This window comes from Faecalicatena contorta, assembly GCF_003149105.1.
Taxonomy (GTDB): domain Bacteria; phylum Bacillota; class Clostridia; order Lachnospirales; family Lachnospiraceae; genus Muricomes; species Muricomes contortus_C.
On sequence record NZ_QGDS01000003.1, the window covers coordinates 161,674 to 392,359 of the forward strand.

General features: G+C 42.2%; 192 protein-coding genes, 3 tRNA genes, 1 pseudogene and 1 other annotated feature. Of the genes and pseudogenes, 37 read left to right on the forward strand and 159 right to left on the reverse strand.

The annotated features are described in order from the left end of the window. The 5 genes and pseudogenes from A8805_RS06610 to A8805_RS06630 form a co-directional block, all read left to right on the forward strand. Positions 1-477, forward strand: a pseudogene (locus A8805_RS06610) (hypothetical protein); the annotation flags it as partial. 438 nt (positions 478-915) lie between these two features. Further along, positions 916-1,119 carry a hypothetical protein gene (locus A8805_RS06615; protein WP_109709417.1) on the forward strand — a complete coding sequence of 68 codons (204 nt, stop codon included), beginning with the start codon at positions 916-918 and terminating at the stop codon, positions 1,117-1,119. Beyond that, positions 1,116-2,501: an amidohydrolase gene (locus A8805_RS06620; RefSeq protein ID WP_109709418.1), complete on the forward strand. Its 1,386-nt coding sequence runs from the start codon at positions 1,116-1,118 to the stop codon at positions 2,499-2,501. The genes A8805_RS06615 and A8805_RS06620 overlap by 4 nt, the downstream gene beginning before the upstream one ends. A gap of 16 nt (positions 2,502-2,517) precedes the next feature. Next, positions 2,518-3,156: a YczE/YyaS/YitT family protein gene (locus tag A8805_RS06625; protein ID WP_109709419.1), complete on the forward strand. Its 639-nt coding sequence runs from the start codon at positions 2,518-2,520 to the stop codon at positions 3,154-3,156. A gap of 33 nt (positions 3,157-3,189) precedes the next feature. Continuing rightward, positions 3,190-3,939, forward strand: a complete 750-nt coding sequence (locus A8805_RS06630) for a MerR family transcriptional regulator (protein ID WP_109709420.1) — start codon at positions 3,190-3,192, stop codon at positions 3,937-3,939. A gap of 88 nt (positions 3,940-4,027) precedes the next feature. On the opposite strand, the gene A8805_RS06635 is transcribed toward A8805_RS06630, so the two are convergent. Continuing rightward, a complete protein-coding gene (locus tag A8805_RS06635; RefSeq protein ID WP_109709421.1) occupies positions 4,028-4,576 on the reverse strand; it encodes a DNRLRE domain-containing protein in 549 nt (182 codons plus the stop codon). Positions 4,577-4,747: 171 nt separating this feature from the next. On the opposite strand from A8805_RS06635, the gene A8805_RS06640 reads away from it, so the two are divergent. Beyond that, complete coding sequence (locus tag A8805_RS06640; RefSeq protein WP_109709422.1) at positions 4,748-5,038, forward strand: hypothetical protein; 291 nt, start codon at positions 4,748-4,750, stop codon at positions 5,036-5,038. Between the two features lie 160 nt (positions 5,039-5,198). On the opposite strand, the gene A8805_RS06645 is transcribed toward A8805_RS06640, so the two are convergent. From A8805_RS06645 to A8805_RS06690, 10 genes are all read right to left on the reverse strand, one after another. Further along, the gene (locus A8805_RS06645; protein ID WP_109709423.1) at positions 5,199-6,614 is read right to left on the reverse strand and encodes an oxaloacetate decarboxylase subunit alpha; all 1,416 of its coding nucleotides are present in this window, start codon (positions 6,612-6,614) and stop codon (positions 5,199-5,201) included. A gap of 37 nt (positions 6,615-6,651) precedes the next feature. Continuing rightward, positions 6,652-7,800: a sodium ion-translocating decarboxylase subunit beta gene (locus A8805_RS06650; RefSeq protein ID WP_109709424.1), complete on the reverse strand. Its 1,149-nt coding sequence runs from the start codon at positions 7,798-7,800 to the stop codon at positions 6,652-6,654. Positions 7,801-7,823: 23 nt separating this feature from the next. Further along, entirely contained in the window at positions 7,824-8,192 is a 369-nt protein-coding gene (locus A8805_RS06655; RefSeq protein ID WP_109709425.1) for a biotin/lipoyl-containing protein, read from the reverse strand. Positions 8,193-8,207: 15 nt separating this feature from the next. Further along, a complete protein-coding gene (locus A8805_RS06660) occupies positions 8,208-9,005 on the reverse strand; it encodes an OadG family transporter subunit (protein ID WP_109709426.1) in 798 nt (265 codons plus the stop codon). A gap of 12 nt (positions 9,006-9,017) precedes the next feature. Then, on the reverse strand, positions 9,018-10,451 hold the full coding sequence (locus A8805_RS06665; RefSeq protein ID WP_109709427.1) for an acyl-CoA carboxylase subunit beta: 1,434 nt from the start codon (positions 10,449-10,451) through the stop codon (positions 9,018-9,020). Positions 10,452-10,758: 307 nt separating this feature from the next. Continuing rightward, positions 10,759-11,724, reverse strand: coding sequence for a D-2-hydroxyacid dehydrogenase (locus A8805_RS06670; protein ID WP_109709772.1), 966 nt, complete (start codon positions 11,722-11,724; stop codon positions 10,759-10,761). A 42-nt stretch (positions 11,725-11,766) separates the two neighbouring features. After that, positions 11,767-12,711 carry a biotin-dependent carboxyltransferase family protein gene (locus tag A8805_RS06675; protein ID WP_109709428.1) on the reverse strand — a complete coding sequence of 315 codons (945 nt, stop codon included), beginning with the start codon at positions 12,709-12,711 and terminating at the stop codon, positions 11,767-11,769. Between the two features lies 1 nt (position 12,712). After that, entirely contained in the window at positions 12,713-13,459 is a 747-nt protein-coding gene (gene pxpB, locus A8805_RS06680; RefSeq protein ID WP_109709429.1) for a 5-oxoprolinase subunit PxpB, read from the reverse strand. A 25-nt stretch (positions 13,460-13,484) separates the two neighbouring features. Next, entirely contained in the window at positions 13,485-14,756 is a 1,272-nt protein-coding gene (locus A8805_RS06685) for a Glu/Leu/Phe/Val family dehydrogenase (protein ID WP_109709430.1), read from the reverse strand. A 54-nt stretch (positions 14,757-14,810) separates the two neighbouring features. Next, a complete protein-coding gene (locus A8805_RS06690; RefSeq protein ID WP_109709431.1) occupies positions 14,811-15,491 on the reverse strand; it encodes an RraA family protein in 681 nt (226 codons plus the stop codon). Between the two features lie 128 nt (positions 15,492-15,619). Here A8805_RS06690 and A8805_RS06695 point away from each other — a divergent pair, with 128 nt between their 5' ends. After that, a complete protein-coding gene (locus A8805_RS06695) occupies positions 15,620-16,546 on the forward strand; it encodes a LysR family transcriptional regulator (RefSeq protein WP_109709432.1) in 927 nt (308 codons plus the stop codon). A 148-nt stretch (positions 16,547-16,694) separates the two neighbouring features. Here A8805_RS06695 and A8805_RS06700 read toward each other — a convergent pair whose 3' ends face one another. The 7 genes from A8805_RS06700 to A8805_RS06730 form a co-directional block, all read right to left on the reverse strand. Next, positions 16,695-17,873 carry a pyridoxal phosphate-dependent aminotransferase gene (locus tag A8805_RS06700; protein WP_109709433.1) on the reverse strand — a complete coding sequence of 393 codons (1,179 nt, stop codon included), beginning with the start codon at positions 17,871-17,873 and terminating at the stop codon, positions 16,695-16,697. Positions 17,874-17,979: 106 nt separating this feature from the next. After that, positions 17,980-19,326 (reverse strand): dicarboxylate/amino acid:cation symporter, encoded by a 1,347-nt coding sequence (locus A8805_RS06705; protein WP_109709774.1) that lies wholly within the window; start codon positions 19,324-19,326, stop codon positions 17,980-17,982. A 217-nt stretch (positions 19,327-19,543) separates the two neighbouring features. Beyond that, positions 19,544-20,299: a LamB/YcsF family protein gene (locus A8805_RS06710; RefSeq protein WP_109709434.1), complete on the reverse strand. Its 756-nt coding sequence runs from the start codon at positions 20,297-20,299 to the stop codon at positions 19,544-19,546. A gap of 408 nt (positions 20,300-20,707) precedes the next feature. After that, a tRNA-Met gene (locus A8805_RS06715) sits at positions 20,708-20,781 on the reverse strand. Positions 20,782-20,803: 22 nt separating this feature from the next. Beyond that, a tRNA-Val gene (locus tag A8805_RS06720) sits at positions 20,804-20,876 on the reverse strand. A gap of 185 nt (positions 20,877-21,061) precedes the next feature. Next, the gene (locus A8805_RS06725) at positions 21,062-24,817 is read right to left on the reverse strand and encodes a phosphoribosylformylglycinamidine synthase (protein WP_109709435.1); all 3,756 of its coding nucleotides are present in this window, start codon (positions 24,815-24,817) and stop codon (positions 21,062-21,064) included. A gap of 89 nt (positions 24,818-24,906) precedes the next feature. Next, a complete protein-coding gene (locus A8805_RS06730) occupies positions 24,907-25,608 on the reverse strand; it encodes a TIGR01906 family membrane protein (RefSeq protein WP_109709436.1) in 702 nt (233 codons plus the stop codon). 138 nt (positions 25,609-25,746) lie between these two features. On the opposite strand from A8805_RS06730, the gene A8805_RS06735 reads away from it, so the two are divergent. Together A8805_RS06735 and A8805_RS06740 are read left to right on the forward strand one after the other, a co-directional pair. Then, positions 25,747-26,622 carry a LysR family transcriptional regulator gene (locus A8805_RS06735; protein WP_109709437.1) on the forward strand — a complete coding sequence of 292 codons (876 nt, stop codon included), beginning with the start codon at positions 25,747-25,749 and terminating at the stop codon, positions 26,620-26,622. 232 nt (positions 26,623-26,854) lie between these two features. Then, positions 26,855-28,579: a methyl-accepting chemotaxis protein gene (locus tag A8805_RS06740; RefSeq protein WP_109709438.1), complete on the forward strand. Its 1,725-nt coding sequence runs from the start codon at positions 26,855-26,857 to the stop codon at positions 28,577-28,579. A 32-nt stretch (positions 28,580-28,611) separates the two neighbouring features. Here A8805_RS06740 and A8805_RS06745 read toward each other — a convergent pair whose 3' ends face one another. From A8805_RS06745 to A8805_RS06775, 7 genes are all read right to left on the reverse strand, one after another. Further along, a complete protein-coding gene (locus A8805_RS06745) occupies positions 28,612-30,984 on the reverse strand; it encodes an ATP-dependent DNA helicase (protein WP_109709776.1) in 2,373 nt (790 codons plus the stop codon). A 185-nt stretch (positions 30,985-31,169) separates the two neighbouring features. After that, positions 31,170-32,021, reverse strand: a complete 852-nt coding sequence (locus tag A8805_RS06750) for a sensor histidine kinase (RefSeq protein ID WP_109709439.1) — start codon at positions 32,019-32,021, stop codon at positions 31,170-31,172. Further along, positions 32,014-32,736, reverse strand: a complete 723-nt coding sequence (locus tag A8805_RS06755) for a LytR/AlgR family response regulator transcription factor (protein ID WP_109709440.1) — start codon at positions 32,734-32,736, stop codon at positions 32,014-32,016. Before A8805_RS06755 ends, A8805_RS06750 begins: the two co-directional genes overlap by 8 nt. Before the next feature lie 64 nt (positions 32,737-32,800). Then, positions 32,801-33,736 (reverse strand): SPFH domain-containing protein, encoded by a 936-nt coding sequence (locus A8805_RS06760; protein ID WP_109709441.1) that lies wholly within the window; start codon positions 33,734-33,736, stop codon positions 32,801-32,803. 3 nt (positions 33,737-33,739) lie between these two features. After that, positions 33,740-34,183, reverse strand: coding sequence for an NfeD family protein (locus A8805_RS06765; protein WP_109709442.1), 444 nt, complete (start codon positions 34,181-34,183; stop codon positions 33,740-33,742). 176 nt (positions 34,184-34,359) lie between these two features. Further along, entirely contained in the window at positions 34,360-35,118 is a 759-nt protein-coding gene (locus A8805_RS06770) for a TIGR03915 family putative DNA repair protein (RefSeq protein ID WP_109709443.1), read from the reverse strand. Positions 35,119-35,266: 148 nt separating this feature from the next. Beyond that, the gene (locus tag A8805_RS06775) at positions 35,267-36,586 is read right to left on the reverse strand and encodes a putative DNA modification/repair radical SAM protein (protein ID WP_109709444.1); all 1,320 of its coding nucleotides are present in this window, start codon (positions 36,584-36,586) and stop codon (positions 35,267-35,269) included. 254 nt (positions 36,587-36,840) lie between these two features. Here A8805_RS06775 and A8805_RS06780 point away from each other — a divergent pair, with 254 nt between their 5' ends. Then, positions 36,841-37,890 (forward strand): helix-turn-helix transcriptional regulator, encoded by a 1,050-nt coding sequence (locus A8805_RS06780; protein WP_109709445.1) that lies wholly within the window; start codon positions 36,841-36,843, stop codon positions 37,888-37,890. A 91-nt stretch (positions 37,891-37,981) separates the two neighbouring features. Here the strand turns inward: A8805_RS06780 and ptsP are convergent, their stop codons facing one another. Both ptsP and A8805_RS06790 read right to left on the reverse strand, forming a co-directional pair. Beyond that, on the reverse strand, positions 37,982-39,604 hold the full coding sequence (gene ptsP, locus A8805_RS06785; protein WP_109709446.1) for a phosphoenolpyruvate--protein phosphotransferase: 1,623 nt from the start codon (positions 39,602-39,604) through the stop codon (positions 37,982-37,984). Between the two features lie 45 nt (positions 39,605-39,649). Further along, positions 39,650-39,907, reverse strand: a complete 258-nt coding sequence (locus A8805_RS06790) for an HPr family phosphocarrier protein (RefSeq protein WP_109709447.1) — start codon at positions 39,905-39,907, stop codon at positions 39,650-39,652. A 323-nt stretch (positions 39,908-40,230) separates the two neighbouring features. Here A8805_RS06790 and A8805_RS06795 point away from each other — a divergent pair, with 323 nt between their 5' ends. Then, positions 40,231-40,428, forward strand: coding sequence for a cold shock domain-containing protein (locus A8805_RS06795; RefSeq protein WP_109709448.1), 198 nt, complete (start codon positions 40,231-40,233; stop codon positions 40,426-40,428). Between the two features lie 120 nt (positions 40,429-40,548). Here A8805_RS06795 and A8805_RS06800 read toward each other — a convergent pair whose 3' ends face one another. The 20 genes from A8805_RS06800 to rho form a co-directional block, all read right to left on the reverse strand. Beyond that, a complete protein-coding gene (locus tag A8805_RS06800; protein ID WP_109709449.1) occupies positions 40,549-40,992 on the reverse strand; it encodes an amino acid-binding protein in 444 nt (147 codons plus the stop codon). A gap of 16 nt (positions 40,993-41,008) precedes the next feature. Then, the gene (locus A8805_RS06805; protein ID WP_109709450.1) at positions 41,009-42,343 is read right to left on the reverse strand and encodes a phenylacetate--CoA ligase family protein; all 1,335 of its coding nucleotides are present in this window, start codon (positions 42,341-42,343) and stop codon (positions 41,009-41,011) included. Positions 42,344-42,412: 69 nt separating this feature from the next. Beyond that, complete coding sequence (locus tag A8805_RS06810; protein WP_109709451.1) at positions 42,413-42,832, reverse strand: ACT domain-containing protein; 420 nt, start codon at positions 42,830-42,832, stop codon at positions 42,413-42,415. A gap of 99 nt (positions 42,833-42,931) precedes the next feature. Then, positions 42,932-43,501 (reverse strand): indolepyruvate oxidoreductase subunit beta, encoded by a 570-nt coding sequence (locus A8805_RS06815; RefSeq protein ID WP_109709452.1) that lies wholly within the window; start codon positions 43,499-43,501, stop codon positions 42,932-42,934. Positions 43,502-43,503: 2 nt separating this feature from the next. Continuing rightward, entirely contained in the window at positions 43,504-45,249 is a 1,746-nt protein-coding gene (gene iorA, locus A8805_RS06820; RefSeq protein ID WP_109709453.1) for an indolepyruvate ferredoxin oxidoreductase subunit alpha, read from the reverse strand. A gap of 3 nt (positions 45,250-45,252) precedes the next feature. Beyond that, positions 45,253-46,563 (reverse strand): phenylacetate--CoA ligase family protein, encoded by a 1,311-nt coding sequence (locus tag A8805_RS06825; RefSeq protein WP_109709454.1) that lies wholly within the window; start codon positions 46,561-46,563, stop codon positions 45,253-45,255. A 198-nt stretch (positions 46,564-46,761) separates the two neighbouring features. Beyond that, on the reverse strand, positions 46,762-47,997 hold the full coding sequence (gene glyA, locus A8805_RS06830) for a serine hydroxymethyltransferase (protein WP_109709455.1): 1,236 nt from the start codon (positions 47,995-47,997) through the stop codon (positions 46,762-46,764). Between the two features lie 105 nt (positions 47,998-48,102). Next, the gene (locus A8805_RS06835) at positions 48,103-52,614 is read right to left on the reverse strand and encodes a PolC-type DNA polymerase III (RefSeq protein WP_109709456.1); all 4,512 of its coding nucleotides are present in this window, start codon (positions 52,612-52,614) and stop codon (positions 48,103-48,105) included. Further along, positions 52,602-53,657 (reverse strand): flavodoxin-dependent (E)-4-hydroxy-3-methylbut-2-enyl-diphosphate synthase, encoded by a 1,056-nt coding sequence (ispG, locus tag A8805_RS06840; RefSeq protein WP_109709779.1) that lies wholly within the window; start codon positions 53,655-53,657, stop codon positions 52,602-52,604. Before ispG ends, A8805_RS06835 begins: the two co-directional genes overlap by 13 nt. Positions 53,658-53,838: 181 nt before the next feature. Then, positions 53,839-54,297, reverse strand: a complete 459-nt coding sequence (locus A8805_RS06845; protein WP_109709457.1) for a hypothetical protein — start codon at positions 54,295-54,297, stop codon at positions 53,839-53,841. Positions 54,298-54,524: 227 nt separating this feature from the next. Further along, on the reverse strand, positions 54,525-56,837 hold the full coding sequence (locus tag A8805_RS06850) for a cation-translocating P-type ATPase (protein WP_109709458.1): 2,313 nt from the start codon (positions 56,835-56,837) through the stop codon (positions 54,525-54,527). 75 nt (positions 56,838-56,912) lie between these two features. After that, a complete protein-coding gene (gene hisC / locus A8805_RS06855) occupies positions 56,913-57,980 on the reverse strand; it encodes a histidinol-phosphate transaminase (RefSeq protein ID WP_109709459.1) in 1,068 nt (355 codons plus the stop codon). 14 nt (positions 57,981-57,994) lie between these two features. Continuing rightward, the gene (locus A8805_RS06860) at positions 57,995-59,182 is read right to left on the reverse strand and encodes a pyridoxal phosphate-dependent aminotransferase (RefSeq protein ID WP_109709460.1); all 1,188 of its coding nucleotides are present in this window, start codon (positions 59,180-59,182) and stop codon (positions 57,995-57,997) included. Positions 59,183-59,201: 19 nt separating this feature from the next. Beyond that, entirely contained in the window at positions 59,202-60,098 is an 897-nt protein-coding gene (locus tag A8805_RS06865; RefSeq protein ID WP_109709461.1) for a DUF2156 domain-containing protein, read from the reverse strand. Positions 60,099-60,185: 87 nt separating this feature from the next. After that, positions 60,186-61,928, reverse strand: coding sequence for an ABC transporter ATP-binding protein (locus A8805_RS06870; protein ID WP_109709462.1), 1,743 nt, complete (start codon positions 61,926-61,928; stop codon positions 60,186-60,188). A gap of 191 nt (positions 61,929-62,119) precedes the next feature. Then, on the reverse strand, positions 62,120-63,193 hold the full coding sequence (gene prfA, locus A8805_RS06875) for a peptide chain release factor 1 (protein ID WP_109709463.1): 1,074 nt from the start codon (positions 63,191-63,193) through the stop codon (positions 62,120-62,122). Between the two features lie 62 nt (positions 63,194-63,255). Then, positions 63,256-64,149 carry a peptide chain release factor N(5)-glutamine methyltransferase gene (prmC, locus tag A8805_RS06880; protein WP_109709464.1) on the reverse strand — a complete coding sequence of 298 codons (894 nt, stop codon included), beginning with the start codon at positions 64,147-64,149 and terminating at the stop codon, positions 63,256-63,258. Then, on the reverse strand, positions 64,146-65,069 hold the full coding sequence (locus tag A8805_RS06885; RefSeq protein ID WP_109709465.1) for a DUF1385 domain-containing protein: 924 nt from the start codon (positions 65,067-65,069) through the stop codon (positions 64,146-64,148). Before A8805_RS06885 ends, prmC begins: the two co-directional genes overlap by 4 nt. 168 nt (positions 65,070-65,237) lie before the next feature. Continuing rightward, on the reverse strand, positions 65,238-65,438 hold the full coding sequence (gene rpmE, locus A8805_RS06890) for a 50S ribosomal protein L31 (RefSeq protein ID WP_109709466.1): 201 nt from the start codon (positions 65,436-65,438) through the stop codon (positions 65,238-65,240). Between the two features lie 126 nt (positions 65,439-65,564). Next, complete coding sequence (gene rho, locus A8805_RS06895) at positions 65,565-66,914, reverse strand: transcription termination factor Rho (protein ID WP_109709467.1); 1,350 nt, start codon at positions 66,912-66,914, stop codon at positions 65,565-65,567. A gap of 296 nt (positions 66,915-67,210) precedes the next feature. Between rho and A8805_RS06900 the strand changes: the two genes are divergently transcribed. Both A8805_RS06900 and A8805_RS06905 read left to right on the forward strand, forming a co-directional pair. Next, positions 67,211-68,137 (forward strand): TIGR01212 family radical SAM protein, encoded by a 927-nt coding sequence (locus tag A8805_RS06900; RefSeq protein WP_109709468.1) that lies wholly within the window; start codon positions 67,211-67,213, stop codon positions 68,135-68,137. Beyond that, positions 68,130-68,642: a DUF4364 family protein gene (locus A8805_RS06905; RefSeq protein WP_109709469.1), complete on the forward strand. Its 513-nt coding sequence runs from the start codon at positions 68,130-68,132 to the stop codon at positions 68,640-68,642. Before A8805_RS06900 ends, A8805_RS06905 begins: the two co-directional genes overlap by 8 nt. Here the strand turns inward: A8805_RS06905 and A8805_RS06910 are convergent. Both A8805_RS06910 and A8805_RS06915 read right to left on the reverse strand, forming a co-directional pair. Then, on the reverse strand, positions 68,619-69,935 hold the full coding sequence (locus A8805_RS06910) for a replication-associated recombination protein A (protein WP_109709470.1): 1,317 nt from the start codon (positions 69,933-69,935) through the stop codon (positions 68,619-68,621). The two genes, A8805_RS06905 and A8805_RS06910, sit on opposite strands and share 24 nt — an antisense overlap. 15 nt (positions 69,936-69,950) lie before the next feature. Further along, positions 69,951-70,658, reverse strand: coding sequence for a polysaccharide deacetylase family protein (locus A8805_RS06915; protein WP_109709781.1), 708 nt, complete (start codon positions 70,656-70,658; stop codon positions 69,951-69,953). A gap of 193 nt (positions 70,659-70,851) precedes the next feature. Here A8805_RS06915 and A8805_RS06920 point away from each other — a divergent pair, with 193 nt between their 5' ends. Next, complete coding sequence (locus A8805_RS06920; protein ID WP_109709471.1) at positions 70,852-72,231, forward strand: MATE family efflux transporter; 1,380 nt, start codon at positions 70,852-70,854, stop codon at positions 72,229-72,231. Here the strand turns inward: A8805_RS06920 and A8805_RS06925 are convergent. Continuing rightward, positions 72,197-73,036, reverse strand: coding sequence for an AraC family transcriptional regulator (locus A8805_RS06925; protein ID WP_109709472.1), 840 nt, complete (start codon positions 73,034-73,036; stop codon positions 72,197-72,199). The genes A8805_RS06920 and A8805_RS06925 overlap by 35 nt on opposite strands. 229 nt (positions 73,037-73,265) lie before the next feature. On the opposite strand from A8805_RS06925, the gene A8805_RS06935 reads away from it, so the two are divergent. Both A8805_RS06935 and galT read left to right on the forward strand, forming a co-directional pair. Continuing rightward, positions 73,266-74,438, forward strand: coding sequence for a galactokinase (locus A8805_RS06935; protein WP_109709474.1), 1,173 nt, complete (start codon positions 73,266-73,268; stop codon positions 74,436-74,438). A gap of 43 nt (positions 74,439-74,481) precedes the next feature. Further along, positions 74,482-75,972: a UDP-glucose--hexose-1-phosphate uridylyltransferase gene (galT, locus tag A8805_RS06940; RefSeq protein WP_109709475.1), complete on the forward strand. Its 1,491-nt coding sequence runs from the start codon at positions 74,482-74,484 to the stop codon at positions 75,970-75,972. A 55-nt stretch (positions 75,973-76,027) separates the two neighbouring features. On the opposite strand, the gene A8805_RS06945 is transcribed toward galT, so the two are convergent. Together A8805_RS06945 and A8805_RS06950 are read right to left on the reverse strand one after the other, a co-directional pair. After that, on the reverse strand, positions 76,028-76,615 hold the full coding sequence (locus A8805_RS06945) for a flavin reductase family protein (RefSeq protein ID WP_109709476.1): 588 nt from the start codon (positions 76,613-76,615) through the stop codon (positions 76,028-76,030). A 12-nt stretch (positions 76,616-76,627) separates the two neighbouring features. Further along, the gene (locus A8805_RS06950; RefSeq protein WP_109709477.1) at positions 76,628-78,280 is read right to left on the reverse strand and encodes a putative manganese-dependent inorganic diphosphatase; all 1,653 of its coding nucleotides are present in this window, start codon (positions 78,278-78,280) and stop codon (positions 76,628-76,630) included. 328 nt (positions 78,281-78,608) lie between these two features. Between A8805_RS06950 and A8805_RS06955 the strand changes: the two genes are divergently transcribed. Next, a complete protein-coding gene (locus A8805_RS06955) occupies positions 78,609-79,304 on the forward strand; it encodes a S1 RNA-binding domain-containing protein (protein ID WP_109709478.1) in 696 nt (231 codons plus the stop codon). Positions 79,305-79,412: 108 nt separating this feature from the next. Here the strand turns inward: A8805_RS06955 and A8805_RS06960 are convergent, their stop codons facing one another. The 23 genes from A8805_RS06960 to A8805_RS07070 all read right to left on the reverse strand — a co-directional run bounded on the left by A8805_RS06960 (position 79,413) and on the right by A8805_RS07070 (position 120,815). Next, complete coding sequence (locus A8805_RS06960) at positions 79,413-80,240, reverse strand: Mrp/NBP35 family ATP-binding protein (protein ID WP_109709479.1); 828 nt, start codon at positions 80,238-80,240, stop codon at positions 79,413-79,415. 325 nt (positions 80,241-80,565) lie between these two features. Next, on the reverse strand, positions 80,566-82,266 hold the full coding sequence (locus tag A8805_RS06965) for a methyl-accepting chemotaxis protein (protein ID WP_109709480.1): 1,701 nt from the start codon (positions 82,264-82,266) through the stop codon (positions 80,566-80,568). A 61-nt stretch (positions 82,267-82,327) separates the two neighbouring features. Next, positions 82,328-82,612, reverse strand: coding sequence for a DUF2442 domain-containing protein (locus A8805_RS06970; RefSeq protein WP_109709481.1), 285 nt, complete (start codon positions 82,610-82,612; stop codon positions 82,328-82,330). 156 nt (positions 82,613-82,768) lie between these two features. Then, the gene (locus tag A8805_RS06975) at positions 82,769-85,249 is read right to left on the reverse strand and encodes a LuxR C-terminal-related transcriptional regulator (RefSeq protein ID WP_109709482.1); all 2,481 of its coding nucleotides are present in this window, start codon (positions 85,247-85,249) and stop codon (positions 82,769-82,771) included. 187 nt (positions 85,250-85,436) lie between these two features. Then, positions 85,437-87,035 (reverse strand): response regulator transcription factor, encoded by a 1,599-nt coding sequence (locus tag A8805_RS06980; protein ID WP_109709483.1) that lies wholly within the window; start codon positions 87,033-87,035, stop codon positions 85,437-85,439. Positions 87,036-87,095: 60 nt separating this feature from the next. After that, positions 87,096-88,184 (reverse strand): alcohol dehydrogenase catalytic domain-containing protein, encoded by a 1,089-nt coding sequence (locus A8805_RS06985; protein ID WP_330405813.1) that lies wholly within the window; start codon positions 88,182-88,184, stop codon positions 87,096-87,098. 20 nt (positions 88,185-88,204) lie between these two features. Beyond that, positions 88,205-89,713: an FGGY-family carbohydrate kinase gene (locus A8805_RS06990; RefSeq protein WP_109709484.1), complete on the reverse strand. Its 1,509-nt coding sequence runs from the start codon at positions 89,711-89,713 to the stop codon at positions 88,205-88,207. A 73-nt stretch (positions 89,714-89,786) separates the two neighbouring features. After that, positions 89,787-90,911, reverse strand: a complete 1,125-nt coding sequence (locus tag A8805_RS06995; protein WP_109709485.1) for an ABC transporter ATP-binding protein — start codon at positions 90,909-90,911, stop codon at positions 89,787-89,789. Between the two features lies 1 nt (position 90,912). Further along, the gene (locus A8805_RS07000; protein ID WP_109709486.1) at positions 90,913-92,055 is read right to left on the reverse strand and encodes an ABC transporter ATP-binding protein; all 1,143 of its coding nucleotides are present in this window, start codon (positions 92,053-92,055) and stop codon (positions 90,913-90,915) included. A gap of 13 nt (positions 92,056-92,068) precedes the next feature. Continuing rightward, complete coding sequence (locus tag A8805_RS07005) at positions 92,069-92,929, reverse strand: carbohydrate ABC transporter permease (RefSeq protein WP_109709487.1); 861 nt, start codon at positions 92,927-92,929, stop codon at positions 92,069-92,071. An 11-nt stretch (positions 92,930-92,940) separates the two neighbouring features. Next, positions 92,941-93,870, reverse strand: a complete 930-nt coding sequence (locus A8805_RS07010) for a carbohydrate ABC transporter permease (protein ID WP_109709488.1) — start codon at positions 93,868-93,870, stop codon at positions 92,941-92,943. 23 nt (positions 93,871-93,893) lie between these two features. Continuing rightward, on the reverse strand, positions 93,894-95,330 hold the full coding sequence (locus A8805_RS07015) for an ABC transporter substrate-binding protein (protein ID WP_109709489.1): 1,437 nt from the start codon (positions 95,328-95,330) through the stop codon (positions 93,894-93,896). A 354-nt stretch (positions 95,331-95,684) separates the two neighbouring features. After that, positions 95,685-97,409 (reverse strand): cache domain-containing sensor histidine kinase, encoded by a 1,725-nt coding sequence (locus A8805_RS07020; RefSeq protein WP_109709490.1) that lies wholly within the window; start codon positions 97,407-97,409, stop codon positions 95,685-95,687. A gap of 27 nt (positions 97,410-97,436) precedes the next feature. Then, positions 97,437-98,843, reverse strand: coding sequence for an MATE family efflux transporter (locus tag A8805_RS07025; RefSeq protein ID WP_109709491.1), 1,407 nt, complete (start codon positions 98,841-98,843; stop codon positions 97,437-97,439). 217 nt (positions 98,844-99,060) lie between these two features. Further along, positions 99,061-100,206, reverse strand: a complete 1,146-nt coding sequence (locus tag A8805_RS07030) for an ABC transporter permease (protein ID WP_109709492.1) — start codon at positions 100,204-100,206, stop codon at positions 99,061-99,063. Beyond that, positions 100,193-101,323: an ABC transporter permease gene (locus A8805_RS07035; RefSeq protein ID WP_109709493.1), complete on the reverse strand. Its 1,131-nt coding sequence runs from the start codon at positions 101,321-101,323 to the stop codon at positions 100,193-100,195. Before A8805_RS07035 ends, A8805_RS07030 begins: the two co-directional genes overlap by 14 nt. A gap of 11 nt (positions 101,324-101,334) precedes the next feature. Then, positions 101,335-102,264, reverse strand: a complete 930-nt coding sequence (locus A8805_RS07040) for an ABC transporter ATP-binding protein (RefSeq protein ID WP_109709494.1) — start codon at positions 102,262-102,264, stop codon at positions 101,335-101,337. Positions 102,265-102,557: 293 nt separating this feature from the next. Continuing rightward, a complete protein-coding gene (locus A8805_RS07045; RefSeq protein WP_109709495.1) occupies positions 102,558-104,654 on the reverse strand; it encodes a hypothetical protein in 2,097 nt (698 codons plus the stop codon). Between the two features lie 122 nt (positions 104,655-104,776). Beyond that, a complete protein-coding gene (locus tag A8805_RS07050; protein WP_146199433.1) occupies positions 104,777-117,409 on the reverse strand; it encodes a SpaA isopeptide-forming pilin-related protein in 12,633 nt (4,210 codons plus the stop codon). A 102-nt stretch (positions 117,410-117,511) separates the two neighbouring features. Further along, complete coding sequence (locus A8805_RS07055; RefSeq protein ID WP_109709497.1) at positions 117,512-118,732, reverse strand: BTAD domain-containing putative transcriptional regulator; 1,221 nt, start codon at positions 118,730-118,732, stop codon at positions 117,512-117,514. Between the two features lie 74 nt (positions 118,733-118,806). Next, entirely contained in the window at positions 118,807-119,058 is a 252-nt protein-coding gene (locus tag A8805_RS07060; protein ID WP_109709498.1) for a hypothetical protein, read from the reverse strand. A 95-nt stretch (positions 119,059-119,153) separates the two neighbouring features. After that, a complete protein-coding gene (locus A8805_RS07065) occupies positions 119,154-119,588 on the reverse strand; it encodes a hypothetical protein (protein WP_109709499.1) in 435 nt (144 codons plus the stop codon). Between the two features lie 18 nt (positions 119,589-119,606). Continuing rightward, the gene (locus A8805_RS07070; protein WP_109709500.1) at positions 119,607-120,815 is read right to left on the reverse strand and encodes a BTAD domain-containing putative transcriptional regulator; all 1,209 of its coding nucleotides are present in this window, start codon (positions 120,813-120,815) and stop codon (positions 119,607-119,609) included. Between the two features lie 531 nt (positions 120,816-121,346). Between A8805_RS07070 and A8805_RS22830 the strand changes: the two genes are divergently transcribed. Further along, entirely contained in the window at positions 121,347-122,015 is a 669-nt protein-coding gene (locus A8805_RS22830; RefSeq protein WP_330405817.1) for a sensor histidine kinase, read from the forward strand. Between the two features lie 2 nt (positions 122,016-122,017). Then, positions 122,018-122,638 carry a response regulator transcription factor gene (locus A8805_RS07080; protein ID WP_109709502.1) on the forward strand — a complete coding sequence of 207 codons (621 nt, stop codon included), beginning with the start codon at positions 122,018-122,020 and terminating at the stop codon, positions 122,636-122,638. A gap of 248 nt (positions 122,639-122,886) precedes the next feature. Here A8805_RS07080 and A8805_RS07085 read toward each other — a convergent pair whose 3' ends face one another. From A8805_RS07085 to A8805_RS07195, 23 genes are all read right to left on the reverse strand, one after another. Beyond that, positions 122,887-124,038, reverse strand: a complete 1,152-nt coding sequence (locus tag A8805_RS07085; RefSeq protein ID WP_109709503.1) for a double-cubane-cluster-containing anaerobic reductase — start codon at positions 124,036-124,038, stop codon at positions 122,887-122,889. Between the two features lie 224 nt (positions 124,039-124,262). Continuing rightward, positions 124,263-125,456, reverse strand: coding sequence for a molecular chaperone DnaJ (gene dnaJ, locus A8805_RS07090; protein ID WP_109709504.1), 1,194 nt, complete (start codon positions 125,454-125,456; stop codon positions 124,263-124,265). Between the two features lie 138 nt (positions 125,457-125,594). Then, complete coding sequence (gene dnaK / locus A8805_RS07095; RefSeq protein ID WP_109709505.1) at positions 125,595-127,454, reverse strand: molecular chaperone DnaK; 1,860 nt, start codon at positions 127,452-127,454, stop codon at positions 125,595-125,597. 38 nt (positions 127,455-127,492) lie between these two features. Continuing rightward, positions 127,493-128,197 carry a nucleotide exchange factor GrpE gene (grpE, locus tag A8805_RS07100; RefSeq protein WP_109709785.1) on the reverse strand — a complete coding sequence of 235 codons (705 nt, stop codon included), beginning with the start codon at positions 128,195-128,197 and terminating at the stop codon, positions 127,493-127,495. A 27-nt stretch (positions 128,198-128,224) separates the two neighbouring features. Then, positions 128,225-129,274, reverse strand: coding sequence for a heat-inducible transcriptional repressor HrcA (hrcA, locus tag A8805_RS07105; protein WP_109709506.1), 1,050 nt, complete (start codon positions 129,272-129,274; stop codon positions 128,225-128,227). A 170-nt stretch (positions 129,275-129,444) separates the two neighbouring features. After that, positions 129,445-130,671 (reverse strand): radical SAM family heme chaperone HemW, encoded by a 1,227-nt coding sequence (hemW, locus tag A8805_RS07110; RefSeq protein ID WP_109709507.1) that lies wholly within the window; start codon positions 130,669-130,671, stop codon positions 129,445-129,447. A gap of 193 nt (positions 130,672-130,864) precedes the next feature. Beyond that, complete coding sequence (gene lepA, locus A8805_RS07115) at positions 130,865-132,679, reverse strand: translation elongation factor 4 (protein ID WP_109709787.1); 1,815 nt, start codon at positions 132,677-132,679, stop codon at positions 130,865-130,867. A 267-nt stretch (positions 132,680-132,946) separates the two neighbouring features. After that, positions 132,947-133,939, reverse strand: coding sequence for a DNA polymerase III subunit delta (gene holA / locus A8805_RS07120; protein WP_109709789.1), 993 nt, complete (start codon positions 133,937-133,939; stop codon positions 132,947-132,949). Between the two features lie 46 nt (positions 133,940-133,985). Next, positions 133,986-136,265 carry a DNA internalization-related competence protein ComEC/Rec2 gene (locus A8805_RS07125; RefSeq protein WP_181392759.1) on the reverse strand — a complete coding sequence of 760 codons (2,280 nt, stop codon included), beginning with the start codon at positions 136,263-136,265 and terminating at the stop codon, positions 133,986-133,988. Beyond that, positions 136,262-137,194, reverse strand: coding sequence for a GerMN domain-containing protein (locus A8805_RS07130; RefSeq protein WP_109709508.1), 933 nt, complete (start codon positions 137,192-137,194; stop codon positions 136,262-136,264). Before A8805_RS07130 ends, A8805_RS07125 begins: the two co-directional genes overlap by 4 nt. Positions 137,195-137,394: 200 nt before the next feature. After that, complete coding sequence (locus tag A8805_RS07135) at positions 137,395-138,867, reverse strand: sensor histidine kinase (protein ID WP_109709509.1); 1,473 nt, start codon at positions 138,865-138,867, stop codon at positions 137,395-137,397. Further along, complete coding sequence (locus A8805_RS07140; protein WP_109709510.1) at positions 138,824-139,513, reverse strand: response regulator transcription factor; 690 nt, start codon at positions 139,511-139,513, stop codon at positions 138,824-138,826. Before A8805_RS07140 ends, A8805_RS07135 begins: the two co-directional genes overlap by 44 nt. Before the next feature lie 111 nt (positions 139,514-139,624). Next, positions 139,625-140,254 carry a helix-hairpin-helix domain-containing protein gene (locus A8805_RS07145; protein ID WP_109709511.1) on the reverse strand — a complete coding sequence of 210 codons (630 nt, stop codon included), beginning with the start codon at positions 140,252-140,254 and terminating at the stop codon, positions 139,625-139,627. A 128-nt stretch (positions 140,255-140,382) separates the two neighbouring features. Then, positions 140,383-140,814 (reverse strand): DMT family transporter, encoded by a 432-nt coding sequence (locus tag A8805_RS07150; protein WP_109709512.1) that lies wholly within the window; start codon positions 140,812-140,814, stop codon positions 140,383-140,385. 162 nt (positions 140,815-140,976) lie between these two features. After that, positions 140,977-142,167 (reverse strand): aspartate aminotransferase family protein, encoded by a 1,191-nt coding sequence (locus tag A8805_RS07155; RefSeq protein WP_181392760.1) that lies wholly within the window; start codon positions 142,165-142,167, stop codon positions 140,977-140,979. Continuing rightward, positions 142,154-143,056, reverse strand: a complete 903-nt coding sequence (gene argB / locus A8805_RS07160) for an acetylglutamate kinase (RefSeq protein WP_109709513.1) — start codon at positions 143,054-143,056, stop codon at positions 142,154-142,156. Before argB ends, A8805_RS07155 begins: the two co-directional genes overlap by 14 nt. Before the next feature lie 11 nt (positions 143,057-143,067). Continuing rightward, positions 143,068-144,291: a bifunctional glutamate N-acetyltransferase/amino-acid acetyltransferase ArgJ gene (gene argJ / locus A8805_RS07165; RefSeq protein ID WP_109709514.1), complete on the reverse strand. Its 1,224-nt coding sequence runs from the start codon at positions 144,289-144,291 to the stop codon at positions 143,068-143,070. A gap of 25 nt (positions 144,292-144,316) precedes the next feature. Beyond that, the gene (locus tag A8805_RS07170; RefSeq protein ID WP_109709515.1) at positions 144,317-144,763 is read right to left on the reverse strand and encodes a GNAT family N-acetyltransferase; all 447 of its coding nucleotides are present in this window, start codon (positions 144,761-144,763) and stop codon (positions 144,317-144,319) included. A gap of 30 nt (positions 144,764-144,793) precedes the next feature. Further along, a complete protein-coding gene (gene argC / locus A8805_RS07175; RefSeq protein WP_109709516.1) occupies positions 144,794-145,834 on the reverse strand; it encodes an N-acetyl-gamma-glutamyl-phosphate reductase in 1,041 nt (346 codons plus the stop codon). A 242-nt stretch (positions 145,835-146,076) separates the two neighbouring features. Beyond that, a complete protein-coding gene (locus A8805_RS07180) occupies positions 146,077-147,327 on the reverse strand; it encodes a glutamate-5-semialdehyde dehydrogenase (RefSeq protein WP_109709517.1) in 1,251 nt (416 codons plus the stop codon). Further along, positions 147,299-148,297: a glutamate 5-kinase gene (gene proB / locus A8805_RS07185; protein ID WP_109709518.1), complete on the reverse strand. Its 999-nt coding sequence runs from the start codon at positions 148,295-148,297 to the stop codon at positions 147,299-147,301. Before proB ends, A8805_RS07180 begins: the two co-directional genes overlap by 29 nt. 629 nt (positions 148,298-148,926) lie before the next feature. Then, on the reverse strand, positions 148,927-150,105 hold the full coding sequence (locus tag A8805_RS07190; RefSeq protein WP_109709519.1) for an iron-containing alcohol dehydrogenase: 1,179 nt from the start codon (positions 150,103-150,105) through the stop codon (positions 148,927-148,929). Between the two features lie 77 nt (positions 150,106-150,182). After that, the gene (locus A8805_RS07195) at positions 150,183-151,226 is read right to left on the reverse strand and encodes a threonine aldolase family protein (RefSeq protein ID WP_109709520.1); all 1,044 of its coding nucleotides are present in this window, start codon (positions 151,224-151,226) and stop codon (positions 150,183-150,185) included. Positions 151,227-151,477: 251 nt separating this feature from the next. Between A8805_RS07195 and A8805_RS07200 the strand changes: the two genes are divergently transcribed. Both A8805_RS07200 and A8805_RS07205 read left to right on the forward strand, forming a co-directional pair. Beyond that, complete coding sequence (locus A8805_RS07200; RefSeq protein ID WP_109709521.1) at positions 151,478-152,698, forward strand: argininosuccinate synthase; 1,221 nt, start codon at positions 151,478-151,480, stop codon at positions 152,696-152,698. 257 nt (positions 152,699-152,955) lie between these two features. Further along, positions 152,956-153,495 carry a prolyl-tRNA synthetase associated domain-containing protein gene (locus A8805_RS07205; RefSeq protein ID WP_109709522.1) on the forward strand — a complete coding sequence of 180 codons (540 nt, stop codon included), beginning with the start codon at positions 152,956-152,958 and terminating at the stop codon, positions 153,493-153,495. 116 nt (positions 153,496-153,611) lie between these two features. Here the strand turns inward: A8805_RS07205 and A8805_RS07210 are convergent, their stop codons facing one another. The 9 genes from A8805_RS07210 to A8805_RS07250 all read right to left on the reverse strand — a co-directional run bounded on the left by A8805_RS07210 (position 153,612) and on the right by A8805_RS07250 (position 166,109). After that, the gene (locus A8805_RS07210; protein WP_109709523.1) at positions 153,612-154,391 is read right to left on the reverse strand and encodes a response regulator transcription factor; all 780 of its coding nucleotides are present in this window, start codon (positions 154,389-154,391) and stop codon (positions 153,612-153,614) included. A gap of 86 nt (positions 154,392-154,477) precedes the next feature. Next, positions 154,478-155,353: a carbohydrate ABC transporter permease gene (locus A8805_RS07215; protein ID WP_109709524.1), complete on the reverse strand. Its 876-nt coding sequence runs from the start codon at positions 155,351-155,353 to the stop codon at positions 154,478-154,480. Between the two features lie 12 nt (positions 155,354-155,365). Next, a complete protein-coding gene (locus A8805_RS07220; protein WP_109709525.1) occupies positions 155,366-156,253 on the reverse strand; it encodes a carbohydrate ABC transporter permease in 888 nt (295 codons plus the stop codon). 120 nt (positions 156,254-156,373) lie between these two features. Then, entirely contained in the window at positions 156,374-157,681 is a 1,308-nt protein-coding gene (locus A8805_RS07225; protein WP_109709526.1) for an ABC transporter substrate-binding protein, read from the reverse strand. Positions 157,682-157,775: 94 nt separating this feature from the next. After that, positions 157,776-159,530 (reverse strand): sensor histidine kinase, encoded by a 1,755-nt coding sequence (locus tag A8805_RS07230; protein ID WP_109709527.1) that lies wholly within the window; start codon positions 159,528-159,530, stop codon positions 157,776-157,778. Between the two features lie 53 nt (positions 159,531-159,583). Then, positions 159,584-161,005, reverse strand: coding sequence for a phosphoglucomutase/phosphomannomutase family protein (locus A8805_RS07235; protein ID WP_109709528.1), 1,422 nt, complete (start codon positions 161,003-161,005; stop codon positions 159,584-159,586). 15 nt (positions 161,006-161,020) lie between these two features. Continuing rightward, complete coding sequence (locus tag A8805_RS07240) at positions 161,021-163,432, reverse strand: GH36-type glycosyl hydrolase domain-containing protein (protein ID WP_109709529.1); 2,412 nt, start codon at positions 163,430-163,432, stop codon at positions 161,021-161,023. Between the two features lie 275 nt (positions 163,433-163,707). After that, positions 163,708-164,970, reverse strand: a complete 1,263-nt coding sequence (uraA, locus tag A8805_RS07245; RefSeq protein ID WP_109709530.1) for a uracil permease — start codon at positions 164,968-164,970, stop codon at positions 163,708-163,710. Positions 164,971-165,095: 125 nt separating this feature from the next. Continuing rightward, positions 165,096-166,109, reverse strand: a complete 1,014-nt coding sequence (locus tag A8805_RS07250) for a dipeptidase (RefSeq protein WP_181392761.1) — start codon at positions 166,107-166,109, stop codon at positions 165,096-165,098. Between the two features lie 132 nt (positions 166,110-166,241). On the opposite strand from A8805_RS07250, the gene A8805_RS07255 reads away from it, so the two are divergent. The 3 genes from A8805_RS07255 (at position 166,242) to A8805_RS07265 (ending at position 167,512) form a co-directional block, all read left to right on the forward strand. Beyond that, positions 166,242-166,964, forward strand: coding sequence for a gamma-glutamyl-gamma-aminobutyrate hydrolase family protein (locus tag A8805_RS07255; RefSeq protein WP_109709531.1), 723 nt, complete (start codon positions 166,242-166,244; stop codon positions 166,962-166,964). A 95-nt stretch (positions 166,965-167,059) separates the two neighbouring features. Beyond that, complete coding sequence (locus A8805_RS07260) at positions 167,060-167,242, forward strand: hypothetical protein (RefSeq protein WP_109709532.1); 183 nt, start codon at positions 167,060-167,062, stop codon at positions 167,240-167,242. A gap of 12 nt (positions 167,243-167,254) precedes the next feature. Further along, positions 167,255-167,512 (forward strand): spore coat protein, encoded by a 258-nt coding sequence (locus tag A8805_RS07265; RefSeq protein ID WP_109709533.1) that lies wholly within the window; start codon positions 167,255-167,257, stop codon positions 167,510-167,512. Between the two features lie 70 nt (positions 167,513-167,582). Here A8805_RS07265 and A8805_RS07270 read toward each other — a convergent pair whose 3' ends face one another. From A8805_RS07270 to A8805_RS07315, 10 genes are all read right to left on the reverse strand, one after another. Continuing rightward, positions 167,583-168,635: a lysylphosphatidylglycerol synthase transmembrane domain-containing protein gene (locus A8805_RS07270; protein WP_109709534.1), complete on the reverse strand. Its 1,053-nt coding sequence runs from the start codon at positions 168,633-168,635 to the stop codon at positions 167,583-167,585. A 20-nt stretch (positions 168,636-168,655) separates the two neighbouring features. Continuing rightward, on the reverse strand, positions 168,656-169,465 hold the full coding sequence (locus tag A8805_RS07275) for a DUF6179 domain-containing protein (protein WP_109709535.1): 810 nt from the start codon (positions 169,463-169,465) through the stop codon (positions 168,656-168,658). Positions 169,466-169,514: 49 nt separating this feature from the next. Next, the gene (locus A8805_RS07280; RefSeq protein WP_109709536.1) at positions 169,515-170,057 is read right to left on the reverse strand and encodes a DUF6323 family protein; all 543 of its coding nucleotides are present in this window, start codon (positions 170,055-170,057) and stop codon (positions 169,515-169,517) included. Between the two features lie 193 nt (positions 170,058-170,250). Then, positions 170,251-171,096 carry a GGDEF domain-containing protein gene (locus A8805_RS07285; protein ID WP_109709537.1) on the reverse strand — a complete coding sequence of 282 codons (846 nt, stop codon included), beginning with the start codon at positions 171,094-171,096 and terminating at the stop codon, positions 170,251-170,253. Positions 171,097-171,127: 31 nt separating this feature from the next. Next, positions 171,128-172,192: a cobalt-precorrin 5A hydrolase gene (locus A8805_RS07290; protein ID WP_109709538.1), complete on the reverse strand. Its 1,065-nt coding sequence runs from the start codon at positions 172,190-172,192 to the stop codon at positions 171,128-171,130. 90 nt (positions 172,193-172,282) lie between these two features. After that, entirely contained in the window at positions 172,283-172,834 is a 552-nt protein-coding gene (locus A8805_RS07295; protein WP_109709539.1) for a DUF1697 domain-containing protein, read from the reverse strand. Continuing rightward, positions 172,835-173,137 (reverse strand): hypothetical protein, encoded by a 303-nt coding sequence (locus tag A8805_RS07300; protein WP_242992297.1) that lies wholly within the window; start codon positions 173,135-173,137, stop codon positions 172,835-172,837. 196 nt (positions 173,138-173,333) lie between these two features. Next, positions 173,334-175,763 carry a leucine--tRNA ligase gene (gene leuS, locus A8805_RS07305; RefSeq protein ID WP_109709541.1) on the reverse strand — a complete coding sequence of 810 codons (2,430 nt, stop codon included), beginning with the start codon at positions 175,761-175,763 and terminating at the stop codon, positions 173,334-173,336. A gap of 66 nt (positions 175,764-175,829) precedes the next feature. After that, positions 175,830-176,049: a binding site (T-box leader), on the reverse strand. Between the two features lie 140 nt (positions 176,050-176,189). Further along, complete coding sequence (locus A8805_RS07310) at positions 176,190-176,969, reverse strand: ZIP family metal transporter (protein ID WP_109709542.1); 780 nt, start codon at positions 176,967-176,969, stop codon at positions 176,190-176,192. Between the two features lie 69 nt (positions 176,970-177,038). After that, positions 177,039-177,626, reverse strand: coding sequence for a DUF3793 family protein (locus A8805_RS07315; protein WP_109709543.1), 588 nt, complete (start codon positions 177,624-177,626; stop codon positions 177,039-177,041). A 188-nt stretch (positions 177,627-177,814) separates the two neighbouring features. Here A8805_RS07315 and A8805_RS07320 point away from each other — a divergent pair, with 188 nt between their 5' ends. Then, positions 177,815-178,237, forward strand: a complete 423-nt coding sequence (locus A8805_RS07320; protein ID WP_109709544.1) for a hypothetical protein — start codon at positions 177,815-177,817, stop codon at positions 178,235-178,237. A 107-nt stretch (positions 178,238-178,344) separates the two neighbouring features. Here A8805_RS07320 and A8805_RS07325 read toward each other — a convergent pair whose 3' ends face one another. From A8805_RS07325 to trkA, 4 genes are all read right to left on the reverse strand, one after another. Beyond that, positions 178,345-179,970: a hypothetical protein gene (locus A8805_RS07325; RefSeq protein ID WP_109709545.1), complete on the reverse strand. Its 1,626-nt coding sequence runs from the start codon at positions 179,968-179,970 to the stop codon at positions 178,345-178,347. 101 nt (positions 179,971-180,071) lie between these two features. Further along, a complete protein-coding gene (locus A8805_RS07330; protein ID WP_109709546.1) occupies positions 180,072-181,517 on the reverse strand; it encodes a TrkH family potassium uptake protein in 1,446 nt (481 codons plus the stop codon). A 78-nt stretch (positions 181,518-181,595) separates the two neighbouring features. Next, the gene (locus tag A8805_RS07335) at positions 181,596-183,041 is read right to left on the reverse strand and encodes a TrkH family potassium uptake protein (RefSeq protein WP_109709547.1); all 1,446 of its coding nucleotides are present in this window, start codon (positions 183,039-183,041) and stop codon (positions 181,596-181,598) included. Positions 183,042-183,051: 10 nt separating this feature from the next. Then, complete coding sequence (gene trkA / locus A8805_RS07340) at positions 183,052-184,410, reverse strand: Trk system potassium transporter TrkA (RefSeq protein ID WP_109709548.1); 1,359 nt, start codon at positions 184,408-184,410, stop codon at positions 183,052-183,054. A gap of 247 nt (positions 184,411-184,657) precedes the next feature. Between trkA and A8805_RS07345 the strand changes: the two genes are divergently transcribed. Then, positions 184,658-185,074, forward strand: a complete 417-nt coding sequence (locus A8805_RS07345) for a TOBE domain-containing protein (protein WP_109709549.1) — start codon at positions 184,658-184,660, stop codon at positions 185,072-185,074. A 191-nt stretch (positions 185,075-185,265) separates the two neighbouring features. Here A8805_RS07345 and A8805_RS07350 read toward each other — a convergent pair whose 3' ends face one another. The 3 genes from A8805_RS07350 to treP all read right to left on the reverse strand — a co-directional run bounded on the left by A8805_RS07350 (position 185,266) and on the right by treP (position 191,279). Then, entirely contained in the window at positions 185,266-187,341 is a 2,076-nt protein-coding gene (locus tag A8805_RS07350) for an elongation factor G (RefSeq protein ID WP_109709550.1), read from the reverse strand. A gap of 178 nt (positions 187,342-187,519) precedes the next feature. Next, positions 187,520-189,169, reverse strand: a complete 1,650-nt coding sequence (gene treC / locus A8805_RS07355; RefSeq protein ID WP_109709551.1) for an alpha,alpha-phosphotrehalase — start codon at positions 189,167-189,169, stop codon at positions 187,520-187,522. A gap of 133 nt (positions 189,170-189,302) precedes the next feature. Further along, on the reverse strand, positions 189,303-191,279 hold the full coding sequence (gene treP, locus A8805_RS07360) for a PTS system trehalose-specific EIIBC component (protein WP_109709552.1): 1,977 nt from the start codon (positions 191,277-191,279) through the stop codon (positions 189,303-189,305). A 295-nt stretch (positions 191,280-191,574) separates the two neighbouring features. Between treP and treR the strand changes: the two genes are divergently transcribed. The 3 genes from treR (at position 191,575) to A8805_RS07375 (ending at position 193,708) form a co-directional block, all read left to right on the forward strand. After that, a complete protein-coding gene (gene treR / locus A8805_RS07365; RefSeq protein WP_109709553.1) occupies positions 191,575-192,297 on the forward strand; it encodes a trehalose operon repressor in 723 nt (240 codons plus the stop codon). A gap of 84 nt (positions 192,298-192,381) precedes the next feature. Further along, entirely contained in the window at positions 192,382-192,594 is a 213-nt protein-coding gene (locus A8805_RS22315; protein WP_109709554.1) for a hypothetical protein, read from the forward strand. A 79-nt stretch (positions 192,595-192,673) separates the two neighbouring features. Next, the gene (locus A8805_RS07375) at positions 192,674-193,708 is read left to right on the forward strand and encodes a proline racemase family protein (RefSeq protein WP_109709555.1); all 1,035 of its coding nucleotides are present in this window, start codon (positions 192,674-192,676) and stop codon (positions 193,706-193,708) included. Between the two features lie 182 nt (positions 193,709-193,890). Here the strand turns inward: A8805_RS07375 and A8805_RS07380 are convergent, their stop codons facing one another. From A8805_RS07380 to A8805_RS07430, 11 genes are all read right to left on the reverse strand, one after another. Continuing rightward, the gene (locus tag A8805_RS07380) at positions 193,891-195,423 is read right to left on the reverse strand and encodes a sodium:solute symporter family transporter (RefSeq protein ID WP_109709556.1); all 1,533 of its coding nucleotides are present in this window, start codon (positions 195,421-195,423) and stop codon (positions 193,891-193,893) included. A 315-nt stretch (positions 195,424-195,738) separates the two neighbouring features. After that, entirely contained in the window at positions 195,739-196,215 is a 477-nt protein-coding gene (locus tag A8805_RS07385; RefSeq protein WP_109709557.1) for a methylglyoxal synthase, read from the reverse strand. A 208-nt stretch (positions 196,216-196,423) separates the two neighbouring features. Then, positions 196,424-198,001, reverse strand: coding sequence for a putative ABC exporter domain-containing protein (locus tag A8805_RS07390; protein WP_109709558.1), 1,578 nt, complete (start codon positions 197,999-198,001; stop codon positions 196,424-196,426). Next, on the reverse strand, positions 197,998-198,711 hold the full coding sequence (locus A8805_RS07395; RefSeq protein WP_109709559.1) for an ABC transporter ATP-binding protein: 714 nt from the start codon (positions 198,709-198,711) through the stop codon (positions 197,998-198,000). Before A8805_RS07395 ends, A8805_RS07390 begins: the two co-directional genes overlap by 4 nt. A gap of 282 nt (positions 198,712-198,993) precedes the next feature. Next, the gene (locus A8805_RS07400; protein ID WP_109709560.1) at positions 198,994-199,794 is read right to left on the reverse strand and encodes an MBL fold metallo-hydrolase; all 801 of its coding nucleotides are present in this window, start codon (positions 199,792-199,794) and stop codon (positions 198,994-198,996) included. Between the two features lie 39 nt (positions 199,795-199,833). Continuing rightward, the gene (locus tag A8805_RS07405) at positions 199,834-200,694 is read right to left on the reverse strand and encodes an NAD(P)-dependent oxidoreductase (RefSeq protein ID WP_109709561.1); all 861 of its coding nucleotides are present in this window, start codon (positions 200,692-200,694) and stop codon (positions 199,834-199,836) included. Between the two features lie 166 nt (positions 200,695-200,860). Further along, on the reverse strand, positions 200,861-201,214 hold the full coding sequence (locus A8805_RS07410) for a hypothetical protein (RefSeq protein ID WP_109709562.1): 354 nt from the start codon (positions 201,212-201,214) through the stop codon (positions 200,861-200,863). Between the two features lie 268 nt (positions 201,215-201,482). After that, positions 201,483-201,992 (reverse strand): superoxide dismutase family protein, encoded by a 510-nt coding sequence (locus A8805_RS07415; RefSeq protein ID WP_330405836.1) that lies wholly within the window; start codon positions 201,990-201,992, stop codon positions 201,483-201,485. A gap of 198 nt (positions 201,993-202,190) precedes the next feature. Further along, positions 202,191-202,544, reverse strand: a complete 354-nt coding sequence (locus A8805_RS07420) for a hypothetical protein (RefSeq protein WP_109709563.1) — start codon at positions 202,542-202,544, stop codon at positions 202,191-202,193. A gap of 445 nt (positions 202,545-202,989) precedes the next feature. After that, a complete protein-coding gene (locus A8805_RS07425) occupies positions 202,990-203,343 on the reverse strand; it encodes a hypothetical protein (protein WP_109709564.1) in 354 nt (117 codons plus the stop codon). A gap of 160 nt (positions 203,344-203,503) precedes the next feature. Beyond that, the gene (locus A8805_RS07430; RefSeq protein ID WP_181392762.1) at positions 203,504-203,881 is read right to left on the reverse strand and encodes a nuclear transport factor 2 family protein; all 378 of its coding nucleotides are present in this window, start codon (positions 203,879-203,881) and stop codon (positions 203,504-203,506) included. Between the two features lie 167 nt (positions 203,882-204,048). Here A8805_RS07430 and A8805_RS07435 point away from each other — a divergent pair, with 167 nt between their 5' ends. Further along, the gene (locus A8805_RS07435) at positions 204,049-204,459 is read left to right on the forward strand and encodes a cupin domain-containing protein (protein WP_109709566.1); all 411 of its coding nucleotides are present in this window, start codon (positions 204,049-204,051) and stop codon (positions 204,457-204,459) included. 803 nt (positions 204,460-205,262) lie between these two features. On the opposite strand, the gene A8805_RS07440 is transcribed toward A8805_RS07435, so the two are convergent. The 10 genes from A8805_RS07440 to A8805_RS07485 all read right to left on the reverse strand — a co-directional run bounded on the left by A8805_RS07440 (position 205,263) and on the right by A8805_RS07485 (position 212,567). Further along, positions 205,263-205,335: transfer RNA gene (locus A8805_RS07440), tRNA-Thr, on the reverse strand. A gap of 52 nt (positions 205,336-205,387) precedes the next feature. Further along, positions 205,388-206,293: a mechanosensitive ion channel family protein gene (locus A8805_RS07445; protein ID WP_109709567.1), complete on the reverse strand. Its 906-nt coding sequence runs from the start codon at positions 206,291-206,293 to the stop codon at positions 205,388-205,390. Between the two features lie 68 nt (positions 206,294-206,361). After that, positions 206,362-207,219 (reverse strand): peptidoglycan editing factor PgeF, encoded by an 858-nt coding sequence (gene pgeF, locus A8805_RS07450; protein WP_109709568.1) that lies wholly within the window; start codon positions 207,217-207,219, stop codon positions 206,362-206,364. Between the two features lie 87 nt (positions 207,220-207,306). Beyond that, complete coding sequence (locus tag A8805_RS07455) at positions 207,307-207,669, reverse strand: YraN family protein (RefSeq protein WP_109709569.1); 363 nt, start codon at positions 207,667-207,669, stop codon at positions 207,307-207,309. Between the two features lie 109 nt (positions 207,670-207,778). Continuing rightward, entirely contained in the window at positions 207,779-208,537 is a 759-nt protein-coding gene (locus A8805_RS07460; protein WP_109709570.1) for a ribonuclease HII, read from the reverse strand. Next, on the reverse strand, positions 208,530-209,117 hold the full coding sequence (gene lepB, locus A8805_RS07465; protein ID WP_330405839.1) for a signal peptidase I: 588 nt from the start codon (positions 209,115-209,117) through the stop codon (positions 208,530-208,532). Before lepB (A8805_RS07465) ends, A8805_RS07460 begins: the two co-directional genes overlap by 8 nt. Further along, entirely contained in the window at positions 209,110-209,961 is an 852-nt protein-coding gene (gene ylqF / locus A8805_RS07470) for a ribosome biogenesis GTPase YlqF (protein WP_109709571.1), read from the reverse strand. Before ylqF ends, lepB (A8805_RS07465) begins: the two co-directional genes overlap by 8 nt. 14 nt (positions 209,962-209,975) lie before the next feature. Further along, positions 209,976-210,644 carry a signal peptidase I gene (gene lepB, locus A8805_RS07475; protein WP_109709572.1) on the reverse strand — a complete coding sequence of 223 codons (669 nt, stop codon included), beginning with the start codon at positions 210,642-210,644 and terminating at the stop codon, positions 209,976-209,978. Between the two features lie 84 nt (positions 210,645-210,728). Further along, positions 210,729-211,076 carry a 50S ribosomal protein L19 gene (gene rplS, locus A8805_RS07480; RefSeq protein WP_109709573.1) on the reverse strand — a complete coding sequence of 116 codons (348 nt, stop codon included), beginning with the start codon at positions 211,074-211,076 and terminating at the stop codon, positions 210,729-210,731. Positions 211,077-211,229: 153 nt separating this feature from the next. Next, positions 211,230-212,567 carry a pyrimidine-nucleoside phosphorylase gene (locus tag A8805_RS07485; protein WP_109709574.1) on the reverse strand — a complete coding sequence of 446 codons (1,338 nt, stop codon included), beginning with the start codon at positions 212,565-212,567 and terminating at the stop codon, positions 211,230-211,232. 251 nt (positions 212,568-212,818) lie between these two features. On the opposite strand from A8805_RS07485, the gene A8805_RS07490 reads away from it, so the two are divergent. Next, positions 212,819-213,610, forward strand: a complete 792-nt coding sequence (locus A8805_RS07490) for a CAP domain-containing protein (RefSeq protein ID WP_109709575.1) — start codon at positions 212,819-212,821, stop codon at positions 213,608-213,610. Between the two features lie 96 nt (positions 213,611-213,706). Here A8805_RS07490 and trmD read toward each other — a convergent pair whose 3' ends face one another. The 7 genes from trmD to A8805_RS07525 all read right to left on the reverse strand — a co-directional run bounded on the left by trmD (position 213,707) and on the right by A8805_RS07525 (position 218,629). Beyond that, entirely contained in the window at positions 213,707-214,426 is a 720-nt protein-coding gene (gene trmD / locus A8805_RS07495) for a tRNA (guanosine(37)-N1)-methyltransferase TrmD (RefSeq protein WP_109709576.1), read from the reverse strand. A 54-nt stretch (positions 214,427-214,480) separates the two neighbouring features. After that, the gene (gene rimM, locus A8805_RS07500) at positions 214,481-214,996 is read right to left on the reverse strand and encodes a ribosome maturation factor RimM (RefSeq protein WP_109709577.1); all 516 of its coding nucleotides are present in this window, start codon (positions 214,994-214,996) and stop codon (positions 214,481-214,483) included. A gap of 112 nt (positions 214,997-215,108) precedes the next feature. Continuing rightward, positions 215,109-215,339 carry a KH domain-containing protein gene (locus A8805_RS07505; RefSeq protein ID WP_109709578.1) on the reverse strand — a complete coding sequence of 77 codons (231 nt, stop codon included), beginning with the start codon at positions 215,337-215,339 and terminating at the stop codon, positions 215,109-215,111. 23 nt (positions 215,340-215,362) lie between these two features. After that, a complete protein-coding gene (gene rpsP / locus A8805_RS07510) occupies positions 215,363-215,608 on the reverse strand; it encodes a 30S ribosomal protein S16 (protein ID WP_109709579.1) in 246 nt (81 codons plus the stop codon). A gap of 41 nt (positions 215,609-215,649) precedes the next feature. Beyond that, positions 215,650-216,999, reverse strand: a complete 1,350-nt coding sequence (gene ffh / locus A8805_RS07515) for a signal recognition particle protein (RefSeq protein ID WP_109709580.1) — start codon at positions 216,997-216,999, stop codon at positions 215,650-215,652. A gap of 1 nt (position 217,000) precedes the next feature. Then, entirely contained in the window at positions 217,001-217,372 is a 372-nt protein-coding gene (gene ylxM, locus A8805_RS07520; protein ID WP_109709802.1) for a YlxM family DNA-binding protein, read from the reverse strand. 342 nt (positions 217,373-217,714) lie between these two features. After that, positions 217,715-218,629 carry a S8 family peptidase gene (locus A8805_RS07525; RefSeq protein ID WP_109709581.1) on the reverse strand — a complete coding sequence of 305 codons (915 nt, stop codon included), beginning with the start codon at positions 218,627-218,629 and terminating at the stop codon, positions 217,715-217,717. Between the two features lie 162 nt (positions 218,630-218,791). On the opposite strand from A8805_RS07525, the gene A8805_RS07530 reads away from it, so the two are divergent. Next, positions 218,792-219,082, forward strand: coding sequence for a chorion class high-cysteine HCB protein 13 (locus tag A8805_RS07530; RefSeq protein ID WP_109709582.1), 291 nt, complete (start codon positions 218,792-218,794; stop codon positions 219,080-219,082). A 90-nt stretch (positions 219,083-219,172) separates the two neighbouring features. Here A8805_RS07530 and A8805_RS22090 read toward each other — a convergent pair whose 3' ends face one another. Continuing rightward, positions 219,173-219,316 (reverse strand): hypothetical protein, encoded by a 144-nt coding sequence (locus A8805_RS22090; protein ID WP_181392763.1) that lies wholly within the window; start codon positions 219,314-219,316, stop codon positions 219,173-219,175. A 127-nt stretch (positions 219,317-219,443) separates the two neighbouring features. Between A8805_RS22090 and A8805_RS07535 the strand changes: the two genes are divergently transcribed. Both A8805_RS07535 and A8805_RS07540 read left to right on the forward strand, forming a co-directional pair. After that, positions 219,444-220,142, forward strand: a complete 699-nt coding sequence (locus tag A8805_RS07535; RefSeq protein WP_109709583.1) for a hypothetical protein — start codon at positions 219,444-219,446, stop codon at positions 220,140-220,142. Further along, on the forward strand, positions 220,102-220,383 hold the full coding sequence (locus tag A8805_RS07540) for a hypothetical protein (protein ID WP_109709584.1): 282 nt from the start codon (positions 220,102-220,104) through the stop codon (positions 220,381-220,383). Before A8805_RS07535 ends, A8805_RS07540 begins: the two co-directional genes overlap by 41 nt. Here A8805_RS07540 and A8805_RS07545 read toward each other — a convergent pair. Next, positions 220,380-220,853 carry an acyl-CoA thioesterase gene (locus A8805_RS07545; protein ID WP_109709804.1) on the reverse strand — a complete coding sequence of 158 codons (474 nt, stop codon included), beginning with the start codon at positions 220,851-220,853 and terminating at the stop codon, positions 220,380-220,382. The two genes, A8805_RS07540 and A8805_RS07545, sit on opposite strands and share 4 nt — an antisense overlap. A 156-nt stretch (positions 220,854-221,009) precedes the next feature. On the opposite strand from A8805_RS07545, the gene truA reads away from it, so the two are divergent. Continuing rightward, the gene (truA, locus tag A8805_RS07550) at positions 221,010-221,744 is read left to right on the forward strand and encodes a tRNA pseudouridine(38-40) synthase TruA (protein WP_109709585.1); all 735 of its coding nucleotides are present in this window, start codon (positions 221,010-221,012) and stop codon (positions 221,742-221,744) included. A gap of 3 nt (positions 221,745-221,747) precedes the next feature. Here the strand turns inward: truA and feoB are convergent, their stop codons facing one another. After that, on the reverse strand, positions 221,748-223,793 hold the full coding sequence (feoB, locus tag A8805_RS07555; protein WP_109709586.1) for a ferrous iron transport protein B: 2,046 nt from the start codon (positions 223,791-223,793) through the stop codon (positions 221,748-221,750). Next, the gene (locus A8805_RS07560) at positions 223,790-224,017 is read right to left on the reverse strand and encodes a FeoA family protein (protein WP_109709587.1); all 228 of its coding nucleotides are present in this window, start codon (positions 224,015-224,017) and stop codon (positions 223,790-223,792) included. Before A8805_RS07560 ends, feoB begins: the two co-directional genes overlap by 4 nt. Before the next feature lie 265 nt (positions 224,018-224,282). On the opposite strand from A8805_RS07560, the gene A8805_RS07565 reads away from it, so the two are divergent. Next, complete coding sequence (locus tag A8805_RS07565) at positions 224,283-225,266, forward strand: putative ABC transporter permease (protein ID WP_109709588.1); 984 nt, start codon at positions 224,283-224,285, stop codon at positions 225,264-225,266. On the opposite strand, the gene malQ is transcribed toward A8805_RS07565, so the two are convergent. After that, positions 225,267-226,796 (reverse strand): 4-alpha-glucanotransferase, encoded by a 1,530-nt coding sequence (malQ, locus tag A8805_RS07570; protein WP_278321232.1) that lies wholly within the window; start codon positions 226,794-226,796, stop codon positions 225,267-225,269. It lies immediately after the preceding gene. A gap of 15 nt (positions 226,797-226,811) precedes the next feature. Then, positions 226,812-229,064 carry a glycogen/starch/alpha-glucan phosphorylase gene (locus A8805_RS07575; RefSeq protein WP_109709591.1) on the reverse strand — a complete coding sequence of 751 codons (2,253 nt, stop codon included), beginning with the start codon at positions 229,062-229,064 and terminating at the stop codon, positions 226,812-226,814. A gap of 204 nt (positions 229,065-229,268) precedes the next feature. On the opposite strand from A8805_RS07575, the gene A8805_RS07580 reads away from it, so the two are divergent. Then, positions 229,269-230,153: a helix-turn-helix transcriptional regulator gene (locus A8805_RS07580; RefSeq protein WP_109709593.1), complete on the forward strand. Its 885-nt coding sequence runs from the start codon at positions 229,269-229,271 to the stop codon at positions 230,151-230,153. Here A8805_RS07580 and A8805_RS07585 read toward each other — a convergent pair. After that, positions 230,150-230,635, reverse strand: a complete 486-nt coding sequence (locus tag A8805_RS07585; RefSeq protein ID WP_109709595.1) for a prepilin peptidase — start codon at positions 230,633-230,635, stop codon at positions 230,150-230,152. The genes A8805_RS07580 and A8805_RS07585 overlap by 4 nt on opposite strands. Positions 230,636-230,686: the final 51 nt, after the last annotated feature.

Below are 230,686 nucleotides of genomic sequence, written 5' to 3' on the forward strand. Positions count from 1 at the left end.
GCAACTGGTCCCACTGGCGCTGATGGCGCAACTGGTCCCACCGGAGCAACAGGAGGTATGATCAGTGCCTTTGGAGGCTTGTCCTCAGCAGTAGGGACCCTCGCGTTAACGACTATAGACGCTGAAGTGCCGATGCCCAATCAAAGTACTGCCTCGGCCGGTCTTGATTTTACAACAGCGAATAACATTACAATCACGGAAGATGGAACCTATCGCATTGATATCACTGCACTTGGTTCCTTTAGTGAGAATGCAACCGTTATCTTTAGCTTGGGCCTTAATAGCATTCCACAAGGAGTTATGAGGCAGGCAATGGAGGTACTTGCCGGAGAACCCATTACCTTCAGTCTGATTGACTATTACGATCTTACTGCAGGAGAGCAGTTAACGATTCAAATGAGCTCTTCTGTAGCGGGTGATTTCACTTTTCCGATTGCAGGTAGAGGTGCAACCTTATCCGTTGAACGGGTCGCTTAAAATATAAGTTGGTATGTACTATTATCAGAGGATTGCTCTAGAGCAATCCTCTGTATTTATAGCCGGGTTAGAAGAAAGCGGAATTTATCAATTAAATATAGAAAGATAGCTCATGCATAATATGAGTAAAATTCCAGTGAATCCTTTACCTTTCTTCGCCTGCTCTGACAACCTTGCCTCTGGCGAGAGAAGCGGATACTCTCAAGACACAGAACACAGTAAATACAACAGTAAATGCAATTCTTAAACTAATCGTGAGTTGTTCCACATAACCCGCCGATCCGATCGACCGACCACATATCAGGACTGAAGCTATTAATGAAACAATAGCCATAATTACCGGCTGTTGATAGATAAAGCCGGTTGTCAAATCACCCAATCTAATTAATAATAAGACTTATGCTGCTATGCGGAAAACACTTCTCCAGGAGTCGAAGGATGTCTGCACCGATTGTGAAACCTGCACAAGAATATTCTTCAATTTTATACAATGTTTCCATTGACCCTATAGTTACTATAGCTTCTATACTCTGTTTAAAGGCGTTAACAAACCTGCTCTTTCAAACGCGTATGAAAGAAGCTGCAGTACAGCTGGCTGCGGCTTGTAAAATGAAACTATCAATAGAGGCGAAAGGACAATGAATATGAGAAAGTTAATAAGAAACGCTCAGGCAATTGTAAGTTGTGATGAAAAAGATACTGTTTATAAAGATTCCGATCTGTTAATTGAAGATCAGAAAATCATTGAAATCGGTGAAAACCTATCCTCTGAAGGTGTGAATGAGATCATAGACGGTAAAAATAAGTTTATCTATCCGGGACTTGTTAATACCCATCATCATTTTTTCCAGACCTTTATTCGAAATACCATCAAAGTAGATTATCCTAATATGACTGTACCCGAATGGCTGGATAAAATCTATCCGGTCTTTAAGCTGGTTAATAATGATGTGATTTATTATTCTTCGCTGACAGCTATGGCAGATCTTTTAAAACATGGCTGCACTACTGCTTTTGATCATCAATACTGTTATACAAAAAAAACGGGAATTGAACCTGTTGACAGACAGATGGAGGCCGCCCAATTACTTGGAATCCGCTATACTGCCGGACGCGGAACCAACACTCTGCCCAGAAGTGAAGGCAGTACCATGCCGGAAGAAATGCTTGAGACTACAGATGCATTTATTAATGACTGTCAAAGATTAATTGAAAAATACCACGATCCGAATTCTTTTTCAAAAAGTCAGATCGTAGTTGCTCCCTGCCAGCCGCTAAACTGCTACAAAGATACTTTTGTGGAATCTGTAAAACTGGCAAGAAGCCATAATGTCCATTTGCATACACATCTCGGGGAAGGAGAAAATGAAGTTATCCTGCGGCGCTGGGGTATGAGAAGTTTAAATTGGTGCGAGGAAATAGATTTTATAGGTGAAGATGTCTGGTTTGCACACGGATGGGAGATGACCAATGAGGAACTGGACAGATTGGCAAAATACAAAACAGGAGTTTCTCATTGTCCGGCCCCTGCTGTACTGGGCGGATTCCCAATTCTGGATTTCAATACCTTCAAAGAAAAAGGTGTTCTGTTAAGTCTCGGATGCGATGGCTCTGCAACCAATGACAGCTCCAATCTTTTGGATTCTTTGAGAATGGCATATTTAATGCAGGCATTTCACAGCAAACAGCGTGGGGGATGTATCACACCATATGAATTACTGAAGATTGCAACCATCAATGGAGCAAAAACCCTTGGAAGAGACGATATCGGATCTCTGGAAATTGGAAAAGCCGCAGATTTATTCATGATTGATACAACGAACTTAGAACTGACTGGAACCTGGCATGATCCTGCGAACCTGCTTGCCAGAGGCGGAGTAACAGGTCCGACCTGGCTCACTATGGTAGGCGGAAATGTAGTTTCTCGAGAGGGCAGACTTGTAGGAATTGATGAAGAAAAGCTTTCACATGAAGGAGAACAGGTTTGTACGGATGTACTTCGCAACTGTTGTAACGCATTCTAAATCAGGAGAATAGATAATGGAAAAGACAACGAATATAAAAGAAGCAGGTATGAAATCACTGTTGATGAAAACACTGAAAATATGCATTGGTTTATTTATTACAGGAATCGGGACTGCCATGATGTATCTGGTTAACTGGGGCAGTGCTCCGGCGGCAACCATCGGTGATGGAGTCCATGTGGCATTTCATATGAGCTATGGAGTCGCCGGAATTTTAGTCAATGTATTTTTTCTTGTTATTCTGGTATTTTTGGATCGAAAGCTAATCAGTATCGGAACTGTTTTGGCGACCTTTTTTATGGGGATTTTTATTGATGTAGGAGTGTTTCTGATACAGCCCTTTTATGTAGATACCATACCGGCTGCTCTAAAAGCAGTGATTCTGTTTCTGGGAGGAGTAATTACGGCCGTTGGGCTGGGCTACTATGTCGGTGTGAACTTTGGAATCGGAGCAATTGACGGAATGTCTGTGGCTCTGAACAAAAAGTTCGGGATTCCTTTTACGGTTTGCCGATGGGGTGTGGATATTGTGCTCACGGCAGCAGGAATACTTCTGGGAGCTGCCTGGGGTGCCGGTACGATTGTCTCTGTTGTAATTACAGGGCCAATTATGCAAGTAGTAATAAAACATACTCAAAAGGCGCAGCAGGACTGAGACTTAAATAAAATTGCTCTGAGGTGATGTGGGATGGATTATAAAACTTATACAATAGGTGAAATAAGTAAATTGTTTGATTTAAGCGTGCAAACGCTGCGCTACTACGATAAAATCGGATTGTTTGAGCCGGAATACAGAGAAGAAAACAATTATCGGAAATATAAATTTGAGCAGTGTTATAAGCTGGCGGCTATTTGCCATATGAGGCAGCTTGGCTATCCGTTAAAGACAATTGCGGAGATTATGGATAATAGAAATGTGGAAACCTCTTTGGAGGAGATGCAGAACCGTCTGAATTACATTAATCAGGAAATCGAGCATTTAAAAAACACCAAAAATATCTTAAAAAGAAAAACAGACTTTATAAAGGCTGAGCTGTCCCATGCAGATTTCATGAAAACTTCGATACAGGAATTTGGACCCCGTTACTATCTGCCTATTGGGGCAGAAGAGATTCTTTATAGGGACAAGTCTTTTTATTTGAATCCTACCATCGTATTTTATCAAAACAGTGAGCGAAAGTTTGGAGCGTATTTAGGGACAGAAAAAGATTTAAAACCACCTGTGACCAATGTGAAGGAAATAAGAGCGGGAAAATATTTATGTGCATTGCATAGAGGCGGATACACAGAGATTTGGCAACATGTCCTTGCACTAAGAGATGAATACAGAAATCTGGAACTTGAGGACTGGTCCCTACATTTTAATATCATCGACCAGTTTGTAGAAAAAAATCCAGATCATTACCTGACCAAGATCCAGATTCCGATAAAGGCTTAAAATCCTTGAAACAGACTTTTTTAAACAGCAGTGCATTCAAAGCCAAATGGAATGCACTGCTAAAAGTATATCCAACAAATAACAGTGTTTACCGCACTTCTACAGTGCAATCTGCTTTGCTGAATGAAGGAGATGCTCCCTCATATGTCAAGCGAAGCATTGGGCGCATCCCTTTAATTTCATAATGATTCGATGCATAAATCAAATATTCCACATAAGGGCTGCCTGTCAGCAGCAGCCCTTTATTTTCAATTGTTCCATTAGTCCAAGACATTACAATATTCGTAATGTCAATTTCACTGTAGCTGACACAAGGCTGATTCGTATATTCCACGCGATAATTATCATCCACTTTTGGAGATTCATACCAATCATTATAAATACTGAAAAAATCCAACAGCGGAGAAATCTGATACGCTTTTTCCTGTAAATCAGCGTTTCTCTCACAACAGTTGGGAATTTTATACAAGATTAGCTTTGCTTCCAGCAAGGGCGTGAAATAAGACACTTGAGAAATTTCAAAAAACAAATACGTCTGAAATGGATATCCCCAATATATTTTATTGTCATAAAGCGGACATCTTGTGCCATGCTTTAAACTGATTGATTCTTTACTGTTCAAATCTAATAAACCCATTTTACATCACCCATATACTATATGAAAATTTCTTTGACTTTGTGTTATATCTTATTGAACATTAGTAGTTCAATAAGTATACCTTATTAAGCACATAAGTCTTCCTTGCGAATATAATAAAAGTGGAAAGAGATTTCCTTAAATTTTATAAGACCGTAAGGAGTGATTTTAATGACTGATGTAAATATTACTGTAACAGCTGGTACTCCGTTTAGTGTCGACAGTCCGAATTCAGTGCTTTCCATTGTAGTAACCAATACAGCAGCTGTTCCCTGTGCCACAGGGACAAATGCTTATTATTATATTGTTTTATCTGATGGTACAACTGAAGAGAACTATACGTTTGTAGTAACAGACCCAGGGACTATCCCTGCAGCAAATGAAGAAACCTTTGTAGTGGAAAACACTACGTTAGGAACAATTACAGCATCTACTGGAACTATTTATTATTCCGCAGCATAAAAATACTACCAATCCGAGAGATGTAATAAAACTTTTAGGCAATTTCAAGTGGCCTCAATAGCACAAGAAATGTATGTCCTTCTATTCTATTGTAAGATAGATATAAGATCAGCTGCCTTTACCTTATTTAAACAGGAATTGGCAGCTGATTCCTTGCTGCCTATACTGGATAACTGCCACTCTCTTTATCTGCCACATTTTGATCCACTTTTGTCTGTTGGGCTTCGCGATACTTAAAGAAGTCAACTGCCACCTGGGGAAACAGTGCATAAGTAAGCACGTCCTCATCCTGCTGAATCCAGCGTTCACATTCTTTTCTGAGTGTACCCATCTCGTCTGGAATTAAGTCTGCGGGCCGGCAGGTAATAATATCTGGGTTTTCTCCCAGAACTTTCTTCTGCACTTCCGGATTGAATGGTCTAATGGTTTCCCCATATCTGCCACTCAACACATCTTTGGTTTCTTTCGTTGCCATCTTGTACCGCTCACCAATCAGAACATTGAACACTGCCTGAGTACCTACAATCTGTGACGAAGGAGTAACTAGCGGACACTGTCCCAAATCTTCCCGCACTCTCGGAACTTCTTCCAGTACTTCATAATACTTATCCTCTGCTCTCTGTTCTTTTAATTGGGAAGTTAGATTTGACAACATACCACCGGGTACCTGATACAATAATGTCTTTATATTTACTCCCATATTCTTTGGATTGAGCAATCCAGTATCTAGTGCTTTATCACGAAGAGGCCGGAAATAATCGGCAACCTCCGCCAGCAGGCTCTGATCCAATCCACTATCATACAGAGTTCCCTTGAAAGTTTCTACCATTACTTCTGTCGCCGGTTGTGAAGTGCCAAGGGCAAACGGTGACATTGCAGTATCAATGATATCCGCTCCCGCTTCCACCGCTTTCAGGTAAGTCATAGAACCCACACCTGACGTATAATGAGTATGCATCTCAATTGGGATGTTTACCTTTTCTTTTAATGCAGTTACTAAATCGGTTGCTTCATATGGAAGCAGCAATCCTGCCATATCCTTGATGCAGATTGAACTTGCTCCCATCGCCTCAATACGTGTTGCCAGTTCAATCCAATACTCCTGTGTATACGCATCCCCTATAGTGTATGACATTGCCACTTGTGCTTCTGCTTTTTCCTTATTTGCCGCAGTTACTGCTGTCTGCAGGTTTCGCAAGTCATTCATACAATCAAAAATACGGATGATATCAATACCGTTTGCAGCAGATTTCTGAACGAAATATTCCACTACATCATCGGCATAGGGGCGGTATCCCAAAATATTTTGTCCCCTGAAAAGCATTTGTAGCTTTGTATTCTTAAATCCATCCTTAAATTTGCGCAGCCGTTCCCATGGATCTTCTTTCAGAAATCGCAAGGAAGCGTCAAAAGTTGCTCCTCCCCAACATTCCACAGCGTTATATCCGACTTTATCCATCTTCTCTATAATCGGCAGCATCTCATCCGTGGTCATCCGGGTGGCAATCAATGATTGATGTGCATCACGCAATATTGTTTCTGTTATTTTAACTGGCTTTTTTACTATTTCTGCCATTTATTATTCCTCCATTTTGATTTATAGTCTTCTCTAGTTACACGCCGAAAATTGACATAAACACTCCTGCTACCACGGCAGTACCGATAACACCCGCCACGTTAGGTCCCATAGCATGCATCAGCAGAAAGTTTGTTGAATCAGCTTCAGCACCAACCTTTTGTGATACTCTTGCCGCCATAGGCACTGCAGATACCCCTGCTGAGCCAATCAGTGGATTTACCTTTCCTCCAGTTGCCAGGCACATCAACTTACCAAACAGGACACCAGCTGCAGTGCCAAAGGCAAATGCAATTAAGCCTAAAAAGACTATTTTTAATGTTGTCACGTTTAGAAATGCTTCCGCACTTGTGGTTGCCCCGACCGAGGTTCCCAGCAGAATAACCACGATATACATCAATGCATTTGAGGCTGTTTCTGTCAATTGGCGTACTACTCCTGATTCCCTGAACAGATTACCTAACATCAGCATTCCCACCAACGGTGCTGTCGTGGGAAGAATCATACATACAACAATAGTAACAATAATGGGAAACAGGATCCTTTCTAACTTCGTAACATGTCTTAACTGCTCCATTTTAATTTTTCGTTCTTTTTCGGTTGTCAGCAGTCTCATAATTGGCGGTTGAATAATCGGCACCAATGCCATATATGAATATGCCGCTACAGCAATCGGACCCAGAATATCGGTCTGCCCCAGCTTACCAGCCAGAAAGATGGATGTAGGCCCATCTGCACCTCCGATAATCGAAACCGCTGCTGCTGCCTTATCCGAAAAGCCCATGGCCATTGCACCGAGATAGGCTGCAAAGATTCCGAACTGCGCTGCTGCTCCCAGAAGAAAACTTTTGGGATTGGCAATCAACGGACCAAAATCTGTCATTGCCCCAACCCCCATAAATATCAAGGACGGAAGCACTGCCCATTCATCAAGAATATAGAAAACATGAAGCAATCCTGGCGTGTTATTCGCCGCTTCTTCTGCTGAAATCATGATATCCGGGAAAATATTCACCAACAGCATACCGAAAGCAATCGGTACTAGCAAAAGTGGCTCAAAGCCTTTATTAATTGCTAAAAACAAGAACACACAGGCAACGGCAATCATCAGAACATTCCCAAAAGTAATATTTAGGAAGGCCGTCTGCTGCACAAGATTCCCTAGTGTATTTTGTATATACTCCATAGTTTTTCCTCCAACTAGTTATCCTAGTTCAAGGTGGCCAATACAGCTCCAGCCTCTACTGTATCTCCCACTGCCACATTAATATCAGCTACCGTTCCATCTTCCGGAGCAACAATTGGTATTTCCATTTTCATCGCTTCGATAATGATGACAGCATCACCTTTCTTTACTGCCTGTCCAACCGCTGCTTCTAACTTAAAAACTTTTCCTGCAGCTCCGGCTTTCACTTCAATAGCTCCGGCTGTCTCCACATTCTTTGCCGGGGCTGCCTGCACTGGTACTGACGGAGTTATCGGCGCTGCTGCTGCAACCGGTGCTGTTACTCCCCCCACTTTTTCTTCCACTGCTACATCATATGTCTTTCCATTTACTGTAATTGTATAATTTTTCATTTTCCGCCTTCTCCTTTACCATCTGTTTTCCGGTCTTCTTTTAATACTCCTAACCACAAAGCTCTGCGAACTTATCCCTTCGGCACTTGCGATCGCTGCTGCGATTACGGCAACCAATATAGTGTCATCCATATCTTCTGTCTTTTCTGCAATAACAGCAGTTTGCCCGCTGTTTTCTGACATATCCACCACCCCCTGTTCAATCTGTTCCGCTTTTTGCTCCTGGGTTTCTCTTTTCCCAGCTAACAAAGCAGGCACATATTTTAGCAATGAAATTATTATGGAGATAAAAATCAAAACCACAAACACTGTGCTCATGCCAAGCAGTGTGTTTAACCCCGCCTTTTTGAGAATTTCACCCATGGAATAATCCGCACTAATCGTCATGCTTTGTAAATACGACTTATCATCATAAGTAAATGTGATGTCAGCGCTCCTGTTCTTGAACTGGGCAGCTGTTGTCAACTTGACGGTGTTTTTCTCCACTTCGATGCTGTAATCTCCATGATCTATATATGCACCACACTCTTCCTGTGCCTGTATCCACCCATTTGCAGATTCCAGGTAGACCTGCGGGGTCATCGGAATACCAAAATTATAAAGTTGGCTTTGAAATGCAAAATCATCCATTTTCTGCACCTGTGTAAGTGATTCTTCTGTTACATTTGATAAAACCTGGGTAATAATCACTTCACTTGTCTGCTTCAATAACTCATCGTCATATGAATGACTGCTCTCTTTTGTCGCTGCACACCCTGTAAGAAACACAATGACTGCAATCATACTTAACAATATGCTAGCCTTCTTTATCATTGATTCACCTCACTATACTGCCCCATGTTTTTTGGCCGGACGGCCTTCCCTTTTCGTATATAACATTTCAAAAGCTCCAATCAAATACTTCCTGGTTTCTTCCGGAGCAATAATAGAATCGACAAAACCACGTCTCGCTGCTGCCAGAGGGCTTGTCTGCAGCTCTTGATACTCAGCAGTCTTTTCTTTTATAGTTTGCACATCTGCCTCGGCATAAATGATTTTTGCGGCCATTCCAGCTTCCATCATGCCAATTTGTACATCCGGCCATGCATAAACTATATCTGCACCCAAAGATTTACTATTCATTATTTGATAAGCCGTACCATATGCCTTTCCGATGATTACGTTTACTTTTGCAACCTCAGCATCAGCAAAAGCGTACACAAGACGTGCAGCTTCTCTGCTCAGGTTTCTCTCATTATCCTTGGTTGCTGCAAAACCATTGATATTTGTCAGAGTCAATAGAGGAATAGAAAATGCATCACAGAAACGTATAAAGTCTGCTGCTTTACCCGCTGCCGATGCACTTAAAGAACCATCGGATACCGGTTCTGCTTCTCCCTGGGCAGCGTAAATTTTACTGCGGTTTGCCACCGCACCCACCGTATAACCATTTAGTTTGATAAATCCAGTTACCATGTCTTTGGCAAAATCTCTCTTTGTTTCAATGAACTGACCGCCATCTGAAAGCTGAGTCAACAGTACGGCAGTATCTTCATATGCGCCTGAAATAGCTGGTGTCAATCGGTTTAAATCATCCACATTCTCACTGCATGGACCACTATCTTTGTTATTCCCCGGCAATATTGATACTAGCTGTCTGATCCGTCCAATAATCTCCGCTTCACTACCAATGTAATCAACAGCTCCCGACTCCCTTGCCTGAAATTCTGCTGACGATGTATCGCATATTGATTTTGCATTTCCTGCAATCGCGTTAGGTGAGTTTATAAATAACTTTCCCTGAGACTCCATAAATGTAAAATCCGCCAAAGCTGAAGAAACTGCCAGTCCACCTCCACAGCTGCCAAAGACAGCACTAATTTGGGGTACAACTCCACATGCCATTGTCTGTTTCTTAAAAATACTTCCAAAAGCTTCCAATGCATCCGCTGCTTCCTGCAGGCGAAGCCCTGCACTGTCTAGAAATGCGATAACCGGAGCACCCATCTTCATCGCCATATCATAAATAGCAGTGATTTTTCTGGCATGCATCTCGCCAATAGATCCACCAAGTACTGCAGCATCCTGACTGTACACGTAAACCAGGTTTTGATCAATCACACCATATCCGGTAATCACTCCGTCCCCTGGTGTTTCTACCTCTTTTAAATTGAAATCTGTTGCACGGGCTGTAATTTCTTTTCCAATTTCAATGAAACTACCGGCATCCAGCAGGCTTTCAATTCGACTTATTGCCTTTGTTTTTTCACTATTACCCATCTTGTCCCTGCATAATTATTCAGAAGTAATAATTATACCTTCCTTTCCTCTTTAATTAATTTTGTAGCTATAGGGCATTCAGACAATGATGGCTTCCGAAAACTGATTTTTACTCTCGAATTCTTCGAGGAGAACAGTCTCATCATTGTTTCTGAATCAATATCACATTATGGTTACACATTATTGATATTTATCAGCTGATAAATATGCCAAAAAGAAGTACTCAAACTTCAAGAGTCCAAATACTTCTTTGTATTTCCCCTATATCGGGGATGAATACCTGGAGCGTGAAACAAGCTGGTATTTCCTACCCATTTACCTGATTCACCGTATTTCCGGCAAGGAATGCCCGAATATTTTCTACGGTTATGTCCATGATTCTCTGCCGCGATGCCTGAGCCGCCCAGGAAATATGTGGCGTAATTATGCAGTTTCTGGCTTTCAACAGCGGATTGTCGCCCTTGATCGGTTCTGAAGAAACAACGTCAAGGCCTGCCGCATATACCTTGCCTTGGTTCAATGCGTCCGCCAAATCCTGCTCCACTACAAGCTGTCCGCGGCTGTTGTTAATCAGAATCACTTTATCTTTCATTTTTGCGATATTTTCTTTATTGATGATTCCTTCTGTCTCTGGGAAAAGCGGACAGTGCAGGAAAATAACATCAGAACGTGCAAACAGCTCATCCAGGGACACATACTCCGCCAGCTGTCTTCCTGCTTCACTTTCATAAGCATCATAGGCTATAACTTTCATGTCCAGTGCATTCAACAGCTTTGCCGTAGCCTGGCCAATTTTTCCAAGTCCGATGATGCCGGCGGTCTTGCCATACAACTCAATCATTGGATAATCCCAGTAGCACCAGTCCTCATTGTTCTCCCATTTTCCAGCTTTTACAGTCTCATCATGATACCCGTAGTGAGAGCAGATTTCCAAAAGCAGTCCCAATGCATATTGGCCTACAATCTGAGTTCCGTAAGTCGGCACATTCACAACCGGAATCCCCTTTTCTTTTGCATATCCATAATCTACTACATTATATCCTGTTGCAAGCACCGCAATCAGCCTAATGTTTTTGCACTTGTCAATCGTTTCCTTTGATATCGGTGTCTTGTTCATTACAACGATTTCTGCATCACCGATACGCTCTGCGATCAGTGGTGATTCCTCATAGGCGGTTCGATCATAAACAGTCACCTCACCCAGTTCTTTCAGCGCATCCCAGCTCAAATCGCCCGGATTCTCTGTATATCCGTCTAAAACTACTATTTTCATACCACTTCTCACCTTTCTTCTCCTGTTTTTATGTACAGCCTGCTATGCATTCAGCTTTTCGTCCAACTCTTTCATCTGATTCAGCTCTCGGATATACAAACTCTGTGCCAGCTCCAGGCTCACCTCAATAAACCGAATCTTCTGTCCCGGCTGACTCTGGGCAATTTGGGGCAGATCCACTGAAATCACTGTTCCAATCTTTGCATATCCCCCTGTACTCTGCCGGTCTGCCAGCATAATAATAGGTTTGCCGTTAGGCGGTACCTGAATAGAACCAAGGGAGATTCCATCTGTGTTTATGTTTCCGTCTCCCCGATGCTCCACCGGATCTCTCTCGATTCTGCAGCCCATCCGGTCAAATTCATTGGTAATTACCCCGCTGTTCCAAAAGAAACTGCGGATTCCTTTCTCCGTAAATTCATCATCCTGTGGACCAAGTACGACACGAAGGACAACTTCTTTCTGAGGATATACATTTGCAGGCACTTTCCGTTCCCGCATCCTGGTCAGTTCTGTTTTAGGAGCCAAAAATGCAATTTCATCTCCCTTTTCCAGCTTGCGTCCCTCCAGCCCTCCAAGCTTGTTTCTCAAAAGCGTGGATTTACTGCCCATCACCTCCGGTATGTCCAGTCCTCCGGAAAATGCGATGTATCCCCGGCATCCGTTTCTCGCTCCCGCAAAAGACAGCTTCTGCCCCGCCTTTACAAGAACGGCCTGATACATCGGCAATGTCTCGCCATCCAGCATTGGTGTCAGGTCTCCGCCGGTAACCGCAATGATGTTGTCACAGGTAAATCGAAGTTTCGGCCCGATAAACGTCATCTCAAGCGCCCCTTCTGTCATCGGATTTCCTACAAGGAGATTTGCAATGTGGAAAGAGTGGCTGTCCATAGCACCTGAAGTAGATACCCCGTATGCCTGATATCCAAATCTTCCTTCATCCTGAACCGTTGTCAGAATTCCGCCGTTTTCTACTATAATCCCCATATCATCCCCTCCGTTCTCCGGCAGTTTTCTCCAGACTATAAGTTTTCACCTGATATGTTCCTTTCTCTACATCCCTTCGGATCTGATCATATTCCGCTTTTGTGATTGGAACATGTTTCACCCATTCGCCTGCATTCAAAAGGAATGGCTCCTCCTTGTCATAGTTGCAGATATCCAGCGGTGTGCTTCCGATGATGTTCCATCCGCAGGGCTGTTCGAACGGAATCAAATCCGACAGATTCTGCTGAACAACCACTGATCTGGCCGGAATCTTTACCCTGGGCTCCTCTCTTCTCTTGAAGCTGAACGGTTCCTCAAATCTTGCCATATATGGGTGCCCCGGCGCAAACCCAAGCATATACACATAATACTCATGTTCTGAATGTCTGCGGATAAGCTCCTCCACAGAAACCTGTTCCAGCTGTGCGCAGTACTCCAAATCCGGTCCTGTTTCTCCGCCGTAGAAAATCGGAACCTCCTTGACAATTTTTTTCTTTGTCTCCAAAGAACGCATGCTGCCCAGCCTTACTTTCAATGCTTCAACCAGATTGTTGTAACGCACCACCTCAGGATGGTAATGTACAATCAAGGCACAATAAGTCGGTACAACTTCTATCACGCCGTCTATCGGATTATCTTTCAACTCTTCTTCCAACATGCGGACTTTTTCATTAATTTCAAGACAGATTTCTTTACCGAATTCAACGGATACCGCTCTGTCCCCTGCTATAAGAAATTTCACATCCATAAATAGTACCTCTGCCTTCTGATTTCTATGCCATGGAAATCGGACCACCTCTTAGCCTGCCTGCCGTACAAATTCTGTCAATCGCTACCATATATGCTCCCATACGCATGGTGCTGTGTTTTTCCTGACTCATCCTTCTTACGTCCTGGTAGGCTTTCATCATTATTTTTTTCAACGTCTGATTTACTTCGTCCAGCTCCCATGCCATGCTCTGAATATTCTGAACCCACTCAAAATAGGATACAACGACTCCACCGGCGTTTGCAAGTACATCCGGCACTACCAGAATGTTTCTTTTTGCAAGAATCTCATCTGCCTCCACGCTGGTGGGACCATTCGCTGCCTCGACAATCACCTTTGCCTGAATCCTGGATGCATTGTCTGCTGTAATCTGGTTTTCCAAAGCAGCCGGAATTAATACGTCACACCCATAGGTCAATAACTCATCATTTGTGATATGCTCCACGCCCTCGCCTGCATATTCTTTCAGACACTTACTTCTGTCAGAAAGGAATTCCACAATCTCCGGAATATTCAATCCATCCGGATTCTGCACGCCACCGGACCAGTCACTAACTGCAACGATACGCTTTCCTTGTCCATACAAAATGCCCGCTGCCGTCCCGCCTACATTTCCCATACCCTGGATTGCATAACTCAGTTCTTCCGGTTTTAGTCCCAAATCTGTCAGGCATTTTTCCGCAATGATTGTGACACCGCGTCCTGTCGCCTCTGCCCTCCCAATGGACCCGCCGATTTCAATGGGTTTTCCAGTAACAACGCCCGGAACACTGTGTCCCTTGAATATACTGTAAGTATCCATAATCCAGCCCATTACTTCCCCGTTTGTATTCACATCCGGCGCAGGAATATCCTGGTCTGGTCCAATCAAAGGAAGAATTCTGGTCGTATATCTTCTTGTCAGCCTAATCAATTCATCCTTTGATAATTCTCTGGGATCCACCTTGATTCCGCCTTTCGCCCCACCATAAGGAATATTAACAATAGCACATTTGAATGACATCCACGCTGCCAGAGCCTTCACCTCATCCGGATTGGCATTCTGGTGATAACGGATTCCGCCTTTATAAGGACCTCTTGCACTATTATGCTGTACACGATATCCCTCAAATACTCTCAACTCTCCATTGTCCATTTTGATAGGAATGGATACCGTCAGTTCTCGTTCCGGATATTTTAAGGTCTCATACTCATTCGACTCCAGTCCCAACTTGCCGGCGGCCTGCTCAAGTACAGCAATCATATTTTCATAAGGATTATAACTCTTTGGCTCCATTTTGATTTCCTTCTTTCATTTTCCAACTATAATGAGTGTTAAGTATTTCTTTTCCTAGTCTACAAATTCAAATCCTACTTCCTCTAATTTGGAATCTACCCAAGAACGCGGCCATTCTCCGCGATTCAGAATTCCTTTCATCTGCTTCTCTTCTGCTGCATGATAAGCCTTTGCGAGTTCTGCCAGTTCTTTAGCATGCTCCGGTTTTACTGCGATCAGTCCGTCTGAATCTCCTACAATGATATCTCCTGGGTTGATGATGATTCCTGCAAAGGAAACTGGGAAGTTCATTTCTCCGGGACCGTTCTTGTATGGGCCGTTCGGTGTAACACCCTTTGCATACACGGGAAAATCCATCTCACTCAAGGTATCGCTGTCCCGGACACAACCGTCAATGATAATACCTGCAAGTCCTCTTGACTGTGCATAGCTGCTCATGATTTCTCCGCAGAGCGCTCTGCTCATACTACCCTTATTGGCAAGGACGATGACATCTCCCGGTTGTGCCATATCCAATGCTTTGTGAAACAAAAGATTGTCTCCCGCCGGGGCATTTACTGTGAAAGCGGTTCCCAGAAGACGAGCTTTGGGATTCAGCGGATAAATGCTTGCATCAACAGCTGCAATCCTCCCACAATTATCGTCTATATTGGCTACCGGAATGCCGCGGAAAGCTTCCACTAATTCTTTCGACGGTCTTTCAAAACTTTTCCTGATCCTACATCCTGCTGACATATAAAAACCTCTTTTCTTTTAATCTGTCTTTATGCTATCATACAAGTTAATAATTGAAAAACGAATAATTTCTCTGTATAATATAAATAGATTCTATATATGGAAATCAAAATTTGGAGGAGTAGAATATGAACCTGTCAGAAATTGAAACCTTTCTAACCATTGTAAATACGAAAAGCATTACCCGAACGGCAGAGCTGCTGTATTTATCCCAGCCGACCGTCAGCCACAGGCTGCGTTCACTGGAAAATGAATTAGGATTTCCGCTTGTGATACGAAGCAAGGGACATAAGCAGGTGGAACTTACCCCAAAGGGTATGGATTTCATCGTGCTTGCAGAACGCTGGATGTCTCTGTGGAAAGAGACCATGGAACTCCAGCGCAACCAGGAGACCCTTCTCTTGACCATAGGCTGTCCCGACAGCCTGAATATAGCCGTATTCGCCCCCCTTTACAGTAAAATCTCTCACGAGCACTCCCACATCGACCTTAGTATTCAGTCACACCATTCCTCAGAACTGTACGGTTTGCTGGGGGATCACAGTATAGACATTGGATTTGTATACCATAAATTGCATTACAAGAATATTATCACTGAAAAGATTTTTGAAGAAACGCTTTATCTCGTTCAGTCTGACCCGCCTGCTATCCGGTCTCCCAAAGTACATACAGATGAGCTGAATTCCTCCCTGGAGCTTTTTCTCAGCTGGGATGATAACTTCCAAATCTGGCATGACCGATGGCTGTCCGCCGTCTCCCGGCCTCATATTGCAGCCGATACTATCACACTGCTGGATCGTTTGTGGAAAAACCCGGGAAACTGGATGATTGCACCAGTTTCTGTAATTCGGGAACTGGTGCATTACCGCCCCCTCTATATCAGCCAATTGAAGAATCCACCACCAAACAGGGTCTGCTATAAGATTACACACCGCTATCCTAAAACCACCAGCAAATGGGCTGTTGAGTTTTTTGAAGATACTCTGGAACAGTTTTTAAAAAACCCTTCGCCCACCCTCCCCACAGGTCAGGTACTGGGCCCAACAAAACAGTAGCTGCAGACAAATGGCCGGTGAATGAATGTCCTATATACTCGGACACTTTCATTCACCGGCCATTTGTCACTTTCCAGCGGCTGTCATTTTCTTATACTTATCAAACTACTAATGTTCAAGAAGATATGCTATTTATTCCTCAGGTATACTATTTTCTCAGCCCTGCTACTGCTTCCTTGATTCGTGCACAAGCCTCCTGAAGTTCCTCATAACTACAGGCATATGATATCCTGAGATACCCCTCACCCTCTGATCCAAATGCAGATCCCGGAACGAGCGCTATCTTTGCATGTTCCAAAAGATACTCTGCCACTTCCATAGAGGACATTCCCAGGCTCTTGATGTTCACAAAGATATAAAATGCACCCTCTGGATTATTACAGCTAATGCCATCAATCTCATTGAGAGCCTTCACCATATAATCTTTTCGTTTCTGGTATTCCCGCCTCATAGCCTCCACGTCCTCTGCACAGTCACGCAGTGCTGTGACTGCCGCCTCCTGTACAAAGGAAGAAGCGCAGGTAATTGTATACTGATGCATTCTTACGCAAGCCTGGATAATCTCCTTTGGTGCGCACATATACCCGAGACGCCATCCCGTCATGGAATAGGCTTTTGAGAAACCGCCCAATGTGATTGTTCGTTCTTTCATTCCTGGAAGGGATGCAATGCTTATATGCTTTGTCCCGTCATACACCAGCTGACTGTAAATTTCATCTGCAACCACAAGCAGGTCATGTTTCACGGCAATCTCACTTAATTTTTCCATTGTCTCTCTTGAAAATACACCACCCGTAGGATTGCTTGGGTTGACAACTACAATCATCTTAGTCTTATCCGTCACCTTGGATTCCAACTCAACAAAATCAATCTGATAATTGTTCTCTTCCCGCAGGCTGTACGTCACAGGCGCCGCTCCCAGAGAAGCCGGAACATGAATATAATTCAGCCATACCGGATTAGGAACCAGAACCTCATCCCCGTCCTGAAGGAATGCCGCCATGGATGCATAGGTTGCTTCTCCCACCCCCACTGTTACAAGAACTTCCTCAGCTTCATATTCCACATCATGATTCTTCGTTTCCCATTCTGCGATTTCTTTTCTGAGTGCCGGTGTTCCATAATTTGATGTATAAAATACATGCCCCGCTTTCAGACTCTCATATGCAGCTTCTTTGATTTTCTCCGGTGTGTCGAAATCCGGCCGGCCGATTTCCAGATGAATAACTTTCTCCCCTGCCTGCTGCATCTTCGTCGCCTTCTCCATTACCGCACGAATGCCTGAAAAAGGAAGACTTTCCATTCTTTTCGCTACTTTGTATTCCATATGAAATCCTCCAAAACTATTAATATTATTCTCAAAAAATGATATCATTGGAATAATAGGAAAGCAACTTAATAATTTATATGTATAATATTAACATTTTCTATATTTAGCTATTATAAACATCCAAATCTAATTCTTTCTCTTTCTGATTTACAATGACATTAACAGTTGCATCGCCAATAACATTCAACGGCAGAAGCGCCATCTCTACCGGGCGGTTAATTGCTACAACCAGTGCATAAGCAATCATACATGCATCTGATGTCCATCCCATTCCAGAAAGGAGAGTTACAATCAGCGTTGTTCCCGCAATCGGAATTGCCGGGCATCCCATTGCTGCAGCGATAGACAAAAATGCTACAACAACCAGTTGTGAAGGTGTTACATTAATCCCTGCACTTGTTGCTATAAAGGTAGCTGCAAACATATGCATAACTGTCGTACCATTCATATTAATGGTCATTCCTGTAGGAAGTACAAAACTAGTAATCTCTTCACTGCAACCCAGTTCATTCTGGTTGGTTCTTATGTTCAGTGGCAGACATGCAGCAGAGGAGTTTGTAGAAAATCCAAGCACTCCAACCTTTGCAATCTTCTTAATAAACTGAATTGGATTTAATTTCGTAGTAATCCAAATACCGATTGGATAAATCGTTACTACAAGGATAAACAATGTAATCATTGCGCCAACAATATAGGCCGCTGCCGGTGCCAGATACTCGATTCCATAAATTGCAAATGTACGGGAAATCAGGCAAAAGATTGCAATTGGACCAACTCTATTGATCAAGAAAGTCAAATAGAGATTAATTACTTCACTTCCGCTTTCCAGAACTTTCTTCAGCGGATCTGTTTTTTCACCCAGCATATTCATGCACAATCCCATTATGATTGCCACAACTACAACCGCAAGAATGCTGTTATTGTTGCTGAACACGAACGTGATATTAGAAGGCACCGCCTCAACAAGCACTGACAGAGGGTTGAAAACATCAATCGTAGCCGCATCTGTAACTGCTTCACTTGGAAGTGTAACATCAAAGAACCCAGCCGTTTTCATTCCGAATGCCACCACGCCGCCAAAAAATGCACCTACCATATAAAACGATACAAATCCGAGCACGGTACGTCCCGCAATTCTTCCCAGCTTTGATGAACTGGAGATACTGCACATAGCAAGGCTCAGAGATACCAGCACCAATGGTACGATTGCCATCTGCAGCCCCCTCATGAACAACTGCCCAACGATATAGAACAGACCCAGAGCGCCGACACCATCTTTCGCCATAATGTCCTGGAAGAGTAATTTATTAATTACCCCCCACACATCTTCTCGACCTGCATTGACCAGCTGCTCTCTCAACAACAGGAATGCAATACCGACAATCAGACCGCTTACCAGCGCAATCATCATGTTTTTTACTACCGAGTTCTTCTTTCTCTCTTTACTCATTTTTTTCATCCTTCCTTTACCTTTTTTAGAAAATAATCTATCACTCATCACCCACAGGCGGGAGTTTCCTAATACATAAAAAATACCAGACAAATCTACGCAATTATTCCTTGCGCTAAATCCTCATTGATTTGTCCAGCATCTCCTATACTATGGAATATGCATTATTCCATTTTCTATCTTTTTTAGGCTTCCTGTCTATTTTCTTTTTCTCGGTTTACAAATGTTTAATTTCGATTCCCTCTTCTGTAAATTTCTCACGGATTCTTTGAACAAAAGCCAGCGCTTTCGGACCGTCCCCGTGTACACAAAGTGTATCCCCTTTGATGTCCAGCTCTTTTCCATTGATAGATGTGACTTTTCCTTCTTTAATCATTCTCACGCATCTCTGGATTGCAATTTCTTCGTCTGTAATCATGGAACCTTCCATCTTCCTTGGAACCAGTGAAAGATCATCCATGTACGCCCTGTCCGCAAAGATTTCAGAAGCGATTCGTAATCCTTTGCTTTCCGCAATCTTACCAAGAACCGCACCAGCACAGTAATACACGATCAAATCTTTATCATACTCACAAATCGCTTCACAAATTGCTGTCGAAATATCCTCATCATACTGGCAGGCATTTCCCATCGCACCGTGAGGCGCTACATGCTGCAGCTTCATGCCATAGCTTTGTGTAAATGCAGCCAAAGCTCCAATCTGATATCTGACATAATTCTTTACTTCATCATGAGAAAGTACCATCTTTCTGCGTCCAAATCCCATAAGATCCGGATACCCCGGATGTGCACCAACCATGACATTTCTTTCCTTTGCCATACGAACGACTTTGTCCATTACCATGGGGTCTCCCGCATGCCATCCACAGGCTACATTGGCGGTCGTTACATACTTGATGATTTCCTCATCACCCCCGAGCTTGTAATCCCCAAAGCTTTCTCCCATATCACTGTTCAAATCAATACTGTACATGATATCCACCTTCTCTTTCCTATTTCGTTATTATAACAGTTACCGGCTCGTAGTTTTTTTCTTCTTTAATTGGTTAAAGTATAACATTTCATGAATCAAGAATAAAATAAATTATTTCATTGTAAAATATTAACATTTTTTATTTTTAACTGTACTGGAAAAATACTTTACATACAAGGAATTTCTCATGTAAAAAGACACATCGAAATTAGTAAAACTAATAACGAAGTGTCCTTAACACTCTTAATCTGTTCCTAAAAATCTTTTTATTTCAACATGGGTTTGACAACAAATGCTCTGACGACTTAAATATGTCCCAAGACAGGCACCCTTCTATGAGATGATTTTCATTATGATAAATGATTGAGTGAACATGAAAAAAGCCCGTAAAACGGGCTTTAAATCAAGTAGCGGAAACTGGATTTGAACCAGCGACACCACGGGTATGAACCGTGTGCTCTAGCCAACTGAGCTATTCCGCCATGTGCAATATTTGAAATTGTATGGGGCCTATAGGGCTCGAACCTATGACCCTCTGCTTGTAAGGCAGATGCTCTCCCAGCTGAGCTAAGACCCCATATCTTTACCGGTTTTGGTTTGTCTCACCCGCAACCTGCTTTGCTATTATACTATCAACTTTCATCAAATGTCAACACTTTTTTCCTGTTTTTTCAACTTTTTTAGCTTTTCAGGTTTTTCCGGCAAAAGTCTTTCCTTCTATGTCGTTGGAAACCGTTCTTTTGCCGAAATTTTACCTAAATCCTACTTAAAGTATTTCACCCCGGATTCAAATATTTTCAAATCCTGCTCTCCATAGATATTGATTGCTACTGAATCATCCCGTCTCTCAGAATGAGCCATTTTCCCAAGCACACGGCCATCAGGGCTGGTGATACCTTCAATCGCTCTATAAGAACCATTTACATTCCACTCTTCTTTCATACTGGTAACGCCATCCGGGTCACAATACTGAGTTGCAACCTGCCCATTTGCGAACAGCTTATCCAGCCATTCCTCACTGGCAACAAATCTTCCTTCTCCGTGGGATGCAGGATTCGTATATACTCCTCCAAGCTGTGCTTCCTGAAGCCATGGAGATTTATTCGTAACCACCTTTGTATAAACCATTTTAGAAACGTGGCGCCCGATTGTATTATAAGTTAATGTAGGTGAATTTTCTGTCTGTCCTATAATCCTGCCATGAGGAACAAGTCCCAGCTTGATGAGGGCCTGGAATCCATTGCAAATCCCTAAAACAAGCCCATCTCTTTCCTGAAGCAGCTTTTCTACTGCTTCTTTTATCTTTGCATTTTGAAACGCTGTAGCGAAGAATTTGGCAGAACCATCAGGCTCATCACCTGCACTAAATCCACCGGGGAACATAATAATCTGTGCCTGAGAAATTTCTTTCTCAAACTCCTCCACTGAATTACGGATATCTGATGCATCCATATTTCTGAAAACTTTTGTAGTTACTGCTGCCCCTGCGCGCTCAAAAGCCTTCCGGCTGTCATATTCACAATTTGTCCCAGGAAATACCGGTATAAATACAGACGGCTGTCCTATTTTATGACTGCAGATATGAACGTCCTTTGTATCATAAAGCTTTTCTTCCAGCACCTCATCACTGTCTGCTGTAGATTTTGTAGCAAAAACTTTTTCCAGAGTTTCTGTCCATGCACCCATAGCTTCTTCCAAGCTGATTGCAATGTTTCCATAACGGAATGTCTGATCATTCGTTGCCTCACCGATTACAGTGTAGGTAATACCGAGTTTTCCAACCTGGTCCCTGGGAACTTCAGCAATAAGGTCCCCAAATGCGGGAGCAAATAAATCTCCTGCATCCATATTATGTTCTATTTTCAGGCCAAATCCATTGCCAAACGCCATTTTGCTGACAGCCGGAATCACTCCATGGCGGTCTGGTGCATAAGCTGATACGATTCTGCCGCTGTGGATATCATCTGCAAATTTGCTGTACTGTTCCATTAACTGGCTGTATACCGGAAGATCATAGTTGTCTTTCTCAATTCTCATCCATACAAGTTTATTTCCGGCCTGTTTTAATTCCGGAGTAATAATTTCCCTGTCCGTTGCCATAGCCACTGCAAAAGAGACCAGTGTAGGAGGCACATCTATATCCTGGAATGTTCCGGACATACTATCTTTTCCGCCGATAGAAGGCAGACCAAATCCAAGCTGTGCATCGTAGGCGCCAAGCAGAGCTGCAAAAGGCTGGCTCCATCTCTTTGGCTCCTCTGTCATCCTGCGGAAATATTCCTGGAATGTAAAACGTATTTTCTTGTAGTCGCCCCCGGATGCCACAATCTTTGCTACAGATTCTACCACCGCATAAATGGCTCCATGATAAGGACTCCAACTGGAGAGGTAAGGATCAAACCCAAAGCTCATCATAGAAACACTATCAGTCTTTCCAGTTAAAACGGGCACCTTAGCTACCATCGCCTGTGTCTCTGTCATCTGATATTTTCCGCCATGAGGCATAAACACAGAGCCTGCCCCAATGGACCCGTCAAACATTTCAACAAGGCCCTTTTGGGAGCATACGTTCAAATCTCTCAGCACTCTTAGCCATTTTTCTTTTACATCTTCCAACTCTTCTTTTACAAAAAGATTTCCTTCCTTGCCCGGAATCTCGACTTCTACAGATGTCTCCTGATGAGCGCCGTTGGTATCCAGAAATGCACGGGAAACGTTTACAATTTCTTTTCCTCTCCATATCAGCACCAGTCTTGGAGATTCTGTAACCACAGCCACCTCTACAGCTTCCAGATTTTCTTCCTTTGCAAAAGCCAGGAACTGGTTTGCATCTTTCGGATCTACTACAACTGCCATCCTCTCCTGGGATTCGGAAATTGCAATCTCCGTTCCGTCCAGTCCGGCATACTTCTTCGGTACTTTATCCAAATCTACACGAAGCCCGTCTGCCAGTTCCCCAATGGCAACGGAAACTCCTCCGGCGCCAAAGTCATTACATTTTTTGATTAATTTACTTACCTCTTCTCTTCGGAACAAACGCTGAATCTTGCGCTCTGTAGGTGGATTTCCCTTCTGGACTTCCGCACCGCAGGTCTCAATGGATTCCTCCGTATGAACTTTGGAAGATCCGGTTGCTCCGCCGCAGCCATCACGTCCGGTACGTCCGCCCAGTAAAATGATGATATCCCCAGGATCAGACGTCTCCCGAATTACTGCCCGTCTCGGTGCCGCACCCAGCACCGCTCCGATTTCCATACGTTTTGCCACATAATCAGGATGATAAATCTCCTTTACAGCCCCTGTAGCAAGGCCAATCTGATTTCCGTAAGAACTGTAGCCCCGGGCTGCACCGCGCACCAGTTTTTTCTGTGGGAGCTTACCCTTTACCGTATCCTGAACAGGAACCGTAGGATCTGCTGCCCCGGTTACCCGCATAGCCTGATACACATAAGTCCGGCCGGAAAGAGGGTCACGGATTGCACCGCCAAGACAAGTGGCCGCCCCTCCGAAAGGCTCAATTTCCGTAGGATGGTTATGAGTTTCATTTTTAAAATTAATCAGCCATTCCTCTTCTATTCCATTCACTTTTACCGGAACTACAATGCTGCATGCATTGATTTCCTCAGATTCCTCCTGGTCCTGAAGCTTTCCTTCCTTCTTTAACTTACGCATTGCCATCAATGCCAAATCCATCAAACAAATAAATTTATCCTCTCTGCCCGCAAATATCTCACTGTGATCCTTCAAGTATTGATGATAGGTACGGACGATAGGCTCCTTATAATCTCCTTCCCCAAAAGTGATATCTTTCAGCTCAGTAGAAAATGTAGTATGGCGGCAGTGGTCCGACCAATAGGTATCAAGCACCCGGATTTCCGTCATTGTAGGGTCCCGGTCCTCTTCATTTCTGTAATAGTTTTGTATATGAAGAAAATCCTTAAATGTCATTGCCAGTCCAAGAGAATCATACAGGCTTTTCAATTCCGGACTATACATATCACGGAAACCATCCAGTATCTTAACATCTTCCGGCTCCGGAGAGACAGTTACCAGTGTCTCCGGTTTTTCCATACCCGTTTCTCTGGAATCCACAGGGTTAATACAGTGATTCTTTATCGCCTCGAACTCCGCTTCTGTCACGGTCCCTTCAATTATATATGTCACAGCGGTCCGGATGACCGGTTTTTCTTCTTCTTTTATAAACTGCACACACTGCTCCGCAGAATCCGCCCTCTGGTCGAACTGTCCCGGAAGGTATTCCACAGAAAAGCAGCGCCTTCCTTCTTCTACCGGAAAATGCTCATGATACAACATATCAACGGGAGGTTCTGCAAAGACACCGCTGCATGCTTTTTCAAATGTTGTGTCAGAAATATTTTCTACATCATAACGAATCAGGACACGGATTCCCGTCACCGTCCCAATTCCCAGATAATGCTTAATTTCATGTCTCAATTCCTTTGCCGCAACGGCAAACTCAGGCTTCTTCTCCACATACACACGTTTTACGTCACTCATAAACAATCTCCTTTGCATTTTGCTGCCGCAGTACTCTTCTTACTATCCTAGCATACTTTTTTTCATAAGTATAATTAATATAATTAAACTCACTCATTAGCATTGTTAATCTTTGTATTTTTTCTCCATATCACACTGCAAATCAACAGAAGAATCAAACCTGCCGCAAAAATCCCTCCTATCCTTATGACAAAATCAAAGAACAGACCTTCTGGCAGCATCCGAATCATATAATCCGTGGCCGGATCGAATATCCATAAATCATTTGTAAAGAAAATCTCATGAAATTTTGTAAAAGCAGCCGTAAAGTCCCTGGAGAACAGAAATGCCAGTATTGCCGCGGCTGCCCCGCTTATGCCCAAAGCAATCTGAAATGCTCTCGGAATGATATATTTCCAGTTTCCCTTTGTCAATATCAGAAGAACCAGGCAGACAATCAAAACAATGAGACTTCCCATCCTAAGATTGAGGCCGCCTATAAACAGTCCCTGTACATCTGCCATATGCAGTTTGTCCTGCTCATTGAAAAAATCCTGCTCTTTCCCCTCTACTGTTGTAATCACCTCTAAGTTTTCCCGGTCGCCTTTCAAATAATCCATCATTTCGTGAGTAACATACATCACATCTTCCATCTTCATATTCAAATCAGAAAGTACATCATACTTTTCATACTCTTTCTCATAAAAACTAAAATCCATATACATTGCAGCCTGAAAACTGGAAATCAAAAGAACCATGATTACAGCAAATGACAAAATAACTCCTAATATCCAATGTACTACTTTTTTCATCCTGACGTCTCCTATTCACATTATTTCAAGTGTACCCGCGCGTACTTGCCATGATAACCTTTCTTATTTTAACATAATATAGGTTGTAATTCACCTCAATCCGACTTATAATACAAACAATATTTATTAGGAGGTCTAATAGTGGATATCAATTATGAATTGTACAAAGTGTTTTATTATGTGGCATCTGCCTTAAGCTTTTCGGAAGCATCCAAACAGCTTTTCATTTCTCAGTCAGCCGTAAGCCAATCTATTAAAACATTAGAACGCAGGCTTGACCAGACGCTGTTCATCCGCAGCACAAAACGGGTCCAATTAACGCCGGAAGGGGAAATACTCCTGCGTCATATTGAACCGGCCATGCACCTGATACACAGAGGAGAGGCCCAGCTTTTGGATGCAGCTTCCACCGGCGGGCAAATCCGGATTGGAGCCAGTGACACCATCTGCCGTTACTTTCTAGTTCCCTATTTAGAAAGATTTCATAAGACATTTCCAAACGCACATATTAAGGTCATCAACCAGACCTCTATAAAGTGTGTGGAACTACTGGAGCTTGGCCAGGTAGACCTGATTGTGGCAAACTATCCCAACAACTACCTGAGTAACGTGTCTTCCATAAAAAAAATCAAAACATTCCGGGATGTTTTTATAGCCAATCAATCTTTTGAAGACTTAAAGGACAAAAAACTCACTTATGGACAGCTTGCCCAATATCCCATTTTAATGTTGGATAAGCAAAGTACAACAAGTGAATTCCTTCACCGGTTATTCCAGCAGCATCATCTGGACCTTGTTCCTGAAATTGAATTAACCAGTAACGACCTTCTCATAGATCTGGCACGTATCGGGCTGGGAATCGCATTTATACCAGATTACTGCATCACGGATAATCTTCAGGATTTGTTCATTGTGGAGACAAAAGAAGAACTGCCGGAAAGGGAGCTTATCATTGCCTATAACGAACAGGTACCTTTATCAAAAGCCGCACAGGAATTCTTGAACTACTTTTAAACAAGTTTATTGCCCTACTGCTGCAGCTAAATCACACGTTCTGCATAAAAAATCTCATGCCACTACAAAAATATTGATTTTTATGTCGAAATATGGTATGTTTTGTCATATCACTTGACAGTGCACATCGTTTTGCTTTCTCTCCCTGCACAATATAAATATAATTCATAGCACAGAAAACGCCAAAGATGACTTCAATGGATACTAAATATACCTTCGGAGGTTTTATTGTATGAAAAGTTTAAAGGGAAAGCTAATCCTAACTACTCTCATTCTCGTTACTGTCACATCCTTATTAACGGTAATAATGGGAGTTTTTGAGAGCTTCAGGACAACAGACAAAATCATTCAGTCACAGGTAGAAGAGCAATTAACCAGCGCAGGTAATATGATTAATATTTACCTTGAAGCCGAATTCGGTTCCCTAAACTTAAACAGTGACGGACAGCTGGTTGATAAAAACAATCAGGAAATTGCCGGAAATTATGATGCCATTGATAAATTAGCAGAAAACATGAATGTTGTTGCCACTGTTTTTGTAAAAGACGGCAGTGATTATACCCGGGTGCTTACGACCATTAAAGATGACAGCGGTGAGCGAATCGTCGGAACCCAGTTAGATACCACTGGAATAGCATACAAAGAAATATCAAAAGGAAACACTGCACTGGGGGAAGCTAATATTCTTGGAAACCAGTATATGACACGATACGAACCTGTATATGACAGCAGCCAGCAAGTGATAGGGATTTATTTCGTAGGTGTGCCTATGCAGTCTATTGATCATATTTTTAATCAGGGGCTTCGTTCTACAATTACAATTGTAGCAGTATTGATGGTCATAGTATTGCTTTTTGCCGCTGTTATAGTTTATTTCACCAGCAGCGGAATTGCGAACCCCATTCGGAAAATTACAAAAGCAGCCCAGCAGATTGCCGGCGGTAACTTTGATGTAGAGCTCTCTGTGAAATCCAAGGATGAAATCGGGCAGCTTGCAAAAGCATTTCACCTTACCATTGGACAATTGGTAAATTACCAGGAATATATTGACGAAATCTCGGATGCCTTATCAACAATCTCCAGAGGAGATTTAACGGTTGAGCTGCAAAAGGAATATGCGGGCCAATTCCAAAAATTAAAAGAGCATATGCAGGCATTGCTTTTGAATTTAAATGCCACAATGTCACAGATAAATCACTCAGCGGAGCAGGTAAACAGCGGTGCAGGACAAATTGCCAATACCGCTCAGGCTCTTTCCCATGGTGCAACGGAACAGGCAAGCGCCGTAGAACAATTATCTTCATCTATTTCACAGGTTACCGTACAAATCAGCCAAAATGCTGAAAATGCATCGTCGGCATACAGCAAAGTGGAATTTGCAGGAAAAGAGATGCATATCAGCAATGAACAAATGCGGGATATGGTTATGGCAATGGAGCAAATCAACCTTAAATCGGCTGAGATTTCAAAAATCATTAAAATGATTGATGATATCTCATTTCAGACAAACATACTCGCATTAAACGCGGCAATTGAAGCTGCCCGGGCGGGAGAAGCTGGTAAGGGTTTTGCCGTTGTAGCGGACGAAGTGAGAAACCTTGCCGGAAAATCGGCTGAGGCAGCAAAAGATACCACAGCTTTAATCGAAGCAACCGTTGAGGCTGTTAAAAATGCGACCCGGATTGCAGACAGCACCGCCGATTCTTTACATAAGAGTGAAGAGATAACCGCTGAATCTATCACCTTAATTAACAAAATTGCGTCTGCTTCACAGGAGCAGGCTGCATCAATCACTCAAATAAATCAAGGTATAGAGCAGATTTCCTCTGTCATCCAGACGAATGCAGCTACTTCCGAAGAAAGTGCAGCCGCAAGTCAGGAATTATCCAGTCAGTCTCACTTATTAGAAGAGTTTGTAGCGAAATTCAAGTTAAACGAAGTTGAAAGCGTCCTTTAAAGTTAACATTAAAGCGGTGCCTTATGGCTGAATTACTCAGCTATAGGGCACCGCTTTTTCCAGAAATCATCTATACTTTCTTTGAGATTTTCCAGTCTGCATGTCCGGTATCCATCCCATTCCCTAGGGAAAATTTCCTGGTACTGCCTTCCCTGAAAACGTTCATCCAACAAAACTATAACACCTTTGTCTTCTTCAGTCCGTATCACCCTTCCGGCAGACTGCAAGACTTTATTCATTCCAGGATATAAATAGGCATAGTCAAACCCTCTCATATTCCTGCTGTCAAAATACTGTTTCAATATCTCCCTGTCATTGCATACTTGAGGTAATCCTGTACCTACAATAATTGCACCTATCAGCCGGTCTTTTGCAAGGTCTATTCCTTCTGAAAAAATCCCTCCCAACACACAGAACCCTGCAAGACTGCACTCTCTGTCCTCCTCAAAGTTCTCCAAAAATATCTCCCGGGCCTCTTCGCCCATATACTGAGACTGAATAATACATTCTATATCCGTTCTTTCCTCAATTTCCTTCTGAAAGTATTCAGAAACATCTTCCATAAACCGGTATGACGGAAAAAAAATCATGTAATTTCCCTTTTTTGACTCCACCACGTTTAAAATATACTTTGCAAACTTCTGATACATAGCCTCTCCCCGCATTGTATACTTGGAGCTGACATCCGTCCCCAGCAGAATCAGGCGGTTTTCCCTTGGAAAAGAGGACAGGGCATAAATAGCATAGTCCTCCCTTTCTACACTCAGAAGCTTTTTATAGTAATGGATGGGCAGCAATGTTGCAGAAAAAAATATAGTACTGTTTCCCTGCTCCAAATATGTCTGAAGGTTTACAGACGGATTCACACAGAGTAATTTTATCTTAAAACGGCCGTCTTGCTCAAGTTCCGTATAAATTACATAATTTTCATCTAAAACATCATAGATATTCAAAAAATCCCGCAGCTGGAAATAAAAGTTCAGTACCTGCTCTCTTTTCTCTTCCTCCTGCACCTCTTCCAGATACTCTTCTATCCCGGACATAATATTCATTAATTTCACAGCAATGTGTGAAACTCCATCCAGAATCTGATAATTCTCACATTCTCTTTTCAGAAGAAGAAACTGCTTGTTGCATTCATCCAGCCTTTTTGCCAGACTGGCATCTTCTGCTTTTACAAGGCGCTTCATTTCAAGAACATCTTCTTTATATAAAGCAGCACTATACATTTCCCGGCCCCGCTCTACAAGATTGTGCGCCTCATCAATCAGAAAAAGGTATTCTCCCTTATTTCCTTCAGAGAAGAAGCGCTTCAAATGTGCATTGGGATCAAATACGTAGTTGTAATCACAGATAACCGCATCTGCCCAAAGTGATACATCAAGAGCCATCTCAAAAGGGCAGACATTGTGCTTCTTCGCCTGTGCTTCCAAAGAGTCTCTGCTCATATCGTCGGAATGAATAATCATGTCAAATACTGCCTCGTTCACCCTGTCATAATGTCCTTTTGCATAAGGGCAATTATCCGGGTTACAAATCGTTTCTTCACAAAAACAGATTTTTTCCTTTGCAGTAAGTGTGATGACTTTAAATCTCAGCCCCAGTTCCTTTAGTATATAAAATGACTGTTCCGCCACTGTCCTGGTAATGGTTTTTGCTGTCAGATAAAAGATTCGTTCACCCAGGCCTTCCCCTACCGCTTTTACTGCCGGAAATACAGTTGCCATCGTCTTTCCCACCCCCGTAGGGGCTTGTACGAACAGCTTCTTCTTTCTGAGTATCGTCCGGTAGACCGAGGTCACAATATCCCGCTGCCCATCTCTGTAATCAAAGGGAAACTCAAGAGGTTTAATAGAAGCCTCCCGCGCTGCTCTCCATTCAATCTGGAATCTGGCCCACTTTTCGTATTTTTTTACCAGGTCCAAAAACCATTCTTCCAGCTCTTTCAGCACATAAGTCTGGGAAAATCGTTTCAATTCTTCTGTCTCCAAATGACAATAGGTCATCTGAACACGGATTTTTTTAAGATTTTCCTGAGTACCATAGATATAAGCATAGCACTTGGCCTGTGCAAGGTGCACATTAGAAGGTTCCCCAATATGTATCAAGTCCTTTAAAACTCCCTTGATTTCATCTATCATAATTCCTTCATCGTCCTCTATAATACCATCGGCCCTGCCCTCTACCTGAAGAAGAAATCCCTCACAGGGCACCTGAGTTTTCAGGGAAACCTCGGCACGATAATTAGAACCCATTCGCCGCTGAAGCTTGCGATGGATTCTGCTCCCCTGCTGCATGATATCTTTATCCATGCTGCCTGATCTTCTATTGTCTATGTCCCCCTCACGCAGAATAAATTCTACCAGATTCCGGACAGATATCTTAATCAATTCTCTTTCATCCATGTCTGTCATTATACCTCGCTAATCACTATCAGTGAAGTTCTTTTCGCTAAGCTCGAAAGCACCTCTCTAATCTCAAAGAACGACCTACGTGCTAAGCTTGAAAATACACACCACAAAGGTGAACTTTCTCACTAGGCTCGTGAAAAACCTCGCCAAGTGTTCAATGTTTCGCTAATCACTATCGGTCATATCACAACTGTGAACTGGATATAGTTTTCTCCTCCAATCTCCTTTTGTGCTACGGTGATTTCTCCTCCTGCTTTCTCTACAATGAATCTGGCACGGTACAGCCCAAGCCCTCTGCTGCCGGGCTTTTTATTTTTCGTAGAGTATCCGTTTTCAAAGAAGCTTCCGATTTTCTCAAGGGATACTTTCTCATGCTGGTTGCATATTTGAAAAATCAAATAGTCCTGCCGGGAATCCAGTATCATTTTGACTTTTCCGCCATTTGGCGGACATGCTTCGTAAGCATTGTCAACCAACACTCCTACAATCTCTATCATACTGTGCTCGGACACTCTTGAAATAATTTCCTTACTGCGTACTTCTATCTCTGTTTCGATATTTTCTCTGGAACTGACAATCTTGCTATATAAAAATCCGGCCAGAACCTTATCACTAATACGCAAAAGGGGCAGATACTGCTTCCCCCCGTCTCTGCTGATTGCCTTAATATACTCAGACTGGTTTTCTACCAGTTCTTCATAGGAATCTACCGTAAGATGCATATTCACAATCGCATTGAGATGATTATCAAACTCATGCTGTGCAGCCCGTATTTCCTTTACCAATTCCTCCATTGGCTGAATATAAAGTTCATACATTTTTATCTCCTTTTCCTGCTCCTGTATGATATCATTATTCAGCTTCCATTCTATGGTCCCCCAAATAACGGCAGTCAGAAACAAAAGCAAGACGGTAATCATCTTCAAATCTAAAGTACGGCTTATCCTCAAGTCAACTACAAGATATACCGCAATGACGAGTGAGAGAAAGCAAAACACCCTGTAAAGAATTCTTTTCCATGATTTAATCATTCAGCAGCCTCCTGACTTCGGTTTTATATGTAATTCCGATGTCAATACTCTCCACATAACCTTCTACCTGAATCATCTGATTCACTAGGTCATAATATCTTACATACGCCATATTCACAACAAACATTCTGTGGCATTGGAAAAACCCCTCTTTCGGCAGTTTATCCAAAAGCTGACGGATAGAAAGATATGGGATTTCCATCTGTTCCTCTTTCAGGTAAAGGCAGACTCCTCTTGGAATCGCTTTGCAAAAGACAATATCTTCACATAGAATCTTATAGTTAATTCCTTTTTTCTTTACAATAATAAATGGCTTTTCTTTCACCTTGATATGTGACAGGACCCTTTTTACTACAGTCTGTACTTCTTCTTTATTATAAGGCTTGAGTATATACTGATAACAGTGTATCTTCCGGTAAGCCTCTATCTCCATCGAAGCAATTGATGTAATCATAACAATTGGAGTAAATTCATACTTCATCACACTACGCACTTCTTCTGCGAATAGCAGTCCGCCAGAATCATCTCTATTCTCTTTGTCCAGATTTACATCTAGTAAAAATAAATCAAAAGAAACGGTGCTATCCAGCAATAGCCTGGCTTCCGCCAGGCCTTTTGCTGTATCCACCGTTATATCAGCCGATATACTATATAGCATTTCTTTTAGAGCACTTCTGCTCGCCCCGTCATCTTCCAGCACAAAAATTCTAGCCATTACCGACTCCTGATTCTGTAAATTTAAAGCGGACATTCATAATTCACTGCGTTACTTCCTCATCCTACTCCTCTGGTTTTTCATACCGTGCAACTTCTGAAATAGTCTTGGTCAAGCCTGCAATTCCCTGTAATTCCGATGGAATGATAATCTTTGTTGCCTTGCCGTCCGCTGCTTTGGCAAATGCCTCCAGGCTCTTAATTGTAAGCACCGCATCATCAGCACCCGCTGCCTTAATAAATTCAATTCCCTGGGCAGTTGCTTTCTGCACACTCAGGATAGCTTCCGCCTGTCCTTCCGCCTCCTTGATTCTCTTCTGCTTCTCAGCCTCTGCTCTCAAAATGGCCGACTCTTTTGCAGCTTCCGCTTCCAGAATAACAGATTCCTTCTCACCTTCCGCTACAAGAATGGTAGATTTCTTCTCACCTTCTGCTCTCAGAATTGCCTCTCTTCGTTCACGCTCTGCCTTCATCTGTTTCTCCATTGCATCCTGGATCGCTTTTGGAGGCATAATGTTCTTCAATTCTACGCGGTTTACTTTTATTCCCCACGGGTCGGTAGCAATATCGAGAGATGTACGCATCTTAGAGTTGATGGTCTCCCTGGATGTCAATGTTTCATCCAGTTCCAAATCACCGATAATATTACGCAGTGTGGTAGCTGTCAGATTCTCAATAGCAGATATGGGATTTTCTACACCATATGCATACTGCTTCGGGTCTGTAATCTGAAAAAATATAACCGTATCAATCTGTATAGTTACGTTATCCTTTGTGATTACCGCCTGGGGCTCAAAATCTACCACCTGCTCTTTTAAAGACACTTTCCTTGCAACTCTTTCGATAATCGGAATCTTAAAATGAAGTCCCACACTCCATGTAGCCCTGTACCCTCCCAGGCGCTCCAGTACATACGCATATGCCTGGGGCACAATCCTGATACTTGTAATCAGGATAAAAAGTACAATTATTAATATAGCAATCAAAATAAAAGTTCCCATACTCTATTCCTCCTCATATTTTTTTACAATCAGTTTCACTCCGGATATACTGACTACCTTCGCCAGTGTTCCCGGCTCCAATACATCTTCATCCTTCTCGGCTCTCGCCGTCCATTCCAGGCCTCCTACAACTGCTGTTCCTGTTTGTGCCAGGTTATCTACAGTCTCTGTAACTCTGACTATCTTACCAATTATACCTTCATAATTCGTCTTCTCATGATGAGCATTTATGTATTTTACCGCAAAAGGCCGGGTAAAAAACAATAGTAAAAATGAGACAACGAAAAATGCACTTATCTGCCACATCAAATTTAGATTGGCAATGTTAAGAAGCAATGCTGCCAGAGCTCCTCCGGCCAGCCAGATCGAGGTCAAGCCAACCGTTATAATCTCGATTACCAAAAAAATAATCAACAGTCCAAGCCATATAAAAGCTTCTCTCTCCATACTTCTCCCTTCTCTCAGATTTTATTTCATCTGGCTTTTTATTTTTCCTGATGATAATTATATGTTAATCCGGTTTTTTCTATTATACAATACTTTTTGCGTGAATGCAGTGATTTCTTGCTTTAATCTCTCCAGCTTGTCCCTCAGTTCAGTTTTTCCCTGCTGTGTTTCTGTATTTAAAACTCCGTCATATTTTGCCGGAAGCGGATTGGAAGATGATTTCTCTGTAAATTTAGGTTTTCACGCTCTTCAATAGAAATAGACTTACAGAATCCTTTCCATAGGTTTGCAAACTCCTCTTCCGCTTCTGATATTCTTCCTGCTGCTTCTGTATCAAGTATCTCACCCTGGACCAGCACCCAGTTTTTCCTTGCCTGATGAACGAGAAATACTCTGTGGGTCTTATCATAGACCATCCAGTGCTCCAGCGGAAACCTGTTTGTAAAATGATCTGCAATGCAGGTAAGAACCTGACCTTTTGGTGTAATCTCAGAAAGCATCACCCCGTTTTCAAGTTCCCTGAAACGGATAAATTCAGTAAAGAAATGCGCCTCATTGGCAACCTTTCTGCTCAGTTCAAACACCTTCGCTACATGGGGATTGCTCAAATGCTCCATTATCTTCTTACTGTCCTTTACTTTTCTTGCTTCCAGCATCGTATGGTATACCGCGTCTGCCCTTTCACAATCATCCGACAATAATGCATGGTAAAGATCCCAGTATGCATTATACCCCAAATTCTTCTTTATCAGCCTCTCCACTGCAATGGATTTTTGTATCGTCTCCTCCACTTCAATATATTCACAGAACAATTGTGGTATCATCACTCCCCTCAGGGCAATGCCTGAATCTCCATCCCGGTTTTCCTTCCATGCATCATGTATAGCTGAAAAAATACCTGTAATCGTATCATGACAAATATAGACCTGTTTCATGTCCATCCTTCCTTCATTCGCGCGAAAGCGGCGAGCCAAGTGGACATGTTTACATGAACATCCGGCGACCGTCCGCGTAGTATTTAACCTTAAATGTGAGCCTGCTGCACCCGGCTGCCCGCCCATGAATGACCACTGCTTTTCACCTTTAGCGGAGGATTGCCTGTCCGGAGACCATATCATCAAACAATGATAGTTGCTTAAATGTCATCCCCCGCACAGAATCGGGCAGCCTTTCTTTTGTGTTCAGCAGATTTCTCATGATGTAGTCTTCCTCTATTTTCGTCCGGTACATCATCTTTCCATTGCATGTCAGAAAGTAAAGAGCTCTCTTTAACACAACTCCCATCTTCTTTAAATCTTCAAACTGCAGGGTTCCCATCCTTCTTGCTTTTACAATTCTGGATGCTGATTTACAGCCGATTCCGGGAACACGAAGGAGGGTATTATAATCTGCCCTGTTCACCTCCACCGGAAAGTATTCCAGGTGCTTTAATGCCCAGTCACACTTAGGGTCTAAAAAAATGTTAAAATTCGGACTCTTTTCGTTTAGAAGCTCGCCTGCCTCGAAACGGTAGAACCTTAACAGCCAGTCTGCCTGGTACAGCCTGTGCTCCCTGAGCAGAGGAGGACCTTCTCCGGTCCTTGCGGGCAGTGCAGAATCCTCATTCACTGCAACAAAAGCCGAATAAAAGACTCTTTTCAGCTCAAACTTTTTATACAGTGACTCTGCAACACTCAAAATCTGATAGTCAGTCTCTGGTGTGGCTCCGATAATCATCTGCGTACTCTGTCCCGCCGGAACAAACCGGGGCGCATTCTTATACAGGACTATCTCCTGCTTATTATCTTCCATCTTCTGCTGTACCAGACGCATTGGTGTCAGAATATTCTTCCGGTTCTTATGGGGGGCCAGGAGCCTGAGGCTCTCTGCTGTCGGCAGTTCCAGATTCACACTCATCCTGTCTGCCAAAAAACCGACTCTCTGGATTAAATCCTGAGCCGCTCCGGGAATTGCCTTAACATGAATATAGCCCTGAAAGTTGCATTCATGACGCAGCTTATACAAAGCTGCATAAATCAGTTCCATAGTATAATTAGGGCTTTTTAAAATCCCGGAGCTCAAAAACAGACCCTCTATATAATTTCTCCTGTAAAATTCCATTGTCAGTGTACAAATCTCATCTGGTGTAAAAGAAGTTCTCACTACATCATTGGATGATCTGTTGACACAATACTTGCAATCATAGATACATTCATTCGTAAATAAAATCTTCAGCAGGGAAATGCACCGTCCATCTGCCGAAAAACTGTGGCAGATTCCTGCCTTATGGCAATTCCCCATCCCTGTTCCGTCTCCCTGACGGTCAACACCACTTGAAGTACATGCAACATCATATTTGGCAGCATCACTTAATATCTGCAGTTTATCATATATCCCCATCTGCTCCTGAATAATCTCCGCCATCCGAATCAACTCCTTTAAACTTTTAATACTTCACCCTTTCAGAACGTACGTTCTTATTTGTTTATCATAGCACATATGTTCGTTATTTACAAGGAGCTTTTACTATTCTGCCCAAAAACTAAGAAAGCAACTATGAGCACTGGTTAATTTTATATCGTAATAATTAACGCTCATTCAGTTGTGAAGGGCGGAGTAGTTTGATATGATTGAGTTAGTCAAAGACCGCTCCAAATAAAATCAGGGAGGCAATCCTTATGCCAATAGGAGAAGTAATACGTAAATATAGAAAAATCCGAAATATGACACAGGAAGAAATGGCGAATCGTCTTGGAATAACAGCCCCAGCAGTCAATAAGTGGGAAAATGGTAATTCTTTACCGGACATAATGCTGCTGGCTCCAATTGCCAGATTGCTTGACATTACGCTTGATACCTTATTGTCCTTTCAGAAGGAACTTACCGATGAAGAAGTAAACAGATTAATTGAGGAAGCCGGCCGCATGCTTAAAAGTAAAAGCTACGAGGAAGCATTCGAGTGGGCAAAGGAAAAGCTGGAAATATATCCGAATTGTGAGAACTTGCTCTGGCAGATGGCAATGATATTTGATGTAACACGTTTATTTGATGTAACACGTTTAACGGAAGAGATTCCTGATTCAGAAAAATACGACAATTATTTTAAGATTTGCTATGTCCGCTTGTTGGAGAGTAAAGATGAGACTATCAGGACTGCTGCTGCGAATTCTTTGTTTGAATTTTATTCAAGAAAGGACGAGTATAAAAAAGCAGAGGAATATCTATCTTATTTTTCAAACCAAAATCCTGAAAAAAAGAGGAAACAGGCAGTAATTTTCAGCAAAACCAATCGGATAAGCGAAGCATATAGAGTATATGAAGAATTATTATTCTCAGGTTATCAAATGATAAATCTAGTATTTCACAGCATCTATATGCTGGCAATGCAGGAGAAAGATATGAAGAAGGCACATCTGCTTGTTGAAAAACAGACAGAACTGGCGAATATTTTTGAAATGGGAGAGTACCATGAGATTTCATGTAAGCTTGACTTGGCAACGATAGAGGAAGATGCAGAAGCAACGATAGAAACAATGGAAAAAATGATTTCATGTGTTGACACAATATGTGGTTTTTGCAAATCACCTCTTTATGAGCATATGTCATTTAAAAACGCAAGGGAAGAGTTTCTTACAGAATTGAAAAATAATTTGCTGGACTGCTTCCGGGATGAAGAAGCTTATGGATTTTTGAAATATGATAAGAGATGGCAGGAATTAGTAAAATAATAGCAACACACTCCGTTTATGTCACGGTTTAGACGCTTTGGAGCCTTATTCCACATGACTTTCAAAGCGTCTAAACCGTTCGGACAATGTTCTATTCACATTCCCTGATTCTCTTTCTCAAAGGAAGAATCATAGATGGAGATACAGAAAGTTCATCCAGTCCCATTTTCAGGAATTCCTCTGTCAATTCCAAATCAGCTCCCAATTCACCGCAGATGCCAATCCACTTGCCTTCTGCGTGTGCGTTTTCCGCAGCCATCCTGATCATAGAAAGCACTGCCGGATGATGAGGATCATAAAACTCATCCAGCTTTGAATTCTGGCGGTCAATGGCCAGAGTATACTGTGTCAGGTCATTGGTTCCCACACTGAAAAAGTCCACTTCCCGCGCCAAATCACGGCTGATCATAACGGAAGCCGGTGTCTCAATCATTACACCCGTCTCTACATTTTCCTTGAATGGAATTCCCTGGGCTTTCAGTTCATCCTGTACGTCCCCAATGATTTCCTTAATTCTCTGAATTTCTTTTACAGAGATAATCATAGGGAACATAATAGAAATATTTCCAAATACCGCTGCACGGTATAATGCACGTAATTGTGTTTTGAAGATTTCAGTTCTTGTCAGGCAGATACGTATGGCACGGTAGCCAAGCGCCGGATTCTCTTCTTTATCCAGTCCAAAATAATCTACCTGCTTATCCGCCCCAATATCCAGCGTCCGGATAATCACTTTCTTGCCGGCCATATTCTCTGCAACCTGCTTGTACACTGCAAACTGCTGTTCCTCTGTAGGGAAGGTATCATTCTCCAAATATAAAAACTCACTTCTGAACAGGCCTATTCCGCCTGCATCATTCTTAAGAACAGCGCCTACATCGGATACATTTCCGATATTGGCGTAGATATTAATCTTCTGACCGCTCTTTGTTACATTCTCCTTGCCTTTCAGCTCCTCAAGAAGTGCCTTCTGTGCCAAATCCTTTGCACGCTTTTCCTGCATCTCCGCAAGAGTTGCCTCGTCCGGGTCTATATACAGCTTGCCGGTAAAACCGTCAATAACAGCCATTTGTCCGTCAAGCTGGGGACTAAGTTCCCCACCCAGTCCGATAACCGCCGGGATATTCATGGTCCTTGCCAAAATTGCAGTATGGGAGTTGGAAGACCCGTACATGGTGGCAAAACCAAGCACCTTGCTCTTATCTAACTGTACGGTCTCACTGGGTGCCAGATCATCAGACGCAATAATACACGGCTCGTCTGTCTGATTTATCCCCTCGTCTACCCCGCATAGAATATTCAGCACACGCTCGGATACGTCCTTCACATCTGCAGCACGTCCCTGCATGTAGGCATCATCCATGGAAGAAAACATTTGTGCAAAATTATCCGCGGTAGTAGCTACCGCAAACTCTGCATTTACTTCCTGCGTGCAGATGATATTTTCAATGGATTCAATATAATCCAGGTCTTCCAGCATCATCTGGTGAATCTCAAAAATCATGGCATTTGCTTCACCGACATCTTCCAAAGCCTTATCATAAAGCCCTTTTAACTGCTCAATGGCTGACGCCTTTGCACCCTGAAAACGGGTGCACTCCGCCTTCACGTCATCTACATGCGTACGCTTAATTACTTTCTGATTTCTCTTATAAAAAGAAAGCTTTCCGATGGATACACCACCAAATACGCTTTTACCTGTTATTGTAATCATAGTACCTTCCTTCTGGAAATCCCCTGAATTTGGAATAGTCCTGAATTATAAATTTTCTTTGAAAAAGGCTTCCAGTTCTGCAATTGCAGTCTCTTCATCTTCGCCTTCTGCTGTTATAATGATTTCTTCGCCTGTCTTAGCACCCAGTCCCATAACACCGAAGATTCTCTTTGCATCAGCACTTTTTTCACCTTTTGCAATCTTAATATCAGACTTGTAACCTGCTGCCTGCTTAACTAACAATCCTGCCGGTCTTGCGTGAATTCCCTCTGGGTCTGTAATAGCATATTTAAATTCTTTCATAGTACAATCCTCCTGTTTTATGTTTTTAATTTAACTTAGTATATAACATATCAGGGACTTTTTCAATTGCTTGCCAATTATTTAATTGCACCTTGTTTCATAAACTTTTGCAGAATCCTAATGAAATCACAGAAAACTTATTACCGTCTCAAATCATTTGTACCGGTATCTTCTTCCAAATCTTTTGTGTATTTCTACGAAACATTTTATAAATACATTGACTTTTATTGTTAAATATGCTACGCTAATACAGCGTTGTTCATCTATTTAATGGACAATGTAAGTACTTTATTATTTATTTTTATTTATGGAGGGTAACAACAATGACAGGTACAGTAAAATGGTTTAACAACCAAAAAGGTTATGGATTCATCTCTGATTCAGAAGGAAACGATGTATTCGTACACTACTCAGGACTAAGTATGGATGGATTCAAATCTTTAGAAGAAGGTCAGGCTGTTGAGTTTGACGTAACAGAAGGCGCTAAAGGACCTCAGGCAACTAATGTAGTAAAAATTTAATCAGAATTTTAAATGTACCTTTTAATATATAATGAGATTTAATATTTAAAAGAAATACAGAGAAATGTGATTAAGAATTAGAAAAAGGTATCCGGAAACTTTCCGGATACCTTTTCTGATTTAAAGATTTACATTGGAAGCATAAGCTTCTGTTGCTTCCCATACATCGAATCCGCTGCCTCGCAGAATATCCGCCACTCTTGACGGATCATCTGTCTTGAGCACAGCCGAAGCATCCTGCCCATTGGCAAATGCATACATATATTCGATATTTACGTCTCCCTCTACAACCTGATGCATTGCTTTGCTTAAAGAGCCTTTAGCATGAGGAACCCGAAACGCTACTACGTCGGTCAGCATTGCTGTGATTTCATTTTCTTTTAAGACAGCTCTGCCCTTGTTCGGGTCTGATACAATCATACGGAGCATTCCGTAATCTGACGTATCGGCCAGGCTTAATGCCACAATATTCACATCATTGTTTGCCAATATTGCAAGCACTTCATCCAGGCGGCCTTCCCTGTTTTCAAGAAATACTGATAATTGTTGAATTGTGATGCCCATCTTCGCTTACCTCCCCTTACTCTATATTACGCTTATCAATGACACGTACTGCTTTTCCTTCACTTCTCTGTATCGTCTTTGGCTCAACCAGCTTCACACGGACAGAAACCCCAAGTGCCTGCTTCAGTACCGCACCTATTTTATTCTTTAACGCGTCTAATTTCCTGATTTCATCAGAGAATACGCTCTCATCTACCTCTACCATGACCGTAAGAATATCCATATTTTCTTCACGGTCTACAATCATAAGATAATGTGGCGCTACTGCTCCGCCCATGCCAAGAAGTGCCGTCTCAACCTGTGTTGGGAATACATTTACACCGCGGATTACCTTCATATCATCTGTACGTCCGGTAAACTTAGAAATTCTCGGTGTAGTTCTGCCGCACTCACAAGTACTGTGGTCAATACTGGTTAAATCCTTTGTACGGTAACGAAGCAGCGGCATCGCTTCCTTTGCCAGTGTGGTAAAGATCAGCTCACCGGTTTCTTTGTCTGCGCATGCCTGGTTTGTTGCAGGATCCAGTACCTCCGGATAGAAGTAGTCTGCATTAACATGCAGCCCTGCATGATGTATGCAGTCCTGTGCCACACCCGGCCCGGTAATTTCACATAAACCGTAAATATCAAAGCAATTAATTTCAAGAATACTTTCAATTTTTCTGCGCATCTCTTCTGTCCATGGCTCAGCTCCGTGGATTCCTGCTTTAATCTTCAGGCTGCTCACGAGACCGGCCTCCTGCAGAGATTCTGCAAGATGGAGCGCATAAGAAGGAGTGCATGCAATGGCAGTTGCACCAAAGTCTTCCATACACATCATCTGGCGCTGGGTATTTCCTGCAGACATGGGGATAGCCATTGCTCCCAGAGCCCTTGCACCAAGGTCCAGTCCGATACCTCCGGTAAATAATCCGTAGCCATAGCATACATGGAGAATATCTTCCTCTGTCAATCCTGCCATAGCTAAACATCTGGCCACACATTCTCCCCAGACATCCACGTCTTTCTGAGAATAAGATGCCAGCGTCAGCTTACCCGTTGTCCCCGATGTTCCCTGTACCCGGACAACATCTTTTTTGGGGATTGCCAAAAGCCCGAAAGGATAATTATCTCTCAAATCCTCTTTCGTTGTAAACGGAAGTTTGTGAATATCTTCAATTCCTTTAATATCTCCCGGCTCCACTCCAAGAGCCTTCATTTTTTTATGATAAAAGTCTACGTTGTGATAAGCACGGTTTACAACATCTGCCAGACGTCTGCTCTGTAAAGCTGCCATCTCATCACTGCTCATACATTCAATTTTCGGGTCTCTGATTCGTTCCACCCAGTTTTTTAATGTCACTGCCGCCATCTTCTTAACTCCTTATCTTTTTCAATTGTACTTTCAAGTATACCAAAACAAGGCGTACCTGCTGCGACTTTATAAGTCTGTTTCCTCAGCGATTTTTACATTCGCTTCCTCCAGAACTTTTGCCGCCTTTTCATAATCATCCGTATTAAACACCATAACCGGCGCCCTATTCTCCCGGATTACAAAGGAATAGATGTAGTTAATATTGATTTCACCATCTGCAAGGATAGACAGCATCCGGTTCAGATTTCCTTTTTCGTCCTTCAGCTCCACTCCAATCACATCATGGATTCTGACAACAAATCCTTTTCCGGTCAAATATGCCTTAGCCTCAGCCGGTTTATCAACTACCAGCCTCAAAATTCCAAATTCCGGAGTATCAAATGAAGCGATGGCCCTGATATTGATATGAGCTTCTGTCAGAGCTGATGTAACCCTCATTAAACTGCCTGGCCTGTTTTCCACAAATACTGATAACTGCTTAATCATCCTCTCACCCCCCTTTCTGTCAAAGCGTATACTCTCTAATCCGCCTTATTAAATTGTTCTCATTAAAACAGATGCTTTTAAATCCGTTTTACTGCTCTCTTATAATGTATAACCAAGCTCAAATGCTTTCTTATTAATGTCAACCGTCTTAGGGGGCACGGTTTTTTCAATTACCTCATACCACTGCTCTTTTGTAAAATCCATATGCTGTGCCGCGATGCCCAGTACAATCAGGTTAAATACCCGGGGGTTACCCAGTTTTTTAGATTCCTCCGTGGCGTTGACTTTATAAACCCGGTGTTCTTTTTCCAGAGTTTCCAGAATATGATCCGGGTATTCGGCTGCACCGATTACCACCGGCATCGGGTCGATCCGCCAGTCATTCACAATCAATACCCCATCCTCTTTCAGAAAATGAGCATATCTCAGGGCCTCCAGCCGCTCAAAGGCAATCAATACATCTGCCTGGCCCTCTTCTACGATAGGTTCTGCTACTTTTTCACCGTAACGGACGAAGGTCACCACACTGCCGCCCCGCTGTGCCATACCATGTACTTCTGAAAGTTTTACATCGTAGCCTCCCGCAATCGTAAGGCCTCCTAATATTCTACTGGTAAGCAGGGTTCCCTGACCGCCTACCCCTACTATCATGATATTCTTTACTGCCATTTCTATTCACCCGCCTTTACCAGTTCTATTGCATTGAATTTACATAAGGCTTCACACAGTCCGCAGCCCGTACACATGGTATCGTCAATATAGACGCTTCCATCTGTATTTTTTGTTATCGCAGGACATCCGGGCTTTAAGCACATGCCGCACTTCTTACATTTATCCTCATAGGAAATGTAAACAGGTTTTTTGGACTTATCCAGAAGAACACAAGGAGATTTTGTAATAATCACAGACACTTCGTCCTTTGCCGTCTCTTCCTTTATAGTCTTCTCTAATTCAGCAAGATCAAATGCATTGACTTCTATTACATTCTTTATACCCATTCCCCGGCAAAGTGTTTCAATGTCAATAGAATAGGTTGGTTCTCCCTGTAAAGTCCTGCCTGTTGCCGCATGTTCCTGATGTCCCGTCATTCCTGTGGTGGAGTTGTCAAGAATCATAACAGTCCCCGTAGCATTATTGTAAACCATGTTCATCAGGGAATTTACACCTGTATGTAAAAATGTGGAGTCTCCGATTACTGCAACCCAGTTCTTAATGTATTCTTTGCCCTTTGCCTTTTCCATTCCATGTAAGGTGGATATACTGGCTCCCATACACATTGTAGTATCTACAACACTCAATGGTGCAACTGCTCCCAGGGTATAACATCCAATATCACCGGCAGCGTGCATTTTCAGCTTATTCAGCACATGATAAACGCTGCGGTGAGGACATCCCGGACATAGAATCGGAGGGCGCTGGGGTGCCTGGGCAGGGGTTTTAGTAACCACTTCTTCCTTTAAAATTGCTTTTCTAAGCATGCTCGCACTGTATTCTCCCTGTGTGGTGAAGATTTCTTTCCCTATAGCTTTAATTCCCCAGGACTTCACCTGTTCCTCAATAACCGGATCCAGCTCTTCCACAATATACAAGGTATCTACTTTCGACGCAAAATCCTCAATCAGTTTTCTCGGGAGAGGATTTACCATGCCAAGCTTTAAAACAGAAGCCTGGGGAAGTACCTCTTTCACATACTGATAAGGAATTCCGCTTGTAATGATGCCAATTTTCGTATCATTCATTTCCACTGTATTAATAGGCAGTGTATTTGCTGCTTCCGCCAGTTCCTTATTGAGCCTTTCAATGTCCACGTGGCGTAGCTTTGCATTTCCAGGCATCATAACATTTTTTCGGATGTTCTTCTCGTAAGCCTTATCCTCGATGTCAGCTCTCTCCTGAAGTTCCATAATTCCCTGAGAATGTGCAAGCCTTGTGGTAATACGGAAAATAAACGGTCTGTCATACTGTTCACTCAGCTCAAAAGCAGCCTTGAGAAATTCCTTTGCCTCTGCGCTGTCAGAAGGTTCAATAACCGGAACCTGTGCTGCTCTTGCAACCATTCTTGTATCCTGCTCATTCTGAGAGCTGTATAGCCCTGGATCATCTGCAACCACAAACACAAGTCCGCCATTCACTCCCATGTAGGACACAGAATAAAGAGGGTCAGCCGCCACATTCAGCCCTACATGCTTCATACAGGCCATAGCACGTACGCCTGCAATACTTGCTCCCACCGCTACCTCAGCAGCTACCTTTTCATTCGGTGCCCACTCTTCATAAAGGTCATCTTTATATTGAACCAGATATTCACTGATTTCCGTACTGGGAGTCCCCGGATAAGCGGATGAAACTTTCACCCCGGCCTCGAAAGCTCCTCTGGCTATGGCTTCATTTCCCAACATGATTACTTTTTCTGACATATTTTATAAACCATCCTTTCGTAAATCTGTCACCCTCTTCGCTTTTCCTTCGAACCGCTGAAGAGAGTTCGGTGCAACCAGCCTGATGTGAGTCGCAAGTCCAAGCTGAGACTTCAATGCACCTTTGATATTCTGTTCCAGCCTGCTTAATTTAGAATAGCTGTCCAACAGTCTGTCATCTATTAATTCTACGGTAATCGTCATAACATCCAGTCTGTTCTGTCTCTCCACCAGAATCTCATAATGAGGTCCGATTTCATCTATCTTGAACAGCACTTCTTCAATCTGGCTTGGGAATACATTAACTCCGCGGATAACAAGCATGTCATCTGCGCGTCCGGACAGGTTCTCCATACGCACCGTTGTCCTGCCGCATTTACATGGCTCATACATCAGCCTTGTCAAATCTCCGGTACGGTATCTGATCAGAGGAAGTGCCTCCTTGCCCAGACAGGTAATCACCAGCTCTCCGGCAGAACCGGGAGGCAGTACTTCCTCCGTCTCCGGGTCAATGATTTCAGGAATGAACCAGTCCTCATTTATGTGCATCCCGCACAGTTCTGTGCACTCACCCGACACCCCAGGCCCGCACAGCTCACTCATACCATAATTCTGTGTACAGACAAATTGTTCACCCCATACTTTATGCATCTCGTCCCTCATCGGCTCGGTCATTCCCTCACCGCCGAACAGCCCGATATGCACCTTCAAATCTTTTGAAGGGTCTATTCCCTGCTCTCTTAAAATTTCTCCCAAATGAAGCGCATAGGAGGGGGTTGCCACAAGCAGCGTTACTCCCATGTCCTGGAGAAACATTTTCTGCTTATTTGAATTACCGGAGGACATTGGAATCACGGATGCGCCTATCTTCTCCAGGCCCCCATGCAGTCCCAGTGCCCCTGTAAATGTACCGTATCCAAATGAAATCTGTGCCACATCCTCAGAAGTAGCACCTCCCATACAGGCAATTCTTGCCACATTATTCATCCACATATCCAGGTCCTGTGCAGTATATCCTACAACCGTCGGTTTCCCTGTGGTGCCGGAGCTGGCATGGTATCTGACAATCTCCTTCTTATCCACCGCAAATAATCCATCCGGGTAATTTTCCCTGAAGTCTGTTTTATATGTAAACGGCATCTTTCCTAAGTCCTGTAAAGTCTTAATATCTTCCGGCTTTACACCGGCCTCGTCCATTTTTCTGCGGTAAGGCTCGACACGTTCATATATATAAACGGCAGTTTCCTTTAAGCGCTCAAGCTGGATTGCATCCATCTCAGCTCTTGGCAGAGTCTCTTCCTTTGCCCAAATCATTTTGAAAAACCTCCTTCGACATAACATTCATTCTTCCCTAGTATAACACACTACTTTGTCGGTTTAAAGTATTAAATTTCACACTTTGTCCGGTTTTAGGAATACAAAACGGGGAGCAGAAGATGCATACCTGCATCTTCAACTCCCGCACCTTTTTGCCTAAACAGCATCCCCTGAATCGGTTTCTCTGACGTGAGATTATATAAGTGGATATTTTTGGGTAAGTTCCGCCGCCATTTTCTGTGCCTCTTCTACATTTGCTTCATCCGCAATCACCAGGGCAATAATTTCGGCTATTTTATCCATATCTGATTCTGTCATCCCCCGGGTTGTTACCGCCGGAGTTCCTAAACGTACTCCACTTGTCACAAATGGAGAGCGGGGATCGTTGGGAATGGTGTTCTTGTTACAAGTTACATGAGCGTCATCCAAACGTTTTTCCAGCTCTTTCCCGCTGATATTATTTTCGGTCAAATCCACAAGCATCAGATGATTATCCGTATCTCCTGAAACGATTTTAATTCCTCTGGACTGAAGGCCTTTGCATAAAGCTTTGGCATTCTTAACAACCTGTTCCTGATAAGTTTTGAATTCAGGCTCAAGAGCTTCTTTGAAGCAGACTGCCTTGGAAGCAATGACATGCATCAGCGGGCCTCCCTGGATTCCTGGGAAAATTGCTTTATTGAAATTGAACTTTTCATTCATCTCTTTGCTGCTCAATATCAGACCTCCACGGGGGCCACGCAAGGTTTTATGAGTGGTTGTGGTTGTAACATGAGCATATGGGATGGGGCTTGGATGCAGGCCGGCAGCAACTAATCCCGCAATATGCGCCATATCTACCATTAGATAAGCATCTACTGCGTCTGCAATCTCACGGAATTTTTTAAAGTCAATGGTTCTTGCATAAGCACTGGCTCCTGCTATTATTAATTTAGGTTTATGTTCTTTTGCGATTTCAAGTACTTGGTCATAATCGATAACGCCGGCATCATTTACCCCGTATGCTACGAAATCAAAGTATTTTCCGGACATGTTGACTGGTGAACCGTGAGTCAGGTGCCCGCCGTGGTCCAGGTTCATTCCCATCACCTTATCCCCTGGCTGTACCATTGCAAACATGGCTGCCATATTTGCCTGCGCTCCGGAATGGGGCTGTACATTGGCGTATTCACAGTGAAACAATTCTTTTGCCCGTTCAATGGCCAGGTTCTCTACCACGTCCACACACTGGCATCCGCCATAATATCTCTTCCCCGGGTACCCTTCAGCATATTTATTCGTCAGAGGACTTCCCATAGCTGCCATAACCGCCTTGCTCACCCAGTTCTCAGAAGCAATCAGCTCGATATGGGAATTCTGCCTTTCCACTTCCGCCTGAATCGCATCTGCAACTTCAACATCCTCATTCTTAATTTCCTCGAAACCGTACATATTTCTTCTCCTCCATCCATCATAATCCTTCACGGACCTAGGTCCGATAATAGTTCATTTGTGACATTATAACACAAACGTATTTTATTTTACAGATACTTTTTATTAAACTAAATCAAACAGCGACAACTGATTGCTCTGAGGCAGGTTTCCAAACAAGCCCAGCTCTGCCATCAGATCAATAACTGTCTTGCTGACTTTGGTTCGCTGGCGGAAATCATCCAGTGACAGATAAGCACCGTTTTTGGATGCCTCCTCCACTGCCTCAGCCGCTTTCTCGCCCATTCCTTCAATACTGGAAAGGGGCGGCATCAGCTTACCGTCAATAATCTGGAATTTGGCTGCTTTTGCCTTGTAGATATCCAGAGGCAGGAATTCGAAGCCTCTCGCATACATTTCCTGCACAATCCTCATATCCTTGAGAACATCCTGTTCCTTGTTGCTGAGAGAATCCGCTCTTCTCTTATAATCCTTCATATAATAATCCAGCTTTTCTTTTCCCTGGCACATAATTTCATAAGAAAATGCATTCGCCCGGATTCCAAAATAAGCACCATAATACGCCAGCGGATAATTGACTTTACAGTATGCGATACGGTATGCCATCATAACATATGCTGCCGCGTGGGCTTTCGGGAACATATAGCTTATTTGTTTACAGGACCAGATATACCAGTCCGGTACGTCCTTTTCCTTCATGGCTGTTTCCCACTCAGGCTTCAGGCCCTTTCCTTTACGCACACTTTCCATGATTGTAAAGGACAGTGCACTGTCTACCCCCTGATTAATCAGGTAGACCATAATATCATCACGGGTACAGATACAAGTGGAAATCGTTGCTTTTCCTGACTTTACCAGTTCCTGTGCATTTCCCAGCCACACATTGGTGCCGTGGGACAGACCGGAAATCCGGATTAAATCAGATAATGACTGAGGTTTTGCATCCTGCACCATCTGGATAACGAACTCCGTTCCAAACTCAGGAATACCAAGGCATCCCAGTTTGCAGCCATCAATATCTTCCGGTTTGATTTTCAGTGCACTGGTATCATGGAACAGAGAAAGCACCTTTTTATCATCCAGCGGAATCTTCGTTGCAATGAAGGGATTCGCTTCATTATACTCATTATCCATAGCATCCGATGTAATATACTCCTCTAGTGTGCGGATCATAGTAGGATCGTCATGTCCCAGTATATCCAGCTTCAGAAGGTTATGGTCAATGGAGTGATAATCAAAGTGGGTCGTTATAATGTCTGTCGTCATATCGTTTGCCGGATGCTGTACCGGTGTAAATTCATTGATATCATGACCGTGAGGAAGTACCACAATTCCTCCCGGATGCTGCCCGGTGCTTCTTCGGATGCCCGTACAGCCTACAGTGATTCTGTCAATCTCGCATTTGCGTTTTCGATGTCCCCGCTCCTCGTAATAATTCTTCACATAACCGAAAGCAGTTTTATCTGCCAATGTACCAATTGTACCGGCCTTGAAAGTATGCCCTTCTCCAAAAATAATTTCCGTGTATTTGTGTGCCTTTGCCTGATAGTCTCCGGAAAAGTTTAAGTCAATATCCGGCTCCTTGTCACCTTTAAATCCCAGGAAGGTCTCAAAGGGGATGTCAAATCCGTCCTTCACCAGTTGTTCTCCACAGACCGGACACGTCTTATCAGGCATATCGAATCCGCATCCTCCTGCAAATGCTTTCACCTCATCTGAATCAAAATCATTATAGTGACATTTTTTACAGTAATAGTGCGGGCTTAGTGGATTTACCTCTGTAATCCCAGCCATAGTAGCTACAAAGGAAGAGCCTACAGATCCCCGGGACCCTACCAGGTATCCGTCTTCATTGGATTTCCATACCAACTTTTGGGCGATAATATACATCACAGAATACCCGTTGGATATGATGGAGTTTAACTCCCTCTCCAAACGTTCAAATACCGGTTTCGGTAAATCCGGTCCATATAATTCATGAGCTTTATTGTAACAAATATCTCTTAGGTCCTGCTCAGAATTTTCAATGACCGGGGGACATTTATTTGGATTAATAGGAGAGATTTTTTCAATCATATCACAAATTTTATTAGGATTTTCGATGACAACATCTCTTGCCTTTGCCGAACCAAGATATTCAAACTCTTCCAGCATTTCCTCTGTAGTCCTGAGATAAAGGGGCGGCTGGCTGTCTGCATCACTGAAGCCCTTTCCCGCCATAATAATACGCCGGTAAACTTCATCTCCCGGGTCCAGGAAATGCACATCACAAGTGCCCACCACAGGCTTTTTAAACTTTTCTCCCAGCTCCACAATTTCCCGGTTAATCTCCTGCAGATCTTCCACAGAATTGATGTCCGGATATTTCTCACTTTCCACCATAAACCAGTTGTTTCCAACGGGCTGGATTTCATAATAATCGTAGAAATCAGCAAGTCTGGCGATGAACTCCGAAGACCTTTTATTCAGAATTGCCTGATACAGTTCCCCGGCTTCGCAGGCACTTCCTACAATCAGACCTTCCCGGTGCCTGTTCAGCACGCTCTTTGGAATTCTCGGCCTTCTGTTATAATAAGTTAAATGAGATTGTGAAATAAGCTGGTACAGGTTAAATCTGCCGATATCATTCTGAATCAAAATGATAACATGATAGGTTGGGAGCTTACGGATTGCGTTAGGATTCATATCTCCAAACTGATTGACCTCTTTTAATGTATTAATATTCTGCTCTCTGAGCATTTGCACAAACTTCATAAAAATTTCTGCCGTAGCCTTGGCATCATCCACAGCTCTGTGATGGTTTTCCAGAGGAATGCCCAATGCTTTTGCCACCACATTCAGCTTATACCTTGACAGTGTAGGAAGAAGAACTCTGGCCAGTGCTACCGTATCTACATAGACAAAGTTGGGTACAATCTCCTGATATCGACAATTCTGCTCTATAAATCCTACGTCAAATCCCGCATTATGCGCAACAAGAACTCCATCCCCTGCAAATTCCAAAAATTGTGGAAGGATCGTTTCAATGTCAGGTGACTCTATGACCATTTCATCTGTAATGCCTGTAAGCTGTGTGATTTCAAAGGGAATCGGACGTTTCGGATTAACAAAGGTACTGAACCGGTCAACAACTTCACCATTTACTACCTTCACCGCTCCGATTTCAATAATTTTATCCTTGATGGAGCTGAAACCGGTAGTCTCAAGGTCAAACACAATATACGTGCCATCCAGATTCTCATCCCCGGCATTCACTGCAATATCCGTCAAATCATCTACAATGTAGCCCTCCACACCATAAAGAATTTTGAATGGATCATCCTTATCTAATGTGTGGATATAGTGGTTTGCATCGGGAAAAGACTGTACCACACCGTGATCTGTGATTGCAATTGCAGGGTGCCCCCAGTCATGCGCTCTTTTCACAATGTCCTTCACTTCAGAAGCACCGTCCATATCACTCATTTTCGTATGGCAGTGAAGCTCCACCCGCTTCCTGGGACTCAAATCATCTCTGGATACCGTAAAGTCACCACTTTTTTTGATTCCGGTCACCGAACCAATGGTCAGCTCTCCATCAAATTTGTCAATAGTTGTAATTCCCTTTATTTTAACAAAAATGCCCTTCTTCAACTCTCCTAAAAGCTCGGGGAGCTGGTCATTGCGAGCAAACATCTTAATCGTAATCGTATCTGTAAAGTCGGTCACGGCAAACATAAGAATGGTCTTTTCATTCCTGATTTCTCTGGTATCAAAGTTGATAATCTTACCGTGGATTGTGATTTCTCCCATCTCACCAACAACCTGGTCCAGTTTGATTGGCTCATCCTCAAAATTCTTTCCATATATGAGACTTGGGTCATCCCCCTGCTTCAAAGGCCTGTAGAAATCCTTCTTTTTGAAATTCTTTTTCTGGAAATCTCCCTTTCTCTCAGAATTTCCTTTCTGCTCGCTGGACCCATCTTTTTTCTGCTCTCCTTTTTGAGCAGCACCATCTTCCGAGTATTCCTCTCCACGCTGCCTGGCCCGGCGCTCAAAGATGGCCCGGACTTCCTGCCTTACCCTTTGTTCATCGTATTCCCGGTCTTTCCCGCCTTCAGATTCCCGGTAAGTAACACGGATATCTGCCTTCATATGAAACCTTTTTTCAAAAATTTCATGGAGCAGATTTACAATGTGTTCTTTTTTCCCCTCTGACACTATGGTGTCGGGCATTTCCAAATATAAAATATCCGCTCCCTCAAAATCCATCTTGGCCTGCTCGAACATATTAGAAGCCAGAACACTATGCTGTTTCAATTCCTGCACAATACTGTCATGATATTCCATCATTAATGTGCTTGGCGTATACTGCTCAGACAAAGCGTACTGTTCTTCCAGCCGGATGTTGATTCCCTGCCCTTTGAAAAGCTGGTCTCTGATTTTCTGCTCCATCTGCCAAATATGTTTCTTTTGAATCAAATGTCTGCTGAAAATATAGATATGTAAAAAATCATGTTTGGAATTTGTTGTGATTTTTTGCACCTCTACATCGTCAAACAACATCTGTATATCATCCTCTACCTTTAGTGTAGGGAAAACTCTAAAAAAGACTTTTTCATTTACTATCTTTTCCAATTCAACAACTCCTGTCGCAAGGTTTCCAGAAGCTCCTCTTCCTTTACCTTTTTCACAATCTCACCTTTTTTTATCAAAAGTCCCTCACCGACTCCCCCGGCAATGCCGATGTCAGCCTCTCGTGCTTCTCCGGGCCCGTTTACCACACAGCCCATGACAGCCACCTTGATGTCCAGAGGGATGTCTGCCACCATGTCTTCTACCTGATTTGCAAGGTCAATTAAATCTATTCTTGTTCTTCCGCAAGTTGGGCAGGATACTACTTCAACGCCTCCTTTGCGAAGCCCCAGTGTTTTCAATACGAGCTTGGCAGTTTTTATTTCCTCCACAGGATCCCCTGTGAGGGAAACGCGGATTGTATTGCCAATCCCTTCATATAGGATAATCCCTAAGCCTACGGAGGATTTTACATTTCCCGAGTAAACAGTGCCGGCTTCCGTAATCCCTACATGCAATGGGTAGGAACACTTTTCGGCAATCAGTTCATGAGCCTTCACGCACATAATGACGTCTGAAGATTTGATGCTCACAACCAGATTATCATACCCCATCTCTTCAATCATTCTTACTTTATCAAGAGCACTCTCTGCAAGTCCCCGGGCTGTCACTCCACCGTATTTTTCAAGCAAATGCTTTTCCAGAGAACCGCTGTTAACCCCTACACGGATAGGAACCTGATATTCCTTTGCTTTTTCTACCACTGCGCGCAGACGTTCCTCGTTTCCAATATTTCCAGGATTAATTCGGATCTTGTCAGCCCCATTTTCTATTGCGGCAATTGCAAGCCTGTAATCAAAATGAATATCTGCAACAAGAGGACTGTGAATCTGCCTGCGAATCTCCTTCAATGCAAGCGCTGCCTCCATTGTAGGCACTGCACAGCGGATAATTTCACAGCCCGCCGCTTCCAGCTTCTGTATCTGTGCCACGGTAGCTTCCACATCCTCTGTTTTCGTATTCGTCATAGACTGGATGGCAACCGGATGGCTTCCGCCGATTACCACGTCTCCTATTTTAATTTCTTTTGTTTTTTTCCGTAAAATACTCATACCTGAACGTCCTTTCTCTTTTTTACAAATTTCCGGGAACGCCAAAGCGCGGTCGCTTAGCGGCCATTTTCCTTATGCGCGTAGTGTGATCCCCCGGAGGATCTTTATATAGTAGGAAACGCAGTTTCTCACTATATAAAGAATAAACAGGGAGCAAATTCCCCCTGCTTATCTGTTACTTTTTATCAAATATCATCTGTTCTCCATATTCTCTGTCTGTCAGAATTAACACCCTATTTTCAATATTATAATCATAGGTACCTTCCATCATACCTGCCACGGACTCCAGACTGTCTGAGGTCACAGCCCCGTCTGAAGAATCCGCTGCCTGCCGTACTGCCTCTTCTGAAACATGCAGGGTGAATGTCTTTGTCTCTTTATCAATATTGTATTTTGTAGTCACAGATACATCCGCATCCTCAAATTCACCGGGCCATTCCAGTACTGCGGTGTCATTCCCTATGATGGACATCACCAGATTACTGTCTTCATGGCTCCATCTGCCTTCTAATGGATTGGCGGTAAAAAGTTTTATTACAAAAAAGGTTGCTATGATGATAATCAACACTGTAGATACAGTCATCACAGTTTTCCATATTTGATTTCTTTTTTCTTCGTTGTTCTTTGCAATCATGCATATTCTTCCCTTCTTTTTCCTTCTTTTTATTATACGGACTTTCATGTACCCTGTCAATGGAAGTGTGGATATAGAAAAAGAGACGTCCGCTTTGCGGCAGAATACATCTTCGTGGGAGTGTGCTTTGACCAGGGGCATATTATTCAGTGATTTTTAATCATCAAATAAAATAAGTTACTGTTTAGCTTGTCAGCTTTACAGTAACTTATGTATTACAGATTGTTTTATTGCATCGAACGGGAATGAAACAGCACACGCTCAATCAGCATGAAAACAACAACACCCCCGGCAAAGCACACAATTGTGCCAAGTGTTGGCAACGGCAGCTTGATAATCTTATGGAACAGTGCTACAGCGGTATAAAAACCAACGCTCATTGTTGTCATTAAGAAGATTCTTAGCGGATTGAATGGCCGGCAAATTTTATAAACAGCCTGAATTCCTGCGAATCCCACCAAAGCGTATAAAAGCAGGCTTATCTGCTCTGTGTTTATAGGCAGACGCGGCCACAAAATCAAAATACCCAGATAACAAAATACAAAAGCCAGTGCGTTAGGGAGTGCCCGGCGTAAGACCTCAGGCAGAAAACGACCGGTTACCTTTTTGTTATCCGGTTCAAAGGAAAGGAAAAAGCTTGGGTATCCTTCGATTGCCAAATCAATCAACGTAATCTGTATCGGGATAAAGGGAAATGGAATGTTAAACAGCAAGCATATCAGAGCCACCAATGCAGAATACAGGGTTTTCACAAAGAATACGCCTGCCGCTCTGGTAATATTATTGACACACCGGCGCCCCTCGCTCAGCACATTGGGCAGTGATGCGAAGTTTGAATCAATCAGCACAAGCTGTGAAATCTGCTTAACGGCATCACTTCCTTCGGCAACCGCAATGCTGCAATCAGCCTCGCGTAAAGCCAGCAAATCATTCACACCATCCCCGGTCATCGCAACTGAACGTCCCTTTTCCTGCAGTGCCTGCACGATTTGCTTCTTTTGTACCGGTGAAACTCTGCCAAACACAGAATAATCCAGGGCGGCTTGTTTCACCTCGCTCTCTTCGGTGAGACGGCTCATATCAATACAGTTCTTGGCATCCGGAAGTCCCGCCTGCGCCGCCAGTACAGCAACCGTTTTGGGGTTGTCACCGGAAATGATTTTTATATCCACACCCTCCTTTGCAAAAAATTCAAGGGTTGCGGCTGCCTGCTTACGCAGTGGATCAACCAGTGTAATGGCGGCCAGCAAACGTATCCGGGGCAATTGGTTATGTTCAATCGTTCCTTCTGCAATGCCGGCTGCCAGCACCCTCTTTCCGTTAGCAATGGCAAGCTGTATGTTTTTCGGCAAAGCAGCAGTATCCATCTTTTCCGGAGCACCGATTACAAAAGTTCCAATTTTCTCAAAAGAAATTGCACTCCATTTTCGTTCAGATGAAAACGCAATCTTCTTTACCATCTTATATTTGTTATTCGTTTGAAAGTGAGCCTTCAGTGCTAAAAAAGTTGCATTGTTATCCACACTGTTCTCCAAAAAACAGCCCATCAGTTCAGCAAATGGAAGCTCAGGATCCTTACAAAGCTCACATACTGATTCAACCTTCATGTTACCCTCGGTCAGGGTTCCGGTCTTATCCAGGCAGAGTGTATCCACATGAGCAAGTGTTTCCAGTGAATATAATTCCTGTACCAGCACCTTTTGCCTGGAAAGCTTTTGGATACCCACAGCCAAACTGATACTGATGAGCAGCATCAGCCCCTTAGGCAGCAGCCCAAGAAGTGCTGCCGCGGTGGTAACAACCGACTCCGGCAGCGTTCCGTTTCGTAAAAAAAATGCCTGTACAAACAAAAGGACACCCAGCGGCACAATCAGAAAGCCCGTAAATTTCGTTACCTTGCGCATGGAGGAAATCATCTCGGAATTCACCTTGCGCAGTTTTTTAACTTCATTGGTGATTTTCGCGGTGTAGCTTTCACTGCCGACATGCTCAACTCTGGCACGGCACTCCCCACTGACCACATAGCTGCCTGAATACAAATGTTCGCCGTTTTTTTTGTAAATCGGATCGGATTCCCCCGTCAGCATCGATTCATTCACTTCTATTTCGCCGGTTGACACGACACAGTCGGCGCAAACCTGCTTACCGCTGACAAGAAGCACAATATCATCTTGAACAACTTCCCCAAGCGGGATTGTGTGCAGTTTGCCGCCGCGGATGACCTCAGCAGATGGGATAAAGATTAACGATAATTCGTCGACCAGCTTTTTAGCATGCAGCTCCTGCACAATTCCAATTGTTGTATTAATTGTGATAATAACGATAAACAAGCAGTTTTGCCATGCGCCTACGGATAGGAGTGCAATGGTAATTAACACATTAAAAAGGTTGAAGAGTGTGCATATATTATCTTTGTAAATTTGTGCGGTTGATTTTGCAACCGGCGGTGGCTGGATATTAACCAGCCCTGCCTCTTTACGTTCTTTTACTTGTTCGGGGGTTAGACCGAATTTGGGATCAATCAAGTTTCTGTTGCTCATTCGTAATGCCCTTTCTTTAAAAACAAGATTTTACACCTGCAGCTTTGCGTCTTAGTAGAAGTTTACTACTGAATATCAACTATTTTTCAGCTTTTCCTGCAAAAAGTTGAACAGTATGTTCATTTCCTCTTTGGTCCCAATGGTAATACGCAAATACTGCCTTATTCTCTCACTATTCCAATGTCTGACATAAATGCCCTCTTTCTTTAATGCCTGAAACAATTCCTCTGCATCATACTCCGGGTGGGTGGCAAATATGAAATTGGCTTTTGCATCGGGAAACTGAAAGCCTAATTCTTTTAGCTCTTTCTTGGACCATTCCCGTGTCTCAACTATTTTGTCCGTTACTTCTTTAAAATACGCTTTATCCCTCACAGCCTCGATGCCGCATACTAAAGAGGGCAGATTCATAGTGTAGGAATTGAAAGAATATTTCGCATCATTCAAATATTTTATTAATTCCGGATTTCCTATGGCATATCCTATTCTCATGCCTGCCATAGATCTTGCCTTAGAAAAGGTTTGCACAACAATAAGATTGGGATACTTGTCCAAAAGCTCCAGAGCCGACCTGCCTGCAAAATCTATATAAGCTTCATCCACAATCACAATTACATCCTGATTATGTTCTAGAATGTCTTCCACAAATTCCAAATTCTCATATACCGCCGTAGGGGCATTGGGGTTCGGGAATATAATCCCTCCATTTTCTTTGTAGTAGTCCTCTTTTTGTATACAGAACGCCTCATCCAGACTGGGGCACTCATAAGGAATGCGGTAAAGCTCAGCCCAGACCTTATAAAAAGAATATGTAATATCAGGAAACAGGATTGGTTTCTCTGAATTAAAAAATGTCAGGAAACACATCGCCAGCACATCATCAGAACCAACTCCCACAAACACCTGGTCTTTTTTTACGTGATAATAGTCCGCCAGCGCATCTGTCAGCTCTTCAGCCGCCGGGTCCGGATACAGACGGAGCCGGTCATATTCCAAATCTTTCAGTGCTTTCAAAACTCCCGGTGCCGGAGGATACGGATTTTCATTTGTATTCAGCTTAATAACTTTGTTCTGGGGCTGTTCACCCGGTACATACGGTTCTACCCTGCGGATATTTTTCAAAACATTAGCATTTAACTCCATTTGGTGGCTCCTGTCTATTTGTACTCTGCTGCCAGATCTGCAAATTTAGGCAGCGAATTTACAATTGTTTCATAAGATACACAATATGCAAGACGCACGTATCCAGGACATCCAAAAGAAGACCCGGGAACGATAAGAATGTTGTACTTCTTAGCCGCCGCACAGAATTCCTTTTCATCTGCCACAGGAGACTTCACGAACAGATAGAAGGCGCCTTCCGGTTTAATACATTCAAATCCCAGTTCTTTTAATCCATTATATAATGTCTCCCGGTTCCTGTCGTAATAGGAGATATCTGTTTTTTCATTAAGACACTTTTTCACAATCTTCTGCTGGAGCGTTGGAGCATTGACAAATCCCAGAATTCTGTTTGCCACATTTGCCGCACTGATTAATTTTTCACTGTCAGCCGCTTCATCCGGAATAACCAGATAACCGATACGTTCTCCCGGAAGAGATAATGATTTACTGTAAGAGTATCCTACCACCGTATTCGCATAATACTTTGTCAAATATGGAACTTCTACTCCGTCATAAGCCAGTTCTCTGTATGGTTCATCTGATACGAGGTAAATCTCAGTTCCAAATTCTTTCTGCTTAGCTTCCATAATCGCTGCCATCTTTTTGATGGTTTCCAGAGAATATACTACACCAGTGGGATTATTGGGGGTATTGACAATGACTACTTTTGTTTTGGAGGTAATCTTCTCCTGAAACTCATCCAGCTTAGGCTGGAAGTCAACCGTATTTGGAGATATCTCCACAAGTACCCCGTCATAATTACTTGTATAACTTCTGTATTCACCAAAATAAGGAGCAAATGCAATGACTTCATCTCCCGGATTCAGCAAAGACTTGAGAATAACATTTAAGCCGCCCGCAGCCCCTACTGTCATAATAATATTCTTTGCATCAAAGGCTGTCTGGAATCTGGCATTCAAGGAATCTGCCACAGCTTGTCTTACATCCTGATATCCTGCATTGCTGTTCGTATACCCGTGAAGTACAACCGGATCTTCTTCATCCAGGATTCCCCGGATTGCAGCTTTCACAGCCTCAGGAGCCGGCACGTTTGGGTTTCCCAAACTAAAATCATATACATTCTCTGCTCCATAAATTCCTGCCAAACGGTTGCCCTCTTCAAACATTGCCCGGATTGCAGAACTATTCGCGACCATATTTTCCATTTTCTTTGAAATCATCGTCTTTTCTCCCTCTTTTTTATTTTCTTGTAACAATTCCTTTTTCTACCATAAAAGCCGGTCTGTAGGAAAGTTTTGCCTTCCTCAGTCCCTCTGCTCCAGCATCATCTTCCCGGTTCACATACTTATAATCTGAACATTCATGTTCTACGAACTGCTGATTAATCATTGTGTATGAACCTTCTATATCTGAAAATGCTTTCTCAATATGCACAACAAATGTATCTTTACAAATCGGCTCTCCTGTTGTAAATGCAACAATTTTTCCATTTACCCTGAGAACTCCTCCTATCTGCCCCAATTCTTTATACAAACGCAGAGAATTGAGTGTTACGCACATTTCTGCGTTTTTCACCGGGTCGTCTTCGCAGCCGTTGAGTTCCCGCCATTTCAGTGCCATCTGAAAACATTCTTCCAGGTTCTCTTCACATAAGGCTTCATACCTCCAGTCAGTATACAAATTCTTAAACTTGTTGATGTGATTTCTTTTACTATGCAGTTTCTTACCTGATAAGGTGGAAAGCTTCTCAGATTCATAAACATAATCTGCCGCATCCCGTACATATTCTATTTGAAATTCACCTGGATACCATTCATCCATCTGTGCAAAGTTTTCCTTGGTTACATTATAAAGCTTTAACGGATATCCTTGTTCCTGACTATATTTCATAAGAAATTCCAGTGCATTCTTAACACACTGCTTCTCTCCTGCCGGGTAGGAAAACGCAAGTCCTTCCTCTACATTTCTGAATACCAGGGCATCTTCTATTACTGCATATTTTACCTTATAATATCTTGACCATAAATATACATTACAAAATGTCCTGTCACAGCTTCTGCTTGGCGCCTTGCTAAAATAAGAACTGATCATTTCCTGATCTTCCAGCTCCGGCCGTTTAAATATTATTTCATCCATTTTTATCTTTTTCTTTCCTCTCTTTCGCATTTCATTAGTATAGCATACTTTTCATTTATCTGACAATCTTTCTAATTTATCTATCTATTAACCTTTCCTTCTAAACTGCATGTCATAAAGTTCTGCATAAACGCCCTTCTTCTCCAAAAGCTGCTCGTGAGTTCCCTGCTCTGCAATTCCCTGCTCTGTCAGCACTAAAATCCTGTGAGCATTGCGGATCGTGGAAAGGCGGTGGGCAATCACAAAGGTAGTCCTGTTTTTAGCCAGACTTTCCATAGACTGCTGTACAACCTGTTCGCTTTCATTATCCAGGGCGGAAGTGGCTTCATCAAAAATCAAAACCTCAGGATTTCTTAAAAATACCCGGGCAATGGACAAACGCTGTTTTTGTCCTCCTGATAATTTCACCCCCCGCTGTCCCACATCTGTATCATATCCTTCCGGGAAGCTCATAATAAATTCATGGGCATTGGCACTTCTGGCTGCCCGGATAACCTCTTCATCCGTAGCTCCTGGTTTTCCATAACGGATGTTGTCCATAATACTGCCTGCAAACAAATAGACATCCTGCTGCACAATCCCGATATGATTCCGAAGTTCTGCCAGCTTAATATTCCTGATATCCAATCCATCCAAATAGATTCCGCCCTCCGACACCTCATAAAATCTTGGAATCAGACTGCACAGCGTAGTTTTTCCTACGCCTGAAGGTCCTACCAGAGCAATATAGTCTCCGGCGTTCACTTTTAAATTCAGGTTATCCAGCACCCTTTCATTCTTGTTTTCATAATAAAAGGAGACATCCCGAAACTCAATATCACCCTTCACTTCTTCCGGTGAAATTGCATCCGGCTTATCTGCAATATCGGGTGCGATAGATACGATTTCCAAAAATCTTTCAAAACCAGAATAACCATTCTGGAACTGCTCCGTAAGGGTCACAAGTTTCTTTACAGGCTCTGTGAAATTATTAATATACAAAAGAAATGTAATCAAATCTGTCACAACAAGCTTACCTGAAAGCATCATTCCCACACCAGACAATAACACAGTCACTGTAATCAGTGTGCTCATGGCGCCCAGGCCGGAATTGTAAATTCCCATATATTTATAGCTCGTTTTTTTCGCTGCCACAAAGTTATCATTCCCGGCTTTGAACTTTTTCATTTCTACATTTTCATTTGCAAAAGACTTTACCACACGGATACCAGAAAGGCTGTCTTCTATCTGGCTGTTAATTTCACCGATTTTTTCCCGGTTTCTCTTGAATGCAATCTTCATTCTGCCATTATAGTAGAAAGCAAAGACTGCCATAACAGGAATAAATGCAAATGCAAGCAGTGCAAGCTTCACATTTACTGTCAATAGAATTACAAAAGAACCTATAATTTTAATGATGGATATTACCAAATCCTCAGGGCCGTGGTGCAGTAACTCACTGATATCAAACAAGTCACTTGTAATCCTTGATAACAAATGTCCTACTTTCTGATTATCATAAAAAGCAAATGTCAGCTTTTGATAATGACCGAAGATGTCCCTTCGCATGTCTGCTTCCATCTTCGCCCCCATAATATGTCCAAAATAGCCTATATAAAAATTACAGAACATTTCCAGTGCCACCAGCCCCAGCATCACAGCTCCCAGCATCAGGATGGCCTGTCTTGCCTCCGATGCCTGAAAATGAATCACTTCATTGGTAATATATCTGACAAGCATCGGGATGACCAGTGCCACAGCCGCCCCCAATATAGCAAAAACCATATCACTGTAAAACAACCCTTTGTAAGGTTTATAGTAAGCAAATAACTTTTTTAATTTTCCTTTCATAGCGTTTTCCTCTCTCGTTGTAACTTATTTTCCAAGTACCATATTACTCCAATTCTGCTATATTTGCAAATGACCCTTTCTCTCCACTCATTTTAGAAAGGATGTCCTGTGCAACAAAAAGAGCCTGGAAATCCATCCAAACCCTTTCTAAGACCACCCTATTTATCTATATCTTGCCACCGGTATATCTCTTAGCCTTCATTCATATTTGCCAGTTTTGCACTCTGGTCTGCAGCAATCAGACTATCTATAACTTCTTCTAAATCCCCATTCAATATTGTATCCAGTTTATGAAGAGTTAGTTTAATTCTATGGTCTGTGACTCTTCCCTGAGGGAAGTTATAAGTCCTGATTTTCTCGGAACGGTCACCAGTCCCTATCTGGCTTCTTCTTGCTTCTGCTTCCGATGCCTGTTGTTTTTCCAGCTCTAAATCATATAATTTAGAACGGAGCAGACGAAAGGCTTTTTCTTTGTTTTGAAGCTGTGACTTTTCAGTCTGGCTGTAAATAACAATACCTGTGGGATAATGGGTCAGACGCACTGCTGAGTCCGTCGTATTGACACATTGTCCGCCGTTTCCTGAGGCACGCATAACGTCGATGCGGACATCTTTATCCTCAATCACAACATCCACTTCCTCGGCCTCCGGCATAATTGCCACCGTAATGGTGGAGGTATGGATTCTGCCGCCGCTCTCCGTCTCCGGCACACGCTGTACACGGTGTACACCGCTTTCATATTTCAGGCGGGAATATGCTCCCTGTCCTGTAATCATGAATACACACTCTTTAAATCCGCCAATCCCATTTTCATTCAGGGAAATCATCTCAATTTTCCAGCGGCGTCCCTCTGAATAGTGTACATACATACGGTAAACTTCTGCTGCGAACAGCGCAGCCTCATCACCGCCGGCACCGGCACGGATTTCCACAATAACGTTCTTTTCATCATTGGGGTCCTTTGGCAGGAGCAGAATCTTTAACTCCTGCTCCAGTTCTTCTACCCGGGCTTTAGAATCATTCAATTCTTCTTTCGCCATCTCGCGCATCTCTTCATCAGACTCTTCGTCCAGCATGACGAGACTGTCTTCAATATTCTGCTTACACTGTTTATACTCTTTATATGCTTCCACAATGGGAGTCAAATCACTTTGTTCTTTCATCAGCTTACGGAAACGTTCAGGGTCATTGGCCACATCCGGCTCCTGTAATTCCCCCATGATTTCTTCGTAGCGGATCAATAAATCCTCTAATCTATCAAACATCTCTTTCTATCCTTTCTTACGTTCACTTGTATCTGTTCAGAGCTATGAACAATTACGTTCACTTATCTATCATACACGCCAGTAACAACCCGGTCAAGACCTGCTAAATCCTTTTTTACAATGACATTATGATATCCTGCACAGCCCATCATAGAGCTTACTGCTTCCCCCTGGTCAGCTCCAATTTCAAACACCAGGCAGCCGCCCTTTGTAAGATATTTATCTGCCGCTTCTATAATCCTTCTGTAGAAATGCAGACCATCTTCTTTCCCATCCAAAGCCAGTATAGGATCATGGTTCTTTACTTCCTCCTGCAGTGTCTCTATCACGTCTGTTCTAATATAAGGCGGATTGGAAACAATCATTTCATACTGTCCCGTTACCTGTTCAAATAAATCACTGCATAAGAACTCGGCCTGTATATGAAGAGAATCTGCATTTGCCTGTGCAGTCTCCAGCGCCTTTTGTGAAATATCAGCTCCGGTACCTTTTATCTTCATCTTTGCGGATTTTCCGGCATGATGCAGAATGCTCAGCAAAATACATCCCGAGCCGGTACACATATCCAGCAGCCGGTACCTTCCGCCAGCCGGCTCAAATGTACCTTCTGGTCTTCCCTTTACAGCTTCTCCTATGATTTTCAGAGCTTCTTCTGCCAGCAATTCTGTATCTTGTCTTGGAATCAGCACATGCTCATTCACCTGAAATTCCAGCCCCATAAACTCCTGAACTCCCGTAAGATGCTGAAGAGGGATATGCTGTGCTCTTCTTTCTATATAATGGAGGTACTGGCTTTCCTCATCCTGTGTCAATGGTTTGTCCGGTATAGCATAATACATGGCCCGGCTGATTTTACTCACATACTCCAAAAGAAGCCATGCATCCAGATCTGCATCGGGGGTCCCCGTTTTCACAAGAACGTCTTTGCCCTGCTGGTATGCTTCTTTCAGTGTCATATGTTCTGCTCCTTCTGATATGCCTTCCAGTCAAACACAGCTTCTACAGCACGGATTGCCACTTCAATCATACTATCATCGGGCTCCTTTGTTGTCAGATTCTGTATCCACATTCCCGGCTTGCTCAGCAAGGTAACAACATAGTTATCACTGTTGCCTGCCAGCCTGATCAGCTCATAGGATACCCCTGCAATAAGAGGAAGAAGTGCAATACGTAAAGCTACCCGCATAATCTGAGATTCCGCCGTAATAAAAAAGCAAAAGAGAATGCTCACTATCATAACAAAGAATAGAAAACTGGTTCCGCAGCGTTTATGCTGCTTGGAGCTTTTCCGTACATTTTCCACGTTCAGCTCAAGCCCATTCTCAATACAGTTGATACATTTATGCTCAGCCCCGTGGTACATGAACGTTCTCTGAATATCCTTCATCTTAGATATAAGTAAAATATACCCCAAAAAGATAATCACACGGATCAGCCCCTCTGCAACTGTAAGCATCCCTCTGGAAGTAATATGTTGTTTTAAAATATTGCTCAGGAAATAAGGAAGAACCATAAAAATAGCAACTGCAAGAACTACCGAAAATGCAACCGTCAGATTCATAATCCTCTTTTCATGCTTTTCTCTCTTTGCAATATCTGCTTCTGTCAGAACTTCCTTTGTTTCTTCTTCCTCTTCAAAAAAGCTTGCGGAATACGTAAGTGTTCTCATTCCAAGGATTAAAGAATCCACAAAATTAAAAATACCGCGTATAAAGGGAATCTTTGTCAGCGGCTTCCATGGAATCACGCTGCGGTATTCCTGTATATCAATTTCTATCTCTTTATCTGGCTTCCTGACTGCCACAGCATACTGATTACCATTCTTCATCATGATGCCTTCCAGAACTGCCTGTCCGCCTATGTTTGATGACTTCATACTCCCTCCTGTTTTCTATAGCAGAAAAGGTTACCGTTCACAGGTAACCTGTAAACAGTAACCAGAAAAGGGTCAGTCCCTCCTCCCGGAAGTTGCTGACCTTCTCATCGTTTCTTATTACACAAGAATAGGCTGAGATAGTCCACCTCAGCCTACAATCATTCATTCTTATTTCATGCCATATTTCTTGTTGAACTTATCAACACGTCCGCGAGCCTGGTTAGATTTCTGCTGGCCAGTATAGAACGGATGACATTTAGAACAAATCTCCACATGGATGTTCTCGTTAGTTGAACCTGTTACAAATGTGTTTCCACAGTTGCAAACCACTGTTGCCTGATGGTATTCTGGATGGATTCCTTCTCTCATGATTTTCACCTCTCTATTTTAAATATAGTCAATCAAAACAGTTTTATAAGTGTGTTTTCTAAACAGCTTTGTCATTATATCACAGGATTTTTCATTTTGCAAGTCGTTTTCACGATAATCTGTCCGCTAAATAAATTTTTTCTTAATAACCAGTTGAACCAGTTCTGCATTACTTTTTGTCTGGGAAAACATATTCAACAGGTTGTCTACCGCTTCTTCCGTTTTCAGGCCATTCATAGCCCTTCGGATGATATAGACGGCATCCTGCTCTTCCCTGCTGAGCAAAAGGTCTTCCCTTCTTGTCCCTGATTTCGGTATATCAATTGCCGGAAATACTCTCTTTTCCTGCAATTTTCTATCCAGCACCAGTTCCATGTTTCCGGTACCTTTGAATTCTTCATAAACCACATCGTCCATCTTGCTGCCTGTCTCTACAAGAGCAGTTGCAAGAATTGTCAGACTTCCACCCTCTCTCATATTTCTGGCTGCACCAAAAAATCTTTTTGGCATATGCAAAGCAGCAGGGTCAAGGCCTCCGGAGAGTGTTCTTCCTGACGGCGGTACAGTCAGGTTATAAGCACGGGCAAGTCTTGTAATACTATCCAGCAGAATGGTAACGTCCCTTCCGTGTTCAACCAGACGTTTCGCACGCTCAATTACCATTTCTGATACTCTTTTATGATGGTCCGGGAGCTCGTCAAAGGTGGAATAAATAACTTCCACGTTTGGTCCCGCAATCGCTTCTTTGATATCTGTTACTTCTTCCGGGCGTTCATCAATCAGAAGGATCAGCAGATGCATATTTGGCTCCCGCTTCTGAACGGAAAGAGCCACTTCTTTTAACAGCGTTGTCTTACCTGCTTTGGGAGGTGATACAATCATACCTCTCTGCCCTTTTCCTATAGGAGAAAGGATATCCATAATCCTCATGGCAGTGGAACTTCCCGGTGTCTCCAGGCGAAGGCGCTGATTCGGAAATATAGGAGTCAGATCTTCAAAATTGTGTCTTTTCATTGCTTCTGACGGTCTCATACCGTTAATGGTAGAGACGTACAGCAATGCGCTGAATTTTTCAGATTGTGTTTTAACTCTCGTATTTCCAGAGACAATGTCTCCTGTTTTCAGATTAAATCTTCTAATCTGGGATGGTGAAACATATACATCATTCTCTCCCGGCAAATAGTTTTCACAGCGGATAAAACCATACCCGTCCGGCAGTACCTCCAGTATTCCATTGGCAGCGTTTCCGCTGTCAAGCTGCTCAATATCGGTACCTTCCTTCTTCTCCTTAAGCTCCTCTTTTACTTCCTCTTTTGCTTCTGCTCTTGCCTCTTCCATATTTTCCTTTTCATCCTGTGCAAGCATGGCATCTATCAGCTCACCTTTCTTCATTGTAGATACACCTTTCATTTTGCGGGCTTTCGCTAAATCTTTTAATGTGGCGAGTGGCAGCGATTCATATTTTTCTCTCGTCATACCATATGTTTCCTTTCTTAAACTTATATAAGTTTTTTCCTTATTCTTTTGATAAATTGTGGCGGGAACTTTAGTCTGAAGTGACTTGTCCGAATTCAGGCAGTGCTGTCTACATTCCTGAGATATCTCTTGAATCTGGTGCTATTATACATCATCTTCAGGAAAAAGAAAAGTGTTTTTTCACTCTTATACGAACCAATCCCCTGTTTCCTTCTTGCACTGCATTTCCAGGAGTGTTATGATAATAGTAACAAGTCTGAATTTAAAAGAAGCTGGAAATAGAGGAACTAGTATAGATGAACCGTTGGGGAGAAAAACGTTATCATTCACTGGATTACGATTTGAAGAATACTTATGGAGAAAAGGTTTATAAAATCACATTAAATGGAGGCATGACCTGTCCTAACCGGGATGGTACTGTGGGGACAGGAGGCTGCATCTTCTGCAGCAGCAAAGGTTCCGGTGATTTTGCCGGCTCCGCCTCCCGCTCTATTTCGGAACAGATTACCCGGGGGAAACAGGATTTAAGGAAAAAACGCCCTGTACATTCCTATATTGCGTATTTTCAGGCTTTTACCAATACTTACGCACCTGCTGCCCGCCTGGAAGAACTATATCTGGAAGCCATCCAGGACCCGGAAGTAAAAATTCTGTCCATCGCCACCAGACCGGACTGTCTGGGGGATGATGTTCTGGAGGTTCTTGACAGAATCAATCAGATAAAACCTGTGTGGGTAGAATTAGGTCTCCAGACGATTCACCCGGCAGCCGCCTCCTACATCCGCAGGGGATATACCCTTTCTATTTTTGAGAAAGCTGTCCGGGATTTAAGGGGTCTTGGAATTACAGTTATTGTGCATACTATTTTTTATCTTCCGGGAGAATCCCAGGAAGAAATGCTAAACACAATAGACTATCTGAACGATATGGATATTCAGGGAATCAAATTACAGCTCCTCCATATCTTAAGGGATACGGATCTTGCCGCTGACTATGCAAGGCAGCCCTTTCATGTACCGGATATGATGGAATATATCCAATTCCTGGGGACTTGTATTGCACGGCTGAACCCCAGGATTACAATACACCGTCTGACAGGGGACGGACCGGAAGAGCTTCTGATCGCACCCCTTTGGACCAGTAATAAAAGAACCGTTTTGAACACGCTGCACCGCCATCTGAAAGAACAGGACATATGGCAGGGAAAGGAGTATCATGACTGAAACATTTACCCTATACAAATTGATTGTATTATACATGCTGGATAAAGTAGATTTTCCAATGACCACATCTCAAATTTCGGAATTTATGCTGGATAAGGGCTATACAACCTATTTTAAACTACAGGAGGCCCTGTCGGAAATGGTAGACTCCGGTCTGCTCAAAATTGAGACAACCCATAACCGCACCTTATACCATTTGACGGAAAACGGAGCCGAGACGATACAATTTTTCACAAATAAAATCTCACCTGCTATCCAGAACGATGTCAATGAATTTCTAAAAGAAAAGCAATATGATTTGAAGGAAGAAGTTGCTATAAAATCAGATTATTATCTGAACACAAACCGGGAATACGAAGTCCGGTGCCAGATTGTGGAAAATGGTTTCAGCCTGATTGACTTAAAAATCACCGTTCCTACAGAAACAGAGGCCGAAACCATAGCCGGAAGCTGGTTCAGACAGAGTCAGGAGATATATGCTCTACTCCTGTCTAAGCTTCTCTAAATATTCTTTGATTGTTTTTTCATACCCCAGAACGCCCGGTTCATAGAATCTGGCGTTTTTGATTTCATCCGGGAGATATTGCTGCTTTACATAATGGCCCGGATAATCATGGGCGTATTTGTAGCCGGTTCCGCGTCCCATTTTTTCGGAGCCCTTATAGTGGGCATCCTGCAGGTGGGCGGGGACCGTTGTCTTCTGCCGCTTCACGCTTTCGCTGGCGGCAAAAATGGCATTTGTAGCCGAATTGCTTTTAGGAGCAGAAGCCACATAAGTTACAGCCTGGGCCAAAATAATTTGAGATTCAGGCAGGCCAATACGTTCTGCCGCCTGGGCCGCTGATACTGCAACCGTAAGGGCCATAGGGTCTGCGTTTCCTACATCCTCTGACGCACAAATCATAATCCGCCGGGCAATGAATTTAATATCCTCCCCTGCATACAGCATTTTTGCCAGATAATAAACTGCTGCATCCGGATCTGAGCCGCGCATACTCTTTATGAAAGCTGAAATTGTATCGTAATGGTTATCTCCAGTTTTATCATAACGTACTACCCGCTTTTGGATACACTCGGAAGCCACTTCCAGTGTGAGGTGTATCAGGCCATCCTCACTTCTTTCGGTGGTCAAAATCCCCAATTCCACTGCATTCAGGGCATTTCTGGCATCTCCTCCCGACACATCAGCGAGAAATTCCAGGGCATCATCGTCAATCTCTGCTTTAAAACTGCCCATCCCGTTGTCTTTATCATATACGGCACGCTTGAGAAGTATTTTCACCTCTTCCCGGCTCAGTGATTTTAACTCAAATACACTGGAGCGGGACAGTAAAGCACCGTTCACTTCAAAATAGGGATTTTCTGTAGTGGCTCCAATCAAAGTTATTGTACCATCCTCCACATATGGAAGGAGATAATCCTGCTGCCCCTTGTTAAATCTGTGAATCTCATCAATAAACAGAATCGTCTTTTTCTGGTACATTCCCAGCAGCTCTTTTGCCCCTTTTATGACTTCCTCCATATCCTTTTTCCCGGCAATGGTGGCATTAATCTGCTTAAACTGTGCACTCGTTGTGTTGGCAATTACTTTGGCAAGTGTGGTTTTCCCTGTCCCCGGAGGCCCATAAAAAATCAGAGACCCCAGCTTGTCCGCCTTGATCGCTCTATACAACAGCTTATCCTTTCCTATAATGTGCTGCTGCCCTACTACCTCTTCCAATGTAGCAGGGCGCATACGGGAGGCAAGAGGTGCCTCCTTCTCCTTATTTGTTTCTCTCATATAATCAAATAAATCCATTATCTTCACCGTTCCTTAATCCAATATTATCTGATCTACAGTCACAAACTCAAATCCCTCCGCCTGCAGCAAGTCTATAATACGCAGTGCTGCTTTTACAGAGCTGTCATAGCAATCATGTAACAAAATGATATCATTTTCTTCTGTCCGCGTCACTACCTTATTTACAATTTCATCTACGTTTTCCGTCGCCCAGTCCAGAGGGTCAACATTCCACATAACCGGCAATACATGAATCTTCTGTTCCAGTTCCTTTTGCCATAACCCAAAGGGCGGCCTCATATACTCTACTTCCTGCCCGGTAATGCTTTGGATAAGTTCGTTACACATCATAAGCTCTTCGTATGCCTTCTCATTACTTACTCTTGTTATTTCCACATGGTGGTATGTATGGTTTCCAATCAGATGTCCCTCCTCGTACATACGCTTCACGATTTCCCGGTTGTTTCCTTTTTCTATATTCTGCCCAATCAGAAAAAAAGTTGCCTTCACTCCTCTTTTTTGCAGGCCGTCCAGAAGCTTGGGCGTACACTCCGCGTTAGGTCCGTCATCAAATGTAATTGCTATTTTGGGCTTTTCTTCCACAGTGGCTGCCATATATGCCGACGCATTCGGATAGGAAACCTCCTGCTCCTTTTCTTTTATCTGATTTTCTGTAAAAAGAGACGGACAAACCAGCCCCAGCAATAAAAATACATAGACCATCCCTACTCCCTGCATCATTCTTTTCAAACGCAAACAGCATACCATCCTTTTCAAACGTTTTTTTAATTCACATATCTCTCTAGCAGTATCTCAGGGTATAACCCAGGAGAAAGATAATCTCCCCAACATAAATATATGCATTGTACTTATTTTTTATTGATGATATAATGTCCTCTGCGTGATATATTAACCAGGGAGGAACATTTTACAAATGGAAAAAACAATACAGACTGAAAACAAGATGGGCGTAATGCCTGTCCCTAAATTATTGATTACCATGTCGCTGCCCATGATTGCATCTATGCTGGTGCAGGCACTATATAATGTAGTAGATAGTATTTTCGTAGCCCGCCTTAATGAAGAGGCTCTCACCGCAGTTTCCCTTGCTTTTCCCGTTCAGAATCTGATGATTGCCATCGCTGCGGGCACTGGTGTGGGGATTAACGCCCTGCTGTCGAAAAGCCTTGGAGAGAAAAAGCCCAAGGAAGCAAATGTGGTTGCCAGAAATGGTATTTTTCTTGGAATTCTTAGTTGTATCGTCATGGCGGTAATCGGACTGCTCGGCTCTCATTACTTTTTTAGCGTTCAGACAGATGATCCCACTATTGTCCGCTATGGAACTGAGTACATGATGATTATTACCGTTGCCTCAGCGGGAATTTTTATGCAGATTACTTTCGAACGCCTTTTACAGTCTACAGGAAAAACATTTTACAATATGATTACCCAGGGAACCGGTGCCCTCATCAATATCATTCTGGACCCCATCCTGATATTCGGTCTCTTCGGTATGCCGCGGCTTGAAGTAGCAGGAGCTGCCCTTGCAACCATCATTGGGCAAATTACAGCAGTTTTCATGTCACTTTATTTTAACTGTAAGAAGAATACAGAATTGAATTTGAATATGAGAGACTTCAGGCCTGATAGAAGGATTATTGGTGAAATTTATAAAATTGGAGTTCCTTCTATTGTTATGCAGTCCATCGGTTCCGTCATGGTATTTGGAATGAACCGGATACTCTTGATATTCTCCTCCACTGCTGCGGCTGTGTTTGGAGTATATTTCAAGCTGCAGAGCTTTATCTTCATGCCGGTATTCGGGCTGGTAAATGGAATGATACCAATTGTCGCATATAATTACGGTGCACAAAATAAAAGGAGAATTATGGACACTATCAAAATGAGTGTATTTATTGCCGTGGGAATTATGTTTGTGGGACTGTCCCTATTTCAGCTATTTCCCATACAGTTCTTGGGATTCTTCGATGCTTCCGAAAATATGCTGGCAATCGGTATCCCCGCACTTAGAATTATCAGCCTGAGTTTCGTTCTTGCAGGATACAATATCGTGGTAGGTACTGCCTTCCAGGCGCTTGGAAATGGAGTATACAGCCTGATTATCTCTATAATAAGACAGCTTTTTATCATTCTGCCTGCCGCCTATTTATTTGCAAAATTTTTAGGGCTGGACGCAGTGTGGTGGTCTATTTTCATTGCAGAGATTGTAGCGGTTGTGTTTTCATCACTTCTTTTCAAGAGAATTACAAGGCTGAAAATCAAGACCTTAAAAGAGAATGACGGTATTTTGTAGGGCTTTGTCCTTTTTGTTTCTTGAAAGCCTTAGAGAAGTATAGATTATTTTCAAAACCCACAGAGTATGCTATAGAAGCTACCGACAGAGTGGTCTCCTTCAACAAACGGCAGGCCTGCTTTATCCGGAAATCACTCAGGTATTCTTTGGGTGATTGCTGCTGGCATGTTCTAAACGCACGGTAAAGATGGCTCCGGCTGATTCCTACATAGGCTGCCACTTCTTCTATTGTTATGGGATAGGAGTAACTGGTGGAAATATAGTCTTTAGCTTTCTGCACATAGGTAAGCTGCACGTCCTTTACCGGTTCTGCATGTGCGGCATACTGCATAAATGTGGAAAGAAGGGTATAGAGTGCCCCTGTCATGGCTACCGCTGCTTCATAGCTGTTGCCCTTTACTTCATAAATTTGGTTTAGCTGCTTTTGCAAAAGAACCCTGGGAAGAGCATCCTTTTGAATAATTGGATGCTCTTTTGTAAAATCAGTGGAATGTATGACTGGTGCCGCATCTGCCCCCATAAAACCCACCCATGCATATTCCCACGGTTCCTGTATATCTGCATAATATTTCACTTCCGTATCCGGGTAAAGTATAAAGGTGTCTCCGGCAAAAAGATGATATGTCTTATCATTCACTGTGTAATATCCGCTCCCTGAAATAATATGATGAATACAGTAGTGATTCCGTATTCCGGGCCCCCACTGGTATCCCGGCTCACACTTTTGATGACCTACATTGTAAATTGACAATGAAGTCATAAGGCTTTCTCCTACTTTATAAGAATATTTATAAGTTTCTTTCATAACATTTCCTTTCATATGTCAAAACAGCATTCTTATTTACTGATTCTTTCTTTTTCACCTGTACTGAACAGCTACCTTCATTATACCTTTCCACTCCTTTCGTATGCAACATAATTACATGTCCTTGAACGGAATTTTTATATACATTCTTTTCTCTTCCCCCTATAATATAAATAAGAATAAACATAAAATCAAAATAGAAATTATCTGACGAAAGTGAGGAATTTATATGAAGGAACAATTAACTGCAAAATTCCAAGAATTGTTCGGGAGTACAGAAGGCACCAGACTTTATTTTTCTCCGGGCCGCGTAAATCTGATTGGGGAGCATACGGACTATAACGGAGGACATGTATTTCCCTGTGCGCTGACTTTGGGCACCTATGGAATTGCAAGAAAACGTAAGGACAGAATCATGCACTTTTATTCCATGAATCTGGACAGCTTTGGAATCGTAGAAGCTTCTCTTGATGACCTGACGAATAAGGAAGTTTATGACTGGGCCAACTATCCCCTTGGTGTTGTATGGGCTTTTTCCAAGAGGGGATATCTGCCGGATACAGGATTTGACATGGTAATCTGGGGAAATATCCCCAATGGCTCTGGACTTTCCTCCTCTGCCTCTTTGGAAGTCCTGACCGGAGTTATCTTGAAGGATTTATTTGAAATTGATAAACTCAGCAGGACAGACCTTGCACTGATCGGGCAATATTCTGAAAACAATTTTAATGGCTGCAACTGCGGAATTATGGATCAGTTTACAGTAGCTATGGGCAAAAAGGATAATGCGATCTTCCTGGATACCGCCACGTTGAATTTTGAATATGCCCCTATTGAACTGGATGATGCAAAGATTATCATTACAAACAGTAAAGTAAAACACAACCTGGTAGATTCAAAATATAATGAGCGCCGTCAGGAATGTGCGGATGCGCTGGCCGCATTGCAAGAAGAACTGGATATTAATACACTGGGTGATCTGGATATGGATATTTTTGATAAATTTAAAGATGTGATTAAAGACCCTGTAAAAACAAAACGTGCAAAACACGCCGTTGCTGAGAACCAGCGTACCATTGAAGCCGTAAAGGCCCTGAAATCGGGAGATATCATCCGGTTTGGAAAATTGATGAACCAGTCCCATGTCTCCCTAAGAGACGATTATGAAGTATCTTGTGAGGAAATTGATCTTCTCGTGGACCTGGCATGGAGTGTTCCCGGTGTCATAGGTTCCCGTATTACAGGAGGGGGTTTCGGGGGATGCACAGTCAGCATTGTTAAAAATGATGCTATAGATACGTTTATGAAAACAGTTGGAAACGGATATAAAGAATGTTTTGGATATGATGCAGATTTCTATACAGTGGAAATCGGAGATGGTGCCCGAAAATTGGACAATTAAATATCCCTATCCCCACGGATTTAAAACTCAGGAGGCATAATCAATGTTATATGAAGCAATAAAAAAGCTTGTACAATATGGAATCCATACCGGTCTGACACCAGAATGTGAACGAATTTACACAGTAAATCTTCTGTTGGAACTCTTTGGAGAGAGTGAATACAAAGATATTCCCTGTGATTTATCCCACATTGTATTAGAGGATGTGCTGACAGAACTTCTGGAAGAAGCCTGCCAAAGGGGAATTATTGAAGACAATATTGTATACCGGGATTTATTTGACACCAGACTCATGAACACTCTGATGCCCCGGCCCACCCAGATTCAGGAGCAATTCTGGAGCAAATACAAAGAATCACCCAAAGCTGCCTCAGATTATTATTACAAGCTGAGTCAGGATAGTGATTATATACGCAGGTACCGTATCTGTAAAGACATGAAATGGACTGTGGGTACTAAATACGGTATTTTAGATATCACTATCAACCTCTCCAAGCCGGAGAAGGATCCAAAAGCAATTGCTGCCGAACGGAATGCAAAAGCCTCCTCCTATCCAAAATGTCTGCTATGCATGGAAAATGAGGGTTATGCCGGCCGGACGAACCACCCTGCCAGAGAGAATCACCGCATCATACCAATTACCATCAATAACAGCGTCTGGGGCTTTCAGTACTCTCCCTATGTGTATTATAACGAACACTGTATTGTACTGAACGGAGAGCATGTGCCTATGAAAATAGAAAGACAGACCTTCCGAAAATTATTTGATTTTGTCAAACTATTCCCTCATTATTTTCTTGGTTCCAATGCTGACCTTCCCATTGTAGGCGGTTCTATTTTAAGCCATGACCACTTTCAGGGTGGAAATTATACTTTTGCTATGGCAAAGGCACCAGTTATGTACACATTTAAAGTAAATGGCTATGAGGACATCACTGCCGGAATTGTAAAGTGGCCCCTCTCTGTTATCCGTTTACAGGGAGAGGACGAGAACAGAATTATAGAACTGGCAGACCATATTCTACATGTCTGGAGGGATTACACAGATGAAGAGGCCTTTGTTTTCTCAGAAACAAACGGACAGCCCCATAACACCATCACTCCCATTGCCAGAATGCACGGAGATTTATACGAACTGGATTTAACACTCCGCAATAACATTACAACGGAGGAGCATCCCCTCGGAGTCTATCACCCTCATGCAAAGCTGCATCACATTAAGAAGGAAAATATCGGGCTGATTGAGGTTATGGGACTTGCTGTGCTTCCCTCAAGACTTAAAGATGAGATGGAGCTGCTAAAGCATTATATTTTGGATAAAAAAGAAATTCGAAACCATGAGACACTGGAAAAGCATGCGGACTGGGTAGAAAATTTTCTTCCTTGTTACCCCGAAGTAAACCCGGAAAACATCGATGATATTCTGAAACAGGAAATCGGAAAAGTCTTTTGCCAGGTACTAGAAGATGCAGGAGTTTTTAAGTGTACAGAAGCGGGAATAGAATCGTTTAAGAGATTTATCCATGTATTGTAACACCCTGAAAAGAAGCAGCAACAGGCATCCCTATCTATTGCCTGTTGCTGCTTCCTTATTTTTTCTTTTTTCTTCCTGTCTTCTTACGCACACTGTATCCGAACGTTCCAAGAGACTTCCCAAGCCCCAGGTATTCGCCATGAGAATATGCCAGAAGGCCTGTTTTATTTAATTCAAATTTGCCCGCCTTATTCATATAGGCATCATCCACCTGCACCGCCTTCACTTCAGCAAGAAACATATGATGGCTTCCCAGCTCTTTTATATCTGTTACACGGCACTCTATATTCACGGGGCACTCCTCTATAATGGGAGCATGTTTCAAGCTCTCCGGTTTTCCTGGTGTCAGCCCTGTGTCTTTCCACTTGTCCACATCTCTCCCAGACCGCACACCGCAATAATCCGTAGCCTTCGTCAGCTTTTCTGTGGTCAGGTTGATAACAAACTCTTCCGTATCTTTTATCATCTGATAAGAATGCCGCTGCGGCCTTACTGAAATATAGACCATAGCAGGATTCGTGCAGATGGTGCCCGTCCAGGCAACGGTCAGGATATTTTTATTTCCTTCCTTATCACCTGTACTCACCATAACGGCAGGCAGAGGGTACAGCATGTTGCCCGGTTTCCATATTTGTCTGCTCATTCTCTTTACCCCCTATTGCTGCAGTGTACTCACAAGCGTAGGCACAAGCTGTTTTTTTCTTGACACCACACCTTTTAGCAGAATATCCTCTGTATCCTCTCTCAAATCATAAGCCATGATGACCTTGCTCTGTGCTTCAGGGCCGCAGCAAAGTAATTCAGTAGATTCTGTAACAATGTTTGTCAGCATGAAAAATATCATATCCAAATGATTTTTCTTCCTTGCCTTTTCCATATAGGGCAGAACCACTGCTTTGATGTCCTTAAGCTCCGTTTTGCTCATAGAGTTTATCTGACCTACTCCCATCACAATTTCATTCACCGTAAACTGCTTGAAATCCAGGAAAATAATCTCTTCTGCACTCTTTCCTTTCAGATTGCTGCCTGCATTGAACATTTCCAAAGCCAGCTCTTCTATGTTGATATTTCCTATCTCTGCCAGTTTCCTTGCAGATGCCTCATCCAGCGGAGTGCAGGTGGGAGAACGGAACATTAGTGTATCGGATATAATTGCCGAGCATAAAAGTGCTGCCGTAACCGGGTCCACCTCGACCTCCTCTTCCTGATACATCTGATAAATAATCGTAGCTGTACATCCTACCGGCTGGTTTCTGAAAAATACCGGTCCGATTGTCTGAATACTGCTCAACCTGTGATGGTCAATGATTTCCAGTACATCTGCCTCCTCGATTCCATCTACCGCCTGGCTCTTTTCATTGTGGTCTACTAAAATGACCTGCTTCCTTCTGCTGTTCAAGAGTCTTCTTCTGGAAATAAACCCCAAAAAGTTCCCTTTATTATCCAAAATCGGGAAATCACGAAACTTCCTTTTTGCCATTACTTCTTTCACGTCATCTACGTAATCTCTCATGCCAAAAGTAATAAGACCTTCTGTTGTCATGAAGCGTTTTACCGGAATACTTTGATTTATCTGTCTGGCAACAGTAAATGTATCATGAGGGGTACTAATAATGACAATCTCCTTTTCCCGCGCCTGTGCTATAATGTCCTCCGGAATCTCAGCCCCCTGGCATACAACAATACAGCTTACATTCAAATTGATGGCATCCTGCTGCACGTCCCTTCTGTTTCCCAGGATTAACAAATCGGACTCTTCAATAAAGTCAGACATCAGTCCCCGGCTGGATGCTGCAATTGCTACCTTTCCTTTCACCATAAAGCTGTGGCCGTTTCCTACCACTACTTTTCCTCCGATAGTGCTGGCAATATTGCGGTATTGGGTTCTGGAGGCAGACAGAATAAAACTATCGTAAACGTCCATATAGGAGGTTGCAATGTCACCGATTGTAATCAATCCTTCCAGTTTCCCTTCTCTGGTCACAGGGAGCGTCTTAATGTTCAATTCTTTCATCCGTGCCCAGGCAGTCTTAATGGAAACACTGCCATTTAACCCTTCTACCTTCCTTAATTCTACATCCTTTATCTGTACACGTAAATCAGACAGGAGGGCTGGTGCCTTTACCTTAAACCGGTCCAGCACATACTGTGTTTCCTCGTTGAGCTGGCCGGCTCTCCGGGGCGTGTACTCCTCTCCTGTTAATTTCTTTTTTAATTTTGCATAGGCAATTGCCGAACAAATAGAATCCGTGTCAGGATTCTTGTGGCCGACTACATAAATTTTTTTTGCATTTACTCCATTATCCATCCCATATCCCCTTTTCGTTCTGGACTCTTTATAAGTAGCTTGCCATTTTTCCAAGGATTCGTCAACCTAATTTTTAAGATTATAATTTTTTCTTTTCATACAATTCATCTTATGCCATTACTATATTTCCATTATAGTTGAAATTAAGAATGATTTAGAAATGTATAATTTAAGACGCGATACGGTTGTCTTTTTAGTCATACATGTGCTATACTTATATCAATAGTTATTGAACTGCTAATGTTCAAGAAGGTACACTTATTGAACTACTAATGTTTAATAGGGTATGATTTACATGAATTATTAAAAGATAAGCTGAGGTGCTATGATGAACGAAGAAATGAAAACTGAAGAATTACAGACAACGGTCGAGCCTGTAGAGACAATGGCCGATTACGAAGAGCATTTTGACGATGCCAACCCATGGAACCAAGTCTTGGATTATATGGAGAACAAAACGACTTTATCCGTTAAGGTAGAGGGGATTGTAAATGGCGGCGCTATAGCTATGGTAGAGGGCCTGCGCGGTTTTATTCCTGCATCCAAACTTTCTCTTTCCTATATTGAGGATTTGGAAACTTATTTATTGAAGGATATTGAAGTACGTGTCATTGATGTAGACCAGGCTAATAACCGCCTTGTATTATCCGCCCGTGAAGTATTGAGGGAGAAGGAGCAGCAGGCACGCAGGGAATATATAGAAAGCATCAAAGTTGGTGCTGTTATGGAAGGTACTGTAGATACTTTGCAAAACTATGGTGCATTTATCAGCCTTGATAATAATCTTTCCGGACTGGTACACATTTCCCAAATTTCCAAAAAGCACATCAAGTCTCCAGGTGAAGTGCTGAAAGTCGGCGATACTGTTAAAGTAAAAGTAATTGGAATCAAAGACGGGAAAATCAGCCTGAGCATGAAAGTTCTTGAGGAATCACAGGAAGAAGCAGAAGAAAAGGTTGAAATTCCAAAGAGCGAAAACATTGGAACCAATCTGGGTGATCTCTTCAAAAACATCAAGCTGTAGACGGCAGATTTTTGCAATACGAAAACTATATAAGATTAAAAACATAACCCCCGCTTTCTCTTTCCTGAAAGCGGGGGTCATCTCTTTTAAAGTTATATTCCTAATTTCCTATAGTTCAATCTCTTGAAGATAGGGGTTTTTAATCTCATAAAACTTCTCTGTCTCTACAGCTTCGGCAATCTTTAGATCTATAGGCATCTTGCCCAGAACCGGAATCCCTAATTCCTGTGCAATCTCATCAATACGGCTTTCTCCAAATACGTTAATTTCCTTTCCGCAGTCAGGGCATTTCACATAGCTGTAGTTTTCTACAACTCCCAGCACTGGAATATTCATCTGTTTTGCCATATTATAAGCTTTCTTTACAATCATACGTACCAAGTCCTGAGGAGAGGTTACAATTACCACTCCATCTACAGGAAGTGACTGGAATACCGTAAGCGGCACATCACCTGTTCCCGGGGGCATATCGACAAACAGATAATCCAAATCTCCCCATATTACGTCTGTCCAGAATTGTGTTACGACTCCGGCAATAACAGGTCCTCTCCAAATAACCGGAGCATCCTCATCCTCAAGTAAAAGGTTCACGGACATAATCCTTGTCTCATCCTTTGCAATACAGGGGAATATTCCATCCTCGGTGCCTTTTGCCATCTCATGAACACCGTACATCTTAGGTATAGAAGGGCCAGTAATGTCAGCATCCAAAATTCCTGCCGTATATCCCTTCTCCCGCATCATTCTCGCCAGCGATGCGGTAACCAGGGATTTTCCCACACCACCCTTTCCGCTGATGACACCAATTACCTTCTTTACCTGTGAATATGGATTTGGAGATACTCTGAAGTCATCTTTCTTGCTCCCACATGTCCCGGATTGTGCACATCCCGCACAAGACTCCTCGCTGCATCCATTACTGTACTCTTCTGCCATATTACTTTACCTTCTCTTTCTTTCATGATACCAGACCGGAATTTGTCTAAATTAGATACCGGCTTATTGTTTCTAATTATACTTGTTGAGTATTAGTCATTCAATAAGTATAACATACTGTTCCTAAAAATACACCAATAAGATCTCTGATGAATAGTGTACGAAGTTACTTCTCTAAGAACACCGTCTGCTTTAGTTCATGTATTCCCTTCTGCCCAATTCTAGCATGCCGGCAAATGCCTCAGCAATCATCGGATGAAACTGAGTCCCTGCGCAACGCCGAATTTCTTGAATTGCCTCTTCCGGGGATTTTGCTTTAGTATTTTCAGGAGCATATACCATTCACATTAAGCTTGAACTTACCTACTTCTTCGCGCAATGTGGCAGCTTGTGCTGACATTTCCTCGCTTGTTGCGGAGTTCTCCTCAGCAGTAGCCGCATTAGTCTGGACAACGGCGGAGACTTGGGTAAGCCCTTGCTTAATCTGTTCAATTGCATTTGCCTGCTCGGCAGATGCCTGCTCAATTTTGGTAAAGCTTTCAGTAACTTTAAGGGCGCTCCCCCCCACATCCTGCAGAATTTGCGCTGTTTGGGCCGTTATCTGTGTGCCTTTTGATACGGTAGCAACAGAATTTTGAATCAATTCCCCGGTCTGCTTGGCGGCTTCAGCAGATTTTCCGGCAAGGCTGCGGACTTCATCCGCTACGACGGCGAAGCCTTTCCCAGTGCTTCCGGCGCGGGCGGCTTCAATGGCCGCATTCAATGCAAGAATATTGGTCTGGAAGGCTATATCCTCAATGACCTTCGTGATGTTGGCAATTTGATTCGAAGCAGAGCCGATTTCAGCCATGGCCTCGGTAAGCTGTACCATATGCTCGTTTCCGGTGTTAACGCCCGCTCCGGCCTGCTCGACATATTGATTTGCAACATTTACATTAACAGAATTTTCCGCAGCCTGTTCAGCTATCTTGCCAATGGAAACCGTTAATTCCTCCACCGAAGACGCCTGTTCGGTTGAACCAGCCGCAAGAGCCTGTGCTCCGCTGGAAACTTGAGACCCGCCGGCGCTGACCTGTTCCGCTGCGGTGTTGATGGTATGCATCGTTTGATTCAACACAGTGGCAGTATTTTCAATGGTCTGTTTTATGACAACAAAATCACCAGGGTAGTCCTGGTCTATGCTTATCTGCAGATTGCCCTGTGATATCTTTGTGAATTTATCTATTACGTCGCCAATAATACGGCTTTCCTGTTCATTGGACGCCCGAATAAGCGCGGCCATCTGCCCCAGCTCATCATCGCTCTCATATGTAACATTGACTTTCTTGTTACCTTTGGAAATCTCCTGGTAAACCTCTACAATTTCTTTGACCGGAGTGAGAATGGATTTTCTGATGGCAATGACCACGACAATCGTCAGCAAAATTGATATGGCCCCGCAGGCAAGCAATATAATCCAAATCAATTGTATTGCAGCATCCGCATCAGCGTTTTGCTGTACGGCACGCTTTTCCGCAATATCACTGAAATCAACCAATATCTCTGCTGTTTTATCCATGGTAGGAATATATTCATCCTCAAACATTTTCTTTGCCTGCGAAATGTTATTCTCGGTCGGATTTTTCATCAGTTCAGCGATTTCCTGCCTTGCTGTGTCCCCTTTTGAAAACAATTCCCTTAGTTCGGAAATTTTTGCGTCGCGGCTCGTATCCCTCTGATTACCGGCGTATACATCAAATGTATCCAAAAGCGATGTACTGTCCCGCTGAGCCATGCTGAACAATTCATCGGTGTCGTCAGAGTTGGTTCCGGCAAGGGCGCGGGCCATATAGCGCTGAATAGATACCGTGTCTCTCCGGATACTCCATATGCTTGTATTGTTAGGCAACGTGTATTGGGTATAGGTTCCTATAACATTTGATATGCTTCTAACACTGGCCAGGGATACCACAATTATTGCAATCATCATAATCAGTACGATTCCGAATCCAACTATGAGCTTTTTACTGATGGTTAAGTTTTTCATGATATTTATCCTCCTAATAATTTTTGCACCACTCATTTTACCGCTGATAATATTGACACCATTATCTCCTTCGATCGACCAGAACAAGGTCCATAAATTCGGAAGCAGTTATTTTGACAGGAACCTTGCCGGCTTTCTCAAAAATCAGATAGCTTCCATCGGTCCGTACATTTCTGAAGAATTCCTCGTCAGAAAGTCTTCCGAACCGGGCGGTGTTCAATCTGGACCGAAAATCGAAATAAATGGTATTGCCGGTTTCCATGATAACTTTGAGCTGATACTCCGGCAGTGCCTGCACACTCTTGAAATAGCCATCTTCCGTCTTTTCCGCAAGCAATATCCTCATGGTTTATCCCTCCTTATTTTCACTCTGCAAATTAAGCAGTGCTCTCGGCTCTGTCTACAGATAAAATGTGCAAAAAAATATAATCTACTGTAGACAAGAATACAGTAGATTATATTTATGCTCATACCTATTTAAGTGGTAAATTTAAATTTTTTGTCAAAATTTCTTGGTGAGCAGCTCGGCTTTTGAGTGAATATCAAGCTTACTATACACGCTTCTGAGGGTAGCTTTGACGGTCATTTCAGATATGTACAGCTTGTCGGCAATTTCTTTAGCGCTTAACCGTTCTTTCGCAAGCTGGGCCATTTCTCTCTCCCTTGGTGTCAGGGGAGATTTATCCTGGATGATGGCCTTTCTTATAATACTTACGCCTTTCCGCTGACGCTTGCAAAGTTCCATTAAAGCAGTGAAGCTGTCATTCCGACATCCAAGAGAGAAGAGTTCCTCCATGTGTTCCTGTTGAGCAAAAGGAAGGTAAATTTGATCTGGAAGAGCAGCTTCAAGAGCCTCTCTAAGATACTGCTGCGCTTCTAAGGGTTTTCCGTTATTATGTTTGGCTATTGCAAGGTAGATGAGCTGGTATACCTGTGCTATCATATACTGGATATTACCGGTTGAGTTTTTGGACGTATCCAGGGCCAGCTGGCAGGCACCATAAAATTCATTATACCGCTTATCCATAAGCAATAGCCGCAATTGAAGTATTTGTGCGAGAGGAACAACAGGAGCAGGCAGCAATTTTTTGATACTCTCCAAATCGTAAAACCAAGGGGCTACATAATCTTTGATATCCAACAAGAGACTTATAACGGACAAACAATGTTCCGCTATGCGTAGTATCATCAGGTCTATATTTTGATTTGCATAGTCCTGGATATTTCTAATTGCAGTGGAATAGCCTTCCACATCCCCCCGCAAAATAGCAATGCGGGCAAAGGTCAGCTCTGCGCAAAGGCAGAGGCTGGTCTGTTTATAACTGCGGGCCTCATAAAGCGCTTTGTGACACAAAATCTCAGCTTCATCATCTTCACCCCGCATGAGCATTACTTCCGCCCGCAACATATTTCTGGCACCGGCACCATACCCCCCGGTCATCTTTCGAAATACAGCCGTCATTTCATCCATTTGCTGAAGCGTGCAATCCAATTGTCCGGATTTCCGCCAGAGTATATTGAATACAGAAATAGTAGCGAACCCCCACAACGAACCGCGCTTTACAATTGTGGAAGAGCCACCTAAAGCCTTCCATGCCGTTTTATGTCTTTCCTTCAGTTTGTTTAGATCGTTAAAGTCCGTCATGGACGCCAGAAGCATGTATTCGCCCTTTATTTTCCGCAGCTCATCCTGATGAAAGCCTACTCCTTTTTCAATTGTTAAGCAGAGCAGCCGGCATAATTCATAATAAGCCTCAAACTGCCCGCAAGTGTATGTCTGGTAACCAAAAGCGAGCAAAGTAAAAGGATACTTACATATTGTGTCTTCCGGACAATCTTTTATAATCGTTTCAATAAATTCCGGCTTATATTCATCTTTGTGTTGTTCAAAATACTCACAGGTAAAGGGCAGGGATAGAATAGCGTCAAAATCTTTTACCTGGTAATAGAAGTGAGCCGCGGGACAATACTTCGATATCGCGGCATAAGCATGTCCGGCTTTTCGGAATATCACATTTTGATACTCTTGCGGCTGCTCGTGATAAAAGCGGTTTAATAAATAATCCCTTAAAATGCTGTGGATGCCGTACTGATGCTGATCAGGGATATACCGAATAAACTCATTGTACTTCAACAAATGATTGATATGTTCAGGCAACATTTCCACCTCCATCATAATGGACGCCTGGCGGACCGAAAAGCTTTCCATAATGGAAACCGAAAAAAGAAACTCCTGCTCCTCAGGCTCAAGTCTGTTCCAAATGGCGGTTTCCACCAGATGTACAATATCGGCGGTATGATCAAATGAACCACTTTCTATATAATTGATGATTTGTAACCTGATTGCGGACACCCATCCCTCAGTGCTCATATATATTTTTTCAACTTCTTCATTATTTAAATGAATTCCCTCCATGCGAAACAAATTGGAGGTGCCTTCTTTATCTAAGAAGAAAGCTGATGAATCTATTGTGTATATATTGTTGTTAAGAATTGAAAACTGATGCACGGCGTTCATCTGCTGGGTGATAAATATCATGTGTAAATTTGGATTTCCATGCATAGAAAAAACGCTCATCAACTCACACGGGATTTCGCAGTTAACAAGCTGATAGTTGTCAATAATCAAATAAGTCTCCTCATGACAATGAATATCCCTAATATATGTCACCATATAAAACAGGGTATCCATCGTTGGCATTTTCAGGCTTCTAAGGCCGTCAGCCGTCTTGTCATTTATATTGGAGAAGAGTTCACAAATACTCAGCCACGCCGCGGGTGCCGACTCACCTAAACATGTATACCAGTATTCGCAGGCACCGTGAGGGAGGTTTTCTTTCAGGTACTCCTGGACAGCGGTTGTCTTGCCAAAACCGGACGGTGCCTCCACAATGGTTAAAGGGTAGTTCGGTATTTGATTAAGCTGCTTTTTAAGCCTATCCGAAAAATAATATTTTTGCTGCTGGTTCCATTTTTTGCGCATATCTATTCCTCCATGATGATGGGGGAGAAGATGCCAATCTGCTGCGACTTTGTAGGTAGTTCATAATTATATCTCCCGTTATGGTAAATTTTAGCATAAAATATGGCAGGTTTCAAGAAATGGAAACCTGCAAAGGACACCAGACTTTTATCTGATGCCCTTTTCTTCATATATAAATTCAAACAAGTTAATTCATTTCCGAGTAATAGTTCCTATATTCCTTACACTGCATCCCCGTCATCTCTTTAAACACCTTGCTGAAATAGTAGGGGCTTCCAAATCCAATCACTTCCGCGATCTCGTAAATTTTGAGATTTGTGTCTGTCAGAAGCTTCTTTCCCTTCTCAATCCGATATTGATTCAGATAGGTAATAAAATTAATTCCAGTTTCCTGCTTAAAGAGCATAGACAGATAACTCTTGCTGATTTCCCCATGCCGGGCGACGTCCTCCAGGGTAATGTTTGACGCGTAATTTTCTTCCACATAAGCGATGGTCTTCTTCACACTGGCACTATATCCGCTGATCCCTATACTCATAAAGCCTAAAATTCCCTCAAAAATATCATGAACATAAACTTCCGTCTCTTCCACAGAGGTAATGATATTCCAATTGTCATAGTCCAGCTTGGCTAAGAAACTTTCCGTTACCGGTACATTCAGTTTTTCTAAACTAGACTTGGCGATAGATAAAAAATCTATAAAGGTATGTTTTACTACCGTATAAGCACTCTGCTCTTTAATACGGACAAAAATATCTTGAATATAATTTCCCAACTCCTGACTGTTGTTTTCTGTAAGATATCCAAGGACTTTGGAGCTGCTTACATGGGGCCTCTCATCCTTCTTCAAGTTCTCCTGAAAGCGCTCTTCATACACAACAAAAGTATTCCCGCCTGCAAAACGCATATGGGCAGTCCCCTGGGTGCCGCCGAAAAAGCACTGCTGTCTTGCCCATTCTGCCTGCCTCAGCAACTGGGGAAGGCTCTCAGCTTTCCCACTCCGGCTGAGTCCGCCTTTTAATGAAACTGAAAAATAATGTTTGATTTTTCTGCCTATAGACGCACTTTTTTCAATATAGGACCTTTCCGAATCCGAATGACTTTCCTCAGGAAAAATCAGTGTGATGTAATAATGCATCTGATAGATAACTTCACTGTATACTGCCCCGCAGAATTCATCCTCAATCAGAGAAATCATGGTTTTCGAAAGCATATCTATACTCTGCTCATTCAGTAGCCCAATACCGCAAAAATATTTGATAACTACATAACTCCTGGCCCTGAAAAGACCTTCCGGGGGAGCATCCATCCTGCCTATGGGAATACAGGCATTGATCTGGGCTTTGGATAAATTATTGCTCAAATAAGCCGTTCTCGCCTGATTGTCATCCCTATGCCTCACATGCCGGCTTCTTCTTTCCGTACACACCGATTCCAGCGTTGCAAGAAGAGTCTCCTCATTAATTTCAGACTTCAGAAGGTATTGTGATACTCCCAGCTTCATAGCACGTTTTGCATATTGAAAGTTATCATAATTACTCAGAATAATAAATGAAATATCCTCACTTATTTTCTTAGCCTCTGTGATAAATTCCAAGCCATCCATCAACGGCATTTTAATATCTACCAATACAATATCCGGCATAGAGGACTGTACCATTTCCAATGCTTCTTTTCCGTTGGAAGCCTCTCCTACAACCTTATATCCATTTGCTTCCCAGTTAATGGTTGTTTTCAAACCCAAACGTACTAAAAATTCATCATCTACTATTAAAATGTGGTACATACTCTTTCCTCCGCCGCGTTTTTCAGCACGATTCTAGCCGGACTTATTATATCATACGGATTATTCAAACACTAGCGCCACTTTAAAATCGCCATACTTTCCTGTTGCATATTCAAATGCCTTTTCCCACTCTTCGATTTTGAATTCTTTGGAAATGACTCCTCCCGTATTTAAATTTCCATTTTCGATATTCTCAATTACAAATGGAAAGGCATAGGGACTTAAATGAGCTCCCAGGATATCCAGTTCTTTTCTGTCTCCGATAATGGACCAGTCAACCGTTGTTGGAGCACCAAATACACTGAACTCTACAAAGCGTCCTAATTTCCGTACCATACTAAGCCCCTGGATGACGCTGGAAGGATGTCCGGTAGCCTCAATATAAACGTCGCAGCCATATCCGTCTGTCAATGCTTCTATTTCCTTTATTACATCTACTTTTCCGGGATTCCACACTAAATCGGCTCCGAACTCCTTTGCTTTTTCCAGACGCTCATCCATCATATCCAGCACAATCAGCTTTTTAGCGTTTTTCATTCTGGTATAAGTAACCATTCCCAGTCCTAATGTGCCTGCCCCTGAAATCACTACAACATCTTCATTCGTAATACTGCCCCTGTCCACTGCATGTTTGGAGCAGCCATAAGGCTCAATCAGCAGTGCATTCTCAACAGACATCGTATCAGGAACCCGGCTGATAACAGAAGTCTTTGGAAACCTTACATATTCTGCCATTCCACCATTATTCTCTTTTTGGAATCCGAAGATATTGTGAGGCTGACACATCCAATAATGCCCGTCTTTGCAAAATCTGCATTCACCACAGGGTACAATCTGGTCTGCAATAATTCTGTCACCCAGCTCATATCCTTTTACATTCTCTCCCATTTCTACAATACGCCCAAAGAACTCATGTCCTGGTATAAATGGCGGCTTAACCCAGGAAGGCTGAACCTCATCGCCCCAGAACATTGCTGCACCATGGCTGCACTTTAAGTCTCCCGCACAAACTCCGCATGCTTCCGTTTTTATAATAATATCATCGGGGCCGCATTCCGGTGTAGGATATTCCGTCTCAAGAACATACCTGTCTTTGTCATATGCCACCAATGCTTTCATTTTTTTTGGTTTTTGTCCTATACTTGCCATACTTACAACCGCCTTTCTGCTTATACTGAAAATTCATCCCATACCGTATCCAGTGCCTGACTGACCATACGGTACTTTCTATATTTTTTCCGATAGATTTCTGCCATTTCCGGGTTCGGATCTACTTTCTCTGAAATATGTACCATTTTATCCGCAGCTTCCTCATAGTCCGCATAAACTCCTGCTGCCACTGCCGCTGCCATTGCACATCCCAAGGCTCCAAGCTCCCTGACCTTTACCGTCTCAATGGGAGATTCCAGAATATCTGCAAACATCTGAACCCATACAGGTGAGTTTACCGCGCCTCCTGCCATACGGATTGCCTCCGGTTTTTCCCGGGAGGCCAGAAGCCGGTCAATGTGAGTTTTATGAGAATAGGCAACTCCCTCATAAACAGCCCGAAGCATATGATTTTTCTGATGGAACAAAGTCATCCCTACGAAAGCTCCTTTTCCAAGAGGATGTGCATTGGATGCATAGAGAAATGGAAGAAAATACAACTCACATTCCTCAGACTTTGTTTTTTGCACCATATCATTTATCACATCATAAATGCTCCCGTCTGCGTCAACAGGCTCATTTCCCATGCAATTTTTCAAGTACCACTCCAGATTTCCTGCACTTGTCGCACTGCATTCCTCAACCAGATAATATCCAGGTATGGCATACAGTGAGTTCATCGCAACTGAACCATCCATCACAGGCTCCCTGGAAATGTATTCGTTGATACTCCAGGTTCCCGCTATAGTACACATTCTTTCTGGTGTGGTGATATCAAGTGCAATTGCACATGCATCAATATCAAACATACCGCCTGCCACTGGAGTCCCTTCCAGAAGCCCTGTAAGACGGGCTGCCTCTTCCGATATACTTCCGCATCTTTCATAGGAATATTTGACTGGAGCCAATTTCTCATAAACCTCACTTATCCCCAATGCATCGAGTATTTCTTTATCAAATCTCGCATTCCTCACATCCATGAGCCCGGAACCGGATATATCGGTGGCCTCGCAGTAAGCCTCCCCAGTCAGCCGGAACCGGATATAATCTTTTACTGAAAATACCCATCGAATATTATCATAAACATCCCGGTGATAATCCTTAAACCAGGCAAGTAATGATACCTGCTGGCAGGCCATGATATCCTGACAGGTCTTTTCATATATTCTTTCATGAGTTCCGTCCGCTTTCCATTTTTGGGGATACTCCCATGCTCTCCCGTCCGTAGACACAATTCCGTTCCATGCCGGTTTTCCATCTTTTCCCCAGGGATATAATCCCTTTCCGTGACCGCATACCGCCATTCCAATGACCTGGCCGGGGCTGACCTTTGATTTCTCCATCACTTCTTTCACACACCGGCAATTACACTGCCACAGGTATTCCATATCCCGTTCAGTGTAACCAGGTTTCGGAGTAAGTACCGGAGTTTGTGCAGAGGCAACTGCAAGCTCCCTGCCTTCCATATCAAATAAAGCAGCCTTAATCACAGTACCCCCATTATCCAAACCGATTGCATATTGGTCCATTCCTGTTCCTCCTCTACAGCGGAAATTCCCAATCCACTGTGTTACTTATCCCTATATCCAGGCTGTCTTAGGGTCAGACCCTGATTCTATCACCTGTCTCCGGATCAAACAGATGTGTTCTTTCTTCGTGGAAAATTAATTGTACCTTTTGCCCCGCTTCATAATAAACATCATCCGGTGTGGTCATACTCAGCAACATTTCCCCCACTCTTACTGAAATTCTTCTCTCATCTCCAAGATTTTCATATACCGCAACGGGGACCGGCGTAGAGGATACTTCCTCCTTCGCAATCAGTACATCTACAGGACGCACACCAAGGGTTACTTTCATTTGATCTTTGACAATCTTGTTATAGCGCTTAGGCACTTCCACCTGCAGCAGACTGCCTTCAAAGGTAAACATAAATTTATCTCCGTGCCTTTCAATGGTAGAATACATCAGGTTCATAGGCGGTTCTCCAATAAACCCGGCTACAAATTCATTCGCAGGATCATCATATACCTCCAGGGGAGTACCAATCTGCTGTATCTCCCCATCCTTCATGATAATAATGCGGTCAGCCAGGGACATCGCTTCCATCTGGTCATGAGTAACAATAATCGTGGTACACTTTATCTCATGATGCATACGCTTAATTTCCTGACGAAGCTGCTGGCGCATTTTACCGTCCAGATGGCTCAGCGGCTCATCCAAAAGCAATAATCCCGGACGTCTTACAATTGCCCTTGCAATATTAACTCTCTGCTTCTGCCCCCCTGATAATGCAGGAGGCTTCATATCCAGCAAATCATCAATTTTCATCAGAGGAGCCACATAATCTATGGCTTTTTTGATTTCTGGTTCACTCTTCTTTTTTGCTCTCATGTTGAAAGCCAGATTCTCATAAACAGTCAGAGGAGGATATAGTGCATAATCTTCAAATGCGAGACCGATATTTCTGTCTTTTGGCTGCAGATTATTTATCAGAACATCTCCTATATACATCTCTCCTGCAGTAATATCCTCCAACCCTGCCATCATACGCAGGCTTGTTGATTTTCCACAGCCTGAAGGTCCCAATATTCCGATAAATTCTCCGTCTTTGCATTCATAGGACACATCCTTTACTGCAAAGTCATTTTCTTTCTTCTTTTGAAACATCTTTTTTTTCTGTCCATCATATCGTTTGAACACATTCTTTAATATAAGCTGAGCCATCTTATCCCTCCTTCTTAGCCGTATAGCGGGACATGTTGTTTCGAGTAATAAATTTTTCTGTTTCCCCATTAAAATAAATTGCATTTGTCATATTAAATTTCACATAAACATTTTGATCCATTTCTGCAACGGTATCATTGGGGCATGTGAGACTTATTTTCTTGTCTGCAATCAAAACAGTCATGATTACTTTATTACCAATAGGCTCGTTTGCATATACAGTACCTTCCATCCACTCATCCCCGGGCTTCTCAAAAGCAAACTGCATATCATTCCCCCGCATTCCAATATGAATGCTATTTGTGCCTGCATCACGCAATGCCCCTATTGTATCCTGGGCAGGATGCAATAAAACATCCTGATTCAGCACTTTAAAATATATATCATCTGCCTCTGTGTACATGTTACCTTCTAATATATTGATTTCAGGCTCTCCGAACAAACGTGCCACGAATTCATTACACGGTGTGTAATACATCTCCTGGGCTGTTCCTATCTGTATAATCTCTCCGTGATTTAGAACGGCAATTCTGTCTGCCAGTGACATAGCTTCCATATAATCATGGGTTACATAAATCGTAGTAGAATTAATGGAGGTCTGCATCTCCTTTAACTCTCCCCGCATGAAATGACGAAGTTTTGCATCCAAATGCGCCAAAGGTTCGTCCATAAGGAATACATTTGGTGTTCGCACCAGACATCTTCCCAGTGCAACCCTTTGCCTTTGTCCATTGGATAATTGGCTTGGCTTACGTTCTAAAAGGTGATTGATTTTCATCATCTTTGTCACCTTATCTACCGCTGTCTTTATAAACTCTTCATCTTTTTTATATAACTTACTGCGCATCGGTGATGCAATGTTATCAAAAACCGAAAGGTTAGGATACAGGGCATAGTTCTCAAAAACCATAGATACGTTCCTATCCTTTGATTCTATGTGATTTGCAATTTCACCGCCGATTCTCACAAGTCCTTTTTCCGGAAACTCAGCTCCTGCAATTGTTTTTAACAAGGTGGTTTTTCCGGCTCCCGCCGGTCCGAACAAGACGAAAAATTCATTGTCCCGGACCGTCAGGTTTACATTATTTAGTGCTTTTACATCTCCAAATTGTTTTGTGATATTTTCAAGTTCTATCTGAGCCATTGCTTTACCTCCATTATCCTTTCACCGCACCAAAACTTAAGCCGCGGACTAAGTGTTTCTGAATAAACAATGCCACAATTACTTCTGGAAGCACTGCAATTGTAGATGCAACAGCTACCTGTCCATAGTGCACTGTGTCAGAAGCAATATAACGCAGCGCAGTAATGGTAATTGTCTGAATTTTGAAACCGCTCAGTATCAGCGGGAATGTAAAGCTGTTCCATGCAAAGATAAATGCCAGCAGAGCTGCAGCTACCATTCCGGGCTTAATTAAAGGCACAAGTGTTTTAAAGAACACCTCATACCATGTATAACCATCCAATTGTGCTGCCTGCTCTACTTCTACACTAATATCTTCGAAATAGCCTCTTACCACCCAGATTAAAAGGGGCATGGTAATAAGCTGATAAACCCAGATAAGTCCGAAGAAAGTGTCATATAATCCTACCTTCTGGAAGATAAGGAAAATTGGAAGAATAACCATAATTTCAGGTGCAAATTTAAAGGAAAGAATCTGGAAAGCCACATCTTCCTTTTTTCTGAAGTTATACCGCGCTAATGCATAGGCACAAGGAACACCTGCAATTACTGTGATAATTACTGCTCCGCCTGCTACTACCAGGTTCTGGAAAAAGGCTTTGAAGTAATCTGTTCCTATCAGTACTGCCCGGAAGTTCTCCAGGGTAGGCTGGAAAACAAAAACAGTATTGTACATCTGTGCATCTGACTTAAAGGCACAAATAACCATCCACACAAGAGGAAACAAAGCGAACATCGCAAACAGGGTTAACCCTAAGTTTCTTCCTATGGGTTCTAATATTTTTAATATACTTTTATTTTTTGAACTATCTGTCAACTGTAGCTGATTACTCATATGCCCCTCCTTTACTTTCCTGCTGCCTGCTGTGCCAGATATCTCTGTCGTTTTACCAGGAATTGAGCTGTCTTATTGATAAGCAGCCACAGTACCAGAAGGAACGGCAATGCAGATGCCAGTTTCTGATATGTAAATCCACTGATATAACCTGTCAAAGAGATATTCATAAGTGTATCTCCAGGTCCGCCCTTTGTCAGGGCATAGATGATACCAAATTCCTGCAGTGCGGCCATAAGCCTGAATAACAGAGCAATATACATAAATGGTTTCAGCATTGGAAATGTCAGTGTCTTAAACGTAAACCATGAGCTGGCCCCATCTACCGCCGCCGCTTCAAATGGTGATTTTGGCAAGGATTGAATCCCTGCCAAAACCAACAGAATAACAAACGAGGTATTTACCCATGCATCAATCAATATAGCTGTAAACAAAGCCGTACTATGTGATGCTGCCCATGGGAAGTTATAGACTCCAAAGATGTTCAGCACTTTTTCCAAAACTCCAACAGTATTTGATGTCATCAACTGCCAGATTAATACTGCAATTGCCGGCGCAACCATCAGCGGAAAAGTAAAAAGCACTTTCAATATTCGGCTATATCTGGTATCTTTCTTCAGCAGAAGAGCTACACCGGTTCCTAAAAGCATCTCTGCAGCCGTAGCAAAGATACCATATCTCAACGTTACACTGAGAGCATGGTAGAATTCTTTACTGGTAAACATATTGATCCAGTTTTTTAATCCTACAAAGCTCCATTTCGGCAAACGAAACGAGTAGTTCGTAAAGGAAAGAAAGATTGCTGTAACAAATGGAATTAAAATACCGATCAATATAAGCAATCCCGGTGCAATGATATAATATGGGCGCCTGCGGATATGTGCAGGAACTTCATTGTAATTGATTTCTCCACCCTTTTTCTTTGTACTGCCGCCAAACATCTGTCTACCTCCTATAATGGATATCAATACTGAGACAAGTCAATATCTGAAACAGCTTTATCCATTTTCTCTTTTAACTGATCCAGCCCATCCTGAGCAGAATCATACTTACCTGCAACGATGTCCTGAAGTGTAGCTGCCCACTCTGTGGTTGTCTCAAAGAAGTAAGGCTGTGGTGTAAATAAGATTGTTGTGTTCTCAATAGTTGCTTCATATGCTTCGATGTATCCAGGCTGACCTTCCATCATTGTCTTGAATTCTTCTGATTCCCAAACAGATGTACGTGCAGGATCAAGACTGTTTCCTTCAATTGTTGCATATTTTGCAAATTCTTTGCCTGTGAAGTACATGATATAATACCATGCTGCCCCTTTGTTTTTAGATGCGGAGTTCATTGCAACTGACCATGTCCAATAGTTAGAAATCTGAGGATCTCCTTCTTTTGCCACTGGAAGTGGAGCGTAAGCGATATTTCCAGCTTCTTCAGAAGCACCTTCCCAGTTCTGATGTACAGGGTTGTTGTCTGCGTCTAATACCATAGCTGTATTTCCTGTTCCAAGGTCAACGCCACAGTCATACCATGTGTATTTTGACCAGGAAGAACTTCCGCCGCGTTTAATCATATCTACGAAGAACTCTGTCATTTCCACTGCCTCGGGAGAGTTTACTTTGGAAACAAGCTTGTCGCCTTCAATTTCAAAATCTTTTGCGCCAAATGCAGAGAACATACTCATATATGCCGGGTGGATAGTTCCCCAGTCACGTGCACCTCTGACAGCTACTGCATAAGAGTTATCTCCATTCCAATTTTGAAGTTTATCACAAACTGTTAACAGCTCGTCATAAGTCTTTGGTACTTCCAGACCATTATCCTTGAATGCTTTTTGATTGTATGCCATTGTATACACTTCGAATGCAAGAGGAAGTCCCAGCTGCTGCCCTGTACCAACTGGCTCACCTGGTACTCCTGACCATTTCAGTGCATTTACAGCACTCTGTACAAAGTCATCATAGTCATAATCAGGACTAACCATTGATTGATCTTCTAAATATGTACTCAGGTCTTCAACATATCCTGCTGATGAATAGTCCCACAGTTGATATGCACCTGACATAAATAAATCTGGACTTCCTGATCCACTTGCCAGTGATGTGGATACTTTATCAAAATAACTGCTTTCAGGTGTAATAGAATATTCTACATGAATTCCTGTAAGCTCTTCGAATTCTTCCAGCTTATTCACCATTGCCTCAGAAGCCGTATGCTGCACCATCTGAATCTCAATAGTAGTCCCCTCGTATGCTTTCCAGTCAAATTCTCCACTTGCCTCTGAGGATTTCTTTTCTCCAGTACTTGCAGTTTCTTCCGCTTTACCACCGCCGCAGCCTGCCAGCAGACCTACTGCCATTGCTGTCGTCATTGTCAGTGCCAGTATACGCTTCACCAATTTGTTTTTCATATCTTATAACCCTCCTTGACTCCTTCATAATTTTTTCTTCTCTTAATCAATGCATTGATATTGTTTTTATTATAGTCATGTTTTGTACACATCTAAATGGATAATTTATCTAAAATTTATAATTTATTACTATTACCTTAAATTTTATTTGGAAATCCCAATAAATCTTTTGAAAACTGAAAAAATATTACGATTCTGGAAATAGTTAAAAAACTAACAAATACAAGGGGAACTACAAGGGGGACAGTCCCTTTTCAAAAGGGACTGTCCCCCTTGACCTTCTTTTTCTGAATATTCTAAAAATATTAAAAGGCTGAAGTCCTTCCTATAGACTTCAGCCTTGATTTTGCCTTGTTACTGATCTTCTTCTCTTATAATGGGCAGAATAATTTCTGCAATTGTAGCTACATTAGGCTCACTGTCAAATATCAGTTCTGCTTCATCCCCGAAATACAGTTTAATCCGCTCCCGGATGCTCGCCACTCCTATTTTACTGAACCGCGTACTTTTTTCCTGTCCCTTATTTATTTTATCTGTACTGTCTGCATCCATCCCCATTCCGTTATCAATAACACGTATATGCAGTTTTTCATCGAAAATTACGGCTGCAATGTGAACACGGTAATTTCCTCTTTCTTCATTAAAACCATGAATAATTGAGTTTTCCACCAACGGCTGCAGGATGAATCTGGGAACCTGGCACTTTTCCGATTTCTCGTCGATCAGAGTCGTAAACTCAAAAATGTCACTGTACCGGTATTTCTGTATAATAATATAATTACGGACGCTTTCAATCTCATTGCGGAGGGTAGTCTCTCCCTCCACCTTTCCCAGGTTATACTGCAGCAGATTGATGAGAGCCGTACTCATCTCAGCTATGTTATCCACTCCCTGCATCACCGCCAGCCATTTCATAGAGTCCAGGGTATTGTACAAAAAATGAGGATTAATCTGTGCCTGCAGAATCTGATACTCCATCTCTGCTTTTCGCTTCTGGTCCCGCCTTTCTTTGTCAAAAAATTCGTTAATCTGATCTATCATTCTGTTAAAGGTATCTCCCAGCCTTCCAAACTCATCCTTCCGCTTCACGGCTGCATGAGCCGTAAAGTCTCCCTCCATGACCTTTCCGCACACCTGCATCAGTTCTTTAATAGGGCGAGTAAAGGAACGGGTCAGCCATATCGTATATAAAATGGAAATAACTGTGACGACAGCCAAAATAATCTGGAAACCTTTCAGCACCTCCCGGATGCTCTCCGTTGCTGCATCCTTCTGCACAAACCTCACCAGACTCCAGTCTGCCAGATTGATTTTCTCTGATACAATAATCACATCTTTTTTATAAAGCTTTCCTTCAATCTGCGTGCTCTTTTTCAATACCTGGGGATAATCCCGTAAAACATCCGTGTAATCCGCAGGCAGAGGATATTGCAGCAAAATTTCCCCATTACTATCTACAATCACTGCCTTATCCTTTAGCCGGATAGACGAAGCGGTAAATAACTTATGAATACTTTCATAAGACACATCCAGTACAACAATTCCATAGACTTCTTTTGTCTCACTGTCAAACACGGGACGGATATAAGAGGTACTGCTCAAATAGTCATCCTCTTCCGTACTATGAAACCCGGTCCATATTCCTTTGCGCTCTGTACCCTTCACATAATCTTCTAAATATTGCCTGTAAAATTGACGGCTGCCCTGAGTGCTCGTGGAACACCAAAATTCATTAATGCCAAGTAAGTGAACATGATTGATACTGTCATTCATACTCACCATGTCATTGATATATGTATTAATTACTTCATCACTCTGCCCCGTCTTTCCATGCTTCAGTGCATCCTGCACTGCCACATTACTGACAAGGGAATAGCTGTATTCATCAATCATAGAAGTCAGCATATTGAACTGCTCCTTTGTACCGTTGGTAACCTCCAGATGATAATTGATTTCCATCTCTTCCATACGGTTTCCATACAGATTAGAAATAATCACTGAAAATATAAGTAAAATTAAAAAGAACAGTGAAAATATTCCCAAGAAGATACGTGTAGATATGGATTTTTGTCTTCTCATTTCTGCCCTCCATATACTTTTGAATCTTTACTTGTTTATCTCAATCTCCTCACGGGTTACATTCTTGAGCCACTTATAGCTGCGGTACCTAAACCATGTAATTGGTATTTTAATCAGCTCATCACTCATCAGAATCACATAGACAACCGGAATGCTGAATTTCAGCACAAATGCCGCTATAAATCCAAGCAGGATAGAACCTCCCCACATGGTCGCAACGTCCATAATCAATCCGAATCTGGTATCGCCGCCTGACCGGAATGTCCCGACTATCATGGTTGTATTAAAAGCCTGGGCAGCCACAAAGTAGGACATAACAAAAAACATAAAGCGTAAGTTTTGTTTTGCTGCCGCCGTCAGGGACAATGCCGTCGCAGCAACCGGAGATACCACCAAAATCAGCACACCCCCTATAGCTCCCATCACCACACTTAATATGAGGAAGCGGTGTGCATATGCTTTTGCATGTTCCAGCTTCTTTTCTCCTATTGTTTTTCCAAGATAAATTGCAGTTGCACTGGACAGGCCAAAGGCCACCACCGTAGCAAGCTGTCTCGCCACCTGAGCGACAGAATTAGCTGCCACCACTGAGCTCCCCATGTGCCCAAGAATCGCAGTATTGGCCGCTACTCCAAGTCCCCACATAATTTCATTGAGCACAACCGGCATTGCATAGTGGAGAAAATCCTTAACCAGCACCTTTTCTGTTCTTAGAAGATACCGGAAGCGGAATTTGATGTCCTTGTTAAATAACCTGGAATATCCCAGTACCAGCAGCAACTCAAGAATCCTTGCTATCAGTGTGCCGAGCGCGGCACCCTCAATTCCCATTACCGGAAAGCCCAGCAGACCAAAAATAAAAATGGAATTTAATATCACATTACATATCAAGGAAGCCAGATAAACAACTGTCGCTACAATGACCCGCTCCACACTTCGCATAATATATAGATAAACCTGCGTAATTCCCATAATTATGTAAGAAAATGAAACAATTCTGAGATATTTGATGCCTTCTGAGATGACTGCAGGTTCACTGGTAAAAATCTGCATCAACAATCCTGGAATCAGCAGCGCCGCCAACGCAAAAATAGCTGTTACGAGAATTGCTGCCTTTATCCCGAGACCCAGAATTTTCTCAATCGTCTTTTTGTCGCCCTTTCCCCAATACTGAGCCGTCAGCACCGTTGCACCAGATGTCAGCCCAAATAAAAACAGAACCATAACAAACTGTACCTGATTGGCAAGCGCTGCCCCGGACAAGGCTGTCTCATTTACCTTTCCCAGCATAATTACGTCCGCAGCATTCACACCTACGTTAATCAGATTCTGCAATGCCATAGGGATTACAAGCGCAAACACATCACGGTAAAACTTTCCCCAGTCAATATTTAAATTATTTTCTTTATATACCTTACGTTTTTTTAATAACATAACACATCCTGCCTCTCATCTTATCCTCAAAGGCTATCCCTATCCAGATACGTCAAAGGATACAGTCCCCTAAAATATAGCCTTAGAAAAGATGCCCCCTGCTGTGCACAGAGAGCATCTTTTCTTCATTCTATCATATCTTAGTGGACCTGAATAGCCCAATCAGTAAAATTTCTGCTGCAGTTTGGTTCCACAAATTTTCAAAAAGGAATATTATCTAACCTCGTTTCTTTTTTACTGCTACTATAGAAATAAAGACTATTGCCACCGCAAATACCAGTTGTATCCCTATGGCCTGGAGTATCTCTATTCTCACAGCTCCTGTGATATTTCCAAATTCTGAAATCCTGTCATTAGCCTTCTCATACCAATAAACCGGAAGGAACTGGGCAACAGTCTTAACACCTTTACTCATAATATCCAGAGGAACAAATACTCCGCACAGGAAACACATTCCAAGAGAGATTGTATTCACAATACCGTTGAGGGCACTGGTGTTATGAGTTAACAATCCTACCATGTAAGAAATGGACAGGGCAACAAACAGCATGGTCAGAGAATTAAGTAGATAATACATCAGTCCTCCGCTCTCAACGAGAGGTTTTCCGTATAACAGAATGCTTACTGCAATACAGATTCCCAACAGGCCGATACCCAGCACCATCGCTGCCAGCAGCGCTTCCATGTTCTGCCTGCGGCCGGATACAGCACTAGCCTGCATTCTCTTGGGAATGTCACCTTTGTGAAAGGCAGACAATATATTTCCCAGCACATAACATAAGATACTCAGCAATAAATAAGGAATGAATCTGTAATAATAGGCGTATCCGGGAGCTTCGCCTGCATTGCCGTTAGTATCCAGCATTTTAACCTCAGGCCCCTCTTTTTCCATAACAGCCTTCACTGCTTCTGCCACCGTGTATTCTGCCGCATAATAGGTTTTCACGTTGTTGAGGAAACCATTAATCTGCTGATCCACATAAAAACTTGTATAAGATCCAGGGACCTTCGTGACGGAAAGTTTTTCATTTTCCTGTAGACACTTTTCCTCAAAGCCGGAAGGAATTCTTACAATATATTCAATATTTCTGTAAAACAGGTTCTCCTGCAGCTTATCCTTATCCGCCTCCATAGGAATGATTTGATGAAACTTTCCAAGGTATTCCTCCAGCCCTTTCGCCAGCGCCCCTCCATCCTCATCCACAAAACCAATTTTTACGCTCTGTGCCTTATAACCGCCGCTCTCCTGGGTCTTCGTAACAGACTGAATCATGATAGTAATAAGCATAAATATTCCCAGGTACATTATAATCAAAAATCTATTCTGCTTTATAATTTTCATATATGCTTTAAATACTGTCATAGCGTTCCCTCCTGACTGCTAAAAATGAACCCACTGTAAGCCCGGCAGACATTATCGTCAATATAATCAGACTGCGTATGAATCTATTCGGATCATCATATACATTGATACAGTAAAATGCATCTGCTATGAGAGCCGCTGGATTTACGCGGTTCACAATAGGACAGTGCCTTTCTACAATATCCTTCATAGATGAGTTCATCAGACCTGCCAAAAAACTGCACACCATAGAGAACCCTATCAGAATCCCTATTTTGGCTCCCTCACCAAATTTCCCGATACTGCCGATAAAAATTCCCATGGACACTCCAAGCATACTGCCGACCAGGGAAACAAGAAGCATCCTGAGAAGCTCTCCCTGAAATTCCATTTGCAGTACATAACGCAGATAAAGCAGCAATATGATGATGTTTCCGAAATGAAGTCCAAATGAAGTCAGCATTTCTGATAAGACAAGTTTTAGTTTATGAGTAGGTGTGACACACCTTCTTGCAGCCAATGGGGTGAGATTTGCCTGCAAATCCAGTGCGGAACCAAAACCGATAAAACATCCGTACAGACAGGCCATAGCAATCAGTGCGTAAAAAAACTGGGAATTTCCATCCGTCGTTTTTCCTCCTAATGATACTTGCTGTACCCACTCCTTATAATCAGCCATTTCTTCCGAAGCCTCTCCCAGTCTTTCCGGATGGGTAGAGGCGATATTCTCCATAGTCTTTTTCCCACTTGTGTAGCTCTCCAGCAGAGACTGTAAAATGCTCTCCTCCAGACCAATGCCGCCTACTGTCAAAGACGGTTCTTCTCCCGCATAGTAGATACCTGCCACCTTTTTCTTCTCCAAAGCCGCCAGTGCCTTTTTCTCCTCCATAGACTCTGTTTTTATCAGCTTGGATTCATCTGTTTCTATTGATTCTAAAAAGTCCAAAAATGTTTTGTCTCCTCTGCTGTCTGCCTCTTTCACAACAGCCACCTGGACAGTCTCAAAATCAGCTTCTTCAATCTTGCCAAATGCAAAATAGAAAAGGGTACCAAGAATTAATGGAAATACCAGAGGCCAGAACAATATATTGAAGTTATACAGTTTTACTTTAACTTCATATTTCATTAAATGCAGCATGCCATCTCCTCCTAATCCCTTAGTTCTTTCCCGGTAATTTCCAGGAAAACATCATTTAAAGTAGGAAGCTCTGAAAAGACTCTTCCAAAAGAAATTCCCTCCTCCTGCAGGTGATTCAGTATCCGTATCAGGTTATGTTTCCCACCTGTACATCTGACTGTCAGGACCTGTTCCTCATATTTTACATCAAATACATGAGGCAGCAGACGGATGTTCTTCAACTGCTCTATATCCAGTACAGCCGCTTCAATTGTTACTGTCTCACCTGTTTTAATCATACTTTTCAGCTCTTCCTTTGTACCTACTGCAATACTTCTTCCATGATCCATAATAGCAATTCTGGTACAAATCTGCTCCACTTCCTCCATATAGTGGGAAGTGTAGATGATAGTAGAGCCCTCCCGGTTCAGCTTCTGAATCCCTTCCAAAATCCGGTTTCTGCTCTGGGGGTCTACTGCAACCGTTGGCTCATCCAGAATAATCAGCCGGGGCTTATGTGCGATCCCACATGCAATATTCAGACGGCGGAGCAGCCCTCCTGACAATTTCTTAGGCCGCATCTTCATATACTCTTCCAGCCCTACAAACTGAATTGCCTCCTCTACCAGCTTCCTTCTTTCCTTTTTATCTTTCACATACAAGCCGCAAAAATAATCTATATTTTCATAAACTGTCAATTCGTCAAATACTGCCACATTTTGAAGGACAATCCCTATCTGCTTTTTAATATCATAATTATCAGGGCTCATCTCCTCACCAAATATCTTTATAATTCCTTTATCGTACTTCAGCAGTGCCAGCATACAGTTGATGGCAGTTGTTTTGCCGGAGCCATTTGGACCAAGCAGGCCGAATATTTCTCCTTCCTCAATCTCCAGATTCAGATGATCCAGTGCTATAAGGCTGCCGTACCGCTTCACCAGATTTTCTATTTTAATCATTATCATTCCTCCTATTATACGTTGATAGAATTGTGCCCGGTTGCCACAGTTACAGTATAACGTCTTTATCTGCCAGAGCGTAGTGTCGTCTGTCACAATATCTATATGACAAATGTCATATGTTGGAACAAAGAGTTTGGTACGCAAACTCTCGCGCCTGTGGCGGGTTGCGATAGCAGCTTCCTTGCCACCCCAGTGCAAGCTCCCAGAGGGTTTTTATATAATAGGAAACAAAGTTTCCTATTATATAAAAAAGCACCGGACAGCATATCCGGTGCCTTTTGCAAAGTTTTTTATTTTTGGTTACTTTTGTTTTCCTTTTTTCTCCTAATAATATATACTGCTCCGCAAATCAAAAGTATTATGATAATTCCTGCAATTACAGCCGTAACGATTCTGTTTCCGGACTCCAGGTTTTTATTTATCAGAGGCGTTTCTTCATCCTCTATTTTTGTAAGCTCATCTGCTGTGTCAGAAAGAGGTATGCCCTCATCGTCCACAGTAACCAACTGCCCGGTTGTTTCATTCGTCAGTGTAGCACCTGGAGCCGTCTCTGCAGATACAGTCGTTCCTCCCAGCACAGTTCCATCAGCAGTTCCTCCGGTCACTCCACCAGCCGCTCCTCCCTCAGACGCCGCCAGGGTCACTGTCTGAACCTGCTCCGTAGTCGTAACCACTTCCCGGGTTACCACTGTATCTGCATTCTGAATATCATTCACATCACGGTAATAAACAGTCACCGTTCTCTGTGCTGATGTAAAATCATGTGTCAGGTTATCCTGTCCCGGAAGTTTTACATATTCATTACCTTCTGAATCAGTGTAATTGTCCTCCGCTTTAATCACAGCTACGGGGTCCTCTATCTTCACTTCCTTCTGTGTCCTGTAAAATACAGTATTGTCTGTGATACTTTTATACTGCACATTCAGAGCATAGGAAGAAATACTGTTTCCTCCTTCTTCATCATAATATATAACCTGGGTTCTCGGCTCTTCTCCATAGCTGTATGTATATTCTCTCGCCATCCGAGAATTCAGTACGTAATTTTTTCCATCTGCCGTAATTTGTGGGGCAGCTTCATAGGTTACATTTTTATTGATTGTAACCTGTTTTGAGATCGTATCCAGTACTTTTCCGCCGGACACATCTGTGAGTAGTATAATCCAGTTATAAGGTGCATCTTCTGCCTGTTTCTTATAGTATACAGTGTAAGATACATTCTCGTAATCCGCTGCCGCCCTGTGCGTTATTTCTGCCGGACCGCTGAGAGAATAATATACTTTTACAGAGTCTTCCAGAATAGAACGCTCCGCATTAGGCCGATATGTGACGGTCTCATTATCTGCAATATTTTCTGCCGATACCGTAAAATAATCTTCGCCCAGAGCTTTTTCTGTACCTTCCTCACGGAATAGTACTTTTACAGAATAAGGATCCCTGTTTTCCGCTGCAAGTTCCCGGTATGTGTAACTGTAATCAAACCTGCTGCTGAAATAATTAACCGTTACCGATGAAATCGTATCTCTGATCTGATATTTTCTTCCATCTTTTTCCAGCTGCTGCGGAATGGCAACGGTAACATCCCCGTCTTTGTACTTCACTGTTTCAGTCAGTGTCTGGATTTCGTTTCCACGGTCATCATTCAGATGAACGGTAAGAGTCCGGTCCTGGGGGTTATAGGTTGTATAGTTAAATGTATAACTTCCTGTCATGTTATCGTAGGAAATAATCTGCGTCTGTGCATTTGCCCCGCCTGTCAGCTCATATTCCAGTCCGCTATTTGCATACAGCAGCGGCGCCTTATGGACCGTAGAGTTATCTGCTTTATTGATATTTCCTTCCGCAGCTGTTATTGTTCTGCCGTCCAGATTATAAATTACATGATACCGGTATGCAAATACCGTACGCGCTGATGAAATAAAGGACTTTTCCGAACTATACATCACTACATTATAATCCGTATCTGCGTCGTTTACCGTCAGTATGTTTCCGGCAGCAGAGTAGTCTACTCCATTCACTTCCTGCCCGTTTACCAAAAATTTAAAAGCCACTTCACCGTCTGCCGAATATTCAAACTGCTGAATTCCCGGTGCATCCGCCGTTATACCCGAAATTCTACCTGATGTTGCCCCGGTACCCTGTACATCATCACTTTCTATGGAACCGGCATTATCATATAAAGAAGAATCTTCGTAGCTTTGAATAATGTAATTACTGCCCTGGCTTCCGTCATCTACGATATAGCCATCTTCATCCATCCAATACCCGCCGTCCGGCGCATTAGAATCTTCAATCCATATATCAGCAGCTTTGGCAGTTACTGGCAATGACGCAAACTGACCAGCCAGTATAGATATAGCTGCCAAAAATACTAAAATCTTTTTTTTCATTGAATCCTCCTTCTACAGAAATTATACCTCTTCTATTCCTTTTCTTTACATTTTATACAATACAGTAAAAAAGTCACAGGCTAGTCATACAGGCCAATCTTTTTTATGATTGGCCCGTATTTTTATGATTTTTTATTCTTTTTCTTTCTGTAGAGCAGAAATCCAACTGTCCCTCCGGATATGGCAAGCAGCACAATAAATCCTGTGACAGTGTCATTATCTCCGGTTTTCGTCTGTCCGGCTTTTCTGTTTGTATTTGTGACAGTTTTAGTAATAACCCGTTCTTTTGTATCCGTTATAACCCGTACTTTTGGTTTATAAATTCCTGCATCCCAGGACAAGTCTGTTACACCTGCCTCAAGATAAAAGGTTTTCGTGTAAAACCACCGGTTTTCTCCCCGGATCATTGTATCTGAATCCTTTTCCAAATCTGCCGTCTGGCCATATTTTGTAATGGTATAGCCATTCGGCACCTGGAATCTTACCCTGTAATATCCTTCCGGCAAGCTGTCAAACAGATACTTTCCGTATTCATCCGTTACCATTTCCCCTTCTGCTGCCCACGCATCCTCATTTTCCAGATCACCTGCCGCATTGTACTCCAGAGCTACCGGAATGCCTGCAGCCGGCATCTTTCTTTCCTCTTGTATTCCGCTGTAGTCATCATCGTACCATACATAATCTCCTACTGCCGACATCAAGCGTACAATTCCCGCATCCCAGGTCAAATCCGTTTCCCCATATCCGGGTTTCAGCATTCTGGTTACATAACCGCCTGTAATCGGATATTCTGGAGTACCCTGAAGAATACCGTACTGATAACTGTCAATTGCATCCGAATTCAACGCGTCACTGACACCGAACTGCTGGCAGGTTGTTACCTTCGTTTTTGGGTCAAGTGCAAATACTACACGGTACTGCGTCGATATTTTATCACTGCTCTTTACATTTGTAAATAAATATCTCCCATATTTATCAGTAGCCGTTTGTGCATAGAACTTCCATGTTCCGTCCTGGCCTTCTCTTGACTGGAGTACAACTTTAACACCTCCAACCGGAGCTTCCCCATCATCCTGCTGTCCATTTCTGTTTTCATCTTCCCATACATAGTCTCCAATCGTGCTGTACTTTCTTGCACCTGCATCCCATGTGGTATCTACAGTATCCTTCTTAAGCGTTACTTCTGCATAACCGGCTTTCCTGTTACTGAGGCCAATGCTATCCCAGTCCCAGTAACTGCTGTCGTATAAGGCATCCGAATCTACCGTATCATCTTCGCCTGCATTACTGTCCACTCCGGTATATCCGTCCGGATAATCAAACCGTATAAGATATGCCTGCCGGTCTCCGGAGAATACAAGATGATCAAAATAATATTTGCCATCCGCACCCGTAGTTGCAGTGCCTATCTCTTTTCCGATATCGTTTCCATCCTTTTCGAATAAGGTTACCACAGTTCCCTCCAAAGGAATATTCAGAGTATGGATATCATTGTAATCCTGATCGTCAAAACAAAATCCTCCGACTGCGCTGTATACGACAAGTCCGGCATCCCAGCGTAAATCCCGGTTTATTTCTACACCATCATTTCCAGCCGCCTCATCCAGTGCTTCCCTGGTTAAAGTAATGACATCCGTCCTTCTGATTCTTCCATCTGCATCTACCGGATATTTCGCATCTGACTGTGTATTATCGATCTGGCTTCCAGCTTTTGTAAAGTCATATTGATAGGTATAGCCATCCCCTGTTTTCCTCAGGTTGCTAATATCAAATTCTATCACATATTTCCCTTGTATCAGATTTTCAAAGAGATATTTTCCATCTCCATCTGTGGTTGTTCTTGCATAATAATTATCTGCAACTTCTCCCCCGGCATTTACCCTGTATAAAAATACGTTTACCCCTTTGACGCCGGGCTCGTCAGCGCCCTGAATACCGTCATTATTTTTATCAAGCCATACATAATCTCCAAGAGCATATGGACTTACAAGGCCTGCATCAATGGTCATATCCTGCTGGCCGGTTAAGGTACCCCCGGCGCCTTCTTTTACGGAAAGAGTAAAGTATTCCGTGTAACCATTCTGGTCAATATTGGAATCTCTGGCAGGATCCGTTCCCTGGTAGCGGTCTGTTGCTGTATACCCTGTGATATCAAAGTGAACGCGGTATTCATAATATTCACTGCCTACATAATCATCCGGTTCCTCTGAACCGGCAGAAACTCCCGCCTTCAGATATTTGCACGCAAGCCCGTCGAACCGGTAGCTGCCGTTCTGATCTGTAACCGTTTCATCCACAGCCTCTTCCATGTAAGCTGTACTTCCATTGAACTTAAAATAAGTCTTCTTATACAATGTCACTTTAATTCCCTGTGCCGGCTCATCACCATCCTCTTTTGTCCCCTGTATTCCGTCATTGTCATGGTCAAACCACACGTAATCGCCAACGCTGCCGGTGGGAAGCGCTAATACAGCAGTTACCTTCTCCGGCTCCATGCGGTCACTGAGCTCAATTGTCTCATTATTCTCGGTTCCGGCTCTGGTCACTGAAGCCATGGCAGAATTCGCAATTACTTTCTCATAATAATCATCAATCTTATCTGCCGTATATCCAGGTGCCTTTACCTGAAACACAATCTCATAAGAATGATACGGCTCCAGATTCGCTCCCCCGAAATCCACTTCAAATCCCAGTGCGGTGGCGTCACTGCTTATTCCGTTTTGCCATCCGTTTTTCGTAAAACCTGCTGTCCGGTTATACATCATACCCAGGATTCCATTTTCTTCCGACTCACTATCCTTGCGCACAGTCCAGTTATGGTTCGTTGAGTATACAGTGAGTTTATTGTCATTGTTTTCCATCCCCTCCGCCGTTACAGCTTCAAACCCTGCACCAGTGGGAATGGTTGTGCCGCGGTTTGTATAGACGCCGCCTGCCTTCATGACATAGGAATCGCCATTGAATGGCAGTATATCTACCACTCTTGTCTTTGCAATTGCTTCTGTGGAATTGTTCAGCAGTACCAGCTTATAATAATAGGTTTCATTCGGGTTAAGCTGTGCCAGTTCCCCCGGCCCCTTCCACTCAATATTTCCATCCTGATTCTTTGTACCAATATATTTTACCAACTGCACTACTTTGGAATCGCTTACCTCAGCTACTGCTGTATCATTCATATACTGAAGTCTGTCAGACAATGCAGTATCTATTATATTATTATCATGCAGTTCCTGGCTTGAAGCCTGTTTGTACGGAATAAAACTCAGTCCAAGCGGATTCTCTAAAGAAACGGCTGCTTTTTCTGTACTGCTCAGATATGCCGGGCATACCAGATTTGTTACTCCGTTATCGCTCTTAGCTTCATAAGTAATAACACCGGTATAATTCATGATAATCTTGTCTCCCGGTTCCAACACAACACTGTCATCAAACTGGAAGATATATTGGGTACTCTTTAATGTATCTGATTCAGCATACTGGTCATTCCCCTGGGCTGCCAATGGTGCACTTGTTTCTTTCTTTACAGCCTTGTAGCTGGAGGCAGGAATGACTGTCGTTGTACCGTCCGCCCGCCGGAGGGTAATCTGGAATCCATTCACATATCCATTGTCATTCAGGCTGCTTTTGAGTACTGTCATTGCCGGCATTCTCATAGAGATTACAGGACCTGTCAGGTTTTCATTTTTACCATCTGCCACGTGATTTTCCGCTACAATCTGATACTGGATATTATCACCGGAGTAGTAAGTACTTTTTTTATTTAATATTTGATTGGTAATGCTTACTTCCGGCAGGCTTTCTTTGTACAGCGGGAATGTAATATATACCGGATTAGATTTCAGGACAGCAGAATCCCCGGCACTTTGACCTGATTCGTCTGCCTTTTTGGACGTCCACTCTAAGTCTGCCTTATTAACAATTCTTCTTACCTCACTGTCTTCAATTGCAGACCATCCGCTGCGGTCCAGGAACGTCACATTCAGCACCAGACCTTCACTGGTAAATCCCGGACCTACATTGCCGTATTCCACTTTAACACCGACAACCTTCTCTCCCTCTGCCAACACCTGTGAAGAAGAAAAAATAACACTTTGCTCATTGGATACATCCAGGATTTGTTTATACTGATACCATGTATTATTTGCCTTATCCTGCATTGTTTTTTGAATATATACCACCGCAGTTACTTTTTCTGTATCCTGGCTATTCTTAGTAGGAAGTAATGTAACCGAATTAATCCTGTAATCCTTTTCTGTAGCTGTAATCGCCTCGTATTTTCCCTGCTCTCCACTTTTCTTTTCCATAACAATGTCATGATCCGTTACTGTGAATTTTGAGGCACCAATGTCATTCGTCCCATCGGCATAGCCATTTACAAGAAATTCTGCTGTATAGTCACTTTCCAGCAGGCTCTTTTCTGATACAGCATCCCCGGCCCACACGGAGGTTCCTGCCTTTCTTACCTGCTTTTTAACCCCAGAAGTAAAACCGCTGACCGTATCTAATTTACGGTTCAGGAAGGTCACTACGTTTTTATTCTCTTCTTTTCCTTTTTCCGGTTTATGGAGAGGATAAACGGTTACTATTTGTTCCAGTTCAGACAATGTACTGTCCAGGGTATAACCTGAGGGAGCCTTTGTCTCCACCACTTTATACTTGGTCCCGGCGTCATCTGCCGGCAGAAGACTGGAATAACTGCCTGTTTCTGCCACAGTCACTGTATCCACTGGCTGATTCTCCCATCCTCCGTCTTTGCTTTGGGCATAGATTTCAAAGACAGCTCCAGACAGAGGGGTATTGCCGTTTTCATCTTCTTTTATAATGAGAAGCTTTCCTTTGTCTGCATGATTGATAACTGTAACCATTTCCGTCAAATCCGCCTTCAGTAACTGTCCTGACTTTACCGTTACTTTAGATGGCGTCTCATTCATTCCATATCCCTTCTGATCCAGCATCTTGTCTGAAGACTCTGTGGAAACTTCTTTTACCCAGTAATCACCTGGAAGTAAGTTTTCCCACAATATAGTACCTTCATTTCCTGTATACTTCAGGGAATTATCTACTTTATTCTGGCACTGTTCATCTGTATACAGTTCGAATGCCGCTCCTGCCAGCTTTTCATTCTCATTCTGGTCTCCTTGTTTTGTCAGCCGGATGCTCCCCAGAGGACTATTGTAAACTGCGGGATTATCGAGCCCGCCTTCTGCCTGGTTTACTCCTACGGTCTGCCCCGCATATATGGTAAATTCAATGGGGGTGCTGTCCAGAGCAAATTCAACAGAATAGCTGTGATTATCTTGTTCATATGTATGTATAGGCGCAACTGTCTCAATCAGCCGGTATTCTCCCGGTTCCATTGGATTGGACGTATATTTTCCATCTGCAACCTTGATGTTTTCGCCTCCTACACTTTTCCAGTCTCCGGCAATCTTCTGCTCCAGTTTGAATTCTGCTGCCCTGCTGTTTCCAATCAAGGTCAGTCCCTGTTGTTCTGGTGACCCGTCATACTTTTCTATGCTGAATCTTCCTTTGTTCGGAACATTCATGATGGGGGTATTCACATAGGTTTCTTCCGTTTCATTGTTCTTTACTTCTGCCCAGAAGGAATCTGTTGTCTTTGCATAACCGGCTGGTGCTTTTGTCTCCACGATTTCATACCAGCCTGCCGCCAGTCCTTTTGTAACAGCATATCCTGTCCCGCCGGTCACAATCGTATCTGCAGCCTCTGCATCCGAACTGTGCTCTATATTTTTGCCTGACACTGGATAAATTTTGAATTCCGCGCCAGCCAGAGGAATCTGTGTTTGACTCTGTTCGTCAATATTCTGCCAGTTCCCTTTCTTTAATAACTGTATCTTTCCAAGCTGGTCATTTCCTATCTCTACCGGATATATTGGGTTTCCTGTCTGTTCAAAATCGGAATATTTAATCAGAACCTCAAATACCTGTTCATTCAGGTCATATCCAGACGGAGCTGCGATTTCCTTCACATAATAAGTTCTTTCTCCGCTGTCCGCATCCACTGTCAGATTTTCAAAACGTACAATACCTTCCTCATTGGACAAGGCACTTTCCAGCAGATCGCTTCCACTGCATGCAGGAGAATTGTACAGGCCAATCTCAGCACCCTTCAGGACCGAACTGGTTTTCGTATCTTTCTTTGTTACCTCAATTGCAAACAGTTTTTGATCCGTCAGAGGAGTCTCCGTCTCATCTGTTATTTTGTTGCTTTCCACTGTATAAGGACCGTATACTTTTGTATCCCGAATATAACCATCCGGTTCTTTTGCCTCTTTTAAGTAATACTCTCCTTTTCCAAGAAGCCCCGATATGCCTATACCTGTTCCAGAATCTGTTGTAATAGACGCAAGCCCTCCATTTATGTCTTTTGCCTGATTCGTACACTCTTGATCTGCATATATATTATAAGTTGCACGCAGCACCTTTCCTGTATTATTAGCATCTACTTTTTTAATCTGCAGCTTGCCGTGTGTTGTGTAATTTACAATAGGGCTTTCAAAATAGATACTGTTTTTCTTACCGCTTTCTATCGTAATTTCCCGAATTTCGGAATCAAGAGTATAATTGCTGTTTTGGCCCAGCGAATCTTCTTTCAGCCAATAGCTTCCTGCATCCAGATTGTTCCATACCGCCACGCCTTTCTGGCCGTCCATATCCGCTGTTGTCTTTGAAGCCACAAAGTTATCTGTATTTTTACAATCTGCTTCGGCATTTTCCGAAACCTTCCTGTACAGAGTAAATTTTACGCCATTAAGTCCTACTATATCAGACAAACTTCCTTCGCTGCCAAAAGCACCCTGTTTTTTGATTGACAGACTTCCCTGGCGCTGATTCTGGATTACCATGGGCTGGTTTATATCTGCCTCCGTTGAAGGGGTTCCTGTTGTAGTCCCGGCTTCCCCTGTAAATATACCGCCAGGCACCGTACAGCCGGTAATCTTTCCGCCTTCAATCTGAAATTGCAGAGGATTATCTTTTGTGTAGGCCATAGTGAGACCCGTTGCATTTGTCTCATATACTCTGTATATTCCTGCATCCAGGAAGCCGGACTCGTATTGAGCACCGTTTGTGTTCACTGTAAAGGTATTCATCTTCTCCCAATTTCCAACTGTTAATTTTTCTAATTGGAATTCAACTGAAACAACACCTCCCGATAACGGTACGGTAATCTTTTTAACAATGAACTTTCCTTTCGACGGTGGATTATAAAAACCTTTACCATCCTCCATTCCTGCATATTCCGTATTCGTATTGTCTCTGGTAACTGTCACAATTCTGTAATTTTGCGACGAATCCGGATTTTTGTCCACGATCCCATTTACCGGCACACTGTCCTCGAAAATAATATATTGACCTGCCGGAAGAAGAATCGATGTATAGTATCCTTGTGAGTCTGTCGTGCCCTCTGCGACAACTTCACTGTCTCCATATTGTTCCATATCCTTGATTATTCCTGTTTGGTCCATCTTAGGTTTATAGACCTTAAAACTTACCCCCTCCACAGCATAAAGCGTGGTATTTAGCCTGGTATATTTCACCACTTTAAATTTTCCCAGTTTGTAATTCTGGAAATTGAGATCCTGGGTAAATCCTGTACCATCCTCTTTAATGGTAACCTTTTTCACATCGCCGGATATTTCAAATTGTGAGGGAGCCAGCAATTCAATTACATAATAATCCTCCCCCGGAGTCAGACCGTTAAAGAAGAATTTTCCTTCCTCGTCAGAAACGGCTGTCTGTAATATCCCCTTTTCTGCCAGAAATTCCTGATCCTGTATGTTGTCTTTGTACTGCTCCAATCTGGCCTTTTGTTCCTTAGTTATAGATTCGGGATTTGCATTATATATGGATATATTATTGTTTTGGATATAAGACACCATATTCTGGGCGTCCTCTTCCTTCTCAAAAACGCCAAATACAGCACTTTTCTGTGGAGCTCCTTCTTGATTTACTTTTGTTCCTTCTCCGTGCATGGTATAGTTGAGGACTGTAACCTGAGTTTCCTTTCCTGTTTCAACCTCAATTGGCCCTGTCCATTGATCATACCAGTACCATGGGCCATTTTTAACTTTATCTGTGCTGGTTTCCTTCAGATAATAAGTTCCAGGCTCAATGTCCACGGTTACAGCACTTCCGGTACCAGAGGTTCCGCTTTCCATGATCTTCCCTCCAGCGTCTGAGGAATTGGAAATATTCACTTTTCTCAATTTTACTGTTATTTCACCGTCTTTTGTTTCAATTTGGGTATCAGTTCCATTTACCGCATCCACAATATATGTTTCAAACTGTGCTCCATCCAGAAGAACCCCCGTCTCTGTAAACGCTCTTTTAAACAGACGCAGTTTCCCTTTATCAGTAGTATTATCAACCGTTACCGTGTCGGAAACGGCATCCGAGACTTTTCCTGAAACTACAGTGCATACATTGTTCCACACATAAACACCGGCTCCATTTGTCTGTATGTTATCTACATAACTGCCCTGTGAAGGATCCATGGTATAATTCTCAGGGGTTTTATACTCTACAATCCAATACTCGCCGGCATCCATCCATCCTGACATGCCGCTGGGATTACTGGTCAGGTCTACTTTTGCATTAGAATCTGCCAGTGCTTCGGCAAAATTATCCGCTGTCACATCCTGTGCAATCGTACCAGTCTTTTTAATAAGTACAAAAGCGGATCCCTTTAAATCATAATAAACTTTATTATCTCCCTCCGAATCCTTGATTTGAAAGGCAGCCTGCTTTTTCAGGTTTATCTTTCCTTTTTTGTTATTAAGGAGTGCATTTACATTGGTTTTCTCTGTTGTCTTTCCTTTTTCTATCTGAATCTCAATTGGTTCAGTCCACAACGTATATTCCGAATCCACTGTCTCCTCTTTCAGATAATAGGTACCCGGAGAAATCCATCCGCTCTGTGCTATTGTATTTGCTTCTGTAAGGTTCAGTACAATCTCTTTGCCGGAAACATCCAAAGCAGCACTGGTACATGTTTGGTCTGTGTAAAGCTTAAAAGAGGCCTCAATATTCTTTTGATTGGTTCCGTCCGCATACTGTCCAATCTTTTCGATTTTCAATCTGCCGTTCACCGGTTCATTCTTTACGAATATAATATTTTGCCCATATCCCTGGCCAGTCTGATTATCGCCTGCATGCACAGTGATTTTCTGCCGGTAATTCAGGGGAGCATAGCCTCCCGCTTCTTCTGATGGAAGCCCTGTTTCAGCAAGTATATATTCCCCCGGCACCAGATTGTCAAACACTGCCTGCGCTTCTGTACCGTCTCCCTGAATTTGAGTAGCCGCAGTTCCTACCAGGGCGCCAATTCCATTCTCTGCCTGAGCATCATAATGATAGAGTGTGAACTCCACACCCGCCATCGGTACCCCTTCACCGTTCTCTGCATCCATAGTTGTGGTTTTACTCACCAGAAGCTTCCCTTTTCTGTCATTTTGGTAAGACACTTCCGTTACTTTAATGGAATCTGTGCCTTCCTTTGTGCGGATCGGTCCCTGCATTGTTCCATCCAGTACATAAGAGCTATCTGTTTCAAGTTCCTTCACATAGTACTCAGTATCAGGCAGAAGTCCGCTGAACGTACAAATACCATTCTGTCCGGTAACTTGTGTAATATGTTTGAATTCTGCATCAAGAACCGGATCATATCCACTGGAGGTATTCTTGGTATATAAACCATATTTTACGCCTTTAATGGACTGATCTGACTTGGAATCTGTTTTGGTAATCTGTATATTTGCCAATGCCAGATTTGTCTTCTCTACCGTTTCCTGCCGGCCTTTATTTACGATTACTTTTTCCCCTGCAAGTGCCAGTAAAGCATAACCATCCGGTGCTTTTGTTTCCTTGACCCAGTATGCTTTACCACTGTCTGAATCTACAGGAAGCAATTTAGATACTGCAATGCCGTCCTCACCTGTTGTAACTGTTTCAATCAGCCGGGTGCAGGCTTCATCTTCATATATTCCAAATTCTGCCCCCGAAAGATATTTATTGCTGTCTGCGGCATCTGTCTTTACAATCTTTATCTGTCCATAATATGCATAGTTAATTACCAACAGCTGGGAAGGACTGTCTCCCGTCAAAGGCAGTGTAAAACTAACAGAACCTTCTATCGGTGTATAGCCGCCAGGGACTTCTATTTCTTTATAGGTATATGTTCCGGGTGCCAGTTCCAGTGTTTCGCTGATTGCTTTACCTCCCTGGTCCAGCCTGGTTGTCAGCGTGCCTTTTAGATTTCCCTGGGCGTCATAAATCTCAAATTTTGCTCCCGGAAGTTCCTCTGTATATGCGGTATTTCCGTCACTGGCTGTTACAACACCCTGTTTATGGATTGTAAATGGAATCATGGGATCATTTTCAATTTTGTATGTACCATCGGGAGTTACAGTATTTGCCTCCACCTCAACTTTTGTATATATTTTCTGAGGATTGACTGCATAACCACCCGGTGCCTTAATTTCTTTCAAAATATAAAAGCCTGCATCCAGAGGCCCTGATACTGCTGTTCCATCAGGTCCTGTTACAAGTGTGGCTGTTGATTTGTCACCTTCTTTTATATCATCGCTTTCATTTTCATAGGGTCCGTATACTTCAAATTCAGCACCACTCAGTGTGATGGCAGCATCCTTTGAACTTACTTTCTGGATTTTAAGGATACCTTTTTTTGAAATATTTAAATAGCCTGCTGTATTTTCCCCCTGAAACAAAATTGTATCCAGCCCCTCTGGAACAGTCACCTGATTTCCTGTCACTGTGATGCCATTGATGATCTTTGAAGAAACGATATACTGGTCATCTTCTACGCTTTTTTCCGCCAGGCTGTAGGTTCCCGCCGGTATTGCATAAAAACGTACCAGACCATCCCCGGCAGATACTGCTTCATATTTTTTACCATCATTTTCATTGGTCAGTATAAACGCCGCACCTGCAATTTTATCAATATTGCCTTCCGCATTTTGACCAAATTTATAGAATTCCACTATCCCCAGTTCATCTGTAGTGTCTGTAATCTGTAATATACCTGCATCTGTAACCTTTGCAGAATCAGAAGTTTCAACTATGACTGCAGGTCCCAGCTCAATTTTCAGCGGATTAGGCGCCATCTCTTTAAAACCTGACGGCACAGAAGTCTCTTTCAAATAGTAAGTGCCTTTACGGAGATCGGAAAATGTAACCCTCCCCGTTGACTCATCTGTGCTCTGTTCTTCTCCCGCTGTCCAAGTTCCCGTAATATCACTTGCCAGCATCTTACAGTCTTCATCTTTATATAAAGCAAACTTTGCCGTTCCTCCTGCTTCAGAAATATTAAATTCACAATCTCCGATTTTTCCCAGTTTCTCTACCGTAAGGCCGTAGGAAGTACCTACAGGTTCCTTCTCTCCCAGAACCAAATCTGCATGGTCTTCCACCGTCTTTGCATCCTTCCCCAGAAGCTTATACTCCAGTTTTGCCTGATTCTGAAGAACATACTCTTTGAGCTGTTCATCTGAAGACGTGATATAGGGGTTTTTGGGATACTTCAGAGTTATAGTATATGTTGTGGTAATAGGTTTGTCCTCCCCTATATTCTGGGCACCGGACGAAGACTTTTCATAATCTTCAAACGTAATGCTTTTGACACTTCCGTCCGTATAGCTCTCTGTAGTATACGAAATCTGTTTTTGTTCTGAGCCCATGGTGACCGAAACAATTTCAGCCCCTCCATTTTCCGGATAACCTATAAGCCTGCCATCACTCTTCGTTCCATCCGTAATAGAAGGAAGGCTGTCCGTAATAGAAAAACTTTCTATCTGCAGCCGTCCATAGCGGTTGGAATCCGCATCTGTTCCAGACTGCTGATTGACTGCTCTGATTGTATACGGTATCAAATAATATTCTGCTTCTTCCTGTACCTCTCCCACATCCTTTGTCATATTCCATCCATCATCGGCACGGATTGTGACTTCCGGCTTTTTGTTTTCGGGAACGCTTCCTGTTACTTTATAACCGTCTGCAATAGCAGTCAGTTCGGGAGTTAATTTAATTTTAGTATCATTTGCAATTTCAAAATTATCTGTAGTCAGATTGATACTGATATCCTTTGCCGTACCTACAGGCATGGGATTTACCAGATTGATAAGTAACATCGTTTTTCCCTCGTCCAGAGGCAAAAGACTGCTGCTGTCTATGTCCACGCCTGTTACTGATAAAGCGCCTGTTTCTGTGGTCTTTACATGCACATGAGCAGGAAGCTCAACTGTAATCTGGGCACTTGTATAGCTTTTTCCCTGCTCCTCCAGCGGGGGAACATTATAATGTATGTAATAAGTAAATCCAAGACCGGATAAAACCGGAGATGAGGTACTTACGCTGGCTGACATGTCAAATAACTTCTCCTCCTCTGCACCGTCTGTCAGTCCGTCTGCCTCTGCCACCACTGCATCACCGGCCGGCATAACACCGGCTCCATTACTGTCTGCAGTGCCGGCATCCTGCGCATTCTCCCCATTTTGTTTCATATCCATTTTGCTGTTGTCCAAAGCCCCAGCAGCTCCCGAATCCGAAGGTTCCTCCACATACAATTCCTGTGTATCTGTCTGCGAAGCTTCGCCTTCCCGGGTATCCGTTGTTCCCAGTCCGGAATCATCCATTGCATACATATTTCCTGTATTCGTCGTTACTACAATCAACATAGCAAGAATAAGTGCTATACCTCTTTTTATTTTTTTTCTCACTTTTGTCTCCCCTTTCTCAAAATAATACGAGAGTATACCTTTCCCTATTGATTTCATCATCAAGAAACACAGGGTACTTATATCCCTGCATGCTTCATGCTTTTACTCACAAGTAATAATCTCATCTATGCTGTATTTTAGCCGCATCCGTATTTTTTTCTCACCCCTGTAAAATCTATGCTTAATCCGCTCCGTTACCATCACGGCATCTTCATACTGGCATGCCCGGAGCATAATGAGAAACTGGCTGCTGCTGTATCTGCATACAATGTCATTGGAACGCAGAGCTCTTTTAAGAACCTTCTGCAAAACCTCCATCTCTTTCCTGAACAGCCTGGTGTAAGCTTCACTTCCTTTTTCCATCGATACTGCCGGATATAAAGTAAGCAGCACCAGATATACGGAAATCCCAAGTCTTGCACTGCTTCTTGATTCCAGAAGATATATCTTCCTGAAAACTCCATATTCGCAGAAAAAGGTGCCTGTCTGGCGATTGTGCTCCTGCATTTCTTCCTGTATAACATTAATATCACACTCCTGCTTATGCAGGACCCTCAGCAGTTCTTCGTACAATTCCTGCAGCTCCCGTGACGGATGTACTCCAAGGCTTTCATATAAGAACCGGACTGTCTTCTGATAATGGGTAAGAGCCAGCTTATGTTTATTCTGTGCAGTCATGGCCCGTATGAGATGACAATGAATCTCTTCATCCAGGGAATCCCGCATAACGGCATCCTGACACACCTGTTCCGCAAGACTATACTGCTTTTCCTCCTCCAGAAGCTTTGTCAGATTCTTTACCGCAGACAGATACATAGAATGATAATATGTAGAAAGAGAAGTTACCCAGTATTCTTCTGAAATCTCCGGGAGAAAGGTGCCTTTATATAGGCCTACAGCCTTCATACCGGCTTCTGTCTTCTCTTCCCGGCTTACAGCATTTCCAGTTTTTTTACAGTAATTATCAAATAATTCTGCATCTACTACCACTGGTATTTCCGGGTTCCACTGGTAATTGCCTCTTCCTGTCAGAATATATTCTCTATCTCCCAGTGCCTTCTTCAAACTGCTTCGCAGCCTGTACATAAGATTCTTCAATGCACCTGCCGGATTATCACTTGCGTCATCTGCCCATAGCACCTCACTAAGTTCGTGTATCCCTGTTATATTATTTCTATGGCAGAGCAGATATGCCAGAAGTTTCGTCAGCATCCTGGATCTGAGACTGTCTGCATCCAGTTCTGTCTCTCCTCTCTTCATCTGAAAACCGCTGAACATACGGACTTGTAAAACAACTGTTTCCTCTTTTTTATCCTTTTCCATGACCGCCTCAATTCTTTTCTTAAAGTTTTTCTCTATCAAGCTGACAGTATTTTAAGGCAAAAAAATGATGTGATCTATAGCTTCCCGACCACATCAGAAGAATCCTGCCATTTTAAGACATCCTCATTCTTCTCAGGTTCTGTCTCTTCCATCGCTGAATCCATAAGTTTAATCAGTTCCAATGCGCTGCGGAAAGGAAGTTCCTTTTTCTGTCCTACCCATTTCACCATTCCCTGCCACGTATGGTTCTGTCTGCATTTAATATCTACTACAAATGTCTGCCCGCCTGTTATCTGATTTTTTACATCATCCCTGTTTCCTGTCATGGATTTCACGATCCTTTCCGGAAATACATCTTACTATTCCCTCATTTCGTGTTAACTTTGGCCGTGTTATTATTATAACCGGCCCCGGTCACATTTTAGTCATAAAATAGTATATCCAAAAATTCCAGATCGCTATTAAATCTGCCCAGAGAATTACCCTCCTGATCTTTCACAATTCCCTGCCAGGTGCTTCTAAGCCTGGAAATAAAGAAAACATCTCTTGTTTCCAGGCTGCCTTTCGCTGCTGCAATTTCTTCTGATTCGTGATAATGGACAGGATTACTTTTGTAACCACTGTCATGCTGCCCGCCCGTACTCTTAAAACTTCTCGCTTTTCTGGAGGCCTGTGGTTTTCCAATTTGATCTAAAAGGTTATCAATTAAAAGGAGCAGTTCTCCGCTTCCGTAAAATGGATACTTACATTCCAGTGCAATCCCGCAGATTATTCCTTCTATCTCCCCGCTGCCAGGATCCAGGCTATCTATACAAATTCTAAGCGCCGTAACGGGATATTTTATTTTTTTCTCCATATCATCCGCCTCTCTCATCTAATCAAATTCTATTTCATTGAGTCCGTACTGTATTTTCACCTTCACATGCTTCCCGCCTGTGTAGAAATTATTCTGCACCCTCTCCAGTACCACCTTTGCATCATCACACCGGCATCCCGGCAGCATGACCAAAAACTGGCTGACACTGTAGCGTGTGATAACATCTCCGTAGCGCAGGGAATTTAAAAGTATCTTCTGCATCTGTGCCATACCGCTGTTTATGACTTTCAGGTAAAAAGAGCTCCCTCTCTTCATACGTTCTTCCGGATAAAGGGAAAGCAGGGATAAGTACACTGGTATTTTAAACCGCTCGTATCTGCGTGTCTCCAACTCATAGATTTTCGTAAAAATACCGTACTCACACAAAAAAGCACCTTTTCCCTCCTGCTCCCTTTTTAGTTTCTGCTGTATAGCATTGATGTCCGGCTCATATTCATGATGCCGCTTCATCATTCCATTATAAATCTCCTGAAGTTCCATACAAGGACGCACCCCCAGATTATCGTACAGCAACTCTGCAATTTCCACATATCTTGTTAATGCCAGGCTCTGTTTATCTCCTCCCAGCATTGCCCGAAGCAGCAGACAGTAAAGCTCCTCATCCAAAGTTTCTATTATGGTAGCACGCTGAAGAATTTCCTCCATCCTGGTAAACATTCGGTTTTTTTCGAAAAAAAAAGCCACTTCTTTCACAACATCCAGATAAATGCTGTGATAATAGGCACTTAAAGACATCACCCAGTGTTCATTTGATAATCCCGGCAAGAACTTTCCTTTATATAAATCTACAGCCTTTTGTTCCAAATCACTCTTTTCCTCCAGGTTTTTGGTTTTCAATGCCATTTTATAATACTCTTCAAACTCTTCAGCATCCACACTGACTGCAATTTCTGGATTCCATCTATAGCAGCCGTGTCCGGTCAATATAAGATTGTCTTGTCCCCATTCTTTGCGCAGTCTGCTTCTAAGCCGATACATCAGATTTTTCAAAGCACCAGCAGGATTTGCACTTGTCTCATCCAGCCATAAATTCTCACTTAACTCCTGAACAGTAATTTCTTTCTGACGGTGACAGATAATATAAGCCAGCAGCTTCATCATCATGTTAGAATGGATTCCTGATTCATCAATCACTTCTTTCCCGTCTTTCATCTTGAACTTGCCAAAAAGCTGTATATGTACCCTCTTTACTTTTGAAACTGTCATTTTTAATCTCCTGCTCTTTCATCCTTTTACAAGCTTTATATTCATGATATAATAAATTTCAAAGAATATTTATGACAATGTATTCAATTTTTTACTTTTCGTATCCAAAAAGTAGAAAGAGAGAGATTTTACATGAAATATATAAGAGACATAAGCCTATTGTTTCTGTACTGTTTTTTTGCCCTGTTTCAAGCCAGTCCGGATTTCTTTTTTGTGCTGGCTTTTTTGGCAGCCTTAATTATATGCTGCGGTGACTGTTTTCTGGATTCAGGTACTTATATACTGCCCGTATCCCTTCTGTTTCTCCTGGCTTCATGGTTTTATCCTGCTTTCCTTTATTTTTTTACCGCCGTCTCTTATATTCTGTTTTGGCACAGGAAGTTTCTTCCAGCTGCCGCCGGAGGTTTCCTTTATTTCTATTTTTTCTGTCTCAGAACTACAGATTTTTTTTCCTTCTTCCTGTGTTCCTTTGGACTCCTGCTTTCCTTTGTACTACAGAAGAATACTCAAAGCTGCAGTGAATTAGAGTCGTTGTATAAGCATACAAGAGATGACAGTACCGAAAGGAACCTTCTCCTGGCAGAAAAAAACCACACACTTTTAGAAAAACAAGACTATGAAATCTACACTGCAACCCTCCGGGAGCGCAACCGGATTGCCCGTGAAATCCACGACAATGTGGGGCATCTTCTCTCCCGGTCCATTCTGATGACAGGGGCTGTACGCGCCGTTAATCAAGATGACTCATTGTCTGATTCCCTGAAAACCCTTGATGCTACCTTAAATTCTGCAATGGATAGTATCCGAAGCAGCGTGCATGACCTTCATGACGAATCTATAAATTTAGAGGAAGCAATAAATAGTCTTGTCCATGATTTTACATTCTGTCCCATATTATTTTCTTATGATATGAGCAGGGACATCCCAAAAGAGATTAAATATTGTTTTATCAGCATTACAAAAGAAGCGCTTTCCAACATTATAATGCACAGCAGCGCAACCTCTGTACAGCTTAGTATGAGGGAGCATCCTGCACTGTACCAGTTCTGTATTGAAGATAACGGGACTGCTGTTCACTCTTCCGGCTCCGGTATCGGCCTGATTAATATGAAGGAAAGAATACATTCATTAAAAGGGCATATACAGATTCTTACTGAACATGGGTTTAAAATATTTATTACCATTCCAAAGGAGATTTAACTATGAATATCTTAATTGTAGATGACGATTGTCTGGTAACAGGTGCATTGAAAACAATTTTGGAAACACGGGAAGATTTTCATATTCCTGCATGTGGAAGTGACGGAAAAGAAGCCGTTTCACTATATAAGAAATACAGGCCGGACGTTCTGCTCATGGACATCCGAATGAAAGAGATGAGTGGACTGGAAGCTGGAGCAGAGATTCTGAAAGAATACCCGGATGCCCGTATTCTCCTGCTGACTACATTTTTAGACGATGAATATATCATTACGGCATTAAAGCTGGGGGCGAAAGGCTATATTCTGAAACAGGATTACCAAAATATTATCCCTGCCATTCTTGCCGTATCTTCCGGACAGACCGTATTCGGAAAAGAGATTGTATCCAAAATCCCATCTCTTCTTGAGAAAAAATCTGTTTTTGACTACGCTTCCTGTGACATCAATGACAGAGAACTGGAGGTTATACAGCTAATTGCCGAAGGGCGCAGCAACAAGGAAATTGCATCCATTCTTTTTTTAAGTGAAGGGACTGTAAGAAATTACCTGAGTTCTATCTTGGATAAGCTGAACCTGCGGGACAGAACCCAGGTAGCCGTCTTCTATTACCAGAATAAATAACAAAGAGTTTGCTTTGCAAACTCTTGCGCCTGGATTGGTCGCATAGCAACATCTGCATCTTACGCCGCCGTGCGCACCTCATGTAGTAGGACGTAATTTCCTATTACATGAAAAAGGAGGGTGCTGCAAAATGTGTGATAAATTCATTTTTATCACCTTGCATTCTGCATAACGCCTCCTTTTATAATACCGGCAGCCAGCAAACAGGCAGCTTTATTCCATGTCCCGTTTATCTTTACATGTAAACATTACAGCATCTCAATAAACGCTGTAATTCTCGTATTCAACTGTGCAATATCCGCCTGGGAATAGTCCGTCTCTACATGAATATATGGAATTCCTTTCTTCTCATTGGTAAACCTCCGGACTGCCAATGTTTCTATGTTGTATGTATGGCAAGCCTGCAGTGTCATTTCTACAACACCGTCTACCTGATATTCATCAATCAGCCTGTCCAGCAGTTTAAAGCGGTTTGGATTCGGTGTCATCACTGAGCATCCAATGTTCAGATAACGTCTTGCTAAAGCATCATATACATCCGGATTATCTTCATCTACAAGCTGGTCTATCGCCTTAGCTCCCGTGCAATTCTCATAAGTAACTACAATAGCGCCGTTATCTTCAATGGCTCTGATGATTTTTTCCGTCGCCCCGCCCATAGGACATCCGGTCAGTAAAATGCGTGGTTTTTTCTTCTGCTTTTTCCCGTCTGCATATTCTGCCTCAATCTTTTTAGTCAAAGCATCCACCTCAGCAGGAATTGCTTCTCTGTCGAATTTAAAAGTACTTCCGTACAAAACTTTAAATAAATCGTACCCTGTAATTGGAACCGGGTCCTTCTTCATCACTTCATAAAACCTGCGGAGAGAACTTCGTACACGGTTCTCTACTTTGATTGCCTTACGGATATCCTCTTCTGTGATGGTCACGTCAAACTTCTTTTCCAGATATTCTTTAAAACGAACAATTTCTTTCTTCCATAATTTTAGTGCTTCTTCCCCCTGCGTATTCGGGAGTTCCATCAAAAAAACATCCTTAAACTCCGCCATATATTCATACATCTTTTTCTTTCCGTCACAGGTAGTTTCTCCCACCACCACATCGGAAAAATAGAAATACGGACATTTATCCGCTTTTGCAAACCCATAGCTGGACTTGATTAAAGGACACAGATTCTTAGGAAGATCCTTTTCTGCTTCCGCTATTGTCTCGTCGGATGTTGAGCACAGCCCTACTGTTCCGGCTCCCATTGCCATTGCAATCTCTTTCGGAAAGTAGGTACAATACGCCCCTACAACCGGCACTCCTTTATCCTTTAATTCTTTCACCGTTAAAAATGAATTTTTACGTTGTTCTGCAAAATCCTCGAATACCTCCGGCAACTCCTTAATAACTTCCATAACATTTCCTCCTGATTCAACTTCAGCATTACTACACAAGCTGCTATTATATGATATCATGGAGGTCTCTTATGACCAAATTGAAAATCTTAATACACTTATGGATATTTTCTATCATATTACATCGGCTGCCAGCCTATTGGTTTTTATTCACACAAAGCAAAAGTGCCGCTTCATAGCTCTAAATCAGCTATTTCACGGCACTTCCCTGTTTTTTATCTCTTTTATTCATCAAAGGCTTCTTTTACTTTTCCCATAAAGCCTTTTTTCCTACCTTTTGACTTTGCTCCGCTTTCAGAAGGACTATCCTGGTTCAAAGAGTTTCCCGTCAGTCTGTCAAATTCACGTAATGCTTCTTTTGCCTCCGGGCTTAACTTTTCCGGTGTCTGAATCACCAGAGTAACATAGTGATCGCCGCGAATCTGTGAGTTTCTCAAAGAAGGAACGCCCTTTCCTTTCAGACGAACTTTTGTATCTGTCTTTGTCCCTGCCTTCACAGTGTAGATTACATCACCATCCACTGTGGGGACTCTTACATCACCGCCAAGAGCCGACTGGGCAAAGGAAATCGGAACGGTTGAGAAAATATGCACATCCTGTCTCTGGAAAATCGGATGTCTGGAGACATTCACCTCTACCAGCAAATCTCCTTTCGGTCCGCCATTTATGCCTGGTTCACCCTTTTCGCGGATGCGTACACTCTGCCCATTATCTATACCTGCCGGAATAGATACCTGAATCCGCTTCTTGCTGGATTCATATCCGGTTCCTGCACAGGACGTACACTTCTCTTTGATTACTTTCCCTGTACCGCCGCAGCTTGGGCAAGTCTGAACATTCTGCACCGTACCGAAGAAGGACTGGGATGTGTAAACTACCTGGCCCTTTCCTCCGCATTTTGAGCAGGTTTCAGGAGATGTGCCAGGCTTTGCCCCTGTTCCATTACATGTTGAACATGGGTCCTTTAACACAACCTCCAGTTCCTTCTCACATCCAAAGACTGCCTCCTCAAATGTGATTCTGATACTCTTACGTACATTTGCGCCTTTCATCGGACCATTGCTGGCACGGCCGCCTCTTCTGCCGGCCCCCCCAAACAAGTCTCCAAATATATCACCAAATATATCGCTGAAATCAGCACCATTGAAATCAAATCCTCCGAAACCGCCCGCACCGCCGGCGGCCCCTTCAAATGCTGCGTGTCCAAACTGGTCATACTGGCGGCGTTTTTCAGGGTCACTAAGTACTGCATACGCTTCAGATGCCTCTTTAAACCTCTTCTCAGCCTCGGCATCTCCCGGATTCATATCCGGATGGTACTTTTTAGCTAACACACGGTATGCTTTTTTGATTGCTGAATCATCAGCATCCCTGCCTATGCCAAGCACCTCGTAATAATCTCTTTTTGACTCTGCCATAACACTCTACCCTTTCATCTGTCTACTTATTTCTAACCTGGAAAAGCCCCCGGACCGGACCTTCTCAAATATCTAGTAACATAGAAATTCTACGAAGCCGCAAAAAGCGGTTTCGTAGAATCCTCTCTTAACAGGCCCTTAAACTTCCTTGTAATCTCCGTCCACTACATCGTCTCCCTGGAAGCCTTCCGGTGCAGGACCTGCCTCCGGTGCGGGTCCATCTGCCGCGCCAGCTCCTGCCTGCTCATACATCTTAGTAAATAACTTCTGAGCATTTTCCATCAGCTTCTCTTTCGCTGCCTTAATCTCAGCAACCTGAGCTTCTGTTGTATCCTCAGGAGTTGATTTTGCAAGAAGATCTTTCAATGCCTGACAGTCAGCTTCTACAGCAGCTTTATCCGCTGCATCTACCTTGTCACCCACTTCTTTGATGGCTTTCTCTGTCTGGAATACCATTGCATCAGCTTCATTTCTTGTATCAACTGCTTCTTTACGTTTTTTATCCTGTGCTTCGAATTCAGCCGCCTCTTTTACTGCCTTGCCGATATCATCATCAGACATATTAGAGCCTGCTGTAATTGTAATATGCTGCTCTTTTCCTGTTCCAAGATCCTTAGCGGATACGTTTACAATACCATTGGCATCTATATCAAAGGTAACCTCAATCTGTGGGATTCCACGTGGAGCCGGCGGAATTCCATCCAGTCTGAACTGTCCGAGAGACTTGTTGTCTTTTGCGAACTGTCTTTCACCCTGAACAACGTTGATATCAACTGCCGTCTGATTATCTGCCGCTGTGGAAAAAATCTGGCTCTTCTTTGTAGGAATTGTTGTATTTCTTTCAATCAATCTTGTAGCAACTCCACCCATTGTCTCGATAGAAAGTGACAACGGTGTAACGTCCAGAAGAAGAATATCTCCTGCGCCTGCGTCACCTGCTAATTTACCGCCCTGTACAGAAGCACCCAGCGCAACACATTCATCCGGGTTCAGTGATTTACTTGGCTCTTTTCCTGTGAGACGTTTCACTTCTTCCTGAACTGCAGGAATACGTGTGGAACCACCTACTAACAATACCTGACCAAGTTCAGATGGATTGATCCCTGCATCTGCCAATGCACGTTTTACCGGTTCTGCTGTCTTTTCAACCAGGTCATGGGTTAATTCATCAAACTTAGCCCTTGTCAGGTTCATATCAAAATGCTTTGGTCCCTCAGATGTTGCGGTGATGAACGGAAGGTTAATGTTTGTTGTTGTTGCAGAAGAAAGCTCCTTCTTTGCTTTCTCAGCTGCTTCTTTCAGTCTCTGAAGAGCCATCTTGTCTGTAGACAAATCTACGCCCTCTTTTGACTTGAAATCAGCCAGCATGTAATCTGTAATCTTCTGGTCGAAGTCATCTCCTCCAAGTCTGTTATTACCTGCTGTGGATAATACTTCAATGACACCGTCGCCGATTTCAATGATAGATACGTCAAATGTACCGCCGCCCAGGTCATATACCATGATTTTTTGTTCTTTTTCATTGTCCAGTCCATATGCAAGCGCTGCTGCTGTAGGCTCGTTGATGATACGTTTTACATCCAGGCCCGCAATTTTTCCAGCATCCTTTGTTGCCTGACGCTGTGCATCGTTAAAGTATGCCGGTACAGTAATAACTGCTTCCGTTACTTTCTCACCCAAATATCCTTCTGCATCTGCCTTCAATTTCTGTAAAATCATTGCAGAAATCTCCTGAGGAGAATATTTTTTATCATCAATCGTTACTTTATAGTCTGATCCCATCTCTCTTTTGATGGAAGAAATTGTCTTATCTGCGTTTGTTACTGCCTGACGTTTTGCAGGCTCACCCACGAGACGCTCTCCTGTTTTTGTAAAAGCAACTACGGACGGAGTCGTTCTCGCGCCTTCTGTGTTTGCGATTACTGTTGGCTGTCCGCCTTCCATAACAGCCACACAGCTATTTGTTGTACCAAGGTCAATACCAATTATTTTACCCATATAATTTTCCTCCTAAAATTTTTCACTCTAAATGATTATTAGTTTGCGACTTTCACCATACTATGTCTTACTACGCTGTCCCGGTAAGTATAGCCTTTTTGGAACTCTTCAGCTACAGTATTCTCACCAAGTGTTTCATCCTCCACATGCATTACCGCATTGTGGAAATCCGGATTAAATTCAGCGCCGACCGCTTCAATCGGCTTTACGCCAATCTCCTCAAACGTAGTCATAAGCTGCTTGTAAATCTTTTCCAGCCCTTCTGCGAAAGGATTGGTCTTTTCATCTTCCGGTACAGCCGCAATACCACGCTCAAAATTATCTATAACCGGAAGGATTTTTTCTATGATATCTCTCGCACCTATTTCGTACATTTGAGATTTCTCCTTGTCTGTACGTTTGCGGAAGTTATCAAACTCTGCTATTTGACGAGTAAGCCTGTCAGTCAGTTCTTCAATCTTCTCGTCTTTTTTATCTTTTTTTACTTTTCTTCCAAACTTTTTTTTCTCTTTGCCGGATTTTTCTTTCTCATCTCCAGGCTCCTGCTGGTCATCTCCTTCTGCATCCTCTTCCGGGGCATCCTCACAAAATGATTCTTCCCTTTCAGTATCCGGCGATTCCTCCGTCAAAATATCAGATTCCGGCAGGTCTGTCTCTTCACCGGCTGCATTCTCTTCTGCTTCTTTCACAGCCTTCATCTTTGCCTCTTCCACCGCTTCCTTTATCATATCTTCTTTGCTCATCTTTTCTTCCACCGGCTATTCACCTTCCTATTCTTTTGACTCTTTATGATAAATTGCATCCAACTCATTTTGCAGAGTTTTCAGCGTCTTCATAACATGTTCATAGTCCATACGCTTTGGTCCAATGATACCTATGGTTCCTTTCATCCCTTCACCCAGCTCGTAGGTTGCAGTCACAACACTGCAGTCCTTCATAGTCTTCACCGGAGTCTCATCTCCGATATATACCTGGATTCCACGGTTTTCTTCACTGGCCAGTGTCTCAGTAACAAGTTCTGCCAGCTGCTGTTTTTCTTCAAACGCATGAATGATTTCCTGGGCACTCTGTCTGTCGCTCAGCTCCGGATATTTGAAAATATTGGTAGCACCGCTTGTATAAATTTCCATATCTTCATCCACATGGATAATCTCAGCCACTGCGTCCAAAACATCGTCAATCACCTGGCTGTGAGGACCGGCCTGCTCCTTTAGCATTGCGATCATCCCCAGATTAATTTCCTCAATGGACATTCCATTCAATGTGGTATTCAGCAGCATATTCAGCTTTAATAAATTTTCATTACTCAGGGTATCACCAATATTAATAATCTTATTTTTGATTACATTGCCGCCCATTACAATGACTGCTACAATCTGTTCTTCATCCACCTGGGAAAGCTGGATAAACTTTAGTGTATTCCTGCTGTTGACCGGAGCAGATACCATTGTTGCATAATTTGTATTTACTGCCAGCACTCTCGCGGCCTGCTTTAATACTTTATCCACCTTATCTGTCTTCTCCAGCATGATATTCTTCAGTTCTGAAAGCTCCTGCTCCTTTTCTTCCATCAGCATATCCACATAGAGCCGATATCCCTTATCGGAAGGAATCCGTCCCGCAGAAGTATGGGGCTGGAAAATATATCCCAAATCCTCCAAATCTGCCATTTCATTACGAATCGTTGCCGAACTCAGATTCAAGTCTGTATACTTCGAAAGAGTCCTGGAACCTACAGGTTCTCCCGTTTCCAGATAATTACGGATGATGGCCTTTAATATTATCAGCTTTCTTTCACCTATATTTGTATCTGTAACCATAGGACCCTCCTCTCCGATTCTTTTTCTTATTAGCACTCTTTTGTTTTGAGTGCTAACACCTTACGTATATTAAGATATCACCACGATTTCTTTTTGTCAACACTGTTTATATATTTTTTATTTTTAATTACAGTTCAGCGAAGCGAAATCGAGCTGTAGCTGAACTGTAATTATCTATTCTCCTCATTCAGACATGGGGCCAGGAACTCAACAAATACTGAATTACTTACATTAATTCCACGGGAGGTCAGAGAAAGCCTATCCCCTGAACGCATAAGTAAGCCTGCGGACTCCAGCTTCTCTAGTTCTTCTTTATAGATATCTGTTATGTCTTTTCCAAACTGCCTTTCAAACTCTTTCACAGAGATTCCTTCCATCTTTCTAAGACCAAGAAACATATATTCCTCTATTTCATCTGACAGGGCTAGTTTTTCCACATCTTCATAAATTTCTTTTTGTTCTGCTATCCCTTCCATATACTTCTTATAATCCGTAGTATTATGATATCTGGTATGGTTCACAAGAGAGGATGCTCCCAGCCCGATGCCCAAATATTCCTTCCGTTCCCAGTATCCCAAATTGTGACGGCAGGCATACCCTTTTTTTGCATAATTCGATATTTCATATCTCCTGTATCCGGACTGAGCCAGCAATTCTGCCGTAAGTTCATATATGGCCCGCTCCGTATCTTCATCGGGCAGAGCCGGATGCACATCTCCTTTTTTATCCGGTGGCAGAGGGTAATACTCTTTCTCTTCCCCTGCTTCCGCACTGCTGCCATACCACTGATAAAAAGGAGTTCCTTCCTCTACAATCAGACTATAGGCAGAAATGTGTTCAGGCTCCAGTTCTGTGACCGTAGAAAGAGTTTTTTTCCAGCTTTCCAGGGTCTGCCCTGGTATGGCCGATATCAAGTCCACATTTATATTTTGAAACCCATACTCTCTGGCGGCTTTGTAGGTATTCAAAAAATCCTGATACGTGTGAATACGTCCCAGCATCCGGAGCTCTTCATTATTCACTGACTGTAATCCGATGCTCAGCCGGTTGATTCCCGCCTGTTTCCAAAAATGCAGTTTCTCATTTGTTATAGTTCCAGGGTTTACTTCCATTGTGATTTCCGCCCCTTCGGCTACCTGAAAGCTCTGATACAGGGCATCAAATATCTTTAATATCTGTGTCCCAGTTAAAATAGAGGGAGTTCCGCCTCCCACAAAAATGGTAGTTATTTCATATCTATCATGATAAGCACTCCGGTATCCATGTATTTCTCCTATCAAAGCATCCACATATTCCTGCTGCATCTTTTCATCCGCTGTACCGGAAAGAAAATCGCAGTATGCACATTTCCTCACACAAAAAGGAATGTGCAGATAAAGCTCCAACTCTTTTTTCATTATTCACTCCCATTATAGAATAAAGAGTCTGGTTTGCCAGACTCTCGCGCCGAAGCGCGGTTGCTTCAGTCACCATTTTCCTTATGAGCGTAGTGTGCATCCCCCGGAGGGTTCTATAATAGGAAATTCGCAGGAATTTCCTATTATAGAATAAAGAGCCTGACAAGTCAGACTCTTGTACTTCTCCACCCTCTTAATCCTCATCCAGCTTCAGCACGCTCATAAACGCTTTTTGCGGAATTTCCACGTTACCTACCTGACGCATCCGCTTCTTTCCTTCCTTCTGTTTTTCCAGAAGCTTCTTCTTACGTGAAATATCACCGCCGTAGCATTTTGCCAATACATCTTTACGCATAGCTCTTACAGTTTCACGGGCAATAATTTTACTGCCCACTGCTGCCTGAATCGGAATCTCAAATAACTGTCTCGGAATTTCTTCCTTTAGCTTTTCGCACATCTTTCTCCCCCGCTCATATGCGGTACCGCTGTGTACGATAAAGGAAAGCGCATCCACCTCTTCTTTATTAATAAGAATATCCAGCTTCACAAGTTCAGACTTTTCATATCCCAGCATCTCATAATCAAAGGAGGCATATCCTTTGGAACGGGATTTTAAAGCATCAAAAAAGTCATAAATAATCTCATTCAGCGGAAGGTGATAATTCAGAACCGCACGCTTTTCTTCTATATATTCCATTCCCTGATAAATACCGCGCCGCTCCTGACATAAGTCCATGATTGCACCGATGAATTCAGAAGTAACCATTATCTCCGCCTTTACAACCGGCTCCTCCATATAGTCAATCTCCGCAGGGTCCGGAAGATTCGTCGGGTTCGTCAAATCAATCTCTTCCCCGTTGGTCTTATATACTTTATAAATAACGCTGGGTGCTGTCGTTACCAGATCCAGATTATACTCTCTTTCCAGCCTCTCCTGGATAATTTCTAAATGAAGAAGGCCCAGAAAACCACACCGGAAACCAAAACCTAAAGCTACAGATGTTTCAGCCTCAAATTGAAGTGCGGCATCATTGAGCTGTAGTTTTTCCAAAGCATCCCTCAAATCAGGGTATTTAGCGCCGTCGGCAGGGTAAAGTCCGCAATATACCATGGGATTTACCTTCTTATAACCAGGAAGAGGTTTTTCACAAGGATTCTGTGCATTTGTTATCGTATCACCTACGCGGGTATCTTTTACATTTTTCAGGCTGGCAGTGATGTAACCTACCATTCCCGCACTCAGCTCTTCACATGGTATAAACTGGCCGGCTCCAAAATACCCCACCTCCACAACGTCTGCCTTTGCTTTTGTGGCCATCATCTGGATTGTAGTTCCCTTTCTTACGGTTCCTTCCTTAATCCTGCAAAATACAATAACGCCTTTGTATGAATCATAAAGCGAGTCAAAAATCAATGCCTGTAAAGGTGCCGATGCATTCCCCAAAGGAGCAGGTATCTTCTGTACAATCTGTTCCAGCACATCTTCCACATTCAGCCCTGTCTTTGCAGAAATCAGTGGTGCATCTTCTGCGTCAATCCCTATTACATCCTCGATCTCTTCTTTTACTCTGTCAGCATCTGCACTTGGAAGATCAATCTTATTGATAACGGGAACAACATCCAAGTCGTGATCCAGTGCCAGATATACGTTTGCAAGAGTCTGTGCTTCCACGCCCTGGGCGGCATCCACAACCAGAATTGCCCCATCACACGCGGCAAGACTTCTGGACACCTCATAATTAAAGTCAACGTGCCCCGGGGTATCTATCAGGTTAAACACATATTCTTCCCCATTCTTCGCTTTATACACGGTACGCACAGTCTGCGCCTTAATCGTAATTCCTCTTTCCCGTTCCAGCTCCATATTGTCCAGTACCTGGGACTGCATCTCTCTGCTGGTCAAAAGTCCGGTCATTTCGATAATCCGATCTGCCAAAGTAGATTTTCCGTGGTCTATATGTGCAATAATACAAAAATTCCGTATCTTACTCTGATCTATTCCTGACAACTTCTTTTCCTCCATGTCTCTCATAAATTCAATGATATCTTTTCCATCTGCCAAAACCTTTATCTGATTAATCAGATAAACGAAACACTGTTATCCTACCACGCGTCCTCTGGCTTGGCAACCATTTTTTCAAACAGCTTTTTTATATAATAGGAAATGCAGTTCCTATTATATAAAAACCCTCCGGGGGATTACACTGGGTTAGTAAAGAAGTAGTTGCTGTCGCAACCCACCCCAGGCAGAGAATCTCGCAAGCGAGATTCTTTTTTACGCTTCTGTTTGTTTAGAGGAGTACTTCACAATAAAGAGTTCTACAGCAAGTATATCTGTAAGCCTTCCAGTCTTCACACTCTCCTCTATCCCGGCACTCTCCTCCATAATACTCCTAAGCTCCTCAGAACGGAAATACCTGGCCTGTTCTATATATTTTCCTGCCGCAAAAGGATGCAGCCCCACTTTGGCGGCAATTTCTTTTCTTCCATAGTTTTTCTTCAGCAAAGCCTTCACCTGATACAATATTCTGTACTGCCGGGTCATCAAGAATAGAATACGCATGGGAGGTTCTTTCAGCGCCAGCAGTTCATAATACAAATAGAGGGCGCGTTCCTGCTGTTTATCAGCCACAGCATTCACCATGTCAAAAATATGATTTGATATCTGGGTAACACAGACTGCATCCACATCTTCCGGCGTAATACCAGCTTTGTCTAAGGTATAGCAGAACAGCTTTTCCAATTCTTTTTGCAGATTCCCCATATCCGTACCTACTTTATTCAGCAGATAAAGTACCGTAGATTCGGAAATTTGTTTGTTTTCTCTGCGCACCTGTCCCAAAACCCACTTTTTCAGGGTTGACTCATCCTGAAAAGGCAGCTCCACAACATGTCCTTTTGCCTTTACAGCCTTGTACATCTTGCTGCGCTTATCCACTTCATTTTCAACAAAAATGAAGTACGTGGTTTCCGGCACATCCTTGATATAATCAGCTAAGTCCGCTCCGGCGCTCTTAAAAAACCCTGTATTTTCAAATACAAGAAGGCGGCGGTCAGCAAAAAAGGGCAATGTTTCCGCCAAATCAATCACTGCCTTGATATCTATGCCTTTCCCTTCAAAATAGGCATAATTCATGGTATCCTCATCTGGAAGCATTGCTTTTGTGAAACGGTCCTTATACTGTTTTTTCAGATAATTTTCTTCTCCATAAAGAAGATATATCTGTCTAAATTGTCCTGTTTTTAAATCTTCATTCAAACTTTTCATAGTGGTTCTATTATATAGGAAAGCATTCTGTTTTGCAAAAGATTTTTTAATGTTCAACAAGATACGGCAAGACCTCCAGCCGCTTCCCATCTGTAACCAATGTCACTGCGCCGCACTGCTGTGTGCTGTATATACGGCTCCCCACCTCATCCAGCCGTTCTAATGTTTCTTCATGAGGATGTCCATACCTGTTTTCCATCCCCGCCGATATCCATGAAATCCGGGGCTTTGTCTGTTCCAAAAATTCTTCTGAACTTGAATTTTTAGACCCGTGATGAGCCGCTTTTAAGACATCATATTTCTTTAATTGCCCACTCCTTCCTAAAAGCTGTTCGCCCTCACCTTCCACATCTCCGGTAAATAGCATGTCAAATTCCTGAAATTCTATTTCCAGAACCATAGATGCGGCATTTCCCGTCTCTCCATGATATTCCTGTGCAGGTGCCATACAAGTTAGCTTCATTTCCTCTTCCGTCAATGTATCTCCCTTATTCATTACCGCCACCCTCGTCCCATGTCCGGCTGCCTTTCTTGCCAGCACCTTTAAAGAGTCATCCTGTACTTCTTCGGGGGGCAATACAAGAGTTTTTATACGGATTCCCATCTTTTGATTTTCCAGCAGCTCCTCTATTCCATTCATGTGGTCTGCATCTCCATGAGAAATAAAAACATAATCCAGCACTGCCACACCCCCAGACTTCAAAAAAGGCTCTATCCGGTATTTTCCTACAGACGAAACATCACTGCTTCCTCCATCCACAAAATAGTTCATACCCTCAGGCCCTTTTATATAAAGCCCGTCTCCCTGTCCCACATCCAGCATAGTTACCGTAAGCTTCCCGCTACCCCCGCAGGCAAAATACCCTGGAAGAATTAAGACTATAACTATGATTGCCATGGACAAGCCTCCAAAAATCTTTTTCCACCCTTCTTTCGCTAAAAACAGAAAGTACCTTTTCTCTGCCTGGCTCTTATTCTTACATATATAGATAATAATACAGAACAAAAATAGGAGTATGTAGTAACAAAATATAATCACTTTTGAAGGTTGTCCCGTTATAATTCTGCTGCCCGGAAAGCTCAGACTTATCTGACAGGCTTTGTCATAGAGATATAAAACACATTTACAGATAAAAAGCATAAGCCCTCCTACTTTACTACTGACAAGGGCAGTCAGTGAACCAAACACCCCCGCTCCCATGACAACAGATGTTAAGGGAATTACAAAGAGATTTAAAAATATAGAATAGGGCGGAAATTCAAAGAAGAAATAAAGCATAATTGGAAGAAGTGTTATGTTGACAGCCAGACTGGAACAGAAATCTTTTAAAAACTTTATACCCCGGGGAACTTTTCCTCCCTTCCTTTCCTTCAAGAAACAAAATTCCAGGCATGGAGCCACCCCGGTGATTCCAAGTAACGCACCAAATGATAGTAAAAAACCTGCGTCGAATAGATACAGCGGCTGCCACGCAGTAATGATTGCTGCGGACAGTGCAAGACTGGTTGGCATATCGTAATCCCTTCCAGCCATATCAGCGCCGATTCTCACCAAAAACATGATAAAAGCTCTGATACTTGATACCCCGCAGCCTGTCATAAGAGTATACGCCAGCAGAAAACAGATTCCAACTGTCCCTGCCGCTTTAAAGGGCATCCCTGTTTTCCGCAGCATACTGTACAGGCCATTTCCCAAAAATGACATGTGAAGACCAGAAATAGCAAGAATATGCCCTATTCCACTCTTTTGATACAAATCCCTTACATTACTGTCCAGATCTCCTTTATCCCCCAGCAGGATTGCGCTCATACTATTCCCATAATACTCCCCAAGATATTCCGTAAGCATAGATTTCCACTTCCTGCGGAGCACCGTCAGATTCTCACTTATTATATCCACATCGGTATCCCTGACCTGCATTTCATCTGCCCACACATAAACATGAATTCCTTCTTTTCTATGATAAAGCTTCTGATCGAAATTCCCCGGGTTTCTTGCAGCCTGAAATACCCCTGCTTCCCCTGAGATTTGTATATGGCTTCCAATTAACGCCTGATTTTTTGTTTTGATATAAACTAGAATTTTAGATTCCTGAAAGATTTGATTTTTTAAATGAACCTGATTGTTCTTCAGATATAATACTTCGTACTCCGCCTTTTCTTCCCTGCGGTACACAGTTCCGCCCAAAACCACCTGGGCCTTGCCTTCTATGCTCTTTTCCAGCCTGGAAGGTTTCCAGTCTGACGCCAGATGGAACCCTCCAACCAGAATTGCCTGTATACCCAGAAAGAGAACGGAAGCCATGCATAGTGGCCGTTTTATCATTCTCCCTCCGCTTCTTCTACCCAGCTCCTGTCTTCCTCAAAAAGCTGGGTTAAATCTACTGTTTCCATATAAGAAACATTTTTTTCTCCATTTACCGTAATCTGTACTTTATTTGCCGCTGTCCCTTCCACCAATGAATTGACAATAGAATAAATGGTAATCTCTGGCTTCACGTCGACTCCTCCATTCAGAAATTCATCGTCCAGATTCACGTAACAGATTCTATCTTTAATTGTAACACTCAGAAGAGTGATATCCGGGTTCACTGTAGGATACCCTGTATTCTTCTTAGGCCCCTTCATCAGCTTCTCTACAATCAGTTTTTCTTTGGATGTATTACTGCTGTATTTTGCTTCTATTGTCTGAGCAACCAGTTTATCACCGGTTTCATTTGCAAAATATAAGGTCAGGTCAGCCGTCTCATAAGAGTTCAGGGAAGAACCCGTATTCTGTACGAAATCATCTTCATTTAGATAGCCCATCACCTTGCCTGTACTGTCAGCCAGATCCTCGCCTTCAACAGTAAACCACAAGCCGCTGATTCCATTTATTTGGACGAGGGACTTTACAATTGCCGCTCTCACCAGCTTTTCTTCCAGGGGCTGTATTTTTGCATATTCCTCATTAAAATCAATATACAAGATTTCCCCTTCCAATTCACATTTATTCACCTTCACGCCCTCTGGAATGGGCTCAGTGTAGTCAATATCTTCCGCAGGTGTCTCCAGCTCTTTTAACATCTGTTCCGCTGCTTTCTGCGGCCCCCTCTCTTTCACCTCGTAAGTCACTTTTATCAGCCCTGTTCTGTCAGAATTCAGACAGTATATATACGAGCTGCCTTCCTTTACGTCCGTCCGCTTAGCACAGGCAGACAGCAAAAAGAGAAAGCAGAAAAAGACGGAAAATATTCCTGATAATTTTCTTTTCATGTATGCCACCTCCATGCTTATGCAACTTATACTTATTGAACTGCTAATGTTCAATAAGGTAGGTTTGGTCTTTTCAAACCTTAGCTGCAAAGTACATCCTGTCGACTTAGGCGGGGTCCTTTCCCTCCTTAGTGACATGGATGTTACCATAATCCGCTGCGCAGTCTGGTTCTATATACAAGCTGCTTTGCAGCCCAAGTTTACGCAACATAGGTCAGAGGAATCCTGACAGTAAATGTAGTTCCTTCCCCCTCACTGCTGTATACCTTGATAGAACCTCTGTGTATAATCACTGCATTTCTTGCAATCGCCAGCCCAAGTCCCGTACCGCCGATCTCACGGGAATGTGACTTGTCCACACGGTAAAAACGCTCAAAAATATGCACCTGGTCACTCTCCGGTATCCCAATACCTGAATCTGCCACTTTCACATAAAAATATTTGTGATCCGCATTCAGGGAAACATGGACCCAGCCTTCTTTGTGATTATACTTAATCGCATTTTCCACAAGGTTCGAAAAAGCAAGAGTTAGTTTTACCTCATCAACTTCCGCCGACACCGGACGGAAACTTTCTAAAACTAATTCCACATTCTTATTCTCTGCTATAGGTTTTAAACGCTTTAAAATCAATTCCATAAGCTCATTGATGTTTACTGTCTTGATATTCATATCCTGTGCTGTCTTGTCCATCTTAACCAGGGTCAGCAGGTCTGTAATGATATCATTTTCCCTGTCAATCTCTTTGGCAATATCCCCCATAAATTCCTGATATAACTCTATCGGAACATTTTCCTGGGCCAAAAGGGAATCAGCCAGCACTTTCATGGATGTCAGCGGCGTTTTTAGTTCGTGGGATACGTTGGAGACAAATTCCTCCCGGGATTCATCCAACTGCTTCAGCCGCCTCAGCATTTTATTGAATGCTTCGGAAAGCTGTTTTGTCTCTGTAAATGTATTTACATGAAGTACCTCATCATCATATCCTTCAGACACATTTGCAATAGATGCTGTGATTTTATGCAGTGGTTTTACAATCCACCCTGCCAGAAACAAGCTTAGTCCAAGCATTAGTATAAATACGATACCCAAAATAGTACTGCCCTTTGTATGCAGTATCTTCAGGCTGTCTTCAATGGTATCCGTAGATACACTGGCCAGCATCACTCCCGATATCTCCTCAGATTTCCCCTCCATAATCGGAGAAGTCACCTCTATGTACCGGTTCTCTTTGTCATAATAATTCATGCTGCTGCCTTTGAGACAGCGGATCACATCTTCAGATACCATTGTTTTGCCTTCATCCAGGCTATACGTATCTTTTATTACCTTGAGATCCTTGTCCACAATCATTACCCGGCCATTGTATATATTTGTCAATTGGGTTAAACTTGCATTGATAACCTCGGAAGATGTGTCCGCCAGATAATTATAGCTGTTTAGCTGATTGCTTAGAATTGTACATTGATTCTGTATATCTGCGGTTCTCAGGGAAATGGCCCTTGTCTCATAAGCTTTAATAATTCCGCTGTAAGCAGCGATACATGGTATGATTGATACCACGAGAATTAAAAGTATGATACAAAACCGCAGACTTTTTAGAAACTTACCATTATATTTGAAATGAAAATCACCCCTGGAAATAATAACCAACTCCCCACTTTGTATGTACATATTTAGGCTCGCTTGGATTCTTCTCTATCTTCTCACGCAAACGCCTGATATGCACATCCACTGTTCTTGCGTCCCCCGGATAATCATATCCCCATACCAGGTTCAGCAAATTCTCCCTGCTGTATACCTTATTTGGATTCATTGCCAAAAGCTCCAGTACATCGAACTCTTTTGCTGTCAGGTTAATCTCACGCTCACCGATGAATACTCTGCGGCTCTCACAATCTATCCGCATAGCTCCCTTCACAATAACCGGACTGTTTGCCGGTTCCTCCCGCTTTGCAGTTCTTCTCATAATCGCCTTGATGCGGGCCTTCACTTCCAAAATATTGAAAGGCTTCGTAATATAATCATCGGCTCCATATTCAAGCCCCAGGATTTTATCCATATCTTCACTTTTCGCCGTCAGCATGACAACCGGCATATCTGAAAATTCACGAATATGCTGACAGACCTGAAATCCGTCCATTTTGGGAAGCATCACATCCAGAAGAACCAGATCATATTCGCAGTTCCTGGCATATTCCAATGCCTCCTCGCCGTCATATGCACAGTCTACTTCCATATCATCCTGTTCAAGACTGAAACGAATCCCCTTTACGATTAATTTTTCATCATCCACTACTAAAATCTTCTTTTTACTCATACTCCTCTTTCCCTTAACACCTGATATACCAGCCTTCCAAAGCCAAAGCGGATACACAAAACTTGTTCCGCTTTGTCCTTGTAACCTTACGGCAGCCCTCCCACTGTAAGGTTATACCGTGATCCTGTCTTTTATTTTATTAAATACTCCCTCTTTGATTCCCTCAACCTGCATCAGGTCTTCCACAGACTGAAATGCTCCGTTTAATTCCCGGTGGGAAATGATGCTGTCTGCCTTTGCATCGCCGATTCCAGGCAGTGTTTTGAGTTCCTCTTTCAAAGCCGTATTAATATTTACTTTTCCCTCTGTCTTTGCGTCCGTTCCTGTTACTTCCGGCAAACTGCCGTCTACAATCCCTTTTTCCAGCTCCTCCACCGTAGGTATATAAATACGCTCCCCGTCTACAGCCAGTCTTGCCTGGTTCACAGCATCCCCTGCTGCTCCTTCAGTCACACCTCCGGCCATCGCAATTGCTTCATATACCCTGGCATCCCCAGCCAATTCATATACTCCCGGGGCATGTACAGCACCACAGACATAGACAAAAACTGCGGCAGATACTTTTTCTTCCTGCTGCACAGCTTTTTCTTCCGTTTCTTCTGCTGTTTTATCACCGGTCTGCCCTAACTCCAACTCTGTAAAATCATCCGCCTTATCTTTTTTACATCCTGCCGTCAATATCATTACCGTCAAAATGACATATAGAAATCTGCGGATTCCTGTATTTCTCCTGTCCTTCATAATTCCCTCACAGTCTTTCGGCTGCCTGGAATCCCCTCGCCGGACACTAATATTGTATCGAATAATAGCTCAAATTACAATACATATTTTTACGTTTTTGTTACATTTTTGTTAAACGGCTGTGGCCGTCATTCCCACTGGAAAATAGCAATCCCTATCAGGGCCAAAACCAGCCCCCCTATCTTTTTCCAGTCCAGCGGCTCTTTTTCAACGCCGAACAATCCCATGAGTTCAATGACATATGCCACAATTAACTGGGCAATAACAATCAAAAGGGCCGCTTTCGCAGGTCCCAGCGCAGCCATGCTTTTTATGACAGTCCATGTAATACCGGCGCCAATCACTCCCCCCAGCAGCATATATTTTGGGTCTACCTTTCCAATTGCAGCAATACTCTCTCTTCCAGTGACAAACCATGCAACCGCACACACAAGAAATGCTGTTAACTGAACCCATGCATTTCCAACCCACATTCCGGTTGTTTTTGTTACCTGTGTGTTAAACACACCCTGTACACTCATAAGAGCACCGGATAACAAAGCAATAAAAAAACCAATCATATCCTCATACCTCCTATTTTCTATAGTAGTATGTCCGGGGTGACTGGTTTTTATCATTTCATGAGGAAGTTCTTTTCGCCAGGCTCAAAGAACGACCTGCGTGCTAAGCTCGACATTGAACACTAGACTCGTGAAAAACCTCGTCAAGTGTTCAATGTTTCGCTAATCACTATCGGTCAAAACACGCTCCAGTTTTTCTATCATCTCATCAATATGTTTCTCTTCTAAAATCAGCGGAGGGACAAACCGGATTACATTCCCTTCTGCCTGAATCAGCAGCAGTCCTTCCTCTACAGTTTTTTTATTTATTTCTGACACAGGTATAGAAAATTGAAGTCCCTGCATCAGGCCTTTTCCTTTTCTCTGCACAATACAATCCCATTTAGCCACAAGTTCATCCATACGCTTCGTCAGATAGGGAGAAACTTTATTTATATGGTCCAAAATGCGTTCTTTCTCAAATATCTCCAGCACTTTTTTTACTGCCGTACATGCCAGAGGATTCCCACCGTAGGTTGCACCATGGTCGCCAGGCTTTAAAGAGTATTCTGCCACTTTCTTTGTCATTGCAAAGGCTCCCACCGGTATTCCGTTTCCAATCGCTTTTGCCATGGTGATAATATCCGGCTTTACCCCAAATCCCTGCCACGCAAACATAGTACCGGTACGTCCCATTCCACACTGGATCTCGTCACAAATCATCAAAACATCATTCTCATCACAGATTTGGCGGATTCCTTCCATAAACTCCTGGGTCGCAAGATTAATTCCGCCCTCGCCCTGAAGAGGCTCCAAAATGATTGCACAGGTTTTATCGTTTACCAGTGCCTTCACACTCTCTAAATCATTAAATTTTGCAAAATGCACTCCTGGAACAACTGGTTCAAAAGGTTCTCTGTAAGAGTCATGTCCGGTCACAGATACGGAGCCAAAGCTTCTCCCGTGAAAGGAGTTTTCCATAGCAATGAATTCATACCGCCCGGTCTGCTTGGTGTATGCATACCGTCTTGCAGATTTGAGAGCTCCCTCATTGGCCTCACTGCCGCTGTTTGTAAAGAACACTCTGTCCATGCCTGATGCCTGATTCAATGCCCTGGCCGCATCTCCGCAGTTCTCATGATAATAAAGATTGGAAATATGATATATTTTATCAATCTGCTCTTTCAGTGTTTCATTAAATTCTTTATGATTATATCCCAGGCCCGTCACTGCGAAACCAGCGGCAAAATCAAGATATTCTTTTCCATCCGTGTCGTATACATACATCCCTTCCCCATGGTCCAGGGCAATGGGGAACCGATTGTATACGTGCAGAAGATTTTCCTCTCCTGCCTGAATCTTACTGTTCACCATTATAATACCTACTTTCTTCACCACCTAAAATTGCGGTTCCAATTCCTTTATTTGTAAAAATCTCCAAAAGCAGACAGTGTGCGATTCTGCCGTCCAGAATATGGACTCTTGAAACACCGTTTTCTATGGCATCGATACAATTCTGCAGCTTAGGCAGCATCCCGCCCCCTATGTAGCCTTCTTTCATCAATTCCTGGGCTTCCTCTACCCGGAGCTCTGAAATTAAGGTCTTCGGATCATCCGGATCTTTATAAACCCCTTCAATATCCGTCAGAAATGCCAGTTTTTCTGCCTGTACTGCACGGGCAATGGCACAGGCCGCATCGTCTGCATTGATGTTATATGTGTTATACTCATCATCCAGCCCCACGGGACAAACAATGGGAAGAAAATCCTTTTCAAGAAGGTCATAGAGAATTTCCGCATTTACTTTCTTCACTTCTCCTACAAACCCGATATCCTCACCGCCTGAGAGTTTCTTGTCTACCTTCAGCAGGCCTCCGTCCTTGCCGCTGATTCCAATTGCCCTGACCCCCAGTTCTTCCACGAGCTGAACCAGACTTTTATTCACTTTACCGAGCACCATTTCCACAACTTCCATCGTATCTGTATCTGTAATACGCAGACCATTGATAAACTGAGGCTCCATACCTACCTTGCCAACCCATCTGCTGATTTCCTTACCGCCCCCATGTACAATAATAGGCTTAAACCCAACCAGCTTTAAAAGTGTAACATCTTCAATTACTTGTCTTTTCAACTCTTCATCAACCATAGCGCTGCCGCCATATTTTACGACAATAATCTTACGGTTGAAACGCTGGATATAGGGAAGTGCTTCTATTAGTACCTGCGCTTTGTCCAGGTATTGCTGTATATTTTCCTGCATAATATTCCTCCTTAACTCCGGTAATCCGCATTGATATCAATGTAACCATGAGTCAGGTCGCATCCCCATGCTGCTGCACTTTCTGTACCTTCTTTGATATCTGCTGTCGCCGTAACTTCTGGCTGTGATAATATTTCAGTTGCTTTTTCTTCACTGTAGTCTACAGCTGTGCCGTTTTCTATAATCTGGATTCTGCCTGCTTTACTCTCGAAGAACAAATCTACTTTTTCCGGGTCAAACTGTGCACCGGAATATCCCATTGCACATAAAATACGTCCCCAGTTCGCATCATGTCCGGCAATTGCAGTTTTCGTCAGATTGGAACATACAATAGATTTTGCCAGTGTCTTCGCCTGCTTTTTCGTAGATGCCCCTGTTACCTTTACCTCGAATAAGGCAGTTGCGCCTTCTCCGTCACCAGCTATTTTCTTGGCGAGATATTCATTTACTATGTGAAGAGCTTCCGCAAATTTTTCATATTCTTCTGTTCCGTATTTAATTTTTTCATTTTTTGCCATTCCATTGGCAAGAAGAAGTACTGTGTCATTTGTTGAAGTATCACCATCTACGGATATCATGTTATAGGTATCTTCCACATCCTCACTTAATGCCTTCTGCAATGCTTTTTTTGAAATCACAGCATCTGTGGTGATAAAGGAAAGCATCGTGCACATGTTGGGATGAATCATTCCTGAGCCTTTTGCCATTCCGCCTATTGTAACTGTTTTATCTCCAACCTGGATTGTAACGGCAATCTCTTTCTGAAAAGTATCTGTAGTCATAATTGCCTTCGCAGCCAGTGTCCCATTCTCTGCAGAGCCATTTTTATTGGCTGCAAGCTTCAAAACACCTTCCTTCAACTTATCTATAGGAAGCTGCATTCCTATGACACCGGTAGAACCGATCAGAACTCCTTCTGCCTCCACTCCCAGTGCTTTTCCTGCTGCCTTAGCTGTTTCTTCACAATATCCATACCCTTCCTCTCCGGTACATGCATTTGCAATGCCTGAGTTCACGATGACCGCCTGGGATTTGACACCACTGTCCACTACCTTTTTATCCCATTTCACAGGAGCTGCCTTCACTACATTTGTTGTAAATGTACCCGCTGTCTTACATGGCTTCTTACTATATATAAGTGCCATATCTGTCCTGTTCTGATACTTAATCCCTGCTGCTGCCGATGCTGCCTGAAATCCTTTTGCTGCGGTTACCCCGCCTTTGATTATTTCCATATTCAACTTCCTTTCGTCATATCTTTTACTGCTCATTAAAGGCAGTTATGTTTTCTTCGTTCAATGCAAAGTCATAATAATTCAAATCTAATCTCCGCGTCCAGCCAATTGTGTTCCAAAAAGCATTGCCTATATCATTTTTTGTAAATGCTATCAAGGAGACCTTATTAATTTCCTCCTGTTTCAACGCTTCCATTGCTTTTACAACCATCTCTTTTCCAATGCCGCGTCTCCGGTATTGGGCATCTACACACACATGATATAAACAGCCTCTCCGTCCGTCATGACCGCACAGAATACTTCCCACAATTTTGCCGTCCTCCTCGGCTACAATACTGGTTGTCGGGTTCCTTCTAAGGAACCTCTGCACCCCTTCCCTGGAATCGTCAACACTTCGCAGGCCAAATCCTTTTATTTTCTTCCATAAACTATATACACCGTCATAATCATCTATCGTCATTATCCGAATCATATTGTCACCTCAATATCTGTATTGTATGGACTATGGAAACATCGGTACAAGTTCAAGTCCTTCTGTTTCTCCCAGTCCGAACATCAGATTCATATTTTGGACCGCCTGGCCTGCTGCACCTTTTACCAGGTTATCCATTGCTCCCATCATGATGATACGTCCGGTTCTTTTATCAACTCTGAAATTGATGTCTACATAATTGCTTCCCTCCACCCATTTCGTTTCAGGACACAACTCTTTTTCCAATACCCGGATAAATTTCTCATCTGCATAATATTTATCATAAATTGCTTTTATTTCTTCGTCAGAGACATCTCTTGTAAGCTTTGCATATCCGGTGACAAGTATTCCCCGGTTCATAGGCACTAAATGAGGGGTGAAATTTAACACAACCGCCTCTTCTGCCGCATATCCTAACTGCTCCTCTATCTCCGGAGTGTGCCTGTGTGTAGTCACACCGTATGCCTTAATATTCTCGTTCACTTCACAATAGAGGTTCGAAACATTTGCACCTCTGCCGGCTCCTGAAGTCCCTGATTTTGCATCGATAATCAGTGTACCCATATCTATCATCCCTTCTTTTGCCAGAGGATATACTGTTAAGATAGAGCAGGTAGTATAGCAGCCCGGATTTGCCACAAGTCTGGCTTTTTTCACCTTTTCCCGGTTAATTTCACACAACCCGTATACAGCTTCTTCTATAAATTGAGGACTTTTATGCTCCAATCCATACCACTTTTCATATGTAGCTGCGTCTTTAATACGGAAGTCTGCACTCAAATCTATAATTTTTACTTTTGACAAAATTTCTTCATTCACAAGAGAAGCACACAATCCCTGGGGAGTTGCTGTAAATATAACATCAACCCGCTCTGCAAGCTCTTCCATATTGTCATCCATGCAGACATTATCTACAATCTCAAACATGTTTCTATATACATCTGCATATTTCTTATCTATATAGCTTCTTGACCCATACCATACAATTTCTGCATGTTTATGTGCTGTCAAAAGCCGCACAAGCTCTCCGCCTGCATATCCTGTTGATCCGATAATTCCAACTTTAATCATATGTGTAACTTCCTTTCCCAGTTAAAACGAGTATTCCTGGCCCGCTCTGCTTTATTTCAATAGTATATCACTTCAATTATGAAGTAAAGTAAATACTTTGCCAAGCAGTTATACTTCTTGAACTACTAATGTTCAAAAAGACATGCTTCTTGAACTGCTAACGTTCAAGAAGATATCAAAAATGGCACTTGCATAATTATACATCTTTAATGAATATTATGCAAGTGCCATTTGTTATATTTTTATTTTCTTATCTGTCCATCCCCAAAAATAATATACTTATACGTAGTCAAAGCTTCTAACCCCATAGGTCCTCTTGCATGCAGCTTCTGAGTACTGATTCCGATTTCTGCTCCAAAGCCAAACTCAAAACCATCTGTAAAACGGGTAGACGCATTCACATATACGGCAGCGGCATCCACCTCATCCTGAAAACGGAGTGCATTTCTATAGTTCTCAGTAATGATAGCCTCAGAATGCCCTGTATTATATTTGTTGATATGGCTGACCGCAGCCTCCAATGAATCTACTACCTTTATAGAAATTATGGCATCCAGATACTCCGTCCCCCAATCCTCTTCCTGAGCAGGCAGGACTTCTTCACTGTAAGCACACGCTCTTTCATCTCCCCGTATTATCACCTGATGCAGCTTCAAACGGTTTACAATCATGGGAATTACCTGACGTGCTGCTCTCTCATGTATAACAAGAGATTCACAGGCATTACATACCCCTGTTCTCTGTGTCTTAGCGTTTTCAATGATATCTACTGCCATATTCAGATCCGCCCACTCATCTACATAAATATGACAATTTCCGGTTCCGGTTTCAATCACAGGAACTGTACTGTTTTGGACTACACTGGAAATCAGCCCGGCACCTCCTCTTGGAATCAGCACATCTATATAGTCGTGCAGCTTCATCATCTCATATACTGTCTCTCTGTCCGTGTCCTCTACAAGCAGAATCAAATCCTGAGGCAGCTTTGCCTTGCGCAGCCCCTCCTTTACAGCATGTACAATTGCCTTATTCGAGTTGATTGCATCACTCCCGCCTCTGAGAATCACCGCATTCCCTGTTTTAAAACACAGGCCAAATGCATCTGCAGTTACATTTGGTCTGGATTCATATATAATCCCCACCACTCCTATGGGTACTCTGCGTTTCCCGATTCTCAAGCCGTTGGGTCTGTTTTTCATAGAGAGAACTTCCCCCACAGGATCCTCCAAAGCTGCAATCTGCTGCAGGCCTGCTGCCATGTCTGTAATTCTTTGTTCCGTCAGAAGCAGCCTGTCTAGAAGAGAACTTTTCATTCCGTTTTCTTCTGCTGCATGTATATCCTTCTGATTTTCCAGCAAAATAGCATCCATCTCGTGACATAATTCTTCGGACACAAATAATAATCCCTTATTACGCTCTTCCGCACTCAGCGTTACAGCCTCTCTTGATGCAGCCTTCGCCCGGCTACCTAACGTTTCCATATAACTGCTCATAACTTCCTCCTATCCCGCTTATCGAAGTTTCCATAGTTTCCAGGTCCATGGAGTACAACTGCTTTGCGTGGCTGCCCCGCTGGCTCTCTTTTTTCTGCTTTTTCGCCTGTCTCCGGTATTGTACCCGCTCAGGAGACAGTTCATACCCCGCTTCCTGGTCATGCTCATTAGATAAAAATAAAGTACCTATTTTCTTGCCTGCCATAATGTCATTGATTGAATAAATATTCTCTCCGTTCGCAATTACCATATCTGCCCCAGAGGCAGTGGCAATCTTAGCTGCCGCAATTTTAGTCGCCATGCCGCCGGTACCCATTTCACCTGATGTTCCTTTTGCCATCTGCTCCAAGTGGCTGTCAATTCCCGCAACCGTATGAATGAATCTGGCATTTGGATTCTTCTTTGGATCATCGGTATACAGCCCTTCAATGTCAGACATCAAAATCAACAAGTCCGCATCTACCAGTTTTGCCACATATGCTGCCAGCGTGTCATTGTCTCCAAAATTTCCATAGAACAGTTCATCCACAGAAATCGCATCATTTTCATTTACAATTGGAACCACATTCATACGGAACAGCTCATCAAAAGTCTGTCTGGCATTCTTTCTGCACTCTTCGTTAGTAATAGATTCTTTCGTCAGCAGAATCTGTGCAGTCAGCTGGCTGTATTCATTAAATAATTTTTCATAAATCATCATCAGTCTTCCCTGCCCTACAGCAGCACATGCCTGTTTCGCTGCCTCGTTACCAGGCTTTTTCTCCAGTCCCAGTACATTTCTTCCAATTCCTACAGCTCCAGAAGAAACAACAATAACTTCTTTGCCTTTATTCCTCAGATTGATTAGAATTCTCACAAATTTCTCCAGCTTATCTAAATTAATATTCCCCGTTTCATCATGTGTAATCGTAGTTGTTCCTACTTTAATTACAATTCTTTTCTTTCCTTCTAAAATTTCTTTTCTTTCCATAGCTCTTCACCTTTCTCAATTTAATCTTCTCCAAATACTAACCGTTATATTTTTAATTACAGTTCTGTTCTGCAAATTTTTAAGAATGCATATGGGAAAAATTTATAATAAAGGAGAGACGGATACTCTTTCCCCGTCTCTCCCGTTTCATTTCGCCACCGTAGAACTTCCTCCTATAAAGGTATTCTACAGAAAAAGGATGGGAGTATATTGCTACACCTCCATCCTTTGCATTCTATCCATATCAAACGATCAGCACAACGATATCCTCTTAACTGACAATATTCATTTTTATACTATGCATATACCCCAAAGGGACTGGGAACGCACGGCACAAAAACAACACTGTCGGCAAGCGGCAGATTATGATTAAACTGATTCATGATGTCAAGACTATTATGCTTTGCTTTCATGACTACAACTCCAATCATTTCTGTGTGTTCTGTAGTTTCTCCTGTTTCGTCTTATTTTACTTATATTTTATAATTTGTCAAGTTTTTTTATTCTCGCGAAGGCAACGAGCCAAGTGGACATGCTTGCATGTACATTTGGCGACTGCCCGTGGAGTCAAAGACCTCGTAGCTCGCTGAGCTACAAATATGATATCCAGTCGCTTGCTACGGGGTCTTTCACTTTGCGTCCTGATAAATCCGATAGATATCTTCCCCATCCAGGACTTTTACACAGCCAATCGTTCTCTTACCCCAGTAGCTGCACTTCTCTGCCATTTCTTTCAATTGGTCTTCTGTTGGCTCTACTCCCAGCTCCTTCAGAGATGTGGGCATATTTACAGAGCGGTAGAAATTCTCCATCGCCTCAATTCCTTTTAAGGCGGTCTCCATGTCACTGCCGGATGCTTCTACTCCCATTATATTTATTGCAAACTGTGCAAAACGTTCCGGCCTTTCCGAAACAACATATCTTGCCCAGCTTCCCCATACTGCCGCCAGACCTGCACCGTGAGCCACATCAAACATACCGCCCAGCTCATGCTCTATCTGATGTGTGGCCCAGTCTCCCCCGTCCGTACCACATCCGGTCAGCCCATTATGAGAAAGACTTCCAGCCCACATCACTTCTGCTCTTGCTTCATAGTTTTTAGGCTCGTTCAGAAGGATTTGAGCATTTTTCATTACAGTACGAATTAAATGCTCGCTGATTCCGTCTGTCAGCTCCATATTGTCCACCCGGTTCAAATAACGCTCCATTGTGTGCATCATAATATCCACACAGCCGCTCATCGTCTGATACTCCGGCAAAGTCATAGTCAGTTCCGGATTCATAACTGAGAATTTAGGCCGGGAAAAATTACTGCTGTATCCTCTTTTTATCCATCCATCTTCCTTGGTAATTACAGAAGAATCACTCATTTCTGAGCCTGCAGCTGCAATAGTCAGAACCGTTCCAACAGGCAGGCATGCCTCTGCCTCCCTCTTTTTCTCATAGAAGTCCCATACATCCCCCGGATTTGTTACGCCATATCCAATGGCCTTTGCAGAGTCGATAACACTTCCTCCTCCAACTGCCAGAATAAAATCGACTCCTTCTTTTTTACACAGTTCTATTCCCTCATAGACAAGGGACAGGTGAGGATTGGGTACAACACCTCCCAGTGTAATATACGCGATGCCTGATGACTCCAGAGACTGACAAATCCGGTCAAGAAGCCCGGACCTTTTCACGCTTCCTCCGCCATAATGAACCAGCACTTTCTTACAGCCGTACCCCTGAATCAACGCTCCGGTCTCTAATTCTGTTCCTTTTCCAAAAACCACCTTCGTGGGTGTATAATATTCAAAATTATTCATATCCTATTCTTCCTTTCTTATTCTATTCGCTTATGATGTGAATGTGACATATTTTCATGGCCTCTAATGCCTGCTCTTTATTCAATTTTTCCATCCAGTATATCTTCTGCAAGTTTTCTCGCATTTTCCTCCGTAGTCGCCCAACTGGTACAAAAACGCACTGCACTGTGAGACTCGTCCACTCGCTGCTGATAGGAAAATGCATATTTCTCTCGAAGCTTATCCAGCTTTTCATCGTCCATTATTACAAATATCTGATTTGTATTATTTTCAACGAAAAACGGATATCCTGCCTTCCTGCATGCCCTGCGGATTTCTTCTGCCAGGTCATTTGCCCGCTTTCCAATTTTAAAATAAAGGCCCTTGTCCAGAAGTGCAAGAAACTGTACACCGAGAAGTCTTCCTTTTGCCAGAAGAGCTCCTTTCTGCTTTATAATGTAACGGAAATCTTCCTGAAGTACAGGGTTCGAAATTATCACAGCTTCCCCAAATAAGGCACCTACTTTTGTACCGCCAATGTAGAAAACATCACACAAACTGGAGATTACATCTAGATCCAGGTCGTTCCCTTCTGCCGTCAGCCCATACCCAAGCCTCGCCCCGTCCATAAACAAATATAGCCCATTTTTTCTGCAGACCACAGACAATGCTTCCAGTTCGGCCCTGCTGTAAATGGTCCCCAATTCTGTCGGGTTGGATATATATACCAGCTTAGGCTGTACCATATGCTCAAAGCTCTCATCTTCTATATGGCTTCGATACGCAGCTTCCACCTGCCCGGCAGTCATTTTTCCATCCTTAGACGGTACTGCCAGCACCTTATGTCCGCAGGACTCAATCGCTCCGGTTTCATGCACATTTATGTGTCCCGTTTCAGCCGCCAGCACTCCCTGATGAGGCCGCAGCGCAGCCGTAATTACTGTGAGATTTGCCTGCGTCCCTCCGGACAAAAAATGCACATCCAGCTCTTCCTTCCCACATAGTTTTCTAATAACACCACGTGCCCTGCTGCAATAGATATCTTCCCCATATCCGTCTGTCTGCTCCATATTCGTCTCACACAGCATGTCCAGCACTTGTGGATGAGCACCTTCATTGTAGTCACAGTTAAAATAAATCATATTTATGCTCCTTACTGTCAGTTATAATATGATTATACTACCAATAAGAAAAGTTTTCCATATCTTTCACCCTTATATTCATTTTATCCATTTATACATGATAGTTGCATATTCAGAACATTTTTATGTATATTTATTTAGTTTTTATGCATAAAACGAAATTTTTTATGTTTGCTGTTGCATAATTATAAAATGTGGTGTATAGTATGTGATATCTTATAGAATGAAATGCATTTAGGAGGCAAATGAAAATGAGTAAAGAAAAAGTAGTATTAGCATATTCAGGCGGACTTGACACTACCGCAATCATCCCATGGTTAAAGGAAAATTTCGATTATGACGTTATCTGCTGCTGTATTGACTGCGGACAGGGTGACGAACTGGACGGACTGGAAGAAAGAGCAAAATTATCAGGTGCTTCTAAATTATACATAGAGAATATTATTGATGAATTTTGCGATGAATACATTATGCCGTGTGTAAAAGCAAGTGCAGTTTATGAAAATAAATATTTACTGGGAACTTCTATGGCACGTCCTATCATTGCGAAAAGACTGGTTGAGGTTGCCCGCAAAGAAGGTGCTACTGCTATCTGCCATGGTGCTACAGGAAAGGGAAATGACCAGATTCGTTTCGAGCTTGGAATCAAAGCCCTTGCTCCTGACCTCAAAATCATTGCTCCCTGGAGAATGACAGATGTATGGACTATGCAGTCACGTGAAGATGAAATCGAATACTGCCACCAGCACGGAATCGACCTTCCTTTCGATGCGAAACACAGCTATAGCCGCGACCGCAACCTGTGGCACATCAGCCATGAGGGCCTGGAACTGGAAGATCCGGCCAGCGAGCCAAACTATGATCACTTATTAGTCCTGGGCGTTTCTCCTGAAAAAGCACCGGATGAAGGAGAGTATGTCACTATGACATTTGAAGCCGGCATACCTAAGAGCCTGAACGGAAAGGAAATGAAGGTTTCAGAAATCATTTCAGAACTGAATACTCTTGGCGGAAAACACGGTATCGGTATTGTAGATATTGTGGAGAACCGCGTTGTTGGTATGAAATCACGCGGGGTGTATGAGACTCCCGGCGGAACAATCCTGATGGAAGCACATGACCAGCTGGAAGAACTGGTTTTGGACCGTGCTACTCATGAAGTTAAAAAGGATATGGGCAGCAAATTTGCTCAGATTGTTTACGAAGGAAAGTGGTTTACACCGCTTCGTGAAGCAATTCAGGCATTTGTAGATGTAACACAGCAGTATGTGACAGGTGAAGTAAAATTCAAACTGTATAAAGGAAATATCATAAAAGCAGGAACAACTTCTCCATACTCATTGTACAGTGAATCATTGGCCAGCTTTACAACTGGTGAATTGTATGATCATCACGATGCTGAAGGATTCATTAACCTGTTCGGTCTGCCGCTGAAAGTCCGTGCTATGAAAATGCAGGAACTGGAAAAATAAATGGAATTAAGTATAATTTAACTTCGAGCCGTCCGAAAGGGCGGCTCCGAGTGTAACCAGAATGAATAATAAAGAAAGGAGATTGATATGTCAAATTATTGTACAACCGGTATATTTACATCAAACGCAAATCTGCCTCCCCGCACTAAGTGTTAAGTACATTTCAATGTATTATGCGCTTAGTGGTATGAAAAGGTAATACATTTTACTTGTACTTAACGTTCAATATCCAATAAAAATAAGAACAGGAGATTGATATGTTTCATATAAGTGAGATTTTTAAGGTGGCTCCGGCACAATTTACAACTCAGTTACAGGAAGAAGTATATAAAGTGCTTGGACAACTTAAAATACCTTTTGAGAGAGTAGAGACAGATGAAGCGATTTCAATGGATGATTGCGTGCTGATTAATGAAAAACTGAATATGAAAATGGTTAAAACTTTATTTTTATGCAACAAAAAGAAAACCTTGTTTTATCTTTTTGTTACAACAGGTGAAAAGCCATTTGATACAAAACGATTTTGTGAGACACTTGGTATTTCCAGAGTTTCATTTGCACCAAAGGAATTGTTCGAAGAAATATTAAGAACAAAAATTGGAGCCGCAACCGTTTTCAGTACACTTGCAGATTGGGAGAAAACCATACAAGTAATCTTTGACCAGGATGTTGCAGATAATGAATACTATGGATGCAGCGATGGGACAACAACAGGATATATGAAGGTGAAAACGGACGATATACTAAAAGTTTTATTGCCATATTCAAAGCATACATGTAAAATCATCAAATTTTAATTATTGATAGACAATACCCTGATGGTGAACATAGCAAAAGCCACGTTCAGCCATCAGGGTATTTCTTGTATCTTGTTCTTCTGTTAATCAATATACCCATACACAGTGGTGTAATTTTATTTTGATAATACTGTATTCCTGTATTCATTTGCAGAAATACCTACAATCTTTTTAAATACCCTGGAAAAGTGAGCCACGTCCGAAAACCCTACCTCTTCTGCAATCTCCCCAATCCTAAGTGCTGGATTGTCTAGCATCTGTTTTGCCTTTTCAATGCGGATTTTGTTTAGTATTTCCGAAAAATTCTGCCCTGTGTACTTGCGGAGCAGCTTGCTTAGATGCCACTGGCTTACATATATCTGTTCGGCAACCTCTGACAGCATAATTTTTTGTTGATAATTTTTATTCATATACTTTAGGGCATTTTTTACAATAAAACTGCCTGAGATATTTTCTTCCGGATGCGCTTTCTCTTCGTTATCTTCCTTTTTTCCTAAATCACCGCTCTCTTTCGCCTTTGAACCTGAAAGGTTTGTTATCATTACTTCCAGTGTATCCAGCAATTCATCCATTTTTGACGGCTTTAATAAAAATCGGGTAACTCCAAGGCATATAGCACGCTGGGCATAATCAAAATCCCTATATCCAGTGAGAATACAGATTTGGATATTGGGGTATTGTGATTTAATGCTGGCAATCATAGTCAGCCCATCCATTCCCGGCATCTTAATATCCGATATCAGTATATCTGGCTGTTGGTTCCGGATTAATTCTAATCCTTCCCTTCCACTGAATGCAGTGCCTGCCACATGGCAGTTATATTTCCCCCATGGAATAGCCTGGGCTAATCCCCTGGCAATAATAGGTTCATCATCAACGATAACTACTTTGTACATCCAATCCCCCTCCCGGACTTTCCTATTTAGAATTATAACATACATCCGCAGTGCAGCAAGTAAATCCGGCAGATTCACTTGCCGTCTCACCCTTTTATTGCTCCCGAGATCATTCCCTTGATAATGTATTTCTGTAAGAAAATATATACAATTAAAATCGGAATCACTACCAGGGTTACTGCTGCTGCCATAAGTCCATAGTTGGTTCCTTCCTGGGATGTCAGCTGATTTAGCAGGACTGTGATTGCCCATTGTGTTTTGGTACGCAGAAAGAACATCTGAGTAAATAAGTCATTATAACTCCATAAGAATGAAAAAATAGCAACTGTTGCAAAGGATGGTTTAGTAAGAGGTACAATTACTCTAAAAAAAATCTGAAAGATATTGGCTCCTTCTATATACGCAGCCTCTTCTAACTCTATGGGAATACTCTTAATATATCCCATCAGCACCACAATGGCAAAGGATAAGTTTCCCGCAATCTGGGGAAGCGCTGTAGAGAGCAGAGATAGAAAGAGATTGCTGGTATTTACAATCCCCCAGGAATACTGCATCTGAAATACCGGGATGATGGTAGAGAACACGGGGAACATCATGCCTGCAATGACTAAATTATATAAGAGTTTCTTTAGCCTGAATTCGTAACGAGCCAATACATAGGCGGCAAGACCGGCGAGTAATATTACAGCCGCAGCTACACTGGTGGAAATAAGCAAACTGTTTTTATATGCACTTAAGATATCGACACGTTCAAATGCCAATCTGTAATTGTCTAAGGTAAAGATTTCCCCTAAAGGAAGGGCAAAGGAATTGGATAAGATAAACCTCCTGTCCTTAAATGAATTTAACACCACCCATATAATAGGGTAAATTGTAGTTAAGGCCCAGATACTTAATAAAAGAAGGATAATGGATTGCCCTAAAGAAACTTTTTTTTGCTTGTTTATTGCAATAGCTTTCATAGCAACCCTCCTCTAAAATTCTTTTTCTTTGAAAATAGTGTTTACAAGCTTTGATAACAGAATACCCAGTATTACAATTACAACAGCTATGGCTGAACTGTAATCTACGTCATTTACATTGAATACCTGGTAATACATATAGGTTCCAGTAAGCCAGGTTTCCCCGTTTGGCAGTCCCTTTGGGAACATAGTCCAGGGAAGATCAAATACTTTTAATGCCCCCGTAACTGCGAGTATAATACAAGTACAGGTTACATTGCGAAGCAGGGGCAGCGAAATAAATTTTACCTGCTGGTAAGAAGTAGCACCGTCAATTGCAGCGGCTTCATACAAGTCAGAAGAGATATTATTAAGCCCTGTTACAAGGATAATAAAGTAAAACCCCACATACTGCCACATCACCGGCGCCATCATGGTAAACAAAGCAATCCCTTTGCTTTTAAAATCAACCAATGCTGCAGCACCAAAAATCTCACGGATTTGATTAATCATGCCTTTGTCATAGAGGAAAATCAGGTTAAACAAAAGCCCCAGAGCCGTTGCAGAAATAACAATGGGGAAGAAATAAACAATACGGAATAATTTGGCTCCATAGGTAATACGGTCTGTAAGAAGTGCGAGCAAAAGTGCAATCCCTACCTGTCCGAATACGGTTACTACCAGCATAATCAGTGTATTGCGGAATGCAACCCACATATTGGTGTCTTTAAGCAGCATGGTATAATTGCTGTACCATGGGTCTGCCCATCCTTTTGATGCGGAGCCAAGTCCACTGATTTCCTGAAAACTATTGAAAATGTTTTTGATAAAAGGATAGTACAGGAATACAAAGATAAACAAAAATGCCGGTGCAAGGAAAAAAATAATTCGTTTTTTATTTTTATAAATATGAGATGTCATAGTTTGCTCCATTTCTGTGCAGATATCTGCTCATAGAGGATAATCTGTAAAGTAAGGGCCGCTGCAAAATTCAGGTTGATCTGTGCAGCAGCCCCATTTTATCTATTCATTTTTTGATCTCTATTTAGCCAATGAATCCAAAACTTCTTGTACAGATTCTTTTATATCGCTCTTACCAGTTACTAAGTTAGGCATGCCATCAAAGATTGGAACTCTTGATTCTGCCGGAATCTGGTCTTGTATCGCGCTTGCCATTCCCGTAGCACCCTGCACTAATTTAAGTCCATCTTTTGCTAAAGAAGTTAATTTAGATTCATCAACCTGGCTTCCGTTCTTTAATGCAGTTGCAGAAACCTCCGCAAATTTAGAAACCAGTTCATCACTTGTCATATAGCTGACAAAATCAACTGCTGCTGCTCGTTTGTCCGGATCATCCCAGGCTTTCTTTGTAATATAATATCCACTGGATAGTCCGCCAATGATATCCGTTGTTTTTCTGTCATTATTTCCAGGAACATAAGTAACTGTAAAGTTATCAATATTGCTTGTTAACTCTTCAATCCCACCAACCTTCCAAGAACCATCAATTAAAAAAGCTGCTTTGTTGTCAATAAACATCTGTACTGTTTCATCATCAGTACCTGTTAAAGTGTTTTCAGGGAAGAAGCCTCTTTCATAAAGGTCTTTGATGTCGTTAAGACCATTCACCCAAGCGGTTCCATGCTCGTCAGATATGCTGCCTGGAAGTACATTGTGTGTAGCAGGGGTTAAATAATTATAAATAGAGAACTCAAACCAATAGTGCGGCACGGTTGCTAAAGAAGCAGCAATTGGAGCATATCCGGCATCTTTAATCTTTTGGCAGGTTTCAAGGAATTCATCCCATGTAGTATTTGGTCCGGGAATTTCAACACCGGCAGCTTCACATACTTCTTTGTTTACGAACATGCCTTCCCAGTATCCATTCACCGGCACAGAGTAGTTCTTTCCATCTACAGGGGAAGCCCCCATCATGCCATCTTTCATATTGCTTGCATAGTCAGGGAATTCTTTACGGATTTCTTCAATGGAAACTACCTTTCCAGCTTCTACCAGGGGATTGGAGTCTACACCGTTAAAGAAAAATAGTACATCCGGTTCTGAACCTGTTTCAAAGTCTGCCAATACTCTGGCTTTAAAAGTTTCATCGGAAGTGGAAGAAGAATCATTTACCTTGTTCCCGCTTTCACTTTCCCATGCAGCCACAGCATCCTGGAAATTCTGTGCATTCCCATCATTTCCTGCATAAGTAGTAGTCGTGTTTAAAGTAACCTTTTTCGCTTCAGTCTTTGTCTCTTCTCCCGAACCTGCCGGTTCCTCTTTCTTAGTGCAGGCGGCCATAGATATTACCATGGTAAATGCTAACATTAAAGCGAATAACTTTTTCATAAAATACCTCCTATAAATGTTTTAATGTTTTTATGTTCCCTTCTGTTACTATCATACCCTAAGAAAGTGAAAAGGTTAATGTTTCTAATTGCTATTATTTGTCTGTGTTTGTTTTGTTTAATTTGACTATAATGGTGCTGACTGTAGAATCTTCTTTGTCATTTTTAATAGTAAGCCCACAGTCATTTCCATAAATAATCTTTAAACGCCTGTCAACATTGCGGATTCCAAGGCTTGTGGAGCGTTCATTTTCAGTATCCGATTCCTCGTTTAATAGAGTATTAATCTTTTCTTCATCTTCCTTCGACAGCCGCCCTTTATTTTTAATTTCAATATATAATTTATCATCCTCTGAAAAGATATGGAGGGTCACTATCCCCTGGTTCTGTCCATTCATTCCATGCTCTACTGCATTTTCTATGATGGGCTGGATAATAAGCCTTGGGACAGGCACCTGAAGAAGGCTCTCATCAATTTTTTTTACAATCTGAAAACGTTCCCCGAGCCTTGTGGATATAATAAAGAAGTAGGCATCTGCATAGGAAAGTTCTTCTGCCAGAGGAATGTGATGCTGCTGCTTACGGTTCATAGTGGCATTTAAGATAGTGGAGAGGGCTTCAATCATTCCGTTTACTTTATAATTTCCCATCAGCCTTGCCTCCCAATTAATGATTTCCAGGGTATTATTTAAAAAATGAGGATTAATCTGGGACTGCAATGCCATAATATTAGCATCCTTCAGCGCCAATTCCTCCAGGAATATTTTTTCAAATTGATTCTTTAATACCAGGGACATGGAATTAAAAGCCTCCCCTAAGAATGTGAATTCCTGGCTTCCCTGGATTTTTTGTATCTGGGTGCCGTAATTTCCCCCGGAAATTTGATGAGCGGCTTTGGTCAACTGGACGATGGGTTTTGTAATCTTTGTGTGGAAAAACCGAAAGACCAGCAGGACAAAGGCAATTAGCAGCGGGAAAAACAATGTTAAAATATAAACCAGTGCATCCATTTCATAGAGGATTACATCATCTTGTAACTTTGCCACAAAGGTTAAGTAATCCTGATTGTATTTTATTGTCTTATAAACATAGGAACCCTGGTCATCCTTATAATATGTACTTAGGGGAGCCACCTTTCCATACCTTGCCAGGTATGGGTTCTCAGGTGAGCCCCACAGCAGGCTGCCGTTTTTATAGATTGTTCCTTCCTCGTAGCCCCAGATAGTACTGATGCTCTCAAAGACCGATTCGTTATTCAACTCCATGACAATGACTGCGTAAGGTTTAAAATTAGATGTCATCAAGTTTCTTACCATGTACACCCGTTCTTCAAAGGGGACAAAGGCAACATTAGTATCCAATTCTTTGGAAAGCTCCATTGCCGGCTCTAAGACATGCTGTTCAAAATACTGGACATTGTAGTAGGTTGATTTGTTTTTATTGGAGTAGGTGTAATAAACATGTTCAGGAAATTCCGTGAAAACCAGCATGGTACTGCGGAAACGATCATCAAATCGATATTGCTGGTTCAAAAATAAGGTGATGTCTTCATAAGTTTTCTGTTTGCTATAACCAGACTGATGCTTTATGTATACTTCACGGACGGTGGGAAGATAGGAGGCATTCTTTGAAGCGGTAATGGCATCCTGCATTCTTGAAAGACAGGTTTCTACTGCTTTTTCCATGGAGTTTACAATGGTTTGCTCTGTCTGTTTGTTTAAATTGTGATAGACAAAATTAATTACAAGGATAGTCAGCAAGGTGAGGGGGATAACCCAGCAAAGGATTAAAGTCCGCATCATGCTCCATTTTAAGGACACTTCCTTTTTATTTTTCTTATTTAATTCCATTGTAACCTCCACTTTTCCTAATATTTCAATAGAACAAAGAGTTTGTGAAATACCTACTCCGGCGTAATACTCAGATAGTCTTCGTAGAGGGAAAGGATTTCCCTGGCTTCCTTAAGTGTGCCCATTTCGCAGAAGATACGCATCAATGGCTCTGTCCCGGAGAATCTTACGACTACCCAGCCACCGTTTTCAAAGTATACTTTGCTTCCGTCCAGATAGGAAACGTGATCAATTTCCACAGGCAGAATGGGAAGCTTTTTGTCTTCCATCAGTATTTTATGGATTTCATGCTTTTTCTCATAAGTGAGACGGTAATTTCCCTCTTCCATGTGGGCGGCACCAAATTCCCGTTCAATGTCATGGCAGATTTCAGAAAGTTTTTTGCCTGTAAGAGCAATCATTTCTACTAAAAGAGCTGCCGCATATACGCCATCTTTTCCTTTAATATGCCCCCTTACAGTAAGCCCCCCAGAAGATTCACCCCCAATAATGGCATTGGTTGCATTCATTTTGGCGGAAATATGCTTAAATCCCACAGGAACCTCATAGCATTCCTGGCCAAATTTTCTAGCAACCCGGTCAAGCATATGAGTCGTTGCAATATTCCTGACAGCAGGCCCGCTCCAGCCCTTGTATTTTACCAGATAGTAATATAATAGTACCAGAATATCGTTAGGGTGGAGAAAACGCCCCCTATTATCAATAACACCAATCCGATCGGCATCCCCATCGGTGGCAATTCCAATATCGCATCTCCTGTCACTCACTGCCCGCTGTAAGGCATGGAGGGTTGCAGAGGATGGAGAGGGAAGTTTGCCGCCAAATAACGTGTCATGCCGCTCATGGATGGTATAAACCTCACAGCGTGCTGTATGGAATATAGTGGTGAGGGAAGTTTCACTGACACCGTACATAGGGTCAATAGCAATCCTTAAGCCCCGGCGGCGTATGGCATCCATATTGACTCTGTCAATAATATGATCCAGATATTCGTTTAATGGATAAATTTCCTCTATCAGACCTGAAGCCAGCCCCTCTTCATAATCCATCTCTTCTACATCTTCTGCAGACAATTGCGCAATATATCCTTCTAAATCCTGTGTCTGAAGTTCATCTGCATCCCTTCCCCCTGCAGTAAATATCTTGATTCCATTATAGATAGCAGGATTGTGGCTGGCGGTAATCATCAGTCCATATGGAAGGTCATGTTTCATTACATAGAACATAATCAGGGGGGTGGGGGATGATTTATTCACAAGTGAAGCATGGATGCCTTCTCTGGCAAAAACACATGCCGCCCAGCACATTGCCTCTTTGGCTAAGAATCTGCGGTCATAGCCAAGGACAACCCCCTTTTCTGCAATTTCTTCTGCTTTCATTTTATTGCAAAGACCTTTCGCCAGAAGCTGTATATTTGTTTTAGTAAATTCATCCCCAATAATTGCACGCCAGCCACCTGTACCAAATTTAATCATATGATACCTCCATTTCTATTTTGCCGCTTTTATCTGTTTTCCCATAATGACATTTACCTGGTGTATTGTTCCTGGTGCTTTTTCAGGAATTTTATCTACAGCTTTCCCGTCAAGATAGATTTCTTTCACACCTTTCATAATCCCCTGGGGATTCTCCACCTTAATTTCATAAACTGCTCCCCGCCACTGCCTGGTAACCTGAAATCCTTCCCAGTCTCCTGGGATGCAAGGGTTAATTTCCAGATGTCCAAACTGCGGTTTTATGCCGAGTATATACCTGGTTGCACTAAAATAAGCCCAGCCGCCTGTACCAGTCATAAACGGATGCCTGGCACGGCCAAATCCTGTATGATCCCTGCCCATAATAAACTGGCAATAGGAATAAGGTTCTGCTTCTCTAATCTCAATTTTGTCATTTTGGTAATAGGGGCAGAGTGCATCATAGAATTCCATTGCCCTGTCCCCACGGCCAAGCTCACATTCTGCTGCCCATGCCCATGGATTAGGGTGACTGAAAATAGCACCATTTTCTTTTAAGCCGGGATAAACACGTGTTACAAATCCAATATCATCATTGGGTTTTGTATAGGAAGGGGCGTTAAGCTGGATGCCGTAAGGAGTAAACAGATGCGTATACACACTGTCCATGGCCCGTATTCCTTTTTCCCCAGTTGCCGCACCAGAGAGGACTGCCCAGGTGTTTGATTCTAAATGAATCCTCCCTTCTTCGTCCTTAACCGTTCCAATTTTTTTACCACTCTTTGTAATACCCCTGATGAACCATTCTTCATCCCACAGTTCTTCATTACACACTTTTTGCACCTGACTTGCCATTGCACTATATTTTTCTACATCTTCATCACGGTTTAAATGCTCTGCAAGGGAGATAAAGTTGGTAAGTGCCCAGTAATGCAGGAAAGACACCATAGCACTTTCTCCCCCGCCAAGGTTTAAGCAGTCATTCCAGTCTGCCCTAAGGCCCTTGCAGATGCCTGTTAACCCAACCTGTCTTGAAGAAAAATCAAGAATTTTGGTAAGATGTTCATAAACCGTGCCTTCTCCCCCATCTGCATAGGTAATCATTTCATCCACAAAATCAAATTCTCCTGTCTCTTTGATATATTCCACAACAGAAGAAACCAGCCACAGGGCATCATCAGAGCAGGCATCCTCTATTCCATGGATAATGCTGTCCCTATCTGGTGAAGGAACTACAGTGGGGGATTTAAATGGCTTGACAGAATCCTCCTCTGCAAACCATTCCGGCTGAAACAGGTGAAGGCCATAGCCTTCTGATACAAGGCCCTGCATCAATTCACGGATGCGCTGTTTGCATTTCTCTGGATTGGAGTGGGGGATTGTCATGGAATCCTGTGCTGTATCCCGGTATCCGAGACCGGTTCTCCCGCCTACTTCAATAAAGGAGGCAAAGCGTGAGAACATTACATTGATTTCAGCCTGATATAACGTCCAGGTATTAATTAAAATATTCATTCCTTCATTTGGGGTTTGAATCTGCAATTTTTTCTGTTTCGCATCCCAGAAGTCTCTAATATCCTGATATGCTTTCTCTACATTGGAAAGGTTCCGGTATTTTTCCCTGATACGCTTTCCCACAGTTCTATTTCCTTCCCCAAGCATATAGACAATCCGGATTGTCTCCCCTGGTTTTATAACAAAATTATGCTGTAGGGAGCCACAGTGGTTATTGCCAAGTTCTGAACTCCCGCTTAATTTTCCATTTATAACGCCCTCCGGGTTGGTTTCTGTGTGATATAGCCCAAGGAATTTGTCCCTAAGGCAGTCATATCCATCCGGCTCTATCGTGGATGTAAAATACTGATACCCAAATTCCTCATAGAACAAATCATACTCAATGATGCCGTCTTCACAGGAGGAACCAGAACAGTAAAGGCTCATCTGGAAGTTTTGGTTATCAATCATAATGTGGTGGAAAGAAAATTCACAATAAGTAAAGAGGCTAATGTCCCTTGGCTTTTCATCCTCGTTTGTTACAGTCACATCCCAAAGCTCCACATCTTCATCCATAGGTACCAATAGCTTCTGAACCGCCTTTATTTTTTCATAATCACATTCATAAACAGAGTAAGACATTCCGTGGCGACAGGTATATTTCGCTTCTTCAAGGGGTTTGCCCACTGGCTGCCAGGAAATGCTCCAGTAATCTTTTGTCCCATTGTCTCTGAGATATACATAATGCCCCGGCCGGTCCATTGGTACGCCATTTCCTCGAAATCTTGTAACACGGCAGTATTCTGGTGATTTGTGGAACATATATCCGCCTGCTGTTTGATTGACTACCACACAGGTGTCTTTTACCCCCAGATAATTGGTCCATGAAGTTGGAAGGTCAACCCGGTCAATGACATACTCCCTGTTTTTTTTATCAAAATGTCCGTATTGCATATATGCCTCCTTTAAAGATACAATAAGTTTAAATAGATTTTCTTTGCTTGTATCTTAGCATATTGAGCCAGAAAACTGATATTTCAATCTTGCCCTTTCTTGTATCGTTTTGTCAATTTAATAAAATGGATTTCATATTCCTTAAAAAATCAAAAGAATCAACCTAAAAGCTGGTATTCTAGGTACGGTTCCTAAAAAAGTATCACGTTTCGTACAAACAATAAGAGCAGTTCTGAATAAACGCAGAACTGCTCTTATTGTGATTAGTATAACTCTTACGCCTCACCTCTGTCATTTGTCAATTTCAGCTTGTCCAGTATAAAAAACAGCAGTCCCATTAACATACCAACAACACATGCAAGAACCATTCCTGATAACTGAATGCTTCCAAACTGCACAGCAACTCCTGAAAGGCCTGTCACAAAAATTACAGATGTCATCGCCATATTCCTGGATTTCCCATAATCTACCTGTGCATCAACCAGAATACGAATACCGGAGGCCCCAATCATTCCATATAGCAAAAATGAAATACCGCCGATAACCGGTCCTGGAATTGTATTGATTAATGTGGTCATCTTACCTATGAAAGAGCAGGCAATAGAGAGCACCGCTGCTCCTCCAATCACATAGACACTGTATACTTTAGTCATTGCCATAACGCCAATATTCTCTCCATATGTTGTAGTAGGCACAGAACCAACAAACCCAGAAAGCATGGTGGATATGTAATCCCCCAGCAGAGAGCGGTGAAGTCCGGGATCTTTTATTAAATCTCTTTCTACCACTTTACTGGTCACAATCTGATGTCCAATGTGCTCGGATGTAACGACCAAAAGTACCGGAAGAATAATGATGATTGCCTCCCATTTGAATCTAGGAAATGCAAAGTTTGGTAATGCCAGCCATGCTGCAGCACCGACTTCATTAAAATCTACAATGCCGCAGAGAAGTGCTGCCACATATCCCACAATAATTGCAACCAGAATCGGAATAACCGATAAAAACTTCCGGAATAATACGGAACCAAGTACTGCTGTCATCAGCGTTACCAGAAAAACAATGGCATTTTTCATATCAATTACTTCATCTCTCAGACCTGCATTGGATGCTGCCGTTCCTGCCAGTTCCAGACCGATCAATGCCACAACAGGTCCCATAGCTGCCGGAGGAAGCACAACATCAATCCAGTGGGAGCCAAATTTATAAATAATCAATGCCAGAATGCATCCAAAAAGTCCTACCACAACAAATCCGCCCAGAGCATAATTATAGCCCCATTTGCTGATAACAATTCCTGCCGGTGCGAGGAATGCAAAACTGGAGCCAAGATATGCCGGTGCTTTTCCTTTTGTAATGAAAATAAATAATAAAGTTCCAATCCCATTCATAAGCAGTACAACTGCCGGGTTAATTCCAAAAATGAAAGGCACCAGGACTGATGCCCCAAACATTGCAAACATGTGCTGGATACTCAAAGGCACCAACATATTAAATGGAACTTTCTCTTCCACCTGAATGATTTTCTTACTTTCCATATAATCCTCCACTTCTCTCTCGTTTCCTGAAAATTTTTTATCTTTCCCATTATAGCACTACTGCTACCCTGGCGCAATATCTTAAATGCTTGAGTTTTGGCAGATAACGAAGATGCATATTCCTTCTATTTCATCCCTTCCTTTATTATCCGCAATGCATTTTCTCCCATAATTTTATCCAGCTGCCGTTCTGTAATTCCCCTCTTTTTCATCGCCTCCCATACTAGTCCCATATCCCGGACATGCCCAATCCACTGTTCCCTGTCTTCATTATGGAATCCGTCAAAATCGGTTCCAATTGTCACAACGCCTTCTCCTCCAACTTGTATCATATGGACTGCATGACGGGCAATGTCATCCAGAACCGCTGTCTCGTTTTCTCTTAAAAATGGCGGATAGAAATTAAGCCCTGCTCCCCCTCCTGCCTCTCCAAGTGCCCGGAGCATCTCATCTGTCAGGTTTCTCGGATGATTGCAAAGTGCCCTTGCATTGGAGTGGGATGCACATATCGGTACTTTGCTGATTTTGATACAATCCCAAAACCCTCCGTCAGATAAATGAGATACATCCACCAGTATTCCTAATTCATTCATGCGCTCTACCGCCTGAAATCCGAATCCTGTCAAGCCTTTCTCCATAATTGTTTTTTCCCGGGAATTTGGGTATCCGAGACAATTGGCGTAATTCCATGTCAGGGTTACAAGCCGGATTCCCGCCTGATAAAGAGTATCGAGTCTCGATAATTTTCCAGAAATAATACCGCCCTCTTCTACTGTCTTAACTGCAGAGATGATTCTCCTCTTCTTATTTTCCATGATTTCAGAATAGTTGCATGCTATTTTTACTTTTTCATTTTGTTCCCCATCCATTCTTTCTATCATTTTCATTACAGCCCGGTAAGCACGTTCCCATGCTGCCGGTGATATCCGTTTCTGCTGCCCCGCTGTTCGTGAGTCTTGTGATGTTTTCGGTTCCTCAAAAGAAGCAGCATTTACAAAACAGGCAAAAAACTGTGCGAGAGTTCCTACCTTTTCCATTCCTTCTATACTAATGCTCAGGCTGTTCCCGGCAAGGGTATCATCTGCCGAAGCTTTCATCAATTCGCTGATTGTATCACAATGCATGTCTACCAAATTCATTATTTTTTGTACTCCTTTCTTACACAAAATGTCCTCACTGCACCAGGTATATTTTACCACATTTTTACATACGCTAGTGTACTGGCAGTGTTCTTTCTGCCTGAACTATCCTATGCCAGAAAAGGAGTGCTTATGAAACCGAAAATTGGAGTAGTTGTCTGCGGCTTTATGGATGACAGACAATTTGTAACCAACACTTATATTCAGTCCATCCGGTATTCCGGCGGACTTCCTTTTATTCTGCCTTTAATACGTTCAGACAGCGCGATTCAAGAATATATTACCTTTTGCGACGGCTTTCTTTTTTGCGGGGGAGGCGATATTACACCGCTTTTATTTGGAGAAGAGCCGAAAAATGGCATTGGCAAAACGGATATTACTCTTGATTTATTCCAGCTCCGTCTGATGAGAGCTGTATTAAGTACCAAAAAACCTGTTTTTTCCATCTGCCGGGGTATGCAGGTATTTAATGTAGCCTGCGGAGGTACTATTTATCAGGACATTTCCCTGCAGCCCGGCCGTCCGCTGAACCACATGCAGCAGTCTTATTCAAGAGCAGAAGTCAGTCACAAAATTCACGTAGAAAAAACTTCACAACTTCGCAAGTATATCGGCTCTCGAATGGAGGTAAACAGCTTCCACCATCAGACCGTCGGAATGCTGGGGAAAAACCTGGTTGCCTGTGCACATGCAACGGACAAAACAATTGAGGCTATTGAAATGCCATCCCATCCTTTTGCAATTGGAGTCCAGTGGCATCCGGAATGTATGTACCGCACATCCCCTGAAATGAGGGAATTATTCTCAGAATTTATTCTCCATACCAGGCTGCGTCCTCCGGCATCCTCTGATTAAAATTTTAAAAAATTAGTAACAAAATCAGCGCATACTATTCACTTTATCGGACATAATAAATCTCGAAAATATTATTTCTCAAAGGAGGCCAAATTATGTCCGATATTTCAATACTTGATCTGCAAAACTTACGTCATCTCATTGGCGGCTATGACACAACACATTGCAAAATGACTGATTATGCATCTCAGGCCGAGGATCCTGAAATAAAACAACTTTTCCAGGATGCGGCTAATTCTGCAATGAAGAACAAACAAGACTTAATGAAATTCTTATAAGGGGTGACGTATATGAATGAAAAAACAATGGTATCCGACGCCTTAGTCGGAGTGAATGGCGAACTCAAAATGTTTGGCGACATGATTCCACAGACAGAGAACAAAGAGTTAAAGCAATGCTTGAAGCAGATCAGAAATGAGTGCGAGATGTCACAGGAAAAACTTTATCAGATAGCAAGAGAAAAAAGCTATTACGTTCCTGCTGCAAAAGCAAGCCAGCAAGAAGTTGAACATGTAAAATCAATCCTGACACAGCCTAAAACCTTCTAAATGGCCGTGTAAGCAGACAACGCTTTGGGAGTGAATACAGAGAGGGGAAGTTAAGTATCCCCCTTTGTATTCACTCCCAAAGTTCATTTGTGTCTTTTTTAATCTTTTTCCCAAATAGCCTGGAATTCCTCAAAGCAGCAAGTGACCCCAGCATAAAAGGAAATATATAGGTCGAAAATCTATATATCAGCATCCCGGAAGCTGCTTCTACATTTCCGGTCAGTGGTGTAAATAAGGATATAAACACAAATTCTACTGCTCCTACACCTCCAGGTGCTGGTATAACACCTGCAAGGGCCAGCATCATAGATGTGGTTCCTATAAGAAGTGGTAAGTTCAAAAAATCCATCCTGTAAAAAATAACAGCCGGAATCAAAAACCAGGCGCTTAGTTTTAAAAAGTTCAGCAGCAATATTTCTAAAAGTAATTTTTTGTTTTTCAAAAGCCGGTTTGCCTCACAGCGTATAATAACAGCGTTTTCTCTCCACTCCACAATCTTCTTTTTCTGTTTTTCTCTCCTTATGATCTTCTCGGACCGGGAAAACACCCAGTTATGCAGCGGCTCGCAGATACAAGCCATAATCAGGGCTGTCACAATCAGAACTGCCAGCAGCACTCCGAATATCATAAAGGCTTTATAATTACTGAAATAGTGGTTCATCACCTTGTAATTGCCCAGAAAAGTGAATATAAAATACAGACAGACAGCGACACGCTGTACCACATAATTCAAAGTAAAAACCCCCAGACTTCTAGAAACCGGAATTCCTCTTTTTCTTACATAATACATCCCGGCTGCGGCTGTTCCGCTGCCAAAAGTAACTACTCTAAAAAAACTGTAATATAAGGAGCATAGAATCCCTTCATACCATGGAAATTTGTCATCATAACTGCGCAGCAATTTTGCAATAGCTGCGCCGTCAAAACAATTATATAGGATGCTACATAAAAAAACACCTGCAATCACCGGAAATGATGTTTTCTTCAGCTCAGCCCATATGTCGAACCAGGAATCTTTTAATACCATGTATGCTATGAAAATTACCAGGATAAGAAACACTGGTTTCCATATATTTTTTATGAGGACATCATAGTTTTTGATTTTTTTACTTTTTTCTTTCAATAATTCTCACCCTGCTTCACCTAAAACCTTGCTCCATTTTGAATCCTTACAGCAAAATCACGTGCAAGATTCTTAAATGTACCCCTATAAGCTCCTCCCATAATCTGTTTTTCTAAAATATCCAGCAGCCCGCCAAACCTGTTTTGTGCCGCTTCCATGTGAATTTCCGAAAAGTATGCGGCTGCCTCTGCCTCTCCTTCCTCACTCAGCTCCAGATGATAACCCCCCTCATCTGCTATCATACATGCTGCCGCCCTCATAAGAACAGGTACGCATATATTTTCAAAATATAGCTCACCATAATCAGGCCGGACAAATTCCAATAGGTTCATGATAGCTTCCCTGCTGAAATTTTGCAGAAATAGGTGCTCATACTCCGCTTCGTTCAAGTAGTCTAAAATTTTATCTATCCCCTCTTTATTGTCTAAACCGTATAGTACAGGATAATCTAATGTTAAAATATGATTTTGAGGTTCAAACCTGGCATCATATTTTAGAAAAAATTCAGGCATCCCTTTGATAATAGTATCTCTATAATTCTGACAGCCAAAATCTTCAAAATCCAAAAGTATACGGTGATACGTTTTTCTGGCCTGCTCTACTTTATCCAGTACAATTTGGTACCCTTCTTCATAAGCGGTCAGACTATCCGCGCGACGTCCTTCAAGCATTGTATCTCCAGTCTCCCCCTCACATTCTTTCAGGCAATACATCGCCGCTCCCATGAGCTGCCTTGCAGTGTTATAGGAAACAGACGAACTCTCACTTGACGTATAACGCTTTGACAGCTTTGCCACAACAGGCAGCAATTCTTCCATTTTATATTCCATTTTGATTCCCCCTGTAGATTCATTAAGCCTATATCTTAAATTTATCCGGTTACTCCCAAAACAATTCTCTTAGTGTCTGCAGGTAAAGTTCCTTATCCCAGCGGGGCACCTCGTCAAACTGCTCATATTGTCCACTTCCTCCACTCTCCTTGTAACCGTCATATCCCGCACGGATTGCTGCCGTAAAATTTTCCATACACGTCCCTTCCAGATAATCCAGGTCCCCGGCGCATACCGTTTCAAACTGCTCTTTCATAAAAGTAAGAATTTCATCATCTGTCATAAGATCTAATGCGGCATTCTTAAACTCGTAAAATATATCCTGCAGTTTTTCCAGGCTTTCAAGATAATTTTGCTGACTAATATATTGGGAATCACAAAACACATAAATCAATCTGTCTAAAATTCCTGATCCAAACTCAACTCTGCCATGCATTTTCAAACTTTGGTTTCTGCACTCCATCAGTTCGTTCATCTCTTCCTCCCTAAGAGATAACCCAAGTCTTTCCGTCTTCCGATTTAACGAAGACAGAACTGCCAACTCCTCCTGTTTCTTGACTAACTCCAAAAATTTAAAAACTTCTTCTTCCATATAATTGCCCCTTTTTCATGTAGTAAGTCATTATACGTCTAAGGGCCATTCTTTACAAGACTTGAAAAAACCGGCATTTTGTGGTATTATAATTACAGAAGATAATATAATAACCGCCAATATCACCAAAGAGGAAATCCCAAAAGCTACAAAATATCTGGAAGGATTTCCTCTTATGTATTATTCTCTAAAATTAAATATCCGCCTTCCATTGCACACAGTTCTTATCGATTTTGGCCTTGTAAAGCATCGCATCTGCTTCCCGGATCACATTTTTACTTTTACTTGGGTTGTATTTGCCGCCAATACTGACAGAGAGGCGGATATCTGGAAATGATTCCAAAACAATGTCATTCACTTTTTTTCTTATTGTTTCAAGTTTCTCCTCAAATCCTTCCTGCGAAATATCTCTGAACACAATCAGGAATTCGTCACCGCCATAGCGGACTACTGCATCTCTGCCCTCCACACAAGAAGACATGGCATCAGCAATTGCCCGTAATGCCAAATCCCCTGCCTCGTGACCGTGGATATCATTAATCTGTTTAAAATCGTCCACATCTACCATGGCCATTGCATACCATTGGCAAAGTGCCTCTAGCTGTTCTTCATAATACCTGCGGTTATATGCGCCTGTCAGGACATCTGTATACATCTTTCTATTATATTCTGTTATAGATGTAACAAATTCATTTTTCCCGTATGCTCCAAACAACGTTTCATCTGTAACCTGTGATATCATCTCCAGCATATACGGTTCGTCTTCTATTTCAACATACATCGATACAAGATAATATATATCATGATCAATAAATTCAAATTTTGTCATTTTACTTTTTGTAGTCAGGCCTTTTGCAGAGATACAGTTTTCACACCGATCATTTTTCCCCCACACTGCATAGCACTTGTATGGCTCCTCCCTTAACATCCCTGCATCATTGAGCGTATATTCTATATTTAGCGATGCATCTACCAATCTTACGGTGCTGAACACTCTTTCCAATTCCCCCATTAATATTACAAGTTCTTCTTTTGTCATACCCATTCTCCTAACACCGCCCTATACCCTTTTAAAACTCCAGCCTTACCCTGTTCTTTACTGCCGCGTAGGTTACTCCATCCATTTTTATCTTTTGCTGTATTACCTCACCCGCAGGAGCGTATCTTTTTGCAGCACGCTCACAAACATTATCCACACCTGTTATCTGTTCTACAAACGTTGAATGAGAACTGACCCCTTCAACTTCCCGCAGTTCCTCTGCAGTATAGGTGATAAAAGGAACTCTGTACTCCTCTGCAAGCTCCAATATGCCGGTTTCATTCTGTTTCAGATCGATACTTACAAATGCTTTAATCTGTTCTTTGGATGCACCAAGCTTTTTCAGAACTTCCTCCAGCTTTTGTTTCAGCTGCTCCTTCTTCACATCTCTTCTGCAGCCTATTCCTATAACCAGGTTTTGGGGAATTAGGTAAAGAATATTTTTTACTTTTTTTCTCTCTTTTTCTATTGCATCCATAACCGCAATTCCTAAAGGGTGCCTGCATAATTCCTCAAAACTGCTGCACATCTGCAAGTCCTCCGGAATATGCCCATCCACAGGAAAACTGCTGTAAAATCCAACAGTCTCATTCCTCAGCACTGCCGCCGATATTTCCTTTGCAAGACTTCTGCTTTCAATAAACAGATGGTTTTCCTTCGCAAAAACATCTACCGCAAATTTATTTTGCAGGTCCGTAGCCGTAGTAATCACAGCCACCGCATCAAGACCATCTGCAAGCATACCGGCAAACTTCACCGCACCTCCCATATGGCCTGAAAGCACAGGGATTACGTACTTTCCCTTCTCATCTATGCACAAAACCGCTGAATCTGTATATTTGTCTGCCACCCAAGGAGCAATATGCCGAACTGCAATCCCAACTGCCCCCACAAATATAAAGGAATATTCTCCCCAGCGCTCTCCTATCCATTTCTTCAGATTTTTTGCTAAGGGATTCATGCGAAATTGTCCCGCAAAACGTTCTATAGTATAGCTCTCACATTGGTATTCTTTTTGTGAAAGGAGCTCACTGACTATGGCATTTTGTCTGCTTCCCGCTTCTGTGAAGCTAAATACAGCAATTTTATTTCCCATACAAATTCCCCTGTCTTATGCTTTCATTTGTTCTATTGTACCACAAAAAACACCTTAGCCACTTCCTTTTCAGCGCACAGACAATACCCCTCACTCTTTATTTTGGCTAATAGACACAACTTTTGTCAGTGTATTAAAATTTCGTGCCGTCGATGGTACTTTTAATTTCCGCTCCAGAAAGTTGTTACTTAACTTACTGCGGCCTGCATTGCCCGCTATATACATATAAGCCGTTTTTCCTATAATCTGCAACTGCTCCTCAACACCGTTCTTAAATAAAGACATTACTTCCTGTACCCTTACAATGTCAGGTTCTTCTCCCAGCATAGTAAAAAACACACGTGAAATATCATGGTTCTCTGTATTAAATGGGTTGTACCGCAGCAATTCTTCTACCTCTTCCGGTGTCCGCACAATCACAGAAAGGTCCGGCCCTATTTCCTCCAAAATTAATGTATGGATAAAGTCTGCAATAAAAACAGAATCTTTATCTGACTGTAAAATGATATTACCGGTACCAAGATAGGTTCTAGCACTGGGATACCCCGCTTTTGATAATACTTCCCTTAACTTCTCCATAGGAACTTTATTTTTCCCTGAAGGCATTACACCACGCAAAAAAATCAAATATATATTCTTCATTTATTCACATCCCCGAACAACCGCAGCTGCTTTCTCAAAATCTATTCTTCTCACATAAATCACATATTCAGTCTCTGACTTTTTTCCATATGTACCGGTTGCTGTTCTTCCCCTAGTAAGAAATAAAGAAGGACTTTCCCGGTTGATTATTTTCACATTATAATCAATCTTATTTTGTGCTAACAACTGTCTGATGTTTCCTTGTTTCCGCATATCAAAAGTACTGATAAGTTCCTTACGATTGAATATTGTTATCATATATTTATCCTCACTTTGATATTTTTGACCCTGTACACCGTTCATTTCCCATATTATAGCACCTTTTAAACTCAATATGTATGTAGTTTATTAACTTATTTTGTTATAAAAAGGCGAAATACGTATTAGAATTCTTTAAACATAAAAATAAAACCCGAGTACGCCGAAGTGTACCCGAGTCTTATTTGCAATGTCTGACCGCTATTTAAAACTTCTTTTGCCATATAAGATTTTCTCTCATTTATTTTTGTACAATATTAATAATCCGCCCCGGAACATAGATTTCTTTTACGATTGTCCCTGTCAGTTTATCAGCTATTGCATCTTTTCCTGCTGCGATTGCAGCATCCTTATCTATATCAGCGGCAACCTTTATAACTGCTCTTGTCTTTCCATTAATCTGCACTGCGACTTCTATCTCATCGTCCTTCATCTGTGCTTCATCGTATGTGGGCCATTTTGCCTTAAATATTGTTTCCTCGTGACCCAGCTGCTCCCACATTTCTTCTGCAAAATGTGGTGCAAGAGGCGAAAGCAGCACTGATATTGTCTCTAATGTTTCTTTATCAATACCGCCTTCTTTTTTGGCAATCTCGATAAACTTATTATTATATTCCATGAAACCAGAAATGACTGTATTTAAGCTGAACCCTTCCAAACGTGTTGTGATGTCATGAACCAGCCTGTTACGCTGCTTTATCATTTCCTTTGTTGCTTTCACTTCCTGCTCTTTACTGTCCATAAGCAGATTCCAGAGACGTTTCAGGAACCTGTTTACTCCATCGATTCCCCTGTCGTCCCATTCTGCATCCAGTTCCGGCGGCCCTACGAATAATTCATACATTCTCAGGGAATCACAGCCATAATCATTTACCAAATCATCCGGGGATACAACATTCCCCTTAGATTTACTCATCTTAATACCGTTCTTTCCTGTAATCATACCCTGGTTAAACAGCTTCTGGAACGGCTCCTCAAAGTTTACCACGCCAATATCATACAAGAATTTTGTATAGAAGCGGGAATACAGCAAATGCAACACCGCATGCTCTACCCCTCCGATATACATATCAACTGGAAGCATTTCATCTGCTTTTTCCCTGGATACCAGTTCTTTATCATTGTGGCTGTCTACATAGCGCAGGAAATACCAGGAAGAACCTGCCCACTGTGGCATAGTATTTGTCTCACGTTTTGCAGGTTTTCCACAAACCGGACAACTGCAGTTTACCCATTCCTCAATGCCTGCAAGCGGAGACTCTCCTGTGCCGGTCGGCTCATAGGAATCTACATCTGGCAGACGAAGGGGAAGCTCTTCTTCTGGTACGGGAACAGCACCGCAATCCGGGCAGTGTATAATCGGAATAGGCTCACCCCAGTAACGCTGGCGGGAAAATACCCAGTCACGCAGCTTAAAGTTTACGGTAGCATGACCAATTCCCTGTTCCTCAATGATATGAGGTGCTTCTTTTTTAAGCACTGCGGATTCCATTCCATTCCACTCTCCAGAATTGATCATAGTTCCTGCTGCATCTGTATAAGCTTCTGTCATATTCTCAATTTCTTTTCCATCTTTTGCAATGACCTGAACAATCGGAATGCCAAATTTCTTTGCAAATTCAAAGTCACGGTCATCATGGGCGGGTACACACATGATTGCCCCTGTACCATAATCAGCCAATACATAGTCAGAAAGCCAGATTGGAGTTTTTTCTCCGTTTAACGGATTCACTGCATAGCTGCCAGTGAATACACCTGTTTTCTCCTTGTCCTGCATACGGTCTACATTGGATTTCATAGAAGCGTCATAAATATACTTTTCCACTGCCTCTTTTGTCTCCGGTGTGGCAAGCCCTGCTGCAAGCGCATGTTCAGGTGCCAGTACCATAAACGTAGCACCGTGCAGTGTATCTGGTCTTGTTGTATAGACAGTAATCTTCTCTTCCCGGCCTTCTATTGGAAAATCAACTTCTGCACCATAAGATTTTCCAATCCAGTCGGACTGCATCTTCTTAACCTTTTCAGGCCAGTCCAGTTTATCCAGGTCTCCCAGCAGGCGGTCTGCATATTTTGTAATTCTAAGCATCCACTGGCGCAGGTTCTTCTTTGTAACTTCAGTGCTGCAGCGCTCACATTTCCCATTTACTACTTCCTCATTTGCCAGACCTGTTTTACAGGACGGACACCAGTTAATCGGAAATTCCTTCTCATAAGCAAGACCTTCTTTGAACATTTTGACAAAAATCCACTGGGTCCATTTGTAGAATCCAGGATCAGTTGTATTGACTTCCATATCCCAGTCATAAAGAGCCGCAATGTCGTTAATCTGACTCTTAATATTTGACACATTCTCAGCGGTCGATTTGGCAGGATGCACACCCATCTTAATGGCATAGTTTTCCGCAGGAAGACCAAAAGCGTCCCATCCCATCGGGTGCACGATATAATATCCCTGGAGCAATTTATAACGGCTCCATACATCAGAAATTACATATCCTCTCCAGTGGCCTACATGAAGACCATTTCCTGACGGATATGGGAACATATCCAGACAATAATATTTTTGCTTCTTATCGCCATTATCATCAACCCTGGGATTTACCGGGTTCTCAGCCCACTTCTCCCGCCATTTCTTTTCAATCGCCTTATGATTATACACAATCTTAGACATCTTTCTATCCTCCTGCTTATACTACTTGGTGAGGTTCTTTTGAACCTAAAAAGCCTTTCCATCTCATTAAGAGACGAAAAGGCTTCATTTTCCGTGGTACCACTCTCATTCACCCGGCAGATACCAGATGCACTCATTTCTTCTGTAACGGGAAGGCCCGCTTTTATCTACTGCTATTTCAATAAAAGAACTCCGAGGTGAGTTGGGAGTTTACGCTTCTGCCTTGCACCGCCCGGCAGCTCTCTGAAAACGATAGCCTCTTAATATTCCTCTTCTACGTTTCTGCAATATTCTTATCTATTATAAGAAGAATGTTAAAATAAGTCAAGTGGTTTCTTTTCAATTCAGCATATATATTATCAGAATATTCTGAAAACCGAGTTCAAAAGGGTCAGTCCCTTTTCAAAAGGGACAGTCCCCTTTTAATTACCCTAACGCTACATCTAATATCATCATGAGTGTAAATCCGATTGCCACTCCTATTGTACTAATATTAGTATGTGGGTCCGCCTGCGCTTCGGGTATCAGTTCTTCCACTACAACATAAACCATTGCCCCGGCTGCAAATGCCAGCAGGTATGGCAGGATTGGAACTACCAGACTTGTGAGCAGTATTGTAATAACTGCTGCGATTGGCTCAACAATACCGGAAAGCGTCCCATATAGAAAGGATCTGCCCTTAGATATACCCTCTCCTCGGAGGGGCATGGATATGATTGCTCCTTCGGGGAAATTCTGTATCGCAATTCCGATTGACAAGGCAAACGCACCTGCAAGGGATATCATCGTATTCCCTGCCGCTATACCTGCAAATGTTACACCTACCGCCATACCTTCGGGTATATTATGAAGGGTAACAGCCAGCACAAGCATGGTGCTCTTTTTAAAATTAGACTCTACCCCCTCTTTCTCTCCTGTGAGATGCATATGAGGTGTCAGAGTATCCAGTAAAAGTAAAAAGCCCATTCCACATAGAAAGCCCACGGCCGCCGGGAGCCATGCAACATTGCCGCTCTCCTCAGACATTTCAATAGCTGGCATTAAAAGAGACCATATAGAGGCCGCTATCATGACTCCCGATGCAAATCCCAGCAGTGCCTTCTGCAGATTTATATTCATCTCCTTCCGCATGAAAAATACCATAGCAGACCCCAGGGTTGTCCCCACAAAAGGAATAAGTATGCCGAATAATATGTTTTGATCCATGTTCTTTCTCCCATTTATCTTATAGTTTCGTGACCATGAATCTATCTTATCCATGAAAGAACGAGTTTGTCAATGATAAATTTCCCGTATACTTTTGCCTGTTAGAAATTCATTAACTGCACAGACTTTCGCCTGGTCATATTTTCTGAAAATCATTTTTGCCGCCATTGGATTATCATAAACTTTCCAATATCCCAGCAATAAATATTCTTTTCCCTCCTTTTTTATAAACCCCCTCACATCCTCTACAGGATACCCCAAAAATACCCCAATTTCATGGGGAAATCCCATTCTCCTTAACTCAAATGAGGAAATCCTCAAGGAGAGCCTGTCTAGCATTTCATCTAATCCCATACTTTCATATCCATAACCCTGGATGAAGCTTCTGACGCCTATGGTTTTTAAGTATTCAAGTAGCCCTTCTTCACGATAAAGCAGAACAAAACACCGGTCTCCGGCTTCCGACAGCTTCCTGTACATAACCGGAGTCCCCAGGAAGATATGTTCCAGTTCACAGAACAATATTTTTTCCATTGTAATACCGCAGGATACCTTCAGTCCCTTGAGGAACGGGGCACACTGAAACACAATCTGAAACCTTAGCTTCAGCCCTATATCTCTATGTTTTAAAAAATATGACAGCACTTCTAAAGGCATAATAATCCCTCCCCTTAAAGAGTAAAAAATAAATTTCCCACTGCATTTTATATTTCCTGATTCTCACTTATTTTTCCTATGATTTTATCCTTTTTTTAGTTGTTCCTGCACCCCCTTAGTGTTATAATAGATTTAAGATTATTGAGCAAGAGAAGGCTCAAAATACATACATAAAGGAGAGATTCGCCATGGTAAATTTAATAACAGGACCGAAAGGCAGCGGAAAAACACAGCAAATCATCGAACTTGCAAATGAAAGGGTGAAAACTTCCAATGGAAACGTAATTTTAATCAAAAAAAGCCATCGTGATACCTGCAGCGTAGACTTCAATGTACGCGCAATCTGTATGGCAGATTACAAAGATATCAGAACCCTGGAGGAGTTCATTGGTTTTATATATGGCATGGTTGCTGGAAACCATGATATCGAAACTATACTTATTGACGGAGTATTGAAGCAGGCAGACATTTCATTAGACAGCCTGCCAGCTTTTCTGGAAAAACTTAATAAGATTTCCAAAGAAAATAACATCGAATTATATATTAGCGTCAGCGCTGAGAGAAAAGATATCCCCAATATAGATTCCCCTGATTATAATGTTTTGAGCTAATCATTTAAAGGGGTGTATCAGAACTCTCAACCTGTCTGATACACCCCTTTATTTTGTCCATTTTTTTATTTTTAATTCTTTTGATATTCTGCTTCAGTTCTGTGAAATCATTCTTTTGTTCCGGATAAATCCTCTTCGCCCAGAGACAAAACTGTATTTACTTTTTCGCCTTCTTTATACTCTATCGTTACCTCCTGCCCTGTTTCATATTTGATAATATCAATAAAATCCACTACTGACACATCAAATATTCCATCTGAGCCTTCCAGCATAATATAGTAATGGGAATTTCCCTCTACAACACCCTGAGCAATTTTCGTGATTTTCGCCGTCATGGTTTTGATTTCACGGGTATCTTTTTCCACTTCCTTAATGCCGTTTTCATACATCAAGTCTGTATAGTTATCTTTACAGGCACTGACAGTATCCCCTGTGGCTACTATCTGATATTTCTGTACATTTACCATTGCATATTTTTTTACAAGTCCTGCATCATCCTTAAGGGCCATAAAATAAGTCGGCTCCCCGGAAATATTCAAAAGCAGTGGAAACGTGGCTTTGTACTTCAAATGCTGTACCTGACCTTCTGCCGATGACATGGCAGATTCTTCTGTAGCACCTTCCACTTCATAAAATTTTGTTTCCATTGTACGCTGGTTAATCAGCACAAATCCTACGTTGGACTGGTCTCCGCTGACAGAAGTTACCCCAGTGTATACCCATACATCATCATCCTTTACGATATAATTATATCCGCTTGTTGTCTTGAGGCAGTCTTTTTGTCCCAGGATGCTATTGAAATATCCATGCTTCAAGGTGCCATAATAATCATAAAGTTCTACAAGTAAATCTGCGGAGTATGCCCTGTCTATCCATGACGGCACCTCTCCAATTTTGTAGTCTATGGTTTCTCCTGTAACAGCATTGCACAATACAACATGCCCAACAGTAGTTCCGCCAAAAAGACCAATATTAAATTTCTTCACCGGACAAACCCAGTACGGTACACCATCATCGTCAATTTCAAAACTCAGTTCGTTAAAAATGTAAGTGGGATATTTAAATCTCAAGTGACGGTAAATATTTCTGTTGAAATGGTCACTTGTAGTATACTTCATCCCCTCCTCCAACTTCACAAGCTCCGTATTTTGTGTTGCCATGTCAATTCTGATGTACGCAGGTATTCCCTGTTTCTGGTTTGTAAGCCACTTAATCAGGTTTGCATAGCGAAGAGGCGACACTCTGACAGGCTGATTCTGATAATTAATCTGACTGTACAATTCATCTACTTCGAACTGGGATACCATATTAACCATGCTTCCCATCTCGCGGTTTCCGAGAATTGCTGCAGAGTCTCTGTCCAAAAGCGGTATCTGCTCAAAAGGCAGCTCCTCAACATCCTGCGTAAATACCCCTTCTTTTACAGTCAGAAGCTTCTGATATTTCTTTGCATTTACAATCGGTGAGGATAACAGGGTTCCCGCCAGATAAACCGCTGCGACCAAAATCAGTACTCCCGCCATTACTTTAAACCCTTTGGACTGCTTCAATTCATGCATGTTCAGACGCTTTCTTCTAACATAAATCAGCGCCGCAGCTATAATGAGCACAAATAAAAACATCCAGAAATCTGATGAATGAATATTAAGGGCCGGCAGGGCTACATAGTAATATACCGCGGCAATTACTATAAGTCCTATAGCTATTAGCAGTTTCATTTTACCTTTTTTCATACTTTACTTTCTTTTCCTTTCTTACTTTTTGTTTACTTTTCTTTTCGGGCCTGCTTTGAAAACACTTCCAAAACCCATTATGATGCTTTTAAGAGTTTTCCCTAAAATCTTCTTCGCCACAAATCCGGTGATACCAAAAGCAGATATGGGAATATTTCCAGTCTGCCTACAAGCATATCAAAACATAGTACAATTTTAGATAACCACGAAAAATTATTAAAGTTCTCCATCGGGCCTACCTGTACAAAGCCCGGTCCAACATTGCTCAGTGTTGAGATTACAGCACTGAATGTGGTCATAAAGTCAAAATTATTAATAGAAACAAGCAAAACAGATATCATCAAAATCAAAATGTAACAAATAAAATAAATATATACATTATTTACTATCTCTCTGCTGACTTTCTTCCCATTAATCCGCACAATCGTAACAGACTTGGGATGAAGCATCTGCCTGATCTCCTGTTTGATACTTTTCATTAATATTAAGAAACGGGCCACCTTCATACCGCCTCCCGTAGAGCCTGCACAGGAACCAATCATCATCAGTCCAAGGAGAATCATCTTTGAAAATTGCGGCCACAACTCAAAGTTTGCCGTGTAAAAGCCTGTTGTTGTGATTACGGACGCCACCTGGAAAGATGCGTAGCGGAATGCGTGAAGTATATTTCCATATATACTTAATATATTTATCACAATCATTGCAATGGATCCAAGGACAATTCCCAGGTACACGCGAAGCTCTTCATTTTTCAAAACTATCTTCCATTCTTTCAGACGAAGTAAGAAATACAGGTTAAAATTCACCCCGAATAAAATCATAAAAACTGTGACAACTCCATCTATATATGCACTGTCATAATGACTGATGCTGGCATTCTTACTGGAAAACCCTCCGGTGCCCGCAACACTGAATGCGTGAACCAGTGCATCATAAAAATTCATTCCCCCCAGCAGAAGGAAAACAACCTGTGCTGCTGTCAAAACAAAATACATGGAATATAATATCTTTGCCGAGCTTCTTGCTTTAGGTACAAGCTTCCCTGCCACCGGCCCGGGTATCTCCGCCCGCATCAGATGCATAGAGTTCTCGTCATCCAGAGAAGTCAGCATCATGACAAAGACCAGAACACCCATTCCTCCAATCCAATGTGTAAGCCCCCTCCAGAACAGCATACCTTTTGGCAGTACCTCAATATCAATCAGTATCGTAGAACCTGTGGTAGTAAAACCTGATACAGTCTCAAAAAACGCATCCAAATAATTAGGTATGCATCCTGAAATCAAAAAGGGAAATGCTCCAAACAAAGACCACAATACCCACGCAAAACCAACAATTATTAGGCCCTCTTTTCCATATATAGTCTTATTTTCTGGTACTTTGCGTCCAAAAACCAGGAAGATTAAAAAAAGCACCGCACTGACAATAATAAATGAAAACCCGCTTCTTTCGCCATATACAAATGAAACTCCAGCGGGAATCAGAAGAAGCACGCCTTCGACTCCCAGCATCTTCCCTAAAATGAATGCTGCCATTTTATAATTCATCTATCCACACCCAGACTAACTTGCTGTAACCCGCCGCCTTATGGAAACGGAAGTCTTAACTCCTTTCAAGATTCTGCATTAAAACCTTCTTCGCCACAAATCCGGTGATATTAAAAGCAAGTATGGGAATATTTCTAACCTTCCCACAAGCATATCAAAACATAGCACAATCTTAGATAACGGAGAAAACTCATAAAAATTCTCTACAGGTCCTGCTAATGATATGCCAGGTCCCACATTATTTAATGTTGTAAGTACGGAACTGAATGTTGTAGCAAAATCATAGTTATTAATGGATACAAGTAAAACTGACAGCATCAGTATCATGATGTAACATATAAAGTAAACATATACACCGCGCATAGTATCATTGCCAACTCTTTTACCATTTATCTGCACGATTGTCACAGACTTAGGATGAAACATCCTGCGGATCTCCTGCTTTACTATTTTTACCAATATCAGCAGCCGGGATACTTTGATACCGCCTCCTGTAGAACCTGCACAGGCGCCGATTACCATCAGACCAAGCAGAATCACTTTTGACAACTCAGGCCATAGGTTATAGTCAGCCGTATAAAATCCAGTTGTCGTAATAACCGATGCCACCTGGAAAGAAGCATAGCGGAACGAGTGAAATATATTTTCGTACGTATGCAGTATATTCACAGTAATAACTGCTATAGAACCGACGATAATTCCCAGATACGCATGAAGTTCTTCATCCTTTAAGGCTGCTTTCCAGTCCTTAAGCCTGATTAAAAAATATAAGTTAAAGTTTATCCCAAACAAAATCATAAAAACAGTAATCACACCATCAATATAAGCGCTGTTATAATAACTGACACTGGCATTTCTATTCGAAAACCCACCGGTGCCAGCAGTACTGAATGCATGAATCACAGCATCATAAAAGTTCATTCCCCCCAGCAGAAGGAAAATGACCTGCGCTGCTGTCAGAACAAAATACATGAAATATAATATCCTTGCAGTACTTCTTGCCTTAGGCACAAGTTTCCCGACCACTGGCCCGGGTACCTCTGCCCGTATGAGATGCATGGAATTATCATCATCCAGGGTTGTCAGCATCATAACAAAGACCAAAACCCCCATTCCTCCAATCCAATGGGTAAGCGACCGCCAAAACAGTATCCCTTTGGGAAGTATCTCTATATCAGTCAATATTGTGGAGCCTGTGGTAGTAAAACCTGATACAGTCTCAAAAAATGCATCCAGGTAATTAGGTATGCTCCCGGAAATCACAAAGGGAAGTGCTCCAAACAAAGACCATAATATCCATGCAAAGCCGACAATTATCAGGCCTTCCTTTCCGTATATAGTCTTGTTCTCCGGTACTTTACGCCCCAAAATCAAAAAGATTAAAAAAAGTACTGCACTGACAATCAAAAATGTAAATCCGCTTTTTTCTCCATATATGAATGAAACCACAGCGGGAATTAGAAGAAGCGCACCTTGAACTCCCAGCATTTTCCCTAAAATAAAAGCTGTCATCTTATAATTCATTTGTTTTCACCTATAGTAAAATATCCTGTATGTCCTGTATTTGCTTTTCCATCGTGATAATAATGACGCTGTCACCTACCTGAATACGATCGTCACCACCAGGTATAATAATCTCACGCTTTCTTGCAATACATGCAATTAGGTTATTGGCCCTTAAAGTCAGGTTCTTCAGGGGTATATTGGTATATTTGGTCTCAGCTTTCACAATAAACTCCAAAGCTTCAACTTTCCCGTCGACAAGCTGGTACATTGCCTCTACATTTGCACTGCTCTGTGAATTTCTGCGGGCGCGTACATAACTAAGAATTACATCTGCTGTGGCAGTCTTGGCAGAAACAATACTGTCAATACCGAATTCTTCTATCATCCTTGCCCTTCTGTCTTCATTCACCTTCGCAATAACCTTAGATACACCCTGGCTCTTTGCGAACAAAGACATGATAATATTTTCTTCATCCATTCCTGTCAGCGCAATCAGGGCGTCCGCTTCTTGTACACCTTCTTCCATCAACAAGTCATGATCCGAGGCATCTCCATTAATGATAATTGCTTTTGGGAGAAGCTCACAAAGGTCCTCACATTTGCTTTCCACCTTCTCTATAATCTTCACCTGCATTCCCAGTTTACATAATTGTGTGGCAAGATAATAGCTAACCCGTCCGCCCCCGCAAATAATTACCTTTCGAACCTTGTTTTTCTTCTGTCCAAGCAATTTAAAAAATAGTTCAGCATTCACATGGGAAGCGGCAATATGTAAACGATCGCCTTCACGAAGCACATATTCTCCACTTGGGATTACAACCTCTCCCCCCCGCCTTACTGCGCAGACCAGTACTTTAATCTGAAACCTGTCATATATTTCCATCAAGGACATCCCGGCAAGATGGCTGTTTGCAGTCACTGGAAATTCAATCAGTTCCACCCTTCCTTTTACAAAAGTTTCAATTTTACTTGCCCCCGGAAATAATAAAAGGCGTCCTATCTCCCCGGCTACAGCCAGCTCAGGATTTACAACCATGCTCAGATGTAAATCTTCTTTCAAAATACCGATTTGCTGGTAATATACCGGATTCCGTACTCTGGCTATAGTATGCTTTGCCCCAAGTCTCCTTGCAATCAGACAGTCCAGCATATTACATTCGTCCATTGAAGTACATGCAATCACAAGATCTGAATGCGGCACATCCGCCTCCTTCTGGACTTCTACGCTGCCCCCGTCACCAGTCACACAAATAATATCCAGCGTGTCAATAGCTTCGCGCAATTTCTTTTCGTTACTGTCAATCATTACAATGTCATAATTTTCTGCGGAGAGCTCCTGAGCCAGTTTATAGCCAACTTTTCCATCTCCAATAATAACTATCTTCATTTGCCTGCCCTCAACTTTATTTCTGCTTGTTTTATTTCTACTTGCCAAAGCAGCTATTAAATATCTGCTCTTTACCTCAACAGTAGAGCAATTATAGCACCTTTGCAAGTAAACTACAACCACTTTACACCTTATACCTGGTTTATTCTATTGAGATATTCTGCTTCCATGCTTGTAGACTCTTCCCTTATGGGATAGAATATAAGTATTATACGACATAAATAAAATACTAAGGGAGGACTAACTTATGAAATTAAGTGCAAGAAATCAGATTGCCGGTAAAATTGTTCGTGTTGAAGAGGGTGCAGTCAACGGCATTGTCGCTTTAGAATTCGATGGCGGTACTATCTCCGGAACAATCTCAATGGTTTCCATCAAAGAATTGGGACTATCCCCGGGCAAAGACGCTGTTGCCATAATAAAGGCTACTGAAGTTATGATTGGTCTTGGCAATCTGATATTAAGCGCCAGAAATAAAATTAATGGTACAATATCCTACATTGAGGAAGGCGCAGTTAATGCTATCGTCACCTTGGATGTTCCGGGAAACAATCATATTTCTGCCACCATTTCCATGGCTGCAGTCAAAGAACTTGAGCTTGCCGTTGGTAAGGATGCCATTGCAGTAATAAAAGCAAGTTCTGTTATGTTTGCAGCAGAATAAAGAGTTTGCAAGCAAACTCTTGCACCTGGGTTGGTCGCATAGCGATATCTACCTCTTACGCCGCAGTGCCCATCTCCCGGAGGGTTTTTATATAATAGGAAACGCAGTTTCCTATTATATAAAAACAGCGGTCTGCAAGGAAACTCAAACCGGTTCCCTATGCAGACCGCCGTTCTTATATTCTCAAGTTTTTATTCTTCCGCAGCCCTTGCCGCAATTTCCTTTTCCTGTACGTCTGCCGGAGCCTGTTCATATCTTGCAAATTCATAAGCATATGTACCTCTGCCGCCTGTCATAGAACGAAGTACTGTACAATACCCGAACAGCCCTGTCATAGGAATATCTGCTTCAATTACCTGTTTACCTCCGGCAATCGGATTCATTCCCAGCACACGTCCGCGCCGTTTATTCAGGTCTCCCATAACATCTCCCGTATAATCATCCGGAACAGTCACCTTGAGAGATGCAATTGGTTCCAGAAGAACCGGTCCGGCCTCCATAAATCCTTTTTTAAATGCCTGAGTTGTGGCTGTTTTAAATGCCATCTCAGAAGAGTCAACCGGGTGGTAGGATCCATCATACAGTACCGCTTTCACACCTACAACCGGATATCCCGCAAGAGGACCCTTCAATACAGAATCCTGCAGTCCTTTTTCAACTGCCGGGAAGTAATTCTTAGGCACCGCACCACCCACAACTACCTCTTCAAATACATAAGGAAGCTCCAGATCGCCTGATGGTTCAAATTTCATCTTAACATGTCCATATTGTCCGTGTCCGCCTGACTGCTTCTTATACTTTGTATCTACATCAGATTTCTTACGGATAGTCTCTCTGAATGCTACTTTAGGCATCCCTAATACAATTTCAACTTTATATCTGGCTGCAAGTTTACTTGCAGCAATCTCTAAATGCTGGTCCCCCATACCATATAGTAAAGACTGCCTGTTTTCACCGTCATTTTTTGCTTTCAATGTCATATCTTCTGCCATCATACGGGCAAGGGCCTGAGATACTTTATCTTCATCCCCTTTTGTTTTTACAGTGTATCTCATATATGTATATGGAACAGAATATTCTGTCTTCGCATAGGAAACTGGTGTTCCCTTTGTGGATAATGTATCACCGGTACGGGTATTAGACATTTTTGCAATGGCACCGATATCCCCGGCAAACAACTCCTCCACTTCTGAAGGCTTATTGCCGCACATGGTATAGATCTTGCCTGGTTTCTCTTCCGAATCCGTGTCCGCATTGTAAAGAATATCATCACCTTTAAGCACACCGGAGCACACCTTAACAAAAGAGTACTTACCAATGAATGGGTCAACCATGGTTTTAAATACGTAAGCAGTTTTCCCTTTAGAGAAATCATAGTTCGCTTCAAAAATCTCATTCGTAGTCCTGTTGATTCCTGCACAGCTTCTTCTGTCCGGACTTGGGAAAAATCTGACAATATCTGACAGTAGATTTGCCACGCCATGAGCCTGAAGATTTGCCCCCATTGCCACCGGAACAATAGATCCGTCCATTACCTCGGTACGCATCGCGGAACGAATCTCTTCTACCGAGAATTCTTCCCCTGAAAAATATCTTTCCATGAAATCCTCACTGGTCTCCGCTACAGCTTCCATCAGAGAGTCTCTTAAAATCTCCAGGTTTGGCAGACAGTAATCAGGAATCTCACATTCTTCCCTCTGTCCAGTTCCGGTATATCTTCTTCCTGCGTTCTTGATTATATTAATATAACCAACCAGCTTTTCATTCTCACGGATTGGCTGGAAATGAGGTGCAATCTTCTTTCCATACCGCTCTGTCAAATCTTCCACAACCTGTCTGAAGCTGGCATCATCCACATCCATCTCTGTTACGTAGATCATGCGGGGGAGATTATACTTATCGCACAATTCCCATGCCTTCTCCGTACCAACCTGTACGCCTGCCTTCCCTGATACTACGATAACCGCTGCATCTGCCGCACTTACTGCTTCCTCTACCTCACCGACAAAGTCAAAATATCCCGGAGTATCCAGAATGTTGATTTTCGCCTTTTCCCATTCAATAGGAATCAGAGATGTACTGATAGAGAAACCGCGTTTCTGCTCTTCTTTATCAAAATCACTGACCGTATTAGAGTCGGAAACTTTTCCCATACGGTTCGTTGCCCCTGATACATACAACATCGCCTCCGCAAGGCTCGTCTTGCCACATCCCCCGTGACCAAGCAATACTACATTTCTAATCTCGTCTGTCCTGTAAACCTTCATGCTGCTGCCTCCTTGTATGTCGTTATTATGCGCACTATCTAACTATACTTTTTCCGCACACATATTATGTATATATTGTACTAAAAAACTTTGGACATTACAACTCCTTTATGAATTTTTAACAAAAGAGTTCACAGTACATCACAGACCTAAGAAGGAGGCTAATATTAAGATTAACTCAGGGAATTATTCTCATTTTTTCATATATTACGGTCTCATATGGCCGCAGCTTACCCAGCCTTTCCCCCTCTTTTGCATAGTTGCCAAGTATCTTTTCATATGTTGTAAGTTCTACATTACCATTAAAAACAGCTTCTTTTCCCCGGAGATTACATAACACAATAATTTCTTCGGCTCCAAGCATGCGGCGGTAAGCCAGTACATCTGGATTTCTCTTATCCAAAAATTCTATATTTCCTTCCGCTATTACTGCTTTCTCTTTTCTAAGACATATCACCTTTTTATAGAATGAGAGAATCGAACTTTCATCCTTAGCTTCTGCCTCAGCATTAATTGTCTTGTAATTATCCGGCAGGCTAATCCAAGGTTCCACTTCTGTAAATCCTGCATTATCCTTGTCCGACCACTGCATGGGAGTCCGCGCGTTATCTCTGGAACGTGCCGCCAGAATTTCCAATGCGTCCTTTTTTGTTTTTCCCTGTTTTAGCATAATATCATAGTAGTTCAAACTCTCCACATCCCGGTACCGGTCAATTGACTCATATCCTGCGTTGGTCATACCAAGTTCCTCTCCCTGATAGATGTAAGGCGTACCACGCATCATATGTATGCTTGCTGCCAACATCTTGGCAGATTCCCTCCAATATTTTCTGTCATCTCCCAAACGGGATATTATCCTTGGCTGATCATGATTACACCAGAATACTGCGTTCCAGCCTTTTGCCTGCTGCATTCCCACCTGCCATATATTAAATAATTCTTTCAGAGCACTGATATCTGGTTCCATCAGTTCCCATTTATTTCCATCCCTATAGTCTATTTTTAAATGATGGAAATTAAAGCACATAGTAAGTTCCTTTTCGTCCGGGTTGGAATACCTGATGCAGTTTTCCAAAGAGGTAGATGACATTTCACCCACCGTCATCATGTCCTCAATTTCTGCATCACGAACCAGTTCCTTCAGAAAATCATGAACATGCCTTCCGTCTGTATAGAATCTTCTTCCATCCCCCTCAAAATCATCTTTATATACTTCCGGCTTGGAAATCAAATTCACTACATCGAACCGGAATCCCTTGATTCCCTTCTTTTTCCAGAAACGAAGAATACTTTTCAATTCTTCCCTTACTCTTGGATTCTCCCAATTCAAATCAGCCTGTGTTGCATCAAAAAGATGAAGATACCATTTTTTCAAATAAGGCACATACTCCCATGCCGGACCGCCAAATTTAGATTCCCAGTTCGTCGGAAGCTGTTCCGGCCTGCCGTCTTTAAAGATATAGTAGTCCATATATTCAGGGTCACCCCTCAATGCCTTTTGGAACCATTCGTGCTGGGTAGAAGTGTGGTTAAATACCATATCCAGCATCAAGCCTATCCCCTTTTTATCTGCTTTGGCAATCAATTCCTCCAGATCTTCCATTGTCCCGAACAAAGGATCTATTCTCCTGTAATCTGCCACATCATAACCATTATCATTCTGCGGAGATACAAAAAATGGAGTCAGCCACAGATAGTCCACCCCCAGGAATTCCAGATAATCCAGCTTTTCGATAATCCCCCTTAAATCTCCGATTCCATCACCATTTGAGTCTTTAAATGACTTTGGGTAAATCTGATATACTACCTTACTTTTAAACTCTAACATAGCCAGCTCCTCTCATCATTTCCAAGTCAAGTAACATACCTTGCAGCAAGCCACAGGGCATATTACCCCACGGACAGTCACCAGGTGGACATGCACGCATGCCCGCCTGGCTCGTTGCCTTCGTGAGAATCAACTACTTGGAATCTGCTTTGCTTTCAAATGTTGCAACTATAGTTTCGTTTGCTGCTGCCTGTATCCCTGTATGGAACTGGATATTTTCAGCATCGCCCACTCCGGTAATGATACACACTGTTACATCCTGGTGCCCTGCTTCTTTAATTTTACTTCTGTCAAACTGAATTAAAGGCGTTCCTGCCGAAACATTATCTCCTTCCTTTACCAGATATGTGAAACCGTCACCTTTCATATCTACTGTGTCAATACCTACATGAAGGAGCAGCTCCATACCATTATTCAGCATTAGTCCACAGGCGTGTCTGGATTCCTCCATCAACACCATTACTGTCCCGGCAGCCGGTGCACACAGCATCTCGTTTTCTGGAATGATCGCGACACCATCACCCATGATTCCTTCAGAAAACACACCGTCATTGACCTCTTTTAACGCGATTACCTTACCATTTAAAAATGCCTTTAATCCCTCTACAGTTTCTTCTATTTCAGCAACATTCTTTCCTGTGCCGATCTCCGCAAATATATCTGCCTGTATTCCATCTCCTTCTACATTAACTGGTTTGGCAATACCTCTTTGCTTCCCTGCAATTATTGTTAATGTGAAGGGAATCACAAATGCAATTGCCATGCAAATTGCAAAAGAAAACATATACTTCGGCTGAATGGAAAGAATTCCTGGCAGTCCGCCTACTCCGATAGCGTTTGCTGTCGTCCCGGTTGCCACACATACTATAGCTGCTCCGGCTGATCCTATCATTCCGCATATAAATGGAAAAAGGTATTTCAAGTTAACTCCGAAGATTGCAGGCTCCGTGACACCCAGGTAACAGGAAATAAATGCCGGTACATTTACTTCCTGGGCTTCTGCATTCTTTCTCTGCAGCGCGACCATTCCTAATACTGCGGAACCTTGTGCTATGTTAGATAATGCAATCATAGGCCACAGCATAGTTCCGCCATAATCCGCAATCAGCTGCAGATCAATCGCATTTGTCATATGATGAAGTCCGGTAATTACCAGAGGTGCATAGACAAATCCGAATATTGCACCAAATATAACTTTGAAAGAACCTGTAATTCCTGCATAAACCACACTTGAAATAATTGAGCCTATCTTCCATCCGATTGGCCCCAATACAAAATGAGCCGCAATCACTGCCAAAACAAGACTACAGAATGGAACTACTATCATGGAAATCACCTGTGGTGTAATCTTCCGGAAAAACTTTTCCAGATATACAAGCGTAAACGCTGCCAAAATTGCAGGAATTACCTGGGCCTGATATCCAATCATATTAATTTTAAAATATCCAAAATTCCATGCCGGAATATCTGCCGCTGCTGTTGATGCCACAGCATATGCATTCAGAAGCTGGCCAGATACCAGAGTTAATCCGAGAACGATTCCCAGCATCTGGGTGGTTCCCATTTTTCTCGTCACAGACCAGCAGATTCCTACTGGAAGCATATGGAATACGGCTTCACCTATGAGCCAGAGAAAATGATCAATCCCAGCCCAGAACTGGCTGATATCACACAATGTCTTTGTTCCATTCTCAAATATGTACAGACTGTCAATGCAGTTACGGAAACCCAGGATTAAACCTCCTACAATAATTGCAGGAATCAGAGGTGCAAAAATTTCTGCCAGTACTGATACAGCCCGCTGCAATATATTCTGGTTCTGCTTTGCGGCCTGCTTAACCGCATCCTTGGATACACCATCAATTTCCGCTATAACTACAAAATCATTGTAAAAATCCGCCACAGCATTCCCTATAATTACCTGAAACTGACCTGCCTGTGTAAAACTTCCTTTTACACTCTTCAAGGCTTCAATCTTCTTTGCATCTGCTGCCTTCGTGTCATTAAGTACAAAGCGCATTCTTGTCATGCAGTGAGAAACCGCTGCAATGTTTTCTCTTCCTCCAACCAGTTCCAAAAGTTCTTTTGCATCCTCTGCATATCTGCCCATGGATTTACCTCCCAATCTCCTCATTCTCTGGTATAACATACACCACGTTAATGATACATGTCTTCAATCTTGTTTAAACAAGTTTCTTAATTATTTTATACCACACTTGTTTAAACAAGTCAAGCGTGATTTTATATTTTCTTACAGTTCAGTCATTCCCCTTTTACTATGTGTATATCCTGCTTATTCCTTTCTGTCTTACTAACCTTTCCACTCTGACTCACTTGACTTCTTTTTTTCATATATTATAATGAATACAGATGTTTAAACAAGCAAGAATGAAAAGGATGATATTATGCCAAAAGCAAAGTTTGAAGTAATTTATAAAGACCTAAAACGCAAGATTGAATCGCTGGAATATCCCAGCCTGGGACTGCTCCCCTCTGAAAATACAATGGTAGGGATTTATGGCTGCTCCAGGAATACCATCCGCCGGGCCATTGCAGAACTGGCAGAGGAGGGGTATGTACAGTCCCTTCATGGAAAAGGCGTGCGCATTATCTACCAGCCAATAGATCAGGCATCCTTCACCATTGGAGGTATTGAATCTTTCAAGGAGTCTGCTGTCAGGAATCACAAAAAATACTACACAGAAGTTATCCAGTTTGCAGAAATCACTGCCGATGAAAGGGTGGCCCGAAAGACAGGCTTTCCTGCCAATAGTGAACTCTACTATATTCAGCGTGTCCGCTATCTGGAGAACAAAGCACTGATTTTAGACGTGAATATGTTTTTGAAATCTATTGTCCCTGGCCTGACACCAGAAATCGCCAGAGATTCCATCTATGAATATATTGAAAATAAATTGGGAATGTCGATTATTACAAGTAAACGCAAAATGACTGTAGAGCGCGCTACAGAAATTGACGAAAAACATCTGGATTTAAATGATTATAACTGCCTGGCTGTTGTCAGCGGACAAACTTATAATGGTGATGGCATTATGTTCGAGTATACCCAGTCCAGACACCGCCCGGATTATTTTTGCTTCCAGGACACGGCTACAAGAAAACGTTAAAAATTACCGCTAAATACTAATACCTCTTTTAAGCTTCCAAAACCGACCCGTTTCGATGAAAAAATGAAAAGCCTATAAGCAAAAATGGGAGCAGAAAACCCGAAAAAAAGGAAAAGCAAAACACTTGATTTTTCGGGTGCTTTCGCTTATAATGATTTTAGAAAACTGAACTTGGTTCTAGACTACATGTCAATTGTTAATTTTATGTCATTTTATAAATTAGACGGTTTTATTGTTAAGGTTAATACACCTGAAATCGGTAAAATTGAAAATCGCCTCCACAGCGGGGGATTTTAATAAGAAAGAATCTGACGGCCAAATAAAGCGAGACCTGAAGATTCAGAGAGGTTACAACAATCAAAGGAGGTATTTAGAAATGGAATTAAAACCAAATGTTAATTTCGGACGGTTTGAGGCTGCATTGCAGGTTGTAGATGCACACACCGTCGGAGAATTCTGCCGTGTGGTAATCGGAGGATTCCCGGAACCAGAAGGTACAACAATGATTGAAAAGAAAAACTGGATGATCAACAATTACGATCATGCCCGTACCGCTCTCATGTTTGAGCCAAGAGGACATCACGATATGTTCGGTGCATTCCTCTGTGAGCCTGTTAACAAAGAAGCAGATTTTGGGGTTCTCTTCATGGATACAGGCGGATATCTGAATATGTGCGGTCACTGTACAATCGGAAGTGTAACAGTTATTTTAGAGGCAGGGTTAAAAGAGGCGAAAGAAGGAACTAACCACGTAGTTCTGGATTCACCTGCCGGATTAATCCATACAGATGCAATCGTAAAAGACGGTAAAGTAGAGTCTGTAACATTAACAAATGTACCTTCTTTTGTTTACAAAGAAAATCTTTCCGTAACAATTGATGGAAAAGAAATTCCTTTTACCATTTCTTTTGGCGGAAGCTTCTTTGCTTTAGTCGATACAACCAAAATTGGAATGTCAGACATCAATCCTAAGACAATTCCTGATTTCCAGAAACTGGGAATGCAGCTGCTTGAAGCAATCAACAAAGAGGTTTCTATCCAGCATCCTCTGCTCGACATTACTTCTGTTGATTTGGTTGAATTCTATGGCCCTACACCAAATCCGGATCAGGCAACCATGAGAAATGTAGTTATTTTTGGGGAAGCTATGGCAGACCGTTCTCCATGCGGAACAGGTACAAGTGCAAAGCTTGCTACATTACATCACTGGGGAGAAATCGGCGTAGGCGAAGAATTTATTTATGAAAGCTTTATTGGAACCAGGTTCAAAGGCGTAATCAAAGAAACAACAAAGGTTGCTGATTACGATGCAGTAATTCCTATGATTACAGGAAGCTGTTACCTGACAGGTGTAGCTACATATTTAATCGATCCTACAGATCCATTGAAATATGGCTTCCAGGTAGGCTAATCAAACTGCAAGCCAGGCTTAGTTCATAGACAAGTCAGACCCACAGGTTTTATCAATCTTATAAAAGGATTGCCGCAAAATAACCTTTTTATTTTGCGGCAATCCTTTTTAATATTCTATACTTCTTAAACTACTAATGCTCAAGAAAGTACATATGACTTGTCAAATTCTCATATGACTTTCTAATTTCCCTCTAAAGAACGTTTCTTCGTAATAGTTACCTTTTCATCATAACATGTAAATATCTCATCTACTTTTTCCTTAGACGGTTTTGGTGTTATCAGACTTACAACAGGTACTATAATCAAGCCTGAAACCATTGCAACTGCCCCCGCATTAATTGGTGAAGCGATATAGCCAATGAACATATTTGATACCGTAATTCCTACTCCTGTAACAAAACTTGCCCATACAGCCGCATTAGTAACCCGTTTCCAATACAGTCCGTACAAAAACGGAGCTAAAAATGCTCCCGCTAACGCTCCCCAGGAAATTCCCATTAACTGCGCAATAAATGTAGGTGGGTCAAGAGCAATTAACACTGATACGACAATGAAAAATACAATAAATATCTGCATAGTAACAACCTGTTTCTTCTCGCTCATATTTTTCACAACATTATCTTTCAATAAATCCAAAGTCATTGTAGAACTTGAAGTCAGGACCAATGATGCCAATGTAGACATAGAAGCAGAAAGCACCAGCACCACAACAATACCAATTAACAAATCTGAAAGGGTAGAAAGCATATAAGGTATAATGCTGTCATAAATCATTGCTCCCGTGCCTGCATCATGGAGTGCCTCATTATCGAAAAGTCTCCCAAAGCCTCCCAGGAAGTAACAGCCGCCTGATATTATAATGGCAAAAAGTGTAGAAATAATTGCTCCTACATTGATAGACTTTTCATCCTTAATGGAATAGAATTTACTAATCATCTGAGGTAATCCCCATGTTCCCAGTGAAGTCAGTATTACTACACCAAGAAGATTCAACGGGTCTGGTCCGAAAAAGGAAGTAAAAGCACCCGGCTGTCCCTGGGTTACAGGGATATCACTTGGAATCTGTGCAAGTGACTGAACTGCATTCAGAAATCCGCCTTTTCCGGTGAGTACTGAAGCAATAACTGCAATAATTCCTCCCAGCATAATAATTCCCTGGATGAAATCATTGATAGCCGTTGCCATGTATCCGCCTAAAATTACATAAACAGCGGTAAATACCGCCATTGTGATGACACAATATGAATAAGGAATATTAAACGCCATTCCAAATAATCTGGACAACCCATTATACACGGACGCTGTGTAAGGTATCAAAAAAACAAATACTATTATAGATGCTACAATCTTCAAAGCATTGCTTCCATAACGCTCTCCAAAGAAATCAGGCATAGTCCTGGAATTCAGATGCTGAGTCATAACCTTTGTTCTTCTTCCCAGTACAACCCAAGCCAAAAGACTTCCTATCAACGCATTGCCAATCCCAATCCAGGTAGAAGAAATTCCATATTTCCATCCGAATTGTCCGGCATATCCTACAAATACTACTGCTGAAAAATATGTAGTTCCATATGCGAAGGCTGTAAGCCAAGGACCTACGGCACGCCCTCCCAGTACAAATGAGTCTACACTTCTGGTATGTCTTCTGGAATAGATTCCCACACCTACCATTACAGCAAAAAATACAATCAGTAAAGTTAGCTTAATCCCCATTTCTCATCCTCATCTCTCTTTTTTACTTTTACTAATTTACTTTAAAGCGTTACGCTTTAAAGCGTTAAAACATACAAACACATACTATCATATTGATTATGTTCCTGTCAAGAATAAAGAGTCCGGCAAGCCAGACTCTCAGGCCGAAGCGGGATCGCTTTAGCTGCCATTTCCCTTGTGCACGTAGGGCGATTCGCCGGAGGGCTGTTATATAATAGGAAATACAGTTTTCTTATTACATAACAACAAAATCCCCCTGGACGCTGCCAAAAAGCAGTATCACAGAGGGATTCATCTTATCTCACTTTTGACCGGTTATTTCATCTGATTTACACGGTCTTGTATAGTCTTGTTAAAGTTCTCTATCCTGCGGCTGTAAGGCTCATTCATATAGATAGAATTCAGCATAAAGTCTGCAGTCGCCAGATTATTTGCAATAGGAATATCATATACAACTGCAATTCTAAGTAAAGCCTTCACATCAGGGTCATGAGGCTGTGCTTCAAGAGGATCCCAAAGGAAAATCATAAAATCAATCTGCCCCTCTACAATTTTCGCACCTATCTGCTGGTCTCCTCCCAGAGGTCCGCTGCAGTATCCCCTTACCGGAAGTTCTGTTCTTTCAGCAATCAACTTAGCTGTAGTTCCTGTTCCACATAAAAAGTGGCCCTTTAATATATCCTTATTCCTGTCACACCAGTCCACCAGCTCTTTCTTCTTGCCATCATGGGCTACCAGTGCAATATGTTTTGCTTTTCCTATTTCCATAGTTACATAGCTATCTTCTAACATCATGTTCCTCCCGCTATTCTTATTTTTCTTATGCATCTCAGGCTTGGTATTTTCAAACCTTAGCTGCAAAGTATATCCTGCCGACTTGCTTATACTACTTAGTGAGATTTTTCCGAACCTAGGGTGAAAGTTCACCAGTGGTATGTTTTTCCGAACTTAGTAGTAAAGCACAACCTGCTGGCTTAGTGACATGGATGTTTCCATTTACTTAGCCTAACTGCTCCATCGAATGGAAACGGATGGATGCCAGCAGACCTATAATTACAGTTATTATAATACTATAAATCAGGATAATTGGGAAGACGAAATCCACATTCACCGTAAATCCAACTAACGCTGCAACTCCAACTCCCAGTCCCAGCAAGGTCATTTGAATCAGTGCCCGGATGATATCCTGCCCGGTCTTTCCAAGAGTGTCCCCCAGGAGACAATGGGCCACTACTTTCGTATACATACGGTTAGCTTGTAAGACCGTATAAATTAATATTGCCATTATAACCTGAAGCGGGCTGATTTTCCAGACAACACCAAATGTAATACAGAGAATACAGCCGTCTATAAGAGCTTTGATATGTTCCATCAGTGTGGAATACCACAATTTTTTAACCGGGCTGTCGGGAATCAAAAACAGATACGGATTTTTTAATTCATTTTCCCATTTCCCCAGATATCCTGTTAATATCAATGTCATATATGCAATAATCCCAAGCAGGAACATTTCAGGCATACCCGACTCCATAGCACTGTCCTTCATAACACGGGAAAGTAAAACTGCAATACCAAGTGTCAAAAGGGTCATCTTAGAAAAAACAAAGTACTTTTCTTTCTTGTATTCCAAAAGCTGTCTGTAAAATATAGCTCTAGCCCCTGTCACATTAAAATTATCATTCACACGGCGGAATTTCTTTTTCTTTTTTTCTATTCCGATTACCATCTCGCCGTTTTTGCTCCGCTTTTTCATCTCTGCATAGTTATCCGCAAACTTGGCTGCATCTTCATAATATCCACCTTCACACTTCATACGGCATGCTACAATCAGCAGCAAAGCAACTGTCAGCACATATAGCAGGGTACACACCAGATTCAGGCTTGACGGGCCTAAGAGAATCAGATGATATACTGCAATATTCCATCCTACCACCGGAATCATCTGTAAGCCCGTCCAGTCAATAAAAGCGAAAGCGGACTCCAGAGATACCCCGTATTTTCTAAAATACATCACAATAAACAAAGCAATTCCAACCAGGAACGCTTTGATAATCCTGCCAATCCATTTCATAACACCAGCCGGAATCCTGTCATTGGTATATAAATACACCATGATACTCCCTTCCAGCACAAGCTCCAAAACACACCCCGTCAGAAAGAACAGAAGCATCTTCCACGCAGCAACTTGAAATACCGTTACTCCGCTGATGAAGAACAAAATTCCCACTACAACCGACATCAAATAATTCATCCATGCACTATGAAGCAGTATTGTCTTAGGGCTGATTGGGGACGGAAACACAAAATGAGCATGTGCCGGCCGGAATATAACCCCCTTTTTAGACGAGTAGCTGACAAAGTTACCGAGAAACGCATATAACGTCCATACTGTTACGATTGCAAGGAGACCTTTTACTGACCCAAACTGAACCGACTTCACCAGCTGCCCAAGCATTACCAAAATAAAGACTGCATAAAGCACAGCCCCAATGATAATTAAAAGAGAGACCGGCTTTTTCAGAGCCTTTTTTATATTATTTATGAAGCTTCTTTTTGTCAGATATAATAATGCTCTCATACTTCTTCACCGCCTGTCTCCCAGCTCTCTGTCATCTCAAAGAACAAGTCATCTAAATCTTTTTCTCCCACCTCATCTTTCCGATAGGAACCTATGATACGGCTCTTTTCCATTACAAACATAATATCCCACAATTCCTCTACCATCTCCAGCATGTGTGTACTAATCAGGACCGTTACTCCTGTATTGCGCAGTTCAAGCACCATGTCTTTTAATTCCTTAATTGCTTTTGGATCCAGTCCTACCATAGGCTCATCCAGGAGAATCACTTTCGGATTGATAGCAAGAGCGCAGCAGATGCTCACTTTCTGCATCATTCCCTTAGATAATTCATTCCCCAATTTATCCTGCTTATCATGCAGATCAAAACGTTTGAGCATCTCTTCCACCTGCTCATCTGTAACGGGGCTGTCATATGCTTTCCGTACATATTCAATATGCTCTCTTACAGTGAGCGCCTCAAACATAGATGGTATCTCCGGAACATAGGCAAACATCCTTTTTGCCTCAAGCCGCTTTGAACCAATTCCCTGTATTCCAATCCGGCCGGTATATCTTAACAGTCCGGCAATGCATTTTATAATGGTAGATTTTCCGGCTCCATTTGGCCCCAGCAGAATTCCCACCTTTCCATCCGGAATGAAAAAACTAACCTTATCCACCGCCAGATGTTTTCCATATGATTTACTCAATTCTTGTATTTCCAGCATAATTCCCTCCTGTTAATAAAACTCTCGCATTATTGTACTACTTGTATAATACAATAATACGAGAGTTTTCTAATCTTGTCAATCATCTTTTTAATTCCTGTATCCTTGCTTATACTACTTGGTGAAACATTGAACACTTGGCGAGGTGTTTCACGAGCATAGTGAGAAAGTTCACCCTTGTGGTGTGTCTTTCCGAGCCTAGTGTGAAAGTTCACCACTGGTGTGTTCTTTCGAACTTAGCAGCATGGTTGTTTCCTTAGTGACATGAATGTTTCCTTACAGTCACAGATAAAATACTTCTCCATCGTCCGGCACATACAGATTTCCGTGATAATACTGACTTCCTTCTTTTGTATAAAGCTTCTTGCGCTCCCTTAAATGAGTCTCCTCCGTATGATAGAGAATCAGGTTAGATACTTTCAGTTCCTCTGCAATGCAGCACGCTTCTTTTACCGTGCTGTGGTGTTTTTCGTAAGGTTTAAATTTCTCCGCCTCACTGTAAAGACAAAAAGCCTCATGCATCAGCCAGTCACTTTCCCGTACATACCCTTCCTCACACGAATTATAAGGCTCGTCTCCACAGCAGGATAGTTTTTTGCCGTCCGGTGTCCGTAAGGTAAATCCAAACTGCTTTGCCTTCGTAGAGCCAATATCAAAAAAGGTTACTTCACAGCCCACGATTTTTCTCTTCTCCCCATTCTCAACAGGAATCAGGCGGATACTCTCTCCGATATGTTTTGTCACCTTTGTCTGGATTGTAAGCCCTGTTATCGTGGTAATAATATCAACCAGGCCGCTATGGCAGTAAATTCGCAGCTCTCCTTCGTACTTCCCTTGATTCATCTTCTGTCCTATTATACGTATCAGCCACACAAGACCAAGTAAATGGTCGATATGTTCATGGGTAATAAAAATATCATGAATATCTTCCAAAGGAATTCCAGTCTTCTTCAGTATACCCAAAATCTGATTTCCGCCCCCTGTATCCACTAAAAAATGCCGGTTTCCCTCAGACAGTGCAAAACACGTATTATAACACTCTGTCACCGTAGCGTTCCCTGTACCTAAAATTGTCAGCTTCATGCCTTTCTCCTGCTTTCTGTTCCCTATTTTTCTAGTCGGCTACTCGTAATGTTTCATAAGAGACTGGGTTCCCAGATCTCCATATCCCTCCGCTTCCAGTTCCTCATAATTAGCAAGCACCTGGCTGAGTACCTCCAAATCCAGACCGCTCATGCTTGCCTCAAGCAGTGCCAGCTTCATATCCTTGATAAAATGTTTTATGAAAAATCCAGGCGCATAATCCCCTGCTAAAATTTTAGGTCCAAACGTATCCAACTGCTTACTCCCCGCCGCACCTGTAGAAACAGATTTTAAAACCGTCTCCAGGTCAAGTCCCTTGGACTTCGCATAGGTAAGAGCTTCACACACTCCGGAAAGCGTACCTGCAATGATAATTTGGTTCGCCAGTTTGCAGTGCTGTCCGCATCCAGCCTTTCCCTGGTAGTTAATATTGGTCCCCATTGCTTCAAAAAGCGGCAGACAAGCAGCATAGTCTTCCTTATCACCACCCACCAGAATAGATAAAGTTCCGTCTTTCGCCCCAATATCCCCTCCTGTTACAGGTGCGTCCAGTACATGGAAGCCGTTCTTCTTCCCTTCTGTATAAACTTTTTCTGCTATTTGAGGGCTGGTTGTTGTCATATCAATTAGGTAAGTGCTTTGTTTGGCACTATCTAAAATATTACCGGCGTCAAAATACACTTCCTCCACATCCTTAGGGAAGCCTACCATCGTAATCACTGCTTCACATTCCTTTACACAGTCCTTGATATTCTCATAAAACATAGCACCTTCTGCAATAACATCTTCTACCTTCCCCTTGTTCCTGGCATAAATATGCAGTTCAAAACCTGCCTTCATTAAATTTCTCACCATAGATTTTCCCATGATTCCTACTCCAATAAATCCGATTTTTTTCATCATTCTTCTCCTTTTCTATTTTGTTTTTTATAGTACAAAAGTTTCATCAACATAAAATATGTATTTATATAAGTTTACATTTAACCTTGTTTTTTGTCAATTTGTTCCCCAAATGACGGCTTGTACTATTTTTGATTGAGCGGTACTCTATACCGCCCAACTCATGTCAGATTCTTTCAAAATAGGTAATATCAATTTCCTCTATTGTTAGATTCATCCTGGGATTCCCCAGTTTCTGTCTAACCTCTTCAATAACTGATCTGTATGCATTCCAGTAATTCGCCTCTGTTACTATTCCACCGGGAACTCTTGTACTCTCAACCATAAAAACAGTACTGCCATTAAGTTCTCCATTCTCTTCATTAACAAAATATCTGTCATGTATCTCCCCTGAAACACTAATACCCGTTTCCTCATAAACTTTCTCTGCAGCCACATCCCAAATATCACCAATCATAGTTGTTGTGTAATATTGGGGATCAAGTCCCAAAAATGAAATTGAATAACGTTCTGTTTCCATAATTCACCACTAATACGCTTTTATATATAGTATATGTCTTTCTATTCAAACAGTTTCTTCCTTTTTATAAGGAATGATAATAGTATATAGTATTGCTATTTAATTTAATAATCCTATAATATTGCGTAAGTTTTTTCCGACTTAGTTGTTTATTTAACAAAGGAACTAATCTCCTCACCATTTATTAGTTCCTTTCCCACCACAAAGCCCGGAGTCCTCACCAGATTCCGGGCTGTTCCTTATCAACTTCTCAGTTCTTTTGGGAAGTCTATACACTTATAGGATTTACGCTTAACTGACTCCCCCACTCTTTAATCTCGCCACATGCCATTTTCTCTCCGGCATTACCATGATACTGACTCCTGTAATCATCTGGTTGGCTATGAATTACTACAGTTCTCCCCACTACCTGCCGAGGACGGAATCTTCCCGTATATACTGCCATCCACGCTGTATCGTAAGAAGAAAGAAGCACGGGGAGGTCTCCCGCATGCTGCGGGTGCTGTGCATACCCCGGGCTGTAATGGCTCATCGTATCACCAAATGGGTCCGCCCTGTTTCCTGTGCACGTACTTCCTTCATGAATGTGGAAGCCAAAGAATTTACCTAAATACTGTTGCTCTTCATCCGGCAGACCGTAAATTTCTGCCAGTACAATAGTTCCCCCATTTGCCTCATAAAAATAAACCTTCCCTTGTACATCAGGATATTTCTCTGAACCGTTTACCTCGGCATATGCCTGTGGCATCCCACTTAATATTTCATCTATCATCGCCATAGCAATACCTCCTATAGGTAGTATATGGAGCAAAAGCGGGAAGGTTCTTAATCGTCCCCGCACTTACTCTGCCCTACGATTCTAATTACTGTCTCATGGATAATAGATATGGTGTTTTATGTACAGCTTCAGCGGCCGGATGCTCTTATATTGCTTGTATATTTTTAATTGAGCGGTACGCTCTACCACTCATTTATTTTAAAACTGCTCAAAAACATCAAGTGTTACCTTTTCTGTTATCAGTCCCATCCTAGGATTTCCCAGGGTATTTTTAACCTCTATAACCACATTTTTATACGCATCCCAATATTCAGATTCAGTTCCCATTCTGTGCGGTATCCTTATACTCTTAATCGTGAATATATTTCGTCCGTTAAGTACTTCGTTACTTGGATCAACAAAATAGCTGTCAGATACCTCTCCCACAATTATAATACCGGTTTCCTCATAAACTTTCCGTGCAGCTGTATTCCAAATATCACCGATAATAGCCCTTGTGTAGTATTGAGGGTCAAGATTAAAAAATGCAATTATATAATTTTCAGTTTCCATAACTCACCATTCATACATTTTTATAATAGTATATGTTTCCCTGTCAAAACGGTTAAATTGCAGTTTTGCTGCTTAAGCAGCTCTAAATAACTCTCCAGCAAATCAAGAAAGCCTTGCCTTCATCTTATCCTGCACCGTTTTAATTGCATGGTTAATTAATTCTTCCATCCCAAACTCCTTTAATGTAAGTTTTAGCTAATCACGTTTTAAGCTCAATGTAACGTAACAACCGCCACCATCTATGCCCTCAATACTATAATCTCCCAAATTTCCATTGGCATTTATTTTGATAATATCTCCCAAATTATAGTACTGTTTATAGGTATCCCCTCTCACAAAATGCTCTTCAAATATCTTGTTCCTCTTTCCCCGGCACTCAGCAGCCGGACGCTTTTATATTACTTGTACATTTAATTGAGTGGTACGCTCTACCACTCGGATTATGTTAGATTTTTTTAAAATGGTATATATCCTCCCTCTTTATTGTTAGATCCATCCTGGGATTTCCCAATCTACGTCTAACCTCTTCGATAACATCTCTATAAGCATCCCAGTATTCCTCCTCAGTTGCTACTTCATCGGGAACTCTTGAACTTTCAACTAAAAAAACAATAGTGTTATTAAGTTCTTCCTCATCTTGACCAACAATATAACTTTCTTGTATCCTCCCTGAAATACGAATACCAGTTTCTTCATAAATTTTGTCTGCAGCTATATTCCAATTATTTCCAATAATTGTTGATGAGTAATATAGTGGATCAAGTCCCAAAAATGAAATAGAATAATTTTCTGTAATCATCGTTCACCAGCAATACATTTTTATAATAATATATGTCTCTCTGGCAAAATGGTTAAACATCAGTTTAGTTGCAATAAAAAACTACTAACTTAATATTTCATAGTTAGTAGTTCAATTGTTCACTTATAGTATTAAATTGAAATTCAGCAAATCTAAAAAACTATCTAAATGGTGTTGTATGTAATGCCTCCGAACTAAATTCTTTAATTGAATTGATTGTTCCGTTTTTTGTAAATTCAATAATTGAAACGCCATCAAATCCACTTATCTTATCTTGCACTTTATCTTTAAAAAACCATTCTACAACAACTGTATTAGCTTGATGAATGAATCGTTTAATAGTCCATTCAATTACTTCTTGCTCTTTTAACATTTTGTCAATCCATTGATGTATTTCAGAAATACCCTGATACTCTGGCCCATAACATTCGCTATAATAGATATCATAATCAAATATATTATAAATATTCTTAAAGTCACGTAATACCCACATATCAAAATATTCTTTAATAACAGCTTCTTTTTCATTCATACTCATAGTCACCTCCATAGCTCATATGCTAAGAAAATTCCGATTTATACATTTAGGATACAGGATTCTCTACTAACTATCAATACTAAGTTTTCAATGTACGTATATCAACTAAATTTTAATACTTTCACTATTTCAATAAGTTAACATATTCTATTAATAGAGGTGATATCATGAATATTTATGATTGTGGGGATAACCCATTTGTTACAAATCTCAAAAGAGAAGCTTTTTTTAACAATAATTTTCGTACTACCAGATGGACAGGAACAAACCTCCAACTTACATTAATGAGTATACCTCCAAATTCTGAAATCGGATTAGAAATGCATCCTCATCTTGATCAATTTCTTTATATTGAATGTGGTGGCGGGCTCATGATGATGGGCAATCAAAAGGATTGTCTTAAATATCAGTATATTGTTTCTAGTCAATCAGCCATTATTATCCCCGCCGGGACATGGCATAATCTAAAGAACAATGAATGCTGTGATTTGAAACTTTTTTCTATCTATGCTCCTCCACAGCATCCATACGGCACAGTTCATCACACAAAATTTGATTCAGATAACTCCGGATACTAATTTTTCAAGCGCATCATTTTTCATTTTGGTGCGCTTATTATTAGACTCTCTTACTATAGTTTTATTTTCCTTTCTCCAAATCAGGGTTTTCAAAATACGCTCCCTTTATAAAAAGTGAGGATAGGGATAATAAAATTCCGGAATTGACATTTTGAAGGCTATACGGTTGTTTGGACATGCTGACTCAAAGACCATGGCAGATATATACGCTGAGATTAGAAGTGAAGTATGTTTGAACACCGAAAAAAATTTTATTACCAACCATTCAAAAGGAATGACTGGTTATTCAATGTAAAGCAGATAAGGTTATCGAGTTATAATGTAAATTTCCAATATTTTCTGCGTCAACTTTACCACACAATCTTGTCATCTCCTCTTTCACTCGTACCCTATGAGTAAAAAAATCTATATAGCATGTGTTATTTTCCCCAAACACAACAAACCCGGAATCAATTGAGATTCCGGGTTATTTATCTTTTGCAACTTATTCATTTGTATTTTAATTACATATGTAGTAACTTCTTTTGTATATAAACATCTTACAATAATTGTCTAAATTTGTCAATAATTATTTTTCTATTTTAGTTCACAACATCACTTTCACAAATGCCCGGAATCCTTACCTATTCCAGGCTATTTCTTAATTTTTATTATAAATATGTGTTGTTGAGTTTAGAAGTGAAGAATCCTGCTCAAAAAATAAATTGAATAAATACCTATCAAAAAATGCGCTTGAACACTGAAAAGAATTTTAAAAAGCCGCAACCCCTTGTAAACACTGGATTTGCGGCTATTTTTTATCAAGCTGAAAATCGGACTTGAACCGACGACCCCTTCATTACGAGTGAAGTGCTCTACCAACTGAGCTATTTCAGCTTAAGGTCCTTGAAGCGAACCTTAGTTATTATATCGCTTTTCCGAAGGAATTTCAACCATTTTTTTCGTTTTTCACTGCCTCAGGCATATGAACTCTCAATTGGTGATAAGGTGTTTCGATTCCCTCTTTGTCAAATGCCAATTTGATTTCTTCCAACAACCTGCATCTTGCAGCCCAGAATTCTTCTGTCTTTACCCAGGCGCGCATCCCCAGTACAACGGCACTTTCTCCAAGGGAATCTACAAATACATTGACATCCTCATCCTGCATAACAGAGCTATCCTTTGCCAATAAACCTTCCAGTAATGCTTTTGCCTTTTTTAAATCTGCATTGTAAGAAATATTTACTTTCAAATCCAGCTGTCTCTCAGGGCGCGCTGTTACATTTGTCAAACTGCTATTTGCAAGAGTACCATTAGGTATGATAATTGTCTTATTATCCACCGTAGACAATTTCGTATAAAATATCTGTATTTCTTTTACTGTACCTTCATTCTTCTGAGTATCTTCAATAATATAATCTCCTACCACAAATGGTTTTAGAAGAAGTATCAGCACTCCGCCCGCAAAGTTTCCCAGGCTTCCCTGCAAAGCCAAGCCTATGGCTACCCCGGCAGAAGCAATTAATGCTGCCACTGACGAAGACTCAACGCCCAGCTTTGTGGCAATTATAAAAATCAGCAGCGTATATAAACCGAATTTCAGCAGAGAGTCGATAAACTGAATCACACCTTGGTCTGCATGTGTTCTCTTCAAAGAATGTTTTACAAGTTTTTGTATCCAGTGGATGATAAAACGGCCAATAATGAAAAATACAAATGCCAATGCTACTCTTATCCCAAAATTAATTACTTCCGGAAGATGATCCTGAAAATATTGTGTGGCACGATTCACCTCTTCAACCACCTCTGTGGTCACCTCCTCCGGAGATGTCAAATCTGATATCCGCAAACCCATATGAGCCTCCTTTTTCGTGCGGTATAATTCACCCGCAATAAACTCACGCTTATTAAAGTTAATATTTGTTACATATCTCCCCTCAGGGCAAGAAAGGCACATAAGTTCCCTCGTTTATCTCCTGCTGTTCTATGGGAATATAATATCTGACTGTTGCAATGTGTACACAAATTTGTCACAGCAATATTTTCCCTTGGAATTCCAGCCTCAATAAACACAAGTTCATTGGCCTTCCAGAGATTCAACTGGTACTTACCATTTTCTTTTCGATAAAATAACTTTGACCAGTCCCTCTCCTGAAAGCATTCCCTAAATTTCTCAATTACATCCCTGCTAACCTCATAACATTCCTGACAAATAGATGGGCCCACTGCGGCTAAAATGTCAGAAGGATTGGAACCATATTTTTCTTTCATTAATTGTACCGTTATTTTTCCAATCTTACCCACTGTCCCCCGCCAGCCAGAGTGACTCAGGCCGATTACTTTCTTCACCGGGTCAACAAAATATAAGGGAACACAGTCTGCAAAAAAGGTAACCAGACATAGCCCTGGCACATTTGTAACAAGGCCGTCTACATCGGAATAATTTCTGGGGCGGACAATTCCCATGCCCCTCTCTTCATCTGTCACAGCAAGGACATTGGCAGTATGGGTCTGCTGGGTAAACACCATATCCTCACATCTTATTCCTATTGCCGCCCCGATCCTACGAAAATTTTCACGGACAGCCTCCTTATTATCCCCTCTGGTAAAGCTCAGGTTCAGAGAGGAATAGCAGCCTTCACTGACACCTCCCAGCCGGGTAGAAAAACCATGTTTTACAATGCCCGTATGTTGAAACAACGGATATTCCAAATATGGAGTACCCGTCTCTATCTCTTGAAAAATCTTCTCTTCATTTTGGTAGTGCAGCCCTAAACTCATAAAACTCCCTTTCTGTTTCAAATCGTATCTGTGCAGTAAATGCACACCCCTGTACTGAACAGTTACTTCAAATCTATAGCATGAAATTTAACCCTGGAATGCGTTTTTAATATGTATTATCTTCTCTCCCTCAATTCCGATGACATCAAACCTGCATGAGCAGTCAGAAATACCATGAACCATCAAATAATAAGACGCACACTGGTAAAGTATTTTCTGCTTTTTTAAAGTAACAGCCTCCAAAGGACTTCCCTTCTTTTTATCCTGCCTGTATTTCACTTCACAAAACACCAGACAGGAGCCCTCCCTGGCTATAATATCAATCTCACCCAGGCGGCAGCGGTAATTAAACTCTAAGATGACATACCCCTGCTGTTCCAGGTAATATCCCACTGCCTGCTCATATTGTGCACCTATTTTCCTGCTATTCTTTTTCTTTGTCTGTCTCATAATCCTTTAGACTGCGATCTCACATACTCAGCTAATTAAATTGTAACTGTTCAGGAGGGAAAGCTCAGTTTCACCATGCTTCATCTTGCTTCGGCCAAACACTGAATAGTTACGTAAAGTTTTTAATAAAGGATACCCGGTGAATTGGTGTAGGGCCTAATTTCTTCAAAGCCTCGATATGTGCTCCAGAGCCATATCCTTTATTCTCTGCGAACCCATAACCGGGCAGTATTTTATCATATTCTGCCATCAGTCTGTCCCTTGTTACCTTGGCAATAATACTGGCCGCCGCAATAGAAACGCTCTTTGCATCGCCTTTAATGATAGGTACCTGAGGAATCGTAACCTCGGGGATGGTAACCGCATCATTAAGTAGCAGCTCCGGTGCCGGGTCCAGTTCCCGTACAGCGGCACGCATGGCTTCATAGGTTGCCTGCAGGATATTCATTTCATCAATCCTGGCAGGACTTACCATACCGATTCCTGTAGCAATTGCCTTTTCCATAATTTCATCATAAAGTTCTTCCCGCTTTTTCGCAGAAAGTTTTTTTGAATCATTGATATAGAGTATCTCACAATCCTTTGGAAGAATTACCGCTCCTGCCACAACCGGCCCCGCCAGAGGTCCCCTGCCAACTTCATCAATGCCGCAGATATAAGTATACTGCTCATATTTCTTTTCAAATTGTCTCATCTGTTCCAGGCGCAGATGCTCCTCCAGAAGCTTCTTTTCCTGTTTTTTATATTTTAATATCAGAGCTTTGATACCGCTTCGGCTGTCTCCGGCATACATTTCATAAAGACCGTTAAGCTCCTGCTTTTGTGCCTGTTCAAATTCCTGCCTAATACTGCTGATACTCTTATTCATGTTTAATCACTCCGAATTTGTTAAACGGCCAGATGCGAATCCACGCCCGCCCCAGCAAATCCTCCCGGTGAAGCACTCCCACACTGTCATCCCGGCTGTCCGCACTGTGATTCCGGTTATCTCCCAGTACAAAATACTCATCCTCACCTAATGTAATCGGCTCACCTGCAATTCCTGAGTCCTGCATCGCTTCATTGCCATAATTCTCATCCAGCTTCTGTCCGTTGATATACACGTCTCCGTCCATCACCTGCACTGTCTCTCCCGGCAGGCCGATAATCCGTTTTATATAGTATGTATTTTCCTCGTATTGATAGGGAAATACAATAATTTCATATCTCTTTGGTTCTCCAAAACGGTACGATATCTTATCCACAATCAGATTATCCCCGTCTGACAGCGTAGTCTCCATAGAGGAGCCGCTGACACGTGTACGTTGGCCGACAAATGTAATAATTAAGTAGGTAAGGCCTACTATAATCAGTATATACACAATCCAGCCAAACAGTTCCCTTATGATACTTCTCTCCTGGTCCATTCCGTAAACCTTCTTTCTAGTGTCTACCTCTATCTTATTCATAATCATGGGGAAATTCAAGTGTTATTTTTCCAAGTCTTCCATTCCTGAAATCATCCAGAAGCAATCTGGCCGCTTTCTCAGTATCCAGCTCATTGCCTCTTATAAGGCAATGTCTGCTTTTTGCGACTTCCTGCAAACATGAAAAATCATCCTCAACTTCCTCTATTTGGTACTTTTCTTTCAAGGTTCCAGGATAGAACTCTTTTAAGAATTTAATCAGTTCCATAGCCAGCTCTTCCGTATTGAGAATTTCATCTTTGATAGAACCGATAAACGCAAGACGAAGGCCCACTGTTTGATCTTCAAATTTGGGCCACAATATTCCCGGAGTATCCAGAAGCTCCACATTTTTATTCAGGCGGATCCACTGCTTTCCTTTCGTCACTCCTGGTTTATTTCCTGTCTTCGTACATGCTTTCCCTGCCAGGGCATTGATAAACGTTGATTTTCCAACATTGGGAATACCTACTACCATAGCCCTCACCGGACGGTTCAGGATTCCCCGCTTTCTGTCTCTCTCTATTTTCTCTTTACAGGCTTCCTGAATCACACCCTGTATGGACTTAATTCCCCCGCCCTTTTTGGAATTTACCTTTAGAACTGAATACCCCTTTGCTTTAAAGTATTCCGCCCATGCATCATTCCATTTATCTCCTGCCAAATCTGACTTATTCAGCAGAATCAGCCTTGCCTTGTTCTTTCCCAGCTCATCAATTTCCGGATTTCTGCTGCTCACCGGAATCCTGGCATCTACTAATTCAATAACAAGATCAATTAGTTTTATATTTTCCTGCATCATACGCTTTGCCTTGGTCATATGACCAGGATACCACTGAAAATGCATGTTGTCTTCCTCCTTTATCTTTTTACGAAACCAAAATCAGGACCAAAGCTGGCTACAAACCAAACCCGCCCATATATTTCACTCCGCTTCACATTACCAATATCAGCCATTCTGCTGTCATCACTGCTGGAATGGTTATCTCCCAGCACAAAAAACTCATCACCGCCCAATGTCAGAGGTTCATCTGCAATGCCGGCTTCCTTGATATACTCCGCATAAATATGCTTTGTCATAACCTCATCGTTGATGTAAATATTACCATCTTTAATCTGTATTGTTTCACCTGGGAGACCTACAATCCGTTTCACCGAATAATGGGTATTCTCATTTCCATTCGGCTTAAATGCAATAATGTCCCCGCGTTTAGGTTTACTTGCATTATAAACAAGTCTGTTTATCATTACAACATTACCATTATTTAGAACAGGCTTCATAGAATCGCCTGCATTACTGACTCTCTGTCCAAAAAACCAAACAAGCATAAATGCAATGACACAGACAATCACAATCTGTACAACCCAGTTCACAATCACACCAGTATTTTGTTTTTCTACTTTCGTTTTTTCCTTCCGAAACCGCAGCTCAGGTTTTCCTGTATCAAACTTCAGCTCTCGTTTCTTTTTCACTCTTCGCTTTCTTTTCGCCTGTCCCCTATGCTTTTTCCGAAAATTTAAATCTGCCATTTTCTTTCCTCATATAAGAAACACCGTTTCCAATTATACATAAAAGGGACAATATACATGTTGTACTTGTCCCTCTCATAGTTACTATTTTACTAATTCTTTTACCTTAGCTCTCTTACCAACGCGGTCTCTCAAGTAGTTCAGTTTTGCTCTTCTGACTTTACCTCTGCGCACAACCTCTACTCTTTCAACGTTAGGGGAATGTAACGGCCATGTTTTCTCAACACCGATTCCATTAGAATTCTTTCTCACTGTGAAAGTAGCCCTTGTGCTTCCGCCCTGTTTCTTTAAAACTGTGCCTTCAAACACCTGAATTCTCTCACGTGCACCCTCTTTAATCTTAGCGTATACTTTTACAGTATCACCAACATGAAACTCCGGTGCGTTTTCCTTTAATTGTTCTGCCTCGATACTTCTGATAATATCATTCATTGTGTGACCTCCTTCATATTTAGACGTTCTTAATACCTGTCTGCAGACTCATATGGTGTCTGCAAAACTATTTTTGCATCAGAGGACCATCATTTCTTACTTCACAACTGTTGTATTTTATCACATTTCCTTATAGGTTTCAAGTCCTTTTTATTACTGTGCTAAAACAGGTGCCAGCTCCACTCCATCTGCTGTAACCTTTGCATGAATAAGGGGCTGCATTTCTGGCTTTTCATCTTTAATCAAATACGCCTCCTGAAGCAGCTTTTCTGCTTTACCGAATAATGCTTTATCAGAAGCATACATTTCAGCAAGTACTTCGCCTTCTTCCACGTAATCACCTGTCTTCTTATTTAAAATAAGGCCTGCCAGATAATCGATTTCACTGTCTAATGTCTCTCTGCCTGCACCCAGCAATACAGAGGCTATTCCACATTTTTCTGTATTTAAGTGATTTACAAATCCAGACCTTACTGCTTTTACTTCACTTCTATAAGGAGTGGCTCCAAACTTATTTGTGTCTTTAATAACGGAAGAATCTCCGCCCTGCGCCTCTACCATCTCTACTAATTTATCAAATGCCCTGCCGCTCTCCAGTGCTTCTCTTGCCATTGCCTCACACTCTTTTATATCACCTTTTCCTGCAACGTACAACATATTAGAAGCCAGCGTTATACAAACTTCTGTTAAATCTTTTGGACCTCTTCCCTTCAGAGTCTCCACTGATTCTATAACTTCTAAAGAATTGCCGATGGCATATCCCAGAGGGATATCCATATCTGTTACTACTGCCATTGTTTTTCTTCCGGCATGTTCCCCAATTTCAACCATGGCTTTGGAAAGTTCGATGGAGCTTTCCAATGTCTTCATAAATGCGCCACTGCCTGTTTTTACATCAAGAACAATACAATCACTTCCAGATGCCAGTTTTTTACTCATTATAGATGCGGCAATCAAAGGTATGCTGTCTACCGTTCCGGTTACATCCCGGAGAGCGTATAATTTCTTATCTGCCGGCGCCAAATTGCCAGACTGTCCGGCAACGCTGACACCTACTTTATTTACAATAGAGAAGAATTCTTCCTGATTCAGTGCCATCTTCATTCCCGGAATCGCTTCAAATTTATCAATCGTTCCACCTGTATGTCCAAGCCCCCTGCCTGACATTTTGGCTACCTTTACACCACACGCTGCAACAATTGGTCCTATAACGATTGTAGTCTTGTCTCCGACGCCGCCGGTGCTGTGTTTGTCTACCTTCACTCCCTCAATGGGAGATAAATCCACCATGTCCCCAGATCTGGCAACCTCCATTGTCAATGAGGCTGTCTCTTCTGCATCCATCCCTTGAAAGCAGATCGCCATCAGCATAGCAGACATCTGATAATCCGGAATTTCACCATTTACGTATCCGGCAACCATTTCAGTAATCTCTGAATTAGTCAGCTTCTCCCCTTTTTTCTTTTTTACAATCAAATCGTACATTCTCATGAAGCTACCTCCTGCTGAATCTTATGCTCTAAACTAAATTATTTCATGTTACTTTTATATTAAATCCCTTACTTGTATTTCTAAGTATAATCCATATTGTGATAGAAATCACCACTTCTTTACAATACCACATATAACGCAGACTCGCCCCGATTCCAAATGTTACCTGTATATTATCCCTTTATTTCATGATATTATTTTCTTGTAATATTTCTGTAACAATATCACAATATTTTAGGAGGTACATATTCATGAAGCGTAAGATATTACCGGCACTGCTTGCAACGGCTGTTGTAGGAGCAGCCGCAATGAGTCCCTTGTCCGTACAGGCGGCATCACCAGCAGAGATATGCCAGCAAGTACAGGGCAGAACCGTCTACATCAACGGAAGCATCACCAGTGCAGACGAGCTGAAACAAAAACTGGAGGAACTGGGAATCAACTGTACAATTCCTGACTTGTCTAACTGTGTACTGCCAAGTCAGCCTGAAACACCGGAGCAGCCAGACACGAGCCAGCCTGAAACACCAGAGCAGCCGGGTACGAATCAACCTGACACAAATCAGCCTGAAACACCAGAGCAGCCGGACGCAAACCAACCGGATACGAACCAGCCTGAAACACCAGAAAAGCCAGATACGAATCAGCCGGGTACCGGTCAAGAGAATGCAAGTTATGTTCAGCAGGTAGTCAATCTTGTAAATCAGGAACGTGCCAAAGCAGGCCTGTCACCAGTTACAGCCGATGCATCTATTGAAGCTGCAGCACTGGTACGCGCCAAAGAAACTGAAATATCTTTTTCACACACACGCCCTGATGGAAGTTCTTTCAGTACAGCACTTGTTCAGCAGGGAGTACGGTTCTATGGTGCCGGTGAAAACATCGCCTGGGGACAAAAAACTCCGGAACAGGTCATGAACGGATGGATGAACAGTGAAGGACACAGAGCCAACATCCTGAATGCCAAATTTACTAAAATTGGTGTAGGTTACTATCAGAATGCATCTGGTACAAACTACTGGACACAATTGTTCACCTATTAATTACCGCATAAAAACAAAGCGCCCTTTCTGTATCTTGCAGAATATAGGGCGCTTTTATTATTATACAACCTGTCTTTTTATTCCCATAATATTTCTTTATTCCTCAAGCAGCTTTTTTTCGGAAGGCGTCAGCTCACATTTTTCCAGTAAGTCCGGCCGCCGCTCTTTTGTCCTTAAAACAGACTGCTCCCTGCGCCATTTTTCTATGTTCGCATGGTGACCTGAAAGCAGTACTTCCGGCACCTTTTTCCCATGCCACTCCTCGGGCCGTGAATACTGGGGATACTCCAGCAGGTTATCCTGAAAAGATTCGAACTCCGCCGACACATCATTGTGTAGTACTCCCGGTACCAAACGGGAAATGGCATCTACCATAACCATAGCAGGAAGCTCTCCCCCAGTCAGCACATAATCTCCTATAGAAACATAATCTGTTACAATCTCCTCCAGCACACGTTCATCAATACCTTCATAGTGCCCGCAGAGAAGAACCAGTTCTTCCTCCTGGGCCAGCTCTTCCGCCATCTGCTGATTAAATGTCTGTCCCTGGGGGGACAGGTACACTACCCTTGGCCTTTTCCCCAGCTTCTCTGCAACTGCTTCATAAGCGAGGTAAACAGGTTCTGCCTGCATGAGCATACCTGCGCCGCCGCCATAAGGATAATCATCTACGCTCTGATGTTTATTAAATGCATAATCACGGATATTCACGGCTTCAATGGATAACAGGCCATTATTGACTGCGCGTCCTGTAATACTAGTATTCAGCCCATCCATAACCATATCCGGAAACAATGTTAAAATATGAAAATTCATGTATCTTCTGCCCTTTCCCCCATACTTATTGAACTACTAACGTTCAATAAGGTATCATTTTCTCTCAGAAATCAGCCCATCCAGCAAATGCACCTTCATCGTGCGTTCCTCTACATTCACATCCAGGATACACTGTTGTATGGCCGGAATCAGCACTTCGCCGTATTCTTTTGAATCTACTACATAGACCTCATTTGCTCCGGTTTCAAGTACATCTCTCAAAACACCGAACTCTGCCTCCCCGGTGAATACCTTCATACCAATCAAATCGGCAATATAATACTCGCCCTCTTCCAGCTTCACCGCATCTTCTCTGCTTACAAGAAGACTTTTTCCTTTGTATTTCTCTACATCATTTATATTATCGATTCCTTTGAACTTTACGATAGCAAACTGTTTAAAAAACTTTACACCTTCTATCGTCAAAGGTACCTGCTCTTTTCCTGTATCTAAAGTAACTTGTTTTAAATCCTTAAATCTTGTCACATCATCCGTAGTCGGAAATACTTTAACTTCCCCACGGATTCCATGAGTAGAGGAAATAATCCCTACTTGTAAAAACTGCTCCATATCTTTCCTCCTGCTTATACAGCTTGGTCTGGTCAAAAGCACGCGCCATTTTAAGGTAAAAGGAAAGGGGCAGGCTCTTTATGCGGATGCATGAAGGCTGTCCCTTTTAACGTTATTGTACAATATCAACAACAACTCTCTTATCTTCCTTGGCAGCAGCCGCCTTAACTACAGAACGGATTGCCTTTGCAATACGGCCCTGCTTCCCGATGACCTTGCCCATATCGCCGTCAGCGACACGAACCTCAATCACAGTGGTTCTGCCGTCCTGTTTTTCAGAAACAACAACGCTGTCAGGCTCGTCTACTAATGCTTTCGCAATTACTTCAACTAATTCTTTCATCTAAGCCACCTCCGCGGAACAGCTTATTTCTCAATTCCTGCTACTTTTAAGATTTTACCTACTACTTCTGTAGGCTGAGCTCCGTTGTTTAACCATTTCTTAGCAGCTTCCTCATTAACTTTGATTCCGCTTGGCTCCAGGTTTGGATCGTATGTTCCGATTTCTTCGATGAACTTGCCATCTCTTGGGGATCTGGAATCTGCTACTACGATTCTATAGAAAGGAGCCTTCTTCTGTCCCATTCTTTTTAATCTAATTTTTACTGCCATTTTTTTCACCTCATCTTTTTCTTTTTTGTTTAATCTATGTGTTAAAAAGGAAGCTTGAACTTGCCTTTCTTACCACCCATCATACCCGGAAGTTTCTTCATCATCTTCCTTGCTTCATTGAACTGTTTTACCATGCGGTTCACTTCAGAAATATCCACGCCGGCCCCCCTTGCTATACGGTGCTTTCTTGATGGATTGAGCAAATCCGGATTGCTGCGCTCTTCCGCTGTCATGGAATAAATCATGGCTTCCATACGGGCCATTCTCTTCTCATTCTCATCGGAATCAAAATCCGGCATTTTGCCGCCGCCCATGCCGCCTAACCCGGGCATCATGCTCATTACACTTGACAGACCGCCCATTTTCTTCATTTGACTCATACTTTCCAGATAATCCTCAAAGTCAAACTGGGCTTTTTTCATCTTCTCTGTCATCTTTTTGGCTTTTTCTTCGTCCAGCTCCGCCCCTGCTTTTTCAATCAAAGTCAGAACATCGCCCATGCCAAGAATACGGGAAGCCATTCTATCGGGATAAAACTGCTCCAAATCGGAAAGCTTTTCTCCCATACCAACATAAAGAACCGGTCTTCCGGTCACAGCCTTAATTGACAAAGCTGCACCGCCTCTGGTATCACCGTCCAACTTTGTAACGATAACTCCATCTATACCGATTTTCTCATGAAAACTTCCGGCAACATTAACCGCATCCTGACCGGTCATGGCATCCACCACTAATATAGTCTGATGCACAGAAACTGCTTCTTTGATTTCCTGCAGTTCCGCCATCATATCTTCATCAATATGAAGGCGTCCGGCTGTATCCAGAATAACAATATTATTTCCATTCTTTACAGCATGTTCATAAGCCGCTTTTGCAATATCCGAAGGCTTATTCTTATCTCCCATGGAAAATACTTCCACGCCCTGCTTCTCTCCATTAATCTGCAGCTGCTTAATAGCAGCGGGTCTGTACACATCACAGGCCACAAGAAGCGGTTTCTTTCCCTTTAATTTAAACTTTCCTGCAAGCTTCGCAGTGGTTGTCGTCTTACCGGCACCCTGAAGACCTGCCATCATAATCACTGTAATTGCGCTTCCCGGCTGCAATGCAATTTCTGTTGTCTCCGAGCCCATCAGTCTGACCAGCTCTTCATTTACAATCTTAATTACCATCTGCCCGGGATTCAGACCGTTCATCACATCCTGCCCGACTGCCCGTTCCTGCACATCTTTTATGAATCCCTTCACAACCTTGAAGTTGACATCTGCTTCCAGCAGAGCCATCTTCACTTCCTTCAGAGCCGTCTTCACATCATCTTCTGTGAGCCGCCCTTTACTGCGGAGATTCTTAAATACATTCTGAAGCTTTTCGGTTAAACTGTCAAATGCCATTCTACAACTCCTCTATTATAGTATCAGAAATCCGCCGGATTTCCTCAACTATTCTGCCAATATCAGTGCCCTGCTTCTCATAAGAATCCAGCGCTTCATTAATCTCTCTCACCTTTTCCTTCACAGAAAGAAACTTATCAACCAGATGCAGCTTATCCTCGTACCCTTCCAGAATCTTCTGGCAGCGCCTTACCAGGTCGTGTACACCCTGACGGCTGATTCCCTCCCCCTGTGCAATCTCACTCAGGGATAAATCCTCCAGCACAAACTGCTCGTAAATCTCTTTTTGATGTTCTGTGAGAAGTTCACCATAAAAATCAAATAACAATGCCTGTTCTAAAATTTTATTCACATTTATCACCTCAGCTATCATACTAAAAAACGAAACAGGTGTCAAGTACTTTTTCTTGACGCCTGTCATGAAGTCGGAAAATTTAGATTCTGTTAATTTTATAAAAATCACTTTATTTCCATTTTTGCTATAGATTCAATGGATTCGGGAGTTTTTATTTGAATTCCTCTGCTCCTTATATTTTAATAATACTTTGTTTGAATTTTTGCCTGAACTGGCATTAGTTTTTAGATACGGAAGATGTTACAAAATAAAAACATCTTAAAAAACACTAAATTTGCAACATCTCCCGCAAATCATTGATAAATACAATTGATTATTTCATAGCCCTTTTTAAAGATATAGTATGTCTTTATAGAAAACTTACAATTGCATTAGATTTCCCACATGCAGTATTCCCCAGCCCTGCTGTGCATATTCTGTTCGGACACAGGACTGGCGCAGCTTCAGTTTAACCTCTACATTTGTCATATCCGGACACTTCGAAAGCAGACAGGCAATGGCCCCGGACACAATCGGGGTCGCCATGGATGTGCCACTTTTTATAATATAAGGTCTTGGCCAACGGTTCGTATAATCCCCGTTGCAGCTTTGGATATTCGTACCGGGTACTACCAAATCCGGTTTTACCACGCAGGATTCTGTAGGCCCATTTCCAGAATAATCCCACTCCTGGCGGGCGTCTCCGCGCCGCATAACTGTTCTGCGTTCCGCCAGTGCTCCTACCGTAATGACTTTTCTGCTTGTTCCCGGGACCGCTATTGTTCCTTCTCCAGGCCCATAATTTCCTGCTGATACCACAACAACCATGCCTGCATCCCACAATTTTTCTACAGCGTCCAGCAGCCGTTTCTCCTGCTCTGCTTCTACTCCCGGCTGTGTTCCTACGGAAATATTCACAATACGTACTCCCATTTTTTTGTACACATTTAACAGCCAGTCAATTCCTTCAACCACATTATCCACAGAACCATTTCCCTCATTATCAAGTACTTTTCCCATTAGGATTTCCGCCCTGGGAGCCATGCCTGCATATACACCGTTAGATAGCCTTCCGCTCCCTGCCAGGATTCCTGATACGTGAGTTCCATGCTTTCCGTCATCATATATTTGTTTCCTGTAATTCACAAAATCACGGAAACCAACAATTCTTCTATCAAAATCAGGATGTATAGCAATTCCTGTGTCTAACACAGCTACACACACACCCTGTCCCATATATCGATTGGATATGATGTCTCCACACCAATATCCTACTGCTTGCTTTACCCATTTCATAGCAATACCCTTTTTTATATACTATTCATGGAAATGGGTTTTTGCTCATTTATTCCAATGCACTTATAATTAAAAAATTTTAAATTATTTTCCGAAATCCTCTCACACATTTTTAACCATTTACATATTATGAACTGTAATCAAACATATGGAGGATTTAACATGAGTGAATTAAGTGCTACAAATTGCGGATGCGGATGCGACAGCAACTGTGGAAATAGTTGTGGAGGAAACGGTATAGGTTCCTGCCTGTGGATCATCATCCTGCTGTGCTGCTGCGGCGGCAATGGCTTTGGCGGCGGATGCGGCGGCGGATGCAATAGCGGATGCGGAAATGACAGTAGCTGTATCTGGATCATCATTCTGCTTCTCTGCTGTGGCGGCGGCTTTGGCGGCGGCTTTGGCGGCGGATGCAACAGTGGCTGTGGATGCAATAGCGGATGCGGATGCTAATGCTCAGCTCGAAAGAATCTCTCGGTGTAATAAAACCATAGCAATATCCCCGGTACAACAAACTGTACCGGGGATATTGTTTGTAGCTATTTATTTTGACTGTTCCTGGTTCTTTTCTTTTTCTCTACCTTTCTTCTCTTTTTCTGCTCTCTCGCTGTCCATTCGTTTTCTCAGCATGCAATCTTCATCTATCTCATATACGGCATTACCATCAATTACTAATCTTCTTCTCATATTTTGTCACCATTTTCCTTTCTTCTCCTTATTATATTATGTAGGGACCTTGATTTTAGCTTTCGCAATTCTCATAATTTTATACTTTGAATCATATATATTTACAACGTTATAGATAGGAGTGCTTATGGAACAAAAACCTCAAAGACCAATGATACCATTTGACGAGCTGGTGACACCGCCTATGCTCCAGATGCTAAAGCTTTTCCTCCCCTACACTCCTGCTTCTAACCAACGTTTTTTAGGTGTATTTGTAAAGTTTCTGGAGCTTAAAGAGACCATTTCTTTTTTTCAGAGACCCAGCTATAATTCATATACACGAGCTTTTAGCAGCAGCCAGGCTTCCTCACCAATGGAAATGTTAATGGAAATGAGACCATATCTGCCCCCTCAACAAGCAGGGATGATGGAATCATTCCTGAATATGATGAATATAATGGAAATGGTTCAGATGTTTCAGGACAGCGCACCAAGTGGGGGAAATGCCTTTGGAGATATGGGCGGGTCCGGGAATGCGGATAATTCAGGAGACATGTTTTCCGGCGGCTTCAATCCTATGGATATGGTAATGGGAATGTTGACTCCCGATCAGCAGAATATGTTTCAGATGTACAACAACATGTTTTCTGATGAAACATTTTCCGGAAGCGAAAATCCCACTGAAGAAAATTCAAATATAAAGAACTCAAATGAGCCAGTTGTTAAACAAGAAAGTGCAAAGGAAGATAGCTCTGATAAAGAAGAGGAAAATAAAGAAAAATTCCATATGGAAGGAGATGATAGAAATGAACGAATGGATGAACAGTCCGGCAATGAAGAACCTTGATCCTGTCAAACTACAGTTAATTCAGATGGCGGCTTCCCAGACCGCCGGAAAATCCGGGAGAGATCTTGCCCCGGTTATGATGGCGCTGATAAACAGTGCCAATAAAAAGGGAGTTCAGTTTTCAGGAGATGAGATATCTCTGATACTAGAAATCTTAAAAGATGGTAAATCAAAAGAAGAGCAGGCACAAATTGATCAAACAATCAATATGGTCAGCTCCCTTTTAAAGAGGAAGGCTTAAAAGCCTTCTTCCTTTCGTTTAATTCGCATCTCTCTTCTCTTTTCTGCTGCTTCCCACTCGGCTTTTTCTTCTTCTGTTTCCAGAATCAGCCGGGGGACCTCTCTTGGCCTATCATTCTCATCCAGTGCAACCATGGTAAAATATGCCCGGTTAATTGGCCTGCGCATCCCATCCATGCTCTCCACATAGGTATCTACCCTGACTTCCATGGATGTATTTCCCACATAAGTTACTTTACCAATAATCACAATAACATCCTTCTGATAAGCTCCCTGAATAAATCTCAGGTTGTCCACAGATGCCGTTATAATGTCACTTGCCGCGTGACGTTTCGCCACCAGGCCCGCCACACCATCCAGCCACTGCATCAAAATTCCGCCAAATAAACGCCCGGCTGCATTTAAGTGGTTAGGGCGTACCATATGCACCGTCTCTACTCTTGAATCGGCGACTCTCTTCTCTTTTACCATTACAAAAACCCCAATCCGCATGCTTCTGCTTTATTTTTATAAAATTATTCCAAGTATGCCCTTTTATTATAATATTAGCCACAGGAAAAAAGCAACTATTGAATTCTTTCTCCCCTTCCTGTAAGATAAAGTCATTATTAAAAAGGAGAACAGGTAATGCACAATATAAAATTAACCTTAGAATACGATGGTTCCCGCTATCAGGGCTGGCAGCGTCTTGGTAAAGGAGAATCCACAAATACTGTAGCCAACAAACTTTTAGATGTCATCCATAAAATGACCGCAGAGGATGTAGAATTATTCTGCGGCGCCAGGACAGAGGTAGGCGTACATGCCTATGGACAGGTAGTAAATTTCAAAACTACGTCGGATATGAAGCCATATGAAATCCTGCATTATTTAAACCGTTATCTGCCCATGGACATTGCCGTACTTTCGGCAGAAGAAATGCCTGAAAGGTTTCATGCTGCGCTGGGCGTCAAATCCATCACATATCTGTACCGTATCGCCATTGGCACCGTGCCCAGTGTATTTGACAGAAAATATACTTATTATGCCTTCAAAGAACCTGATCTCGCTGTTATGCAGCAAGCTGCACTTTCCCTGGCTGGAAATCATGATTTTAATAACTTTTCTACAGTAAAGAAAAGCAAGTCTACTGAAAAAGAACTTTATGACATCAAAATTTACGGGGATACCCAGGAAATCCAAATCACCCTCCGGGCAAAAGATTTCCTTCATAACATGCCCCGTATGATTATCGGCACACTGCTGGATATTGGACTTGGAAAACGCAAAAAAGAATGTATTGAAGCAATTTTTACCGGAGAGGATACTGCCAGCGCTCCCTGCGATCCAAAAGGCCTGTTCCTGCAAGAAGTAGAGTATTAGATATTAAAAGAGTATCCCCACTATATGGTATGCCAGAAAACTAACCACCCATGCTGTGGCTAACTGAAATAGAACAATGCCAAATGTAATCTTCTTACTGCCAACTTCCCTGTTAATTGTGGCAATTGCCGCAGTACAAGGTACATAGAGCAGACAGAATACCATCAGGGAGTATGCATTTGCCATTCCAAATCCCATGGCTGCAAGCGTCCCTGCAAATCCTGCGCTGCCAGCAGCCGTAGTGATATTCTGAATACCAAACAAAACACTGCAGCTGGAAACCACAACCTCCTTGGCTGCAATCCCTGCTATCAGGGCTACAATAATCTGCCAATATCCCAGGCCAAGCGGCTCAAACACAGGTACCACCGCTCTTCCAACTACTGAGCCAAAGCTCTGGGATATATCTGTTACATATCCGTTCATGCCAAAATTCAAAATGAACCACATAATAATTGAGGCTATGAAGATAACCGTTCCCGCTTTCGTCAGATAGTCCTTCACTTTCTCCCACACATAAATAATAATGGTTCTTGCATTCGGTGTTTTATACTCCGGCAGCTCTATTAAAAGTGCGTGCTCCGCTTTGCTTCCATCTATTTTGGAAAGGATAAATGCTGTGGTAATCGCTACGATTACTCCGAGAAGATACATGGAATAGCAGGCCAGCATTGCATATTTCCCAAAAAACATAGAAGAAAACAGAACATATATGGGAAGCCTTGCACTGCAGGACATAAAAGGGGTCACCAGAATTGTCTTCAGCCTGTCCTTCCGGCTCTCCAGCGCACGTGATGCCATAATAGCCGGTACTGTGCACCCAAAGCCCAGGAGCATGGGCAGAAAAGCCCTTCCCGATAACCCCAGGCGGCTCATAATATCATCCATGACAAAAGCTACCCTGGACATATAACCGCTGTCTTCCAGAAAAGCCAGGGCCAGGAAAAGAATAAAAATGTTAGGCAGGAATGTAAGAATTCCTCCAACCCCCGAAATGATACCATCCACAATCAGTGACTGCAGCATAGGCGCCACATCCCAGGAGGAAAGCAGGCTCCCTGCTGCCCCTGAAAACCATTCCAGGCCAATTTCAAAATATCCCTTCAGCCAGTCTCCTACGGTAAATGTCAAAAAGAATACCAGGGCCATAATCCCCAGAAAAATAGGAAGCCCCAGCCATTTGCCTGTCAGATACTTATCTATCTTATCTGTACTCTCTTCTTTCCTGTTCTTATTCACCAATATTTCCTGTATGACTTCCTCTATAAAGTCATATTTCTGATTGATAATATCCGCCTCGTAACTGCGGTCCAGCACCTGTGGCATATTGAGAGGATATCTTTTCATAATCGCCTGATCCTGTTCCAGCATTTTAATGGCGTGCCATCTCTTGTTTTTTACATCCGGATATTTCTCCTCAAGCTGTACGATAATCTGATCTATCTTATCCTCTATTTCATCCTGATATACCACGGCATAATCACCATGATGGTTATGTATATGTTCCGTATGCTGAGAATGATGGTGGATAAACGGGCTTTGGGTTGCATAATCCTTATGGTGGGCCACCGCATGCATCAAAATCTCCAGACCACTTCTCCTTCTGGCAGACACAGGAATCACAGGAATACCCAGCATTTCCGGCAGGCGGTGGAGGTCAATTTCCATTCCCCTCTCTTCTATAATGTCCATCATATTCAAAGCCAGCACAACCGGTTTGCCCAGTTCAATCAGCTGCAGAGTCAGATAAAGATTTCTCTCCAGGCAGGATGCATCTACCACATTCACAATAACATCCACCTCGCTGCTCATAATACATTCCCTGGACACTTTTTCTTCCATAGTATAGGATGTAAGGCTGTAGATGCCAGGCAAATCTATCAGTTTAAATTCCTGGGCCTTATAAAATGTCTTTCCTTCTTTTTTTTCAACAGTTACTCCCGGCCAGTTTGCCACTTTCAGATTGGCTCCGGTGTAGGCATTGAACAGTGTTGTCTTCCCGCAATTCGGATTTCCAATAAACCCTACCTTAATCACATTCCCACTCATCTTCCTGCCTCCTCCACCATAATGTGATCAGCAATCCGTTTACCTATTGCAAACCTTGTCCCGCGAAACCGGACTGTAATGGCACCTTTTTTATCGTTATTCAGAACTGTAATTTTGGAACCCGGGGTAAGCCCTAATGATTCCAGCCTCCGCTCCAGACTCAATTCCATATTTATCTCCCGCACGATGTATGTATGGCGGTTTTCTCCCTCTTTTAACTTCATGATCTTCTCCTTGAGATAATTTTGTTAATGATAATTATTATCCATAAGAGATTATAAAACTTTTCAAACTATAAGTCAAACTATAGTCAAACAGATTGACATTTTCTGACTCACCATTTACTCTATATAATATCAAACATTAGCCGTCCTGGGATAGGCACTGCAACGTAAGCAGTAGATGTCGCTATACGGCCAACCCAGGCGCAGGAGTTTGCGAAGCAAACTCTTTGTTCTGGTACAGGTGATAGAAAGAAGGATGATTTCGATGAATATGTATTATATTTCATTATACTTTTTTATATATGGCTTTTTAGGCTGGTGTGCAGAGGTAGGCTTTGCTGCTGCCAAAGAGCACAAATTTGTAAACCGGGGCTTCTTAAACGGCCCCGTCTGCCCCATCTACGGTGTAGGAGTTACTGCCGTCACTGTCCTATTAACCCCTTATAAAGAAAATGTGCTGCTTTTGTATGTTCTTTCCGTTATACTTGTCACACTTTTGGAAGGAATTACAGGATGGACTATGGATAAAATTTTCCATAATAAATGGTGGGACTATACGGACCAGCGCTTCAATATTGGGGGGTATATCTGTCTGGGCTTCTCTCTTATGTGGGGATTTGCCTGTGTGATAATCATGGTTTTTATCCATCCTTTGATACACACCCTTTTGACCTTTATACCTTATACTGTGGGGATTATATTCATTTCGCTGTTTGGAATTACTATGCTGACGGACCTCTATGTAACGGCCTCTGCAATCTTCAAGTTCAACAAACGGTTGTCCAGCATGGAAAAGATTGCAAAAGAACTGCATGAGATTTCCGACCAGTTAGGAGAAGATATCTATGAAAAGGTGATTCTGGCTTTAGAAAAAGGAGAAGCCTCACGCCAAAAACTGGATGAGGCAACTCTGGGGCTGCGCGAGAAGACCCAGGAAACTGCTGCAGGATTGCGTGAGAAGACCCTGGAAACCGCTGCAGGATTGCGCGGAAAGTCCCAGGAAACTGCCGCAGAATTACGGGAGAGAACCCAGGAAACCGTCGCAGAGCTGCTTGAAAAGACACAGGAAGTATCTGTGGAAATGCACAGCCGCATAGCTGATTTGAAGACCCGTTATCAGGAACTGGGAAGCAAAGTTCCGAGAATCAGTCTGCGTCTTGTCAAAGCATTCCCTAAGATGGAATCCAGAAATTACAAGCAGCAATTGGACGAATTGCGTAAGAAGTTCATGGGAAAACGGAAAAAATAATTAGAGTGTGGTCCTTCCGGGAGACAGCCTGCTATATAGTTGTGTCATTCTCCTGATTTCCTTTGTAAGGGTGTTACTAATTTCACCCTTTTTCAACCGCCATACCCAATTATTTCCCAGGGTTGAAGGGGTGTTTATCCTTGCGTCACTGTTCCGGCACAGATAATCCTGGATCGGAATCACACAGAGCCCGGCCACACTTCCCATAGCCATAACAATAAAATCCCAGGCCTGTTCCCCCTCATCCAGTTCGTCTTTATACAGGTATTCCTTTGCAAACTCCCGGCACTCCCGGCCTGCATTGCGGTACCATCCCTTCGTTGTATCATTATCATGTGTTCCCGTATAAACAACACAATTGGGAGTATATGTGTGAGGCAGGTAATTTGCAGATTCCCTGGAATCAAAAGCAAACTGTATTACCTTCATTCCTGGAAATCCTGTATCTTCCAACATCTTTAATACGCTGTCTGTGAGAAATCCCAAATCTTCAGCAATAATATTCGGTCTGCCCAGCTTTTCTTCAATAATTCTGAAAAACTCTATTCCCGGACCCGGCATCCACGTTCCGTGCTCCGCTGTCTTATCCCCGTAAGGAATCGCATAATACTCATCAAATCCACGGAAATGGTCAATGCGGACCATATCATACAACTTCAGGGAATGAACTATCCTGCGTATCCACCATGCATATTCTGTTCTTTTATGGTATTCCCAGTCATAAAGGGGATTTCCCCATAACTGTCCGGTTGCCGAAAATCCGTCCGGCGGGCATCCTGCAACCGCCCTAGGCTCATTTTCCTCATTAAACTGAAACAGCTCTGGGGCTGCCCATGTATCCGCACTGTCAAATGCCACATAAATCGGAATATCCCCGATGATCTGCACCCCGTTTCTATTGGCGTAGGCGTGAAGCGCCTCCCACTGCCTGCTGAATTCATACTGTAGAAAACGGTAAAAATCAATTTCTACAGCCAGCTCCTTTGCCGCCTCTTCAAGTGCCTGGATGTTACGGTCCCGGTACGGTGCCTTCCACTCTTTCCAGCTTACTCCATCATGTTTGTTTTTCAGCGCCATAAACAGGCAGTACGCTTCCAGCCATTCCTTGTTTTCCTCAATAAACTTCTCATAGTCCCCGCCCTTTTGTCCTGCAAACCGCTGATATGCCTGGTACAGTACTTTAAATCTCGTAAAATACAATTTTTCATAATCTATTCTATCTTCCTGAGTACCGAAATCATAAGCCATGCACTCCTCTTCCGTTAAAAGTCCCTCCTGAATCAGAGCTTCCAGATCTATAAAATATGGATTTCCGGCAAATGTAGAAAAGGACTGGTATGGTGAATCTCCATATCCTGTCGGACCCAGAGGAAGAATCTGCCATTTACTCTGTCCTGCTGCCTTTAGCTGATCCACAAACTCATAGGCTTCTTTTGAAAAACATCCTATCCCATAATTAGAAGGCAGCGAAAAAACCGGTAATAATATCCCACTTTCTCTCATCGTGTTTCTCCTTTCCTGCGTTTTTATCAGGCTTTTGTATGGTCATAATTTCCAGATGTCCCGGTTGTATTCCTCTATAGTCCTATCAGCGGAAAAATATCCGGCTTTTGCTATGTTTACCAGCATCTTCTTTGCCCATTCAATTCGATTTTCATATGCCTTTAAAGCTTCTTCTTTTTTCTCTTTGTACGACTTAAAGTCAAGAAGTGTCATGAACCAGTCTTTCTTTAACAGCTCATTTTTCAGCCTGGCTAAGTTTTCTTTCTTTCCCACAGCCAGCATTTTATCATTGGTTATAAAATCTACCGCTGCTTTGATTTCTTTATCCTTTTCATAAAACTCTTTGGAAACGTAGTCTGCCTTTTCGTAATGTCTGATGACCTCATCGCTGGTTGCACCAAATACGAAGATGTTATCATCACCTGTCAGTTCATGTATTTCCACATTTGCCCCATCCTCTGTTCCGAGGGTGACCGCGCCATTCAGCATAAACTTCATATTTCCTGTTCCGCTGGCCTCTTTAGATGCCAGGGAAATCTGCTCGGATATGTCACATGCAGGTATTAGTTTTTCTGCTTTTGTTACATTATAGTTCTCCACCATCACCACCTGAAGGTATGGATTTACTTCCGGATCATTGTTAATGATTTCCTGCAGACACAGAATCAGATGGATGATGTCCTTTGCAATCACGTATGCCGGAGCAGCTTTGGCTCCAAATATAACTGTTATCGGCGTCCCCGGCAGTTTGCCTGCTTTGATTTCCAAATATTTATGAATTACATATAAAGCATTCATCTGCTGCCGTTTGTATTCATGGAGACGTTTTACCTGAATATCAAAGATTGAATCTGGGTTCAGTTTCAGTCCCTGAGTCTCCTCCAGATAACGGCAGAGCATTTTCTTATTTTCCGTTTTGATTTCCAGCAGGCGCTTGAGTACATTTATATCCCCTTTGAAATTTAGGAGTCTCTCTAACTTTCGGGCATCCAAACGGTACTCTGTTCCAATTATAAAGTCCAGCATTTCCGTCAGCTTTGGATTACAGTGAATCAGCCAGCGCCGGAATGTGATTCCATTTGTTTTGTTATTGAACTTTTCAGGATATATCTTATAAAAATGATTCAGTTCATTGTCCTTTAGTATCTCACTGTGCAGAGAAGCTACCCCATTTACACTGAACCCATAATGAATGTCAATGTGGGCCATATGGACTGTGTCCTCCCTGTCAATAATCGCCAGGCTCTCATCTGTATATTTTCTTCTTACTTTGTCATCCAATATCTCAATAATCGGAACTAACTGGGGAACGACCTTTTTGAAATACTCAACCGGCCACTTCTCCAGAGCTTCTGCCAGAATTGTATGGTTTGTATAGGCACAGGTGCGTGATACTACATCAATAGCATCATCCATCTCCAGCCCCCGCTCTGCGAGCAGCCGGATCAACTCAGGAATTATCATAGTGGGATGAGTATCGTTTATCTGAATTACTGCATATTCCGGCAAATCATAGAGATTGCTGCCTTTTGCCGTACATTCGTCCAGTATCAGCCTTGCACCGCTGCTGACCATAAAATACTGCTGGTAAATCCGAAGCAGGCGTCCTTTTTCATCACTGTCATCCGGGTATAAAAACAATGTCAGATTCCTGGCAATGTCCTCTTTGTCAAAGTCAATTCCATCTTCCAGAATAGCTTCATCTACAGTCTCCACGTCAAACAAATGCAAGTTATTTGTGACATTGTGATAACCAGTAACTTCAATATCATACATCCTGGAATTCAGTGTCATTCCCTTAAACATAATTGGATACGTGACTTCTGTTCTGGTAAGCCAGCTTTTCTTCTCTATCCAGGGATTTGGCATTTCCTTTTGCAGCGCATCCTCAAACTCCTGTTTAAATAATCCCAGGTGGTAATTCAGGCCAATTCCATCCCCGTTCAGCCCAAGAGTGGAAATTGAATCCAAAAAGCAGGCAGCTAAACGCCCGAGCCCGCCATTTCCCAATGACGGCTCCGGCTCCACTTCTTCTATTTCACAGATATCCTTTCCGTGACGAGACAACACATCCCTAACTTCATTATATATACCCAGATTAATTAAGTTGTTAGAAAGCAGCTTTCCAATCAGGAATTCCGCAGAAATATAATACAACTTCTTTTTACTGCAATTTTTCTCCCGCTCCCGGGCCATCTCCTGTACAATATCTAAAAGTGCATCATAAATCTCCTTATTGGATGCCTCTGCAATTTCCTTTGCCATTTTCTGCTGCAATTTTTCTTTTATATCCATATTCTTAACCCTTTCATGAAAAAATCATATCATCATCCTGTTTTAATAACAGGAGCAGTCTTCAAGAAGCGTGTCATCTTGAACATTCGCAGTTCAAGAAGCATACGTTATGCATTTTAGTACAATTTCAACTCATTTTTCTTGCAGAATAACCTCCATTTATAGTACAATACTATCATTAATTGTAAAAAACGAGGAATTTTTATGAATCTTACAGAATATCAGAATTATCACGAAGCAAAATCCCATACAAGCACTGACTTTCCCTACAATACTTATTTATGTTCTATTCCTCTTGATTTCACCCAGGTTCCCCTTCACTGGCATGAGGAAATAGAATTAATTGTCATAAAAAAAGGACAGGGATATGTGTCGGTAGATTTCCAGGCCAGTACTGTAGCTGCCGGGGATATCATCTTTATCCTTCCCGGGCAGCTTCATTCCATCCGCCAGAAAGCAGATTGTACGATGGAGTACGAAAATATCATTTTTAAACCCGAAATACTTATTGCCGGGGAACAGGACCTCTGTACCAGCCAGTTCATATTACCTCTGCTACATTCAAAACATCCGGCTCTTACTTTCATTACCCCTGCCCGCTTCAATTACCCGGATTTTGCAGGCTGTATCGCGCGCATTGACAACTTATGTTCTGCTAGGCCACAAGGATATCATCTGGCAGTAAAGGGCTGTCTGTTTCACTTCTTTTTCCTTTTAATTTCAGCGCAAAGTAACAGAGATTCTGTCTCAAAGAGGAAGACAAAATCTCTGAAAAAATTAAAGACAATATTAAAATATGTAGAGGAGCATTATTCTGATACCATAACTGTGGAGGACATGGCCTCAATTACCTTTTACAGCAAGTCTCACTTTATGAAATTTTTTAAAAACTGTATTGGGATGGGGTTTATTGAATACCTGAACGATTACCGATTGACAATAGCCGCACGGATGCTTATTACAACCGGAGCCTCCATTTTGGAAATCGCCGTTCAGACTGGTTTTGATAATCTCTCTTATTTTAACCGGCTTTTCAAGCGTAAATATTCCCAGACTCCCAACCAATATAGAAAAGCAGCCTCCCATTAACCCCGCAGAAACCATTCCGTCAGATAATCACTCCAAAATATGGCGGCAATTATCCCTACGCACAGAAAGGGGCCAAAGGCAAAGCTGTTTTCCCATTTTTTCCTGCCAAGCAGCAAATGGCATCCAACATATATACCAGCCATCAGCACAGCCAGCACAAATGCCCAGAGATTGCGGCTCCAGCCAATCCCAATCCCTGTGGCCGCCATCAGCTTGATATCCCCGCCGCCAAAACATCCTGGTTTTGCTGTGGAAAGAAGCAATAACACTCCGCTTACCCCAAGCCCGCCTGCCACTCTTTCCTGTAAAGAAATAGATGGATATATCCAGCCTGATAACATACTCAACAGCAGCACAGCGGCCGTATATCTGTCCGGTATTCTCTTTGTCTTATAATCTGTCCATGCAATAAAAAACAAAAGGGCCAGAAATAAAATAATTCCGGCCCCTTTTATAAATTCTGTATCATAAAATTTCTGCATATCTTTTTTACTGCGATGCTTTTAAACTAAAGTGATAATTCCCCATCCTGG

What these genes read in the sequence shown, in the direction of transcription:
- A8805_RS06635 (WP_109709421.1), bottom strand. Translation starts at nt 4,576, where the DNA reads ATGGGTTTATTAGATTTGAACAGTAAAGAATCAATCAGTTTAAAGCAT.
- A8805_RS07000 (WP_109709486.1), bottom strand. Translation starts at nt 92,055, where the DNA reads ATGGCTCAGATAGAACTTGAAAATATCACAAAACAATTTGGAGATGTA.
- A8805_RS07295 (WP_109709539.1), bottom strand. Translation starts at nt 172,834, where the DNA reads ATGAAGAATATATATTTGATTTTTTTGCGTGGTGTAATGCCTTCAGGG.
- A8805_RS07400 (WP_109709560.1), bottom strand. Translation starts at nt 199,794, where the DNA reads ATGAAGCTGACAATTTTAGGTACAGGGAACGCTACGGTGACAGAGTGT.
- A8805_RS06850 (WP_109709458.1), bottom strand. Translation starts at nt 56,837, where the DNA reads ATGAGCAACAGAAACTTGATTGATCCCAAATTCGGTCTAACCCCCGAA.
- A8805_RS06625 (WP_109709419.1), top strand. Translation starts at nt 2,518, where the DNA reads ATGGAAAAGACAACGAATATAAAAGAAGCAGGTATGAAATCACTGTTG.
- A8805_RS06845 (WP_109709457.1), bottom strand. Translation starts at nt 54,297, where the DNA reads ATGATTGCAAAGAACAACGAAGAAAAAAGAAATCAAATATGGAAAACT.
- A8805_RS07290 (WP_109709538.1), bottom strand. Translation starts at nt 172,192, where the DNA reads ATGGGAAATAAAATTGCTGTATTTAGCTTCACAGAAGCGGGAAGCAGA.
- A8805_RS06670 (WP_109709772.1), bottom strand. Translation starts at nt 11,724, where the DNA reads ATGAAAATAGTAGTTTTAGACGGATATACAGAGAATCCGGGCGATTTG.
- A8805_RS06755 (WP_109709440.1), bottom strand. Translation starts at nt 32,736, where the DNA reads ATGGCTAGAATTTTTGTGCTGGAAGATGACGGGGCGAGCAGAAGTGCT.
- A8805_RS06865 (WP_109709461.1), bottom strand. Translation starts at nt 60,098, where the DNA reads ATGGATGAAATAATATTTAAACGGCCGGAGCTGGAAGATCAGGAAATG.
- A8805_RS07285 (WP_109709537.1), bottom strand. Translation starts at nt 171,096, where the DNA reads ATGACAAAAGAAGAACTTGTAATATTAATGGGGGAATTGGAAAGAGTG.
- A8805_RS07445 (WP_109709567.1), bottom strand. Translation starts at nt 206,293, where the DNA reads ATGGGTTTGCGGATATCAGATTTGACATCTCCGGAGGAGGTGACCACA.
- A8805_RS07005 (WP_109709487.1), bottom strand. Translation starts at nt 92,929, where the DNA reads ATGAGTAATCAGCTACAGTTGACAGATAGTTCAAAAAATAAAAGTATA.
- A8805_RS07435 (WP_109709566.1), top strand. Translation starts at nt 204,049, where the DNA reads ATGAATATTTATGATTGTGGGGATAACCCATTTGTTACAAATCTCAAA.
- grpE (WP_109709785.1), bottom strand. Translation starts at nt 128,197, where the DNA reads ATGAGCAAAGAAGATATGATAAAGGAAGCGGTGGAAGAGGCAAAGATG.
- iorA (WP_109709453.1), bottom strand. Translation starts at nt 45,249, where the DNA reads ATGTCAGAAAAAGTAATCATGTTGGGAAATGAAGCCATAGCCAGAGGA.
- A8805_RS07010 (WP_109709488.1), bottom strand. Translation starts at nt 93,870, where the DNA reads ATGTTTGGCGGCAGTACAAAGAAAAAGGGTGGAGAAATCAATTACAAT.
- dnaK (WP_109709505.1), bottom strand. Translation starts at nt 127,454, where the DNA reads ATGGGTAAAATAATTGGTATTGACCTTGGTACAACAAATAGCTGTGTG.
- A8805_RS06745 (WP_109709776.1), bottom strand. Translation starts at nt 30,984, where the DNA reads ATGGATGAAAGAGAATTGATTAAGATATCTGTCCGGAATCTGGTAGAA.
- holA (WP_109709789.1), bottom strand. Translation starts at nt 133,939, where the DNA reads ATGAAAAGTTTGAATGAAGATTTAAAAACAGGACAATTTAGACAGATA.
- lepB (WP_109709572.1), bottom strand. Translation starts at nt 210,644, where the DNA reads ATGGCAGATTTAAATTTTCGGAAAAAGCATAGGGGACAGGCGAAAAGA.
- A8805_RS06805 (WP_109709450.1), bottom strand. Translation starts at nt 42,343, where the DNA reads ATGGCGGCAGTGACATTAAAAAACTGGGTGGAACGAATCAGAGACCCG.
- A8805_RS07055 (WP_109709497.1), bottom strand. Translation starts at nt 118,732, where the DNA reads ATGGAAAAGGATAAAAAAGAGGAAACAGTTGTTTTACAAGTCCGTATG.
- A8805_RS07460 (WP_109709570.1), bottom strand. Translation starts at nt 208,537, where the DNA reads ATGAATAAGAGTATCAGCAGTATTAGGCAGGAATTTGAACAGGCACAA.
- A8805_RS06975 (WP_109709482.1), bottom strand. Translation starts at nt 85,249, where the DNA reads ATGCGCAAAAAATGGAACCAGCAGCAAAAATATTATTTTTCGGATAGG.
- A8805_RS07025 (WP_109709491.1), bottom strand. Translation starts at nt 98,843, where the DNA reads ATGTTATTAAAAAAACGTAAGGTATATAAAGAAAATAATTTAAATATT.
- A8805_RS07330 (WP_109709546.1), bottom strand. Translation starts at nt 181,517, where the DNA reads ATGAATTATAAAATGGCAGCATTCATTTTAGGGAAGATGCTGGGAGTC.
- A8805_RS07345 (WP_109709549.1), top strand. Translation starts at nt 184,658, where the DNA reads ATGAAATTAAGTGCAAGAAATCAGATTGCCGGTAAAATTGTTCGTGTT.
- A8805_RS06770 (WP_109709443.1), bottom strand. Translation starts at nt 35,118, where the DNA reads ATGAAACAGGTCTATATTTGTCATGATACGATTACAGGTATTTTTTCA.
- A8805_RS07320 (WP_109709544.1), top strand. Translation starts at nt 177,815, where the DNA reads ATGGTAAATTTAATAACAGGACCGAAAGGCAGCGGAAAAACACAGCAA.
- leuS (WP_109709541.1), bottom strand. Translation starts at nt 175,763, where the DNA reads ATGTCTAAGATTGTGTATAATCATAAGGCGATTGAAAAGAAATGGCGG.
- uraA (WP_109709530.1), bottom strand. Translation starts at nt 164,970, where the DNA reads ATGGAAAGTAAGAAAATCATTCAGGTGGAAGAGAAAGTTCCATTTAAT.
- A8805_RS07235 (WP_109709528.1), bottom strand. Translation starts at nt 161,005, where the DNA reads ATGATTAAATTTGGTACAGGTGGCTGGCGTGCAATTATTGGGGATGAA.
- A8805_RS06825 (WP_109709454.1), bottom strand. Translation starts at nt 46,563, where the DNA reads ATGATTTGGGCAAAGGAAGAGACTCTGCCAAGAGCTGAGATGGATGCA.
- A8805_RS07425 (WP_109709564.1), bottom strand. Translation starts at nt 203,343, where the DNA reads ATGATTACAGAAAATTATTCTATTTCATTTTTGGGACTTGATCCACTA.
- A8805_RS07505 (WP_109709578.1), bottom strand. Translation starts at nt 215,339, where the DNA reads ATGAAAGAATTAGTTGAAGTAATTGCGAAAGCATTAGTAGACGAGCCT.
- argB (WP_109709513.1), bottom strand. Translation starts at nt 143,056, where the DNA reads ATGCAGGAAAATATACAGCAATACCTGGACAAAGCGCAGGTACTAATA.
- A8805_RS07085 (WP_109709503.1), bottom strand. Translation starts at nt 124,038, where the DNA reads ATGGAAGTTATTAAGGAGTTGCCGGAGGTATTCGAGGATTTTGCAGAA.
- pgeF (WP_109709568.1), bottom strand. Translation starts at nt 207,219, where the DNA reads ATGAGTTTAGGGCTGCACTACCAAAATGAAGAGAAGATTTTTCAAGAG.
- A8805_RS07580 (WP_109709593.1), top strand. Translation starts at nt 229,269, where the DNA reads ATGAATCTTACAGAATATCAGAATTATCACGAAGCAAAATCCCATACA.
- A8805_RS07190 (WP_109709519.1), bottom strand. Translation starts at nt 150,105, where the DNA reads ATGAATAATTTTGAATATTATACACCCACGAAGGTGGTTTTTGGAAAA.
- A8805_RS06645 (WP_109709423.1), bottom strand. Translation starts at nt 6,614, where the DNA reads ATGGCAGAAATAGTAAAAAAGCCAGTTAAAATAACAGAAACAATATTG.
- A8805_RS07170 (WP_109709515.1), bottom strand. Translation starts at nt 144,763, where the DNA reads ATGATTCGGATAATGACGATAGATGATTATGACGGTGTATATAGTTTA.
- ylxM (WP_109709802.1), bottom strand. Translation starts at nt 217,372, where the DNA reads ATGATAGCTGAGGTGATAAATGTGAATAAAATTTTAGAACAGGCATTG.
- A8805_RS06995 (WP_109709485.1), bottom strand. Translation starts at nt 90,911, where the DNA reads ATGGCTCAGCTTATATTAAAGAATGTGTTCAAACGATATGATGGACAG.
- A8805_RS07310 (WP_109709542.1), bottom strand. Translation starts at nt 176,969, where the DNA reads ATGGATCAAAACATATTATTCGGCATACTTATTCCTTTTGTGGGGACA.
- A8805_RS07585 (WP_109709595.1), bottom strand. Translation starts at nt 230,635, where the DNA reads ATGCAGAAATTTTATGATACAGAATTTATAAAAGGGGCCGGAATTATT.
- A8805_RS07415 (WP_330405836.1), bottom strand. Translation starts at nt 201,992, where the DNA reads ATGGCGATGATAGATGAAATATTAAGTGGGATGCCACAGGCATATGCC.
- A8805_RS06615 (WP_109709417.1), top strand. Translation starts at nt 916, where the DNA reads ATGTCTGCACCGATTGTGAAACCTGCACAAGAATATTCTTCAATTTTA.
- A8805_RS07020 (WP_109709490.1), bottom strand. Translation starts at nt 97,409, where the DNA reads ATGAGAAGACAAAAATCCATATCTACACGTATCTTCTTGGGAATATTT.
- A8805_RS06765 (WP_109709442.1), bottom strand. Translation starts at nt 34,183, where the DNA reads ATGGAGAGAGAAGCTTTTATATGGCTTGGACTGTTGATTATTTTTTTG.
- trmD (WP_109709576.1), bottom strand. Translation starts at nt 214,426, where the DNA reads ATGAATTTTCATATTTTAACATTGTTTCCGGATATGGTTATGGATGGG.
- A8805_RS07275 (WP_109709535.1), bottom strand. Translation starts at nt 169,465, where the DNA reads ATGGAATATAAAATGGAAGAATTGCTGCCTGTTGTGGCAAAGCTGTCA.
- A8805_RS06990 (WP_109709484.1), bottom strand. Translation starts at nt 89,713, where the DNA reads ATGGACCAATATGCAATCGGTTTGGATAATGGGGGTACTGTGATTAAG.
- A8805_RS06790 (WP_109709447.1), bottom strand. Translation starts at nt 39,907, where the DNA reads ATGAAAGAATTTAAATATGCTATTACAGACCCAGAGGGAATTCACGCA.
- A8805_RS07030 (WP_109709492.1), bottom strand. Translation starts at nt 100,206, where the DNA reads ATGACAGTATTTAAAGCATATATGAAAATTATAAAGCAGAATAGATTT.
- A8805_RS07380 (WP_109709556.1), bottom strand. Translation starts at nt 195,423, where the DNA reads ATGGGGATTAAGCTAACTTTACTGATTGTATTTTTTGCTGTAATGGTA.
- hemW (WP_109709507.1), bottom strand. Translation starts at nt 130,671, where the DNA reads ATGAAAAAAGAGTTGGAGCTTTATCTGCACATTCCTTTTTGTGTGAGG.
- A8805_RS07130 (WP_109709508.1), bottom strand. Translation starts at nt 137,194, where the DNA reads ATGAAAAGAAAATTATCAGGAATATTTTCCGTCTTTTTCTGCTTTCTC.
- ylqF (WP_109709571.1), bottom strand. Translation starts at nt 209,961, where the DNA reads ATGCATTTTCAGTGGTATCCTGGTCATATGACCAAGGCAAAGCGTATG.
- A8805_RS07405 (WP_109709561.1), bottom strand. Translation starts at nt 200,694, where the DNA reads ATGAAAAAAATCGGATTTATTGGAGTAGGAATCATGGGAAAATCTATG.
- A8805_RS07140 (WP_109709510.1), bottom strand. Translation starts at nt 139,513, where the DNA reads ATGAGTAAAAAGAAGATTTTAGTAGTGGATGATGAAAAATTAATCGTA.
- galT (WP_109709475.1), top strand. Translation starts at nt 74,482, where the DNA reads ATGTTATATGAAGCAATAAAAAAGCTTGTACAATATGGAATCCATACC.
- A8805_RS07035 (WP_109709493.1), bottom strand. Translation starts at nt 101,323, where the DNA reads ATGCTGCATTTAATGAAATATGAAGTTAAAGTAAAACTGTATAACTTC.
- A8805_RS07070 (WP_109709500.1), bottom strand. Translation starts at nt 120,815, where the DNA reads ATGACAGTTTCAAAAGTAAAGAGGGTACATATACAGCTTTTTGGCAAG.
- A8805_RS07375 (WP_109709555.1), top strand. Translation starts at nt 192,674, where the DNA reads ATGGAATTAAAACCAAATGTTAATTTCGGACGGTTTGAGGCTGCATTG.
- hisC (WP_109709459.1), bottom strand. Translation starts at nt 57,980, where the DNA reads ATGGAGTTAAATGCTAATGTTTTGAAAAATATCCGCAGGGTAGAACCG.
- A8805_RS07260 (WP_109709532.1), top strand. Translation starts at nt 167,060, where the DNA reads ATGTCCGATATTTCAATACTTGATCTGCAAAACTTACGTCATCTCATT.
- A8805_RS07265 (WP_109709533.1), top strand. Translation starts at nt 167,255, where the DNA reads ATGAATGAAAAAACAATGGTATCCGACGCCTTAGTCGGAGTGAATGGC.
- A8805_RS06950 (WP_109709477.1), bottom strand. Translation starts at nt 78,280, where the DNA reads ATGGATAATGGAGTAAATGCAAAAAAAATTTATGTAGTCGGCCACAAG.
- A8805_RS06675 (WP_109709428.1), bottom strand. Translation starts at nt 12,711, where the DNA reads ATGGGGATTATAGTAGAAAACGGCGGAATTCTGACAACGGTTCAGGAT.
- A8805_RS07420 (WP_109709563.1), bottom strand. Translation starts at nt 202,544, where the DNA reads ATGGAAACTGAAAATTATATAATTGCATTTTTTAATCTTGACCCTCAA.
- A8805_RS06915 (WP_109709781.1), bottom strand. Translation starts at nt 70,658, where the DNA reads ATGATGCAGGGAGTAGGGATGGTCTATGTATTTTTATTGCTGGGGCTG.
- treC (WP_109709551.1), bottom strand. Translation starts at nt 189,169, where the DNA reads ATGTTAGAGTTTAAAAGTAAGGTAGTATATCAGATTTACCCAAAGTCA.
- A8805_RS06665 (WP_109709427.1), bottom strand. Translation starts at nt 10,451, where the DNA reads ATGGGTAATAGTGAAAAAACAAAGGCAATAAGTCGAATTGAAAGCCTG.
- A8805_RS07390 (WP_109709558.1), bottom strand. Translation starts at nt 198,001, where the DNA reads ATGAGAGCATTATTATATCTGACAAAAAGAAGCTTCATAAATAATATA.
- A8805_RS06945 (WP_109709476.1), bottom strand. Translation starts at nt 76,615, where the DNA reads ATGAGCAGACAAATATGGAAACCGGGCAACATGCTGTACCCTCTGCCT.
- A8805_RS06655 (WP_109709425.1), bottom strand. Translation starts at nt 8,192, where the DNA reads ATGAAAAATTATACAATTACAGTAAATGGAAAGACATATGATGTAGCA.
- A8805_RS07455 (WP_109709569.1), bottom strand. Translation starts at nt 207,669, where the DNA reads ATGAGACAGACAAAGAAAAAGAATAGCAGGAAAATAGGTGCACAATAT.
- A8805_RS06925 (WP_109709472.1), bottom strand. Translation starts at nt 73,036, where the DNA reads ATGAAAGAAACTTATAAATATTCTTATAAAGTAGGAGAAAGCCTTATG.
- A8805_RS06640 (WP_109709422.1), top strand. Translation starts at nt 4,748, where the DNA reads ATGACTGATGTAAATATTACTGTAACAGCTGGTACTCCGTTTAGTGTC.
- A8805_RS06700 (WP_109709433.1), bottom strand. Translation starts at nt 17,873, where the DNA reads ATGGAATACAAAGTAGCGAAAAGAATGGAAAGTCTTCCTTTTTCAGGC.
- A8805_RS07385 (WP_109709557.1), bottom strand. Translation starts at nt 196,215, where the DNA reads ATGTTAGAAGATAGCTATGTAACTATGGAAATAGGAAAAGCAAAACAT.
- A8805_RS07180 (WP_109709517.1), bottom strand. Translation starts at nt 147,327, where the DNA reads ATGAGCAGTTATATGGAAACGTTAGGTAGCCGGGCGAAGGCTGCATCA.
- trkA (WP_109709548.1), bottom strand. Translation starts at nt 184,410, where the DNA reads ATGAAGATAGTTATTATTGGAGATGGAAAAGTTGGCTATAAACTGGCT.
- A8805_RS06810 (WP_109709451.1), bottom strand. Translation starts at nt 42,832, where the DNA reads ATGATTAAGCAGTTATCAGTATTTGTGGAAAACAGGCCAGGCAGTTTA.
- A8805_RS06920 (WP_109709471.1), top strand. Translation starts at nt 70,852, where the DNA reads ATGGAAAAAACAATACAGACTGAAAACAAGATGGGCGTAATGCCTGTC.
- A8805_RS07395 (WP_109709559.1), bottom strand. Translation starts at nt 198,711, where the DNA reads ATGCTGGAAATACAAGAATTGAGTAAATCATATGGAAAACATCTGGCG.
- A8805_RS06870 (WP_109709462.1), bottom strand. Translation starts at nt 61,928, where the DNA reads ATGAAAGGAAAATTAAAAAAGTTATTTGCTTACTATAAACCTTACAAA.
- A8805_RS06725 (WP_109709435.1), bottom strand. Translation starts at nt 24,817, where the DNA reads ATGAGTGACGTAAAACGTGTGTATGTGGAGAAGAAGCCTGAGTTTGCC.
- A8805_RS22315 (WP_109709554.1), top strand. Translation starts at nt 192,382, where the DNA reads ATGGGAGCAGAAAACCCGAAAAAAAGGAAAAGCAAAACACTTGATTTT.
- A8805_RS06780 (WP_109709445.1), top strand. Translation starts at nt 36,841, where the DNA reads ATGCCAATAGGAGAAGTAATACGTAAATATAGAAAAATCCGAAATATG.
- A8805_RS07530 (WP_109709582.1), top strand. Translation starts at nt 218,792, where the DNA reads ATGAGTGAATTAAGTGCTACAAATTGCGGATGCGGATGCGACAGCAAC.
- A8805_RS07575 (WP_109709591.1), bottom strand. Translation starts at nt 229,064, where the DNA reads ATGGATATAAAAGAAAAATTGCAGCAGAAAATGGCAAAGGAAATTGCA.
- rplS (WP_109709573.1), bottom strand. Translation starts at nt 211,076, where the DNA reads ATGAATGATATTATCAGAAGTATCGAGGCAGAACAATTAAAGGAAAAC.
- ffh (WP_109709580.1), bottom strand. Translation starts at nt 216,999, where the DNA reads ATGGCATTTGACAGTTTAACCGAAAAGCTTCAGAATGTATTTAAGAAT.
- A8805_RS06620 (WP_109709418.1), top strand. Translation starts at nt 1,116, where the DNA reads ATGAATATGAGAAAGTTAATAAGAAACGCTCAGGCAATTGTAAGTTGT.
- argC (WP_109709516.1), bottom strand. Translation starts at nt 145,834, where the DNA reads ATGATTAAAGTTGGAATTATCGGATCAACAGGATATGCAGGCGGAGAG.
- A8805_RS07125 (WP_181392759.1), bottom strand. Translation starts at nt 136,265, where the DNA reads ATGATAAAACGGCCACTATGCATGGCTTCCGTTCTCTTTCTGGGTATA.
- A8805_RS07230 (WP_109709527.1), bottom strand. Translation starts at nt 159,530, where the DNA reads ATGGAATTAAATAAGAAAAATAAAAAGGAAGTGTCCTTAAAATGGAGC.
- lepB (WP_330405839.1), bottom strand. Translation starts at nt 209,117, where the DNA reads ATGAATAAGATAGAGGTAGACACTAGAAAGAAGGTTTACGGAATGGAC.
- A8805_RS07255 (WP_109709531.1), top strand. Translation starts at nt 166,242, where the DNA reads ATGAAACCGAAAATTGGAGTAGTTGTCTGCGGCTTTATGGATGACAGA.
- A8805_RS07540 (WP_109709584.1), top strand. Translation starts at nt 220,102, where the DNA reads ATGAACGAATGGATGAACAGTCCGGCAATGAAGAACCTTGATCCTGTC.
- A8805_RS07430 (WP_181392762.1), bottom strand. Translation starts at nt 203,881, where the DNA reads ATGAGTATGAATGAAAAAGAAGCTGTTATTAAAGAATATTTTGATATG.
- A8805_RS07210 (WP_109709523.1), bottom strand. Translation starts at nt 154,391, where the DNA reads ATGTACAAAGTAGTTATCGTTGATGATGAACCTATTATTGCCAGGGGA.
- rimM (WP_109709577.1), bottom strand. Translation starts at nt 214,996, where the DNA reads ATGGAGCAGTTTTTACAAGTAGGGATTATTTCCTCTACTCATGGAATC.
- A8805_RS07335 (WP_109709547.1), bottom strand. Translation starts at nt 183,041, where the DNA reads ATGAATTATAAGATGACAGCTTTTATTTTAGGGAAAATGCTGGGAGTT.
- A8805_RS06905 (WP_109709469.1), top strand. Translation starts at nt 68,130, where the DNA reads ATGACTGAAACATTTACCCTATACAAATTGATTGTATTATACATGCTG.
- A8805_RS07040 (WP_109709494.1), bottom strand. Translation starts at nt 102,264, where the DNA reads ATGATTAAAATAGAAAATCTGGTGAAGCGGTACGGCAGCCTTATAGCA.
- A8805_RS06650 (WP_109709424.1), bottom strand. Translation starts at nt 7,800, where the DNA reads ATGGAGTATATACAAAATACACTAGGGAATCTTGTGCAGCAGACGGCC.
- A8805_RS06630 (WP_109709420.1), top strand. Translation starts at nt 3,190, where the DNA reads ATGGATTATAAAACTTATACAATAGGTGAAATAAGTAAATTGTTTGAT.
- treR (WP_109709553.1), top strand. Translation starts at nt 191,575, where the DNA reads ATGCCAAAAGCAAAGTTTGAAGTAATTTATAAAGACCTAAAACGCAAG.
- prfA (WP_109709463.1), bottom strand. Translation starts at nt 63,193, where the DNA reads ATGTTTGATAGATTAGAGGATTTATTGATCCGCTACGAAGAAATCATG.
- A8805_RS06965 (WP_109709480.1), bottom strand. Translation starts at nt 82,266, where the DNA reads ATGAAAAACTTAACCATCAGTAAAAAGCTCATAGTTGGATTCGGAATC.
- A8805_RS07195 (WP_109709520.1), bottom strand. Translation starts at nt 151,226, where the DNA reads ATGATTTATTTTAACTGTGACTACAATGAAGGTGCTCATCCACAAGTG.
- A8805_RS06660 (WP_109709426.1), bottom strand. Translation starts at nt 9,005, where the DNA reads ATGATAAAGAAGGCTAGCATATTGTTAAGTATGATTGCAGTCATTGTG.
- A8805_RS07045 (WP_109709495.1), bottom strand. Translation starts at nt 104,654, where the DNA reads ATGAAAAAAAAGATTTTAGTATTTTTGGCAGCTATATCTATACTGGCT.
- A8805_RS07560 (WP_109709587.1), bottom strand. Translation starts at nt 224,017, where the DNA reads ATGAAGTTAAAAGAGGGAGAAAACCGCCATACATACATCGTGCGGGAG.
- rpsP (WP_109709579.1), bottom strand. Translation starts at nt 215,608, where the DNA reads ATGGCAGTAAAAATTAGATTAAAAAGAATGGGACAGAAGAAGGCTCCT.
- prmC (WP_109709464.1), bottom strand. Translation starts at nt 64,149, where the DNA reads ATGACACTGAAAGAAGCATACCAGCAGGGCAAAGACGTTCTTGTGAAA.
- dnaJ (WP_109709504.1), bottom strand. Translation starts at nt 125,456, where the DNA reads ATGGCAGAGTCAAAAAGAGATTATTACGAGGTGCTTGGCATAGGCAGG.
- proB (WP_109709518.1), bottom strand. Translation starts at nt 148,297, where the DNA reads ATGGAAAGAAAAGAAATTTTAGAAGGAAAGAAAAGAATTGTAATTAAA.
- truA (WP_109709585.1), top strand. Translation starts at nt 221,010, where the DNA reads ATGCACAATATAAAATTAACCTTAGAATACGATGGTTCCCGCTATCAG.
- A8805_RS06900 (WP_109709468.1), top strand. Translation starts at nt 67,211, where the DNA reads ATGAACCGTTGGGGAGAAAAACGTTATCATTCACTGGATTACGATTTG.
- A8805_RS07280 (WP_109709536.1), bottom strand. Translation starts at nt 170,057, where the DNA reads ATGGAAGAAGAAGTTTTTAAATTTTTGGAGTTAGTCAAGAAACAGGAG.
- A8805_RS07535 (WP_109709583.1), top strand. Translation starts at nt 219,444, where the DNA reads ATGGAACAAAAACCTCAAAGACCAATGATACCATTTGACGAGCTGGTG.
- A8805_RS22090 (WP_181392763.1), bottom strand. Translation starts at nt 219,316, where the DNA reads ATGAGAAGAAGATTAGTAATTGATGGTAATGCCGTATATGAGATAGAT.
- hrcA (WP_109709506.1), bottom strand. Translation starts at nt 129,274, where the DNA reads ATGGTTACAGATACAAATATAGGTGAAAGAAAGCTGATAATATTAAAG.
- A8805_RS07315 (WP_109709543.1), bottom strand. Translation starts at nt 177,626, where the DNA reads ATGCCTTTAGAAGTGCTGTCATATTTTTTAAAACATAGAGATATAGGG.
- A8805_RS07135 (WP_109709509.1), bottom strand. Translation starts at nt 138,867, where the DNA reads ATGTACATACAAAGTGGGGAGTTGGTTATTATTTCCAGGGGTGATTTT.
- argJ (WP_109709514.1), bottom strand. Translation starts at nt 144,291, where the DNA reads ATGGAAATAATCAAAGGCGGGGTAACCGCAGCAAAAGGATTTCAGGCA.
- A8805_RS07490 (WP_109709575.1), top strand. Translation starts at nt 212,819, where the DNA reads ATGAAGCGTAAGATATTACCGGCACTGCTTGCAACGGCTGTTGTAGGA.
- glyA (WP_109709455.1), bottom strand. Translation starts at nt 47,997, where the DNA reads ATGTACGGTTTCGAGGAAATTAAGAATGAGGATGTTGAAGTTGCAGAT.
- A8805_RS06685 (WP_109709430.1), bottom strand. Translation starts at nt 14,756, where the DNA reads ATGGAGCCAAAGAGTTATAATCCTTATGAAAATATGATTGCTGTACTT.
- A8805_RS06695 (WP_109709432.1), top strand. Translation starts at nt 15,620, where the DNA reads ATGAACCTGTCAGAAATTGAAACCTTTCTAACCATTGTAAATACGAAA.
- A8805_RS06815 (WP_109709452.1), bottom strand. Translation starts at nt 43,501, where the DNA reads ATGGCAGTAAAGAATATCATGATAGTAGGGGTAGGCGGTCAGGGAACC.
- pxpB (WP_109709429.1), bottom strand. Translation starts at nt 13,459, where the DNA reads ATGGATGTGAAATTTCTTATAGCAGGGGACAGAGCGGTATCCGTTGAA.
- A8805_RS07485 (WP_109709574.1), bottom strand. Translation starts at nt 212,567, where the DNA reads ATGAGAATGTACGATTTGATTGTAAAAAAGAAAAAAGGGGAGAAGCTG.
- A8805_RS06960 (WP_109709479.1), bottom strand. Translation starts at nt 80,240, where the DNA reads ATGGCAGAAGAGTACAGTAATGGATGCAGCGAGGAGTCTTGTGCGGGA.
- A8805_RS07155 (WP_181392760.1), bottom strand. Translation starts at nt 142,167, where the DNA reads ATGGTGAACAGTAAGATTCAGGCAGGAGAGGAAAATCTTCTGCACGTA.
- ptsP (WP_109709446.1), bottom strand. Translation starts at nt 39,604, where the DNA reads ATGATTACAATAACAGGTAAAAGCGTATTTGGTGGTGTATCCATCGGA.
- feoB (WP_109709586.1), bottom strand. Translation starts at nt 223,793, where the DNA reads ATGAGTGGGAATGTGATTAAGGTAGGGTTTATTGGAAATCCGAATTGC.
- A8805_RS07545 (WP_109709804.1), bottom strand. Translation starts at nt 220,853, where the DNA reads ATGGTAAAAGAGAAGAGAGTCGCCGATTCAAGAGTAGAGACGGTGCAT.
- A8805_RS06985 (WP_330405813.1), bottom strand. Translation starts at nt 88,184, where the DNA reads ATGGCAAGTATAGGACAAAAACCAAAAAAAATGAAAGCATTGGTGGCA.
- A8805_RS07250 (WP_181392761.1), bottom strand. Translation starts at nt 166,109, where the DNA reads ATGAATTTGGTAGACATGCATTGTGATACAATCAGCGAATTGATGAAA.
- A8805_RS07150 (WP_109709512.1), bottom strand. Translation starts at nt 140,814, where the DNA reads ATGATTGGTTTTTTTATTGCTTTGTTATCCGGTGCTCTTATGAGTGTA.
- A8805_RS07240 (WP_109709529.1), bottom strand. Translation starts at nt 163,432, where the DNA reads ATGCAATACGGACATTTTGATAAAAAAAACAGGGAGTATGTCATTGAC.
- A8805_RS07525 (WP_109709581.1), bottom strand. Translation starts at nt 218,629, where the DNA reads ATGAAATGGGTAAAGCAAGCAGTAGGATATTGGTGTGGAGACATCATA.
- A8805_RS06970 (WP_109709481.1), bottom strand. Translation starts at nt 82,612, where the DNA reads ATGAGGATATTGCTTGCGGAAAAGACGGAAGATGGCTATTTCAAGAGT.
- A8805_RS07325 (WP_109709545.1), bottom strand. Translation starts at nt 179,970, where the DNA reads ATGAAAAAAGGTAAAATGAAACTGCTAATAGCTATAGGACTTATAGTA.
- A8805_RS06955 (WP_109709478.1), top strand. Translation starts at nt 78,609, where the DNA reads ATGAACGAAGAAATGAAAACTGAAGAATTACAGACAACGGTCGAGCCT.
- A8805_RS07080 (WP_109709502.1), top strand. Translation starts at nt 122,018, where the DNA reads ATGAATATCTTAATTGTAGATGACGATTGTCTGGTAACAGGTGCATTG.
- A8805_RS06690 (WP_109709431.1), bottom strand. Translation starts at nt 15,491, where the DNA reads ATGTCAGCAGGATGTAGGATCAGGAAAAGTTTTGAAAGACCGTCGAAA.
- A8805_RS06795 (WP_109709448.1), top strand. Translation starts at nt 40,231, where the DNA reads ATGACAGGTACAGTAAAATGGTTTAACAACCAAAAAGGTTATGGATTC.
- A8805_RS06705 (WP_109709774.1), bottom strand. Translation starts at nt 19,326, where the DNA reads ATGAGTAAAGAGAGAAAGAAGAACTCGGTAGTAAAAAACATGATGATT.
- A8805_RS07015 (WP_109709489.1), bottom strand. Translation starts at nt 95,330, where the DNA reads ATGAAAAACAAATTGGTGAAGCGTATACTGGCACTGACAATGACGACA.
- A8805_RS06750 (WP_109709439.1), bottom strand. Translation starts at nt 32,021, where the DNA reads ATGATTAAATCATGGAAAAGAATTCTTTACAGGGTGTTTTGCTTTCTC.
- A8805_RS06740 (WP_109709438.1), top strand. Translation starts at nt 26,855, where the DNA reads ATGAAAAGTTTAAAGGGAAAGCTAATCCTAACTACTCTCATTCTCGTT.
- A8805_RS07205 (WP_109709522.1), top strand. Translation starts at nt 152,956, where the DNA reads ATGTTTCATATAAGTGAGATTTTTAAGGTGGCTCCGGCACAATTTACA.
- A8805_RS07065 (WP_109709499.1), bottom strand. Translation starts at nt 119,588, where the DNA reads ATGGAGAAAAAAATAAAATATCCCGTTACGGCGCTTAGAATTTGTATA.
- A8805_RS06935 (WP_109709474.1), top strand. Translation starts at nt 73,266, where the DNA reads ATGAAGGAACAATTAACTGCAAAATTCCAAGAATTGTTCGGGAGTACA.
- A8805_RS06710 (WP_109709434.1), bottom strand. Translation starts at nt 20,299, where the DNA reads ATGTACAGTATTGATTTGAACAGTGATATGGGAGAAAGCTTTGGGGAT.
- A8805_RS06760 (WP_109709441.1), bottom strand. Translation starts at nt 33,736, where the DNA reads ATGGGAACTTTTATTTTGATTGCTATATTAATAATTGTACTTTTTATC.
- A8805_RS07300 (WP_242992297.1), bottom strand. Translation starts at nt 173,137, where the DNA reads ATGAACGGTGTACAGGGTCAAAAATATCAAAGTGAGGATAAATATATG.
- A8805_RS07225 (WP_109709526.1), bottom strand. Translation starts at nt 157,681, where the DNA reads ATGAAAAAGTTATTCGCTTTAATGTTAGCATTTACCATGGTAATATCT.
- rho (WP_109709467.1), bottom strand. Translation starts at nt 66,914, where the DNA reads ATGACGAGAGAAAAATATGAATCGCTGCCACTCGCCACATTAAAAGAT.
- A8805_RS06885 (WP_109709465.1), bottom strand. Translation starts at nt 65,069, where the DNA reads ATGAAGTCATCAAACATAGGCGGACAGGCAGTTCTGGAAGGCATCATG.
- A8805_RS06800 (WP_109709449.1), bottom strand. Translation starts at nt 40,992, where the DNA reads ATGGGCATCACAATTCAACAATTATCAGTATTTCTTGAAAACAGGGAA.
- A8805_RS06910 (WP_109709470.1), bottom strand. Translation starts at nt 69,935, where the DNA reads ATGGATTTATTTGATTATATGAGAGAAACAAATAAGGAGAAGGAGGCA.
- A8805_RS07220 (WP_109709525.1), bottom strand. Translation starts at nt 156,253, where the DNA reads ATGACATCTCATATTTATAAAAATAAAAAACGAATTATTTTTTTCCTT.
- A8805_RS07215 (WP_109709524.1), bottom strand. Translation starts at nt 155,353, where the DNA reads ATGAAAGCTATTGCAATAAACAAGCAAAAAAAAGTTTCTTTAGGGCAA.
- A8805_RS07410 (WP_109709562.1), bottom strand. Translation starts at nt 201,214, where the DNA reads ATGGAAACAGAACGTTATTCAATTTCATTTTTGGGACTTGATCCCCAA.
- A8805_RS06980 (WP_109709483.1), bottom strand. Translation starts at nt 87,035, where the DNA reads ATGTACCACATTTTAATAGTAGATGATGAATTTTTAGTACGTTTGGGT.
- A8805_RS06775 (WP_109709444.1), bottom strand. Translation starts at nt 36,586, where the DNA reads ATGGCGGAGATTATTCAGGAGCAGATGGGGATATATGATAAACTGCAG.
- A8805_RS07565 (WP_109709588.1), top strand. Translation starts at nt 224,283, where the DNA reads ATGAATATGTATTATATTTCATTATACTTTTTTATATATGGCTTTTTA.
- A8805_RS06730 (WP_109709436.1), bottom strand. Translation starts at nt 25,608, where the DNA reads ATGAAAAAAGTAGTACATTGGATATTAGGAGTTATTTTGTCATTTGCT.
- treP (WP_109709552.1), bottom strand. Translation starts at nt 191,279, where the DNA reads ATGGGCAGATATGCAGAGGATGCAAAAGAACTTTTGGAACTGGTTGGA.
- A8805_RS07350 (WP_109709550.1), bottom strand. Translation starts at nt 187,341, where the DNA reads ATGAAGGTTTACAGGACAGACGAGATTAGAAATGTAGTATTGCTTGGT.
- A8805_RS07200 (WP_109709521.1), top strand. Translation starts at nt 151,478, where the DNA reads ATGAGTAAAGAAAAAGTAGTATTAGCATATTCAGGCGGACTTGACACT.
- A8805_RS06860 (WP_109709460.1), bottom strand. Translation starts at nt 59,182, where the DNA reads ATGATTTCAAAGAAAATGGAAAATATGGTCGCGAATAGTTCTGCAATC.
- A8805_RS07060 (WP_109709498.1), bottom strand. Translation starts at nt 119,058, where the DNA reads ATGACAGGAAACAGGGATGATGTAAAAAATCAGATAACAGGCGGGCAG.
- A8805_RS07145 (WP_109709511.1), bottom strand. Translation starts at nt 140,254, where the DNA reads ATGAAGGACAGGAGAAATACAGGAATCCGCAGATTTCTATATGTCATT.
- rpmE (WP_109709466.1), bottom strand. Translation starts at nt 65,438, where the DNA reads ATGAGAGAAGGAATCCATCCAGAATACCATCAGGCAACAGTGGTTTGC.